Here is a 176,757-nt window from a genome sequence, read left to right as displayed (position 1 = left end):
ACGATACTGTGGACATGGTAGATGATGATGTCTCTCAAACTGATGATGACCCTGGTACCGATGATGATCCAGGGGGTGGCCAGTCCGGAACCTTTGAAATGGTCGATGTTCAGATAACATTGCCTCAAGGCAATGGTTTTGACCTATCCGGGGCCTCGGTATTTTCAATGGGATCCCAATCTACGGTTGAAGGGACATCCGCAGGAGATATTCCCTTTAATTTGGGCACTAGGGAAATCGCCTATCTTTTTGATGGTGATGGGGACTTGGTCCTGGCTGGGTTTCTTACCGATGATCGAAAGGAAATTTCAGCAGCTTCCACAGTAGAGGTTCTTCTATACTTTGGTATGCTTTCATCTGTCAGGTCCTCAGAATACAAAACTGCGTTCATTGAAAATATAGGCAACGAACAAGCCTTTATAGATTTTGCCAATGATTTTGAAACACAATTCACTGAAAACCCAAAAACACTTTCAGAGGGCACATATGCAACAAGGTTGAACGAGGCACTTGTTGCACTTGAAGGTAAAGAAGTTATAGATATTGGGTACAAAATAGATGTTGATCCCAACGAATCTGAAAGTGGAATCCTTATGAACAAGATAGGGAAAGATAAACTGTCCATGACCAATTGGTTCACAAGACGGGCTCAAGCCTTTATTTACATGGTTTCATACGAAGATGATTCCGGTAATGAGGTAACTGTACTATCTGATATTTCAAACTCTGTTATGCCCGACAAAGAGGTGGAAATTCCTCATATAAGCCTCTTGGATGAATCCAATGGCAATCAAAACAACCAAACCTTTAATGTTGCCCTTTGTGGTAGTGATGCATTGAACAGATCGGTAACCACTGAGGAGATGGATCTGGCATTGACGGGAGATAACACCAAAGAAACTTGGGAAGTTGCTGTTGTAGGCCCCGGATCGTCAAAAATTAACTTTAATGGAAGGGATATGACCGTTAACGAAAGGGCAAAATTTGAAGAGTTGGCCATAAAAACTTTTATTATGGACTATTTTCTTCCCGTTTTAATGGATATTGGAGGAAACAAAGATATCTATGACGACAAAACACTGCAAGAGGCGGATGAAATCGTAACCATTGTAGAATCTATATTACGTGCACATGAACCTTCCATCGAAGCAGTATTCGATGGCCTCTTTACTACTGCACTGGAAGAATTTTTACCCTTTTTATATGACGATATAAGACTTTCCAATGATTTAAGGACTATCCTTTGGGCCCTTTATAAATATGTTGACGACGGGAACAGCCCAAATACATTTATACAGAACAATGAACTGATCGAAGAGGGCATGGAACGTTACAACAAAGTTATTTCGTCTATCCATCAATCTTTCAGAAACTCTGAAGGCCTTCAGTGCATAAAAAAAATGAATACTGTAACCTCTAATTTTGAACGATGGGAGGTGGTTGTCGAAAAAGGTATCGTTGATCTAGACCCACAATATATGGTCACCACCAACGAAGCTGATGGAAAAGAGATTTGGGCAGAAGTTATTGTAAGTGGCAATGGGCCTTATGAATATGAATGGTCCACCACTACCCAATTTGGTGGGTTCTTGAGCGATGTAAAAGGAAACAATGGGTCATCGTTCACCACGGATTCAGATACGGTCCTTTTTATAAGCACGGCATCAAACGAACAATTATCCGATAACGGTGAAAATTTGGAAACGGTAACCGTTACTGTATATGAGGGTACGGGCAGCAACAGGGTCGAAATTGGTTCGGATCAAATGCAGGTAAATGTAAAAAAAGGGCAGCCCCTCTACATAAAACCAAACAATTCCACTCTTGAAGGAGATGAAAACCTGACGCTATACCTGGTCAACTCCATGAATCAAAGAATTGTTCCTGATACCGAGAGGGATTATAAAGTTGTATGGCGAACCCAAGGTAAACATGGCCGTTTTGAGGGTATTTCAAAAAGCTTAACTACCTATAATGAAGCTACGATCGAGTATACTTGTACAGATACAGAAACCGCCGAGGGAGAAGAAGAAGTTTTTGCCAGAGTTTATTCACGATTAAAAAATAGTAGCGAGGGGTACAAATTATATGATGAGTTGGAAGCAACTATAAAGATTAGAAATGATGAAAGGGTAGAATACGAAACCTTAAAACTTGAGCACTATCAAACCGAATGTGTGGATGATAGAAACTCTGATCAAATGGTAGTCTATGTAGATAAAGTTGAAGAAGCCACCCAATACTATATTGTATATGAGGAGATTTATTTTGGCTGGGCAGATGAATACGGTTATCGATCACCTATTTCTTGGACCAATGACAACTATGATGACTATTATATTACAGATCTGGGCGATAAGTTCAGGGTAAGGTCAGTTTGGGCGGGTGGTCCATGCGACAATTCAAATACAACTGCCAAGTATGCCACTATAAAAGGTTATGCCACACTAGCCACAACTATTAGCCAATGATAGACAATTGAAAATCAAAAAGAATAATTTGACATAAACGACTAAAATATTGATTTAAACTTTAATTGTTTTTTAGCCAATTGAAATTCTTTAAATTCCCCGTACTTTCAACAAAGTATGGGGGATTCCAAGAAAGAAAAGAGCATAGACATTCTAAATGGGTTTCGGCAAAATAATCAATATGCATTGTCGAGCATATACAAAACTGTTTATCCTAAAGTAAGGTTGTACGTTCTAAAAAACAACGGCGACGAGGACCAGGCCAAAGACATCTATCAAGAAGCATTTGTTGCCTGCTGGAAGAACATTAAGGACCATAAGTTTAAGGAAGGTAATGTAGAAGGCTATCTTTTTACCATAGCCAAAAACAAATGGACCGATTTTTTACGGTCGGCCAACTATAGAAAGACTGTATCTGTGGATGCCTCTCCCCATTTAAGGATGGTATCTGAAGAAGCACCGGAAATGGACCGGGAGAGAAAAGAAGAAACGGACACAAATGCAATGAGGTCTGCTTTATCACAACTTGGCAACAATTGTCAAAAGCTATTAAAGCTCTTCTATTTTGAACGCAGATCCATGGAAGAAATCGCAACGGTCATGGGCATGGCCCCCAACTCTGCCCGTAACCAAAAATACCGTTGCATGAAAAAACTAAGGACGCTGAGCCTACAAATCAAAAGCAATGGAAAATAGTTATAAAGACATATCACCAGACCAACAAGAAACCTTCGAACGGTTTCTGATGGACGTTATGAGCGAAACCGAACGAATCGATTTTCAGCAAAAATTGGAATCCGATACCGAACTGGCACAAAAGTTCAACGATTTCAAGACCTTGTTCCGAATGGTTGAGGAAACTGCTCTTCGCGAATCAATGGACAGTCTACATACTGAGATGGAAGCTTCTGGGAAAAAGGAAATTGTTCCACATCCCAAATTCAATTTATATAGGATTGCAGCTGGTGTGGCCATTTTAATTTCGTTGGGAGCTTGGTTTTTGTTCCGTCAAAATCCCAACGAAAAATTGTTCAACAAGTATTTTACCCCAGACCCTGGACTCCCAACAGTTATGGGAACCAGCGATAATTACACTTTTTATGAGGCCATGGTAGATTATAAGCAAGGAAATTATGACACTGCCATAGCCAAGTGGCAGGGCCTTCATCAGCTTCAGGCCAGTAATGATACACTCAATTACTTTTTGGGAACGGCCTTTTTATCAAATGGAAAAGCTGACAGTGCCATCCCATTCCTTAACAACACTTTGCAATACAACCAAAGTGTTTTCCATGAAGACGCCTTGTACTACCTAGCCCTTGCCTATTTAAAGGAGGGAAAAACGGACCAAGCTATCAACATATTGGAATCGTCAAAGGACGAGCGGAGCAAAACCCTTTTGCAAGAATTAACCAACTGATCATGCTCGGCAAAAACAAGTTCATATTCCCATTTTTGATGGTTTTATGCTGTCAATCCATGCTCCATTCCCAAGAAGGACACATTCTGGAAAAGATAGATAGCCTCATTGCAATCGATCAATTGGAAAAGGCCAAAACTTTGATTCTAAAGGAAACCGAAAAGGAAAAAACCCATCTTAATTTGGGAAAATTGGTTTACCCCTTGGGAAAAATTGAATTTCTAAAAGATAAGAACACATCATTTAATGATGCTAGGGATTTCCTCCAGCATATTGATGATAAAAGCCTGCACGATACCATCTTATATGAAGGGCTGTTGGGAATGGGTCTGTTGCATGTTGACCAAGGAAGCGTGGTTGCGGCAAACGATTATGCCCTTAAGGCAAATACAATGGCCAAAAGTCTTGGAAATCCCTTAAAAATGATGGAATCAGAATTTCACCTTAGTGAAATTGGACTCAAATTGGGAGATTTTAATCAGTTAATGCAACGAACGGAGAATGTACTTCAATTGATCAAGGACAATCCATCCCTTAAATTTCCTTTGGCTCCCAGAACCTATAATTATAAGGCTTCACTATCACATTTTATGGGCCAGCCAGATAGTGCCAATTATTATTTTGAAAGGGCGCTCAAGTCCATTTCCAATTCCTCTGACACTCCTGAAAACCGCTATTATCTTCCGGGCACCATTTATGGCAACTGGGTCATGGTAAAACAATCTGAAGGGGATTACCATGCCGCAATGGACATGACCCTTAGCTGCATAACCCATTTCAATACATTTCTGGAAAAAACCAACAACCATCCCCTGACCGAAAAGATACATGGCAATTTGACCATTGCTTATAGAAATCTAGGCAGCCTGTACAATGATATCGGCAATAAGAAAAGAGCAAAACAGATAGCGACACTTGGGTACAACCATGCCAAAAACAATCTATTACCCAATACAGTGCAATACTTCAGTTCAATTTTGTTGATGGCTGAAGCCCATTTGTTCAGCAAGGACCTGAACAAATCACGAAAATATTTGGAAGAAGCAGAAAAATCCTTGAATTCAATTCCAGGGGACAATCTTTCATATTGGGGCAACCTGTTCAATGTATATGGGGATCTTGAAAGCGAGTACGATAATTATGATGAGGCCATATCCTATTATCACAAAACACTCTCGGTCTATGAGAAAAACAACCCTGACGGATACAGCCAAAATCAAATTTATACCCAATTGAATTTGGCGCAGACCTATTCGCGCGCAGGGCTTTTTGACCAAGCCAAAGACCTGCTCAACAAAACCCAACAAAAAGTACAGGAACGATACGGCAAAGGTGGATATTTGGACAATGCAGTTTCCCTTTCAAAAATACGTGTATCATTCGAAGCCGATGACTTTTTGGAAACCATCATGCTTTGTAACGCACTACTGGAAAGTTATAATTCGCGGTTTTCAGGAAATGAGAAAAACAGGTATTATTTTGGTGCAGACCAGGCCAAGGTAGTTTTGTTTTTGGCCAAGGCAAGATATGGGATGCTTGCTACAAAATCCCCGGCGACCTTAGCGGAAATAACAAAACTTATTGACGAGGCAACCAAGATTGTTGAAAACAGAAGACCCCTGGTCTCATCCCAACAAGCTGTGGCCGATTTGATAGAAGATAATAAAGAGGTTTTTGATTTTGCCAAAAAGGTATACCTGGATCTTTATAATAGTACTAAGAACCATGAGTATCTTGAAAAGGTCATGGCGCTTCACGAATCAGCCATTTATAATAAAATAAGGGCTCGTCTCAATCTTATTGAAAGTACTCTGGCCCCTGCCGAAATCAAAGAAAGGGAACAACTGATCAAGGAGAGGATGAATTCTTTTTTTGATGCCGAAGCAGGGACCCAATTTAATGTCTTGGAATGGGAGAAAACTTCCGAAAGCTGGGACAATTACCTTGATAGCATCCAAAAAAACTACCCGGAATACTATGCTATGAGGTACGCTTCAATTGTTAGGCCTTTGACCAAATTAAAGCAACCCATCAACCCTGAAACCACAATTGTCCGCTATTTTTTTGTTGGTGAAAACCTTTATGCATTTGTACATAACAACACCAAAACATCACTTATTGAATTGCCCAATACTTTGGACAACGCGTGCATACGGGTACTATCCGATTATACTTCTGATACGGACATGCTTTTTAACTGCCTCAAGACCTTGCACGATCAACTCTGGGCCCCTTTGGCCAAACACGTTGACACTAAAAACGTCATCATTTTTCCAGATGCGGAACTGTTCAATTTGAGTTTTGAACTTTTGACCCCTGAAAGGGTCAGTTCATTAAATGATATTTCAAAAAATGCGCTATTATCCCAACACAACATCTCCTACAATTACAGTCTGTTGCTGTTGGAAAATGGTTCCAAAACATTACAATATGATAGTGATTTTGTAGCCTTTGTTCCGGAATTTGATCATGCCATGAAGGCCAATTACCAAATGGCTATTTCGGATTCCCTCTTTTTGGACAAAGCCTATTTGATGCTCCTCCCCCAACCTTTTAGCACTGATTTGGCCAAAAAATTCGGAAAAAAATTCGATGGCAATACCTTCTTGAATTCAAATGCGTCAAAACAGTTGTTCTCTGAATCGGCCAAAGAGCATAAGATTATCCATATTGGCACCCATGCAGAATCGAACAATGTGAATCCTGAACTGTCCCGATTGGTTTTCGCAAAGAATGTTTCAGACTCCATCAACATCAACGACAATTATCTCTATACCTACGAGATCTATAATCAAAACCTAAGCTCCAATTTGGCTATTTTGACTGCTTGCGAGACAGGAAAACCAACGTATCAGCCTGGGGAAGGCATGATATCCCTGGCACATGCCTTCAACTATGCCGGAAGCGAAAGTATTTTGACAAGTTTGTGGCAAATCGACGAACAATCAAGTACACAAATCCTGGGCTATTTTTACGATTATCTTTCCGAAGGAAAACCAAAGGACGAAGCACTTAGGTTGGCCAAATTGGACTATTTGCAGAACGCCGATGGCAGAACCCTTCACCCACAGTATTGGGCGGGTTTGGTTTTGATGGGCAATACCTCTCCAATTGAACTTTCCACTGGCAACCATTGGATTTGGTGGGGGCTCATTTTGGTTGCTTTGGCGCTTCTTTTGTGGTGGTGGGCACAAAAAAAAAGACCCTCAGAGCATTGAGAGCCTTTTCAATCAACTAACCTAACTAACTCAAAAAATTTTATCCTCCGTTGTTATTGGGAACATTCGGATTATTGTCATCTGGATCTTGGTTGGCCGGAACTCCATCATTGTCATTGTCCACAAATTCGCCATCCCTACCTACAAACAGTTGATAGTTTATGGGCAAAAAGGTTTCGGCAACCTGGGTGTCATATTCTGCGGAGGGCGCAGAGGTAACGGAAATGGCCGAAAAGGTTCCTCCAGCTATAAAAGTAGACCGCACCCAAACCTGACCGGTTATTCCTCCAAAACGCAACAATCTCGCGGTAAATTGGGAAGGAATTCCTTCAAAAGAGCTGTTGGACGTTGTGGTACAGACCACATCTGGCGACCCATTAAATCCATAATGGGCAAACATGGCATTGATTTCGTTGGCAATAATATTGGTTGCTGAAATCTATCCGGCTGCTTGGGTGTTGGGCACCCATCTAAAGACCACATTGTTATCATTCCTGACCACATTTACCCCGATGGTTCCGGTCAAAGGATCCGTGATTTCATTGGCATTGAATCCCTGTGGCATTACAAATCCCAACAAAGGAAACTGACTGTGGATGAACTGCTGTCCTGGGTTTTTTACAACGGGAATCTGGGTCAATGGAAGTGGAATGCTATGGGAAAAATCCCAATAGGCCGCCGAAGGACCTTGAACATTTGTACATACTTGGGAATTGAACCCTTGTAAAACAGAATTGTTGTTTCCATTGCCTCCCTCACCATCCTTATTACAGGAAAAGAAGATCAGGGTAAAAGATGCTATTGCAACTAGAGTTATTTTTTTCATGATTTGTTCTTTTCCCTACTATCGTAATGGAAAAAAAATGTCATCATTAATTAAAACGTTACAGTCGGGAAAGCTAAAAATGTTGTACCCAAATAAAAAGCCGAGATGCTAAATCTCGGCCTTTCCTTTAAGTACCTTGGGTGGGAATCGAACCCACACTCCCGAAAGAACTGGATTTTGAATCCAGCGCGTCTACCAATTCCGCCACCAAGGCATTTTTGGCACTTATCTCAAATGCGGATGCAAAGCTAAAAAATAATTTTGTTTACCACCAAAAATAGAAGCAATAATCCTTTAGCAACCCGAATTAATTTATAAATTTGCACCTCTTTTATAAAAAAGTACTTATAAAAAGTTAGCTAACAAGAGATTGCAATGCCATATCGAGTTCCCGAACCCAAAATTTTTGCATGTACCCAGAGTGTTGAGCTTGGTAAAAACATTGCAGCTGCCTATGGCGCGGATTTAGGGAAAATACAATTCTCTAGATACAGCGATGGAGAGTTTCAGCCTTCTTTTGAAGAATCCATTCGGGGAACTAGAATTTTCATCATTGGCTCTACTAATCCTGGACCCGAAAATTTAATGGAAATGTTGTTGATGTTGGATGCCGCCAAAAGAGCATCAGCAAGACACATTACAGCAGTTATGCCCTATTTTGGTTGGGCCAGACAAGATCGTAAAGATAAACCCCGTGTTCCTATAGCTGCCAAATTAGTGGCCAAAATGTTAGAAACGGCCGGAGCCACTCGTATTATCACCATGGATTTGCATGCTGATCAAATTCAAGGGTTCTTTGAAAAACCTGTGGACCATTTATTTGCCTCCACACTTTTCCTGCCCTATCTCAAAGGTCTCAATTTGGATAATCTGTGCATCGCCTCTCCAGATATGGGTGGTTCTAAGAGAGCATATGCTTATTCCAAAGCATTGGAATGTGATGTTGTAATCTGTTACAAACAACGCGCTAAGGCCAATGTTATCTCCCATATGGAACTGATTGGAGATGTGAAAGGGAAAAACGTGGTACTCGTTGATGATATGGTTGATACAGCCGGTACGCTTACCAAAGCTGCTGACTTGATGATGGAAAGAGGAGCCAAAAGCGTTCGCGCAATAACTACACACGGATTGCTTTCTGGCAATGCTTATGAAAAAATAGAAAATTCAAAATTAACGGAACTGATCATTACAGATTCTATTCCTGTTGATCAAGGACAAGAAAAAATAAAGATATTGAGTTGTGCCGATCTTTTTGCCGATGTCATGCATCGTGTACATCATAATACATCAATATCTTCCAAATTTTTAATGTAAATCAATTTTAATATTTAATAATGAAGTCAATTACTATCAAAGGATCTCAAAGAGAAAGCGTGGGCAAGGTTTCTACCAAAGCCTTACGTAATGCTGGAAAGGTCCCTTGCGTACTGTACGGAGGGGATAAGCCATTACACTTTTCAGCGGATGAACTTTCATTCAAAAATTTAGTGTACACTCCCAATGCCCATACAGCGGTAATTGAATTGGAAGGTGGTCAAACTTTTGAAGCTGTTATGCAGGATATTCAATTTCATCCTGTAACCGATAAGATTTTGCACGTGGATTTTTACCAATTGTTCAAGGACAAGCCGGTTACCATGAATATTCCAGTTCGTTTGGAAGGCAATTCTCCTGGTGTACGCAACGGTGGTCGTTTGCTTTTCAGAAAAAGAAAACTTTCTATCAAAGCATTGCCAGATTTACTTCCAGATTTCATTACAGTGGATATTTCCAAATTAAAAATTGGAGGAACTATTCCTGTGGAAACACTTTTGAATGATGATTACACCATTTTACATCCAAACAGTACAGCTGTTGTTCAAGTAAAAGCTTCTAGAACATCTGTTGCAGGTGATGATGACGATGATGAAGAAACAGCTGAAGAAGGTGCTGCAGAAGCTCCAGCAGCTGAGGCTACTGAATAAATAGCATCAAAAATTAATTGATACAAGCATCCCAGATTACATATTAGATTTGGGATGCTTTTGTATTTTTAGACAAACACATCTAATTTGATGTTCCAATTTTTAAAATCACTTTTTGGTTCTATCAATCGTTTGGGAGAAGAAACTGATTCTATGAAAAAATTCCTTATTGTTGGTTTGGGCAATATTGGGTCTGAATATGATGAAACCAGACATAATATTGGTTTTAAAGTTTTGAACTTTTTGGCCGAACAGGAAAGTTTCACCTTTGAAAGTGCTAAGCTTGGAAGTGTGGCCACTTTTAAACACAAAGGTAAAAGTGTTCTATGCCTAAAACCCTCCACTTATATGAATCTAAGTGGAAAGGCTGTAAAATATTGGATGGAAAAAGAGAAAATTCCATTGGACAATGTACTAATAATAACAGATGACATCAATCTTCCCTTTGGAACTATTCGACTCAAAACCAAAGGCAGTGACGGTGGGCATAATGGTTTAAAAGACATTCAGAATGTACTACAATCCTCAAAATATAACCGATTTAGGTTTGGAGTCGGCTCTGAATTCAGCAAAGGTAGACAAGTAGAACATGTTTTGGGCAAATGGAACACAGAGGAAAAGGCCGCAATGCCTGAACGTTTACAAAAAGCAGCAGAACTTATAAGATCATTTGTGTTTTCAGGAGCCAAGAACACAATGAATCAATTTAATGGAACTTAATCAGAAAACCCTAAATTCAAAAATCCCAGAGTCTGATGTATTTCCTTCTGCATCTGTGGTAATTACACTCCAGTAGTAGACCATATCTGATTCAACACCCACCGATACTTCCATAGTGCCAGCATCAGTAGTACCAACAGAAGTAGTAGGTGGATTTTGGTCTGAAAAAAATATCTCAAAAGAAGCAATGTCGTTCTCTACATCTGAACCAGACCAAACCAAAGCTACTTCATTGGCAATATCTCTTTGTACTGTAGATCCTGAAACAGGACTTACCAGTTGAGCCGGAAAAGGCGCATATGAAGTCTGTGCCCCTGCATTGTAAAACAACCACGTATCGCTAGTGGCAACTTGGTCAGATTGGGAATTTCTAGACGTAACTGACCAAGAAAACGGTGCCCCTTTAGCAATGGACAAGCTTGCTGAGGTTGTAGCCGTGGAAATAGTTTGGGGAGTATTGGCATCCAAGTTCACCACGCTTAATGTATAACTGTCCGTATTTGATGAAGCCTCCCATTCAAAAGTAATTTGACTCAAATTTTCATTTACACTGACACCTGTGGTACATTCTGAACTTTCCAAAGGAAAAACCAAATTGGCTCCGCCTGGCACTGGTGGTGGGTCATCACTACCTCCGCATGAGATTAAAAGGGCAAGTATTGTTAAGCTTAATAACGTCTTTTTCATTGCTTGATTATTTTAAAAATTTCATGAACCCCATCCATCTTAATATTTATATAGTAAGTGCCAGTTGACAACATCGATAAATCCATTACCAAATCATTACCATTTACGGTTTTTAAGTCCCTCATAACTAATTGTCCATTTCCGGAAAAAACTTCAATAGTTACAGCCCCAATATATCCATTGAGAAAAATCTTAGTCTCATCATCAACCGGATTTGGATATAATATGGGTTTGGAAGAAAAGAAAAACGTTTCTTCATAAGTTCCTTGGCATGATAAATTCGTATATGCCCTCAACGTATTTGTTCCAGCTTGCAAAGGCAATTGTATTTTAGATTCAACAGTTTGTGTAACTAACCCGTTGAGCTCTACATTATAAAGACTTCCTCCTTCTAAGGTGAGTTCCAAAATCCCGGAATCCACCGCCACAGCCGCAGACAAAAGTTCTGGCTCCGTTACAACAACAGTAAAACAAGCTTCTTGATAGGTTATTGTCCCATTTATTCCATTAATGCATAATGTATAACTGCCCGCCGTAAGGTTTTCAAAAGTATGGCCATCAGTGAAATCCACATTCACAGGAGTTCCTCCTCCATCCAAAACAGCCGAGTATGCAATTGAAGTATCCAAAGGAGTAATTGTAACAAAACCATCATTGCTGTCCCTGCAGGATTCACTTTGTATTTCTATTTGGAAATTATCCGTAGCAAAACGATTTACTGGACAACCATTTGTATCTACTTCTACTCCTTTTGGCGTTCCAAGACATAAATCGTCACCATCATCAAAAACACCATCTTCATCCTCATCTGGTCTAAAAGCTCCTTCCACACAAATTTCTAAGGAAAAACCAGTAAAAGATCCCCCATCACTAGCCGCAGTATCTTGAATTTCCAAAGTCCACTCACCGAGAGAAGATTCTCCATTAAGTGAGGCTAAAGAACCCAGTGGCTGTACGGTTTCTGAAATTGCCGGACTTCCAGAACATTGAATCTTGACACCATCATCATCAAAAGTTGCAGTTACATCATTTAAATCTCCACAAGAATTTGAAATCAATGTTACCCTAGTCCCAGATGGCGAAATCAAGCTTATTATTAAATCTTCTAAATATGTATGGTTTAGTTCAACACCAACATTTACATCTGTAATTGGTAAATCTTCAAAGACTTGAATGGTTGAGGAAATGGTTGGGGTTCCTACAGTAGAAATTTCCAAGGGAACACCACTTGCATTAAAGCTATTGCAATCCAATTGTATGGTTGTAAAACTGTTGGCAGCTCCAAAAGTTCCAATACCACAATTATTATTGGGCCTTACCCGCCAAAAATATTCAGTTTGCTCCTCTAGACTTGTAGCATTATAAAAATTAAAAGGAACTGTTGCCGACTCAACAATTGAAGTAAATCCAACATCGTCAGCAATTTCCACATCGTAAGATGTATAAAGCTCATTGGCCTCCCACTCCAACCGTGCATCTACAGAAGTACTTGCCTCTCCATTGGTTGGCGCGAGCAGTACCACATCAGAAAAACCTGTATCCCTAACCGCTATGGATAAATCAACCTCTTTTGTTACCGACGCTGATGTTGAGATCACTGAAATTTGATAAACCCCGGGCGAGACATTATCTGTATTTGATAGGGTGAGATTAATCGAAGTATCATTGGTATTGGCTTGGGTTGGTGAAAAAGCCGCTGTTAAACCCACAGGCACATCGGCAGAAAAAGTAGAGGTTTCACTAAACCCTCCAAAGGTTTCATAAGTAAATGGTATAACCAAATCATCAGGTTGGCAAACTTCATAACTTAATTCCTGAAAGCCAAGCACAACTTGCGATTGTTGGATTGAAAAATCAGCTGCGTTTACAGCAAAGAATATATTGTTACTTGCTTTTACCATTATACGTGCATTTGTTGTAGCATCACCGGGCATCAACACTTCTTCTGAGCCATCATTTAGAGTGTCATCTGCCAAGATAACGGGGAAAGTAACACCTCCATCCAATGAAAGAAAGATATCCACGGCCAACGCATTGACCGGCAAAATATTGGTATTCGCCACATCCCAAGTAATTTCTTGGGTAGAACCCGCTTCGTAAACTTCGCTTGAAGCTTGCGAGGTTACCAAAAATGGACCAGCAGCATTGACCACTTTAACATCCAGCAAATCTGAAACTACCTGCCCGCCGCCTGCGGCATTGTCCCTTACAGTCATTGCAAATCTCATGTCACGCTCCACATTTGAAACTGTTTCCCAAGCCTCATTTATTAATGGATTTGTTTGCGTCAAATTTCCTTGGACAACCTCAGAAAGTTTTGGAAAATATCTTTGCGGGCTTGTAGTTGGCGGCAAAGATCTAAAATTGGCCCCACTTGAGTTTTCTGGACCAAAGGAATTAGTGGTCACAATACCATTATCTATTTGCTCCCAAGTATAGGTAAGCACATCCCCTACATCCGGGTCACTTGCATTTCCTTCCAACACAAAGGCAGTTCCTTTTGGAATTATAAAATCATCAACTGGAGTCACTATGGTGGGTGGGGAATTGGTCAAAGCGGTAGTTTCTGCACAGGTTGTTGTCTCCAAATAATTAGAAATTTGAAGAATACTGTTATAATGAAAATAGTCATCGCCATTTGGCGCCACATTGTTTGCACCAACTATCCCAGCATATCCCATAATAGTGGTTCCACTAGCAGGTTCTGCTTGTACCCCAGTTCCCTCAGACTCAAAGGACCATGTATGGTTGGCACCAAACTGGTGTCCCAATTCATGCGCAACATAATCCACATCAAACGTATCTCCTTTTGGATTGAAAGCTGAGGAAAAAGCGCTTCCTTTTTGATTATCCACACAAACAGCCCCTATAAATCCGGCATTCCCATTATCTTGCCCCTCATCCACCTTATGAAATAGGTGCCCAACATCGTAGTTTTCCTCTCCAATAGTAGTTGTTAAAGTGTTCTGTACTTCTCCATTTAAGTTGCCATTATAAGGATCCGTATCTGGATCAGTAAAGATTACCAGCTCATTATTGGGAACAAGTTCCAAAGTAACGCCCAAATCGGTCTCGAAGACTTCATTTACACGGGTAATCGTGGCATTGATTGCCGCAAGGGCATCGGCAACGGTCCCCCCATGAAAATCTGTATATTCCCCTGAAGCTGAAACCGCAATCCTGAATTTCCTCAACAGTTGATCATCAACCAATGGGATAACGGTCTTTCCTGTACTTTGCCCCTCTTTTATTTTAGTTTGAATCGCACTTGTCTTGCATACAAAAGCATCCAAACCAGACACTCCGGTTCCCTTTTCATATAGCACATAAGCATCATTCATATTGGAAATTTTTTCCATAAATGCAGTACCTTGGTTGTTCAGGCCTACAATCATGGTTTGCACTCCTTTGTGTGAACTACTCAGCTTTACCTTGTATTCTCCATTAACACTAACACCAGTATACGATTTAATGTTTGGATATTTGGCCGCTAAGCTTTCACTTAGCACAGGTGTTTCACGAATGGCAAAAGCAATTATTTCTCCCTTGTTATTAGGCAGGTATATTAGTTGTTTTTCTCCTTTTTTCTTTGAAAAAGATTGTAATTCTTTTGAAAAAACCGATTTATCCAAAGAAAAAACTGCCCGAGCCTTTTCCATATTTTTTACAGAAACACTCTTATAACTCGATTTTTTGGGAACAGGTTTCCAATAAGATTGCTGCCCTTGTACTGAAAAGCAGCCAAAAATTATGGTAATTGATAAAACAAGATGTAATTTAGCTTTCATACAAAGTAGGCATCGGTCAGTTTCAAAAATAAGCCTTTTTTATTTCTTAGTTAGGTGGAAACAATCCATAACATTTCTCATTATAAGGACATTCCGTTTCAAACGGCGATTACCATTGGTACTTTTGATGGAGTACATTTGGGCCACCGTAAAATATTGGAACGCCTCATAAATAGTGCCAAATCTTCCGGATTGAAGTCAACAGTACTCACTTTTTTCCCTCATCCTAGAATGGTGCTGCAAAAAGACACGGATATAAAACTGTTAAATACTCTTGATGAGAAAGTCCAGATCTTAAGTGAACTAGGACTTGACTATCTTATTGTACACCCTTTTACCAAGGAGTTTTCCCGACTTTCTGCAACCGAGTTTGTTCGTGATATATTGGTCAATAGCCTTAAGACAAAGAAGGTTATAATCGGTTATGACCACCGTTTTGGTCGAAATAGAAATGCCAACATTCAAGACCTTATTACTTTTGGAAATACCCTTGATTTTGAGGTTGAAGAAATTCCGGCCCAAGAAATTGATGATGTCTCTGTAAGCTCCACCAAAATTAGAAAGGCGCTCTTGGACGGTGGCGTGAATACCGCTAACAATTATTTAAGCTATCCCTATATGCTCACCGGAACCATCATTAAAGGGAAAGGTTTGGGCAAGCAATTTGGTTTTCCTACAGCTAACCTACATGTTCCAGAAAATCACAAACTTGTTCCCAAAAATGGAGTGTATGTGGTTAAAAGCATATTGAATGGCAAGGAATATTTTGGCATGATGAACATTGGTTTTAACCCAACCGTCTTGGGAACCGAAAAAACCATAGAAGTCAACTTCTTTGAGTTTGAAGGAAATCTCTACGGCAAAAAAATTCAGGTCGGTATTTTACATCGCATCCGTGATGAACATAAGTTCAATTCTGTTGAAGAACTAAAGGAACAGCTTAAAAAGGATAAACACCTATCACTGGAACTAATCTCCAAATAAATGCTAGACCGATTCCTCTTTAGAAAAATAGACAACGCCCAACTTATTGTTTTTAGGATTTTCTATGGCTTTTTGGTAAGTGCAGAGTGTTATGGCGCCATTATTACTGGGTGGGTTCGAAGAACTTTTATTGAACCTCAATTCACTTTTTCCTTTATAGGCTTTGAATGGTTGCAACCGCTCCCGGGTAACGGAATGTATATCTATTTTGCCGTCATGGGCACTCTTGGGGTCTTGATAACATTGGGATACAAATATCGGTTTAGTGCTTTTGCATTTGCCTTTATGTGGGCAGGTGTTTATCTAATGCAGAAGACCTCTTACAATAATCACTATTATTTATTCATGCTTCTGGCCTTTATTATGGCCATGTTCCCTGCTCACAGAGACGCTTCTTTCGATGCAAAACTAAATCCAAATGTGCACTCCCATACCATGCCCAATTGGATTCGCTGGACCATCATCCTACAACTGTTCATCGTTTACACCTATGCATCTGTTGCAAAACTTTATGGAGATTGGTTGGATTTCAGTTTCATTGACGTGCTCATGAAACCAAAGAAGGATTACTTTCTCATAGGTGAGTTGTTACAGGAAAAATGGATCCATAAAATTGTTGCGGTCTTCGGCATCCTTTTTGACTTACTTGTTATTCCAGCATTGCTCTGGAAGCCATCACGAAAAATAGCTTTTGCTTTGGCTATATTCTTCCATCTTTTCAATAGTTATGTATTCAGAATTGGAATTTTCCCTTACTTGTCATTGGCATTCACTGTTTTCTTTTTTGAACCACAAACTATTAGAAACATATTCCTAAAAACCAAAAAGATAGTTATTGATGATATTAGCGCCATTCCAAAAAACAGAAACATCGTTTTAGTTGTTTTGGGAAGCTATTTCTTGGTGCAGCTACTACTTCCTCTTAGACATCATACTTTTGTGGACAATGTACTATGGACCGAGGAAGGTCACCGCTTAAGTTGGCGTATGATGCTCCGAGGAAGATCGGGAACCATCCGTTACCGGGTGGTAAACAAGGAAACTGATAAGGTAACTTACATTGACCTGGATGACTATCTTACAAAAAAGCAACGAAGAAGAGTAGCAAGTTACCCTGACTTTGCTTGGCAATTTGCGCAACACCTAAAAAAAGATTACGCTGCCAAGGGTGAGGATATTCGGGTATATGTCAAAAATCGAGTGAAAATAAATGATGGCAATTATTATGAATTCATAGACCCTACTGTTGACCTGGCCAGTGTTCCTTGGAAACATTTTGCGCATAACGAGTGGATCTGCCCTTCTCAAAACTAATATTTGTTGGGCAACTTCACAGATTGCTATAAATTTGCGGCTCAAAACAAAGTTATGCTTCAGCTACAAACAATTCGAGAGAACAAGGAAAGTATCATCAATGCGTTGAAAAAACGAAATTTTGATGCCTCTTCTATTCTATCCAAAATCATTGAACTGGATGAAAAAAGACGTTCCATCCAAACCGAATTGGATAATACCCTAGCTGATTCCAATAAACTTTCCAAAGAAATTGGAATGCTTTTCAAGTCTGGCAAGGCTCAGGAAGCCAATGCACTAAAAGAAAAGACTGCTGGCCTTAAGGAAACTTCAAAGGAGTTGACAGAAGAGTTAAACGTAGCAACCGCTTCCTTACAAGAGCAATTGTATCTGGTTCCCAATATTCCGCATGAGTCAGTCCCAGCTGGAAATTCTGATGAGGACAATGAAGAGGTTTTCAGAGAAGGAGATATTCCTCAATTGGTTGAAGGTGCATTACCGCATTGGGAATTGGCCAAAAAATATGACATTATCGATTTTGAACTTGGTGTAAAGGTATCTGGCGCCGGTTTTCCTGTATATAAAGGAAAAGGAGCCAAACTACAACGCGCATTGATTTCATACTTTTTAGATAAGAACACCGAGGCAGGCTATACCGAAGTACAACCACCTTTAATGGTGAATGAAGCATCAGGTTATGGCACAGGGCAATTACCTGATAAGGAAGGGCAAATGTATCATGTTACCGCAGATGATTTGTATCTCATTCCAACCGCAGAAGTTCCTATTACCAACTTGCATAGGAACGATATTTTAAGCGAAGGTGATTTCCCCATAAAATATACCGGATTCACCCCTTGTTTTAGAAGAGAGGCCGGAAGTTACGGTTCACATGTGCGCGGTTTAAATAGATTACACCAGTTTGATAAAGTGGAAATTGTTCGGATGGAACATCCTGACAATTCATACCAAGCTTTGGACGAAATGGTGGAACACGTCAAGAACATTCTAAGAGCATTGAAGCTTCCTTATCGCATTCTTCGTCTTTGTGGTGGAGACCTAGGCTTTACCTCTGCCCTAACTTATGATTTTGAGGTTTTTTCAACAGCTCAAGACCGATGGTTGGAAATTAGTTCTTGTTCCAATTTTGAAACCTTTCAGGCCAATCGTTTAAAACTCCGATTTAAGGATGAAAATGGAAAAAGCCAATTGGCCCACACACTCAACGGAAGCTCTTTGGCATTGCCCAGGGTACTTGCTGGAATCTTGGAAAACTATCAAACCGAGGGTGGCATAAAAGTGCCTGAAGTATTGGTCCCCTATTGTGGTTTTGATACCATAGACTAAAAAAATCAAGGCCTATTTTGGATTCGCTTAACAGAATCCACCATATTTCTGCGTTATATTTGAAATAAAACAGGCTATTGCGACATATTTTAGTTCTTTTTGCGTGTTTCGCACTTTCATTCTTTGCCCATTCCCAAGAAGATTTTTTGGCCAAGCAATATTTTAATGATGGAGATTACGAAAAAGCCGTGGTTTTCTATGAAAAATTGGCACAAAAGAACCCTCGCCGCACTGACTATGCTGAAGGTTTAGTAGCCTGTTACCAGCAATTGGAACTATACGGGAAAGCTGGAAGCTTTTTGTTGGAAAAAATCAAAGAACCCTACACCTTTCCCACCTTTTTTATAGAACTGGGATATAATTACACCTTGCAAGATCTTCCTGAAAGGTCCTCTGAATATTACGAACAGGCTATTCAAAAGATTGATGAAAATCCCAATTACGGCTATAGTATTGGGTATCGATTTCAAAAATACGCCCTCTTGGACTATGCTATTCGAGCCTATACTCGGGCCATGGCATTGAAACCCGATTTAAACTATGATTTTCAATTGGCAAGAATCTATGGAGAACAAGGGGATATTGAAAAAATGTATCAATCTTATCTAAACCTTATTTGGCAGGGAAGAACTTCTAGATCCAACGTGCTCAGAAACATTGATGATTTTATTTCTGAAGACCCTTCGGATGCCAATAATATTTTACTGAGAAAAGTATTGCTGAAAAATGCCCAAAAGAATCCAGATACTCTTTGGAATGAATTATTGAGCTGGCTCTTCATTCAACAAAAGCAATACAACAATGCTTTCAACCAAGAAAAGGCCATTTTCAAACGCAGCGGTGAATCTTCTTTGGACAGATTGGAAAATCTTGGGCAAATAGCTCTAGAGGACAAATTGTATGAAAGTGCTATCACCATTTTTGAATATATCGTTGAAAACAGTAATGACCCACGGACCAAATTAAATGCAGAACTCCATCTTATCGATATTGAACTATTAGATACCACCGACAAAAAATTGGCATCTGTAGAAAAAAAGTTTCAAAGTTTAGTGACGGAATATGGTAACCAAAGCAATACCCTTCAACTTCAAATTGCCTATGCCAATTTCCTTACCTTCAAAATGGAAAATCCAGAACCTGCCATAGCCATGTTGAAAGAAAGTCTTGAACTCCCCATGGGAAGAATGATTCAAGCTTATGTAAAATTGGCCTTGGGAGATATTCTGGTATATGACCAAAAGTTCAATCAGGCTTTGATTCATTTTACTCAGGTACAAAAACGCCTCAAAAACGATGTGTTGGGTCAGGATGCTCGCTTCAAGGTGGCCCAAACGAGTTTTTACAAAGGGGATTTTGACTGGGCCCTTACCCAATTAAAGGTCCTCAGAAGTTCCACATCACAGTTGATTGCCAATGATGCAATGCAGCTAAGTTTATTAATTTCCGATAATTCGTTGGAGGATTCCACCCAAACCGCTTTACGAAAATATGCCCGGGCTGATCTATTGGCCTATCAAAATAAAAACAAAGAAGCTATTGCCGCTCTCGAGGATATTCTTCAAAACCACAAAGGTGAAAAAATTGAGGATGAGGCATTGCTCAAACAAGGACAGTTGTTGGAAGTACAAAAAGATTACGAAAGTGCTGAATTCAACTATAAAAAGATAGTAGAGTTTTATGCTGATGGCATCTTGGCTGATGACGCCCATTTTGCACTTGGTGAACTTTACCGCACCCAATTGAATGAACCTGATAAAGCCAAAAATCATTACGAACGCATCATCCTAAACTATCAGGATAGTTATTATTTCCCCAAAGCAAGGAAGAATTTTAGAAGGCTACGCGGGGATGTAATTAACTAATTCTTCCCTACATTTAAACTACTAAACATAAACGCATGCTCATATATAATGTTACCATCAATATAGATGAAAGTGTTCATGATGAATGGTTGTCATGGATGCGGGACAAACATGTCCCGGATATGTTGTCCACAGGGAAATTTTCACATGCTAAAATGACCAAAGTTTTAGTGGAAGAAGATATGGGCGGCATTACCTACTCGGTACAGTATACTACCCAAGACCGCAGAACCTTGGAATCCTACTACAAAGAAGATGCAGACCGTTTGCGTGCCGAAGGGCAAAAGTTGTTCCCCAATAAATTTGTTGCCTTTAGGACAGAACTTGAAGTGATAAGCCAACAAATTCCATAGCCTTTTGAATTATCTCTTCACCTACGGTACACTACAGGACCTCCAGGTTCAGCAATACATTTTTGACCGAATCCTTAGTGGGCGGCAAGATCATTTGCTTGGATTCAAACGCTTGGAAAATGCTATTTATGATAGATATCCGTTGGTAATCCAGACCAATGATACAATAGATAAGGTTATGGGAATGATCTATGAGGTCACCGAGGAAGATTTAAGAAGGGCAGATATTTATGAAACCAATGCTTATACAAGGAATTTATTTCTGCTGGAATCTGGTATAGAAGCATGGGTATATGTTAAAAATTCCGAGTAACTTGCAAAAAAACCTCCGGTGTCCAAAAAAAATAAAAAGAAGCTTGCCAACGGTAAGTTCAAAAAAGTGTGGAGTGGACAAGAAGAAGGTCAAGTTCAGGCCAAAAAACACTTGGGCCAACACTTTCTGAAAGACGAGAATATTGCAAAAAAAATAGCGGATACCCTTTCGCTTGAAGGTTATACAAATGTGCTCGAAATAGGTCCGGGCATGGGGGTGTTGACCAAATACCTGCTGCTTCGAGGAATGGATTTGGTAGCCATGGACTTGGATGAAGAATCCATAGTATATCTCAATCACAGCTTTCGATTGGAACACTCTGAAGTTTTTGAGAAAAACAACAGGCTTAATATCATTGAAGCAGATTTTCTAAAATTTGATTTGAAACAATTGTATGGTGAAGAGCAGTTTGCCATCACAGGAAACTTTCCATACAATATCTCTAGCCAGATTGTTTTCAAAATGTTGGAAATGCGACAACAGATTCCAGAATTTTCAGGCATGTTCCAGAAAGAAGTTGCGCAACGTATCTGTGAAAAACCGGGAAGCAAAACCTATGGAATACTCTCTGTTTTGGTCCAAGCTTTCTATGATGCTGAGTACTTGTTCACGGTTTCTCCACAAGTCTTTGACCCTCCTCCAAAGGTACAATCTGGTGTACTTCGTCTCACCCGAAAAAAAGAGATGAAATTGCCTTGTGATGAGCACTTATTTTTTAAAGTGGTGAAAAGTGCTTTCAACCAAAGGAGAAAGACCATCCGCAACAGCCTCAAAACCTTTAATCTATCTGATAATCTAAAAGAAGATACTATCTTTGACCAGCGCCCGGAGCAGCTCAATGTAGCTGATTTTATAACGTTGACACAGAAGATAGCCAATGATCCCGTTTAAACTCACAGAAGAGCTTCTTGAAGAGATTCAACAACTGATAGCGGATAAAAAAAATACCGCCCTTCGGTCGATGATGAAGGAATTCCACTATGCGGATATTGCTGAAATAGCCGATGAGCTCCACGTAGAAGACGCTACCTACCTTATTAAATTACTGGACAGCGAAAAGACCTCCGATATTCTTGCAGAAATGCACGAGGACAATCGGGAGGCAGTTCTGAACAACCTTACCGCCAAAGAAATTGCAGAAGAGTTGGAAGAGTTGGATACAGACGATGCTGCCGATATCATTAATGAACTTCCCAAAGAAATTGTAAAAGAGGTCATTGCTGAAATTGAAGATAAGGAACACGCCAAGGGCATTGTTGAACTTCTACGATATGACGAGGATACTGCAGGTGGACTGATGGCCAAAGAGTTGGTAAAAGTGAATGAAAACTGGAACGTGCTTACCTGTGTAAAGGAAATGCGTACACAAGCAGAAAATGTGACCCGCGTTCATTCTATTTATGTAGTGGATGATGAGGACAAACTTAAAGGAAGACTTTCCCTTAAAGATTTATTGACCACTTCCACCAAAACACACATCAAAGATGTGTATATCCCCAAAGTCGATTATGTCAACGTCAACGAAAAAGCGGAAGATGTTGCAAAAATTATGTCGAAGTATGACTTGGAAGCCATACCTGTAGTGGATGAAATTGGTAGATTAGTCGGTAGGATCACCATTGATGATATTGTGGATGTAATTCGGGAAGAAGCAGATAAAGATTACCAATTGGCCGCAGGTATTTCACAAGATGTAGAAGCAGATGATAGTATTTGGGAACTTACACGAGCCAGATTACCTTGGTTGATTCTAGGCCTTTTTGGTGGTTTGGGGGCAGCTGCTATTATGGGGAGTTTTGAGGAAATGATCTCTAAACATGCTATTCTCTTTTTCTTCACACCATTGATTGCTGCCATGGCCGGAAATGTTGGTGTACAATCCAGTGCCATAATTGTTCAGGGGCTTGCCAATGATGATCTCAAAGGCAGCATTAGTAATCGATTGGCAAAAGAAATGTTATTGGCTTTACTCAATGGGCTCATCCTAGCGGTTTTGCTCTTGGGATTTACTTGGGCCTGGAAAGGCGCTTTTAATACTGCGGTTGCAATTTCTCTATCTTTAGTTGTGGTGATTGTTGTTGCCGGGCTCATCGGCACCTTTATCCCTCTTTTTTTGCATAAAAGAAATATTGACCCGGCTATTGCCACTGGTCCCTTCATCACAACAAGCAACGATATCTTTGGAATCCTGATCTACTTTTGGATTGCCAAATTGATTCTGGGGATTTAATAATTTCTGTTATGAAAACCATCAATCTCAAACAAAAACATGCCGAATTTTCCAAACAATGGCATCCGCATCAAATAGCCGTTGTGGATAATATGCAGGTACTTTTGGCAAAGCTGCAAGGAGAATTTGTTTGGCATGCCCATAAAGACGAAGATGAATTGTTCCAGGTCATCAAAGGGACACTTTATATGCAATTTAGAGACAGAACAGAGGTGGTCAATGAAGGTGAAATTATTGTGGTGCCCAAGGGAGTGGAACACAATCCCATGACCAAAAATAACGAGGAAGTTCATGTCCTCTTGTTTGAAAAACTGTCCACGGCTCACACCGGCGAAGTGCAACATGAAAAAACACAGACAGAATACCCCAAAATATAGGAGTTGTATATTTGGCCCCATGAAAGTTCTCCATCTGGATACCAACCACCCCCTTCTACTAGAGCAGCTTGCTGAATTAGGTTTTGAAAATCACGAAGATTATGATTCTTCCAAAGAAGCCCTCGAAAAAAAAATCCATTTATATGATGGATTGATTATTCGTAGCAGGTTCACTTTGGACCAAAAGTTTCTGGACAAAGCCACCAATTTGAAATTTATTGGTAGAGTTGGTGCAGGATTGGAAAACATTGACACTCGGTACGCCAAGGAAAAGAACATCTTTTTGGCTTCGGCACCCGAAGGTAACCGAAATGCCGTTGGCGAGCATACCTTGGGCATGTTATTGTCTTTGATGAATAAGATGTACAAAGCAAACCGAGAAGTGAAAAAAGGCAAATGGGACCGTGAAGGAAATCGAGGATTGGAGTTGGATGGCAAAACCGTGGGCATTATTGGCTATGGAAATATGGGAAAGGCCTTTGCCAAAAAATTGCAGGGTTTTGATGTGGAAGTCATCTGCTTTGATATTGTTGGAGGTGTTGGCGATGAAAATGCCAGACAGGTGGGCATTATGGAATTTCAACAAAAATCCGATGTGGTCAGCCTGCATGTTCCCCAGACCGAACTTACCATTGGAATGGTGAACATGGAATTTATCAATGGATTCCACAAACCATTTTGGCTGTTGAACACTGCAAGGGGCAAATGTGTAATCACCAAGGATCTGGTGACCGGTCTAAAATCAAAGAAAATATTGGGTGCTGGACTAGACGTGCTGGAATACGAAAAAAAGTCCTTTGAAAACATGTTCATGCAAAAACCAAAGGCCTTTAAATACCTTAGAAAAGCCAAAAATGTGGTCCTTACCCCGCATGTTGCAGGTTGGACGGTTGAAAGCAAAGAAAAGTTGGCCCAGACCATTGTGGATAAAATCAAAGCAAGATTTTGCTAACTTGAGAGGGTGAAGAAAACCATTTTTGTTTTTTCAAGCCTGATCGTCTCGCTCCTTGTATTGTTCAAATTGAGCAAGTATTCTTATCTATCGGGAGATATTTCCATTGAAGTCTTAATTGCTGTTATAGCCCTTGTTTTTTTTCTGATCGGCATTTATATCAATCAAAAAAAAGCTATCCCCAATATTGACCAACCCCTTCCCTTCGATTCAAAAAAAGTTGATGGAATAGGGTTAAGCAAACGCGAATATGAAGTATTGGTAGAAATCTCCAAAGGAATGTCCAACAAGGAAATTGCCGAGAAACTGTTTGTTTCTGAAAGTACCGTAAAAACCCATGTTTCCAATCTACTCTTAAAATTGGATGCCAAAAGACGCACACAAGCACTTCAAAAGGCAAAAGAACTTCAAATTCTGCCCAATTAGCTCACATTCAGTCAAAAGTGCCATGGTTTTGGTACTTTAGTATGAGTCCTGCCCCAAGAGGTATAGCTAGTTTTGAAACCATCTAAAACCAATATTTATGAAAAAAACAGTAATTCGATACGGACTTTATGGTGCGGTCACTATCTGCATTCTATTTTTGTTGAGCTGGTTTTTATTAAACGACCTTTCTTTTGCCTCGCAGGAGGTTCTGGGCTACATTGCCATAATTGCCTCACTTATCTTCATTTATTTTGGCATTAAGCATTTCCGCGACAATGAAAATAATGGCAAAGTCAGTTTTAAAAAAGCATTGACCATTGGTGTTGTTATCAGTTTGATCACCGCCTTCGCTTTCGGAATTCTTGATGTTTTCTATGCCAAGGTTTTGAACCCTGATTTTATGACGGAATACTACGGTACTGCTGCAGATAACTTGAAGGCCACTCTTCCAGCAGAAGAATTAGAGGTAAAACTTGCAGAACTTGAATCACAAAAAGAACTTTTTTCCAATCCTCTGCTCTCATTTGCCATTATGTCCATGACCGTCTTTATGATCGGGGTTGTCATCACACTAATTTCCGCTTTGGCATTACAAAGAAAATAACTTATCGATGACCATAGAAGCTAAAACTCCTGATGAATATATTGGCAAACTTCCTCAAGATAGAAAAGAAGCAATTTCCAAACTTCGGGAAACGGTAAAAAATAATCTTCCAAACGGTTTTCTCGAATGCATCAGTTATAAAATGATTGGGTATGTGGTTCCACATGAAATTTATCCCAGTGGGTACCATTGTGACCCAAATCTACCCCTGCCCTTCATCAACATAGCATCGCAAAAACATTTTGTGGCCCTGTACCATTCCGGAATCTATGCCGACAAAAAATTGCACAATTGGTTTGTGACCGAGTATCCCAAACATATAAAAACGAAGTTGGATATGGGCAAAAGCTGCATCCGTTTCAAAAAATTGGAAACCATTCCCTATGAACTGATCGCGGAGCTTTGTCAAAAAATGACCCCTTCGGATTGGATAGCTTTATATGAAAAAAACATTAAGAAATTATGAAAAATAGAGTAACAGGCATTGGCGGTTTCTTTTTCAAGACCAAAGACCCCATCACCATAAAGGAATGGTACAAAAACCATTTGGGATTGAATACAGACCAATATGGTTGTACTTTTTGGTGGAAAGATAAAGAAGGTAACGATTGCTCCACCCAATGGAGTCCATTCAAGGAAGACACTACATATTTTCAACCCAGCGAAAAGCAATTTATGATGAATTTTAGGGTGGAAAATTTAGTCGAACTTTTGGATATATTAAAAAAAGAGGGAGTGACCCTGGTTGGTGAAATAGAAGAATATGACTACGGCAAATTTGGCTGGATTCTGGATCCAGAAGGAAACAAAATAGAGCTTTGGGAACCTGTTGATAAAGCTTTTCTATGAAGTATTGAATTATTTGCTACATTTAGTCCTCGTTTAACCAACACTTTAATATAATGTCTGAAGAAAACAAAGATTTAGGAGACAAAGCTGAAGAAGCATTTGATAAAGCCAAAGAAGCGGCAAAAGATGCCACTGAAGACGCCAAGGAAGCAGCTAGCGACTTTAAAGAAGGTGCTAAAGAAGCTTACGAAGATGTCAAAGAAGCATTAAATCAAGACAATAAAAAAATGCTTGCTGGTATTTTAGCCATTGTTTTGGGCGCATTGGGAATCCACAAATTTATTTTAGGCTACAATAAAGAAGGTATCATAATACTTGTTATTACTTTGGTATTGGGCGTCGTAACTTGTGGCATTGGAGCTTCTGCCATGGGGCTTTTAGGTCTAATTGAAGGTATCATCTACTTAACAAAGTCTGATGAAGAATTCTATAACACATACCAAGTAGGTAAAAAGCCTTGGTTCTAAAAAAATAGCCAGAGAATTTCACTCTGGCTTTTTTATTTTCTATTATTATCGTAATATTGCAATATAAAATTTAATCCTATCTAAATTTATAACCCTTGGGAGTTTCCAAAACACATATTTTCTCCGAAACCCAAAATGAACTCGCTCAAGTGGCCAAGGTTCTGGCACATCCAGCTCGTATAGCCATTTTACAGTATATAAGCAGACAGGAAAATTGTATCTGCAATGATTTGGTGGATGTAATCGGACTGGCCCAACCTACCATTTCGCAACATTTGAACGAAATCAAAAAAATTGGACTTTTAAAAGGAACCTTTGAGGGTAAAAATCTTTGTTATTGTATCAATCAGGAACGCTGGGAGGAATTACAACAATCCTTTCATGTGTTTTTTGCCAATATTAACCATAATTGCTGTTAACTATGAATACATCAGAATTTCTAACACTTTTAAAACAACATCAGGATAAGAGCTTGCTCTTTGAATATTCCGAAGGAAAACTTGTAGGTGCCAACTATCATATTACCGAGGTTAAAAACATAACAATTGACTCTGTTGATTGTGGTGCTGGAACCGATTTTTGGAAGGAAACTATTGTACAACTATGGGAAAGCCCTAAAGAAAAGGACAAAAGGGATTACATGTCCGTTTACAAGGCTCTTAGCATTTTAAAAAAAGTGGATCGCATGAAGTCCATGGTCAGGGATGCTGAAATAAAATTTGAGTATAGCAATGAAGATTTCCATACGGCCCAACTCTTTGTAAATGACCACGCCTTGGACAATCAAAATTTAATCTTGAAGCTTTCTGTTGAAAAAACAGATTGCAAGGCCAAAGAAACTTGTGGGGTTGCTGTTGAAACACCTGAAAAAGAAACTGAAGCTGCCTCTTGTGAACCCGGAAGTGGCTGTTGTTAATCCCTAAACCATGCAAATACGGAACATGACACCCAAGGATTGGGAACAAGTCTCCAAAATTTATGCCGAAGGTATTGAAACCGGCATTGCTACCTTTGAGCTCAGCATCCCAACATACGAAACCTGGGACCAAGCTCATTTGAATCAATGCCGGTTAGTGGCCGAAGAAGGCCAGAACATTTTAGGATGGACGGCTTTATCCCCAGTTTCTAGCAGATGTGTATATGGTGGTGTAGGCGAAGTAAGTGTTTATATTGCAGCAAACAGTCGTGGAAAAGGTGTAGGGAAATCCTTGATGGAAAAACTTATTGAGGAAAGTGAAGCGGCCGGACTTTGGACCTTGCAGTCGGGAGTTTTCCCTGAAAATAAAGCAAGTATCAAACTTCATGAAAAGGTTGGATTCAGATACATTGGAAAACGTGAAAAAGTGGGTAAGATTCATGGGGTTTGGAAGGACAATCTATTATTTGAAAAACGCAGTAAAACCATAGGAATTTAAATCAAATGAAAACAAACCAGTCTATTCTTTTAAATAAGATAGAAGAAACTATTCTAGGTCTTGACATCCAGACCATTTCAACTGAAAGAAAAGAATCATTACAACCTTTGATTACATATATCAAAGACAAAGTACTCTTAAATCAACCTATAAACCTCAACTTTATTTGTACCCATAACTCCAGGAGAAGTCATCTATCTCAAGTTTGGGCACAAACCCTTGCCAATTATTTTGGTTTCAAAAACATTACTTGTTATTCTGGGGGCACTGAAGCCACCGCACTATTTCCAATGGCAGCAGAAACACTCCAAACTACCGGCTTTGAAATAAGTAAACTTTCTGAAACCGACAACCCTGTTTATAGTATTAAATATGCAGAAAACCAGCACCCCATTATTGGTTTTTCAAAAACTTATGACAACGATTTTAATCCAAAATTTGGTTTTGGGGCAATCATGACCTGTGATTCTGCCAACGAAGCCTGTCCAATGGTCATGGGTGCTGAAAATCGTTTTCCCATAACCTATAAAGATCCCAAAGCCTTTGATGGCACTCCTCAACAGGCGGAAAAATACATGGAAAGAAGTATCCAAATCGCTACGGAATTGTTCTATGTGTTTTCACAGGTTAAAACCTCAGAACACGATACTTGATAAAGCAATACGCAACTAAACTCAGATAATTTAGTTAGTTAATGGTGGAAGGGGCATTCCCTTCTACCATTTTTCGTTCCAGCTCTGCCTGAAACTCTTCCATGACCGGTTTGACAGTGCTTTCGGGCAAATCGGCAATTTTTATATACATCAGCCCATCCACCGAATTGTTGAAGAGTGGGTCAACATTAAATGCCACCACCTTTGCATTCTGTTTGATGTACTTCTTGATCAGCACCGGCAAACGAAGGCTCCCAGGTTCCACTTCGCTGATGAGTTTGTCAAACTTGTTCAGGTCAGCTTGGGTCTCATCAAAAACAAACTCCTTGTCAGCATCCTTCAACTGCACCTTAAAATCTTTCTTGGGCCGAATATATTGCGCCACGTAAGGATCCCAATAATTGGATTTCATGAACTCAATCATCAGCGATTTGGAGAAATTGGAAAATTGGTTGCTGATACTTACTCCTCCAATCAAGTATTTATGCTCGGGATGTCTCAAAGTTGTGTGCACAATACCTTTCCATAATAAAAATAAAGGCATGGGTTTTTGCTGATATTCCTTCACAATGTAGGCTCTCCCCATTTCAATGGATTGTTCCATCATTCCATACAGTTCCGGTTCAAAACGGAACAAATCTTGAAGGTAAAAACCATCAATTCCATAGTTTTTGAAAATCTGCGACCCCAACCCCATGCGATAGGCCCCTACAACCATTTTTTCTTCATCATCCCAGAGAAAAAGATGGTGGTAATAGGAATCAAACTTATCTAAATCTATGGCATTATTGGTCCCCTCTCCCACTTCCCTGAAGGTAATCTCCCGTTGCCTCCCTATTTCCTGTAAAATGAAAGGCATGTCTTTTTCCTGTGCCAGATATACCTCATAGTTCTTGCTCTGCAACATTCGGCAATCTTTTTCTCGGAGTTTTTCAATTTCCCCTTCCAGTACTTTTACATTTACTGCTGATGCTATTTTTTTAGGTGATTTCGGAATCTTTAGAGTCGTAGGAACCTTATCAATCAAACGTTCTTTTTCAAAAACATTAGCCAGCAGATACGTTTTTTTGCGAAGCAATTCTGCAAAGGATTCCAAAGTCTCTTCCTGTTGCTGCGACTTTACAGAAATGGGTTGACCAATACGCACCTTAATAGGTCTTCTGCTCTGCGAAGTAACCTCCGAAGGTAGCTTTGCAGTTCTAAAAACATCATTGATTTTAGAAAGTCTATAAAAAAGCCTACTATTTCTCGCATGAAAATAAATGGGAACAACTGGAACTTCTGCTTTGCGTATCAGTTTAATGGCAGCCTCCTCCCAAGGTTTGTCCACCACCAATTTGCCATCTCTGTATGTAGAAACTTCACCAGCAGGAAAAATTCCAAGGGGATGCCCCTCCTTTAAATGCAGCAAAGCATTTTTAAAACCCATGATACTGCTCTTGGCATCTTTATGATTTTCAAAAGGATTAACTGGCATAATATAAGGCTTGATTGGCCCTATACGATGTAAAAGAAAATTAGCGATAATCTTAAAATCTTCTCGTTCCTGAAGCATCAGTTTAAGTAATAACACGCCATCAATACCCCCCAAAGGATGATTACTGATGGTAATGTAGGGGCCCGATTTGGGCAAGCGCTTTAAATCTTCCTCAGGGATTTCAAAATCAATTTCATAATGCTCCAGAATGGACTCTAGAAAATCTGGGCCGTTCAACTCTTTATTTCGATTATAAAAACGATTGATAGAGGTAATTTTGGTAGCCACCATTAGAAGCCATCCCACAAAGGTGCCCAAAAAGCCATATTTGTCAAGATTAATGACCTTAGCTACCTCTTTCGCCGAAACCAACCCCATACAATAAAACATTAGGTAGGTATAAAGATAGAAAATTGTGGGTATTGGGTTTACCCTAATAATGAGGCATTTCTATTTTACGACCAACTGCACAGTCTCTTTTCCTCGCTGCTCCACTAGCACCGATCTCCCATTTTGAAGTAACTTAACTGAATTGTCATCAAAATGACGAATGGTGTAGAGAGAAACATCTTCATGACAGACCACCTTGAACTTCCGTTTTAACTCTTGAAGCAAGGGTTGTAGTCCATTAAACTTATTGTCCAGACAGACAGAAAAGCTAATGGCCGAGTTTTGAATCAAATCAACCTTTAATCTATGATCATGAAAGAGTTTAAAAATATCACTGATATTGTTTTCTACGATGAATGAAAAATCCAAAGAAGATAATTTGACCAACACTTGATTCTTTTTGACAATAAAACAGGGCACTTTGGGTGAAATACCTTGCCCCTTACCAACCGTCGTTCCATTATCTTTTGGGTTTAGAAAGGATTTCACATGAAGTGGAATTTCTTTTCTCTGGAGTGGCTGTAGTGTTTTTGGATGAATCACGGAAGCCCCATAAAAAGCCAATTCAATAGCTTCGCGATAGGAAATTTGATCCAATAGTTGGGTTTCTTCAAAATTTCTCGGGTCTGCATTCAATACGCCCGGCACATCTTTCCAAATGGTTACGGATTCGGCATTGAGGCAATATGCCAAAATAGCCGCTGTATAATCAGACCCTTCCCTACCCAAAGTAGTGGTAAAATTATTGTCATCACTCCCCAAAAACCCTTGGGTAATGTTCAGCTTGGTCATGTCAACCTTTTGGGAGACTTCATTTTGCGTACGTTCCCAATCCACTTGAGCATCCCTATGACTACTATCCGTTTTAATCAAACTACGGACATCAAGCCACTTATTTGCCAATCCTACCTCATTGAGATATGCACTGATAATGGTAGTGGAGACCAATTCACCATATCCAACAACTTGGTCATAAACAAAGGCGTACTTTGGGGACTTGTTCCAGGTCAAAAAACCTTTTACCTCATCAAAAAGTAATTTTACCCTTTCATAAACGGGATGTGAAGTGTTTTCAAATAAATCACCTAAAATTACATTATGATAGTCAATTACTTCTTGTATGGCAAGTAGTAGTTCATCTTTATCATCAAAATAAGATTGAACCACTTTTTCCATGGCATTGGTCATTTTTCCCATTGCCGAAATGACCACCAAAGTATCCTTATAGCCAACCTCCTGTAAAACCCTTACAACATTTTTAACTGCATTGGCATCCTTTACCGATGCTCCTCCAAATTTAAAAACCCTCATTTATCCTATCCTTTCGATATAATTTTCAATTCCTTTTTCATCCAACTGCACCACATCCCAATCTCTCATCACTCTAGCTCCTTTGCTTTCATAAAAGTTGATAGCAGGTTCATTCCAATCCAAAACCTCCCAACATATACGTCTAACACCAATTTTATGGCCGTATCTCACTACCTCATCCAACAGTGCAGTTCCCAAACCGCTACCTCGCATCTTTTCAGAGACTATTAGATCTTCCAAATGAATAACAGGCCCTTTCCAAGTAGAATAACGTGGATATACCAATGCTATTCCCAAAACCTCTCCTCCAACCTCGGCCACAAAACAATGAAATAAACTATTTTCGCCAAAGCCATCCTTCTCCAAATCTTCTTGCGTGACTACAACTGCATCGGGCTCTTTTTCAAAATGAGCCAATTCTTGAATGAGCCCTAAAACCTGACCCATATCTTCTTTTTTTGCTTCTCTGATTGAAAAATCCATAATTGTTACAAATAAAACTCAAAGTTATAAATATCTAAAACTTTACCTGAACGAAATCGTTGTAGTTTCACAAAATGCACGATATTTGTCGCCAAATAAAACACACCATGATGTTCGACCTTCAGCACAAAACCTTAGGGGAATTTATAATTGCTAATCAAGACTCCTTTCAATACACTTCTGGCGAGTTGTCTAGACTGCTAAATGGCATCAGATTGGCCGCAAAAGTTGTCAATCATGAAGTGAACAAGGCTGGTTTAGTTGATATAATTGGTGCTGCTGGCGATGTCAACATTCAAGGGGAAAATCAGCAAAAATTGGATGTGCTGGCCAATGAAAAATTTATCCAAACACTCAAAAACAGGGAAATTGTCTGTGGTATTGCTTCTGAAGAAGAGGATGACTTTATTGCCATCAACAGCAAGGATGAAAATCACCAGAATAAATATGTGGTCTTGATCGATCCTCTGGACGGTTCCTCCAATATCGATGTAAACGTCTCAGTTGGAACTATATTTTCTATTTATAGAAGGGTTACTCCCGTGGGAACTCCTGTTACTCTTGAAGATTTTTTACAGCCCGGTAAAAATCAAATTGCTGCAGGTTATATTATTTATGGAACATCCACCATGTTGGTCTACACTACCGGTGATGGCGTAAATGGCTTTACTTTGAACCCTGCATTGGGGACTTTTTATCTTTCCCACCCCAAAATGGAATTTCCTGAAACTGGAAAAATTTATTCTGTCAATGAAGGAAATTACATTCATTTTCCACCAGGAGTGAAGGATTACATCAAATATTGCCAGAAAGAAGAGGGGGACAGACCCTATACCTCCCGTTACATAGGTTCTTTAGTATCCGATTTTCATCGAAATATGATCAAAGGAGGCATTTACATGTACCCAAAAAGCAGTAAGGCACACAATGGCAAACTCCGCTTATTGTATGAATGCAACCCCATGGCCTTTTTGGCCGAGCAAGCCAATGGCAAAGCAAGTGATGGGCACCAACGCATAATGGAGATACAACCTAAAGAACTTCACGAAAGGGTTCCTTTCTTTTGTGGGAGTAAAAAAATGGTAGAAAAAGCCGAGGAATTTATGGCAAGCTAAAGCTTACTTTTCCATTAAATATTGGTAATCCTCAAAATCTATTTTACCCGTAAAAATGGCAATGGATTTTTTGATGATCTGGTCTGCTTTTTCAGGAGAATATCCCAATCCGATAGCATATTTGAGAATCAATCCCATTTGTTCTTTTTCAACCACATTGTCCGCAAAGGCAATTTCAAAGAAATCAAACAACCTCCTTAATCTTTTCTCACCGCTATGAGGGGTTTCAATAGGGTATTTGTTCTCCTTTTTCATCACCTCTTTGTATTCCGCATCGGTAATGTTCAATCTAAATGCGAATTTATCCAGAGCTGCTTTTTCTTCATCGGTAATAACACCATCGGCGGCGGCCAAACTGGCCAAAGTGGCAAAATGGGCAAGATTTTTTCGCTGCTCTCCGTGTTCGTAAAGATCTAAAATGGGCATATTTGAATTTTTGTGGCACAAATATAAATCTTAAAGTAGAAAGGTTTGCATAATTACCCCCAAAAGAAATTTGTATTTTCATTCATCTTAAAACCCTTAAAGATTTTGTCCTGCAAGATTCTGAGCTTTTTCATATCGCCAATGACTGGTTCCAACAACAAGGCTGGAATCCTTTTCCTTTTCAAAAACAAACTTGGAAAGCTTTCATGGAGGGTAAGCACGGCTTATTGAACGCGCCGACTGGCAGTGGAAAAACCTATGCACTTTGGTTTCCCATAGTCCTGAATTACATTAAAAACCATCCTAATTACAAAGAGAAACATAAAAAAGGGCTTAAAGCACTTTGGATAACACCTTTAAGGGCACTTTCGCAAGAAATCAAGCAATCAGCAGAACGTATTACCCAAGATCTAGAAACCCAGATGACCGTTGGAATCAGAACTGGAGACACCTCAACCAAGGAACGGGCCAAGCAAAAAACGACCATGCCCGATTTGTTGATCACAACTCCTGAAAGCCTACATCTTTTACTATCATCCAAAGGTTATGAAAAAGTATTCAAAAACTGTTCTGCCATTGTCGTGGATGAATGGCATGAGCTATTGGGAACCAAACGTGGCGTGCAAATGGAACTTGGACTATCCCGACTCAAAACCATTTGCTCCAACCTTAGGATTTGGGGTATCTCTGCTACTATTGGTAATTTGGAACAAGCTCGACAGGTTTTGTTGGGACCCACCTCCCCTCAACTCAAAAATTCTGTGCTCATCAAAGCCAACCTCAATAAAAAAATTACGGTAAAGAGCATTATCCCCAAAAAAATGGAGACCTTTCCGTGGCGAGGACACTTAGGGTTGCACTTATTGGACGAAGTGGTTCCCATCATCAAGAATAGTAAGACTACTTTGTTATTCACCAATACCAGAAGTCAATGCGAAATTTGGTTTCAAAAAATCCTTGAAAAATATCCTGAATTTGCCGGGGAAATGGCCATGCACCACGGTAGCATCAACAAAGAAACCCGATTATGGGTAGAACAGGCCATCCGAAACGAAAGCTTGAAGGCAGTCGTCTGTACTTCAAGTTTAGATTTGGGAGTTGATTTTGCCCCGGTAGAGACCGTAATTCAAATTGGAGGCCCCAAAGGTGTTGCCCGTTTTTTACAACGCGCAGGGAGAAGTGGGCACAGACCTGGCAAGGAAAGTGTTATCTACTTTTTACCAACACATGCTATAGAATTAGTAGAAGCTGCTGCCATGCAAAAAGCTGTTCTTAATGCTGCTGTGGAAGATAGAATACCGTATCTGAACAGTTTTGATGTGCTTATGCAATACTTAACCACCCTAGCTGTTTCTGATGGTTTTCATCCTGAAGAAATCTTTCCTGAAATCAAACAAACATTTTGTTATCAAGCCATAACAAAAGAACAATGGCTGTGGCTTTTGAATTCTCTGGTGATGGGAAGTCAAAGTTTGAAAAGTTATGATGAATACAAAAAAGTGGAGCTCGAAGAAGACGGAAAGTTCAAAGTGAACAGCAGGACCGTAGCTATGCGACACCGATTTCAAATTGGAACCATTGTTGGAGATGCCACCATATCCGTTCGCTATCAAAAAGGGGGGTATATCGGTTCTATTGAGGAATATTTTATCTCCAAATTGAGTCCGGGAGATGTATTCACGTTCGCTGGCAGGAATTTGGAATTCATTAGAATCAAAGGTATGTCTGCACATGTTAGAAATTCTACCAAACGTACCAACAAAGTACCGAGCTGGATGGGTGGTCGGTTGAGTTTTTCCGCAAAAATGTCCGAACTCCTTCGGCAAGAACTATATACCGCTGAGCTTCCATTTTCCAAGCAGTCCATTGAAATTCAATCCTTGGCACTTATGTTTGCCAAACAACGAGAGGGAAGCATTGTACCTCAACCCCATCAATTTTTGATAGAAACTTTTAAGACCAGTGACGGCTACCATCATATTTTTTATCCTTTTGAGGGTAGGGCCATTCATGAAGGCATGAGCAGCTTGCTGGCTTATAGAATCAGTTTATTGACCCCCATTACCTGTTCCTTGGCTTTCAACGATTACGGTTTTGAGCTACTTTCGGATAAGGCTTTGGATATTCAAGAAATTTTGGACAACGATCTATTCTCCTCGGAATACATGCTCTCAGACCTTCAAAAAAGTTTGAATTCCAACGAAATGGCAAAACGTAAATTCCGGGATATAGCCGTCATCAGTGGCATGGTCTTCACCGGTTATCCTGAAAAAGGGGTAAAAATGAAACATCTGCAAAGCAGTTCAGAGTTATTGTTTGATGTCTTCAGGGACTTTGAGGACGACAACCTACTTTACCAACAAGCGTATACCGAAACATTTGAGCATCAATTGGAGGAAGGCCGTTTGCGATTAGCCTTGGAACGCATTGCCCAACAAGACATTGTATGGAAAAAATGCCAGCAGCCCACACCATTTTCATTTCCCATCATCACAGACCGACTGCGCGAAAAACTATCCAACGAAAAATTAGCTGATCGTATAAAAAGAATGGTGAAGGCATTTTAGTTCAATACGTAAATACCTACAATTTTTGTCGTCTCATAATCACTCCTTAACATATTCTTAATTTGGAGATGACCTCCTCTAAACAAAACTTTAAGATTTTTAGAATCTTGAAAAAACCTCACAATGAAAAAAAATTACTTTACACTAATCTTATTATTTTTTGTCCTGTGTGTATCTGCACAAGACTTGAAAATTACCGGTGTGGTCGATGGACCTCTTACCGGAGGAATACCCAAAGCGGTAGAACTCTATGTTGAAAATGATATTGCAGATTTAAGCCTTTACGGCATCGGTTCTGCCAATAATGGTGGCGGCACCGATGGACAGGAATTTACCTTTCCCGCTGATGCTGCGACCGCCGGTTCATTTATTTATGTAGCTTCGGAAGATGTAGAATTCACCAATTTCTTCGGTTTTGCCCCAAATTATACCTCTGGGGCCATGGCCATTAACGGTGACGATGCCATCGAACTTTTCTTTAATAGCAATGTGATTGATGTCTTTGGAGATATTAATGTGGATGGTTCAGGACAAGCTTGGGACTATTTGGACGGATGGGCCTATCGCAACAATGGAACAGGTCCTGATGGCACTACGTTCGTTCTTTCCAATTGGACTTTCAGTGGCATCAATGCCTTAGATGGTGAAACCCAAAACGGAACAGCCACTACTCCTTTTCCTATTGGAACTTTTGGGGGCACCACTACCCCAACCGTTGATAATGCAACCAATTTTTCTGCCTCTTCCACTGGAACTTCAAGTATTTCACTTTCATGGACCTTGAACGCCGACAGTAATCCGGTGGTTATTGCATTTATTGAAGGTGGAACGGTCTCAGAAACTTTGGTGAATGGCCAAACCTACACAGCAGGTAATGCTTTGCCCAATGGAGCTACAGTACTTTATGTTGGCAATGCAACAAGTTTCGACCATTTAAGTTTATTGGAAAATACGAGTTATGGTTATCGAATTTGGTCATACGATACCAATCTGGACTACGCTACAGGTGTTGCAACAGATGCTACTACCGATTCCAGCTCGCCTATTGTATCAGGTTTGGTAATTTCAGGTGTATATGATGGCCCCTTATCTGGTGGAGTTCCTAAAGGTGTTGAATTGTATGCCTTGCAGGATATTGCCGATTTAAGTGTTTACGGTATTGGTTCTGCCAATAATGGTGGTGGTTCCGATGGCGAAGAATTCACTTTTCCAGCAGATGCAGTAAGTGCAGGCTCACATATTTACATTGCTTCAGAAAGCACTGGTTTTGAAAGCTTCTTCGGATTTGCTCCTAACTATACCTCAGGTGCAATGGCCATTAATGGTGATGATGCTATTGAACTCTTTTTAAATAGTACTGTGGTTGACGTGTTCGGTGATATCAATGTAGATGGAACCGGACAGCCTTGGGACCATGTGGACGGTTGGGCTTATCGAAATGATGATACTGGACCAGACGGGAGCACTTTTGTACTTACCAACTGGAGTTTTAGCGGTACCAACGCCTTGGACGGTGCCACATCCAACGATTTGGCAACCACTCCGTTTCCTCTAGGCGCTTATGGCCCCGACTTGTTAATCACTGGTGTAGTGGATGGACCTCTTTCTGGTGGCGTTCCCAAAGCTATTGAACTGTACGTAAATAATGATATTGCCGACTTGAGCACCTATGGCATCGGTTCTGCCAATAATGGTGGTGGCACTGATGGTGAAGAATTCACTTTTCCAGCAGTAAGTGCTTCCGCAGGAACTTTTATCTATATCGCCAGTGAAAGTACTGGTTTTGAATCTTACTTCGGATTTGCTCCTGATTACACTACTTCAGCAGCGGCCATCAATGGTGATGATGCCATTGAACTTTTCTTTGAAGGTAGTGTAATTGATGTTTTTGGAGATATTAATGTTGATGGAAGTGGTCAGGCATGGGATTATCTTGATGGCTGGGCGTACCGAAATGATGGTACTGGACCAGATGGAAGTACTTTTGTACTTGCCAATTGGACTTATAGCGGTATCGATACTTTAGATGGCACTACAACCAACGACACTGCTGGGTTGCCTTTTCCAATCGGCACTTATGGTGGTGGTAGCAGTAACGAAAATCCCGAGCTTATCAGTATAGCAGCAGCTCGTTCTGAAGCAGATGGCACTTTGGTAACTGTAAGTGGTGTCATTACTGTTTCAGACCAATTTTCTGGTTCAGCATATATTCAGGATGAAACCGGAGCCATTGCGGTTTTTGACGAACAAGTACATGGAGATGGTGTTTTTATGATTGGAGATTCCATCACCATAACTGGGGTTAGAAGCTCTTTTAATGAGCAAATACAGATCAGTCCCGTAACAGAGTTCACCTCAAATGGACCCGCTACCAATCCTATAGTGCCTTTGGATGTAACACTTACCGAATTGAGTCTGCACCCTGCTGAATTGGTTCGTGTTATTGATGTGACTTTCCCAAACCCTGGGGATTTGCTATTTGGAAATTCAAATTATGCAGTCAGTGATTCCAGCGGTTCTGGAGAAGTACGTATAGATACCGATGTAACCAGTCTGGTAGGCTTGGCTCAACCTACAAGTTGCGGTGAAGTAATCGGTGTTGTTGGAAAATATTTCGACCTATATCAATTGTTGCCCAGAATCCGTACCGACCTAGCTTGTGCTCCAACTTACGAACCACCTACATTGCCTGTAGAAGTGGATAAGGCAAGTACTTTAGAAATCGCTACTTGGAACATTGAATGGTTTGGCGACGAAAGCAATTCACCTGCTTCAGGCAATCCCAATTCCGATGCTATTCAAAAAGATAGCGTTAAAACAGTAATTGCACAGCTTCAACCTGATGTTTTGGCAGTTCAGGAAATTGCTGATGATGCACTATTTGCTCAAATGGTAAGTGAGCTTTCCGGTTACGATTTTATTCTGTCGCCTGCAGTTTCATACCCTAACGATTCCGGAATCCATCAAAAAGTAGGCTTTATCTATAATACCGAAACTGTGACCATCAGCGATACCAAGGTACTGTTGGAATCCATTCATCCTTATTACAATGGCGGGGACACTTCGGCCTTGACAGATTACCCTAGTGATCCTGATCGCTTTTATGCCAGTGGGCGATTGCCATTTTTGATGACCGCAGATGTCACCATTGAGGGAGAAACCGAAACCTATGACTTTGTTGCCTTGCACGCTCGTGCCAACGGCAGTAGCGATGCTCAATTACGCTACGATATGCGTAAATATGATGTAGAAGTCCTCAAGGACAGCTTGGACACCTACTATGCCGACCGCAACTTGGTGCTCTTGGGGGACTATAACGATGATGTAGATGAAACTGTTGCCGATATCACCTCAACCACTAGCTCTTATGAAAGTTACGTAGACGATGGGGTAAATTACGAAGTGCTCACAGAAACGCTAAGCCTTAATGGTTTCCGTTCCTACGTATTTAGAGAGAATATGATTGACCACATTTCGGCAACCGAAGAAGTGGCTCCAAGATATATTGATCAATCAGCTCAATCACACTACGAGTTCTATGATTCAGATTATGCCAGTACCGCTTCCGATCACTTACCCGTTTCAGTTCGATTGATGCTCAAACCTTTTACATTGGAATCTGTGGCGTCAACAGATGTAAGTTGCTTCGGAGAGGCAGACGGAACCGCAACAGTTGTTGTTAGTGGAGGTGTAGCTCCTTACGCTTATATGTGGAGTGATGGACAGACCTCCCAAACTGCCACAGGGCTTGTAGCCGGCACCTATAGCGTACTGGTCAGTGACGCTCTGATGCAATTTTTCGAAGCTGAAGTCATCGTTTCGGAACCTGAAGAACTCACAGTGATTACCACTGAAGATGCAACAGTTTATTTAGGATATGAACCTCAGAGCTGCACTACTTTGGAAGTTTTGTCCATTGAAGGTGGCACCGGAAACTATGAGGTGGTTTGGAGCACCGGCGAAACCGGAGATTCCATTACCGTTTGCCCAGAAGACACAACTACTTATGAGGTAACCATAACCGATGAAAATGGTTGTTCCATAACCGAATCCATCACAGTTGAAGCTGTGGATGTGAGTTGTGGTCGAAACCCATGGCGTCCCAAAGTGTTGGTATGCCACAGAGGGCGTGAATTATGCGTTTCTACCAGAGCCGCTAAATTTCTTCTGGCAAGGGGAGCCACTTTAGGAAGCTGTGACACCTCCTCTGGGGACTGCAGAATCAAAGCCAAAGCCTACCCTAACCCATTTGTTAGATCTGTGAACGTGTCCTTTGGTTGCCCAATTACTGAAGACGCCAAAATTGTGGTTTACAATTTTGTGGGAAGACCTGTGCTTCAGTTAAATGTGCCAGAAGGCACTGAATCCACCTTGGTAAATATGGAAGGTTACCGAAGAGGAGTATATTATATCAATGTGTTTAGCAACGGTAGAGTTAAAGCAACCATTCCTGTGCTGAAAAGAAGATAGAAAGATTGGAGTTTTTCCAAATATCAAGCCCCGGCCTAATTGGTCGGGGTTTTCTTTTGACCTAAAATCAATATTGGGATAGTATCTTTGAACGGTATGAAGATATCCATCCGAAATGGGAATTTTGAACTCCACCCTTTGGGCGGAATTTTTTGGGTGGACAAATCCATGTTGCTCATTAGTGATGTGCATTTGGGCAAAGTGAACCATTTTCGAAAATTTGGAGCGGCCGTTCCCAGAAAAGCAATTCATAAGAATTTTGTTTTGCTAGATAAAATTGTAGCTGATTTTGAACCTTTTCAAATTTGCTTTTTGGGCGATCTTTTTCATTCTTCGCTGAACAAGGAATGGGATTTGTTCGAAAATTGGGTTGCCAAAACCCCTGCAGAAATTATTTTGGTATCCGGGAACCATGACATCATCTCTCCAGAAAAATACAAGCAATTGAGCATTGCGGTTGTTCCAGAATTAATCATCGATGATTTTCTGCTTACTCATCATCCCGAGGAGCGAAAAGAGCATTTTACCTTCTGCGGGCACATTCACCCCGCCGTTAAACTGCAAGGATTTGGAAGACAGAAACTCAGACTCCCTTGTTTTTTTAAAAACAACCATCAGATGATTTTACCGGCCTTTGGTGAATTTACGGGAACCCATACCCTTCAACCCAATATGGAAGATGAAGTCTTTGCCATTGTGGAAGATTCAGTAATCAAGGTTTAGATTTCTCGTCGCTTCCCTCCATCGAAATGACAAGCTCATTTGTGTCATTTAGAACAAATGTGAGAAATCTAAAAAAATACTTTCCCTAAAAAGGATTCAGCTTATATTTGCCGCAAAGTTTTTGGATTGACCCAAACATCAATTTCCCAACTTTTTGAACAGTCTCCCCAACTACGGAAACTGGGGGATGCTATTGCCAAAAATGTCACTTCGAGCGCAGTCGAGAAGTCTCTCCTAAACCAAAAACTACTTGTAAAGGGACTGGTAGGTTCTTCGCTTTCCTTTGTTTTTTCCCATCTTTTCAAATCGATGGAACTCCCGTTCCTCCTGATCTTGAACGACAAAGAAGAGGCCGCCTATTACCTCAATGATTTGGAACAATTGATTGGTGAAAAAGATGTGCTTTTTTATCCCGGAAGTTATCGAAGGCCCTATCAAATTGAGGAAACCGACAATGCAAACGTGCTTCTCCGTGCCGAAGTGCTCAACCGCATCAACTCCAGAAAAAAACCTGCGGTCATTGTCACCTACCCTGATGCACTTTTTGAAAAAGTGGTCACCCGAAAGGAGCTGGACAAGAGCACCCTCAAAATTAAGCTGGAGGATACCCTTTCCTTGGATTTCTTGAATGAAGTACTTTTTGAATATCAGTTCAAGCGGGTTGATTTTGTAACTGAGCCGGGAGAGTTTTCCGTTCGTGGTGGGATTGTGGATGTCTTTTCGTTCTCGCATGATGAGCCTTATCGCATTGAATTTTTTGGGGATGAAGTGGACAGCATCCGAACTTTTGATGTGGAAACCCAGCTTTCTCTGGAAAAGGTGAAAAAAATAACCATCATTCCCAATGTTGAAAACAAATTTTTACAAGAAACCCGGGAAAGCTTTTTAAAATACATTGCCTCTAAAACCATCATTTTTTCAAAAAACTTGGATTTGGTCTACAATCGAATCGATACCAACTTTGAAAAAGCCAAAGTGAGTTTTGAAAAGCTGAGCAAAGAGGTAAAACATGCAGAGCCCAAAGAGTTATTTGTGGATTCAGCTTTGCTGAAAGACGACCTACACCATTTTATCGGAGTCGAAATTGGAACTACCTCTGTCACTTCGAGCACAGTCGAGAAGTCTGGAGAAAATGAAATACCAAACATTACCTCGACTGCGCTCGGGATGACAGGTTATGACTCCCCAATTATTGAATTCAATACCAAACCACAACCCTCTTTCAACAAAAAATTTGACCTGCTCATTGCTGATCTTAATGAAAATCACGAAGCAGGTTTTACCAACTATATTTTTTGCTCCACAGAACAACAGGCCAAACGTTTTCACGACATTTTTGATGAAGTAAATGAAACGGTTCATTACCAAACTATAGTTTTTCCAATCTATCAAGGATTTGTGGACCTTGAGCTAAAATTGGCCTGCTATACCGATCATCAAATCTTTGAGCGATACCATAAATTCCATCTAAAGAATGGCTACGCAAAAAAACAGGCCATCACCCTCAAGGAACTCAACAAATTGGAGATTGGGGACTACGTTACCCATATTGACCATGGTATCGGCAAGTTTGGCGGGCTTCAAAAAATAGATGTGGAGGGCAAAAAGCAGGAAGCCATCAAACTTATCTATGGCGACCGCGACATTTTGTATGTAAGCATCCATTCGCTTCACAAGATTTCCAAATACAACGGTAAGGACGGAGCTCCACCAAAAATTTACAAATTAGGTTCCGCAGCCTGGAAAAAACTGAAGCAAAAGACCAAGAGCCGAGTCAAGAAAATTGCCTTCGACCTAATCCAAGTCTATGCAAAGCGCCGACTGGAAAAAGGATTCCAATATGCCCCCGACAGTTATTTACAACACGAACTGGAAGCTTCATTTTTATATGAAGACACTCCGGACCAGGAAAAATCGACCCAAGATGTAAAAAGGGACATGGAAAGTGAGCGGCCCATGGACCGGCTCATTTGTGGGGATGTGGGCTTTGGAAAAACCGAGGTGGCCATCCGGGCAGCTTTTAAGGCCGTGGACAATGGCAAACAAGTGGCCATTTTGGTACCCACTACCATTTTGGCCTTTCAGCACAACAATACCTTTAAGAAAAGATTGGGCGAACTCCCTGTGAAGGTGGATTACCTGAACCGTTTTAGAAGTGCCAAGGAAAAAAAGGGCATCTTGGAACAATTGGGCGAAGGAAAAATCGATATTATCATCGGTACGCACCAATTGGTGAACAAAAATGTGCAGTTCAAGGATTTGGGACTGCTCATTGTGGACGAAGAGCAAAAGTTTGGGGTTTCGGTGAAGGAAAAGTTACGTTCCATCAAGGAAAATGTGGATGTACTTACGCTGACCGCTACGCCCATTCCCAGAACACTTCAATTTAGTCTGATGGCCGCCCGTGACCTTTCTGTTATCAATACCCCACCCCCCAACCGTTACCCCATCGAAAGTCGGGTCATCCGTTTCAATGAAGAAATTATTCGAGACGCTATTTCCTACGAAATACAACGGGGGGGACAGACATTTTTTATCCATAACCGTATTGAAAACATCAAAGAAGTTGCTGGCATGATCCAACGTCTGGTCCCTCATGCAAAAATTGGCATCGGCCATGGACAGATGGAAGGCAAAAAATTGGAGCAATTGATGCTCGCCTTCATGAATGGGGAATTTGACGTACTGGTGTCCACAACCATTGTGGAAAGTGGTTTGGATGTGACCAATGCCAACACCATTTTCATCAACAATGCCAATAATTTTGGATTGAGTGACCTGCACCAAATGCGTGGTCGTGTAGGTCGAAGCAACAAAAAGGCGTTCTGTTTCTTCATCACCCCACCGTATGAGGTCATGACCACAGATGCCCGAAAACGCATTGAAGCCCTGGAACAATTTACGGAACTGGGCAGTGGGTTCAATATTGCCATGAAGGATTTAGAGATTCGTGGTGCGGGGGATCTATTGGGTGGTGAGCAGAGCGGTTTCATTAATGAAATTGGGTTTGAGACCTATCAAAAAATTCTATCCGAAGCTATTGAGGAACTCAAAGAAAATGAGTTCAAAGAGCTTTACGAAGAAGTGGAAGGAGGCCAAGAAAAAACTTATGTGAAGGACCTTCAATTGGATACTGATTTTGAACTGCTCTTTCCTGATGACTACATCAATAATATTACAGAACGTTTGAACCTCTACACCCAACTCAACCAAGTTGAGGATGAGGAAGGGCTTCAAAAGTTTGAGATCCAATTGGTAGATCGTTTTGGGGAACTCCCAGAACCGGCGGTGGACTTGCTCAACTCTGTTCGTATTAAATGGATTGCTACGCATATTGGGTTGGAACGGGTCATCCTTAAAAAGGGCAAGTTCTTGGGATATTTTATTGCCGACCAACAGTCCGACTTTTACCAAAGTCCCATCTTCACCAAAGTGTTGAACTATGTTCAAGCCAACCCTGGCATCTGTCAGCTTAAAGAAAAACAGACCCGCAATGGGCTACGGTTGCTGTTGGTATTTGCTGGGGTAACGAGTGTTGATAAAGCACTGAAGGTTATGGAGCCTTTAAATCATCAGAGAGAGGTAAAAACCTGAATCATATCGAAAGTTGGGATTTCTCACATACATTCGAAATGACCCAAAAAACACTATTGTTATTTCGATGGAGCATAGCGATGAGAAATCCAAGAATCATTACTTTTATAAACGCTCCACAACTACTTTGCCCACATCGTAACCAAAACTACATCTTCGAAACATGCCCCAAAAACACAAAACCTTTTTCAATTGGAGCTCCGGAAAGGATTCTGCACTGGCCTTGTATCATTTACAACAACAACCAGAATTTCAAATTGAACGGTTATTGACCACTGTAAATGCCCACCATAACCGAGTTTCCATGCATGGATTGCGAAAAGAGATACTCGAGGCCCAAACGAATGCCATCGGGATTCCTTTGGATATTATTGAGGTGCCTGAAAGTCCAAGTATGGAAGATTACAATGCTTTAATGGGTGCCAAAATTGGTCAATTGGCCACAGAAGGATTTAGCCATGCCGCCTTTGGCGATATTTTTCTGGAAGACTTAAAAGAGTATCGCGAAAAAATGTTGGCCACCCGTAACATCAATGCTGTTTTTCCAATATGGAAAAGGGACACCACTGAACTTTTCATGGAATTTCTTGAACTTGGTTTTAGAACAGTGATTGTTTGTATCAACAACTCCAAATTGGAGGAATCGTTTTTGGGTGCAGAACTGTCCAGAGAACTTTTAAAAGAGTTGCCTTCTGACGTGGATCCTTGTGGCGAAAATGGTGAGTTCCACACCTTCTGTTTTGATGGACCTATATTTAATCATTCTATAGACATTGAACTTGGAGAAAAGGTTTTCCGAAGCTACGATGACCCATCGGACAAGACCAAAATTCAATTTGGTTTCTGCGATGTGTTGCTCAAATCAACTTCTTCTTGACCTAGAAAGCTTGGTAAACTTGTTTTATGAACTCCCCAATTTTAGAAGGTTCCAACCAACGGGTAACAATCAACAATCCATTCTTTTGATCCACCACAATAAAATTCCCCCCAAAGCCTGCGGCATAGAATACATGTTCGGGTACCCCTTCCCAGTGTCGGTCGCCTTTTTGATTAAGCCACCACATATAGCCATAGTTTACATTGGGAACCGAAGGTTCCGTAGCCTTTTTGATCCATCCCTCACTTACTAATTGCTGGTCTTTCCATTTCCCGTTATTTAAAAACACCATGCCAAATCGGGCCATATCTTCTGTGCTGATGAACATCCCCGCTCCAGAATGCCCTCCCCCGGTCACCGATTTCATTTTTAAACCATCTATTTCGGTCCATGCATGGTCGTAGCCGTACCAACGCCATGTGGTGGAAGTCCCGATCTTGTCCATCAGTTGTTCTTTGAGCACCAAGGGCAATGGTTTGCGCCAAACCTGGGTAAGGGAGTAGGCCAGTACGTTCACCCGAACATCATTGTACTCCATTACGGTTCCAGGTTCGTTCAACTTTCTAAACTTCCAGTCATTCAAACCGCCTTCCCGGGGCGGGCGGTCCGCCCAGTCCTTCAGACCCCAAAGTTCTCCGGACCAATCAGAATTTTGCTGCAACAAATGCTCCCAAGTAATTTTGGAATTATGATCGCCATCAAAAGTGCCATCCCAGACATAACGTGAGACCTTATCATCCACATCTTCAATCAAACCTCGGTCTTCGGCAAGTCCGGCAACAGTTGACAAAAAACTTTTGGTCACGCTAAAGGTCATATCCACTCGTTGGGTGTCACCCCAAGATGCCAAGAGATAGCCATTTTTTAAAATCATTCCCGCTGGTCCACCGCGCTTTTTGGTCGGACCCAAAATTTCATGAAAGGGTTCTCGTTGAAATCCTTTCAATATTGCTTGGCGCAAATCCCGTGAACCAGAGTATTCGTTGTCCTTTGCAAAATCAACTGCTGCATTCAATTTAGGTTCATCAAATTTGAATTGATTCTGCTCTGCCGCTTTCCAAACTTCGTTACGCTCTGGGAAATAAAAATCTTGCGCAATGATTTCAGTTTGTGCAAAAAATAGTGCAAGAAACAACGTAGTAGACAGAAAAGTACCCTTCATTAGTCTGGAATTTGGTTGAGGAAATGAAGGTACTAATTGCAGATGGATTTTGAAATGGTTATTATTTCTCACATCCGTTCGAAATGACAATATAAGAAAGGAAGCATCAGGGTATTAAAACCGCTTCTTTTTAACGAGCTCTCCATTTTTATCATAAAACCGCCAAGTACCCACTTGTTCATCGTTACGGAAACGCCCTGTTATTTTTTCCTCACCGTTGGGATAGTATTCCACGTAACGACCGTGTTTGAGACCGTCCTTTAGATCAACTTCAAACCGTATTTTTCCATTACCGTACTTTTTTGAAAATGATTTGGCATTCAAATCCGTGGGATAAATGGGTTTTAAATTAAAAACGGCATCGGTTATTTCTGTTGGCGTTGCCTTTTGTACTATTGGCTTCGGTCGGACTGTTTCCTCAAACTGGACATTTTTTTTCACCTCCTCCACATCTTGATAGCTAAGTACCATTCGACTTTCAAACAGGTGGTCCTCCGGGGTCAATTGCAATCCCACTTGGGGGAAACAAATAATGAAATCCTTGTTCTTGCGAAGCTTTTGTTTGGTGCCCGCATCTGCAAGGGAGTACATGTTGTTGAACAAAACCGGGATGTTGCTGTAAACAAAAACACTGGATTCCCGTTCAAAACGCTTGTCAAATTTCTTGAAATCCTCGGAAGTGGATAACGTCTCTTTCGCCACATAATCATCAATGATGCTCTTTAACGTATTGGGGTTGTCACTAAAGACCACGTAGTCGTCGATCAAAGTGAAGTACGGTTTGTCAAATTCTTCAAATCGACCCCCCAGCAATATTTTAAAGAACCCTTTGATGGAAAGGAAATTGATTTCATGTCCTTTATAATTGACTGCCTTAAATTTGACCGGAGTCTTCTTCTTTATCTGTTTCAGCACAAAATCCAAATTGGTTTTTGCATGATCAATATTATTAGCCTTCAACACCATGGCGAGATCATTCTTTCCTTTGGAAATATGGGATTGTATTTGCAACAGGGCAATTTCATCCCCGATCCAGTCCACAAAATTCTTCTTTACATCGATTTTGAGAAATTTTTCGACCTTTTCAATGCCTTCTTGATAGCTTTCAAACTGTTTGGGATTGTCTTGTTGAACGGTTTCAAAATTTTTGTAGAACCCGGCAAAACTATCAAATCCGTAGCTTACATACAGTGCGGTTCGCTTGGGCGCAATATTGGGAATGGTCCTTTTTGCCGTTCCTGATTTTTGCAAGGCCTCCAGATACTTCGCATTGGTGGAACCGATATTGGTGAAACCGTTGGCCGTTAGGGTACTGTTCTGATCTAGATCTAGATGAAATCCGGAGAACAAAAAGTTTTCACTCATCCTCTGGACCCAATCGGCCGGAGTGTCTGAAAACCGTTTAAAATAATCATCAAAATAATTGTACTGCACATACAAACGGAACAAATCCTCGTGCCCCACTCTTTGGTTAACCTCAATAAAATTGAGGTTCCGCCCCAAAACGGGTTCTTGATACTGATCTATGGACGCCTCTACCAATGAATGGGTATAGGAGGCCACCAATTGGTTTTTGACAAAGGCCATATGCATGGTCTCCTTGGTCCTTTTATCATGGATTTCCAAAATTTCATGGCCATGGTAGGTACGCTTGCTCAGCACATAATCCTCGTTCAACAAGGTGTTCAGGTAGGTCTTTAGCAATCTTAATTTGGCAATGCGCTTTAGGTCCAATACATAAAAAATCCCATACTCTTTTGGAGAGATCATATGGATGGAAATAAAGAGGGAGCGCCCATCAAAAAATTGGAACAGCTTATGATTGTTGTTGAAAATAGTGTCTATCTGTTGAATGCTTTCGGTAAGCCCGGAGAAATAATCATTCTTCTGTAAGTGGTGCCATGCTTCACTTTCACTTACCTTGCCCCAACCTTTTACTGGCTCTTCAGATTCTATGACGAAGACCGCATCCTTGGGGATAAGGTAAATGGATTGAAGATTGGTTTTGGGCGATAGGATAAAAATGTAGGCCAAATAGCCAAGGTAGAGCACCAGCAGGGCCAACAGGGCGTATAAAATTCGTTTTTTGGTCATCGTTCAAGAAGTGTCTTCAACAATAACGAAAGTGGATGTTTTTTAGTCTATGACCAAAACTACAATGTCTTTAAATCTTTGATGGTCTTAAAGGCTACATCCACCTGTTCCTCGTTCACCAATATGGTAAATTCGTTGGTGGTCGAGATGACCTCATACAGCACAATGCCTTCCCAAGCCAATCTTTGAAAGATAAAATAGTAGATTCCGGGAACAGAGACATTTTCTGCCGGAAGTTTTACCGTGATCGATGAAAGTCCCTCCGCTTTTTGAGTACAGCGTTCATTCTTGAAATACTTCTCCACCACATTATCCATAACATTGCTGATCACAATATTGATCTCGTTCACTCCCCTTGAAGAAGTATAGAACACATCTTGGTTTGCATTGACCTCTTCCAGCAACCGGGCCTGTTGCTGCAAAATCGTATCTGAGGCCAGGAAAGTATAGTCCGTGAGGTTGGAGCGCACTGTTATCTCCCCAATATTTTTGAGCACTTTGACAATTTTGTGCGTGGCCCTAAATTCCAAATCATCAGAAAGTCTTTTCAATGCCATTACAACAGCACCATCTTTGACATCCTTGCCCAACTCATCGGAAATTTCGGGTTTAATTTGACGGGACAACGAAGTTAGATTGATAATACCCTGTGCAAGAGCGCTTTGTAGGAACGGTTTCTTCTTAATATAGTGTTCAACTACCGCAGATATTGTTTTCATTTTTGGTTTGGTTTTGCACAAAAATAACATATTGTTACAAAACAAACAAATGGTTAAAAATAAAAAAAGGCATTTTTTAGATGTTCTACCTTAAATTTTTCACGATTTTTAACGACTGTAATCACATCAAATCTAACCTCTACATCTAGATTATTATCATTCACATATTGATTCGCCGCCAGCGTCAATAGTTTAATCTTCTTTTTGCTGATTACCATGGATATATCTTCAAAAAAGCCTCTGTTTCTAGACTTTACCTCCACCACACATAGCTCATTGTCCTTTTCGGCCAACACATCAATTTCCGCATTTTGAAACCGATAATTCCTTGCATGGATTTTATAACCGCTCTCAATCAGAAAATCTACGGCAAGCTGCTCTCCTAACCTCCCAAATTCATTGTGTTGTCCCATACAAGTTGAAAAATATTAAAAAAAGAGTGCAGTTCATCGAAAAAATTGGCAGTTCATGGGCAAAACTACGTTAAGATTGTAATTTGTTGGCCGAATTGAACCACGCCCAACGTTAACTAAACATATAGTTGCCCCAAAACTATGTACCTAATTAACGCCAGACATTGCTATGGAGTACTTCATCAATTGTAATACCTCAACGTTGGCGCCGTATACTACTCCATTGGATGAGTTACGTGCTGCCCATTTGTACCGAAGGCTTGGTTTTAGCGCCTCGGTGCAGACCATTAATGCCGCAGTTGGACAAACCGCCGATGCCCTTGTAGACAGTTTAGTCGATCAAGCTTTAGCATTGCCCCCCATTGCTGCCCCCGCTTGGGCAGATTGGACCAATGACGATTATCCAGAAGATGACGACTTGGCAGGGCAATTAAGACGTGCCCAACGCGAAGAGTATGCCACCGCCTATGGAAATGCTCTTTTGGATAATAACCTAAGGGATCGACTAAGTTTCTTTTGGCACAATCACTTTGTGACAGAAATAGACGTATACGACTGTAACTCCTTCTTATATTATTATTTCGACTGCCTTCAGCGAAACGCTTTGGGAAATTTCAAAACCTTTGTGAGTGAAATTGGTCTTACCAGCGCCATGTTATATTATTTGGATGGGGTAAGAAACCGTGGAAATAATCCCAATGAAAATTATGCTCGTGAATTGTACGAATTATTCACCCTTGGAGAAGGTAACAATTATACTGAAGAAGACATTATAGAAACAGCTAAAGCACTTTCAGGTTATACAGAAAGAGGCGAAGTAGGTTGCACTCCCGTAACCTTTAATCCTGAAGATTTCAATACCGAAAACAAAACTATTTTTGGTCAAACTGGAAATTGGGGATACGATGATGTCCACGATATCCTTTTCAATGAACGACCCAATGAAATAGGATGGTTCATTTGTAAGAAACTTTATGAGTTCTTTGTACATCCAGATTCCACAGGAGATGATGGTAACGGAATTGCTCCCCAAATAATCGATGGATTGGCGCAAACTTTTGTGGCCAACAATTTTGAATTAGCACCTGTATTAAGGCAGATGTTCAAGAGTCAGCACTTTTTCGACGACACGGCGATTGGAGTCATTATAAAAAGTCCTTTCGATTTATACCTCCATTTGATAAAAGAAACAGGTTTTGCTTATAATGATGGCACTGTAATCAATATTATTGATGCAGCCGGTATGATAGGCCAAACACTATTTGATCCATTTGACGTTGCAGGATGGCAACGAGATAGACAATGGATCAACACCAATTTTATTATTGGACGTTGGTTAACTTCCGAGGTGTTCATAGATGGCTTCTTCCAAGCCAATCCAGAACAGTTTAGAACACTGGCCATGGATGCCGTTGGTGCTGCAGATAGCAACACCAGTAATCCCGAAATTGTGGTAAGGGCCTTGGTAAATAAGTTTACACCAAAAGGTCTTCTAACAGACGCTGATTTTGAAAGAGCCATGGATGCGTTCAAAATTGATGATGTGCCAGAGAACTACTACTCTCCAGATTATATTGCTGGTGGATTGAGCCTTTGGATGCTTGCAGTAAGTATGGAAGCTCCAACGCAAGTTTATGTTTTGCTACGTCACTTGTCCAGAGAACCTGAATTTCAACTTAAATAACCCCTACTATCATGTGCGATACTCACCACAACCACGATACATCACCACACAAAGGTCTTGAACACGAAGGCCATGATTTGGAACACAAAAACTGGAGCAGACGTTCCTTTATCCAGGCATTGGGAATTGCCGGGTCAGGAACAATGTTCTTGGGAAGTAACTTAATTTCCGCTTCAGCACCATCTCCATTAACGGCTGCCATAGCCGCTGCAGAAACTGACAATATTTTGATATTGATCAGACTTTCTGGAGGTAATGACGGATTAAGTACGGTAATCCCAATTCAACAATATGATTCTTATGCTAATGCGAGACCCAATATTTATATTCCCGAAAGTAAAGTCCTAAAACTTACCGATGATTTTGGTGTTCCTACCTACATGGGTTCACTGGAGCCCCTTTGGGGCGAAGGACAGTTTAAAGCTGTCCACGGCGTTGGGTACGACAATCAAAGTCTATCTCATTTTACAGGCTCTGATATTTTTGCCAATACCGACCTGAACACTACTGGATTTAGTGGTGAACCAACAGGATGGATGGGAAGACATTTCGAAAATTTATACCCAGATTATCTTATCAATCCACCCGAAGCCCCTGCAGCTATCCAAATTGGAAATTTGGCCAACTTGGTTTTTCAAGGTGAAGAAACCAACTATGCCTTTGTGACCAGCAATGTGGATCAACTGGAGCAAATTGCAGAGACCGGAACTTTCTACGATATAGCCACGGCACCATTTGATGATTGTATGTACGGCGATCAGTTGAGGTTCTTAAGAGGTGTGGCCAACACCACTTACGAATATGCAGGGAAAATACACGAAGCTTATGAGCGTGGCGATGCTTTGGCATGTGTTGAATACCAAGACAATGGTTTTGCAAGGCAATTATCTCTTTTGGCAAAATTGATCAAAGGAGGTTTGGGAACAAAAGTGTATATGATCTCAATGGGCGGGTTTGACACCCACGGCAACCAACCTTTGGCCCACGAACGATTGATGTCCAATTTGTCCATTGCCATTAATAATTTCTATGAAGATTTAGCTTGTACAGAACAGGACGATAAGGTTTTAAGCATGACCTTCTCAGAATTTGGACGTAGAATTTTTGAAAACGGTTCTTTAGGTACAGACCACGGGAAGGCAGCACCCACCTTGTTCTTCGGGTCGGGATTGAATGGCAGTGCATTTGTAGGTGACCACCCATCATTGGATAGTCCCAATAGTCGAGGTAACTTGGAATATACCATGGACTTCAGAGACCTCTACGGTACCGTTTTGGCCGAGTGGCTATGCGTACCAAGAACTTCAGTAGAGCAACACTTATTAGGTTATCAATACCGAGCTATTGACCTTGGCTTCAATTGTAGTGGGGAAACTTTTGATGACATTGCTATGGATAACGATCCGCCAACATTACCGGACACGCCACCAAGTGAAGATAGCATGGATCCAAATCCAGACTTATTGGATACTATTGTTCATACACCATACTACCCAACAGAACGTGCCCCGCATATCCATTTGGAAATGCCATTTGCCGCCCATGTTGATATTGAACTCTTCAACATCATCGGACAAAAAGTAGGTACCGTTTTCAATGAAATGATGTTGGAAGGTTCTGCAGAAATAAATATTCGGGAGCGTATGCGCGATAGCTTGTCCACCGGGAAATACATTTATAGGATTTCCGTAGGAGATCAACGCATGAGTAAATCGGTGATGGTCATGTAAACCCGATGCAAAATACATATTCCAGAATCCTCCGATAGTGCACGCCCCCACCCCAATTTGGGTTGCACAATTCGGAGGTTTCCTTTTTTGGGGCATATCCCATTTGGCTTTTCTTAAAATCAGTATTTTTGGGGCCTAAATTGGAACGATTCATGCCTGAGACGGACTCTTCTTCAAGATATACCATTACAGCGGCCCTTCCCTATACCAATGGGCCCATACATATAGGACATTTGGCCGGTGTTTATGTCCCTGCGGATATTTATTCACGCTATCTACGCTTAAAAGGCAATGATGTGGCCTTTATCTGCGGAAGTGATGAACATGGGGTGGCCATTCCCATGAAGGCCAAAAAAGAAGGGGTATCCCCCAAGGAAATCATTGACAAATACCACGGTATCATCAAAAAGTCTTTTGCGGATTTTGGTATTTCTTTTGATAATTATTCCAGGACCTCCGCCGAGGTGCACCATAAAACAGCCTCGGACTTCTTTCAAAAACTATATGAGCAAGGTGATTTCATTGAAGAAGTAACGGAACAACTATATGATGAGGAAGCAAAACAATTCTTGGCAGATCGATTTGTTATTGGTACTTGTCCTAAATGCGGTTATGAAGAAGCTTATGGGGATCAATGTGAAAATTGCGGGTCATCCTTAAATGCCACGGATCTCATCAATCCAAAATCGACGATTACAGGAGCAGTTCCTACGTTGAAAAAAACCAAACACTGGTTTTTGCCCCTAGATAGATATGAAGGATTTTTAAAAGAATGGATTTTGGAAGGGCATAAAAATGATTGGAAACCCAACGTTTATGGCCAATGCAAATCTTGGATCGATGATGGCCTAAAACCCCGTGCCGTAACAAGAGACCTGGATTGGGGAATTCCCGTTCCCGTTGAGGGCGGTGAAGGCAAAGTACTCTACGTCTGGTTTGATGCGCCCATTGGGTATATTTCCTCCACCAAGGAATGGGCCGAGCGAGAAGGAAAAGATTGGGAACCCTATTGGAAAGATAAGGACACCAAATTGCTCCATTTTATTGGCAAGGACAATATTGTTTTCCATTGCATCATCTTTCCAAGTATGCTTAAAGCCCATGGCGATTTTGTTCTACCGGAAAATGTACCGGCCAACGAATTTTTGAACTTGGAGGGCAACAAATTGTCCACTTCAAAGAATTGGGCCGTTTGGTTACATGAGTATTTGGAAGAATTCCCAGACATGCAAGATGTGCTTCGATACACATTGACAGCCAATGCTCCGGAAACCAAGGACAACGATTTCACTTGGAAAGATTTCCAAGCCCGAAACAACAATGAACTGGTGGCCATTTTTGGCAATTTCGTGAATCGGGTTGCCGTGCTTACCCATAAATATTATGGAGGCGTCGTCCCCAACCCCAATGAGTTTCTACCAATAGATATCGATACGTTGGAAGCCCTAAAGGGCTTTCCAGAAATCTTGACCAGTTCGTTGGAACGTTACCGCTTTCGTGAGGCAAGCCAAGAACTGATGAATTTGGCCCGTTTGGGGAACAAATATTTGGCCGATGAAGAACCTTGGAAACTCATCAAAACCGATGAGGAACGTGTAAAAACTATCATGTTTGTAGCCTTGCAGATTGCAACGGGACTTGCCGTACTAAGTGAACCGTTTTTGCCGTTCACTTCCGAAAAACTAAAATCCATTCTTAATGTCATTTCAAACGAGAGTGAGAAATCTATAGGTTGGGAAGATGTCAATTCTGATAAAACGCTATTAGCTTCCAATCATCAAATCAATAAAAGTGAGTTGTTGTTCCGAAAAATTGAGGACAAAGAGATTCAGCAGCAATTGGACAAACTGGAAGCCACTAAAAAAGTAAATGCACAAATGGAAAAAGAAGTCGCCCCACAAAAAGACACTATCACTTTTGACGATTTCACTAAACTCGACATGCGTGTGGGCACCATTGTGGAAGCAGAAAAGATGCCCAAGGCCAACAAACTATTGGTTTTAAAAGTGGATACAGGATTGGACACCCGAACCATTGTCTCCGGTATTGCCGAAAGCTTCAAACCTGAAGATATCGTAGGCAAAAAAGTGACCGTATTGGTCAATCTGGCTCCAAGAAAACTCAGAGGTGTGGAAAGTGAAGGCATGATTTTGATGACCGAAAACCAGGAAGGCAAACTGGTCTTTGTAAATCCGGATGAGGATGGTGTTGGGAATGGGGAGAGTATAAATTAATTCATATCGAAGGCAACTGTCCGTTCGAACGCAATAGAGACCCTCTTTAAAAAATTCGATTCCAAGACTTCTCGACCGCGCTCGAAGTGAAAACTACCAAACAAAGATCATGCAACTGATTCCCTATATCTTACAACGAACTCAGCTCTCCGAGCAAAGTGTATCCAACACCATTGCGCTTCTTAATGAGGATTGTACCATTCCCTTTATAGCCCGTTACCGAAAAGAACGTACTGGAAACCTAGATGAGATCGAGATTGGTTCCATTGTAAAGCTCAAAACAGAGTTTGAAGCCCTGGAAAAAAGAAAGGCAGCCATTCTAAAAGCGGTTGGGGAACAAGGGTTGCTGACCTCTGAGCTTCAGGAAAAGTTTCAAAATTGTACTGACCTGACCAGTTTGGAAGATGTATACCTTCCTTTCAAAAAAAGTAAAAAAACAAAGGCGGAGACCGCTCGTAAAAATGGGCTAGAGCCTTTGGCCAAAATCATCATGGCACAACGCAGTGATGAAATTGAGTTTATTGCCTCAAAATACCTCAATAATCAAGTTGAAAATGAAGATGATGCCCTTGAAGGCGCTCGCCATATCATAGCAGAGTGGATCAATGAGCGAACGGATATCAGAAATCAACTTAGAAATCAATTGGAGCGCCACGCCATCTTGGCCACCAAAGTCATCAAAACCAAAAAGGATGATGAAAAAGCACAAAAGTTCCGCGATTATTTTGATTGGAACGAGTCTTTATCCCGTTGTCCGTCCCATCGATTTTTGGCCATATTACGAGCTGAAAAAGAGGGTTTTATCCGAGTTAAAATCGAAATAGATGATGAAAGGGCACTGAACAATATCGAAAGGCGCATTATCAAATCCAACAATGCCTGTACGGAGCAGATTGAACTGGCCATTGCTGATGCTTATAAACGGCTACTATTTCCTTCGTTATCCAATGAGCTCTTAAAAAATGCCAAAGAAAAAGCGGATACCGATGCCATAAAGGTCTTCTCTAAAAATCTGAAACAATTGCTGCTTGGCGCTCCTTTGGGTGAAAAACGCATATTGGCCATAGACCCAGGCTTTAGAACGGGTTGTAAAGTGGTTTGTTTGGACGCTCAAGGTGAGTTAAAACACAACGAAACCATTTATCCCCACCCACCACAGAACAATAGCTCAGGTGCCATTAAAAAGATAAGTTCTTTGGTAGATGCCCATAAAATTGAAGCTATTGCCATTGGAAATGGAACGGCATCAAGGGAAACGGAACAATTGATAAAAAGAATCCACTTTAAAAACCCTATTGAGGTTTTTGTGGTCAGTGAAGCTGGTGCATCCATTTATTCGGCTTCCAAAATTGCACGGGATGAATTTCCCAACTATGATGTTACGGTAAGGGGCGCGGTTTCCATTGGACGACGTTTGGCCGATCCTTTGGCTGAATTGGTGAAAATTGAGCCCAAATCCATTGGTGTGGGGCAATACCAACACGATGTGGACCAAACCAAGCTCAAAAACTCCCTTGATATGGTTGTTGAAAGTTGTGTGAATTCCGTAGGAGTCAATATAAATACTGCAAGCGTTCCTTTGTTGAGCTACGTATCTGGAATTGGACCAAAGTTGGCGGAGAACATTGTAGCCTACCGAAACGAAAATGGTGCTTTTACCAATAGACAACAGATAAAAAAAGTACCTCGATTAGGTGGTAAGGCTTTTGAACAAGGTGCTGGTTTTTTACGTATCAAAGATGGGGACAATCCTTTGGATGACTCAGCGGTACATCCTGAAAGTTATGCTGTGGTTAGTCAGATGGCCAAAGATAAAAAGGTGTCACTGGGCGATATCATCAGAAACGAGTCTATTTTAAAAAGCATCGACCTAAAAACCTATTGCTCTGATACCATTGGAATGCCCACTTTACAAGATATTCTGGAAGAACTGGAAAAACCTGGACTAGATCGCAGGGAAAAAGCCAAGGTATTCAGTTTTGACCAAAACATCAAACAAATAACTGACTTGCAACTGGGGCAATTGTTACCGGGCATTGTAAACAACATTACAAATTTTGGGTGCTTTGTGGATATTGGCATCAAGGAAAGCGGACTAATCCATATCTCCAATTTATCAGATTCTTTTGTAAAAGATGTGAATGAACATGTAAGCCTTCATCAACAAGTTATTGTAAAAGTTTTGGATGTTGATGTTTCCAGAAAAAGGATACAACTGGCATTGCACAAATAAGTTAAAGCGATCCATGCTCAAAATCGCATATCATCCTATTTACAGACATCCATTGCCCGAAGGGCATAGGTTTCCCATGATCAAATACGAGTTGTTACCACAACAGCTCCTTCATGAAGGAACTTGCACTAAGGAGAATTTTTTTGAACCCACATTTCCAGAGGAAGAGCATATTCTAGCTGCCCATGATACGGAATACTATCAGGATTTGACGAACTTGAAACTTTCTGCCAGTGCCGTTCGTAAAATAGGATTTCCCTTAAGTGAAGCATTGGTACAACGGGAACGTATTATTGCCGATGGTACCATAAAGGCCTGTGAGTTTGCCCTGAACCATGGCATTGCCCTGAATATTGCCGGGGGCACACACCATGCCTACTCCAACCGAGGAGAAGCTTTTTGTATGCTGAACGACCAAGCCATTGGGGCACGGTATCTCCAACAAAATAATCTGGCCAAAAATATCTTGATCATTGATTTGGATGTGCATCAGGGCAATGGTACCGCGGAAATTTTCCAAACTGACCATTCTGTTTATACGTTTTCTATGCATGGGAAAGGCAATTATCCTTTTAAAAAGGAAACCTCAGATCTAGATATTCCTTTGGAAAAAGGAACAACTGACCAAGAATACCTTTCCATTCTTAAAAGAACCCTTCCAGAATTGTTGGAACAACATAAACCTGATTTCATTTTTTATCTCTGTGGCGTAGATATACTTGCATCTGATAAATTGGGCACCTTGGGCATGACTATGGAAGGTTGTAAGGAACGAGACCGTTTTGTGCTACAAAGCTGTTCTGATGCTAAAATTCCTGTACAGTGCAGTATGGGCGGAGGTTATTCCCCAGACATCAATATTATTGTTGAGGCCCATGCCAATACCTTTCGTTTGGCACAGGATATTTATACTTAATTTTGCGTCTTATCAAAAATCGAACGTTATGATGCAGCTGAGATATCTCTTAGTTTTTTTATTGACTCTTCCTCTACTGGGTCAAGAGCTAGAGGTTCAAAAAAAGAAGACGCTATGGAATGATTTCACCTATGATATTGGTAACATTTTTGGTGGTGTTGGTCACGCTTACTCACGTCCTTTTCATTGGAAAGGAAATGATTGGGCCAATTTTGGGTTGGTAACCGGTGGTACTTTGCTTCTTTTTACAGTGGATGATGAAATCAATCATTGGACTCGAGGTTTTAATGAAGATATTCCAGAGTTTGTAATGGATTACGGTCACGAATACGGCAGCCCTGAAAACAATTACATGCTTACAGGAGGTGTTTATTTGGCCGGACTCTTCACTAAAAATGAAAAACTAAGACGCACTGGTGTACTTTTGATTTCTTCGGCTACGGCGGGTGGCTTTTTACAACAGGTAAGCAAACGTATCATTGGAAGGGCTCGCCCCAAAAGTGGAGAAAGCTCTGGCACGTATGACCCATTTCATCTTGACCGAGTTTTTGACTACGACTCATTTCCTTCTGGCCATGCCATGTTGGCCTTTAGTAATGCCTATGCTATCGCAAAACAATTTAAGAGCCCATGGGTAAAAGCTGGATTGTATACCGTGGGTATGGTTCCAGGTTTTGTCCGAATAATGGATGATTTTCATTGGTTTTCAGATGTGGCCTTCAGTACGGCACTCAGTATTTTTATTGTAGAATCCATTGATAAATATTTGGATTCCAAGTACGATAAAAAGTATAATGAAACCTCTAAAAAGGTAAGCTGGAATCTCACTTTTGGTCCTAGAACCATGGGGGTGGCACTTCAATTCTAATCATTTGATGTGTTAATTGTTGAAAACTATTTATTTAGATTAGTTTAAAATAATTATTTTTGCCCCATCTGCTCATTAGCTATGGGGAAAAAGAAAAAAGAAAAGAAACAGCAAAAGGCATTGCTCAAAGAGTTGGAACTCACCAATTGCAAGACCAAATGTTGCAAAAAATATAAGAAAAGTGAAAGCAAGCGGTGTAAACGCTGTCCTTGTTTTGATTTACTTAAAAAAGTAGCTTAAAAAAACCGCTGAATAGCGGTTTTTTAGTTTAATTTTCTTTTCCCAGAATCATTTTGCACCACATTGCCCGTCTTGTACCGTGCTAAAAACTCCGAATCTGAAACGGATAAGTACTCCCTAGCCTTTACTAAATATACAGTACTATAAGAGCAACCTTTGCAACCTTTCAGATACGTTTTGTAAGCTTGCTTTTTACCTTTCATATATGCTAGGTACGCTGGGAAATTGGCTTTCCCCAAATGCCGTTCAAAATTGCTTTGGTCTGCCCAATAATCCAATTCATCTTGACCGCTCAATTTTTGCAGTTCCCATTCATAAGCAGCATCCTTATGGGCCAGTTGCTCATAAAACCGTGGGCCGTGAACATTGAAATCTTGCTGCGCCAAAGTTGATACACTCAACCCGCACATAAAAAGAATCCATAAAGCTTTAAACGGTTTCATCGCTCTGCCTTGTATTATGTATGACGCAAAAGCATCTTTTTGGTAGCACCATACCACTTTAAGTTAATGTTAAATCTGCCCAAACACAAAGAAAGGGGGCAACCCACCCCCTTTTCTCGATTATCTGTACGGTACTATTTACCTAACATGAGCAATTCATTGCACTTAACCTCAGTAATGTACCTTTTCTCTCCCTCCTTGGTTTCATAGCTGCGCGATGTAAGCTTTCCTTCTATCATTACTTCTTTACCTTTGGCGAGGTAGTTTTCTGCTATTTCGGCCAATTTGCCCCAAGCAACCAAATTGTGCCATTGTGTATCAGTCACCTTCTCCCCTGCTGTATTTTTGTAGGTCTCGTTTGTAGCAATAGAGAATTTTGCCAATTTGTTACCATTTTCCATAGTTACCATTTCTGGGTCATTGCCTAAGTTTCCAATCAACTGTACTTTGTTTTTTAGTGAACTCATTGTTTTAATTTTAGCGTTAAACAGTTCATATCATCGAACTCTTATCATTCGACAGGGCAAACTTATGGGCAGGTAAAAATGAGAATCGGTATGTAACCGTTTGTTTTCGTTTGTAAACGAATGTAAATGGTTGAAAATGGATATAGGTGCCAAAAGAATTCATTGTATCCATGAATTCTCTTTAAAGAGCGCCTTGCCCATATATGCTGTTTTGATTTATATCTCAATTTTAAAATTAGTCCTTTTTCAAGAAATTAAATGAAGGTACTTGATAGTGTCCATTATGTGACCCAATCATGATTCCAGTGTCCAATAGATAGACCACAACCTCAACCAAATGGCTATTCGTAGCATCAACAAGTGCCTCGTACTCAAAAGATTTAGTCTTGGAAAACGGATGTTTGACAAAGAGGAAACCATTTATATTCAAGAGCACGACCAAATAAACGGTGAGTCACAAAAAGTTTTTGATGCCCATAAAACCTATGTAATGGATATATCTTCAGAGCTGTATCTGTCGTTGAGAAATGGATTCATCAAAGAAATAGAGGAAAACGATAGCATTTGAAAACTTAGAAAGAATCCATGGACCACTCCCATTGTTTTAGCACGTAAACTTTGCTTTTTTTAATTGATCGAGTAATCGGCCCTTTATATAATCTTACCTTTAAAGAAAGCAAGAATCGGGTTTTGAGCCTTTACGGACCGTACTACTTTTGAATCGTAAAAAATTCAAGTCATGAGCGAACAAGAAAACATCAACTACAATAGAATCGCCAAGGCCATAGAGCACATCAAAACAAATTTTAAGCAACAACCTTCTTTGGACGAGTTGGCAGAGCAAGTGCATTTAAGTCCGTATCATTTTCAGCGAATTTTCAAGGAATGGGTAGGTGTGAGTCCCAAGAAATTTCTGCAATACATCAGTGTAGAGCATGCCAAAGGCGTTTTGGAAGCCTCTAATACCACCCTTTTTGATGCTGCAATGGAAACAGGACTTTCAGGTACCAGCAGACTTCATGATCTTTTTATTTCGATAGAGGGCATGACACCGGGAGAATACAAAAATCAAGGCGAAAATCTAGTCATCAACTACAGCTTTGCCCAAAGTCCATTTGGATTGGTCATCATTGCCTCAACACCAAAAGGTCTTTGTCATGTGGCATTCACCGATGATGATGAAAAAGGATTGTACAATTTAAAAATACAGTTCCCAAAAGCACAGTATCATCAGCGCGTAGATCAGACCCAAGTAAATGCCCTGATGTTCTTTGCCAACGACTGGAGTCAAATTTCCAAGATAAAATTACACCTAAAGGGCACAGATTTTCAACTCAAGGTATGGGAATCTTTACTTCGAATACCTAAGGGACAATTGGCCACTTATGGCAATATTGCCAAACAAATTGACAAACCCAAAGCTTCAAGGGCAGTAGGTTCTGCCATAGGCAGTAATCCCATTGCCTATTTGATTCCATGCCATCGGGTTATTCAATCCAGTGGCAATTTGGGTGATTATCGATGGGATAGCACACGAAAGATGGCCATTATTGGTTGGGAAGCAGCTCAAATTCAATAAAAGCTATCTTTGAGCCTAAAAGCTAAACACATGCAAACTTGGTTAAGTCCCGTGACCTTGGAAGGGAGTTTGGTAAAACTCATTCCGCTTCAAAAATCCCATACAACTGATTTATTGGATGCTGCTTCGGATGGCAATCTTTGGGACCTTTGGTTTACCTCGGTTCCTTCAGAAAAAACCATTGAAGCCTACATTGACACTGCTCTCAAAACCCAAGAGGAAGATACAGCTTTACCTTGGGCGGTAGTTGATAAAGCTACAAATAAAATTATTGGTTCAACCCGATACCTGAATGCTGAAGGGCCAAATCGGCGATTGGAAATTGGGGCCACCTGGTATGCAAAGCGAGTACAACGTACTGGCATCAATACAGAGTGCAAGTATTTGTTGTTGAAACATGCTTTTGAGACTCTTAAGAGCATTGCGGTGGAATTTCGGACACATTCCCACAACCATGCTTCTAGAAATGCGATTCTACGTTTGGGTGCCAAGCAAGATGGTATCCTCAGAAATCATCGAATAATTGCTGACGGTAGTTATCGGGATACGGTTGTTTTTTCCATTTTGGAAAGCGAATGGCCCACCGTAAAAACTTCGCTGGAATATCGAATGAACAAAAAGTACTAACCTAAGCTTTGCTTTAATAATTGTGCAAAATTGAAACTGGCCAGCTCCAGATTTGCATCACTATTTGCCTTGGCTTCTTCTAAACTTCCAATTTGTGTTAGTATGGAAATGGCATAGTCCAATCCCATTTCCTGCATTTGTGCAATGGTAATACTGACGGAACCACAAAAAGCGGCTACGGGTATGTTTTTGGCCTTTGCTGACTTTATCACACCATTGATGGTTTTTCCCGCCAATGTTTGATTGTCCAATTGTCCTTCACCGGTAATGACCCAATCAACACCGACCAAGGCTTCTTCAAAATTGGCCATTTCCATGATAAGGTCCACTCCAGAAGTTAAAACTGCATTCAAGAAAACTATAGCCCCAGCACCCATCCCCCCAGCAGCTCCAGCACCTGGTATGTTTTGCACATCCTTCCCAAAAGATGTTTCCAATACCTTCGCAAAACTTTTCAGTCCCTCATCTAAAAACTCCACTTCTTCTTTGGATGCTCCCTTCTGTGTGGCATACACCTTGGCAGCACCATTTGGCCCATACAAAGGATTCGTAACATCGCAAGCTACTTTGATCTGGACTTCTTTGAGTTTATCATGAACCTTGGTCGTTTCAATTTTGCTGACTTTGCTCAAATTTTCGCCTATAGGTTTCAAAACAGCTTCATCGCTGTCCAAAAACCCATATCCCAACGCAACCGCCATCCCCATTCCACAATCATTGGTGGCGCTACCTCCAATGCCCAAAACAATTTCTTTTGCTCCCCTATCCATAGCATCCACAATCATTTGACCTGTACCCATAGATGTGGTATGCATACAGTTCATTTCTTCTTTGGCCAACAATTTATAGCCAGAGGCTTCTGACATTTCTATAAAGGCGGTTTTACCATCTTCCGCAAGCAAATATTCTGTGGTAATTTCTCTAAAAAGAGGGTCTTTGACAGTTACTTTTATCGGTGTAGCTTTTAAATAATCACACACTACTTCAATAGTACCATCTCCACCATCGGCCAGTGGTTTTTTAAGAACCTCTGCATTGGGAAATACCTTTCTGATGCCACTTTCTACTGCCAAGCAGAATTCAGCACCTGAAAGAGAGCCTTTGTATTTATCGGGAGCCAAAACAAATTTCATCCTCCCAATTTAATCAAGAATATTCACATGGTTTTAAAACGGCACAGGTTTTGCTTCCAACCTCAAAGTATTTACCTTTAAATAAATTTCTACATCATGAAAAAAACATTAACCATACTACTATTTTTCAGTTTACTTATGAGTTCTTTTGCACAAACCAAAAACTTTTTGGACACCCCCTATTTAGAAACCTCTGCCAGAGTGGATACCTTGGTAACACCAGATAAAATCTATCTCAGCATTACTATTCAGGAAAAAGATTCCAAAGGAAAAAAATCTGTGGAGGAACAAGAGAACAAAATGGCACAACGTTTAAAAGCTTTGGGGATAGAATTGGACAAGCAACTGGTCATCAAAGACCTTAGCAGCAATTTCAAAAAATACTTTTTAAGACAGAAAGATGTACTAAAAAGCAAACAATATTCCCTTTTGGTCTATTCTGGAAAACAGGCTGGAGAGGTTATGATAGCCTTGGAACAATTGGACATTGCCAACACCTATTTGGAAAAAACCGAATACTCTAAAATGGATGACCTGGAATTAGAGCTAAAATCCAAAGCTATAGTAAAAGCCAAGAAAAAAGCAGAGGCTTTGACCAAACCACTTGGGCAGAAAGTAGGAGCTGCCATTCATATTGTGGACACATCCACTCCGTATTATCCAAGATATAATCAAACAGCGCGCCTTGAAATGAAAACCATGGCCATGGACGCCGCAGAAGCAGAGCCTTTGGACATCGATTTTGAGAAAATCAAGGTGGAAACTTCTGTCAATGTGAAGTTCAAGCTTAGTGAATAAGGTCACTTGAGTACGGATAGTGCGGCATCTACCATCTTTTTGAGCTTATCAGGGTTGGGATCTACTTTGGCCACTACACGTAGCCCATTATAAAAAGTGAAGAGCATTGATGCCACACTGTCTGCATCCAATGTAGAAGAGAATTCACCACTATAAATTCCATTTTGGATATAATTGGAAAACAATGCTATAAGTTGTGACTTGTTTTCGCCCAGGACCTCCAGCAAAGTTTCATCACCTGGAATCAGCTCTGTGGTTGTATTTACCACAAAACAACCTTTTCTATACGGATCCTCCACAGATTGCTTAATGGCTTCACTAAACAGTTTCTGAAAACCGGCCTTTACACCATCAGCATCCTCAAAAAGTGACTTCAACCAATTTCTAGAACCACTTCGGTACTGTGCAAATGCCTTATTGAACAATTCTTCCTTGCCTCCAAAAGTATCATACAAACTGGCCCTATTGACTCCCAAATGAGACACCAAATCCTGAATTGAGGTGGCATGGAACCCCTTTTGCCAAAAGAGTTCCATGGCCTTTTTCAATATTTCCTCTTCATTAAATTGTTTTGTTCTTGGCATATATTTTTTGGAATATATGTTCCAAATGTATTCAAAAACTATACCTGCGCCAAACCTCCATCTACGGGAATTTCGGCTCCTGTAATGTAGCTACTATCCGCTGAAGCTAAAAATACGGCCGTAGTAGCAATTTCTTCAGCCTTACCAAATCTTCCCAAAGAAACCATGGAGGGAAAGCCAGAAGCCATTTGGTCCACATTCTCTTGTGGAACATTGTGTTTCCCATAAATCGGAGTATCTATAGGGCCAGGTGCAATGGCATTCACTCTAATTCCCTTGGGACCAAACTCTGAGGCCAAGGTCCTGGTCAAGGATCGCAAAGCTGCTTTGCTTGAAGAATAAGCCGCCATCCCTGCAAAACCTTTCACGTTGACAATGGACGTATTAAAAATAATACTAGCCCCATCATTTAAATGATCGTAAGCAGATTTCACTGTAAACAAAGGTCCTTTTACATTGATGTCATAGACCTCATCATAAATTTCTTCAGTCAATTCATTGATTCCCTCAATACGGAATACTCCCGCATTAAGGAACAATACATCAATTTTTCCAAAGTGTTGAACGGTTGTTTCGATAAGGTCTTGACTATCCGATAAGCTTGAAGCTTCAGCCCTTACCAAAAGATAATCCCCTGAAAGTTCGTCTGCTAGGGCATCCAATTTTTCTTGACTCCTCCCTGTCAATACTACTTTTGCCCCTTCTTCTAAATACTTTTTTGCGGTCTCCAAACCTATCCCACTGGTAGCTCCTGTTACTATGGCAATTTTGCCTTCTAATTTTTTCATTCTGATGTGATTTTTTGATTTCTATTTTATTTTGGAACGATAATTCCAATACAAACATATATATTACGGAACGATTGTTCCAAAATAAATTTCAACTTTATCAAATCCTTAACAATTAACAAGGGTTTTGTATCTTACCAAAGGCTAAATCAAATCAACATGAAAACACTGTACTTCCTGCTCTCTTTTTTATTGCTTTTTTCTTTTGATGGGCATTCCCAACGCAGAAAAAATAAGTCGGTTAAACCCGCTTTTATCTTAAAGGACTCAACATTCAATGGACTCAAATGGCGAAACATTGGGCCTTTTCGAGGTGGACGGAGTGTTGCTTCATCTGGGGTGGTGAACCAGCCCATGACCTACTACATGGGTACCACCGGGGGTGGTGTCTGGAAGACCGTTGATGATGGCATTACATGGAAAAACATTTCAGATGGTCAATTGAATACCGGCACCGTTGGCTCCATAGCTGTTTCGGAAAGTAATCCAAATTTGGTAGTGGTTGGAATGGGAGAGCACGCTGCCAGAGGCGTAATGACTTCTATGGGAGATGGGGTCTATAAATCTGTTGATGCAGGAAAAACCTGGAAGCACATCGGTCTTGATGAAACAAGGCACATTTCGGATGTCATTATTCATCCCACAAATCCAGATATCATCTTTGTAGCAGCCCAAGGGGCCCAATATGGTCCTTCCGAAGAACGCGGAATTTACAAAACCACCAATGGAGGAAATTCATGGAAAAAGGTGCTCTACGTGGATTCGAACACGGGGGCTTCTTCATTGTCCATGGACATGAAAAACCCGCTCATTCTATATGCCGCTATGTGGGAACACCGCCGTTATCCATGGACCATGGAATCTGGAGGACCATCATCAGCCCTATACAAATCAACAGATGGTGGGGTCAACTGGAAAAAAATGAAGGAAGGGCTTCCCAAGGAAATGGGAAAAGCCGGAATATCGGTATCCAGGGCCAATCCTGAACTCGTTTTTGCTGTTATTGAAGCAGAAGGAAAAAAAGGAGGGGTTTATAAAAGTACCGACGCAGGAAAAAAATGGTCCCAAGTCAATTCAGATAGAATAAATATTGCACGCTCATGGTATTATATGGAAATCTTTGCCGATCCCCAGAACGAAAATATTGTCTACGTACTCAACGCTCCGGTCACAAAATCCATCGATGGTGGGAAGACATTTACCCCACTTCCAACACCGCATGGGGACAATCACCATTTATGGATCAATCCCAAGGACAACTCCAAAATGATCAATTCCAATGATGGTGGCGCCAATGTATCCAACAATGGCGGTAAAAGTTGGAGTACGCAACAAAACCAACCCACTTCACAGTTTTACAGGGTAATAACGGACAATCTGGTTCCTTACAATGTGTATGGTGGCCAACAGGATAATTCTGCCATTGCCATTGCTAGTAGAACTAATGACCTTGGCATTGACTGGAAGGATTGGCATTCCGTTTCGGGTTGTGAAAGTGCCTATCTGGCTTTTGATCCTGATAATCCAGAAATAGTTTATGGAGGTTGTTACCAAGGTATCATAGAAAAGTGGGTGAAGGCAAGTCGTGAAAGCAAGCCCATTAAAGAATATCCCGAGCTTGGCCTTGGTAAAGTCCCCAAAGATTTCAAGTTTAGGTACAATTGGAACGCTCCCATCATAAGCTCTCCCCATGACCGTAATACCATTTACCATGCCGGCAATGTGATTTTTAAAACTAAAGACGATGGAAACAGTTGGGAGGTCATAAGTCCAGACTTGACCCGTAACCAAAAAGAAAGACAAGGTCCAGGAGGTGGCCCCTTCACCAATGAAGCTGCAGGTGGAGAAAATTACAACACATTGATGTACCTCGTAGAATCACCACATGAAAAAGGAGTTTTATATGCCGGAAGTGATGATGGATTGGTGCATATTACCAAAGACAGTGGTGCCAATTGGCAAAATATAACCCCATCCGGAATTGCGGACGGCATCATAAACAGTATAGAGGTATCTCCCCATGACCCGGCAACAGCTTACATGGTCGTGATGCGCTATAAATCCATGGATTTAAGGCCCTATATTTTTAAGACCAATGATTATGGTCAAACATGGATTAAAATCACTAATGGAATAACCGATAAACACACTTTTGCACGAGTGGTCCGAGAAGACAAAAAACAAAAAGGGCTTCTGTATGCCGGCACCGAAACCGGACTCTATATTTCTTTTGATGATGGTGCCAATTGGCAAAAATTCCAGCTTAATCTTCCCATTGTCCCTATCAATGACCTCGTTATTCAAGACAACGATTTGGTAGCTGCAACTGCTGGGCGCTCTTTTTGGATATTGGATGACCTGAGCGCCGTCCAGCAAAGCAAAGATGCTGGTAATTCCTTTAAACTCTTTACACCTAAAGACACGTATAGATTGTTTGGAGGAAGTCCAGAAAAACCCATACCGGGTTTAGGGCAAAATCCCAAGGAAGGAGTCACATTTGATTACCATCTTCCCAAAGATGCCGATTCTCTAGAACTAAAACTTGAGGTTCTTTCAAACGGAAAGGTCATCAGAACCATAACCAACACCAAGGCCAAAGATTTCAAATCTTGGCCCGGTGGCCCTCCAAAACCAGCAGTGCTCCCCTCAAAAAAGGGATTCAATCGTTTCACTTGGGATTTTAGGAAAAATCCAATCCCTAGTATCGATAAGGTATTTGTCTTCGGAAATTATAGCGGGGCAAGGGTTGCTCCTGGAACATACACCCTCAGGTTACGTTTGGAAGATGAAGTATCTGAGACCACTGTGAACATATTACCCAACCCAAGAATTAATGCATCTCCGCAGGATTATGGTGAACAACAGGCATTTTTGGCCCAAATTGAGGAAACTATCCATTCCATGCACGGTGCGGTAAACCAAATGCGGTCGGTAAAGACCCAACTCAAAAATCATAAAAAACTTCTGAAGGATATGGATAGCGCAGACGATTTGTTAAAATTGGGTGATTCGCTGGTGGAACGTATTGAGGTTTGGGAAGAAAAACTGATTCAGCCTGATCAAAAAACATTTCAGGATGTGATTAATTTCGAAAATCAGTTAAATGCTGACTTTATGCACCTTAAAGAATTTGTAGATGTAGCAGAACCCAAAATAACTCAGGGTGCCAAACAAAGATTACAAGACCTTTTGGCCATCTGGAAGACAATGGATAACGAAAAAAATGCCATTGTCAAAAACGAAATGTCAAACTATAACGCGATGTATGCCAAACTTCAAATTCCAGCTTTGCTTCTAAAAGACTAAATTGGTTTCATGCAGGACACTTTTATAGCTGATCAGGAATTTTCAGGTAAGGATTTTACGCAAAACCGATTGCCAAAAGCAGATTATGAAAACTGCACTTTTGAAAAATGCTCTTTCATCAATGGATTTTTGGACAATCAGAATTTTATGGAATGTCGGTTTGTAGATTGCGATTTGACCAATGCCAATGTAAAACACACTATTTTCAAGGAATGCATTTTTGAAAGTACAAAACTGGTTGGTCTTAAGTTTGAAGACTGCAATGACTTTTTATTATCAGTTCAATTTAAAAACTGTAACCTCACTTTGGCTTCTTTCTTTCAACTTGCCCTAAAGGGCATTTCTTTTTCAGATTGCATCCTAATTGAAACTGATTTTACAGAAGCTGACCTTACCCAATCTGTTTTTTCGGAATGTAATATGGAACACGCTATTTTTCAGCAGACAAATTTGGAGAAAGCAGATTTAAGTTCCAGCTTTAATTTGAATATAGATCCGGAACAAAATCAACTCAAAAAAGCCAAGTTTAGCAAGGATAATATTATAGGTTTATTAAAAAAACATGATATTGTGGTCACCTAATCTTATCTGATGACCGAAAAAGCATGCTTGGAGTGCGGTGAAAAACTCATCGGCAGAATCGACAAAAAATACTGCTCAGACCATTGTCGTAATGCCTACAACAACCGACTGAACAAAGACCGTAAAAACTTGGTGCGCAACATCAACAACAAGTTGCGTAAAAACTATCGTATTCTGGATAGTTTTCCCTTGAAAGAAGGCAAGACAAGAACTACCAAAATGCGGTTGATGGACAAAGGTTTTGATTTTGAATACATCACCAATTTGTACACCACCAAAAAAGGCAGCACCTACTATTTTGTGTATGATTTAGGATATTTACCCTTGGACAATGATTTTTATATGATTGTCAAACGCGAATAATCAGTAATTTAAGGTTATTTCCAGTTTTGAGCGCTCAACTTCAAAGCGGCAATAACAATATCCTTACGGCTTATTTGCCCTACCAAGATATCATTTTTCATTACTGGCAATCTACGACGATTGTGCCTGTCAAAAACACCGGCAGCATCAAAAATGCTCATATTGTGGGGAATGGTCTCTACATTTTTGGTCATATACCGTTCCACACTTTTGTCCAATATAGGTTGATTGAAGTATCGACTCTCCGATATTTGCTTCATACAATCGGCTTCTGAAATGATTCCTACCAAAAATCCGTTCTCGTCCATAACAGGTCCTCCAGAAATACGATGTTTTGCAAATGCCTCCATTACTTCCAGAATAGATTGTTCTGGAGCAAAGGTGACTAGTTTCTTGGTCATGTAGTCTTCGACCAAGATCGGGGCGTTATATTTTTTTTTGGATTCCTCTTTAGATCGTACGCCTTGAAAACTTTTGATTCCCATAAGGTTGATATTTATGGTTGAATATTAAATATAGTGATTTTTAGCGAATTATCTAATTTTTACGCCTCAAATATGCGAACCTTTCATAATTTCATATTTTTACACACCAACGTAACTAAACCATGAAATTTTCACGCACCCTCGCCTTTTTACTCCTGATTTTTGCAGTCTATTGGAGCTACAAATCCATGATGCCCTCCTATGAAAATGATGCTGTCAATCCGCCTGAATCCTTTTCTACGGATAGGGCTTTAGCACATATTAAAGAACTGTCCAAAGAACCCCATGCGGTAGGCTTTCCTGCTCATGAACAGGTTAGAGGTTATATTATCTCTGAACTCAAAAAAATGGGACTGGAAACGGTGACGCAAGAAGGCTATACTGCTGGAGATTGGGGCAACCTAAGCAAAGCCACCAACATTTTAGCCCGAATAAAGGGTTCTGGGGAAGGAAAAGCCTTGCTTTTGTTATCACATTATGACAGTAGCCCGCATTCTTCCTATGGGGCAAGTGATGCCGGAAGTGGAGTCGCTACCATTTTGGAAGGGGTTCGCGCCTTTCTTTCACAGAACAAGACCCCAAAAAATGACATTATTATTTTGATTTCCGATGCTGAGGAATTAGGACTAAATGGAGCCGATTTGTTTGTTAAAAAACATCCTTGGGCAACGCAAGTTGGGCTTGTACTCAATTTTGAGGCAAGAGGAAGTGGTGGGCCAAGCTATATGCTCATAGAGACCAATCGCGGAAACGGAAAACTTATAGAAGAATTCACTAAAGCCAATCCAAAATACCCCGTAGCCAATTCGCTGGCCTATAGCATTTATAAAATGCTTCCCAATGATACGGATTTGACAGTTTTTAGGGAAGATGGTGACATTGAAGGTTTCAATTTTGCTTTTATCGATGACCATTTTGACTATCATACGGCCTTGGACAATTATGAGCGACTGGACAGAAATACATTAGCCCATCAAGGTAGCTATTTAATGCCCTTGATGATTCATTTTAGTGAGGCAGATTTGACGAACTTAAAAAGTCTGGATGATTCTATTTATTTCAACCTGCCTTTTTTTAAGTTGGTTTCCTATCCTTTTGAATGGATTTGGCCTATGTTCGGAATAGCTGTGCTGGCATTTGTTCTTCTTTTGATTTCAGGCTTCAGAAAGAAAAAATTAAGCGCAAAGGATATTTTTAAAGGTTTTATTCCAATGTTTTTGACATTGATCATCAATGGTGTCCTTGGATATTTCTTCTGGCAAGTCCTGCTATGGTGGTATCCCGGTTTTAAAGATATGCTCCATGGTTTCACCTACAATGGACATATCTACATTCTCATGTTTGCATTCTTATCAACCGGAGTATGTTTTTGGTTTTACCATAAATTCAAAAAGGTGAGCACTCCAAATCTTTTGGTGGCTCCTATTTTTATTTGGTTGATAATTTGCGCATTGGTGGCTTCCTATTTAAAAGGAGCTAGCTTTTTTGTAGTTCCACTATTTGGCCTATTGGCTGCATTCATGGTTACCATCAACCAAGAAAAACCCAGTCCATTTTTATTACTGTTTTTAGCATTACCTGCTATTTTTATTTATGCTCCATTTATAAAGATGTTTCCTGTTGGGCTAGGGCTAAAAATGATGGTTGCCTCAACAATTTTCACCACCCTCCTATTTTTCCTTGTACTTCCTTTCTTTGGGCAATTAAAGAACAAAGACCGTTTTGCCTATCTGTCCCTGTTCTTATTTTTTGCCTTCGGTATATCATCCCATATCAACTCAAATTTCAACGAAGAACGTCCAAAGCCTAGCAGTCTCCTCTATATTTACAACGAAGATGAAAACTCTGCAAACTGGGCTACTTATGACCACAGTCCTATCGATTGGAACAATCAATTTTTGCAGAACAACAAAAAAAGCTCAGCCGATGAAGAGCACAAAACAATAGCAAGCAAGTACTCCAGCAGAATCACTTATCTTGCTGACGCTCCAAAAAAAGAAGTTGCCCTTCCTTGGGTTGATACTACAAAGGACACCATTATTGGCAAAGAGCGTATTTTAGAGCTTTGTATTACCCCTAAAAGAAATGTCAACCGATTGGACATCTACACCAATGACATCAAACTAAATTCGGCCAAGGTGAACAACATACCGCTTTCCAGTCATTATTTGGAAAACAGGAAAAAGAGATTGGTGACACATTACATTTCCAATAACGACTATACAGAACTTGGACTCAGTTTTCCTAAAGATTCCATTTTGGAGCTTACCTTTTATGAAGCCTCCAATAATTTGTTGACACACCCAGAATTTACCGTTCCTGAAAGACCTAAAAGTAGCATTCCAATGCCTTTTGTGCTGAATGATGCTATTTTGGTCATCAAAACAATACGATTTGACTAAACGAATTGGTGTCCTCGGTTGTGGCTGGCTTGGTTTACCCCTGGCCAAAAGGTTTATCTCGCAAGATTTTAAAGTTTATGGAACTTCTACATCTCTCGAAAAGCTTCAACAGCTTCAAAAAAGCGGCATCCATCCATACCAAATTCGTTTAACAGAAAACGGAATAAATGGTGATATACAGGCCTTTTTATCCAATGTGGACATTTTAATCATCAATGTTCCTCCTAAACTCAGAGGGGAACACAAGGAAAGCTTCATTGAAAAAATGAAGTTTCTACATGCTGAAATCAAAAAAAGTGATGTTAGCAAAGTAATTTTTGTGAGCAGCACTTCCGTTTACGGTGATACTGAAGGGGAAATTATTGAAGAAACTCCTGCAGGACCAGCCACGGAATCAGGCAAACAATTATTGGCCAGCGAGCAACTTTTTATTCAAAATGCAAATTTATCCACTACAATCATACGATTTGGCGGATTGATTGGACCTCATCGGCATCCGGTGACCATGCTTACCAAAAGAAAAGGTCTTTCCAATGGAAACCATCCGGTAAATCTCATCCATCTAGAGGATTGCATTCATATGATTTCAACCATTATTGAAGAAAATTATTGGAACGAAATCTTTAACGGAGTCTATCCTTTGCATCCCACTAAAAAGGAATATTATACTTCTGAGGCAGAAAAAAGGAAAATTCCGGCTCCTAACTATGATGATCAATTTGCCAACAAATTAGGAAAGACTGTTTTGAGCAAGAATTTTTTTGACAAAGGTCACGCTTTCACCCACAATATCAATTCGTAGTCATTATTTTGTATAGTATTCTTTAACAATATGGTACTGATTATTTTTTTAGTTTTGCCGGACTTAAATGAAGGTACATGAGAAAGATTGTTTTGCTTTTGTTATTATTTGTCGGTTTTAGTGCAATATCTCAGACAAAAAATGAACTTTTGGAACATTACGAGGCTTATTACAAAGAAATGCGTCTACAAGGTGACATTAATGGGATAATAGGTGCCCTAACTCACCTGAATGTACTTTCACCCTTGAAAGAACGCAAGGATACGTTGGCATTTGTTTACATGAACAACAACCAGCATATGCAGGCTCTTAACACCATTGGAATTGATAAAAAAGCTGATGATTCTGACCTTGCAGTACAAGTAAAAGCAGTTTCATTGAAATCTTTGAACCAACCCAAAAGGGCTTTAGAGCATTTTGAAGTACTTTTTCAGAGAAGTCCTTCGGCCTATTTAGCGTATGAACTTGCAGACCTTAAGATTCAAATTGGTGATAATGCTGGTGCTTCTGGTAATATTGAATACGGTATAGCAAATGCAAAAGATGATATGAAATATGCCTTTTATGAAAGGCAACAACCCTACGAAGTGCCGTTAAAGGCTGCTTTTTATCATTTGAAAGGTCTAGTGGCCTACAACACGGACAAGACCAAAATTGATGAAGCCATTTCTTATATAGATGAAGCGCTAAAATTGGATCCTAATTTTAATTTGGCCAGTTTAAGCAAGCAGGCTTTGCAATCTAGAAAAGAAGCTCCTGAAGGAGGCAAATAGTATTATTGTTTCCGCTTTAAATCAAGAAGCAGTAGGCTGTCCTTCTCTTTTTTGATTTCAATCAGTTGCCCAACATTATCATTGGGAACGGCAATGGACAGGACATAGTGGGCTATTTTCCATTTACCATTAACTTTTCTAAGCACTCCTGAACCTCTACAAATTTTCATTTGAGTATCCAGAAGTTCATCGAACCATGCAAAATCTTTAGTTTCGTTTAGGTAAACATTACGTTCCACCGCGATGAAGCTCCATGCCTTTCCTTTATCAAAATAAGGCTTTGAAAATGACCTAAAGGCATCATTCTGCCAATTCTCCGTAGCATCGGTCCCAATAAAAACTCCTTTGGAGGTCATCTTATCAAAATAAGCGTCAAAATCAGCATCTGCTGCTGCCCTATGCCAGCTATCCAATAGAAAATTGATACTATCCTTTTCAGAACTTTGTGCACTTAGCTGTAAAGTGGTAATCAGCAGTAAAATGTAAAGCATATTATTCCTCATCCAAAATGAGTTTTGTATCCAACTGACTATTGACCATTACGTTCAGCTGTTCCCGAAGCGCATTATACGCTTCCAACATTTGTACAGTAGACTGGGTTGTTTCCTGCTTTTCCAAAAGATGGGATTTCACCTTGAACAAGTACGTTTTCAGCACCCTTTGTCTGCTCTTAACTTGCAGCGAATTAAAAGCATCTGGATAAACGCCCCTTTCCCAATCCTTTTCTTTTTCAACAAGGTCATCAATGGCCAAGATCAAGTCTTCATTATTTGTGGCCCTGTAAAGTACATCCACACTTTCATTGAATTTTTTGAACTCGTCCCAAGACTCCACGATTTCAGCTGCTTCTGCATTGAGCTTTATCCTATCTGGTATTTTTTGATAATTGAAAACAAGCTCATCTCCCATAGGATCTTCAACAACTTCTTGTTTTTTCTTGCAGGACAATAATGCTGAAAAAACCACTATGACGCATAACAATTTTCGCATAGGCGAATGTACAAATTTTAATAAAGGCTATCTTTACCAGCAGATGTAATTAACTTCATTTTAAATGCAAAAACCCATCTTAATTCTTGGCGCTTGTGGTCAGATCGGCACTGAACTTACCGTTGAACTCAGAAACAAATATGGCGCTGAAAACGTGGTGGCGAGTGACATTAGGGAGAGCAGTGATCCGCTGATGGATACCGGACCTTTTGAATTGTTGGATGCAACCAATTACGAGGCTATTGAGGATGTGGTGATGCACTATGAAATTGATGAAGTCTACTTGATGGCCGCCATGCTCAGTGCAACTGCGGAGAAGTTTCCCATGCGAGCTTGGAACTTAAACATGAATTCTTTGTTCAATGTGCTCAATTTGGCCAAAGAACGAAAAATAAGTAAAATATTCTGGCCTTCAAGTATTGCTGTCTTTGGTCCAAATACACCCAAAGCGAATACTCCACAGAACACCATAATGGAACCAAGTACTGTTTATGGCATCAGTAAACAATCTGGGGAGCGTTGGTGCGAATATTATTTTAATAAATATGGGGTAGACGTTCGCAGTGTTCGTTATCCCGGGTTGATCAGTTGGAAGACCATGCCTGGTGGCGGCACTACAGACTACGCGGTAGAAATCTATCATGAAGCATTAAAAAGCAAGTCCTACCAATGTTTTTTGGAAAATGATACCAAACTGCCCATGATGTATATGGAAGATGCCATTAGGGCCACTATTGGCCTAATGGAAAGTCCTGCTGAAGCGTTACAAGTTCGTTCATCCTATAATTTGGGTAGCATGAGTTTCTCTCCAGAAGAAGTGGCATTAAGCATCCAAAAACACATTCCAGATTTTGAAATATCCTATGCTCCAGATTTTAGACAAGAAATCGCCAATTCATGGCCAAGCAGCATAGATGATTCTTCAGCGCGTGAGCAATGGGACTGGCAACCCAAATTCAATTTGGAGGAAACCACTAAAGAAATGTTGGAGAATCTGAAGAAAAGTCTTTCTTAACCTATTCTTCCTCCGAATCTTCAAAACCTTCATCAGGCATTTTTCCCATATCGGGAGTGTCCAATGGGCTATCATCATCAAAATTGGCCATGCTACGTTCCAGTTTTGAACTAATTTTCACCAAATACTTGGTGTCTTCCGCTAAAACTTCAACAGCTTCTATGGTTTCTCCTTTAAGGTTTTTGAAATTGATGACATCGTTATCCCCATAGCCATCGGGGTATTTTTCCACCAAAAGTTTCAATACTTCGGGGGTAAGCTTTTTGTAATCGACAATAACTCTTCTGAGGTTGTTCATAGCTGTGAGCTTATCATCAAATCAATCTAAAATTAGAACAAAATTGTTTTGGTAAATAAAAAATCCAAAAAAAATTAAGGCCTATTAAAATCAGATTTACCTCCAGTCTTTTTCAAGAGTTTTATAAAGTGTATTTCCACTCCCTTATCAATGGGTTTCAACATGTCGTACATATTGAGTGCCACCACACTAGCTCCATGCATGGCTTCTACTTCCACCCCGGTCTTATAAAATGTTTTCACGGTGATGGTGACGGTGATTTCCAAGCCATCAATGGCATATTCAATTCCGCAGAATTCCACAGGTAGCGGATGGCAATCTGGAAGGAGGTCGGCTGTTTTTTTTACCGCAAGAAAGCCTGCCGCTTTGCTCATGGAAAATACATCTCCCTTGGGAACTGTACCTTTTTGAACAGCCTCAATTGTAGCCTCCGAACTCACTTTTACAATGGCTTGGGCCACTGCGGTACGATGTGTGGATTGTTTTTGGGTGATATCTACCATGCGCTATGTATTTACCTTCCATTGATAGGAATCATCTTCAAACAACTCTTTTCCAAAAACCGGGACTTCTGCTTTTATTTCCTCCACAACAAATTCCAAAGCCTCAAAAGCGGTCCTTCTATGAGGTGATGAAACAAAAACAAATAGGCATATTTCCCCAACATTTACTTTGCCCATGCTATGATAGATATGCATGCAGGTGATATCAAACTTGGCAAAAGTGTTTTCCCTGATTTCATGAAACTTTTGATTGGCCATACTTTCATAAGAACTATACGCAATGGCCGAAACAGTTTTTCCATCAATTTCATCCGCTCTCACTTGTCCCAAAAAAATATCATGGGCCCCTATTTGGGTTTTGGATTGGTGTTTGGCTATGGATTTTGCAATAAAATCAGGAGAAATGGCTCCTTGCACAAAGACATTTTTAAGTTTCTTTTCCATAAAGAGTCAATTTATGCTAAGGTAACCAAGAAAACCGAGAAGTAATATCCAATTAACGTTCTCGATATATCAACTTGCCAATTTGCTCATTCAAACTTCCCCCGATACCAAAAAAATTATCTTTTTGGAATGTTATTTTGGGACAATATCGATGATGATGCGCTTATACCTTGATAATGCAGGAGCTCCTTTGTCCGTAACTTTCAATATGTAGTGAATGGTTTCCTTTTTCGTCACTTCTGGAACTTTAAAATAAGCGGTATGTGAATTTTCAGAACCACCTATTCTCACCTCTTTTTCCAAAGTTCCTGCTTCAGTGTAATTGAACCACAGATAACTTATGTTATCCCCATCTGGATCGTAAGAATTACTGGCATCCAAAAAGACACCTCCTCCAGATTCAACAGTAATATGATCTTCTCCTGAAAGAACAGGAACGGGTGGGTGATTAGCTTCTTCAAAAGATTGTAAACACCAATCCATTCTAGCCGCAAAATCATTTTGGAAATCATCTCTCCATCGCCAAAGGGTTTCCTTATAACCGGTGAAGGTTGTAGTATCTCTACCAACTGGTCTTCCATAAGCTTTTGAAACATATGGAGTATAAGCATCATTGGCATTGGTCCAAATTTTACGGGTTTCTGGGGCAATCTTCACTATTGAACTACCTTCTTTGGCTTTGGAAAAATCAGGTATGTAAAGTTCATATCGGCCGCCCCAACCTCCCCAATTAGGGTGTTCCGCATCGTTTAATCCATTTGGAATCAAGGAAAGAAAGGCGGGCGTATCACCTTCCATGCCCCAAGCAACATCTGGATATTCAGCACCCAAAGGGCCATGACCTTGTTGAATATTATTGGCAAGCCAATCATTGGATATTTCTGAGTTGTCAATACCATTTACAAAGACATTGACCCCGGTCCAAGTAGCGTCACCATAGTTATCTCCAGGACTAACAATATAGAAAAGGTCTGGAAAATTATTTCTGATCCATATACCACTATCATCTTGATCGGAAATCGTATACACCCGAAGTTTTGAAATCAGTTTTTTGGCAACTCTTTTACTTTTTGTTTTTTGAATTTTATTCAAAGCTTGAGCCAACGTGTTTGCTCCACCCCATACAGAAATCCACAACGGGCGCTCATCATCTCCTTCAAGAATTTTAATGATCCAATCCGATCCTTCAGAATCTTGTCCATCACCTACACCTAGCATTCCATATTTGGGCAGGCCATCTTTTACCAATGCCATTAATGCTTCTTCTGACGGATAGCCTTCGGCATGCAAAGAAAGATTTCCCCTTACTTTACCATATGCCCTGATCACTTTTCGGATGGACTCTGGATCAATTGTGGATTGGTGCCAACAAGAAGTAGTAGCCACTATTCCCTGAATATCGATTTCGTTTGCATACAACAACAAACGAACCAAGGATTGTGTATCGTCAGGATCCGCTTCAATATCAGTTAGTATGATTGTTCTGTTCTTTTTACCAACTTGTCCCAGCAGTGAAGTCACCGAAAATAGAACCAACGCTAAAATGGTATGGAATCTCATAGATTTTGATCTTTTATATTGTAATACGATTTGTTTGTCACATGGAGAATGATGCATCAATCCTTCTTTTTTGCAATGAATTTACTCTCGGGTGAACCCAAATAACTCGATTTTAAGCCTCCGGCATCTATCACAAATTTTTGAATCACCACTCCTGGATCCATTACCCATACTTTTAAAGTATGTGTCCCAGCTTTGATATCCTTATGCAAAGACACACTTTTTTTGATGTGGTCGGCCATAGACTTCATTCACCAATCTGCATATTCGCAATCTGGTTTAATTTCATTCTTATTGGTATTGATGATTTGTGGTTCCTCTTCATCAATTGCAATAGCAAACAACAAACCTTCATTTTTCTGATAATTCTGCGTAGGCGAAAGATAAGTCTCAATTTTTAATCTTCATCTTCAAAGATGGTAAAATCATATTCCAATGTCCTTTAATTTTATTGGGTTCCCCGTATTTGACCAGTAGTTTTTCAATAAGTTCATTTTGGTCAATGGTTCCCAATACAACCACTCTTCCTTTCAACTTATCAGCAGAAGTGGTTATAGCGGGCTTTTTTCCAGTCAATCTTTCGATATCCTCTGCAAAAAGATTTGCTGTAATTTTAATCAATTCAGCATCAGAACTGTTATAATAGACGGTGGCCACTTCATTGGCCGATACCAATTCAAAATTGCTTCGATTGGAATTTTTTGATTGATATAGTTTGCTAAGTTCAGTTATATTTTTAGGTGAAAAGAAAGACGGCATTTTCATTTGCACATAAAAATACGCAATCGATTGCTTTAATTCAGAAAAGCATGCTTACCTCTCAATTCTATTTAAATGTGTTTGTTTTCCATAAATATTCTATTTGCCCAGCACATGGAACAATTTTCTTTTTATGGATAGAATAAATATCAAATTGAAGAAATAGACAGCCTAAACATTCGATTCCATTATTATGAGTTTATAAATTGCTCTAATAAAAAACTAAAAGTTAAATTAGTAATTTGAAATTCAAGCCTATTGCTTTTAGGTTTGAATGTTCCTAACCGCATTCTTAAAGATGAAGTTTAAAAAAGAGGTTACCATATACGATCTCGCGAAAGAATTGAACTACTCTCCCTCAACGATTTCAAGAGCTTTAAACAACCACAAAAGCATAAGCAAAAAAACCATTAAGATTATCAAGGAGGCTGCTGAGCAAATGGGGTATCGTCCCAATCACCTTGCAGCTGGTCTCCGTAACAATAAGAGCAATACGATTGGTATTCTTATTTCCCGAATTAACAGACCCTTTATTTCCTCATTAATCAGCGGAATAGAGGAAACCGCCAGAAAGGCCGGGTACAACGTGCTCATAAGTCAATCCAACGATAATTACGAAAACGAAATAAGCAATAGCAATGCACTCTATGATAGTAGAATTACAGGATTGATTGTATCCTTGTCCATGGAAACCGTAAACATGGAGCACTTTCAAAAATTTGTGGATAAAGGGATTCCCCTTGTATTTGTAGATAGGGTCCCTGATAGTTTTAACTCCTACAAAGTGGTCATTGACAATTATACTGCTGGATATTCGGCCACTAAACATTTGATTGAACAGGGGTGCACCCGGATAGCTCATTTTGCAGGAGCACAACACAGAAACATTTATGCTGAACGAAAAAAGGGATATTTAGACGCCCTTAAAGAATATGGACTTCCCCTTGAGGATGAACTTATTGTATATTTTAAGTCATTAAGTTTTGAAGAGGGCACCAAAGCAACCAAAAAGCTGTTGGATATGCCCAATCCCCCAGATGGCATCTTCTCTGCAAATGATACTGCTGCTGTAAGTGTAATCATGTGTGCCAAAAAAATGGGGGTAGATGTTCCCAATGAACTTGCTGTTATTGGTTTTAATGATGACCCCATTTCATCTATTGTACAACCTCCTCTTTCAACGGTGACTCATCCGGCAAGTAAAATGGGAGCCATTTCCGCCAGAAGGATCATCAATCATTCAGCGCAAAACTATGATGCTGACCTCTCTGAAGTTACTGTACTGGGAACCGAAGTGATTGTCAGGGAATCTTCCATAAAAAAATAAATAACCGGGTAAAGGCAGGCGTTCAAGTTCTGTTAGATTTATAATTCTTTATCTAGGTTTTAATTTTTTTTTTGAATATTTTTTGCAATCGATTGCATAATTACTATGTTTTCACTTATTTTAATCGTTATATTTTACACTATTGCCAACAAATAATGAGACATCACACCAAAATACGTATAGCTTATTTCCTGAGTTGTTGCATACTGATTTTCAGCTCTTCATATGCCCAATCCAATGGTTATGAGCTTTGGTTGAACTACACTAAAGTGGATGATTCAGCTTTGCTAAGTTCGTACCGATCCTCAATTCAAGCCGTTCATGTAGAAGAAGGTTCTGAAACTCTCAAAATCATCAAAAATGAATTGCAAAAAGGATTGCAAGGGTTGTTAGGAAGTAATCCTGTTTTTAAATCCTACGGTGAACCGGAAAACATACTAGTAGTTTTAACCTATAAGAATCTGCCACAAAAACTAAAAGACGCGGTGAACAAGGAAAATCTATCTGGAGAAGGATATATCATCAAAACCATTGTTTTAAATGATAAATCGACCATTTTGGTTACTGCAAGTGAAGATATAGGGTTGCTTTATGGAACATTTCATTTGCTACGTTTGATTCAAAACCATTCTCCTTTAAATGACATAGCTATTATTGAAGCTCCAAAGGTGGATTTGAGAGTATTGAACCATTGGGATAATTTGGATCGCTCAGTGGAAAGGGGTTATGCTGGGTTTTCCATATGGAACTGGCACACTTTACCGGATTACATTGATCAACGCTATATTGATTATGCCCGAGCAAATGCTTCTATAGGAATCAATGGAACTGTTTTGACCAATGTCAATTCCAATGCACTTATTTTGACTCCCCACTATCTAGAAAAGGTCAAGGCACTATCAGACATATTTAGACCTTATGGCATCAAAGTATACTTAACGGCACGTTTCTCTGCTCCCCTAGAAATTGGAGGACTTAAAACTGCTGACCCACTGGATGAAAATGTTATCAAATGGTGGAATGATAAGGTTAAGGAGATTTACGATTTGATTCCAGACTTTGGAGGGTTTTTGGTAAAGGCCAATTCTGAAGGACAACCTGGCCCACAAAATTATGGCCGCACCCATCTGGATGGGGCTAATCTTATGGCTCATGCACTTGCACCTTATAAGGGCGTAGTGATGTGGAGGGCATTTGTATATTCTGAACATGACCCTACCGATAGACACAAACAGTCTTATAGCGAGTTTATTCCCATGGATGGCAAATTCAAGGATAACGTATTGATTCAGGTTAAAAACGGAGCCATTGATTTTCAACCTCGTGAACCTTTCCATCCCATGTTTGGAGCCATGCCCAAAACACCATTGATGATGGAGTTTCAAATCACCAAAGAATATTTGGGTTTTGCTACCCATTTGGCCTACCTGCCCAAACTTTATGAAGAAGTACTCAAATCCGATACTTATCAAAAAGGTAAAGGTTCTACCGTTTCCAAAGTAATAGACGGTTCCCTCAACAATAAGAAAATATCTGGCATGGCGGGTGTTGCCAATATTGGAACCGACACCAACTGGACAGGACATCCATTCGGACAAGCGGACTGGTATGGCTTTGGGAGATTGGCCTGGAATCCTCATTTAGATTCTGAGATTATTGCAGACGAGTGGTTACGAAGTACATTCAGTAATGATGAAGGTTTTTTGAAAACCATTAAGAAAATGATGCTGGAATCGAGAGAAGTGGTCGTAAACTACATGAATCCGCTTGGATTGCATCATATTTTTGACGCCGGCCATCACTATGGCCCCGGACCTTGGATAGACCATCTTCCAAGACCCGAATGGAATGCGGTCTATTATCACAAGGCCGATAACCAAGGTATAGGGTTTGATAGAACAAAAACTGGGAGCAACGCTTTGGCTCAATACGCCCCAGAAGTTGAAAAAATGTTCTCCAGTCTGGAAACTTGTCCAGACGAATATCTTCTTTGGTTCCATCATTTGCCATGGGACCATAAACTCAAAAATGGAAGAACATTATGGGACAACCTAGGAATTAGATATCAGTTGGGTGTTGATCAAGTAGAAAATATGATTGAAACTTGGCAACAAATGAAACCTCATGTAAATGATTTTCAACATCATCAAGTAGCCATGTTGCTCAACATTCAGCTTAAAGAGGCAAAATGGTGGCGAGATGCCTGTATGCTTTACTTTCAAACTTTTTCAAAAATGGACTTTCCAAAAGAAATGGAAGATCCAGAAAACACCTTGGAATATTACAAATCTTTAAAATTTCCATTTGCGCCGGGTATCCGACCAAGATGGGATTAAAACTTAGACATAAATTAATGGATAAAAAAATAGCCATTGTTACTGGCGGCAACTCAGGTTTGGGCTACGCTACGGCCAAGAAATTCTGTGATAAAGGAATCAAAACGTTTGTAATTGGCCGAACAAAAGATCGAACTGAGAATGCATGTGCTGAAATGGGACCAAATGCAGTTCCCATTATCTTTGATTTAACCAACTTGGAAGCTATTCCAGAAATAATTGATGCCATTTTCAAAAAAGAAGGTCGCATAGATATTCTGGTGAACAACGCCGGAATAAATATGAAAAAAGATTTTACTGAGGTCACCGACAGTGATTTTGATCAGATTATGAAAACCAACGTCCTTTCGGTTTTTAGTATTAGCAGAGAAGTCGTCAAAAAAATGAAAGAAACTGGTGGAGGAAGTATCGTTAATATTAGTTCTATGGCCGCTCAGTATGGAATTCCCAAAGTAATAGCCTACACCGCCAGTAAAACTGCCATTGAAGGAATGACACGTGCCATGGCGGTAGATTTGTCCCAATATGGAATCAGAACCAATTGCATTGCTCCAGGTTTCATTAAAACTAAAATGACTGCAAAAGCACTGGATTTGGATCCAGAACGAAAAAATAAGGTATTTTCAAGAACCCCAATGGGCAAAATGGGACTTCCAGAAGATATTGCGGATGCCGTTTTCTTTTTTGCCTCAGATGAAGCTAAGTTTGTAACTGGAACCGTTCTGCCCGTGGATGGTGGAAATAGTATAGGATTTTAAGCATGAGTAATCAAAACATAATCAAAACACAAAAAACAATGCGTTGGTACGGTCCACATGACGGTATCAAACTAAGAGATATTGCACAATGTGGAGTAACTGGTATTGTTACGGCACTTCATCAAATCCCTGTGGGCGATGTATGGGCAATTGAGGACATTAAAGAAAGACAGGAAATCATCAGAAATGAAGGGCTGGAATGGACAGTCATAGAAAGTTTGCCTGTTCATGAGGACATCAAAAGAAAACGTGGGGATTACCAAAAATATATCGCCAACTATAAGCAAAGCTTAGAAAATTTGGCCCATTGCGGGCTCAAGGTGGTCACCTACAATTTTATGCCCATTTTGGATTGGGTAAGAACTGACCAGGCCTACGAAAATCCGGATGGTACCAAAGCACTTTTGTTTGATGAATTGGCATTCATTTATTTTGATGTGTTTCTGTTGAAGAGACCTGATTCCGAAGCTAGCTATACTCAAGAAAAGTTGGACAAAGCAATTGCTTATGGTGAAACTTTAAGTGAACAAGAAAAACAACAACTTTTCCGGAATGTCCTGCTTGGCCTTCCCGGGAGTGATGAAAGTTTTACCCGCGAAAAAGTCTTGGAGCTTTTGGAGGACTACAAGGGCGTAAACGATGATATGCTAAGAAAAAATCTTATCCATTTTCTAAAAGAAGTTGCACCCGTGGCTGAAAAACTGGGGGTTAAATTGGCCGTTCACCCAGATGACCCTCCTTTTTCCGTACTGGGATTGCCCCGAGTGATTTCCACAGAAAGTGACCTCGAAGAGTTGTTGACAGCAGTTCCCGTCAATGCCAATGGGTTGTGCTATTGTACAGGGTCATTGGGCGCTCACCCTAACAATAATCTTTTGCAAATAATAGACAAGCACGGTGACCGCATTCACTTTTTGCACCTAAGAAATGTAAAAAGAGATGTTGGGACCAGACGTTTTAGAGAGTCTGAACATCTTAATGGAGATAACCCCATGGAAGCCGTTATGGAAAGCATTTTAGTATTGATGCAAAAAACCAAGGTAAAACTCCCTGTGCGACCGGACCACGGTTTTCTACACTCCATTGAAGGCACTGAAAAATACCCTGGATATTCCTTAATCGGAAGACTCAAAGGATTGGCTGAAATCAGGGGATTGGAACAAGGCATTGCTTTTAAACTATCTCCTTCTTAAAACAATCAAAACATGAATGGGCGAACACCAAAAAGATGTCTGTTTTCAATCTGCATATTCGTTTCTTTTTGGGGAATGGGTCAGATTAAGCTCCCTAAACTTATAAGCGATGGGATGGTCTTGCAAAGAGATTCCAAAACCAAGGTATGGGGCTGGGCATCTCCCCAGGAAAAAGTTGAGCTACGTTTCAAAAACAACACCTTCAAAACCATTGCTGACAAAAATGGGAATTGGTCTTTTGAGCTCAAACCACAAAAAGCGGGTGGTCCATTTGAAATGATTTTTAAGGGTAAGAACGAAATCAAAGTGGATAACATCCTTTTTGGCGATGTCTGGATTTGTTCTGGACAATCCAATATGGTCACCCCCATGGAAAGGGTAAAGGAAAAATATCCTGAAGAAGTTGCTACTGCAAATTTTGACGAAATCAGGAATTTTTTCATTTCAACCACAAACAACCTACAAGGTCCCCAAGAAGATTTGCCCAAAGGACAATGGAAACCAGCAATCAAGGAACATATTATGGAAATGGGTGCTGTGAGCTACTTTTTTGCAAAAAAAATTTATACGAAATATGGTGTTCCTATTGGCATCATCAACGCCAGCGTTGGAGGTACACCGATCCAATCTTGGATCAGTGAAAGTGGGTTCAAAGAATTTCCGAAAGATTTGGTCAAAATTCAGAAAAACAAAGACACTTCATACACCAATCAATTTACTGTAACCTCCCCTTCAACCAATCAAAAACCGCAGATTAAGGACAAAGGACTACTGGCCAAACTAAAATGGTATGAAGAAGGACTGGACACAAAGGATTGGAACAAGTATTACATCCCTGGGTTTTGGGAAGACCAAGGTTTACGAAACCTTAATGGGGTGGTTTGGTTCAGAAGAGAAATTGAAATACCAGATGAATTGGTTGGAGTGGAAGCCAAATTGTTTATGGGTCGAATTGTTGACGCAGATGAAGTCTATGTGAATGGCACTAAAATTGGAAATATCACCTACCAATACCCTCCAAGAAGGTATACGGTTCCAAAGGGAGTGCTCAAAAAAGGAAAAAATACCGTAGTTGTTCGCGTAACCAACTCCAGAGGAAAAGGAGGTTTTGTTCCGGACAAAAACTATGAACTCACAGCTAAAGGCATCAGCATTGATTTAAAAGGGGAATGGAAATACAAAGTAGGTGAGGTTTTTGTCCCTAAACGGAGCAACGGCACCTATACTATGTTTTCGGCCCAGAACCAACCCACTTCATTGTATAATGCCATGATTTCACCATTGACCCCTCTGGCCGTAAAAGGCTTTTTATGGTATCAAGGTGAATCCAATTCGGGAAATCCCAAAGGGTATGGGGATTATCTCAAAGCGCTCATGGCAGATTTTAGAACTCAATTTAATGTGCCCAATGCTCCCTTTTTGTATGTGCAATTGGCCAACTTTCAAGATGTGGATTATCTCCCAACGGAAAGCAAGTGGGCAGAGCTCCGGTTTGAGCAGTTCCAAGGGCTTTCTGAACCCAATACCGCTATGGCAGTCGCCATCGATTTAGGAGAATGGAACGATATACATCCGTTGAACAAAAAAGATGTGGGGGAACGCTTGGCTTTAGGCGCCTTAAAATTGGCCTACGGTGAAAACATTGTTCATTCAGGACCCATATATAAGTCCTCAGAAATACTACAGGGCAAAATTGTTTTGCATTTTGAATCGACAGGAAGCGGATTGATTGCCATCGATGGAAAGCCGCTGCATCGATTTGAAATTGCTGGGGAGGACCAAAAATTTATTTGGGCCGATGCTGTTATTGAAGGTAACACCGTTGTCGTAAAAAACGAGGGCATCCCCCATCCCAAATATGTACGCTACGCTTGGGCCGACAATCCCATGGGAGCCAACTTGTACAATAAGGAAGGTCTTCCAGCTTCTCCTTTTAGAAATTATGCCCCTGAAGCACTCAATGCCTTGCCTTGGCAAGGCAAAAAAGCTGCAGTTGTGCTTACTTATGACGATGCCCTGAATGTTCATTTGGACAATGCTGTACCCATATTAGATTCTTTGGGCTTAAAAGGAACATTTTATATCTCTACCTATTCCGAAGCGTTTAGAAATCGTCTTCAGGATTGGAAAAGAATCACAAAAACCGGTCATGAACTGGCCAATCACACCATTTTCCACCCTTGTATTGGCAAAGAAAGTAGACCTTGGGTAAATCCAAATTATGATATGGCCTCCTATACGGTAAAACGCATGGTGGATGAAATCAAAATAAACAACACACTACTAGAAGCATTGGACGGTAAAAAGGAAAGAACTTTCGCTTATACCTGCGGTGATTTTACTGTAAATGGCAATGATTTTTTTATTGATGAATTAAAAAATGAGCTATTGGCCGCCAGAGCAGTGCGCTCAGAAATGCATACCATTGACCAAATAGATTTGTATAGCATGGACAGTTATCCCATAATTGGCGAAAGTGGCGCAGAAATGATAGCAATGGTAAAAAAGGCCGTAGAAACCAACTCATTGCTCATATTGCTTTTTCATGGGGTCGGAGGGGAACATTCGATGGATGTCTCCTTACCTGCTCACAAAGAATTGTTGGAATACTTAAAACAACATGAAAATGAAGTTTGGACCGCACCACTTATTGATGTAGCCAAAAATATAAAACAATATAGAGCTTCAACAGCCACGGATTAAGTTTACATACTGGCCTTGTGGGTTAAAATTACTCACATTTAATCGTTACTTGGCCCATTTCCAACCCATCAGAAGTGGCCTTTACCGTTACGGTTCCCTTTAGCCCTTTTTTGGATTGTATGATTGCCAATGCCAAACCGCTGAATGCTTTTCTTTCCGTTGCGGGAAATTCAACCATATCCGTGGGGTCGCCATTATCCGTAGCTACAATTTCTCCAGGGCCTTCAATGGAAAATTGAATATTGTTAGAGGCGGTAGGTACCACTAACCCATTTTCATCCACTACTTTTAAGGTAACAAATGCTAAGTCATCACCATTGGCTTTAATGGTATCCCGATCAGCTTTTAAAAACAATTTAGAAGCCTTGCCGGTAGTTTTGGTACTGTCTTCAGCCCATTGCTTTCCATCTTTATAAACCACAACCGTCAGTTCACCCGGTTCATAAACCACATCATCCCACCGTAAACGATAGGTATAAGGCTCCTTTTTCTTTTTTCCCAATGATTTCCCGTTCAAGAAAAGTTCAGCTTCATCACCAGAGGTAAAAACATGCACAGGTGTCACTTTTCCATTCCGGTCAGGCCAATTCCAATGGGGTAAAATGTGAGCCATGGGTAAATCTGGTCTCCAACGTGATTGGTACAAATAAAATCTATCCTTTTTGAAGCCTGCCAAATCAATAATTCCAAAATAAGAGCTACGGGACAGGTAATATGGGGTGGGTTCCCCTAAATAATCCCACCCGGACCATACAAATTCTCCAGCTACGTAAGGGTTTTTGTCCTGCGTGGCGAATACTTTATCTGCTGATGACCCAAAAGGCGTAGAGTACAATTCATAAGCGCTTACATATCTTGTGTCTGGGTCTCCCCCTGCCCCATCTGCAGATGGCGCACTTGTTCCATCAAAAACAGGAAATAGGTAAGTACCTCTTGTACTCATTGCCGCTGCTGTTTCACTACTGATGATGGTCTTATCTGTGAATTTTTCATGAAAAGCAGGATATGAAGGAGGTGTTTTAATTCCTTTGAGGTGTTTGTAGGCTGGTGCATCCCGTATTCCCTCGCCTTGATAATTTAGACTTATGGCATCCATGATTTCTGGAAAAGGCATATGTGATTTTGCATAATTCATGGAAGCAGTTGTATGACGTGTTGGGTCTTCATCCTTTACAATTTTAGCCAACCGATGGCCTAGAGCAGCACCTTCTTCTTCTGTATATTGCTCCCCTACTTCATTACCAAAACTCCACATAATTACTGAAGGATGGTTTCTGTCCCTGCGCACAAAAGACCTTAAATCTTGTTCATGCCAATCTTTAAAGATCAAATGGAAATCCAAAGGGGTCTTTTTCCGTTCCCAAACATCAAAAACTTCATCAATGACCAAAAAACCCATCCGGTCTGTCAATTCCAAAAGTTCAGGTGCAGGAGGGTTATGCGCCATCCGGATGGCATTGCATCCTAATTCTTTTAAAACCTCCAACTGTCTTTCAGCAGCTCTAACGTTAAAGGCTGCACCTAGTGCACCAAGATCATGGTGTTGGTTGACACCCTTGAACTTTATAAGTTCCCCATTGACCAATAATCCGTTATCAGCATTAAACTCTAAAGTTCTGATCCCAAATTGAGTTTCGTATTCATCTACCACTTTACCATTCATCATAATTATGGTAACCGCTTCATATAAATTTGGAGATTGCGTAGGAGGCGGCCCCCATAGTTTGGGGTTTTGTACGGTAACAATACCCTTGACCACGGCTTTTCCCTTTCCAGCTACCATTGTTTTTTCTTCAGGAAAATTAGCTACAGGATTTTTCTCCCGAATTCCGTTTTTATCCAATGGGTATATTTTGGTCATCAATTCAAATTCTTGATCTGATTGGGAATCATTGTCGATGGTGATTTCCAAATTCACTGTGGCTTCAGAATTGGAAACATTTGTCGTGGTCACATAGGTTCCCCAATGGGCCACATGAACTGGATTGGTCTTGGTCAACCAAACATTTCTGTAAATACCTCCACCAGGATACCAGCGTGAAGATTTTGGTGGATTGTCCAATCGAATGGCCAGTTGATTTACTTTCCCAAAGTTTAGATAAGGCGTGAGGTCCACTCTCCATGAGTTGTAGCCATAAGGCCATCCGCCCACCAAATTCCCATTGAGCCATACCATGGCATAGGACATGGCACCATCAATATCCAAGAAAATTGATTTGCCTTTATCTGATTTAGAAATATCCAATTTTTTCCTGTACCAAGCTACTCCATGACTGGGAAGACGTCCCATTCCTCCACCAACTTCAGCATCCCAACCTTCAAGAAACGGACCTTGAACACCCCAATCATGAGGAAGGTTTATTTTTTGCCAGAGACTATCATTAAAATCCTGTTGAACAAAAGGAAAGTTGATGCCAGGATTACCTTCTGGTCGACTGTAATGTTTTAATTTATCTTTTATAAAAGCATTTCCTGTTGGCAGTATCCATTCTTTAAGCACCAATTTCTGTGCTTCAACAGCGACTGCATCTGTGGGCTGTGTATCAGCATCGATATTATCATTATAGGTTTCAACTTCTGGACGCACATCATAGATTAGTGAATCAGCTCCTTCCATGGAATCATATTTCATAAAATACCATTCCTCATTGATGGATACGCGTTCCCTTGTTTCTTCAGCATTTTCTGGTGGCAACCCACATTCCGCTATAAACAAAACAACGATTACCACTAAAATACTTTTAAGTTTTAATTGAATTTTTTGCGCCATTTTTATTTGGAGTAAAAATTAAAGACCAAAACATTTAATGTATAAATATACATAATGTACCCGTATATGCAATCGGTTGCGTATATTCTTAGCTGTTGTCATAATTTTTGGATAAGCACCAACAAAACCTTCTTATTCTTTACAACAAAGACGCAAATAGAATATGTAGATCTAACAAATTGCCCACAATTCAACAATTTTATTTGAAAGAGATAGCGCATGGCGCATCTTTGTTATTGTACATATGTTTGATGTCAGAATCCCATCAAACAGTCATTTACAAGTCCAATTTATACAACCAAAAATGGGTGTTTTTAATCTGCTAATCCATTAGAAAGTCATAATTCTTTTAAACTTACTTGCTTGTTAATTCCCAATTTTTTCATTCTAGCAAACAACGTTTTATCATTCATTTCAAGAATCTTTGCCGCACCTGTTGGGCCACTTACTCTCCATTTAGTGTAATTCAGAACGTTGATAATATATTCACGTTGTACATCCACAAAAGGTTTAAAATGGCCAGGTAAAGAAGCTGTTCCTTTTTTGGGTAACCAACTACCAGAATTAAGTGTAGTTCCGTCTTCAACTATTACAGCACGTTCAATCAAATTTTCCAATTCCCGAATATTACCTGGAAAAGAATATTCCATAAGTGCATCTATAACTTGCTTTGAAAGTCTTTTGAAAGATTTACCTGCTTTTTTAGAATACTTATCTAGAAAGAATTGCGCCAGTAGGGGAATATCTTCTCTTCTATCTCGAAGAGGAATGTTATGAATGGGAAATACATTTAATCGATAGTATAAATCTTGTCTAAAGCTACCTTCCTTTACCATTTGTCCTAAATCCCTGTTGGTCGCTGCAACTACTCGAACATCAACCTTGCAGGTTGTATTGGCCCCCAATTGGTCGAACTCTCCTTCTTGTAGTACCCTCAGTAGTTTGGATTGCAAATCCAACGGCATTTCTCCAATTTCATCAAGAAATAGAGTCCCTTTATCCGCTAAGCTAAATTTGCCAAGTTTATCTGAAATTGCACCGGTAAATGCACCTTTTTTGTGACCGAACAGTTCACTTTCAATTAATTCTTTGGGCAAAGTAGCACAATTGACTTTTATTAAAGTTTTATCTTTCCTTGGGCTATTTAAATGCACCGCTTTAGCCAGTAATTCTTTGCCTGTCCCCGATTCACCTGTTATAAGTACTGTTGAATCTGTTACCGCTACTCTAGTGACTAATTCCAAAACTTGTCGGTAAGATTCACTACCACATATGATATTATCAAACTTTACATTGGCATTAATTTCTTTTCGTAAGTTTTGATTATCCTCTTGTAAGTTTTCTTTGAGAACGGACATTTCATTGAGTAATTCTGTTTCTTTGGTCACGTCCTGATAAGTACCTACAATTTTATAAATCTTGTCTCCTTTTAAAATTGGTTCAGCTACACTTCTGATATATCTGATACTTTCATCTTTACATTTTTGTGTGAAGATTTCATCATATGAAGCCCCTTTTCTAATTAAATTACGAATAAGTTCCTTGACTTTATCAGTTTCTTCAAATAAATAAATGAGATTTTTAGGTAACAGGTCTTCTTTATTAGAGGTACTAAAAATTTTTAATGTCTGTTTGGTGACTATCAAAGAACCATCTTGCAGGTTAAGCTTCCAACCACCAACATTGGTCATTCGCTCTGCGTGATTGAGCAAATTCCTGTAAAAGCTAGACTGCGAAATATCATTTACCAATGCTGAAACTATTTCTCTTCCATCTATAATATGATATTGGGCATATACTTCAACTTCATAGTATTTCTCATCTTTTGTCTGATGGATAGATTTAAAGGTTTGGCTACCATTGGCCTTGAGATAATTCCAATGATTATACCAAGTTTCCCCATTACTTTCTGGATTTACATCAAAGATGGACAAATTGGTGATTTCAGACTTTTTATAACCTAAACGTTCACAAAATTTTGAGTTTGCATATACGATGTTACCCTGAAAATCCATCCACATTATTTTATGTTGTAGATTTTCTAGAACCGAATTACAAAACTGAGGGTTCAAATCATTTGGACGGTATTGATTTCGAACTTTTTGGTGTGGTTGAGCTATTGATTCCATCCTGAAATAATCATTGTTGGTTATGCTTTTGCCTTATTCAAAACTGTAAACTTCAAACTATTTTGTTTTTAATTTTAATAAAAACTTTAAACAAAACTATAAAAAAATTTATTAAATCTATACCAACTAGTCTGTTATTTTTTATACCAACTAGTTTGTAGTTATTATATTTGCATTATGAAACGGTATAATACTCCTACAAAAGACAATATTATTAAGGAAGCGACTCAACTGATTTTTAAGAATGGATTTGCGGGAACTTCTATTGATTTAATATTAGCAAAGACTGGAATAACTAAGGGAGCATTTTTTTACCACTTTAAAACTAAGGCTGATTTGGCCTTGGCTCTATTGAACGATTTTGCCCGCTATGATGCTGAGAGGTTGCAGCAAGCTCTCAACAATACTGAAGAATTTTCTAACAGCCCAAAGCAACGGCTCCTCGAATTTATTCAGTTTTTCATTAATTTATTTGAAGACTTGGAGAATCCCCCAGGGTGTTTATATGCTTCTGTGAGTAACGAACAAAATACCTATTCTGATGAAGTTAAACAAGTTGTATTTGATGGATTCACAGAATGGCGAAGAGTTTTTAAGATGCTTTTTGACGATATTTTAAATGAGCATCAAGTAAATGTTCCAGATTTAGATGCTGATTCTTTGCTCAGCCACTTTAATGCAGTATTGGAAGGTGCTTTTATTTTGTCTAAAGCTTTGTACGACCCAAAAATACCAGTTAAACAACTAAAGCACTTAAAAAATTACTACAACCTGTTGTTTCAAGAAAAAACGGTTGAAGTAGTACGTTAGATATTTCAACTTAATGTTATTTCTTTAAACTTGTCTGTTTCTCAATTCCCAGTTTTTTCATTCTAGCAAATAATGTTTTGTCCTTCATCCCTAAAATTGTTGCTGCTCCTCTGGGTCCGCTTACACGCCAGTTGGTATGTTCTAAAACTTTGATGATATAATCTCGTTGCATAACATCAATTGGCTTGAATTCTTCTGAATCTATTTTTCCATTTTCTGTAGGCAACCAGCTACCTGGTTGTAAAGTTGTACCGTTTTCAATAATAACAGCTCTTTCTATCAAGTTTTCCAATTCTCTAATGTTTCCAGGAAAACTGTAATCCATTAATTTTGCAATAGTTTTCTTTGAAAGCCTTTTGAAGTCTTTCCCTGCTTTTGCAGAATATTTTTCTAGAAAAAACTGTGCCAATAAAGGAATGTCCTCTTTACGAGCTCTTAAGGGAATATTCTCGATAGGAAAAACATTCAATCTGTAATATAGATCTTCCCTAAACGTTCCCTTTTTAACCATCTCCTGTAAATCGCGGTTGGTAGCTGCAATGACCCGAACATCGACCTTCGTTGTGGCTGTAGCTCCCAAGGGGTCAAACTCGCCTTCCTGCAACACACGAAGTAATTTTGCCTGTAAATCGATAGGAACTTCACCTATTTCATCTAAAAAAATCGTACCCCCGTCGGCCAAACTAAACTTTCCCTGTTTATCTGCCGTTGCCCCCGTAAACGCCCCTTTTTTATGTCCGAACAATTCACTTTCAATCAATTCTTTGGGCAATGTGGCACAGTTCACTTTAATCAGCACATTGTCTTTTCGCGTACTGTTAAGGTGAACGGCGCTCGCCAAAAGCTCTTTTCCGGTTCCCGATTCGCCAGTAATCAAAACAGTGGCGTCAGTGACCGCTACTTGCGTAACTTGCTCCAATACTTGCCGGTACGCATCGCTTTGACAAATGATGTTTTCAAAATTGAGGGTATCACTGATTTCCTGACGCAGGTTTTGGTTGTCGATTTCGAGCTCATCCTTTAATTCGGAAAGTTCGTCCAAAGCCTCCTGTAATTGATTTTCCTTCTCTTTAATTGAGGTCACATTCCGAATAACGGCACAATTGATATCGTTTCCCTCATAGACCAAATGATTGGCCACAATACTGGCCGGGAACACGGTCCCGTCTTTTCGGGTAATTTCCCAATCCAAGGTTAAAGAGCCTTTTGCTTTTATCTCATCAAAATGGTTGTGCCACCAGTATGTGTCTATTCTGCCATCCAAATCGTAAATGGTAAAACCATCCAATTGTTTTTTGGTAAAACCCAACTCTCTGGAAACCGAATTACTATAATGTAAAAGTTTCCCATCCCTATTGTATAGGTAAATCAAATCTTCGGCATTGTCAATGATCTCTTTAAAGAGCTGTAATCTATTTGCCCTTTTATAGGATTCGGTTACATCCTGATAAGTACCGATAATCTTGTATATTTTATTTCTTTTTGATTCGGCTTCGGTAACACATCTAACGTGTCTTCCATTCTTGAGCTCCAATATTTCATCATAGCCCGAACCATTTCGCAATACTTCACTTAACAACTTTTTAATGGTATCAGGTTCCTTAAACAAATGAATCACATTACCGGGTAGCAGGTCTTCCTTATTTTCCGTATCTAATATGCAAAGTGCTTGTTCGGTTACAATTAGTGAACCATCTTGAAGATTTAGTTTCCATCCACCAATTTGATTAATTCTTTCCGAACTATTCAAAAGATTTCTATAAAAACTAGATTCAGTTATATCATTGACTATGGCATAGATGATTTCTTTTCCATTATTTGAGAAAAACTGTGAAAAAACTTCAACATTATAATATTTACCTTCTTTAGTTTGGTGTACCGATTTAAAATTTACACCCCCCTTTTTCTTGACTTCTTTCCAATGTTTTTCCCAACTCTCTTTAGTTGTGCTAGGATTTATATCGTATACAGATAGTCTTGTTATTTCCGAAGCTTTGTAGCCCAATCGCTTACAGAATTGCTCATTACCATAAATGATTCCACCCATTTCATCCATCCACATAATCTTGTAAGGAAGCCTTTGAATCAATACGTCTTTGACTTCTGAAAAGGGAATATCCATTGCTATTTGGTCTGAAATTAGGTAGTTAAAATAAATACAATTTTTCTCAAATACTAGAAATTTCTAATAAACGGGAAAATTAATTTTTTAAAAATTCAACTTAAATGATTGCTATTCAATTATTTAAAATTTTGGCACAATCATAGTCTTATGGAAGGCAAATAAATTAAAAATGAAGCGCAAAGACTTTTTAGTCAAATCGATTTTAGCTGGATTAACAGGATTAACTGGCTATTCGATTTTCGCAAGAATTCAAAAAGATAAGATTATGAAAGCAAGTTTTGAAAATACAACAGGAACAATCAATGAATCAAAAAACGAAACCAAAATGAAAACAGTATTGCACAAAGCAGACACTAGAGGAAGTGCCAACCACGGGTGGCTTCAATCAAGACATACCTTCAGTTTTGCAAATTACTACAATCCCGAAAGAATGAATTTCGGATTGCTACGGGTATTGAATGACGATACCGTTTCTGAGGCGCAAGGGTTTGGCACCCATCCACACCGTGATATGGAAATAATTTCCATTCCGTTGGAGGGAGACCTGGAACACAAAGATAGTATGGGTACATCTGCAATCATCAAACAAGGTGATATACAGGTGATGAGTGCTGGTACTGGTATTATGCACAGTGAATACAACGCCAATAAAGACAAGCCTGTAAAATTTTTACAGATATGGGTATTTCCTAATAAAAAAGGGGTAATCCCAAGGTATGACCAAATCACTCTTGATTTGGCAGACCGTAAAAACAAATTGCAGCAAGTATTATCTCCTAATCCAGAAGATGATGGAGTTTGGGTACACCAAAATGCTTGGTTCAACATGTGCTCCTTAGAAGCTGGAAAGTCACTCACTTATAAAATCAATGACCCAGAAAATAATGGTGTGTATGCCTTCTTGATCGAGGGAGAAGCCACAATTAATGGTCAAGCTCTCGAAAAAAGAGACGGTTTTGGAGTTTGGGATACCAGTGAACTAGATATTACTGCTAATAGCAATACTGAATTATTGCTTATGGAAGTACCAATGAATGAGAATTTTTAATCAAATCTAAATAGTTAAACCGTCAACACAATTGACACAAAAATTAAAACAATGAGAAAATTAAGTTTATCAATCGTAGCCCTTTTTATCACTGCAATATCTTTTGCACAATGGACACAGAACAATCCAACATCTGCTACTGATCACACAAAAGGAGCTAAACAAGCACTTAACCCTACAAATCACGCTTTAATAATGATTGATCATGAAGGTCAAATGGCATTTGCCGTTGAGTCTCAACCAATCGAAGAACTAAGAAACAACGCAGGATTGATAGCTGGTGCATCTAAACTTTTTGAAATACCAACTGTAATTACAACAGTTGCAGAAAAACAATTCTCAGGACCTGTATTTCCTGAAATTAGAGAGCATTACCCAGACGAGTCTAAATACGTAGACAGAACTACTATGAATTCATGGGAAGACAAAAATTTCATTAAAGCTGTTGAAGCTACTGGTAAAAAAAGACTCGTAATGGCAGGACTTTGGACAGAAGTGTGTATCAACTTGGCAGCATTATCTGCTCTTGAAGACGGGTATGAAGTGTATGTAATCACAGACGCGTCAGGTGGTGTGTCTAAAGAAGCTCACGATATGTCTATTGCACGTATGATTCAGGCTGGGGTTATTCCAATCACATCAATGCAATATATGTTGGAAATCTATAGAGATTGGGCACGCTCTGATCAATACATAGAAGTGAACGAATTGGCGAAAAGATATGGAGGAGCTTATGGCTTAGGTATTGATTACATCAAGACCATGCAGAAGTGGGCTAAAGAAGAAGAAAATAAGTAAGGAGTCCAGATAATATCAAAAAGGCCCCCGACTCAGGGGGTCTTAAATCCAGTCAAGATGAAAAAATTTCTGACACTATTTATGGTGGCAGTTTTGCTGATAGGTTGTTATGAACCTGCCAAAAAAGCATCAGAAACTGCCGATATGGTCGTCACTAACGCAAAAGTTGCTGTTATGGACACTAAAAGAACGATTACGGAAGCCATCGCCGTAAAAGATGGCAAAGTCATGGCTACAGGTACTGCCGAAGAAATCAATGTTTTGATAGGTGATAGTACCGAGGTTATTGACGCTAATGGAAGAACACTTATTCCTGGATTAAACGATTCACATCTTCATTTAACCCGGGGGGGACGTTTTTTTAATGCGGAAGTCCGTTGGGATGGTGTAAAGACCTTAAAACGCGCACTCGAAATGCTAAAAGAACAGGCAGCCAGAACACCAGAAGGACAATGGGTTCGTGTAATCGGTGGATGGAGTCCTTTTCAATTCGAGGAAAAACGGCTTTTTACAATGGATGAGTTGAATGAAGCTACAGGTGATGTTCCTACCTATGTACTTTTTTTATACAGTCAAGGGTATTTGAACCAGGCAGGATTGGATGCTTTAGGAATTGATGAAAATACAAAAGCTCCCAAAGATTCTGAGTTTCAAAAAGGTCCAGACGGAAAACTAACGGGTGTACTTGTTGCAGACCCTAACCCAACAATCCTTTATGCTCGTATTGGAAGTTTACCTCCATTGACCCAAGCCGAAATGGAAAACGGCACAAGACAATTCTATAGAGAATTAAACACTTTTGGAATTACCAGTGGTATTGATGCTGGAGGTGGAGGCCATAAGTTCCCGAAAGATTACACGGGCACAAAGACTTTGGCCGATGCTGGTGAAATGCCCATTCGCTTATCATACTATTTATTTCCTCAGAATAAGGGAGCCGAGTATGAAGAATTTACCGAGTGGATGGAAACTAACGAAGTTGGTCACAATGGGGAAATTCATTTAGACCACGGATACGAATTAGAAGGTGGTGGTGAATTTTTGGCTTGGAGTGCAGGTGACTATGAAAATTTCTTAGCGCCACAACCTCTTTTGGATAGAGATAGGCCTACCTGGAGAAAAGACTTGAAGCGTATTGTTAGATTACATGTTGATAATGGATGGCCATTTAGAATTCACGCTACTTATGGAGAGACCATTTCATTAATGCTTGATGTTTTTGAAGAAGTAAATGAAGAAACTGGAGGAAAGCTTGCTTCAAAAAGATGGTTATTTGACCACGCCGAAACAGTACAAGTAAAGGATTTAGAGCGTATCAAAGCTCTTAATGGGGGTATTGCCATTCAAGCCCGTATGGCCTATGCAGGTGAATATTTTGTAGAACGCTACGGTGCTGAAAAAGCTAAAGAAGCTCCACCGGTAAAAAAGATGATGGCAATGGGATTACCTGTTGGCGCAGGTACCGATGGTACTCGTGTAGCTAGCTATAACCCTTGGCCAGCTTTATACTGGTTAATTACTGGAAAAACAGTAGGCGATTTCCAATTAGCTTCTGAAGAAAACAAATTAACCCGTGAAGAAGCCTTGCACCTATATACTCAAGGCAGCGCCTGGGTGTCTAATGAAGAAACAGTTAAAGGCACATTAGAAAATGGAATGTTTGCAGATTTTGCATTGCTTTCTGATGACTACTTCACCATTCCAGAAAAACAAATCAATGATTTGAAATCTGTACTTACCGTAGTAGGTGGCAATGTAGTATATGGTGCCGAGGAGTATAGCGAAATGAGTCCCTCAATTCCAGAACCCATTCCAAGCTGGTCTCCCGTAAAATATTTTGGAGGCTATCAATCAAAATAAATTATAAATATTAAAAAAATTAAATACAATGGAAACAACAGTAAAAACAAAATGGAACATTGATAATGCACACTCTGAAGTTGGATTCAAAGTAAAACACATGATGATTTCAACCGTAAAAGGACACTTTGAAGACTATACCGCATCTGTCGAAGCTAGTGATGATAGCTTTAGCGATGCAACATTCAACTTTTCAGCAAAAACAGGTTCAATAAACACAAAAAATAGTGACCGTGATAATCATTTAAAATCTGATGATTTCTTTAATGCCGAAGGGTTTCCTGAGATGACATTTCATTCCAAATCATTTGACGGAAGCACCATGATTGGAGACCTTACCATAAGAGATGTAACCAAAGAGATTGCCTTGGAGGTAGACTTCAATGGTGTAGCAGTTGACCCTTATGGACAAACTAAAGCTGGTTTTGAGATGAAAGGTAAAATTAATCGTAAGGATTTCAATTTGACCTGGAGTGCTGTCACTGAAGCTGGTAGTGTTGTTGTTGCTGATACGGTAAACCTTGTAATTGACGCACAATTTATTAAAGAATAAAAATACTTCATAAGGAGACCACTCTGCTCTTTCCTAAATGGGTGGTCTCCTATCATAAACTAACGCAAAGATGAAAGAGACCAAAAACACATCCAGAAGAGCGTTCCTTCAAAAAGCAGGTTTAACCACGCTTAGTCTAGGGACTTTACCCTTGGTTATGAGCTGTGACAATACTGCAAAAAAAGAAAAATCAGCACCATCAAGTTTAAACTCTTCATCAATTGTAACTCGAAAAAACATTGCCGATATTCCTGTAAATGACCCAGAAATCAAGTTACTAAAGGATGCCATTAAAATACTAAAAGACCGTTCGGAGATTTCCCCTTTAGACCCAATGGGATGGACGGCCCACGGAATGCTGCATGCCACCTTTTGCGCCACTAGTTTATATTCCAATCAGGTTCATTACAACTGGTATGTTTGGCCTTGGCATAGACTATACTTATGGGGAATGGAACAAAAACTGCAAAAAGCAGTTGGCGAACCAAAATTGGCCTTACATTATTGGGATTGGACTAAATCCAATTTTATTCCAGAACACTATTGGGGTGATGAAGAAAATCCTCTGAATAACATTACCCGCTTGGTTTCTCAAACCGACGAAATCCCAAAAGACTTCATCAATGTTGGTGCAGCATTTAGAGCAGATAAATACAAAACTTTTGGCGGGTATCCTGCTATTAAAAAACGTGGCGACTCTCAGTTGGATGGAATTGCAGAACAGTCTTTTCACAACAATATCCATAATTGGATAGGTGGACAGATGGCCACATTTACTGAATCAGGTTTTGACCCTATTTTTTACGGACATCATGGAAACTGCGACCGAATTTGGGATGCATGGAGAACATACAGTCCCGAAAATAAACTACCGACAGACGAAGAATGGTTAGAAAAACGATTGTTTGCTACGGACGGCAATGGAAGACCTGTTGATTTTAAAATTAAAGAGCTTCTAGACACAGAAGCCTTAGGGTATCGTTTTGCAGACTTGAATTTGAATCCCAACTATTGCAATCCATTTATGGAAGCTGATAAACCCAAAAGGGAGGAATCTAAAAGAGATTGCATCGCTCCATTGAATCTGAAAACATCGGACACCGACACTATTTACAAAGAATTTGTTGACAAGGAAAGGACTCACGTCATTCTCCATTTTGAAAGAGCGCAATTACCCTATCAACCCTATTGTGCCAGAGTGTTTTTTGAATATGATAAAGAAGGTGTTCAACAAAGTAAGTATACCGGAACATTCACGATACTCCCAATTTTGGATTTAGATTCTGTTTTGCTACAAAATGGTGTGCATTTACAAATTGAAATTGAGAAGGAAATAGCAGATGCTATTGACGCAAAAAAGGATATCCAGGTCATATTCCAACCTGTACCGCTTCCCAATCGAAATATTCCAGATGAAATATTAAAGTTAGAAAACATCTCATTAGTAACACATTATGAAAACATTTAAGAATTTATTTTTCGTCTTGGTGGTAATGTGTCTGGCTTCTTGTAAAGAAGAAGAAAAACTGCCGATTCTTGGGGAGAAGACAATATACACCTATACGGGGCAATACGATTATTATAAAACCCCTGACTTTAGACTTACCAATCAATTTAATGAAAAAGTAAGTGCTGAAGATTATCAGGGAAAAATTCAGGTGATTGACTTTTTCTTTACCAGTTGTCCAACGATTTGCCCTCAAATGACCAATCACCTAAAGTCGGTTGAGCAAGCATTCTCGCAAGAAGATAGAGTTGGTATCATTTCCATAAGTATTGACCCAAAAAATGATACGCCTGAGCGTTTATTGGAATATTCGAAGAATTATGACATCAATACAAATAGATGGAATTTATTGACAGGATATGATGATTATATTTTTGAATTGGCCAAAGACTATAAGGTGCGTGCTTTTGACGATAGTTCTGAAAAAGAAATTAATCTTATTCATGAAGGAACCTTTGTTTTGGTTGATGGACAACAACGAATACGGGGCTATTACAATGGATTAGAAAGTGAAGATACACAACGGCTCATTAATGATATCAAAATTTTACTTAAAGAATTTCCAAATGAAAACAAATCTTAAAAATAAAATATTTAACCCATGGTGTGATGGGTTGACATCAAATATCACATTGCTAGCTTTTAGGGTTTTGGTGTCCATATCAATGATAAATACCCACGGTATGAAAAAGCTTTTGGACTTTGAGGGTACTGTTCAACATATTCCGGACCCCATGGGTGTAGGTGGTGAAATAAGCGCTGTAATTGCAATCATTGCGAATATCGTAGCTCCTGTTTTTATCATTCTGGGTTTAGGAACCCGATTGGCTGTACTACCAATATTAAGTGTTACACTCACAGGATTTCTAATTGTACATGGTAATGACCCTTGGCCAGTAAGAGATGTTCCATTAATGTACTCTTTAGCTTATTTACTCATCTTTTTTATGGGAGCAGGTAAGTATTCACTCGATTATAAATTCTTTAAAACAACATAAAATGAAATCTCAAATCTTATTCATTTTACTTGCAATTGTAGCAGGAGCAGTATTGCCGCTACAAGCGGGATTAAACGTACAGCTTGGTAAATCTGTTAATCAACCCATATTTGCCGCCTTTGCTTCATTTTTCATTGGTACGATTGGGCTATTGATATACCTCTTTATACTCAAATTTGATTTCTCATCCATAACACAAGTCAAAACAGTTTCCCCTGTAGTCTGGACTGCTGGTATACTTGGAGCATTTTATGTTGCTGCGGTTATCATTCTTGCCCCAAAGCTTGGTACGGCACTCACTTTTGTCCTCGTCGTTGCAGGTCAAATGACAGTTTCACTTGTTCTAGACCATTATGGATTATTGGGATTACCTGTGAAACAAATCAACTGGCAACGATTACTAGGTGTAGCCTTTTTGGTAGCAGGTGTTTTATTAATAAGACGATTTTAAAATATGAAAGCGTGGAGCAACATACTACTAATAATTTGTCTTGCGTTGGTCAAGCCTATATGGGCTCAAGAGAACGAAAAACAAAAAGAATCTTCTTTTAATTTTAGTTTGCTAAGGCAAAATGACCAAATTGAAATACCTGCAGAGGAAACAAAGAACTTTTACGAAAATTTCAAGCTAATTCCTCTTGGGAATAAAACCACCTTGAGTTTTGGAGGTAGTTATAGAGTGCAATCTGAAGCTTTTATAAACGAGCAATTTTCGTCTGAAGAAGACCAAAATGATGTTTGGTTTCTAAATAGAATTCAATTGCATTCTCACCTAAGAGTTGCGGATAAATTAGAAGTTTTTGCTGAACTAAACACCAGCCTTATAGCGAGTAAAGAAGAATTAGCACCTGTGGATAAAGACGAATTAAGCTTTAATCAATTATTTGTCAAGTATCATTTTGACGATAACTGGAATGTTTTTTTGGGACGTCAAAATATGCGTTTGGGAAGCGGTCGGCTTGTAGATGTTAGAGAAGGTCCCAATGTTCGCTTGTCATTTGATATGGCGCAAATTGAATACACAACAGATAATACAAATATCAAAGGATTTTATGCTGTTCCCGTAAGACCGCAAGAAGGAGTTTTTGATAACGATGCTTTTAATTTTGAAGAGGAAAGTTTAGCCGCCTTGTATTGGAGTCAAAACTGGACTGAACAAACAGGAACAGATTTTTATGTATTCTACAAAGAAGAAAAAAATAAGACGTGGGATTCAGGAACTGCCAATGACAACAGAGTGTCTATAGGTTTACGCCATTTTGGGACTTGGAAAAATTTCACATATAACAATGAGTTTGTCTATCAAACAGGAAGTTTTGGAGACCAAACGATTAATGCTTGGACTGCCTCATTCAATATTGAACATCCTTTTAGGCTTTTGGGTGAAAATGGTATAGTTGGTCTAAAAACAGAGGCTATTAGCGGTGATACCAGTGATACCGACAATAACCTAAATACCTTTGACGGACTCTATCCAAGGGGAGCTTATTTTGGCAGGGTAGCGCGTTTTGGACCATCGAATTTAATTGACTTTCATCCGTACATAAATACGCTATTAGGAAACTTCTCTTTATCTCTGGATTATGTGGCATTTTGGAGATTTTCTCGAGAAGACGGGGTATACAGTCCACCATTGATACTTGAATATCCTTCTGTTAATGACGAACGATTTATTGGACATCAAATAGGGACTATCACTGGCTTTCAAGTCAATAAATTCATTGCTCTGGAATTCGAATCAAACGTAATCTTTCCCCAAGGTTTTCTTGATGAAAGTGGTTTGGATAATATATTATTCCACACAGTACTTACAGCAGAAATAAAATTCTAAATTGAACACCATGATATACGATACGTTAACCGAAGCCATAACTGATTTACAAAAAAGAGGCTATACCGAAGACCTTAACCTAAGCAGTGATAGAGTGGAATGCAAAGCATTCGATTACAAAATATATCCCAACCAATTTGAAATAGACGAAATGTACCGTTTTGAAGGGGAATCAAATCCTGATGATTCTTCTATTCTGTTTGCTATTTCTGCACCCAAATTTAATTTGAAAGGTTTGTTGGTGGACGCTTATGGTGCTTACGCAAACCCATTAACAACGGATATGATTCAAAAACTAAAATATAAACCACAATAAGATGGAACTAGAAATAAGAGAACGCGAAAATAAAGGGTTTGCTATAGCCCGTGAAGATGGAAAAAAAGCAGGTTTAATGAGTTACTCCATTCCAGGAAGTGATTTCATAATTATAGACCATACAGAGGTAGAACAAGAGTATAACGGTAAAGGCGTTGGTAAAAAATTGCTCTATAAGATTGTTGAGATGGCTCGGGAGAAGAATTTGAAAATCCTACCCTTGTGCCCATTCGCAAATGCAATGTTTAAAAAATTAGAGGATATACAGGATGTACTAAAACCTTAATTATGGAAAAAATAAAAGAATATCAAAAAGGAGATTTTACAGTTGTATGGAAACCACAAAAATGTATTCATTCGGGTATATGTGTAAAGACTTTACCAGAAGTATATAATCCAAAAGACCGCCCATGGATAAAACCAGAAAACGCATCGGTGGAAGCATTGAAACAGCAAATAGATGCTTGCCCTTCTGGTGCTTTAAGTTATAAATTATAGTTAATAATGCTATGAAGTACTAAGAGGAAAAGAATTAGGACTTTAAAAACCAAACTATACATGAAAACAAATAGACTAGAAGCATTTAGCGATGGTGTACTAGCCATTATCATAACAATTATGGTTTTGGAATTAAAAGTGCCAGAAGGCAATGATTTGGCAAGTTTAAGTCCTATTATTCCAACTTTTGTGACCTATATTTTAAGTTTCATTTACTTAGGCATTTATTGGAACAACCATCACCATTTGATGCATGTTTCTGAAGTGGTTAACGGCAAGGTCTTGTGGGCAAATCTGCACTTGCTTTTTTGGCTCTCTCTGTTGCCATTTGCTACAGGTTTTATGGGAGAAAACCATTTTGAACAAATACCTACAGCAGTTTATGGTTTTGTTCTTTTTATGTCAAGTATCGCTTGGACTATTTTAATAAAGACATTAAGTTCTCATCATGATGAACAAACTAAGCTGAGGAAAGCATACAAAAACGAATGGAAAACACACCTCTCCCTAGTACTTTATGGTTTAGGTACAGCAGCAAGTTTCATCAAACCAATTTTTGCAATCCTAATTTATGTTTTAGTTGCCGCACTTTGGTTTATCCCGAATAAAACAGTAGAAAAAATTTAAAACTAAAGTTATGACCGACCCACGATTTCCCATATTGACGCAAAAACAAATCAGCATTTTAAAAGAATATGGCACTGTAGAAGATTTTGATGTACAAACACTGGTTTTCAAGGCAGGTGATTTAACGTATGACTTCTTTGTTGTGCTTGAAGGAGAAGTATGTGTGATGGACGAAACGGACAAAGTAAATATTATTGTCACTCACGGTATTAATGAATTTACTGGTGATAACAGTATGTTATCTAGTAAAACTGCTCAATTTAATGCCTATGCAAGCAAAGGCTCTACGCTATTACGGATTAAACCAGATTCGCTCAAAGAATTGATTTCCAAACAAAGCGACATTGGAGATGTATTGCTAACTGCATTTATCCAAAGGCAGGAGACAATGCTCAAAGAGTTTGATGGAGGCATTAAAATTATCGGAACAGAAAAATCTAAGGAGACCTATGCGCTTAGGGACTTCATGGATAAAAATCATATTTGGCATACTTTTTTAAACGTTGAGCAATCCCCTGAGGCCTATCAATTACTAAAAAATTTTAACCTTGATGAAAGTGATTTACCTATAGTATTGGGTGCTTCGGGTGAATTGCTCAAAAAACCAACTATAGCAGAATTAGCTGAACACACTGGTGTTTTGGTTGACTTTGGTGATGAGTTATATGATGTTTTAGTGGTTGGTGCTGGCCCGTCTGGTCTTGCAGCATCCGTTTATGCTGCTTCTGAAGGGCTAAGTGTTGTTACAATCGATAGCAACGCACCTGGAGGACAGGCAGGAAAGAGTTCAAAAATTGAAAATTATTTAGGTTTCCCAACTGGTATTTCAGGAAGTGATTTAGCCAATAAAGCCTTTATACAAGCCCAAAAATTTGGCTGTCATATTTCAATTCCTCACAGAGCGGAAAAAGTAATATACAATGGTGATTATTTCACGCTTTTGGCTTCAAATAACAAACAGGTCAAAGCAAAAACAATAATCGCAGCAACAGGTGCAAATTACCGGCGTTTACCCATTGAAAATATTGAGAAATTTGAAGGTAGAGGTATTTACTATTCTGCCACAGGAATGAATGCAGCAGCGTGCAATAATGAAATTGTAAGTGTTGTTGGAGGAGGAAATTCCGCTGGACAAGCTGTGCTTTTTTTGGCGGAATACGCCAGAGAGGCACACATTATAATTAGGGGCAATGATTTGGGGTCAAAAATGAGTGACTACCTCGTTCAGCGAATTGAGGCGACACCAAATATCACCATCCATAAAGAAAGTAATGTCGTTCAGCTTAATGGTGAAAATCACCTAGAGTCCCTGATTTTAGATACTAATGGAGAACGACAAACAATTTGGATTTCAAACCTGTTCACTTTTATCGGGGCAAAACCTTGTTCTGAATGGCTCAATGGAATCATATCCACAGATGAAAAAGGTTTCATCTATACTGGACCCGATGTAACTGCTGATGAAATGACTTCTTGTTCTATTTATGAGGAAAGAAAACCTCAGTCATTGGAAACAAGCATTCCAGGATTCTTTGCTGTCGGAGATGTACGAAAAGGTTCAGTAAAAAGAGTAGCATCTGCTGTAGGGGAAGGTTCTATGGCAATTAGCCAAATACACCGATACTTGGCAGAAAGAAAAGTGAAAGTCTAGTACAATATGCAAGATTCAAAGGTTTATTGTGAGCACTTGAATATTGTGGATTTTAAAACCACTAAAAAGAAAGTGTGTGAGGAATGTGTAAAGATTGGCGGTAAGTGGAATCATTTACGATTATGTCAAACTTGTGGTGCGGTGCTGTGTTGCAACTCATCCCCAAACAAACACGCCCAAAAACATTTTGAAGAAACGGGGCATCCCGTAGTGACATCAATTCTTCCAAAACCATGGTCAAGATTTGCTTGGTGCTATCAAGATGAAATCAAAAAAAATATAACCAAATGAAAATCAAAAAATATTGATTTTCTGTGAACTCCTTTAAAACTGTAAAAGTAGCCCCGGCAAGAATCGAACTTGCATCTAAAGTTTAGGAAACTTCTATTCTATCCATTGAACTACGGGGCCATTCCTAAAAATGGATTGCAAAAATATGTTTTTTCAAGAAATTTACACGTGAACTTTCGCTTTCAGCCCAACAAATAAACTAAATGAAAATTAACGGGAAGCTGTTTTTTCATGTTGAAGTATCTTTTCCAAATAATTTCTGGACAAAGGTTTATCAACATAACCAGAAATCAATTTGTGTTCTTTAGCAATGGTTCTATCCTTTGTATTTACAAATGCAGAAAGAATATAGACTCTTGGTAATTTATCTCTTTTGAACAGATTCCGAAGATTCTCTAAAAAGGTCCATCCGTCCATACCATCCATTACCAAGTCCAAAAAGATGATATCTGGCAGCTTTCCATCATTCTCGAACATATCAAAACAGGTGGAGAGTCCTTCTTCTCCACTAGAGCATGTCACAATATCAAATTCGGCATGAGATTGTTGAATACAGTACCGCGTAGCAAATTGCGACACCAAGTCATCATCAATAATACAAACAGTAAGTTTCATTTGGGGTTTTTTAGACTGGGGAGCTTCAGCAACAAAGCTACTACCTTCTAAAAAAAATAGGAATCATGTTCGTCGTTTTGCAATAATTCCCCGTTAAAATCAACTTAATGAGGTAATTTATCCCTCAAAACCCCGTATAAAAAAGCCCCTAGGATAGCGCCAAATAGTACTATCAAAATAGTCCAAAATCCTGCTCCGGCCAGCACATACATGGGCCCTGGACAAGCTCCCGCCAATGCCCATCCTAATCCAAACAAGATACCCCCTACAGCATATCTGGTGAATGAACGTTCCTTATCAGCAATTTTTATTTGCTCTCCAAAAAAAGATTTGCTTTCCGATCGTTTCACCCATTGCACAAAGATTACACCCAATAATACAGCTGAACTAATGATTCCATACATATGGAAAGAATCAAATTGGAACATTTCATAAATTCGGAACCAGGATGCGGCTTCAGATTTATAAAGCACAACACCAAAAAAGATTCCCACAATAACAAAACCCAAACTTCTCATAATCAAAAAATTAATGGAAATAATACGTGAACCATAAAAAGTCCTCCAACAAAAAAGCCGATTACGGCTATCAATGAAGGTAATTGAAGATTGCTCAATCCTGAAATAGCATGTCCTGATGTACATCCGCTTGCATAACGAGCCCCAAAACCTACCAAAAGTCCCGCCACAAGTAAAATAATCCAAACTTTAGGTTGATTAAGCGCTTCAAAACTGAAAAGTTCGGTGGGCAAATAGCTTGTACCAGCACTGTTGAACTTAAGTTCGTGTAGCTTTTCAATAGTATTTGATGAAATTTCCACTGAAGCATTTGGAGACAGAAAATGAGCTGCAACAAATCCTCCAATTATTGCACCCAAAACTACCAATAAACTCCATTTTTTAGATTTGAGGTCTATTTTAAAATAATCCACAAACTTCCCTGCTCCACCTATGGAACAAAAGGTTTCTAGATTTGAGGACATTCCAAATCGCTTCCCCATCAAAATCAAAATTGCCATGATCAGGGTAATAAGAGGGCCCGAAACATACCAAGGCCAAGTTTGATATAACATCTTCTTCTATTTTGAGCAAAAATGAAGAAAAACACCCAGAAAACAAATTTGTCCTAGGTCCTATCTACTTTGAAATCCCAAATTTTTTAAGGATATCCTCCAAGAGACACCATTTGGTCAAAGAGGACTGCAGTAGGTTTACCCCAACAAAAGCTGTGAACCAGAGCCAATTTATATTTATATAAACGGCCAAGATCAAGCTGATCAAGATAAAGCTTCCCGCTACACCACGTACAATTCTATTTCTCATTTCTTTGTTTTTTATATGGTTCGTTCCACTGGAATTTCGACTGCCCTTATGGGATTAGTACCAGTGCTCTGACCATTGAACTCCTCCAAATATTTAAACAACTCTGTCACCTTTTCTTCATCTGTGAAAGAAAAAAACAGATTGGATGCAGCCCCGCCCCTTTCACTGGGAAACCAACTGCTGGAATAAAGCAAAGAGGGGATATTCTTATACCCATCAATGTCAGATCCACTGAAGTTTTTTATTCCTGCCTTTTTGAAAAGTTTGAAAACTTCACTTTTATATTCCTCAACGGTCGTTACAAGTATCATTTTCATTGTCTAGTCGTATTTTTTACGTTCAATCATATAATAGACCAAGGGCACTACCAGAAGCGTCAAAACAGTGGATGCAATGGTTCCTCCCATCAAGGAAATGGCCAACCCTTGGAAAATGGGGTCAAAAAGTATCACAAAGGCTCCTATGACCACGGTACCCGCAGTGAGCAGAATAGGTGTGGTCCGCACTGCCCCTGCTTCAATCACCGCTTGTTTAAAGGGTACGCCATCTTTAAGTCTCAGATTGACAAAATCGATCAAAAGCACGGAGTTTCGCACCATAATTCCCGCTAGGGCAATCATCCCAATAAAGGAAGTTGCGGTAAAAAATGCCCCCAGAATCCAGTGGCCCAATACTATTCCGATCAAGGAAAGGGGTATGGCCACCATCATCACCATAGGTGCCTTAAAGTTCTGGAACCATCCTACGATCAACATATATATAATGACGATCACACCCAAAAACGCTATTCCCAGATCCCTGAACACCTCCAGTGTAATCTGCCATTCCCCATCCCATTTTACGGTGTAATCATCCTCAAAATCGGGCTGCTCCATATATAGCTCGTTGATGGAGTAACCCTTTGGCAATTCCAATTGGTTCAATTTATCCGTCATGCCCAAAATGGCATACACGGGGCTTTCCAGTTTACCGGCCATATCCGACATGACATAGACCACTCTTTTTTGGTTCTTTCGATAAATGCTCTTTGCCTTGATCTGTTCTTTGATATTGACCAAATCCCCCACTGAAACCATATTGCCCTGTGTTGATGCAATCTTCAATTGCTGAATCTTGTCCAGATTGGATTTTTCCTTTTCGGCAATGGTCAATAGAATGCCTATTTGATCATAGGAATCCTCACTATATATGTGGGTTATGGGGTTGCCTCTAAAAGCCATGCCCATGGTCTGTACGATCTGTTGGGGGGTAATGCCATAAAGCATTGCTTTTTCCTTGTCTATGACAAAGTCAAACTCTTTCTGATCATCTTCCACCATCCAATCCACATCCACCACATCGGCCGTATTTTCCAAAATGGCTTTTACCATATCGGCAATTTCTATCTGCTTTTCATAGTCCGGACCGTACACTTCGGCGACAATGGTGGACAAAACCGGAGGTCCCGGTGGCACCTCCACCACTTTTATATTGGCATGGTACTTTTTGCCCAGTTCTTGAATTTTTGGACGGAGTAATTTTGCAATGTCGTGGCTTTGGTCGCTTCGGTCATGTTTATCGGTTAGATTGACCTGGATATCTGCCATATTGCTACCTCCCCTAAGATCATAATGCCTTACCAGGCCATTAAAGGTGATAGGTGCTGATGTACCCACATAACTTTGATAGTTGACCACTTCTGGACGTGTGGACAGATACGCCCCAACTTCCTTGGCCACCACAGCGGTTCGTTCCAAGGTTGTACCTTCGGGAAGGTCTATCACCACCTGAAATTCATTCTTATTGTCAAAAGGAAGCATTTTTACGGCTACCGATTTTGTAAAGAACATGGCAATGGACGCCATCAACAGGAAAAAAGTAATGCCCAAAAACAACCAGCGCTTTTTGCGATTTTCTATCAATGGTCTTTCAAACCTATCATACATTCTATAAATGAATGAATCTTGCATTTTGGCAACAGGTTTTTCCTCTTGCTTTTTATCCTTCTCCCTCAAAAAGAGATATCCCAAATACGGGGTGATGGTCAATGCCACAAAAAGGGACAGTAACATGGCTATGGAGGCCCCAATGGGCATGGGCGACATATAAGGCCCCATCAAGCCTGAAACAAAGGCCATGGGCAACACAGAGGCTATTACCGTAAAGGTTGCCAAAATGGTCGGGTTCCCAACCTCGTTGATGGCATACAGGGCCGCATCTTTGAACGGCAATCGTTTCATTTTAAAATGGCGGTGCATGTTCTCCGCTATAATAATCGAATCATCCACCACGATACCGGTCACAAAAACCAGGGCAAAAAGGGTGATTCGGTTAAGGGTATAGTCCAACATATAATAGCTGAGCAGGGTCAGGGCAAACGTAATGGGCACGGACAGGAACACTACCAGTCCTCCTCGCCATCCCATGGCCAGCATCACTACAAAAGTTACGGCAATGATGGCGCCGATTAAATGCAACAACAGCTCTGATACTTTTTGGGAGGCCGTCTGTCCATAGTTTCGGGTCACTTCCACATGAACCTCATCTGGAATAAGTGTGGTTTTCAACCGTTCCACTTTTTCAAGTACGATATCGGCTATTTTCATGGCATCGGCACCTTTTCGTTTGGCAACGGAAATGGTCACCGCAGGATATTCGGATTTAAACTGTTCCGATTTTTCATTGGCCGCTCCAAAACCCAAAGAAACATAGTTTTTAGGCAGTTCTGGACCGTCTGTCACACTTGCAATTTGCCTCAAGTAAACAGGCTGTCCCTGTTTGGTCCCCACGATAAGGTTTTCCAAATCTTGTTTGGATCCCAAAAAATTTCCGGTACTGATATGGAATTCGGTATCGTTGGCATAGAAGTTCCCAGAATCCATCTGTTGGTTGTTGGCCTTCACCATTTGCGCAATAGCGAGAAAGTCCAACCCGCTTTCGGCCATTTTATCTTTGTCGACCTCCACGCGAAGCTGGCGATTGCGTCCTCCGATCTTTTTGGTAATGGAGACATCGTTCACCTTCTCAATTTCATTCATGAGCTCTCCCGAAATCTCCCGAAGCTGAAAATCATCATAACTTTCACTCCAAAGGGTAAGGGCCAGCATGGGAACATCATCAATGGCCCGTGTCTTTACCAAGGGCATGGTAACCCCTTCGGGCATTTGGTCCATGTGCTTATTGATCTCATCATAAAGCCTCACCAAGGACCGCTCTATATCTTCCCCCACATAAAACTGGACAATGACCATTCCTTGTTCTTTCATAGAGGTGGAATACACATATTCGACCCCTTTGATATTGGATATGATCTTTTCAAGGGGTTTTGTGATTCTCGATTCGACCTCCGTAGGGCCTGCCCCAGGGTATCCCACAAAAATATCGGCCATGGGCACATCAATCTGTGGCTCTTCTTCCCTTGGGATCAAAAAAGAGCTGTACACCCCAATGACCATGAAAACAATCATCAAAAGCACCGTTAATTTAGAGCCGATAAAACCTCTCGCTATTTTTCCTGCAAGTCCGTCTTTCATTCCTACCTGTTTTTAGGTTATTGTATGGTTACTTTTGCTCCATTGAACAGTTTTCCTTCGGCAGAGACAATATACTTTTCGTCTTTTGACAATCCGGACAGCACCTCCACTTCCTCTCCATGAACATCGCCCAACCTGAGCCATCGCAACAGTGCTATGTTATCCGCTCCCACTGTGTAAATCCCGGATAGTTGCCCTTGATGCACCAAGGCTTTGGACGGAACGGTCACCATTCCATCACCGCCGCCGCTCTCCATATCCGTCTCAAGCCTTATGGTTGCATACATCCCTGACAATATCCCCGTCTCCGCCTTGTCCAACATTACTTTCATCACATATTGACCGCCCGTATTTTGGGCCGAAGTGCTCAACTCGGTCACTTTACCACTTATAGTGGTATCCAGCGCTTTTATAAAGACTTGGGCCTTCATACCCACAGCTATGTTCCCAATTTTGTTTTCATCCACTTTGGCCTCCACCTCAAAATCACCGGGGGACTCAACGGACACCAAGGGCATCCCGGGATTTGCCATATCACCTTCATCCACATAGGTATTGGTGACCACCCCACTGAAAGGGGCCCGTATATTGGCATAGGCAAACTGCGAGTTGACCTCGTTCTTCATTTGATTGGCCGCTTCAAGTCGGGCTTTGGCCATTTCAAAGCGGGCCGTCATATCATCGACCTCTTTTTGGGAAGCACTGTTCTCCCTAAAGAGATTGGTAAATCTCTCATAATCCTTTTTTGCATTGGTATAGGCCACGTTCGCCTCAGTGATCGATGCTTCCACTTGGGCACTTTTTGCCCTTAGATCAACATTATTGATGGAAACCAGCAAATCCCCTTTCTTTACCTTTTGGCCAATTTTGACCGAAAGCCTTTCCACGTGTCCCATCATTCGAGTACTTAGGGTGGCATTATTGATCGTGGTTATTTGGCCACTCCCCGCCAATATGGAAGATTCACCCCCAAAGGTCGCTTCAGAGACGGACACCTGTATGGGCTCGGATTCGTTCTGTACCGACTTTTTATCTCCGCCGCATCCCAAAATCGTCAACCCTAAAAGGGTTGCTGCAACTGTTTTCTTATAGGTATATCTATTTTTCATATTGATTTTATTCTTTGGTTAAAAAAGTAAGTAAGGATTGGGCTTGATTGAATTCGTAAACGGTTTGGTAGTACATCAGTTGTCTTTCTGCATATAGGGCCTCTGCCATTAACAGATCTGTGGTTTTTTCCAGTCCCTCCTTGAACCTATTTGTTCGGATCCGCAATGATTCCTCGGATTGCTCCATGGCCAGTTTGGAAGTTTCCAATTTTCCCTGGGCATCTTGTGCCATTCTTTTGGCCCGTTGCAGTTCCATGTTGCTCTTGGACAGGTATTGTTGGTATTCTTGCTTGGATTTTTCATAACCGGCCTTGCTTTTTCCGGTTTTTGCGAACCTTTGTGCACCTTTGAACACATCCCAGCTTAAGCTGGCCCCAAAAAGATATCCCTTGGCATCGGCCTGAAAAATTTCATCATCATACATCTCATAGCGGGCAAAAGCATTGAGCGTGGGCAAAAATGTCATCTTATCGGCCCTCATATTGGCCTTGTATGCTTCCGAAACAAGGTTCATGGCCTTCACATCAGCCCTGTTCTCAAGTGCGCCCTCCGCATTATTGTCAACATTTTTAGGGACAAGTTTTTCCGAAGGGCCATATACCACATTGGTGTTTTCGTTCATCAAAAAAGCGATATAGTCCGATGCATTTTGGACATTGCTCTTTGCCGTTTGAAGCTGATTGGCCACTTCTGTGACCCGTACCTTGGCCTGAAGCAGGTCGGATTTTTGCAATAATCCTTGGTTGTACCGGTCCTCGGCCATATCATGATTGGCACTGGCCGCTTCATGGGCCTTTTGCAAGACCTCTACGGCCACGTAGGCCAATTGTAATTGGGAATAGGCCTTTTCCGATTCAAAATCTAGATAATCCCGTGTTCTTACCGTTTGCAGCTGTCTTGCTTCCATAGTGGTCTTGGCCGCCTTGCGCTGATAAAATCCATCAACATTGATCAAGGGCTGCTCCACGGAGATCCTGGTGGCAAAACTTTCTATTTGATCGGGATCGTTCAACATCGATGGCGCAAAATCCGCCTGTGTCAAAATTTCTTGGTTCAATTTGGATCCAAAGGCCATTAACGGGTTGGTTGTTGCCATACCGGTGTGCGAAACAGAGATTTGCGGCAAAAAAACGGCGCTGGAAAGGTTATAATCGTATTTTGCCATTTTTGCCTCCTGCTCGGACACTTTTATACTGGCATTGGACTTTTGGACCCTTGCCAAGACCTCATCCAAAGTAATCTCCATTTGGTCTTGGGAAAATCCATGCCCGTATACCAAGAAGAACATCACTAAAATTAGAATTCGTTTCATGTACTTATTTAATTTGAGCCAAAATTAGAATCATGGAATTACACCTACAGTAACATGAGTTACCGAGTTTATAGCCCATCCTGAATAATTGAATCTGGAACGATCTATGGAAAGTAAACTTTACGCCTTACGGGTTCCTCCATGCCCTCCGGCAACAATGATCAAAACCTTTAGGCTCAAATAGATGAACTTAAAAAATTGAATCACCGGATTCATCATCACAAAACGTTTGTATTTGGAAATTCTTCGTGTCATTTTTTTCTATTCTGGGATTAGCCACCAAAAGGGTTTCATTTTTGCTTTATAAATAAAGGCATGGTGTAGGGCCAAGGTTTTGCCTACCCTACTTTTTCCTTAAGAAAAGAAATGTAAAAGGTTTGATACCGCAGCTATACGCAACAACCACTTAACACTTACTCATATGAATCACCGAGTCCGGCAATTTTTATATGAGCAAATATTCTATTTTTTTCCGCTGTTCATAAGTGCTAGTACAGCGGCGACCAACACAATTACAACCAGTGCAAAAAGTCCTATCATCCAAATACCGTTTTCCCATGAAACCAAAGGAATGGATAGAAGAGTTTTCATATATAAAGGTTTTAATATCATCAAATTTAATGGCTATAGTTTCTTGAAATCATGATAATTCTCATGAATAGCCCCTTAAAATTTCTTGAAATCATCTGATGATGACCATGCTACAACCTTAAACAAAAAAACCGCCCTCAAATTAGGACGGCTTTTTTATCAACCAACCAAGAAACCTATTTTTAACCTTATCTTCCATTATAATGAAAGGATAAATCAAGGTATGCTCAAAACTACAGGTTATTGTGCAATCTTTTGGTAACCTCAGTTACACAGTACTATCTATTTTTATAGTAACTTTAAGTTTGCTATATCTCATGAACAGAAGAGCTTTTACTCATAAGTTATCATTGGCATCCTTGGCCAGTTTATTAGGCGCCGAAGTAGTATTTGGTCACAAACTCCCCAAAGGCTATATGCCGTTGGGCCTACAAGACCCCGATCCTTTTAAATTGTTCCATAAAGACAAAGAAATGGTTGTTCTTAATAACCGTCCGTGGAATATGGAAGCCAAGGCCCACTTATTGAACGATAGGGTCACCCCAAACAAGTACATGTTCATCAGAAATAATGGGAAGATTCCTGAAAATATTGACACAGCCCGTTGGACACTTACTATAGATGGAGAAGCTGTCAAAAACAAAAAAACCTATTCCCTTTCCGATTTAAAAACCAAATTTCCCCAACATACCTATCAACTCACCTTGGAGTGTGGGGGAAATGGACGAAGCGAATTTAATCCGCCGGCAAAGGGCAATCAATGGACGGTGGGTGCTGTTTCCTGTGCCAACTGGACCGGTGTTCGACTTCGAGATGTTTTGGAGGATGTAGGGATAACATCAGATGCAGTTTATATTGGTTATCATGCAGCTGATACGCACCTAAGTGGGGATCCTAACAAAGAACCTATTTCCAGGGGTGTTCCCATATCCAAAGCCTTGCAAGATGAAACCCTGTTGGCTTTTTACATGAATGGAGAAGAAATTCCATTAGCACATGGTTTTCCATTACGACTGCTATGCGGAGGATGGCCTGCATCGGCATCCGGAAAATGGATCAATCGATTGAGTATACGGAACAAAGTCCACGATGGGGCTAAAATGAGTGGCACTTCGTATCGTGTACCCTGTGAAACTGTAGCTCCGGGGAGCAAGGTGGAAGATTCCAACATGTGCATTATTGAGTCCATGCCGGTAAAGTCCCTGATCACGTACCCAAAAAGCGGCGCTTTGCTCAAAGAAGGTCAAACATTAAACATGAACGGTCATGCATGGGCAGGAGAATTGGAGGTTTTGAAAATGGAATATTCCATCGATTTTGGCAGTACTTGGCAAAATTGTTCCTTGGAAAAACCTGTTAATCGATTAGCTTGGCAACATTTTGAAGGATCCGTATCATTTCCAAAAAAGGGCTATTATGAAATTTGGGCAAGAGCCACAGATTCCGAAGGAAAAAGTCAACCCATGGTGTTGCCGGGCTGGAATCCCAAAGGATACTTGAACAATGCCTGCCATAGAATTGCGGTTAAAATTGTTTAGCCATGGGAGATCAATTTAAAGATCAAGTAAAAAGATTGTCCCGCATACTGTTTGCATTTGTCCTATTACTATTGATGTTGTTCACAGGCTTGTTTTATATCGCCAATAATACCGATGCCTTTACATCTGAAGAAATAGCACCACAAGAAATTGTTGAAGCAGACGATACCATAAAAAACGGTATTCATTTGGCCACCGGTTTTGTTGATGATAAAGGAATGCAATTGACCATTCAAAATTGTACAGGTTGTCATTCTGCACAATTGGTCACCCAAAATAGAATGAGCCGAGAAGGATGGGAAGCTACCATTAAATGGATGCAGGAAACACAAAATCTTTGGGACCTAGGTGCCAATGAGGAAGCCATACTAACTTATTTATCCAAAAACTATGCACCAAAAGCAAAAGGAAGAAGGCAGAATTTAGAAGGAATTGAATGGTACGAACTTGAATAAAGCTATGAACAGCTATCTAGATGCATTTGTAAATGGTTTTTTGAATACTACGTCATGGACATGGAAATCGATTCTATTCCAAGTTCCATGGTACACCAATTATTTCTGGGGACTCATTTTAATTTCGCTCTTAGTTTGGTTTCTGGAAATACTTTTTCCATGGCGCAAAGAGCAATCCATTTTTAGAAAGGATTTTTGGCTGGATGGATTCTATATGTTCTTTAACTTTTTCCTGTTTGCCATAATCATCAGTGGTGTTTATGATATGCTCAAGGTACTTTTTAATGAAATCGGCATCACGGCCCGAAGTATTGCCCTGATCGATACTTCTTCATGGCCCGTTTGGACGGAATTGCTATTGTTCTTTATCATTTTAGATTTTGTACAATGGTTTACCCACGTATGCCTGCATAGATTTCCTGTTTTATGGCAATTTCATCAGGTGCACCATAGTGTAAAAGAAATGGGGTTTGCGGCCCACCTGCGCTACCATTGGATGGAAAATATTCTTTACAAGCCTCTAAAAACGTTTGGGGTGATGCTTTTGGGCGGATTTGAACCAGAGCAGGCCTATATTGTTCACTTTGCCGCTATTGCTATTGGACACTTCAATCATGCCAATATTAAATTGACCTGGGGCCCGTTAAAATATGTCTTCAACAACCCTGTGATGCATCTGTACCATCATGCCTATACCCTTCCCAAAGGTTCATTTGGAGTGAATTTTGGTATCAGCCTGAGTCTTTGGGACTACATCTTCAGAACCAATTATATTCCTGAAGACAGTGGGACTATAAGCTTGGGATATCCTGGGGATGAAACTATGCCCAAAAGTTTTTGGGGGCAATTGATCCATGGTTTTCGAAATGGAAAAAAATGACTGTATCAACCAAAATGAATACGGCACCAAATTGAATTAGCTCCAAGCCCTGTAACCTCCTCTAAGGTCGTAAACTTCTAAAAAACCCATATTTATTAGCCTTTTTGCAGCTTTTTGGCTTCTATTCCCCGACTGGCAATACACGTAAACGGGTTTGGTCTTATCAAATTTGGAAAAGGCAGCTTCAAAAGATGATCTTTGAAAAAAATCAACATTTTTGGCCCCTTTGATATGGCCTGAACCATATTCTCTTGGAGTTCTAACATCCACCAGTTGAACTTTACCCTTCGTGATTCCTTTTTTATAATCTTCTTTGCTTAAAACTTTAATGGAATCTGATGAATCGGAACCACCAAACAAAAAACTTAATATTGACATGATATTTTTTTGTGCAATTTAACCCAGCTTTCAACCTATGTCAGTAACGAGAGTTACATATATTATTTATCGCTTTGCCAATCTGAATAGCCGCCAGTGTAGTCGTAGATTTTTATAAAGCCCTCGCTTTTCAATATTTCTGCTGCGCGATTACTACGTCCTCCCATTTTGCAATAGAGATAAACAGGTTGTTCCTTATCCAACGTATTGATTTGCTCTAGAAATGAAGCATCATTTACATTGAAGTTCACTGCATCATCAATATGTCCGTTTCTGTATTCCTGAGGAGTTCTTACATCTACCAACTGCACATCCTTACCAATAACATCGGCCTCAACGGTTCCTTTATCTATTCTGATGATTGTTTCTTCATCCTGGGAACGACAGGATGTCATCCATAAAACACCTAAACAACATAACGTAAGTTTGGCCAAATAGCCCATAAGAAGTTATTTTAAAGTCGTTGGGCAAACATAATCCGTAACTGGAATACCCGCTTCCTTAATGGCTTTGAATCCACCAGCAACATCCACCAAATTATGGATTCCCCTGCTCTTTAATATGGAAGCAGCAATTACGCTACGGTAACCCCCTGCACAATGCACATAGAACTTTTCTTCTTCAGGGAATTCCGAAAGGTGGTCATTGAGAAAATCCAAAGATGCCAGTTTTGCATCTTCAACGTGTTCCGCAAGAAATTCTGATTCTTTCCGCACATCGAACACGGGAACTTTGTTTTGTAGCCTTTGTTTGAATTCCTCTGCATCAATACTTTCAAGGTTGTCAATTTCTTTTCCAGCTTTTTGCCATGCTTCAACTCCACCTTTCAAGTATCCCAATGTTCCATCAAAACCAACTCTGGAAAGGCGTGTAATTGCTTCTTCCTCTTTTCCCTCGGGAGCAATCAAAAGTATTGGTTGGGCCACATCAGCAATCAATGCGCCAACCCATGGAGCGAAACTTCCTCCTAAACCAATGAAAATGGATCTAGGGATATGTGCTTTCACAAAGTCATTTTGGTGTCGCACATCTAAAATTACAGCACCTGTTTCGTTGGCCGCCACTTCAAAAGCATCTGGAGTCAACGCTTGGGTTCCTCTTTCTAAAACCGTATCGATGTCTTCATAACCCTCTTTGTTCATTTTTACGTTCAATGGAAAGTATTGTGGTGGTGGCAAAAGTCCATCCGTAACTTCTTTAACGAACTCTTCCTTGGTCATATCTGGTCGCAGAGCATAATTCATCTTTTTCTGATTGCCCAAGGTATCCACCGTTTCCTTCATCATGTTCTTTCCACAAGCAGAACCGGCCCCATGAGCTGGATATACCGTTACATCATCTGCCAAAGGCATAATTTTATTTCGCAAACTATCGTAAAGCGTGCCTGCCAATTCTTCTTGGGTCATATCGGCCGCTTTCTGGGCCAAATCAGGTCTTCCCACATCCCCCAAAAACAAGGTGTCACCGCTAAAAATTGCATGATCTTTCCCAGCTTCATCCCTTAAAAGGTAGGTTGTGCTTTCCATGGTATGCCCTGGGGTATGCAATACTTTGATGGTCACTTTGCCCAAATTGAATTCCTGTCCATCCTCCGCAATAATGGCATCAAAAGCAGGATTTGCATTAGGCCCATAGATAATGGGTGCTCCTGTTTCTTTGGAGAGCGTTACATGCCCGCTGACAAAATCGGCGTGAAAATGGGTTTCAAAAATGTATTTGATAGTGGCCTTATTTTCTTCGGCCTTTTTCAAATAAGGTTTTACTTCTCGCAAGGGATCTATAATAGCTACTTCTCCATCACTTTCTATGTAGTAGGCTCCCTGAGCCAAACATCCCGTATATATTTGTTCAATTTTCATTTTTCATATTTTTTCAAATATAGCTATGCTATTTGGGTTAGATCGTTACCAAAGTTACAAACTCTTGGTTTTGGATTGTGACGACACTTTTCTTTGAATACTGCTTCTTTCTTTTTGATGGGCGCAACAGTCCACAGCCTCATGAGTTCTAACAAAAAGATTCTCCTCTCCCAACACTTTTATAAGGCCGCTGCTGTACAAAACATCCCTGGTTGGACCAATTGCTCCTGTCATTAAAAATTTGATGTCACGTGTTCTTAAATCCAGAATGATGCGCTCTAACATGGTCATCGCACTACTATCAATATAATTGATGGACTCTGCATTAAGCACCACAAATTTTAGATTGGGACCTTTCTCTTCAATTTGCTTGTACAATTCTTTTTTGAAGTAATCTTGATTGCCGAAATACAATTGGGCATCAAACCTGATTACCAACTTATCTGGATCTACTTGTATTTCATCTGTAAATCGATTGATGTTCTTAAAATAATCAGTACCCTTTATCCTTCCTAAAACCGCTATATGAGGATTGGAGATTCGATATACCATCAACAGGAGCGAAAGCAATACTCCCAATAAAATTCCTTCAATCAACCCAATAAAAAGTGTCATCAAAAAAGTAGCGTTCAACAAAAAGAACTCATCCTTTCTATTTTTCCATAATTGAATTGGGTAGGAAAGGTCAATCAACCCAAACACTGATACTATAATGATGGCCCCTAGAACAGCATTGGGCAGGTTATAAAACAAAGGTGTTAGGAACAATAGAGTTCCTGCGATGAGCAAAGCACTAAAAATTAATGCCATTCCAGTTTTTCCTCCTGCATTATGATTTACTGCAGTCCTGGAAAAGCTCCCTGAAACCGAAAAAGATTGAAAAAATGAACCTAGTATGTTGGAAAGTCCCAATGCTCTCAATTCCTGATTGGAATCCAGCTCATATTCAGGATGTTTTTCTTGAATGGTCTTTGCAATGGAAATAGATTCCATATAACCAAAAAGTGCAACCGTTATAGCTATGGGAACTAATTGTCCTAACTTATCCATTGCTATATCGGGAACTTGAAAGCTTGGTAATCCACTCGGAATATCTCCAACAACACCAACACCGAGAGTTTCCAATCCCAAAAAGGAAACTACCAGGATTCCGATAATCACAATCAATAATGGAGTGGGTATTTTTTTGCTTACCCTGTTCATGAATAGGATGAAGAGAATAGAAACCACACCTAAGCCAAGCGTATAAAAATTCACTCCCTCTACACTTCCCAATATGTTTGCAATCAATGTATGGATTTTGCTTGATTGAGAAATGTCCGTTCCCAATATATGCTTCAATTGGCTTAATCCTATAAGGATTACTGCCGCCGAAGTAAAACCACAAATAACCGGTTTAGATAAAAAATTGACAAAAAAGCCCATTCTTAAAACTCCCAACAATAATTGTATTCCTCCAATAATAAGGGTCAAAAAAATCACTGCAGAAATATAGTCTTGTGTATTGGTGAGTTGCAATGCCCCTATTCCAGAAGCTATTAAAAGAGAATCCATGGCAACCGGCCCAACCCCCAATTGCCTAGATGTTCCGGTTAATGCATAAACTAATTGAGGAACCAATGCAGCATAAAGTCCATAAATGGGGGGCATTCCGGCAATCATCGCATAGGCCATTCCCTGAGGCACCAGCATGATGCCCACTGTTAGCCCCGCCATTAGATCGCCATATAATTGGGAACGGTTATAACTGGTTATCCAGGATAAAAATGGAAAAAACCGTTTGAGCATTTAGTCTAGTTTTAGGCAAAAATAATATTCTTCTGTTCTTGAGGAAGTAACCCAAGGCACACAATTACAAATCTAGTATTTGAATATAATTTCTATGTAAGGCCAGTTTTTTCATTTTTTCTAATTTTTTCAGCAATCTGGAAATCACAACTCGAGAAGTATGCAGGTCATAGGCAATTTCTTGGTGTGTGTTTTTGATGCGATTATCATTGGTGACCTCCATTTTCTTTTTGAGATAATCTACCAATCGTTCATCCAAATTTTTAAAGGCAATACTGTCCACAGTGTTCAACAGTTCATTCAAACGATTGTGATAACTTTCAAAAACGTAGTTTCTCCAACTTTTATATTTTGCCATCCATTCCTCCATTTTCTGAACTGGCACCATCACTAAGATTGAATCTGTTTCTGCAATGGCCCTGATCTCGCTCTTGGTGTGCCCCATACAACAGGCCATGGTCACGGAACAGGTCTCACCTTGCTCCAGATAATACAACAACAATTCATCTCCTTCATCATCCTCACGTAAGATTTTGATTGCTCCAGATAACAATAATGGCATGGATTTAATATAGTTGCCAATATCCATAAGGATTTCTCCCGAAGGGACTTCCACCAACTTGCCCACAGTATTAATTTCATCAATCAAATCCAGTTCAAATTGACTGTCAAATGTTTTGTACAGTTCTTCTTTCATCATACAAAAAATACTCTCCTAAGGTAACCAATTTGATATAAAGAATTCAGCTATTTTATCTCTTGAAAATTTCTTCTAAAAAGACAGCCCACACCTAAAGGTGTAGGCTTCAAGATAAATTATAGTGTTTTTTTGAATTTGGAAAAACAAGGTATCATTCAATGGACACTTCATCCATAAAAATCCAAGTGCCGTTGCCTCGTTCATTTTTTTGCAATGGTTTTAACACAACTTGGATATATCTGGCATCATGCTTTTTGAAATCCAACTGGAAAGCTTTTAGGGTATTCTCCCCACTGGCCTGATAATTCCGTTGTAAGCTCTCTTTATGATCAAATTGTTGCCCATCTAAAGATGTAGATACTGATATTTCTGTTGGGTAATAAATTCCCGCCCCTTGGTTTTCCATAGTTCCAACGGTTACTTGATGAATTTTTTCAGACTGACCGAGATCAATAGTGACCTTTACATTTTCATCGAACCACCCCAACCATTTCCCGTTGGCAAAATCCTTTGAACCCCAAACGATATCAACCAATGTGACATCTCCCGTTCCACTATATTTTTCATGTGGGTTTGGTTCAACGCTGACTTCTTTGCCAAATGCTCTGTGAAAGTTGAACTTCTTTTCCAAAGGAACTCCTTTCATCTCCCCTCCATCAAAAACAGCAGCTTTCAGTTCATTGGAAGTTGTAAGGGTTATTGGTTCATTATATATTGGAGATTTGGAACTCAATTCTTTATCGCCGAGTTGATATCGTATCTCCGTGTTAGGAAATTCGGTGCCCAATTCCAGAGTAATAGAACTGTCCTCAAAATTAACTTCAGTTTCTACATTTACATTGAAGACACTTTCTGCATAACGAATTTCCATCTCTCCCAACCTATGCATCATAGGTTTGAGCCTTTGGGCAAAATTCAGCCAATCTTTGTTCTTCTTTCCTGACCAAACCACTTCTGAAAGTGCCAGCAATCTTGGAAATAACATATATTCTGAATGCTCTTCGGTATCCACATATTCTGACCAAAGGTTGGCCTGCGCTCCGAGTACATGTGATTTTTGAGCCACACTCATAGAATCTATCACCGGGTCAAAGTCGTAGACTTTGCTTACGGGCAGATAACAGCAAAAACCCGGAGGCTCAAATTCTTGGTTTCCTTGGAAATAATCAAAATACAAGTGGCTTGTAGGGGTCATGACCACATCATGGCCCTGTTGCGACGCCTTCCAACCTCCTTCTACGCCCCGCCAACTCATTACAGTGGCCCTGGGGGCAAGTCCCCCTTCCAAAATCTCGTCCCAACCAATAAGGGTCTTGCCCTTGGCATTGAGGTATTTTTCAATTCGCTTGATCATGTAGCTCTGTAATTCTTCCACATTGGCCAAGCCCTCTTCCTTCATCCGTTTTTGGCAATCGGGACATTTTTCCCAATGGTCCTTTGTGGCTTCATCTCCCCCTACATGCACATATTTTGAGGGGAACAATTCGATGACCTCATCCAAAACCCCCTCCAAAAAAGTAAAGGTACTCTCCTTACCGGGGCAATAAATATCCGTAATGGGCCATACGCCTCCTGATGGCACGGCAATGGGTTCATCAATACATGATAAATAAGGGTACGAAGCTATGGCACTCATCACATGAGCGGGCATTTCAATTTCTGGAACCACGTTGACCCCATATTTTGTCGCGTGCTCCACAATTTCCCGGATATCCTCTTGGGTATAATAACCGCCATATGTTCCCTTTTCGTTAGGGTCATTTTGGGAACGGGCATTCCAATGTTTTTCTTCTTGATCTACCCGAAACGCACCCACTTCGGTAAGTTTTGGGTATTTTTTGATTTCGATGCGCCACCCTTGGTCATCCACCAAGTGCAGATGGAGTGTATTCATCTTTAAAAATGCCAGTCGCTCTATGGTCTTCAGGATGTATTCTTTTTGAAAAAAGTGTCGCGAAACATCCAACATTGCCCCACGCCATCTATAACTTGGGGAATCCTTGATCAACACACAGGGCAAGCCCCATTTTCCCGTTGTAGCAGCACCGGCCTTTTCAACTTCCTTTGGAAGTAATTGTCTAATGGTTTCTTGGGCATAAATGAACCCATTATTGTCCGACGCCCTAATCTGAACAGTTTTAGGGGTAATTTCCAAAACATAGGCTTCAGCAGGGACGGTGTCATCATATTTGAAATGAATGAAATTATCTATCGGGATTTCTTCATCACCTGTCTGTAAATCAAAACCCAACTCATGATTCAGGAGCAAATAAGGTTTTTCAAAATCAGTGGGTATTTCAAGAACATAAATGGTTTTTTCATCCAACACAAACACACCATTGTTGGTTGTTAAGGACTGTGGTCTTGGAATAAGATCAATAGCTTCACCCATGGTCAATTTTTCCTGTTGCGACTGACAAGCCATGAACAGGCAACATAACCATATAATACCTTTTGGAAAAAAACTGGTTTTCATTATAAAAATTGAATTAATCGTATACTACAATTGTTTATCGGTCTTTGGTTAGGCCCAATCTTCATAAAGATTTTCTTTTTCTGTTGGTTTAAACGTATTTTTTAGATGAACGACCATTACCGATAGCCCAATACGTGCATTAGATTATTTTTATCCGGTTCAAAAAAATCTCTGAATAAAATGAAACAATGACAAAACCCACACCTAAAGGTGTGGGTCTTAAAACAAACTAACTCAAAACTAATTAATCAAACTAAACTTTTAAACGCTATAATTTAAGAGGTGTTCCTTCCATATTTTCTGTAATTGGCATTCCCAATAGTTTTAGGATTGTTGGAGCCAATTGATTGCTGTACAATTGTTCTTCATTCCCTACTTCTCCTTTGGGGGAAATTCCCTTTCCAAAAGCGACGAGCCACACTTGATCAGCACCCTTGATATTGCTTCCATGATCCTTCCATGTTTTTAAGGGCTGGGTTCCACGTCCATGATCAGTAGTGATGAGAAAAATGGTTTGATCTTTATAAAAAGGGTCTTGCTGTGTAAAATCCCATAGCTGTTTGATCATGGCATCTGTACGCTGTGCTGATTGTAAATAGAAATCATAAAAACCGCCATGGGCAAAATCATCTGTCTCCCCATAAGATACATACAGCAATTGGGGATGGTTCTTTTTCATTTCCTCCAAAGCGTAGTTATGAGTAAAAACATCTAACCGAACCGACTCCCAAATTATAGGGGCCTGTCTTTGGATATCGTTGAGCATTTTTTCTCTTTCTGTAAGGTTATCCCCAACAGCTTTTTCATAACCTGCATTTACAGGAACTCCTGAACGCTCCTCGTTGATGATATATGGAAACACATCCCAACTGCCAAATGCAGCTACTTTACCTTTGTATCGGTCATCTTTATTGGCCAGCTCCAAAATTGTGGTATTGGGGTTGGGTATTTTATCATTGCTCTTGATATTCTTGTCATCGGCCTTTCCTGTCAAGATTTCATTATACCCGGGGTAGGAGAACCACATACCATTGGTTAGATTCATTTTGCTGCCCAACACACGATTACCATGCAATTGCCCTATTTTTGCGACCTCTGTCCAGAAAAAAGGCATCAATGCCTCCCTGCGTGCTTCCGGAGTGTCTTTCCAGTAGTATTTCTTCAAACTTTCTGGAGACTGAACATATTCTTTATTTTCGATTAAATCTGAGTCAGCACCTGTAAACAGTTCTTGCCAGCGCAGACCATCCAACGTGATCAGCACCACTTTTGTATCGTTTGTTTGTTGGGCTTTGACAAAACTTGTCAGGAATATAACTGAAATTAAAAATAGAATCTTGTTCTTCATGTTGATGTTGTTCTTATTTGGTTTTGAATGATGTTGTTTCGGACCAATCACTCCAATTTAAATACTGGTCTCGATAACGCACTCTCCAATAATAGGTAGTACTGGGTTCTAATAGGTTGGTGGATTCATCGGTAAGGTCATCGTCCTTTTGACGGTTTTCCAAATAGTACCAGTTCTCATGTTGTTTCCAACTATCATAAACAGGCTTTTCAAAATCAGGGGTTTTGGAAACTTGCCATTGTGAAGCGGCATGAAATGCCCCTGAGCGGTTGCCTTCAAATGTACCAGCCTTTAATACCACTCCCCTATTTGCTACACCTTCCCCTTTAGGGGAAATGGCCGTAGGTGCCTTTGGGTTTTTTGATAGTTTAAAAACAGTTATACTATCGGTCTGCTCATTGTTTTTAATTCCGACTATATTGTTCCCTCTACTGATACGTTTCAAGGTTATTTTAGGGTCATTCGCATCTGCATCAACCGAAACCATTACAAAACCATATTCATCTTGGGTAACGGTAAACTCATCGTAATCACGACCTTCAAACTCGCCCCAATTGTCAATTGCTCCTCCGGCCGAGGCTACATTCACCCAAAGATGGTTATGATCTTTGGATTGTCCGCGGGAATATCCATGTGTATGTCCAAAAAAGTGAATACTTGGTTTTCCGGTCTTGGTAGAAAACTCTTCCAACATTTTCACCACCTTTCCAGAAGATTTTCGTTCTCCAGGAATCCAAAGTTCAGACTTATGTGGGTGGTGCATCTGGGCAAAAACAAAATCAATGTCATTGTTCTTTTCTGTATCTGCCAATACTTTTTCCAACCAATCAAATTGATCTCTGCTATCGGCATAACCATCATTGGAGTTCAATCCGATAATGCGCACATTGCCATAATCTTTGTACCACCAATGCTCAGCATAGGCAGGCGTACCATTTTCAGGAAGTGAAAAATACTTGAAATAGAACACTGAATTGCGTTCATGGTTCCCCAACACGGGATATACAGGTACTTGGGCAAATAATTTTTCGGCAGGATTGAAAAAATGGTCTTTCCATTGATGATATTTTGAACCATTCTCGACCAAATCGCCAGGAACCATCACCAAGGCTAAATTATCGGGCAGTTTTCCATCAAATTCATTTTCTAGATATTTGATGACACCCTCGTTCACAATTTCCGAGAACTTATCGGTATGTTGCCAATCCAACTGCATGTCGCTCATGGCAATCAAATTAAACGACTCGGCCTCATTGGCAAAAGGAGGGGTTTTAAACTGAAAAATATCAGATTTTAGTTTACCTGTTTTTACCCGGTAGTAATATTCGGTAAACCTTTTAAGATCGGTCAATTCTACTTCGTGGATTCGAGAAGGGCCATAATTGACCTTGTCTGTTTTCCCCGTGGTCTTCTTACCCAGTTTGGGTGTTGTTCCCCATTCTACAATACTTTCCTCTCCAGTACTGGTTTGCCACATGATGGTGATGGAATTGGGTTCTGCATTCTGCAAATAGGGTTGTACTAAAATTTGGGGTCCTTCCTGTGCTGAAATAGCGATTGCGCTCAGAAAAAGGCAAATTAGAAATAGGTTGGTTTTTTTCATTAGGCTATAGTGTTGGTTTTAAGAAAAGCTTTGTTCAATATTTCGAAGGCATGTTCCAGTTCTTCTTTGGAAATGGTTAAAGCGGGCGACAACTGCAATACGTTTCCTTTGGAAACTTTAAAGCTCAGACCATGTTTTAGGCAATCGTACATGATTTCTTCTGCTTCTGAAATTGCTTTTTCCTTGGTTGTTCTGTTTGTCACCAATTCTATTCCCCACAAAAGCCCCACACCACGAACATCTCCAATTAATGAGTATTTTTTGTGCAGTTTATGAAGGGACGTTTTCATGTAGGCTTCATAACATTTCACCTTTTCCAATAAACCTTCTTCTTCTATAACTTCCAAAACGGTCAATCCGGCAACTGCTCCCATTGGACTCTTCTCGTGTGTGTAATGTCCCAAAGAAATATGCCCGAAAGTATTATATTCTTCTCTTGTTACGATTGCTGCTTGTGGGATTATTCCTCCTCCCAATCCCTTTCCCAAACAAAGAATATCAGGTTCAATATCATAATGCTCAAAAGCGAATAGTTTCCCCGTTCTGCCCAAGGCGATGGGAATTTCATCCAAAATTAAAAGAACATTGTGTCTAGTGCATAATTCACGAGCTGTTTTCCAAAATTTTTTGGAAGGAATTTGTACATCGGTATTTCGTATGGTCTCCGCTAAAAAAGCTCCAATTTGATGATCCTTGGAAAGCACATATTCTAAATACTCCAATGCTTTATCCTCATTACCTTCAAAAATTCCACGATATGTTATGGGAGGTGGAATGCGTTCTACACCTGGCATCAAGGGACCCATATGTTCTTGGAAAACAGATTCCCCTCCTACACTTATAGCATCAAGAGAGGCACCATGAAAGGAATCCCAAAAGGAGACCACTTTGTGTTTCCCAGTCACCGCACGAGCCAGCTTAAGGGCAATCCCAATAGCAGAGCTCCCGTTTGGCGTAAGCAATATTCGATTCAATCCTTTTGGAGTGAAAGAAGTAAGTTTCTCCGCAAATTGAATCGCCTTTTCGTTGGTGTAACGCCGAGTTGAAAAGGTAAGTCCATGTTGTAATTGCTCCGTTAATTTCTCAACGAGCTTTGGGTGCGAAAAACCAATCTGATGCACATTATTCCCATGGAAGTCCAGATATTTTTTCCCCGAAATATTTTCAATGTAAGAGCCTTTACAGCTTTTTAATACATCCAAACAAGGTGTGGACATCGACTGATGCATAAAATATTTAGCATCTTTATCCAACAGTTCTTTTGCATGCTCATTTAAATTTCCATTCTCTACCCACTCTCCTCTTGCAGAAGTAAGGTTGATATCTCCTTCCGCAACTTGTTCTGGATTATACTTATCTGGCTTTATATGGTCCATGTTTTGCTCGTATTTCGCGTTCTTCGGATTTGTCATTCAGCACAAAAATATCATAGGTGTTTCCTTCATCATAAACTCGTACAACAATATGTCCCTCTTGACTTTTGTAGTCATTCAATCTTCCTCCTATAACATCTTTGGCTCCCTGAAGCATTACCGTTGAAAAAATATCCCGATCCCCTGGATACAATTCCTTAGAGGTAATTCTGCGTAAAACTTCTTCACCAGGATGGTCTGCAGTCCAATTTTGCTGAATCCAGACTCTGGGTCTTACCATTCTAACATAGTATGGATTTTGTGAATCCCTATTGCCATGATGATTCAAGGTTGCTACATCTACTGAGCCAATTACAGGAGCCACATGCGATTCCACAGCCTTCATATTTGTTTGACCCATTGTATTTATTCCCGAAATATCACCTCCTGTAAAATAATTGAATTTTCCGTAATCTATCCGGACGCAATTGCTCAAGGGGTTTTCCCCAGGATAATCGCCCTGATTGTAAAGTGAATAATAATCTCCATTGGCATACCCCGTATAAATGTTTCCATTGGAAGCGATGTTCATCACTGAAAATGTAGGATGGGCAGTTGCATCGTTTTTAAGGACTATTTGGTTGGTTTGGCCCACCTGTAACGCTTCATTTTCTAGGCTATTTTCTTTGGATTGATAGGCAATGAACTTCCAATACTCCTTAAGCGTAGGGATCATTCCATACGTATCCCTAGTGAATCTTTCTTGGGATTGCACCTGTGAATCCTTTAAGTTGATGGGATATTCAAATCCCCGATCAATCAACTTTTTGATGGGAATGAGCGTTCCCACTTCCATAATTCCAGTGAGTTTATATCCTCCCGAAGCTGTTTTTCTCAAGGAATCCATTTCCCCAAAATGATCATCATGGTAATGGGTGATCAGGGCGTAATCCAATTGCCTTTTTTGATTTTTAGGTCGAAATTGGTCCACATAGTCAACTATCCATTCAGGGGCAGATTTTGACCCATTGGGCACTAGCCTAGCATTTCTTCTTGAAGTTGTCCTAGGGTGGGTCTCAGACATATCTCCTGCATCAATCAATAAGGTTGTCCCATCAGGAAATATTAGAAACGCGGCATCACCTCTACCAGTATTGATGTGGTGTATATCCAAAAAACCTTCTTCCCATCGAGGTAGAAACTTCTGTTGTGCATTCCCATCGATGATTCCCATAAAAACCAACATCAAAATGAATATCCCAAACCTTTTCATGACCCTTTCCTATTTATTGCGATATAATTTATTTGCTGGAATTATTTGTTTTGGTATGCCTTCACCTTGGTACTTTACATCCAAATGAAAGCCACCTCCTCCGTTAAAATATTCCACACGTACCAAATGTCTACCTTGGTCTAAAACCACTTTTCCACTACGTTCGCGAACACCGTGGTCGCCATCATTATCCGCTACCAACTTACCATCGACATATAATTTACTACCATCGTCGCTATTGGTAAAAAAGGTGTATTCACCTTGGGTATCGATCTCTAAATCTCCTTCGAATACCAAAGAAACTTGCTCGGGGTCTTTTAAACCACTAGTAACCAAATCGTTGAATGAAAAATCGGTGCTCATCCCTTTCAATACAGGGGTCAAGTTATCGTAACTTTTGGGCAATAGTTCAATTCCATCGATATAATACACCGAATGTGCAATGGGTTTTTCCTTGTCTTTGGGGATCAACCTAAAATTGGCCTCGACAATCCCGCTTTTTTGACTTCCCTCTTGAAAAATCGCCGCTTTGATCACCGTAGTTCGGTTGATGTAAAAAGTGTCTTTATACTTTGTGGCCGTCGCCGTGGGGTTGCTGCCATCAACCGTGTATAAAATCTCCCCGATGGCATTTGGGTTTTGCATGACCACGAAAGTGGAATCCGCACGAAAAACCCCTCCGGCAGGCTCAAAGTAGCCGCCACTCGGCAAAATTTGCGGATTGGCTACAAAGTCTTTCCGTTTGTACACCAAAACGGGTTTTTCGTGGCCCAAAAACGCCCCTTTTACAGGTCGGCCAATCCATGCATATGGGGTTTCTAGCTCCATGGCATATGCTACTGTGGCAGCATTGTCATACTGATACACGGCTTCTTCAATTTCGTAGCCTTTTTTGATGCCTTTACCATATAAGATAAAGGGAATGTTCATCTCGGCCACACTTTCGCCGCCATGACCAAAACCAATACCTCCGTGATCAGCGCAGATCAAGAATAGGGTTGAATCAAATATCCCCGCATCTTTTGTGGCCTTTACAATTTCTGTGATTAGGGAATCTGCCTTTTGTACCGAGGCATAGTATTTCAGACTGCCATGCCCAAAGGCATGACCGGCATGATCCACATGATCCAAGTGAACAAAGGTAAATTCAGGTTTATGTTCATTGATATAGGCCACAGCATCTTTTGTAGTACCATCTTCATGATCACCGTCAATATCAAAATCCACATCGCTTTTCTCGAACAAACGTCCAAAACCATCCCAATCATAGATTGCTCCTACTTGGGCTTCTGGCTTTTGATCTTTAAAAAGGGTGAAAATGGTTGGAAAGGTATCCTCATCCGTTGCTAATACGGGTGGTAATTGGTGGTCTTCCTTTTCCCATCCGTTGGAGGTAACCCCATGCTGTTCGGTATCAGCGCCCATGATCATACTGGCCCAATTAGGGCTTGAGCTGGATGGAAGTACCGCTCTTGCATGCATGGTAAATGCTCCATTTTGCATTATGGAATCCAACATTGGAGTATTGGCTTTTTGAATACCATCTGGACTCATGCCGTCCACTCCAATAACGATTATATGCTCAATCCCCTCGGGGGCATCTTTCTTCTCTGAAGCACAAGACCACAGGAACAAAGTTCCTATGGTCATTGCCACAATCCAAACTGTTTTACTGCGTAATAACATCAGTTAAAAAGTTAATTTTCCCACCAAACTTTTGTGGTGATTTCATCGCCTCCAATTCTACTGGCAGCTTCATTATAATTGGTGCTGTTCAAGGATTGTTCCTCGCTCGGATATTCAAATCTACTTGGGTAGGTAGGATAAAACGCATCCGGTCCTGGAGCAATCGTACTTGGAAAACCAGTTCTTTTGAATTCTATGAAGCCTTGATAGTCTGTATAGAACAAGGCCACATATTTTTGTTTTATGATGGTTTCCAATGTTCCATCATAAGATACTTCCGTGCCGGTCAAATAATCTGCAGGCATATCAACTTCCCAGTAATCAAAATTTGACTGAATTCCAGATTCATACAAACTTTGATCATCTGCAGTAATCCAGCCTCTTTGTGCGGCCTCGGCAAAAATGAAGGCCACCTCCGAATACAACATCAAACGTGCATCATTGTTATTAGGCTGGAAGTAGAAATAATCGATATTGAACTTGGAAAGGAAAGCGTCACCTCCTTTATACTCATAGGCGGGACCATCCACAATTCCATTTTGCATTCCTTGAATCTCTGGAGTTCCCGCTTCAACTGAATTTGCTGTTGGGTCGGCAAAAAAGTCCAATCTTGGGTCATCAAAACTTTGCAATAATTGTACAAAGTGCTCAGAAATTCGGTACTCGTTATAAGATCCTACCCTATAAACAGATTCTTCTGTAACAGGGTGCGCATCTGGATTAGCTGCCAAGAATTGCAATACTGCATTATCATCATTAGATTCCATAACTGGGTTGCTTCCCTGATTGTTATAGATTTCCGCTATCACAGATTCTGCCGTTGAAGCATCTACTTCGCTCAAACGAAGTGCCAAGCGCAGACGCAAGGAGTTGGCAAACTTTCTCCAAAGAGTCAAGTCTCCCCCAAACACTAAATCACCTTTTACCAAATTCAAATCTGAACCTCCCAAAATATCACTGGCCTGCTTTAGTTTAGCAATCATGTCAGTATAAATTGCTTGTTGTGTATCATAAACAGGAGTGTAATTGGCTTCTTCTGATACAGCTTGGTTCACTTCACTGTAAGGAATGTCTCCATACATGTCTGTTAAAATGCTGAACATCCAAGTCTGCATGATAATGGATATGGCCTCGTAGCTTCTTAAGGAGTTGTCCACAGCTATTTTCTCTAGTTCTTTTGCATCCCTGATGGCCAAAAAATGCGTAGTCCATGTACCGCTTTGATCACCCCAATCAAATAAGTCGAATGATGTGAACACGATTCGGGCACCATACTGTCCCATTAGATTTCCTTCACTCCAAGAATCACTTACTACTCTTCTAATGGATGACCTTTGTAGGTTGGTCAACAATAATTCTGGATTATTATCTATGTTGGATGCCACGTCTGGATTTTCATTGGACACATCAAAGTTGTCGCATGAGTTAAAGACGCCCATCAAAATGATGCTGATGATCATTAGTTGTTTTTTCATCTCTTTTCGTATTATCACTATTGTGTTTGTTGAATTATAGTCTCATATTAACTGCCATACCAATACTTCTTGTAGTAGGCACAGTGGCATTTTCCACCCCTGGCACGTAAGAACCTCCTCCGAAAGAAAGTAATTCTGGATCTCCATGGTTGAAATCTTTTGCCCACAACCAAAGGTTGGTTCCAATCAATGAAAATGTGAAGTCTTGTACTCCCATTTTTTCCAACACCTTGTTTGGCAATGAATAGCTCAATCGAGCTTCTCGCAATTTGATGAAAGTAGCATCATACATACCTTCTGTTTCGTTCCCTCTTCTATATCTGTTGTTATGATAAGCATTGGCCGGCACTATAACGTCATTTTCAACATAGCTGCCATCTGCAAGTTGTTTTACCCCATCTCCGATAACACCATCAGAATTGGTTCCGCCATAATCCAATCCAGAATCACTGATTCCAGGGTGTGGACCACCAAACTCTGGAGACCTTCCCCAAAGAGTTTCCACAACATTACCAGATGTAGCGGCAATCAAACGGGTTCTTGAAAGCAACTCTCCTCCTTGTCTCCAATCGAACAAGAAGTTCAATGCAAAGTTTTTATAGCGAATAGTGTTGTTCCAGCCCAATGTGAAATCAGGGTTGAAGTTTCCAAGTTTTCTCAAAGTATTGTCCTGTTGTACCAATCCTTCGTTGAAAACTACTTCACCAAAGAATGGACTACTTTCATCCTCTACCGTTACCAATCCGGTTCCCCACATATCTCCAAGAGAGCCTCCTTTTTCAGCAATCAAATCAATTCCGTTGCCTCCGTAGGAATATCTGTCCACTCCATCAGCCAATTCCAAAATTTCATTTCTGTTAAGTCCAAAGTTGAACATGGTATCCCATGAGAAATCATCAGTACTGACAGGAGTAGCAGTCAACATCAATTCCACACCATAGTTTTTGATCTTACCTGCATTGATGGTTCTGGATGTTTTTCCAGAAGTAGTAGGCAAATCAATATCTAAAATTTGGTTTTTGGAAATGGTGTTGTAGTAGGTAAAGTCAAGTCCTATTCTATTATTGAAAAATCTTAGGTCGGTTCCAACTTCCCAAGAGTCCTGAATTTCAGGTTTTAAATCAGCATTTGCCAGATTATTGGATGGAGATGCTGTTGGATTATCTCCAACTGGTGTTCCAAGAGCAAAGAAGTTGTTCAACCCATAAGGGTCTGTATCGTTACCTACTTGCGCCCATCCAGCACGAAGCTTTGCAAAAGACAATACGTCATTATTTCCTTTTCCAATCATATCTGATAGCAAAACACTTAAAGAAGCCGATGGATAGAAATAAGAGTTATTTTCTTCTGGAAGGGTTGACGACCAGTCATTTCTAGCCGTTAAATCTAAGAAAACCTGATTTTTCCATCCCAATTGAGCAAAACCGTAAAGTGAATTGATTTGTTTCTCTGGTCTTGACACTCTTTGAACCAATGGCCCATCAGCATTTGTGAAGGAATAGATTCCCGGCAACAACAGTTTGTTGGTCATAAGTGCGTTGAAGTGGTTTTTCTGAACCATTCTGTTACCTCCAATGTTGGCATTTACGCTTAGGTCATCGTTGATCTTTTGATCATAGGTCAACAAGAAATCCAAGTTGGTCTCATGGAAGTTGATCTTGTCCTCTCTATACTGTCCATTTGGAAAACGTTGTGTAGAATATGCTCTTTTGATGAAACGATATTCCGAGAAGAAGTCTCTACCGCCTCTTACCATAAACTTAAAGTTGTCAGAAAGTTTATAGGTTGCAGAAACATTTCCAATAATTCTGTCCTTGGCCAGAGCATTGGTATTCTCATACATGGTAAAGTATGGATTGTCGTGGTAGTTGTAATTGTAGTTGAACTGTTGAAAACCTTCTAGACCATCTTGCCAGTAGTTTCTTAGACCTTTAACATCCACTTGTTGACCCCACCAAATAAAGAGATACATTACAGATTCTGTTCCATATCCGTTTACGTGTCTGTTATCAGAATCTGTACGTATGTAGTTTACTTTTGAAGAAACTGTCAACCTATCTGTTAAATCATAAGACCCAGAAAGGGAAATCGTGTTTCTTCTTAAATCTGTATTTGGAAGAATCCCTTCGTTATCTAGATTAGTATAACTTACCCTATAGTTTCCTTTATCGTTTCCTCCGTAAAAAGAAATGTTATTGGTGAACGTTCTTCCAGTTTCCACAAAGTTCTCAACTGGATCTCCTGGGTCCACAAATGGAGTTGGTGTGATAGCGCCTCTACGGGTCAAATCAACCCCTGAAGAACCTAAAATAAAGTCAAGTCCGTGAACATCACCCCCTCGCAAACCATTTGCCGTTGGAGAATCGTGTTGAGCACGAAGGGTTCCATCCATCAATGGACCCCAAGATTCATCTACACCATCAAAAGTTCCATTTCCATATCCATCTACAAACTGAAAATCAAAGTTCTTACCTTGTCCATATACCCTTTGGTACTCAGGTCCTTTCAACATACTTTCAAAAGTAACCTTGGAATTTACAGAGATTCCCATCCCTTTTCTAGATCTTCCAGATTTAGTGGTAATAATAATGGCTCCGTTTGCAGCTCGAGAACCATAAAGTGCCGTTGCGTTGGCTCCTTTCAATACAGAAATGGACTCAATGTCATCTGGGTTTACCTCAGCAGCTCCGTTTCCATAATCAATATTCATGTTACTGGCACCTCCCAAGGTGTTGGTTCTGGTATCAGTTGAGTTATTGATTGGTACACCATCTACAACAAAAAGGGGTTGGTTGTCTCCTTGCAAAGAGGAATATCCCCTGATTACCACGGACGAGGACTGACCTGGGCCAGTTCCGTTCGTAACCACCTGCACACCGGCAGCTCTACCCGCAAGTGTACTTACCATATTGGTACTGGTTGATTGTGACACGGCATCACCATCAACCTTTTCAACAGCATAACCCAGTGTTTTTTCATCTCTGGTAATGTTTAATGCAGTCACAACCACCTCATCTAAATTTTGTGCATCTGGTTGCAAAGCAATTGTTGCATTGGTTTTTCCTGTAGTATCAAACTCTTGGGATACATAACCAATGTAAGAGACTACCAAAATATCTCCAGCTTGGGAAAGCCCAATCTGAAAGTTTCCATCAAAATCTGTTGCCACACCATTTGCACTGCCCTTTACAACGACAGATGCACCAGGTAGCGGCACATTGTTTTCATCTACGACTTTTCCCGAAAACGTAGTTTGGGAATAGCCCATTAAACTTGCGGTAAGTGCAAGTAAAAATGTTACTAGTGTTTTTTTCATTTGTTGAGTATTTGTAAAATTTGGTTAATTATTTATCAACAAATATCATTCACTAGCGTTAAAGCACGCCGTTGTACAGATTAAAAAAATGATACGGAAAGGTTAAAAGAATTGTGGTAACGTTAGGTAAATATTATTTACAAATATTCAAATTTTGTAGTATCTTGCGGTATATGAACATTTTAATATCTTATTGCTTAACAATAGGTTAAGCTACTACAGTTTCATTTTAAGAAAATTGAAAAATATTATAAATACTAAAAAAGTAAGAACTTAAATAAATATGATGGAAGACTATTTAATCGGTATAGGAAAACGCATTAAGGAAATTAGGAAGAACAATAAAAAAACCATTAATGACATTGCCATGAAGGCCGGGGTAACTGCTGGATTAATTTCCCGGATTGAGAATGGCAGAACCATTCCCTCCCTTCCAGTGTTTTTAAAAATTGTGGATTCCTTAGAAACGGAAATGACCGACTTTTTTGATGGTATGCCGAAAGTAAATGGTCAAAATTTTTTGGTATCGCGCAAAGATGACCATTCCATCATTGAAAAAGAAGACGAAGCTGTTGGGTTTACCTATAATTATATTTTTAGCAAACAGCTTAACTCTGTTGGTTTTGAAAGTGTCCTTTTGGAAGTACTTCCCAACTCCAAACGTGAAAAAGTAACAACGGATGCCTTTGAGTTTAAATACATTTTGACCGGTGAATGCTATTACGTGATTGGAGACCAAGAAGTACTTTTGAAAGAAGGGGATTCCATATTTTTTGATGGTAGGATTCCCCACGTACCGATAAACAAAGGCAAAATTGCTTCAAAAATGTTGGTAGTCTACTTCTTTATTTAAGGAAATAAGATTTTTCCCAATTCTTCAAGACTTTCCAAAATCAAAGTAGGATTGGCTTTTTCCAATTGCTCCCGGGTATGCGCACCTGTCAATACCCCAACGGTAATTCCGCAGTTGGCATTTTTACCTTCCTCAATATCAATTATGGAGTCTCCTGCCTTTAATACTTTATCAGAATCGGAAATATCAAATTGCTCCATTGCCTTGTCAATCATTTCTGATGATGGCCTTCCCACTTCAACATCATCGGCAGTGATTAAAGCGTCAATTTCTTCTCCAACTTTCCATTTCAATTTGTCCACCAAACTTTGAGCGGTCTTTGCATCATACCCCGTATTCAATACTACCTTCACATGGTTGTCTTTTAATGTTTCAAAAAGCTCAACTACTCCTTCATACGGGGAAACCTCTAAATTAGCATATGCCTCCTTCAATAAATTTTTAAAGTCTGCATGAATTTCATCAGCATTAAATTTGGACTCAGGGGCAATCTCATTTATTATATCCTTGATGGCATTAAATTTTTCCTTTCCGGCCCCAAACTCCAAAACAATTTCCAAAGTTGTTTCCAATCCTGCATTGGCCAATGCTTTTTGAACGGTTTTGTACACTACGTTATCTTCGTTGACCGTAGTGCCCGCCATGTCAAAAACCGCAAGTTGTATGTCTTTCATATTCAATATTATGTATTAAAAATAGTAGCAATATTTTTTTTGGAATAACCAGCGCTTCCCGTCATTCCCTTTCCTCCAATCCCAGTAATTATGTGAATATCTTCATCAACAGTGGTTGTAAAAATATCTTTGGTCTTGCATTGTGAATACATCCCGTACCATCTGTGCTGAATCTCATAAGTGGGTAATTTTATGATTTTTTTTGCTTCCTCAATCATAAAATTGTCGATATCCATATCCAAATCAAAGCCCAAGTCTTCTACTTTATCGGCATCAGCATATTGATGTGAATCTCCCAAAATAACAGATCCATCCACAGCCTGTTTGAACAAAATATGAACTCCCCATTTTTTTTGAAGACTATTGGCATCTTCTCTTGCCTTGACTTCCGCATAGGATACACATTCATGAAAAGCCTCATATCTTCTTATGGTCCAACCCGTTAAAATAGAACCATTTAAAACATAGTCCTTTTGCGGTTTGGTCTGCATCATTTGTAATTTTGAAACTTCTAAATCACTATTTTGAAACAAATCTGGATATATAGTTTTAAAGTCACTTCCATTACAGATAATTACTTTTTTGGCCCAAATTTTTTCGTTAGCAGAACTTTCCACCTCTACCACATCTCCTTTCTTTGTGCATGCAATGACTGGAAATTTAGTTCTTATCTGAAGTCCAGTGGATTTTAAATATTCATGTAGTTTGTGAATCATTACTCGAGGTTCCACCGTCACCTCCTCTGGGAAAAATAGTCCTGCTTGAACATAATCGCTTCTTAAGCCCGCATAACGTTTTAAGCACTCATCCTTGGTCAACATTTTGGAGGTATACCCACTATTATTGTTAATGGCCCTGAGTTCTACCAACAATTGTTCTTCTTCATCATTTGATGCTAGGTAAACCGTACCATTTTGACGTATGGAAATATCGAACAACGATTGTATTTCTTTATATATCGCTAAACTTTCCCGGCCATATTTCTGCCATTTGGAGTTCATTCCAGATGGAACAACTTGTCCAAAATTTTGGACTGTAGCACCTTGAGGACGGGCATCTTTTTCCACCAAACACACCTTTAAACCAGCCTTCAGTGCATGAAAGGCATGAAAAGTCCCCAAGACACCTCCACCAACAATGATGGCATCAAATTTATTGTCCATAACCCAGTTGTTCTTTAAAATTTTGTGATTTGTGCCTGGCCTTTAGATGTAAGAAGGAAACAATGGAAATACCAGTTCCTATCAAAGCAACTGTATAAGTGCCATAAACAAAGAAATTAAGCCAAGAAAGATTGGCCTGGCCAAAGTTTTTATAGAGCAATACCAAAATACTTCCCATGTAGCCAAACGCATCTGCGATATAGATTAAAAACCCTGAGTTGCCCTTGATTCTAAAAACGGCAATTAAACGATCAAAAAAGAGTCCGTTGAAGGGCACATAGCAGATGTAAAGTCCAAAACCAGTGCACACCATCCATATAAATGGATTTAAAATTTCCATTTGAAAAAGTAAAGTTGAAACTCCCAATACGATAGTTCCCAAAAGAAGCAACCAATGATAGGCCAATAAAGCTCTTAAGTTATTCTTGATAAAGAAAACTGAACCTACAATCAAAAGAACCACCACAGCTATTATAGTTTCTGAAGTGGAGAATACCGAAATGTCTCCTTCGTAACCAATACTGTCCCACAGCTCTCGAGCAAAATTGTCCCTAAAATCCCTAAATGCAGTTAGGAGGGTATAGAAAATTACCACAATGAACAATGGAAAAAAGAAGGTTGATATAATAGCTTTCCGTTCTTGCTTCGTCATAGGTATCCGCTCAACACGCTGTTCTATATCAGCTTTGGTTGGGGGCGGTACCCGCTGCAAAAGGAATGAAAAAAATAGTAACGGAACAATAAAGAGAGCCCCGGTCACAACTGGCATCCAAAATTCATCTACACCAAAAAAGTCCATTGCATAAAGCCCAATGGATTTGACCACACCACTGGAAATGATAAAACTGGAACAAAGTGCTATACCCAATATATCTGTGGACCTTCTCCCTTCAATGTATGAGAATACAATTCCCCATATCAAACCCAAGGGAATCCCATTCAAAAACATGAAGACAATATTGTAGGGCGCCGGTACCCAAGCAAAGAAAAACAAGGCAAGCTCCGCAAGTCCTATCAAAGAAATGAGATATAAAAGTCTGCGGTTTGGTTTTAGCTCAGATATCACCTTAATGCCCACAAACTTTGAAAGTGCGTAACCCAAGACTTGGGCAATAATCAATAGAATCTTATAATTGACGCCAAAGAAATTTAATCCTTCAAAAGTAGCGGCTGTAAAAGGCTTCCTAAACGCGTACATACAAAAATACGTTCCAAAGGCAGCCACAGAAGCATGAAGCACAAAGGTGGAAACTGGCCGCTTGGTGGAAGTATTCTTATTCATTATTAATGTTTACAAATAATAAATTAATTTTTCAAATTACTCACTTTTATAGGAAATTACCTATTGTTTTCAGTTTAAATAATTGTTAGCAAAAAATTATACCCTCGTTTGTTAGATTATTTCGTCCCAAAGGAAATTTTGGAAAATTCCAGTTATATTAGCTTCATCAAGAGTAATATGCTCTATTTTGCTCTTACACTGAAAATATAACCTGATGCTTTTGAAAAAGCATTAACCAATTTCATTTAACTCAACGTCATTTTGATAATGACCGAACAAACTAAACCAATTTAATTATGGAATCTGTTTTAGAAAGGCCAGACTGGATAGTTCTGGGCATCTATTTTTTGGCCTTGATAGGAGTGGCCGTATGGGTCGTTGCCCAAAAGAACAAGGACACCCAGGACTACTTTTTGGCAGGCAGAAATGTAGGATGGTTCGTTATAGGAGCCTCTATATTTGCATCAAACATAGGTTCGGAACACGTAGTTGGACTTGCCGGAACTGGATTTGAATCCGGCACACCCATGGCCCACTATGAACTTCATGCCTGGATTGTACTTTTACTCGGATGGTTGTTCCTTCCCTTTTACATACGAAGTGGAGCTTTCACCATGCCAGAATTCTTGGAAAAAAGATTTGACAGTCGTTCCCGCTGGTTCCTTTCCATTTTTTCATTGGTCGCTTATGTTCTGACAAAGGTGTCCGTTACCATTTATGCAGGGGGTATTGTGGTATCTGAACTTTTAGGTATCCCATTCTGGTATGGTGCTATTGGCGTTGTTGTTTTTACTGGCATTTACACCGTAGTTGGAGGAATGAAAGCAGTTATCTATACGGAAACCCTTCAAACGGTCATCTTGATTCTTGGGTCTTTGATCATTACCTATTTAGGGCTACAGGAAGTAGGTGGTTGGGGGCAACTCAGAGAGACCGTTATTGCCGCAAGCCCTGACCATTTTAACATGTGGCGACCCATGAGCGACCCAGATTTTCCTTGGACTGGGTTACTGATCGGAGGTACCATTGTAGGTATTTGGTACTGGTGTACCGATCAATATATTGTACAGCGTACCCTAGCGGCCAATAATATTAAAATAGGTAGAAGAGGAGCTATTTTTGGGGCCTATCTTAAATTGATGCCCATTCTGATTTTCTTGGTGCCAGGTATCATAGCCTTTGCATTGACCATTCAAAATCCAGAAGTTTTTAGTGTAGAACGCGCTGACAGGGCCTTTCCCATGTTGGTAAAAACCTTACTCCCTGTGGGACTTAAAGGTTTAGTTGCCGGTGGACTTATGGCCGCTTTAATGAGCTCACTTGCATCCGTATTCAACTCATGCTCTACAATTTTCACTATTGATATCTACAAAAAGTTACGTCCCGAAAAATCGGAACGACAACTATTGACCATTGGTAAAATTGCTACTAGTTTCATAGTGGTATTGGGTATCATTTGGATTCCGATCATGGATAAAATTGGAGGTGGGGTCATGTACCAATACTTGCAAAACGTCCAGTCATACATTGCCCCTCCAGTAACGGCAGTATTCCTGCTGGGTATCATCTGGAAAAGAGTAAATTCAAAGGCAGCCATAACCACACTTTTGGCTGGTTTGGTCCTGCTAATCCTTAGATTGGGTTCTGAAATATACTTCCAGCCCCAAATTGCGGCCGGAGCTGAACTTACAAGTTTTTTGTATCAATTTGCAACAGTGAATTTTGCGCACATGGCCATTTTTATGTTCATTTTTTCAGTGGTTTTGTGCGTATCAGTTAGTTTGGCCACAGCTGAACCTGATTATGCCAAAATCAAGGGTCTTTCTTTTGGCACATTGACTGCTGAAGACAAAGCCGCCACTAAGGGCAGTTATAGTACGGTAGATGTAATCCTCTCAATTCTTTTGGTAATCATTGTGGTTGCTATCCTATCTTATTTTACGGGATAAATTTATTGCACTATTTTCAGATTTTTTAAACAAAAAGGCCACCCAAATGGGTGGTCTTTCCCTCTAATCTCCTCTCGATTAAACTCAGTTAGAAGACACAACAGTACTTCCAACACAGTTTAACCAATCACGAGCTGCATCCATGGAATTGAAAATCCGAATATCCCAAGTGGTATTGATGGCCCAAGATACTTTTAGGTACTTGATAAAACTTTCCATGACAGGACCTTCTTTTGCAACAAGAGCCACTTTAAGGTCAGGAAACTTTCTACTCGCAGCCAAATCATCCGCTGAAATATTAACCAAATCCAGTTCATTAAGATGTACATCTTTCACCTTTAAGGCATTCACAACTTGACATTTTGGAATTACGCCTTCAGGTGGTTCAAGAAAAGCTTCTCCCGATCGGAGTATTTCTTCCCCGGTCACGATTCCACTTCCTTCATAAACAAATGTGTCAGTTTTCCAATAGGTTACAATAGGCATAACACATACATTCTGAAAATAGTTTAGTTAAAAATGGGGGAGGTCTTTTAATTTAATGATTTTTTAATCAATTATTAACTATATCTCAAAAAAATCAAGGAGAAAGATTAAGAATTTAATAAATCTAAATAAATATTATACTCTTTTTTGTGTAAGGAATTGCCTCCAATAAATAACTGTAAATAAAGTACGTAAAGGGTTATTTTGGTTTGACTTATGCTTCACTACCCAAATCTTTACAACCCTGACTTTCAATCCAAAAAAAGTTACAATCACTTCGCTATTAATGATTCGATACTTCGTTTCGAATCTCCATTAAATCCTTCATTACATTAAAAAGCGTTCCTCTCCTATTACTTTTCTCTCCAAACTCCATATGAAGCTGAGAATATATTTTATATAGACGTGAGTAGATACGATATTCAGATGTATTGGGCATATATACCCTATCTGACGGAACTGATAATTGATCAATTAATTCATTGATGGGAACAGGCTCCCCTGCATCTTTTTTGTAAGCTGAAACTCCCATTATAGCAGCTCCCACCGCAACTGTTTCTGGGTTTTCCACCAACCGAACCGGATAGCCTATGACATCGGCATAGATCTGCATGAACATTTCATTTTTATGGCCTATTCCACCGGTGACAATTATCTCCTCTATATCTATTCCCTCATCTTCAACCCTTCTTATAATCTTCAGTGCCCCAAAAGCTGTCGCCTCGATCAGCGCCCTATAAATTTCGTAATCTGCAGTGGCCAAAGTCTGCCCCACTACCAGTCCTGACAGTTGTTGGTCCCCCAATACATTCCGGTTTCCATTGTTCCAATCCAAAGCCAACAATCCACTTTCCCCCGCTTTTAGCTTTGTTGCTTTCTCTGTCAGCACGGAGTGGTATGCCACATTTTCTTTAAGTACTTGTTGCACCCACCAATTGAGCAAATCACCCACGGCAGCTTGGCCCGCTTCTATGCCAATATGACCAGGAAGTACAGATTCTTCGACTATTCCGGCCACTCCATTGAAGTCTTTGGGTCGATTTTCCAAAGGAAATACCATAATGTCACAGGTGGAAGTGCCAATGATCTTAACAAATTTCCCATTCCCTATCCCGGCACCAATAGCTCCTACATGGGCGTCCAATGCCCCAACGGCTATGGGAATCCCTTGTGGCAGCCCCAATCGCTTACTCCATTCCAAGGATAGGGTACCCAAGGATTCCTCAAAATTGTACGCATCATCATATAATCTATCTCTAAGTTCTGCCAGCTTCGGATGTAATGATGCCAAAAACTCCTTATCGGGCAATCCACCCCAACTTTTCGAATACATGGCCTTATGGCCAGCAGCACAAACATTTCTTTTAAGGTCTTTAACATTGGAAATACCTGCAAGCATGGCCGGTATAAAATCAGAATGCTCAACCCAACTATAGGCTGCTTCAAAAACTCTGGGAGCTTCATTAAGACAATGCCAAATTTTGGACCAGAACCATTCGGAGGAATATGTCCCCCCACATTTTGCCAAATATTCTGGTCTTGACACCGATGCCCTACGGGTAATTTCCAACGCCTCATTTACCGAGGTATGGTCCTTCCACAACCATGCATAGGCATTTAAATCATCCTTAAACTCCGTCAAAGCCATCAAAGGCTGCATATTCTTTTGGACAGGGATCGGTGTAGAGCCTGTAGCATCAACACCGATTCCCATGATATTTTTCGGATAGTACCCTTTTAATAAAAATTCCTGCATCGCATTTTTGACCGCCATTTCAAGGGCCCTTAAATATTCCAAAGGGGATTGTCTGGCCAATAAGGGATTGTTTGGGTCTACATAGGTTCCAGATTCTCCTCCTTCATAAGCGCAGGTCCCCGTTGCCACAATCTCACCCGAATCCATGCTCAGTATGCATGCTCGACCTGAGCCTGTCCCAAAATCCAGTCCGAGGGTAAACTTCATGGCAAAGATTATTTTTGTCTCATTAGTTTTGCTTGGTCTTCTCCCCCATTGATAATGTACAAGAGTGGAATTGGTCGGTCAATACCTTCCTCATAAACCGGCTTTGCGGCCCATGGTGTAACGGAAAGCACATTGGCCATATCCATCCAGAACTGTAATCTAGCCCTTTTTAGGTTCCATGTCATATGAAAATGGTTGGCTGGGGCATAATGCTTGTATTCCACCATAGTTGCATGTTTGGGCATTACAAAGGTGTGGGGCCATGTGGGATTTGCAGTTTGGCATACGGCATTGGTCAACTCTTGGGGAGGTAGGACTGTTTCCGTTTCGTCCCAGACCATGGAAAACATACCCGACAATGAGCTAAAGGCCAATCGGGCAGCAATACCGGAAATTCCCCCAGGTGAAACAAAATGTACTGAATTTCCCAAGTAGGAAAAATATTCCACTGCTTTTGGAAAAGTGATCCTTTTAAGGATTTCTTCTGGAGAAGTGCCAGGGAGTGCGGCCCAATCAAAGGATGCAGACCCGGAATTTACCCCATCTACAAAACCATTCTTTTCCCATAGGGTATCCCCGCTTAGATCAAGCCCCAATTTATTTCCCAATTCTTGGATTTCTTTTTGATCCCATACTTTTCTAAAGTCCATAAATAAGGGAGGATTTCCCCCCGATAACCACGTCATGACGAGTTGGGTGAGCAGTGCCTGGACATCGGCTTCAGTGGCATAGGGCATGACCGCTTTGGGTCCATTGTGGTCAAAAGTTGAATTGAATAGGGATTCCATGATATCCGCTACCGGTAATGGAATTCCCCGATGGTCGGATCCCCATTCCAATTGACTCATAAAACCACCACCTACCGCATTGAGGTCTTTCATCAAATCCCTTACAATTAAATATAGTGCCAAGCTCTTATCCAAATTTCCTGAATCAACATCCGAAGGCAATTCAATGCCAGCAGATCCTTCTGTTAACCAATTGCGTAAACGATTAAGCTCTTCCTTGTCATAAGACTCCTTGGCCAATAAATCGGCCAAAAGCTTCATATCCAATCTCGTAATTTCAATCCCGAACTGGTTCCTTGTTGCCGAGACATGGGGCAGGGCTGTTTCCATACCCATAGAATCATGGCCAAAGACCACAATTCGTTTTCCTGCCAAACCTTGATAGGTAACCGCAGCGTAACACCAATCTATTAAAGATTCTATGGTATCGGGGTCTATCTTTGGGCTCAAACCCGTTTCTTCCCATTTGCCCACATTAATATGTAACAGTCGCCCTGACTGTGCCAAGGCACCCGAGGTGGCATGGGTAAAAACCACCCCTGGACGGGGCCCACTGTTGCCCGTTGTAAAATTGAACGGTGTACTTTGCGGAAAATGGGATAGAAGTGAAATGACGGTCAATTGTGGAAATGCCCAAGTATCGGGCACGCACACAATGATATTTACACCTGCATCCTTAAATTGTGAAGCCACGAAATCTGCTTGTTTTTCACCATCAACAAGTGTATCCGAATAAACAACAGGCACCTCGTCACTGAAAGGCGTGACAATTTTTCCTGATATCTGTTCTGCTACCAATTGTACAATATTTGATGCCCTGACCCTTGAATCTTCATCTATTCTTGGATCGCATGTTGCAAAAATCCCGATTACTGGAACACTGTTCTTGGCACAATCGGTATGGTCTAATTTTATTGCTGCCATATATGCTATATGTTTTATGAAACTATACTATTACTCTATTATTTATATCATGGTGGTAAATGAACCTAAACCTTGGATAAAAAAACCGCCTCCTTAGATTCTGGAGACGGTCCAAATTAACTAAACTAACTCAAAACTTACTACTACTAAACATTTGTTCTATTATTATTTTGATTTCGATTTATATGGCAATAACAATGATATCAGGAAACCAATGAGAAATATGGTCATGGTGCCAAAAACAATGGTAAGGTATGGGTGGAACTGGGAGGTATTGTCATTTGTGGTACCACCCAGACCCGGAAAATTCAAGTAGAAAATGACCAATATTCCCGAAACTGTTCCCAGAATTGGTGCGAGCTTGTTTTTTGACTTCAAGAAAACCCCCAATAAAAATAGACCAAGCATACCTCCACTAAAAATTGATGATAATTTCCACCATACGTCCAAGGCACTTTTGACATTTATCATCAAAATGGATACCCCAATCCCGATAATGGAAATGGCTATGGACAATATGTACAGGTATTTTACCCCATCCCCTTTCAGAAGATAACCCACCTTTTTGTTGGAAATAATCTTTTTGATATAGTTTGTATAAAAAACGGTTGCGGAACTATTTAAACTGGTTGAAATGGTACTCATACCCGCGGCGAAAATAGAGGCCATAAGGATCCCACTTATTCCGACCGGTAGCTCATTAGCTATAAAATAAGGGAAAATCTTGTCACCGGAGTTTGGTTCCATTAATTCTGGAGGTAGTTGGCTGACAGTTTGATAATAGGCAAAAAGAGATGTACCAATCAAAAGGAAAATAGCAGATATGGGAATATACATCAACCCTCCTATCAAAGCGGATTTTTTAGCGGATTTTTCTGATTTTGAAACCATATACCGCTGTACATAATTTTGGTCGATTCCATAATTTTGTAGGTTGATGAAGACACCGTAAATAAGTACTACCCAAAATGTGGACTCGGTAAAATCAAAATTGAAATCCCCCAAACTGAATTTGTTCTGAGAGAATCCAATTTCAAAAATCTGCATTGGCCCTTCCGGCATTTTTATAAATAGATATAAAAGGCAGATAAGCGATCCGGCAATCAATATGATACCTTGTATGGCATCTGTCCAAAGAATTGCAGATATTCCCCCTAGGGCCGAGTATATTGCAACCAATGCCCCAGTAACAATTATTATGGTTGCAATATCCCAATCGGTAAGGGCATTTAGGGTCAAGGCCAATAAATATAATATGGTGCCAATACGCATAATCTGGGTAAACAAATAGCATAGTGAAGCATAAATGCTTGCCCATGGTCCATATCTAACCTCCAAATATGTATATGCGGATGGACTGTTGATCTTTCTGTACAACGGGACAAAAAATTTGACGGCGACCAAAGAAGCTATGGGCAACGATAAGCTAAATACAAAGGCGTTCCAGTTTGAGCTATAGGAGCTTCCCGGAAGGGCCAAATAACTGATACTGCTGACAAAAGTGGCAAAAATGGACATGGTGACCACCCAATCTGGAATGGAACTCCCCAAGGTGTAGGATTGGGATGTGTTCTTCTTTTTATAGAACCTTCCGCCAAAAATTGTCACCCCAATTATAAAGGCCAAAAAAATGATTAAATCTACCGTCCTCATAATTGTTGCATCAATTTGGTTTATCTCTATTTATTTTTTCTAGTGACAAATCTTAAAGCTATATAATTCTATATTGAACGACTCGGATATATCCATGAGCATATTCATTATTAATTGAATGTCCAAATAATCTTTTTTGGTCATTGCAGCTCTTGGGCCACGGCATTGTGTATTCATGTTCAACCCTCTTTTGTTCAAGAAATATTTTGCACAATAGGGATAGTTTTGGTGTATGATCTTATCCATGACAGATAGTAGGGTGTCCAATTTCTTTGCACTGTCATCATCGCCCTCACGATGTTTAAGGAGCAAATGGTTGAATAATTCGGGATACATGTTGGCCCCAATGGGGGATAGGCCCTTGGCCCCAAGCTTGATGGATTCCAGTCCGGTGGGGACGTGTGCATTGAAGAACCCTAAGTTTGAATTTTCCACCGCTTTGAGCTTTTGGGCAATTTCTTCAATATTGCAAGAGGTATCCTTGTGGTACAAAAAACGGCCTGAACCGGCAAGCCATTTTAGCAAACTAGGTGAAATTTTACGTTTATAGGGTATTGGGCATTCATAAATTCCCAAGGGAATCCCCTCGGTCTTTTTTATGAATTTTTCCATTTTCAGCTTAAATCCATCCTCACTTCCAAATTCATCACAGAATTGATTTGAATTTATGACCACTGCTGTAACCCCCAAATCAAAAATCTGTTTTGAAAAATCGGCATTCCTATCCAAATTCCCCCCGAAGGTTCCCGTGGCTATTACAGGCACTTTATTGTCTGTAGATGCCAGAACCTCCTTTATGATCAACAAACGTTCTTCTTGGTTAAGTTGGAACATTTCGCTGGAAAGGCAATTGGCAAAAAGCCCACTTGCTCCAGTTTTTAAATAGAATTGGGTGAGTTCATGAAGATTTGGGACATCAACATGGTTTGAATCATTGAAAGGTGTCAACATTACCGGCCATAGTCCATCTGGAAGTAAGTTCATTGTTCTTTTTAGTTTTTTTAGAAATCAATTTTAATTGGCTATGCAAGTTCAGTTTTAAAGAAACTCCAATATGAGATGCTTCACGTTGATCCTGTTATACGTGTATGTAACATGGATCTTGCCATCTTGTGCCTGAATGATCGCAGGATAGCTGAACTCGCCCTTTTCATGGTCCTCAAGGACAAGGATGTCTTCCCATGCAACACCATCCTTGCTATAGGCCAATGAAAGTTTGTTCCTTCCATTTGACCAATGACCTCCCTTTACAAGAGGATTGTAGACCAGTAAATAGCCCCCTTCTTCAAGATTGACGGCATCAATTCCACTATTGGGATTAAGGAGTTTTCCCCTGGTTACTTTGGACCAAGTATTGCCCTGATCATTACTGTTACTTTCCATTATCACATCCTGATTGCTCCTCATCAAGGCCTTTATGTCCCCATTGGGCATTAAAAGTAAGGTGGGCTGTATTACCTTTTCAGTATCGTTTGAAGGAAAATCATGTTTGGCCCATGTCTTTCCATCATTTTTTGAAACTTCTATTGCCGACCTCCATATTTTGGCATCTAAACTTTCCGTACTGGTGGGGCTGAGAATTGTCCCATCTTCCAATTGTATGGGTTTGTTCTTTATGGGCCCTAAAATACCTTTGGGAAGCATTTGGGGTTTGCCCCAAGTCTTTCCGTCATCATCAGAATCCCTGACCATTCCCCACCATTCTCTTGGAGAAGGGCCGACTTTATAGAACAAAGACAACTTTCCAGAGTCTGATTTGAACAAAACAGGATTCCATGTGGGATGCCTTAGGGAATCGTTGATTATCCCATCGGCCATTTTTTTTGGAGGTAGCCATTGCCCATCAGTGGATGATGCGGACAGCCATATGCAGACATCCTTGTTTCCCTCCTTGGTTCCTCCGAAAGCAGAAACCATTAGTTTGCCTGCGCCAACTTCTTCAATTGTGGATGCATGGCATTCCGAAAAAGGAGGATGGTCATAGACCATTTTTTCTGAAAGTACTTTGACCGTAATGTTCTTTTGACAACTTATACTGAGCACAAGAAAGAAGAACAGCATCATACGAGTTATGAATTTCATGCTTTTTAGAATTTTGGTTGTTAATTTCTTTTTTAGACGGGCTTCTCCCCTTTATAAAGGGGAGAAGCCCGTGGTTTGATTAATATCCCGGATTTTGTTCCAGTTCGGCCCCAATGTTTGCATCTATTGCGGTCTGTGGAATTGGCCATAAGTTATGATAATCCTGAATGGTTTCCCTGCCACTTTCAAAAAGTCCATATTGCCTTACCCTTTCAACAAGGACTCCCATCCTGATCAAGGTTTTTCGTCTTCTGCCCTCGTACATTAATTCTCTTGCCCTTTCATCAAGAATATAATCGAGGGATACATCACCGGCAGTAATTGCCGCGGCATTGGACCTTGCTCTTATCGTATTGATGTCGTCCGCTGCATTTTGTGATTGGCCATCCCTAAAATAGGCTTCCGCTCTTAATAAATAGGTTTCGGCCAATCTAAAGACATAAACATCTTCACTGGTCCTACCGTTACTATTGGACCCTTGCCAAGGAGTTCCTTCATGCTTCCTAGGGTAGGGGTACATCCTTCTCAATGTGTCTTCTGCAACAGTACTTGGTGGTATTTCCTGGCCAAAAAATGCTGATTCGGGATTGTTGTAATAAAAAGTTCTCCTAAAGTTGTATTCTGAATTTCTGATGTCGTTTGGATCTGTCCAAATATCGTATAGGGCGTATGGGGTTCCCCGGACACGTCCCACACCTCTATTGAGTTCATCGGTAGGTATGTTCGATACACCGTTGGGGTCCGTTATCTTGGTCAAAAATGGATGCATGTTCCGAGGTGCCTGATTGCCCCATGCGGATCCGGATCCTCCCGAGGTGTAAGATTCAAATTGCCAAACGTAGATGGATTCCATGTTTCCACTACTTCGGTTGATATTTCCCGTGGTGAACAAATCGGAATAGACATCCCCGGGCTCCCCAGCGTTTACTCCAAAACGTTCTGTCATTAAATGATAGAGGTCAGAATCTATAACATCCGAAGCACTGGCTATTGCATTGGTATAATCATTGAGGCTTATGTAGACCTCGCTCAATAAATGATCTGCGGCCGCTTTAACGATTCTCCCCTCTTGATCGGTAGTCTCTGGCAACCATTGGGATGCATACACTAGGTCATCTTTGGCAAATTCATAAACTTGTGCCCTACTGGCCCGGACATAATCAAACTTGGGTGTTCCTTCAACTTTGTCAACTATTGGGACCCCCCCGTAAAGATTTGCCAAAAAATTATAGGTATATCCCCTAAAAAATCGGGCTTCTGCAATAATTGCATTCTTTTCCGCTTCATCGGCAAAGATGTCCGCAAGTTCGGGTTTTTCAGCATACTCTATTATGGTATTCGCGTTAGCTATCATCTGGGTATAGGCCCAATCCCAATTATTTCCTACTTCGGAGGTGATCGGGGTCAAATAAGAGACCCAGTTCCTGTACGTGAAGTATTCCGCCCCTGCATCTGAACCAACATCGGTTCCGGGAAAATTGGTTATAAAAAAATTGTTGTCGTATTTTGAGTATTCTTCCCTGGCATTCCTTACCAAACCAATCAAGTAGGCTTCAAACCCGTCTTTGGTCGTAAGGGTTCCTTCGTTATTGAGAGAGGAAGGAGGGCTTTCATTGAGAAAATCATCTTCGCAGGAAGAAAGGGAAATAATGAAAAGTGCCAGTATGGGGAACAAGAAGTTTCTTTTAACAAACTTATCTGTATTAAAAAGTGATATCATGATACTTTGTTTTAAGTTTATTTATGATTTTATTAGAATCCAATATTTAGACCGAGGGAAAATGTCCTGGGCAATGGATAAAGATTACTGCTTCCTTGTATGGAAGTATAATTGTCGCCACTTTCCGGGTCTGACCCCAACCAATCTGTGAACGTGTATAAGTTTTTGGCACTGAGTGACAATCTTAAGCTTGAGAGTTTCAATTTGTCAAGCACTTCTTGATCAAATTGATAGGTCAAGGAAACATCCCGAATCCTGACAAAGTTCCTACTGGAGTACCAATCAATGCCCAATGGATTACTGTACAACAGCGATGGACGGCTATTGGATTGGTTCTCGGGTGTCCACCATCCGCCATCATATTGGTTTATACTTCTGCCCGGAACCAAGGGATTAATAAGGTTGAACGGGGCTTCCCAGCCCAAAAGGGAGTTGACAAATACGGATAAGGTGAAATTTTTATAGGTAAAATTGTTCCTGAGTCCCATGGTATATTCCGGTACATCTCCAGAACCAACCACAGTTCTGTCATCGGAGGTGATCTCACCATCTCCATTGATGTCCTTCACCCTAACAAAGCCTGGAGAAAATCCTTCGGGAATATCCGTATCTCCTTCTTGGTAAATACCGTCAAACTGATAGTCAAAAAATGAATTTATGGGCTGACCGATAAACCAACCGTTCGCTATACTGTCATCTTCTTTTCCGTCACCATCCAAATCTGTTCCGAACAGATGTACAATTTCATTCTTGTTGTAGCCGAAATTAAAGGATGTGGTCCACTCAAAATTATCGTTCCGTACATTGACCGAATTTAATTGCAGCTCTATACCCGTGTTATTAACCTCCCCTATATTGGTCAGTATACTGCTGAACCCTCCAGTTACGGGGATACTTCTTCGCACGAGCAGGTCCTCGGTTTTGCTGTTGTACCATTCCAAAGAACCATTGATGCGACCAGAAAGTAAACCAAAATCCAAACCAATATTTGTACTGGTAGTGGTCTCCCATTTCAAATCGTTGTTACCAAGGGTCGAAGGCACGACACCGATTGAGGTACTTCCACCATTACCAAATACATAGCCCGTTGTACTCGAAAGACTCAAAGATTGATATGGGTCTATGGCTTGGTTACCAACAGAACCGTATGACAAGCGAAGCTTTAATAAATTGATACTGCTGTCCTCATTGAAAAAGGGTTCGTCACTGATGATCCAACCAAACGCTGCGGATGGAAAAGTTGCATATTTATTGTTCTTTGCAAATACGGAACTACCATCCCTTCGTGCTGTCAAAGTAAACAGATATCTGTCTAAAAGTTGATAGTTGACCCTACCCATATAGGACACCCCATCAATTTTTTGGGCATAAGAGCTGGCCTGAATATTGGTTCCCAGGCCTAGGTTGTCATAACCCAGTCCGTCAAGGCTTAATTGCCCAGACTCTGCATATGTTTCCTCATACTCTTGGTGATTTCGGCTATAAAGTAGAGTAATATCAAATTTATGGGCCTCTCCCAAGGCTTTCTTATAGGTTACGATGTTTTCTTGGAGCCAATCAAAATCGTTTCGATTGTATTTGTTGGCATACGTAGTATTACTGTCCGAGTTGGGGTCTTGCCTTCTATAGTTGTATTCATGCTCCCACCGTATGTTGGGGGAATAGTTCATTCTATAAGACAGTTCCCCACCAAAAAGGGGCGTGCTCAATTCCGCAAATATGTTGCTAAAAAGATTGTTTTTTATTTCATCGTTCTTTGTAAAATAATCGTTCCATAAAGGGCTACTTGCAGCTCTTTCAGAAGGTACGGAGTATTGCGTTGGGCTTCCATCCTCGTTGTAGAAGGTTCCATAAGGGCTACTTCGATAAGCATCGAAAAGACTGGCCCCGAGGCCGGATAGATCTCGTCTGGAATACATGGCATTTACACCAACATCCAGCCATTTGGCAAGGTCAAAAACCAAATTGACACGAGTAGTTATACGCTTTTCATTGTCATTGATGACCAACCCTTTATTATCACTAAAGGAGGTTGATGCAAAATAGTTGGTTCCCTCTGTCCTTCCAGATACACTGGCATCTACGGAATGGATGGAACCTTGTTGCAGTGCTAAGTCAAAGGGGTCTACAGAAACCCCATTGGCAATGTTCTCCGCTTCTGTTGGGGAAAAATACGTGGACAATTGATTGGGATCCGCCTCTAGACCACTTTGCCTTCTCCATTCAAGCCTCCTTTCAATATACCTGTCTGGACTTAACAATTGAATGGTGTTGGTAGGGTCGGAAAGACCAGAAAATAAGTTGACACTGACTTTGGGCTTTGCAGTTTTTCCTGATTTGGAAGTGATCAGGATAACCCCGTTGGCAGCCCTTGATCCATAAATTGCCGTAGAACTGGCATCTTTTAGGATATCTATGGTTTTAATATCTTGGGGGTTAATATCGTTTAATTCACCATTGAATATGATACCGTCCAACACTATTAGAGGGTCATTGGATCCACTTAAAGAGCTCTGTCCCCGTATCAGTAGCGCACCACTTTGTCCAGGTCGGCCATCTCCAATGAATTGAACGCCCGTAGCACCTGTGAGTGATTGGGCAATATTGACATTGGGCAAGCTCTGATTGACTTTTTCCACGTCTACCGATGACATGGCACCAGTAATATTTCTTTTGGATTGGCTACCGTACCCAACGATTACTACCTCATCCAGACTATTTGTGCCAACAGCCAGATTGACATTGATCTCTGATTTTCCTTCAACGGATAGTTCTTGGGCTTGATATCCTATATAGCTGAATATCAATATGTCACTTTCAGAATCCACGGTAATCTGATAATTACCGTCAAAATCTGTTGTTACACCGTTTGTTGTTCCTTTTACCAAAACTGTTGCCCCGGGAAGTGGCGCTGCAGTGGAAGCATCAGTTATGATACCTGTTACTGTTTTTTGACCAAATGCAGCAGTGGTCATCACTAAATAAAATGGCAAAGCGTACAATGCCATTTTTAGTGTTTTTCGCACTGAGAGGTCTTTTAAAATAGTTGTCTTCATACATTTGTTGTTGTAGTGGTTAATTTTTCATATGCTTAAACGATTAAGCTAATAATTTGTAAAATGCCATAAATACTATAAAAGGAAGTAGAATTATGGCGATGAAATCCTATAATATTGAATATCAAAACAATTCTATCTTACTATTCAAAATGTTAACTAGGATTGAACAGGATAAATGTAGAAAGGAAAAAAAGGAAATAATTCAAGAATATTTTCATAAAATTAAACTATTTTAACATAATTGATTATTTGATAATAATTTAATAATGTTTTTGGTAAATTAAACATGAAGGTGCTTTATAACCGATAAGTTGATAATGATGTAATTTGTGTAGTATTGGAAAGAGATACATTTATAATATTTGAATCCAATGTTGAGCCTGGATATTCCAAAATACATTCCCATGTCAATTATGAACTGAATTATGTTAAAAAAGGGTGGGGTAAGAGGTTTGTAGGGGATTATTTTTCTGGATACCAGGAAGGGGATCTAGTTCTTTTGGGGCCTAATATTCCCCATTCATGGGAGGCCAATGGGGATCAGTGTTTGGACAACGCCATTAATGTGGTGATCAAATTTTCCGAGAATTTTGTTAGTGACGGACTTATGGGAATGGTTGAGATGAGCCCGGTCTTACATTTGTTTAAACAGGCATCCCGGGGAATCCAATTTGTGGTTAAGGAAAGAGAAAAGATTGAGTTGGAGTTCCAGAAATTATTGGAAGAGGACGGTATTGAAAAAATATGCCAATTATTTAAGCTTCTGAAGTATATGACAGAGATCGAGGAAAAAAAATATCTATCAAGTGCTGGTTACATAGAGCATAGCTCCAACTCTGACCTGATCAGGATCAATGAGGTCTATAAGTACATTTTCAAGAATTTCCATTTGAACATCAAGCTTGAGGAACTATCAGATTTGGTACATCTGGCCCCAGGCTCTTTCTGTAGATTTTTTAAGGCAAAGACCGGGAAGACTGTTTTTGAGGTTGTAAAACAAGTGCGTATTGCCTATGCCTGTAAACTTCTAAAAAGTACCTCAAAGACCATTTTGCAGGTGTCGCTGGATTGCGGATATACCACGATCATGAATTTTTACAAACAGTTTAAGGAAGTCAAGGGGTTGAGTCCAAAAAAATATCGCGAATTAAAATTTTAGCGAAAAAGAATTGGATGTAGGTATTCAAAAAAGTCAAATCCAATTATTTTGAAGGGACGGTTTCCTTCAGGGCAAGGGTTGCCTCCAAACATATATGTTGGGGGGATTTTTGGGTTTTGCCTTCAATAATATCGGTTAGAAGGATAACAGATTTTTTTCCTATCTCATGAATGGGCTGGTTTAAATATTGAATCCTATTTTCAAATAGGTCGTAAAAAGGGTTTCTGTCAAAGGCCGCGATGTCCAAATTTTTTATTAATGCTTTATCCAAGGATTGGATTTGTCTCAAACCCTCTTCGGCCAAGGTGTTTGTATGAAAATATAAGGCCGTTACTTTGTTCTCAAGCACCAGGCGTTGTATGATTTTTTTCATATCCCTTTTTAGTGACTTGGTGTCAACTTTTTTGACCAAGTCATTATCTGGTTCAATATTATTTTCCATTAATGAGGCAAGGTACCCGTTTAAGCGGTCATTAAAATGTTGAAACTTTGAGTCATAAACTATAGCGGCTATTTTTTGGTGTCCTTTCTTCACCAAGTAATCTGTTGCGATGAATGATGCCTGGAAATTATCAATTTTAACGGTATGGGCTCCAATCTTTGGGAAATACCGATCCACTAGGACAACAGGAACTTTTTGCAATATATTCTTTAATATCGATTCAGAGCCCTCTGGGGCCGCAATGATAAATCCATCAACTTGCCGGGTCATAAGAAAATCCACGATGTTCGTAAACTTTTCAAGATTTTCGTCAGAGGAACAAAAGATGGCCGTATAGCCCCTAGAATATGCCAAATCCTCTATTTCCCTGGCCAAAAAAGAAAAAAAAGAATTTGAAATGTCGGCCAAGATGACTCCAATGGTCTTTGTCTTCTTTGTTTTAAGACTTTGGGCAATGATATTGGGTTCATAATTAAGTTCCTTGGCAATTTTCAATATCCTCTTGGCCGTATCTTCAGGTATCCTGTTCTCCTTCCATTTGTTGTTTATCACATAAGACACAAGGGATGTGGAAACCTGGGCGGTATTGGCGATGTCTTTTAAAGAAACTCTTTTTATCATATAGTGAATTCACATCCAAAAATATTGAACTCATTTAAATTTTTTCAATTTTCTTTTTGACATGTTTTCAAAGTTAATTCAAACAGCGTCGCCGAAAGGAGTACAAGTAAATTCAAATTTGATTGTATTTAATTTATTATCAATATTTTAATAAATTTTGTTTCCAAACGAAATCAATTGAAACCAACTTTTTGCGTGCAAATAAAAAAGGCTCCAGAGTATGAATTTCTCTGAAGCCTTGCTGTTTCTGCTCCCCCTCTTGGGCTCGAACCAAGGACCCTCTGATTAACAGTCAGATGCTCTAACCAACTGAGCTAAGGAGGAATATTTCCTATAAGCGGGTGCAAATATAGCAGTTTACTTCATATACAACAAACAAAAAAAGTGGTTTTCTATTTAAAAAGCCATTTATAAAGATCATTGCCATTTGCAAACAACAGCAACCCAATCAGTAAAAAGAAACCTACCATTTGTGCATACTCCAAAAATTTGTCGCTGGGTTTTCTGCCTGTAACCATTTCATAGAGCAAGAACACGACATGCCCACCATCCAATGCTGGAATAGGAAGTATGTTCATAAAAGCCAAAATAATGGAAATCAAAGCCGTAGTGGACCAAAAGGCTGCCCAATCCCAAGTATCAGGAAACATACTTCCAATAGCAGCAAAACCACCCACTCCCTTATAAGCACCGGTCTGCGGATTGAAAATCTTTTTCAGCTGTTTTACATAACTGGATAATGTGGTAACACCTTTATCAATACCAGCAGGTATGGCTTCCCAGAAAGTATATTTTTGGGTTTTTATGGCAAAGTATCCCTTTTCAGCATAATCCTCCATGGTGAGTCCGCCGATTTCCAATCCCAACTTTCCTTCTTCATTTACTTGGGCATCTATCTTTGCTTGCGTTCCGTTTGCTCTTTTTACTCCAACCTCAACCTCTTTCCCCTTGTTATTCTCTAGAATAGGTGTGATTTGATCTCTGTAGACAGCAGGAATTCCATTAATGGTCAAAAATTCGTCCCCAGCCTCAAATCCTGAATTTTTGTTCTGAGAATCTTTGGACACTTCATTAACTATAAACGGTGCCCTAAGACTCAAAAAACGAACCTTATCCTCGTCTTCCAACAACGTGGAAATAAAATCTATCGGGATTTCCTTTTCAATACGTTGGCCATCACGTTCAATGGTAATATCATTTCCATTGATCAATTCAATAAAAACACTGTTGAAGGTTTTCAGCTCTTTCCCATCCACTGCAAGAATCTTGTCTCCGGTCTGGATGCCTATCTTATCTCCTATTTCCTTTTCTGTGACCCAAACACCGTCTTTCAAACTTTCCATCGGAATGTACTGATCCCCGTAGGAGTAGGCCATTCCTATATAAATGATAACGGCCAAGATGAAATTAACCGTCACCCCTCCCAACATAATGATCAATCGTTGCCACGCTGGTTTACTTCTAAACTCCCAAGGCTTGGGTTCCTCCTTCATCTGCTCGGTATCCATACTCTCATCAATCATTCCGGATATCTTCACATAACCTCCCAAGGGCAGCCAGCCTATACCATAGACAGTCTCCCCTATTTTTTTCTTGAACAAAGAAAACTTAACATCAAAAAATAGATAGAACTTTTCTACCCGGGTCTTGAACAGCTTTGCTGGAATAAAATGTCCCAACTCATGAAGTACAATAAGTATGGACAAACTCAGAAAAAATTGTATGGTCTTTATTAAAATGGGGCTCATTACTAACAGTCTGTTAAAACGCACAAAAGTAAACTTTTACCCAGTGATATGAAAACCTCAATATTATAGCTCTTGGGTTTTAAGAAACTTTTAGTACCAAAACTACTATTTCATCTTGATGAAACTCTCTAGCTGTTGTAATTTTGCATTCCATGCGGTCATTTTTTGCCAAATACAAATTTTTCGGGATAGTGCTTTTAGCAATTTCCTGCATAATTATTTATTTGTTTTACAACGCTTTACAACCCAAAAAGGAGTTACCTGTCTTCCAACCCTCCATGGTGGACAAGTCTTTGGTAGATAGCACTCTGCACTACAAAAAGAAATACCATACCATTGCGGATTTTGAATTGGTAAATCAAAATGGAAAAACCATTACCCAAGAAGATTATAAGGATAAAATATATGTGGCCGATTTTTTCTTCACTACCTGCCCCACCATTTGTCCCATTATGACCAAAAACATGGCAGGCATTCAAAAATCAATTTTAGATGACGATGAAGTGCTGCTATTGTCCCATTCGGTTACTCCGGTGATTGATTCCGTCCCCCAATTAAAAAAGTATGCTTTGGAAAAAGGGGTCATTGATACAAAATGGAATCTGGTCACAGGTGATAAAAAACAAATCTATCAATTGGCCCGAAAATCCTATTTGGCCGTAAAAAATGACGGTGATGGTGGACCTTTTGATATGATTCATACCGAAAATTTTGTCTTGGTGGACAAGGAACGAAGAATTCGTGGGTTCTATGACGGCACCAACCCTGAGGAGATAAACAAACTTCTAGAAGACCTAGAAATTTTAAAGGCAAGTTACACCAACCAGTAACACTTATCTTTATTTCTATTTTAAAGCTGCGTTTGTCCTTTTTTACTTAATTTTGCCCTTACTTAAAATCAATCTAAATAAGGCTCGTGGTCACAGTCGCAGATCTGTCATACGGACAAAAAGGTATCATAAAGGATTTTTCGGAAAATAACCTTCCCATTAAACTCTTGGAAATGGGCTGTTTACCTGGAAATATTGTTGAATTGGTGCAAATTGCACCGTTGAACGACCCTATTTATATCAATCTAAGCGGAAGCCATATTGCTATAAGAAGATCCTTGGCCAAATTGATAGAATTGGAAATTGTAGATGATAACCAGGCCTTATGAGCAAAAGCATCAATGTTGCCCTTATTGGAAATCCCAATACCGGAAAGACCTCTGTTTTCAACCAGCTTACAGGCCTCAAACAAAAGGTTGGCAATTATCCAGGAATCACGGTAGAAAAAAAGGAGGGCATCTGCAAACTTCCCAAAGGGGTCAAAGCGCATATTCTAGATTTACCGGGAACCTACAGTCTCAATACCACTTCATTGGATGAAAGTGTAGTTGTTGAGCTGCTTCTCAACAAAAATGATAAAGATTACCCCGATGTGGCCGTGGTAATCAGTGATGTTGAAAACCTGAAAAGAAACCTTCTGCTCTTTACTCAGATCAAAGATTTAAAAATCCCTACGATTTTGGTCATCAACATGGCCGATCGTATGGATCGAAAGGGCATTTCGTTAGATATTGATCTAATGGAGAAAAAGCTGGACACCAAAATTGCATTGGTCAGTACCAGAAAGAGCAAGGGCATAGAACGCATCAAAGAACTCATTTTAGATTACCGTAAGCTATCTGCCTCCCCAAATTTGGACACTTCAAGGATAGCTCCTGAATATTTTGCCCGTATGCAAAAGGCCTTTCCAAAGGAAGACCTTTATAAATTATGGCTGGTCATTACCCAGGACGTCAACTTTATGCCCATTGAAAAGAAGCGGATTGAAGACGCCACTTCTTTCAGCACAAAATCTAAAGTTGAACTGAAAAAACTACAGCACAGGGAAACTGTACTGCGCTATCAGTTTATAAATGATACTTTAAAGGAAACCTATAAAGTTGACCTAAATACCGCAAAAGGATTACGCGCATCCATTGACAAAGTACTGACCCACAAAGTTTTTGGATATATCATTTTCTTCGCCATTCTTTTATTGATTTTCCAAGCCATTTTTGAATGGAGTGGTTATCCCAGTGATTGGATCGATGAACAATTTGCTTCAGCCGCAGAATGGCTAAAAAATACATTGCCCCAAGGGCTTTTTACCGATTTATTGTCCGAAGGTATTATTGCAGGTATTGGTGGTATTGCTGTTTTCGTTCCGCAGATAGCATTTTTATTCCTGTTCATTTCACTTTTGGAAGAAAGTGGATATATGAGTCGAGTAGTTTTTTTAATGGATAGATTGATGCGTCCTTTTGGTTTAAGTGGTAAAAGTGTTGTCCCCCTTATTTCGGGAACCGCCTGTGCCATCCCTGCCGTTATGGCCACACGTACTATTGAAAGTTGGAAAGAACGTTTGATCACCATCTTGGTCACTCCTTTCACTACGTGTTCCGCTAGGCTACCTATTTATCTTATTCTTATCGCTCTTGTAATTCCCGAAGGAAGTTTTTTGGGCCTAATAAGCTATCAGGCCTTGACCTTGATGCTTTTGTACCTTATCGGTTTTGGCATGGCCATTTTTGCGGCAATGATCTTAAACAAGGTCATGAAAATTAAAAGTCGGTCCCTTTTTATGGTAGAAATGCCTGCTTATCGACTTCCACTCTTAAAAAACGTGTGGTATACCGTTCTGGAAAAAACCAAAAGCTTTGTGTTTGGGGCTGGAAAAATTATTTTGTCCATTTCTATCATCCTATGGTTTTTAGGTTCGAATGGGTATTCTGAAGATTTCAAAAATGCCGAACAAATTGTAAATCAACGTATCCAAGAACAGGGATTAAGTCCTTACAGCAACAACTTTATCAAAAACAACATCAACGCCTACATGAAGAGTATTAAACTGGATACTGAAACACCTCCTGATGCCATTCAGTTAAAAGCACTTCGTGATAATGTACAGGATTTAACCAATGTTTTAAAGGAAAGGGCGCGGTTGCAGGAAATTGCCAGTTACAAGCTTGAAAATTCATATATGGGAATGGCTGGAAAGGCCATAGAGCCCATTGTAAAACCATTGGGTTATGACTGGAAAATTGGTATCGCCGTACTCACTTCCTTTGCCGCTCGTGAAGTATTTGTGGGCACATTGGCCACTATCTATAGTGTTGGCAGTGACGAAGAAGACACCATTAAAGAGCGTATGGCCGCCGAGCTGGATGAATCTGGGAAAAAACCAATGTTCAATTTAGCTTCTGGAATTTCACTGATGCTATTTTATGCTTTTGCCATGCAGTGTATGAGTACCTTGGCCATTGTAAAAAGGGAAACCAACAGTTGGAAATGGCCATTGCTGCAATTGGCATTCATGAGCTCTTTTGCGTATCTTGTAGCATTGACCGCCTTTCAAATCCTTAAATAATGGAGATGCTTCAACAAATTTTAGCTTACTTGACACTTACGACAGCGGTGCTTTATTTGGTTTGGAAGTTTTTATTGCCCAAATCGTTCGCCTTTGGAAAAAAGAAAAATTCCAAAGCCTGTGGGCAAGATGACTGTGGCTGCAGCTAAAGTCCTTCTTCTTTTACTTTCCCCATCATCTTCTCACATTGGAAAAGAAATCCATGCTTTTTTTCATTCGCTGTGTAACCTTTCTTAATTTCCTGACTATATAAGAACAAAGACCAGCTAAAAACAGTATTGAAAACGCTTTCAGACGAAATAATCATGCAAAAGGTTGCCGAAGGAAATCTTGACTTGCTCAAGATTCTTTTTGACCGGTATCACAAACATATATTCAACTTTTTATTGAAAATGTGCGGTGATCCCATGTTGAGCGAAGACCTTACGCAAGATGTCTTTTACAAATTGATAAAATATAGAAGTTCTTATAAAAACGGAAGTTTTGTGTCTTGGTTGTTCACTATTGCACGAAACAATCTCAAGACCCATTTCACAAGAAATCACAAAAACCATAGTGAGATCGGGAAATTTGAGCAGAAGCATCTGGAAACGGATTCAAGTAAGGAAGAGGATTATTCCCATTTGCAATATGCCCTTAACCAATTGAACCCCTCTGACCGGGAGTTGATTGTCTTGAACAGATTTGAAGAAATCCGTTATGAAGAACTCGCAGAAATTGTGGGAAGCACTCCTGGTGCAGTAAAGACCAAGGTAAGCAGGGTACTCAAAAAATTAAAAAACATCTATATGGAATCCCTTTAGGGATACAAGCATAAATACAAAAAAATGAAATCCGATAAAGAACGTATTACTGAATTGATTCCAGATTATCTAGACAATGTCTTGGATGACGCCACAAAACAAATGGTAGAGCAATATCTCGCCCAGCATCCCGATTTTAGACAGGAAATGGAGGGTTATAAGTCTTTATTTAAAGCCTTCGATGAGGATGTCAAAGTTCCTTCAGATAAACTTAAAAGAAGTTTTGAAGAAGCCTTGGAGCACGAAAAAAGAAAAACGACCAAGGTAGTTGCTCTTCCGCAGAAAAAGGAAAAATCGCAATGGGCGAACAATTTGCTCAAAGTGGCGGCCAGTATTGCCCTGTTAGTGGCTTCTTTCCAAATGGGTGGTGTCTTTCAACAGAAAAAGTCCAATGAAGACCTTGCAGAATTGCAAAACGAAAGTCTTCAAATGAAGCAGACCGTAATGCTCTCATTGATGGAAAATCAATCTGCCAGCAAACGTATCCAGGGTGTCAATTATATTGAAGAATTTGAAAACCCAGATGAGGCCATCATCAACGCACTCGCCAATCGGCTGTTGTTTGATGAGAATGATAATGTGCGGCTCACGGCTACGGAAGCACTTTCAAAATTTACAGCTTCCGAAACAGTAAAAAAAGTTTTCATTGAAGCCCTGGAGAAAGAAAAAAATCCAAGTATTCAAATTGCCATTATTCAATTATTGGTGCAGATTCAAGAGAAAAAAGCAGTAGCTCCTATGCAAAAATTGCTGGAACAAGAAGATACACAACCTTTTATTAAAGAACAGATCAAATCTGCATTACCTAAAATTATATAAATCAAAAAACGAAAATCATGAGAAAATCACTAATTATCTTAATTGCATTTGCATTCATCAGCAGTGCAAAAGCACAAAAAGATTTCACAAAATCATTAAATGGAATTGAGTGGGTCAAAATTGAATCCAAAGCAGATATAAAACTGCAGACCCATTCAGGCAACGAACTACTTATCAAAGCCAGCAGCAGCGCCAAAACTTTAGAAAAAGCCAAAGGGCTTAGATTGGTGGGCGAAGATGGCAACGATAATACTGAGGTTGGCTTTTATGTAATTCAAGATGGGAACACCCTTTTGGTCAAAAACCTGAGAAAATCCGAAGGCGCTGAAATCTATTTGCCCGCAAACCAAAATGTCTCTGTAAAAAGTACTTGGAACGGCGATATAGAAATTGAAGGCTTTACCGGAGAGGTTGAGGCAGATGCCCAACTTAATGGAAGTATTGAAATTTCAGAAGTAAACGGTCCGGTTACTGCAACTTCGCTTAACGGCGACGTTACGGTAGAATTTGGCCCCGTAAAACAAAATAGCCCTATTTCTATTTACTCCACTAACGGAGCCGTTGATGTTGGCTTACCAGGAAATACCCCCGCCAAGCTGTCCATGTCCACTGTAAATGGCGACATGTACACTGATTTTGAAATAAAAAGAGCAGAAAAAGAAGGACTCAAACCCCTTTCAGGAAGAAAAGTTAATGGAACCATCAACAACGGCGGAGTTGATATTTCTCTAAAATCCATCAACGGAAACATCTATTTAAGAAAACAATAAGCATCAAAAAACGAACAATCATGAAAAATTTAGCAACCTTTCTTTTGATAGGGTTCTTAACCTTATCCCTAAACGCCCAAAAGGTCATCGAAAAAAGCTTCGACCTTAGTAACAGAATGGTTCATTTGGATGTAAAATTTGCTTCGGATATTGAGGTAAAGACCTGGGATAAGCCCACGGTTTATTTCAAAGCAGATATTACCACGAAGCAAGGAAAACATTTGGATCTTTACAGGCTTCAAATTGATGAGACCAATAGTTCAATTGCAATTACCTCTAAACCCAAAGCCCTTTTTGAAGCGTTTTATGAGGAATGGAACAAGGGTCGTCCGGAGCATGAGAAAAGATATTACCACACTGGCGAGACCTACAAGTTCAATTATGTGCTTTATGTCCCCAAAAATGCCCGATTCAAGGTAAGTAGTATCAATGGCGACTTGAACTCCGAGATAATCGAAGGAGATTTTACCGCGGACCTCATCAACGGCAATATAGAAATCAAAAAATATAGCGGCAACATGGATTTGACCACCATAAATGGTGAAATAGACTTGGTTTTAAAAAATTCCCGTTTGGTAGCAGAGACCATTCATGGCAATATTTATGCTGATGAAAATTTGAAACTTGAGGTCACCGATCGTCATGTAGGTCAAAAAGTGGAAGGAAGGTTTGACAATGCAACCCACCGCTTAAAATTGAACACCATCAATGGCAATATGTATTTAAGACTCTAATTTGATGAAAATCTTCACCCTGATGTTTCCATTGGCTCTATGTATTGTATCATGTGACCAGCTGAGAAGCCCCGCACTGTCTGAAAATACATTAAAACAGGATTCCCTGGCTTTGGTTCAAATGATTTCTGAAAGGGAGCGGGCCATGATCGAAAAAGACATAGACTTGGCAATGCGCCAGTTTTCTGATGATGTGACTTGGATTAATTCACAAGGGTATCTTTTTGAGGGAAAAAAGGAATTGGAAAAGTTCCATGGAATGCTTTCAGAAAATGATTCTTTGGATTATTTCTATGAGGCGGGCAAACCAAAAATACGAATTTTGGATGCCAAAAATGCCATTACCTATTATAGTTGGAAAATGTTTTGGTTCAAAAAAGCAATTCCCACGGATACAACTTTTAAGGAAATTGGATTAATGACCCTACATGCGCAAAAGATGGGTGAAAAATGGAAATGGTCAGCCATAACCAACCAACACACTCCTTGGTTTTATGACGAAATAAATCCAGTTAAAATTGAGTAGCCTTAAAACATTGGTGTTAAGAAACTATAGAGCAAAAGGGCCCAACCAACAACGAGCAGCAATCCTCCAAATGGAGTAATAGGTCCTAAAAAGCGAAGTTTTTTACCATTGGCAGCACTAAGGCAAAGTCCATAAATGCTAAAGGAGAAGAGTAGGGTTCCGAAAATGAAACAATGCACGATAATTGAATCCAAAGACCTATCAAACCCTAGATTAAAACCAAGCACTAAGAGTACAATGGCATGGTACATTTGATATTTGACCCCTGTTTCAAAGCTGTGAAGTAACTCGGGGGTCAATTTCTTTTTTAGGGCATGAGCACCAAAGGCTCCAAAAACTACGGCAAGCAGGCCATAAAGAGCTCCCATAACCTGTGCAAGCAATATTTTTTCCAATTGTATAGGTTTAAAGGTCTATGCTAATCTCGTAATCCGAAGTGACTACAAAAGCACACTCCCGATATCTTGGTGGTCCAAAAGTCTTCATTTTGGCTTTGGAAAAAGCAACCTTTTCCTTTGGAATGCCCAACCAATTGGTATCCAATTTTCCGTTGCCATTTTTATCATGAAATACGGCCAAAGCATATTCTCCAATAGGCAAATCTTCAATCTTTAAAGTTACTTGTCCTTCATGTGCGGGAGCACTTCCAGTCTTCAGGACCTCTTCAAATGAAAGAAAGGTGTCATCAGAATCATAAACCGCTACATTCACCTGACCCGAAGCGGAATCAACATTATTGATGTGAACAGAAATGGTATTTTGTGCGAGTAGGCTTAATGGCATCAATAGGAGGCAAAAAAAAAGTGCTTTCATAGTTAAATTGGGACTACAATATTAGATTGATTTGGTTCATATACGTTTCAAAAAACAATTTAGTCTTTGGGACCGTCCAACACCTCTGTTTGCAAAATAGCATATATTTTTTGTGTTTGGATGCTATCCTGAAAATTGATAAACATTTTTAGGGAATCGTGATGAATCAACTTGATTTTTTGCTGCCTCAAATCATCCACAAACACATAGACTTTGGATTGCGTAAGTGAGTCCTTGAAAACTCCTTTTTCCTTTGCCATCCAAGAAAATCCGGAACTACGTTCCATTTCGGGCAATTTTGCCACCAATGCAATACTATCTATTTCGGTGATGGGTATTTGCTGGTAATAGATTCCGGATAGCATTTTCAACTTTCCATCTTCCAACTTGCACCAATTTTTATAGTGTATTATAAAGGCCAAGCCACAGACAATGAGCGTGAGAACAATCAATGCGTTCCACAACCAATGTCTTTTCTTTTTACTCATCTTCTTTACCTGTTCTAAACTTGTCAAACCAAGCCACCGTGTGGGCTACTTTGGTCATCAGATTACTCGGTTTGCTGGCTATACCATGACTTGCTCCTGGGATTTCCACTAAAACGGTCTCTATCTTTCGGAGTTTGAGTGCATGATACAATTGTTTGGCCTCGCTGGGAGGTGTTCGCAAATCGTTCATTCCCACCATTACCATTGTGGGTGTCTCTACATTACCAACGAGCGAAATAGGGGAAAATTTCCAATACCCTTCAAAATTTTCCCAAGGCTGCCCTGGATACCTATGATTGAAATAATAAAAGTAGTTATCGGCCACCAAGGTCTTACTGATCCAGTTCATTACAGGTTTGGCCACTACGGCAGCTTCAAAACGATTGTTCTTTCCAATGATCCAAGCGGACATGATTCCGCCTGCGCTACCTCCCGTAACGAACAATTGGTCTTCATGGGCAATTCCCATTTCTATGCAGTGGTCCACACCATCCATTACATCATTATAGTCTTCACCAGGATAGTTGTTGTACAAAAGGTTGCCAAATTCCTCCCCATAACTTGTACTTCCTCTGGGGTTTGGATAAAAAACGATATATCCTTCGGAAGCATAGAGTTGCATTTCTATAGAAAACCGGTCACCATAATTAAGGATAGGCCCTCCATGGTTCTCTACCATAAAAGGATATTTTTTATTGCTATCGTAGTTGGGAGGATACACCACCCATCCTTGTATATCCCTCCCATCCACTGATGATTTGTACCACACTTCTTCCACCTTTCCCAAGGTTCTATAGTTGAGTAATGCAGCATTCAACGTTGTTAATTGGGCAGGTACTTTTGATTTTGGCTTAAGGACAGCCAGCTCTGCTGGATAATTAGGTCTGGTTTGTGTAAACGCGATTGTGCCATTTTTTGAAACACTATACGCACCACTTGCATAGGGTCTTCCCAAAGTGGTGCCTCCAACATTGTCCACCAGTTTTTCCACTTTCCCAGAAAGGGAAACATATCCAATCTTACCATTGCCCTTATCATCATAATATACATAGAGTCCATCGCCCTTTGCATTCCATTGGATTTTAGACAAGGTTCTGTCCAATCCCGCAGAAAGTAACCGTTTATTACTGCCATCACTATTCATAATATGGAGCTTCCTAGTTTGGAAAGCCTGCACTTTATCCTCAAAACCTAAGTAAGCGATATATTTTCCATCAGGAGAAACTTGTGGATTATAATCGGGCCCATTTCGGTCAGTTAAAGCAGTTATTGCACCACTTTCCACGCTAACGGAATAAATCTCACTATTTCTGAAGCGATATTCCCAATCTTCTACCCTATTCGCTGAGAAATAAATTTTTGAAGCATCCGGAGACCATGAAAGTGTTCCTCTGTGGTGCCAGTCTCCTGATGTTATCTGTCTGGGAGCACCACCCTCTGCTGGAATGGTAAAAATATGGTTGAATCCTGGCTTGATATAACCTTTACCGTCAGCTTCATGATAAACCCGATCAGTAATTCGAGGGGGCTCCGCCCATTTTGCCCCTTTGGGTTTTTTAGGAATTTTGGCAATTACCGGAGGTGCTTTGGGCACATTCATGGAGAATGCCAATTGCTTACCATCTGGAGACCACGTCAATGAACTGGGACTAAAAGGCAATTGCGTCAATTTTGCAACCTTTCCAGATGCCACCCAATACATATAAATTTCTGAACCTTCATCGGTACTGCTGGAAAATGCAATTCGATCACCTGAGGGCGACCATCGTGGATTACTCTCGTTGCCTTCATTTGCAGTTAACTTTTGATGTTGGCTTCCATCGGTTCTAATTATCCATAAATTGCCTTTGGATGCATCTTTCAAAATATCAAATCCCATTCTTCGATAAACCACCCATTCCCCATTTGGTGAAACTTGGGGGTCGGACACATATTGTAAATCAAAAATGTCTAAATACGAGAAGTTTGGTTTTTGGGCCGTAATAAATTGAAAGGATATGGCCAAAGCCAAAAGACAGAGAACCTTTTTCATTTTGATTGATTTTTGGACTTTTTAAAGATAGTGGAAACCGCTAAGAATCCCATACCGCATATTCATTAGTATCTTTGGAAAAGAAACACTTATTTAATGGATTTTTCTGGTAAAACTGTCTTGATCACTGGCGCTTCACGTGGAATAGGCAAGGCAACAGCTTTGGCCTTTGCCCAAAAAGGGGCCAAAGTAGGTATCAACTTTCGCAGTAACATTGAAGAAGCCCAGAAAACACTTTCGGAACTTCCCGGGGATGGGCATGGCCTTTTTCAAAAAGATATTTCCCAAAAGGAAAATTGTCAAGAATTGATTCATGAATTTGTTGAAGCCTATGGCCAATTGGATATTTTAGTGAACAATGCTGCCATTTTTCATCATCACAAAATTGATGAAATTGATTTTAAGGGATGGGGCCAAGAATGGGAAACCACATTTGAAACCAATCTCTTTGCTGCGGCTCACCTAACCTATTGGGCCTCTCAAAAAATGATAGCATCTGGCGGCGGAAAAATTGTGAATGTCTCTTCCAGGGGTGCTTTTAGAGGCGAACCCAATGCTCCCGCTTATGGCGCCAGCAAAGCGGCATTAAATGCCATGAGTCAATCTTTGGCCAAAAAGTTAGCACCGCATAATATTTTTGTTGGCGTAGTTGCCCCGGGGTTTACTGCTACTGAAATGGGAGTCAACGCCCTAACACCAGAAGAGGAAGAGCGTTTGTTGGCCGAAACTCCTTTTCAACGTATGGCAAAACCTGAGGAAGTAGCCCATGCCGTCCTATTTTTGGCCTCGGAGGGTGCCGAATATTGTTCGGGTACCATTATCGATGTCAATGGCGCATCCTATTTAAGAAGTTAAACCCATGAAAGCTGCAACCATAGCCCAACTCAAAAAAGAATTGCAATTTAGGTCAGAGGATGAGATCCTTCAGCTTTGTCTGCGATTGGCTCGATTTAAAAAAGAAAACAAAGAACTCCTCACTTATTTGCTTTTTGAAGCCGGGGATGAAAATGGTTACATTGAAACCGTTAAACTTGAAGTGGACGAACTTTTTTTGGACATTAATACAAACAGTTATTTCTATATCAAAAAAAGTGTTCGAAAAATCTTGAGAAACCTTAAAAAATACATTCGGTATTCTGGCAACAAAGAAACCGAGGTGGAATTGCTACTGTATTTCTGTCAAAAATTAAAGGTCTTTTCTCCTTCCATTCAAAGGAATACCACTTTGCTAAATCTATACAAAAGACAACTGGAGTATATTCAAAAGAAACTTTCAGCCCTACATGAGGATTTGCAGTATGACTACAGATTGGTTTTGGAAGAATTGTACTAATGATTCTAAAATAAAAAAGGGAAGCATCGATACTTCCCTTCCTTATGATTAGTCGGTTATCTGTAATCTAAGTTATGCCACTTTCTTAAGTGCCTTTTTGGCTGAGCTAGCTTTTTTTGCCGCTACTTTAGCTTTAAGTTGTCTAACTTTTGCCTTCTTAGCTACTTTTTCCAATTCTTTTTTCTTTGCCTTTTTCTTCTTCAATTTCTGAAGTTTAGCAACTGCTTTCTTAGCTGCTTTTTCTTTAGCTTTTAGATTCTTCTTTGCTTTCTTCAAAGCCTTTTTCAGTTTACTTTTTTTGGACATCTTTCATTTTTTAATGTTACCACAAAGTTAAGTAAACATAAATTAAATGTAAATTATTCTTAAGTTATTTACTTATATCGATTTTGAGGAAACGTTCGTAATTGAATTAAGTGCAATGTTTTTAATGGTTCCTGTCCCTTCAAAATATACACTTATCCCCTTAATCTTCGCTGAAGTTTCATGTCCCTTTCCTTCATATACCTGAACACCATCCACAAAAATTTCAAGTTTGCCCTTTTTGGAAATACATTGCAAATCAACAAAGTCATTAAAATCAACCCCAAAACCTGAAAGGTCATTTTTCTTTCCATCAATATAATCTCCAAAAGCTAATAGATTAAGGTTTGCAATACATCCTTTTTTGGCCAAGGGAATGCCCAAGGCCCCTCCATCATAGAGTACAAATACTTTTACTCCCTGACATCCACTCAACCCTTCCTTTAAGGTGTTTTTCACTTGAAAGGAAAATTCAAAATTATCCGTATATAGCTCTCCAAAATCTCTGACTTTATAGAGACTGGTCATTACATTTGAAGTTCTTGGATCCATATCATAGGCACTTAGTACATCTAGGGTAATTGAAAGCTCATCACCTTGTTTAATTTCTTCACGCTGAAGATAAATGGGAGCATTGTCTTGTTGGATTACCCCTAACCAATCTTGGGTTTTTATGAAAACATCATCCTCTTGTACAATAGTGCCATCAACAACCAGCTTTGACTTGAAGAACCCTGGCAAATAATAAATGCAAGTGGCAATACTATCGGTTTTGTTAATTAAGATTCGTTTGTTTTCATCCCAATCTTGTTGTATTTCAATCACTGCACTATCCCTTGCATTGGAGGCATCATACTCAAAAACAACAGAATTGGGTATCTCATCACTGACAATTCTACTTTTAAACTTAAAAGCTGATTTATCAAGGGTAGCGACTTTACTTACCTCATCAGGATTTCTACGCCAAAACATGGCCATTAAAACTCCTGCGACTAAAATCAGTACCCCCAGTACGACCAAGTTTGATGTTTTTATCTCCTTCCAAAACGTTTTTGGAAGAGGTTGGGATTTGTAACTTCCTGCAAACTCTCGCCAGTTTTTATGTCCAATAAATTCCGATAGGATATCCAAAGTAGCAGAACTTGGATTAGCTATCAACTCGGCCCTACCCCAAATTCTTTTCAGTGTTGTAACACTCAATCTTTTTTTGGTCGAGGAAAAAATGCGGTCACTTAGCTCTTCAAAGTCTTTATTGCTCCAATTGGTACCACTGCCCCAGCCTAGTTGTTTCTCAACTTGTGCAACCAAATATTGAATCATGTTAAGTTTTGATTTATCCATAAAACTAAAAAGCGTTTAGCGAGCCATCTATTTTGAACAGGATTAAACAGGATTGAACAAGTTGAAAGGGCGTTCCAATACTCAATCCAATCTACATTTACTACAAATCAAATTTAGTTTAAAATTCAAATCATTAAAAAATGGACAATTCATTACAAAAACTGTATGCAGCACTAATCTTACTGCTCATTTTTAATATTTCGTATGGTCAAGGGACCAGAAAAAAACAGGCCAAGGTCTTACAATTCCCTTTAACTGAAAAGTATTGGTCACCTGTATCTGATAATGTGGAATTCATCACCTACAAAACAGTTAATGCTGTAAAGAGTACCAACGACCGTCCTATCAATGTTATGCTAAAGGACTTTGAGTTTACTACAGGAACTATTGAATTTGATGTAGAACTGAAAGGGGCGGGCTTTCCGGGAATCAATTTTCGCATAGATAAAGACACCTTGAATTCA

At 40.0% G+C, this 176,757-nt stretch carries 157 protein-coding genes, 3 tRNA genes and 1 pseudogene (1 of these 161 running past the window's edge); 87 read left to right on the top strand and 74 right to left on the bottom strand.

Annotation, left to right across the window (positions count from 1 at the left end; genetic code table 11):
- The 4 genes from HJC33_RS08475 to HJC33_RS08460 all read left to right on the top strand — a co-directional run.
- Positions 1-2,471, top strand: a 2,471-nt coding sequence (locus HJC33_RS08475) for a hypothetical protein (RefSeq protein ID WP_171658374.1), incomplete at its 5' end; no start/stop codon positions are given.
- A gap of 117 nt (positions 2,472-2,588) precedes the next feature.
- Positions 2,589-3,167, top strand: a complete 579-nt coding sequence (locus tag HJC33_RS08470) for an RNA polymerase sigma factor (RefSeq protein ID WP_171658373.1) — start codon at positions 2,589-2,591, stop codon at positions 3,165-3,167.
- A complete protein-coding gene (locus HJC33_RS08465; RefSeq protein WP_171658372.1) occupies positions 3,157-3,891 on the top strand; it encodes a tetratricopeptide repeat protein in 735 nt (244 codons plus the stop codon). Before HJC33_RS08470 ends, HJC33_RS08465 begins: the two co-directional genes overlap by 11 nt.
- A 2-nt stretch (positions 3,892-3,893) precedes the next feature.
- A complete protein-coding gene (locus tag HJC33_RS08460) occupies positions 3,894-7,109 on the top strand; it encodes a CHAT domain-containing protein (RefSeq protein ID WP_171658371.1) in 3,216 nt (1,071 codons plus the stop codon).
- 40 nt (positions 7,110-7,149) lie between these two features.
- Here the strand turns inward: HJC33_RS08460 and HJC33_RS08455 are convergent, their stop codons facing one another.
- From HJC33_RS08455 to HJC33_RS08445, 3 genes are all read right to left on the bottom strand, one after another.
- A complete protein-coding gene (locus HJC33_RS08455; protein ID WP_171658370.1) occupies positions 7,150-7,509 on the bottom strand; it encodes a hypothetical protein in 360 nt (119 codons plus the stop codon).
- 39 nt (positions 7,510-7,548) lie between these two features.
- Positions 7,549-7,935, bottom strand: coding sequence for a hypothetical protein (locus tag HJC33_RS08450; protein WP_171658369.1), 387 nt, complete (start codon positions 7,933-7,935; stop codon positions 7,549-7,551).
- Between the two features lie 132 nt (positions 7,936-8,067).
- A tRNA-Leu gene (locus HJC33_RS08445) sits at positions 8,068-8,149 on the bottom strand.
- Positions 8,150-8,310: 161 nt separating this feature from the next.
- Between HJC33_RS08445 and HJC33_RS08440 the strand changes: the two genes are divergently transcribed.
- The 3 genes from HJC33_RS08440 to pth all read left to right on the top strand — a co-directional run bounded on the left by HJC33_RS08440 (position 8,311) and on the right by pth (position 10,622).
- A complete protein-coding gene (locus HJC33_RS08440) occupies positions 8,311-9,252 on the top strand; it encodes a ribose-phosphate pyrophosphokinase (RefSeq protein WP_171658368.1) in 942 nt (313 codons plus the stop codon).
- A 20-nt stretch (positions 9,253-9,272) separates the two neighbouring features.
- Complete coding sequence (locus HJC33_RS08435) at positions 9,273-9,902, top strand: 50S ribosomal protein L25/general stress protein Ctc (protein ID WP_171658367.1); 630 nt, start codon at positions 9,273-9,275, stop codon at positions 9,900-9,902.
- Between the two features lie 90 nt (positions 9,903-9,992).
- Positions 9,993-10,622 carry an aminoacyl-tRNA hydrolase gene (gene pth / locus HJC33_RS08430; RefSeq protein WP_171658366.1) on the top strand — a complete coding sequence of 210 codons (630 nt, stop codon included), beginning with the start codon at positions 9,993-9,995 and terminating at the stop codon, positions 10,620-10,622.
- Here the strand turns inward: pth and HJC33_RS08425 are convergent, their stop codons facing one another.
- Both HJC33_RS08425 and HJC33_RS08420 read right to left on the bottom strand, forming a co-directional pair.
- Entirely contained in the window at positions 10,623-11,309 is a 687-nt protein-coding gene (locus tag HJC33_RS08425) for a hypothetical protein (RefSeq protein ID WP_171658365.1), read from the bottom strand. It lies immediately after the preceding gene.
- Entirely contained in the window at positions 11,306-14,968 is a 3,663-nt protein-coding gene (locus HJC33_RS08420; RefSeq protein WP_246245509.1) for a reprolysin-like metallopeptidase, read from the bottom strand. The genes HJC33_RS08425 and HJC33_RS08420 overlap by 4 nt, the downstream gene beginning before the upstream one ends.
- A gap of 183 nt (positions 14,969-15,151) precedes the next feature.
- Here HJC33_RS08420 and HJC33_RS08415 point away from each other — a divergent pair, with 183 nt between their 5' ends.
- The 19 genes from HJC33_RS08415 (at position 15,152) to HJC33_RS08325 (ending at position 29,225) form a co-directional block, all read left to right on the top strand.
- Positions 15,152-16,081 (top strand): bifunctional riboflavin kinase/FAD synthetase, encoded by a 930-nt coding sequence (locus HJC33_RS08415; RefSeq protein ID WP_171658363.1) that lies wholly within the window; start codon positions 15,152-15,154, stop codon positions 16,079-16,081.
- Positions 16,082-17,395, top strand: coding sequence for an HTTM domain-containing protein (locus HJC33_RS08410; protein WP_171658362.1), 1,314 nt, complete (start codon positions 16,082-16,084; stop codon positions 17,393-17,395). It begins immediately after the preceding gene.
- Positions 17,396-17,449: 54 nt separating this feature from the next.
- Positions 17,450-18,721, top strand: coding sequence for a serine--tRNA ligase (gene serS / locus HJC33_RS08405; protein ID WP_171658361.1), 1,272 nt, complete (start codon positions 17,450-17,452; stop codon positions 18,719-18,721).
- A 77-nt stretch (positions 18,722-18,798) separates the two neighbouring features.
- Entirely contained in the window at positions 18,799-20,586 is a 1,788-nt protein-coding gene (locus HJC33_RS08400) for a tetratricopeptide repeat protein (protein WP_216366668.1), read from the top strand.
- Between the two features lie 35 nt (positions 20,587-20,621).
- Positions 20,622-20,939, top strand: a complete 318-nt coding sequence (locus HJC33_RS08395) for a DUF4286 family protein (protein ID WP_171658360.1) — start codon at positions 20,622-20,624, stop codon at positions 20,937-20,939.
- A 4-nt stretch (positions 20,940-20,943) separates the two neighbouring features.
- Positions 20,944-21,252 carry a gamma-glutamylcyclotransferase family protein gene (locus tag HJC33_RS08390; RefSeq protein WP_171658359.1) on the top strand — a complete coding sequence of 103 codons (309 nt, stop codon included), beginning with the start codon at positions 20,944-20,946 and terminating at the stop codon, positions 21,250-21,252.
- Positions 21,253-21,270: 18 nt separating this feature from the next.
- The gene (gene rsmA, locus HJC33_RS08385) at positions 21,271-22,143 is read left to right on the top strand and encodes a 16S rRNA (adenine(1518)-N(6)/adenine(1519)-N(6))-dimethyltransferase RsmA (RefSeq protein ID WP_171658358.1); all 873 of its coding nucleotides are present in this window, start codon (positions 21,271-21,273) and stop codon (positions 22,141-22,143) included.
- A complete protein-coding gene (mgtE, locus tag HJC33_RS08380; protein WP_171658357.1) occupies positions 22,130-23,482 on the top strand; it encodes a magnesium transporter in 1,353 nt (450 codons plus the stop codon). The genes rsmA and mgtE overlap by 14 nt, the downstream gene beginning before the upstream one ends.
- Positions 23,483-23,493: 11 nt before the next feature.
- Positions 23,494-23,859 carry a cupin domain-containing protein gene (locus tag HJC33_RS08375; RefSeq protein WP_171658356.1) on the top strand — a complete coding sequence of 122 codons (366 nt, stop codon included), beginning with the start codon at positions 23,494-23,496 and terminating at the stop codon, positions 23,857-23,859.
- A 19-nt stretch (positions 23,860-23,878) separates the two neighbouring features.
- Complete coding sequence (locus HJC33_RS08370; protein WP_171658355.1) at positions 23,879-24,811, top strand: 2-hydroxyacid dehydrogenase; 933 nt, start codon at positions 23,879-23,881, stop codon at positions 24,809-24,811.
- 9 nt (positions 24,812-24,820) lie between these two features.
- Positions 24,821-25,237 (top strand): response regulator transcription factor, encoded by a 417-nt coding sequence (locus HJC33_RS17480; protein ID WP_171658354.1) that lies wholly within the window; start codon positions 24,821-24,823, stop codon positions 25,235-25,237.
- A gap of 97 nt (positions 25,238-25,334) precedes the next feature.
- Entirely contained in the window at positions 25,335-25,841 is a 507-nt protein-coding gene (locus HJC33_RS08360; protein ID WP_171658353.1) for a DUF4199 domain-containing protein, read from the top strand.
- Positions 25,842-25,848: 7 nt separating this feature from the next.
- Positions 25,849-26,307 (top strand): DUF1801 domain-containing protein, encoded by a 459-nt coding sequence (locus tag HJC33_RS08355; RefSeq protein ID WP_171658352.1) that lies wholly within the window; start codon positions 25,849-25,851, stop codon positions 26,305-26,307.
- Positions 26,304-26,690, top strand: coding sequence for a VOC family protein (locus tag HJC33_RS08350; protein ID WP_171658351.1), 387 nt, complete (start codon positions 26,304-26,306; stop codon positions 26,688-26,690). Before HJC33_RS08355 ends, HJC33_RS08350 begins: the two co-directional genes overlap by 4 nt.
- A gap of 53 nt (positions 26,691-26,743) precedes the next feature.
- Positions 26,744-27,157: an NINE protein gene (locus HJC33_RS08345; protein WP_171658350.1), complete on the top strand. Its 414-nt coding sequence runs from the start codon at positions 26,744-26,746 to the stop codon at positions 27,155-27,157.
- 95 nt (positions 27,158-27,252) lie between these two features.
- Positions 27,253-27,576: an ArsR/SmtB family transcription factor gene (locus HJC33_RS08340; protein WP_171658349.1), complete on the top strand. Its 324-nt coding sequence runs from the start codon at positions 27,253-27,255 to the stop codon at positions 27,574-27,576.
- 2 nt (positions 27,577-27,578) lie between these two features.
- Entirely contained in the window at positions 27,579-28,073 is a 495-nt protein-coding gene (locus tag HJC33_RS08335; RefSeq protein ID WP_171658348.1) for a DUF6428 family protein, read from the top strand.
- 10 nt (positions 28,074-28,083) lie between these two features.
- A complete protein-coding gene (locus HJC33_RS08330; RefSeq protein WP_171658347.1) occupies positions 28,084-28,572 on the top strand; it encodes a GNAT family N-acetyltransferase in 489 nt (162 codons plus the stop codon).
- 5 nt (positions 28,573-28,577) lie between these two features.
- Positions 28,578-29,225 (top strand): low molecular weight phosphatase family protein, encoded by a 648-nt coding sequence (locus HJC33_RS08325; protein WP_171658346.1) that lies wholly within the window; start codon positions 28,578-28,580, stop codon positions 29,223-29,225.
- A 34-nt stretch (positions 29,226-29,259) separates the two neighbouring features.
- Here HJC33_RS08325 and HJC33_RS08320 read toward each other — a convergent pair whose 3' ends face one another.
- From HJC33_RS08320 to HJC33_RS08310, 3 genes are all read right to left on the bottom strand, one after another.
- On the bottom strand, positions 29,260-31,080 hold the full coding sequence (locus HJC33_RS08320) for a GNAT family N-acyltransferase (RefSeq protein WP_171658345.1): 1,821 nt from the start codon (positions 31,078-31,080) through the stop codon (positions 29,260-29,262).
- A gap of 72 nt (positions 31,081-31,152) precedes the next feature.
- Complete coding sequence (locus HJC33_RS08315; RefSeq protein ID WP_171658344.1) at positions 31,153-32,403, bottom strand: aspartate kinase; 1,251 nt, start codon at positions 32,401-32,403, stop codon at positions 31,153-31,155.
- The gene (locus tag HJC33_RS08310; RefSeq protein WP_171658343.1) at positions 32,404-32,886 is read right to left on the bottom strand and encodes a GNAT family N-acetyltransferase; all 483 of its coding nucleotides are present in this window, start codon (positions 32,884-32,886) and stop codon (positions 32,404-32,406) included.
- A gap of 110 nt (positions 32,887-32,996) precedes the next feature.
- Here HJC33_RS08310 and fbp point away from each other — a divergent pair, with 110 nt between their 5' ends.
- Positions 32,997-34,001, top strand: coding sequence for a class 1 fructose-bisphosphatase (gene fbp / locus HJC33_RS08305; protein ID WP_171658389.1), 1,005 nt, complete (start codon positions 32,997-32,999; stop codon positions 33,999-34,001).
- A gap of 3 nt (positions 34,002-34,004) precedes the next feature.
- On the opposite strand, the gene HJC33_RS08300 is transcribed toward fbp, so the two are convergent.
- Positions 34,005-34,427 carry a tellurite resistance TerB family protein gene (locus tag HJC33_RS08300; protein ID WP_171658342.1) on the bottom strand — a complete coding sequence of 141 codons (423 nt, stop codon included), beginning with the start codon at positions 34,425-34,427 and terminating at the stop codon, positions 34,005-34,007.
- A 110-nt stretch (positions 34,428-34,537) separates the two neighbouring features.
- Here HJC33_RS08300 and HJC33_RS08295 point away from each other — a divergent pair, with 110 nt between their 5' ends.
- The 5 genes from HJC33_RS08295 (at position 34,538) to HJC33_RS08275 (ending at position 46,658) form a co-directional block, all read left to right on the top strand.
- Complete coding sequence (locus tag HJC33_RS08295; protein ID WP_171658388.1) at positions 34,538-36,994, top strand: ligase-associated DNA damage response DEXH box helicase; 2,457 nt, start codon at positions 34,538-34,540, stop codon at positions 36,992-36,994.
- 123 nt (positions 36,995-37,117) lie between these two features.
- The gene (locus tag HJC33_RS17330) at positions 37,118-41,464 is read left to right on the top strand and encodes an endonuclease/exonuclease/phosphatase family protein (protein ID WP_171658341.1); all 4,347 of its coding nucleotides are present in this window, start codon (positions 37,118-37,120) and stop codon (positions 41,462-41,464) included.
- 96 nt (positions 41,465-41,560) lie between these two features.
- Entirely contained in the window at positions 41,561-42,187 is a 627-nt protein-coding gene (gene pdeM, locus HJC33_RS08285) for a ligase-associated DNA damage response endonuclease PdeM (protein ID WP_171658340.1), read from the top strand.
- A gap of 126 nt (positions 42,188-42,313) precedes the next feature.
- The gene (mfd, locus tag HJC33_RS08280; protein WP_171658339.1) at positions 42,314-45,781 is read left to right on the top strand and encodes a transcription-repair coupling factor; all 3,468 of its coding nucleotides are present in this window, start codon (positions 42,314-42,316) and stop codon (positions 45,779-45,781) included.
- A gap of 163 nt (positions 45,782-45,944) precedes the next feature.
- Positions 45,945-46,658 (top strand): Dph6-related ATP pyrophosphatase, encoded by a 714-nt coding sequence (locus HJC33_RS08275; protein ID WP_171658338.1) that lies wholly within the window; start codon positions 45,945-45,947, stop codon positions 46,656-46,658.
- Between the two features lies 1 nt (position 46,659).
- Here the strand turns inward: HJC33_RS08275 and HJC33_RS08270 are convergent, their stop codons facing one another.
- From HJC33_RS08270 to HJC33_RS08255, 4 genes are all read right to left on the bottom strand, one after another.
- A complete protein-coding gene (locus tag HJC33_RS08270; protein WP_171658337.1) occupies positions 46,660-47,820 on the bottom strand; it encodes a serine hydrolase domain-containing protein in 1,161 nt (386 codons plus the stop codon).
- 114 nt (positions 47,821-47,934) lie between these two features.
- Positions 47,935-49,914 carry a DUF3352 domain-containing protein gene (locus HJC33_RS08265; RefSeq protein WP_171658336.1) on the bottom strand — a complete coding sequence of 660 codons (1,980 nt, stop codon included), beginning with the start codon at positions 49,912-49,914 and terminating at the stop codon, positions 47,935-47,937.
- Between the two features lie 59 nt (positions 49,915-49,973).
- Entirely contained in the window at positions 49,974-50,633 is a 660-nt protein-coding gene (locus tag HJC33_RS08260) for an aspartate kinase (protein WP_171658335.1), read from the bottom strand.
- A 53-nt stretch (positions 50,634-50,686) separates the two neighbouring features.
- A complete protein-coding gene (locus HJC33_RS08255) occupies positions 50,687-51,046 on the bottom strand; it encodes a YraN family protein (protein WP_171658334.1) in 360 nt (119 codons plus the stop codon).
- Positions 51,047-51,215: 169 nt separating this feature from the next.
- Between HJC33_RS08255 and HJC33_RS08250 the strand changes: the two genes are divergently transcribed.
- The 6 genes from HJC33_RS08250 to HJC33_RS08225 all read left to right on the top strand — a co-directional run bounded on the left by HJC33_RS08250 (position 51,216) and on the right by HJC33_RS08225 (position 60,711).
- Positions 51,216-52,730, top strand: coding sequence for a DUF1800 domain-containing protein (locus HJC33_RS08250; protein ID WP_171658333.1), 1,515 nt, complete (start codon positions 51,216-51,218; stop codon positions 52,728-52,730).
- Between the two features lie 11 nt (positions 52,731-52,741).
- Positions 52,742-54,460 (top strand): DUF1501 domain-containing protein, encoded by a 1,719-nt coding sequence (locus HJC33_RS08245; protein WP_171658332.1) that lies wholly within the window; start codon positions 52,742-52,744, stop codon positions 54,458-54,460.
- A gap of 152 nt (positions 54,461-54,612) precedes the next feature.
- Positions 54,613-56,694 carry a methionine--tRNA ligase gene (metG, locus tag HJC33_RS08240; RefSeq protein WP_171658331.1) on the top strand — a complete coding sequence of 694 codons (2,082 nt, stop codon included), beginning with the start codon at positions 54,613-54,615 and terminating at the stop codon, positions 56,692-56,694.
- Between the two features lie 109 nt (positions 56,695-56,803).
- Entirely contained in the window at positions 56,804-58,927 is a 2,124-nt protein-coding gene (locus HJC33_RS08235) for a Tex family protein (protein WP_171658330.1), read from the top strand.
- A 13-nt stretch (positions 58,928-58,940) separates the two neighbouring features.
- Entirely contained in the window at positions 58,941-59,843 is a 903-nt protein-coding gene (locus HJC33_RS08230; RefSeq protein ID WP_171658329.1) for a histone deacetylase family protein, read from the top strand.
- Positions 59,844-59,871: 28 nt separating this feature from the next.
- The gene (locus HJC33_RS08225) at positions 59,872-60,711 is read left to right on the top strand and encodes a phosphatase PAP2 family protein (protein ID WP_171658328.1); all 840 of its coding nucleotides are present in this window, start codon (positions 59,872-59,874) and stop codon (positions 60,709-60,711) included.
- A gap of 263 nt (positions 60,712-60,974) precedes the next feature.
- Here the strand turns inward: HJC33_RS08225 and HJC33_RS08220 are convergent, their stop codons facing one another.
- Positions 60,975-61,394 (bottom strand): hypothetical protein, encoded by a 420-nt coding sequence (locus tag HJC33_RS08220; protein WP_171658327.1) that lies wholly within the window; start codon positions 61,392-61,394, stop codon positions 60,975-60,977.
- A 134-nt stretch (positions 61,395-61,528) separates the two neighbouring features.
- Positions 61,529-61,861, bottom strand: coding sequence for a single-stranded DNA-binding protein (locus HJC33_RS08215; protein WP_171658326.1), 333 nt, complete (start codon positions 61,859-61,861; stop codon positions 61,529-61,531).
- 337 nt (positions 61,862-62,198) lie between these two features.
- Between HJC33_RS08215 and HJC33_RS08210 the strand changes: the two genes are divergently transcribed.
- From HJC33_RS08210 to HJC33_RS08200, 3 genes are all read left to right on the top strand, one after another.
- Entirely contained in the window at positions 62,199-62,429 is a 231-nt protein-coding gene (locus HJC33_RS08210; RefSeq protein ID WP_171658325.1) for a hypothetical protein, read from the top strand.
- A 171-nt stretch (positions 62,430-62,600) separates the two neighbouring features.
- Positions 62,601-63,440, top strand: a complete 840-nt coding sequence (locus HJC33_RS08205) for a methylated-DNA--[protein]-cysteine S-methyltransferase (RefSeq protein ID WP_171658324.1) — start codon at positions 62,601-62,603, stop codon at positions 63,438-63,440.
- Positions 63,441-63,470: 30 nt separating this feature from the next.
- Positions 63,471-64,067, top strand: a complete 597-nt coding sequence (locus tag HJC33_RS08200) for a GNAT family N-acetyltransferase (RefSeq protein ID WP_171658323.1) — start codon at positions 63,471-63,473, stop codon at positions 64,065-64,067.
- Here the strand turns inward: HJC33_RS08200 and HJC33_RS08195 are convergent.
- Positions 64,064-65,200: a glycerate kinase gene (locus tag HJC33_RS08195; protein WP_171658322.1), complete on the bottom strand. Its 1,137-nt coding sequence runs from the start codon at positions 65,198-65,200 to the stop codon at positions 64,064-64,066. The genes HJC33_RS08200 and HJC33_RS08195 overlap by 4 nt on opposite strands.
- A gap of 96 nt (positions 65,201-65,296) precedes the next feature.
- Here HJC33_RS08195 and HJC33_RS08190 point away from each other — a divergent pair, with 96 nt between their 5' ends.
- On the top strand, positions 65,297-65,998 hold the full coding sequence (locus HJC33_RS08190) for an SIMPL domain-containing protein (RefSeq protein WP_171658321.1): 702 nt from the start codon (positions 65,297-65,299) through the stop codon (positions 65,996-65,998).
- Positions 65,999-66,000: 2 nt separating this feature from the next.
- On the opposite strand, the gene HJC33_RS08185 is transcribed toward HJC33_RS08190, so the two are convergent.
- Together HJC33_RS08185 and HJC33_RS08180 are read right to left on the bottom strand one after the other, a co-directional pair.
- Entirely contained in the window at positions 66,001-66,582 is a 582-nt protein-coding gene (locus HJC33_RS08185) for a TetR/AcrR family transcriptional regulator (protein ID WP_171658320.1), read from the bottom strand.
- Positions 66,583-66,620: 38 nt separating this feature from the next.
- Positions 66,621-67,370 carry an SDR family NAD(P)-dependent oxidoreductase gene (locus HJC33_RS08180; protein ID WP_171658319.1) on the bottom strand — a complete coding sequence of 250 codons (750 nt, stop codon included), beginning with the start codon at positions 67,368-67,370 and terminating at the stop codon, positions 66,621-66,623.
- 159 nt (positions 67,371-67,529) lie between these two features.
- On the opposite strand from HJC33_RS08180, the gene HJC33_RS08175 reads away from it, so the two are divergent.
- The 3 genes from HJC33_RS08175 to HJC33_RS08165 are packed head-to-tail and all read left to right on the top strand — an operon-like array spanning position 67,530 to position 71,621.
- Positions 67,530-70,676: a VPS10 domain-containing protein gene (locus HJC33_RS08175; RefSeq protein WP_171658318.1), complete on the top strand. Its 3,147-nt coding sequence runs from the start codon at positions 67,530-67,532 to the stop codon at positions 70,674-70,676.
- Positions 70,677-70,685: 9 nt separating this feature from the next.
- On the top strand, positions 70,686-71,258 hold the full coding sequence (locus tag HJC33_RS08170) for a pentapeptide repeat-containing protein (RefSeq protein WP_171658317.1): 573 nt from the start codon (positions 70,686-70,688) through the stop codon (positions 71,256-71,258).
- Positions 71,259-71,267: 9 nt separating this feature from the next.
- Positions 71,268-71,621 (top strand): hypothetical protein, encoded by a 354-nt coding sequence (locus HJC33_RS08165; protein ID WP_171658316.1) that lies wholly within the window; start codon positions 71,268-71,270, stop codon positions 71,619-71,621.
- Between the two features lie 14 nt (positions 71,622-71,635).
- Here the strand turns inward: HJC33_RS08165 and HJC33_RS08160 are convergent, their stop codons facing one another.
- Positions 71,636-72,106 carry a CBS domain-containing protein gene (locus HJC33_RS08160; RefSeq protein WP_171658315.1) on the bottom strand — a complete coding sequence of 157 codons (471 nt, stop codon included), beginning with the start codon at positions 72,104-72,106 and terminating at the stop codon, positions 71,636-71,638.
- A gap of 122 nt (positions 72,107-72,228) precedes the next feature.
- Here HJC33_RS08160 and HJC33_RS08155 point away from each other — a divergent pair, with 122 nt between their 5' ends.
- The 3 genes from HJC33_RS08155 (at position 72,229) to HJC33_RS08145 (ending at position 76,083) form a co-directional block, all read left to right on the top strand.
- Positions 72,229-74,508 (top strand): M28 family peptidase, encoded by a 2,280-nt coding sequence (locus HJC33_RS08155; protein WP_171658314.1) that lies wholly within the window; start codon positions 72,229-72,231, stop codon positions 74,506-74,508.
- Complete coding sequence (locus HJC33_RS08150) at positions 74,501-75,310, top strand: SDR family oxidoreductase (protein WP_171658313.1); 810 nt, start codon at positions 74,501-74,503, stop codon at positions 75,308-75,310. Before HJC33_RS08155 ends, HJC33_RS08150 begins: the two co-directional genes overlap by 8 nt.
- A gap of 77 nt (positions 75,311-75,387) precedes the next feature.
- Positions 75,388-76,083: a hypothetical protein gene (locus tag HJC33_RS08145; RefSeq protein ID WP_171658312.1), complete on the top strand. Its 696-nt coding sequence runs from the start codon at positions 75,388-75,390 to the stop codon at positions 76,081-76,083.
- Positions 76,084-76,085: 2 nt separating this feature from the next.
- Here HJC33_RS08145 and HJC33_RS08140 read toward each other — a convergent pair whose 3' ends face one another.
- Both HJC33_RS08140 and HJC33_RS08135 read right to left on the bottom strand, forming a co-directional pair.
- A complete protein-coding gene (locus HJC33_RS08140; protein ID WP_171658311.1) occupies positions 76,086-76,586 on the bottom strand; it encodes a nuclear transport factor 2 family protein in 501 nt (166 codons plus the stop codon).
- On the bottom strand, positions 76,576-77,073 hold the full coding sequence (locus HJC33_RS08135; RefSeq protein ID WP_171658310.1) for a hypothetical protein: 498 nt from the start codon (positions 77,071-77,073) through the stop codon (positions 76,576-76,578). Before HJC33_RS08135 ends, HJC33_RS08140 begins: the two co-directional genes overlap by 11 nt.
- Positions 77,074-77,137: 64 nt before the next feature.
- Here HJC33_RS08135 and HJC33_RS08130 point away from each other — a divergent pair, with 64 nt between their 5' ends.
- The gene (locus HJC33_RS08130) at positions 77,138-78,088 is read left to right on the top strand and encodes an NAD-dependent epimerase/dehydratase family protein (protein ID WP_171658309.1); all 951 of its coding nucleotides are present in this window, start codon (positions 77,138-77,140) and stop codon (positions 78,086-78,088) included.
- Position 78,089: 1 nt separating this feature from the next.
- On the opposite strand, the gene HJC33_RS08125 is transcribed toward HJC33_RS08130, so the two are convergent.
- The 6 genes and pseudogenes from HJC33_RS08125 to HJC33_RS17230 all read right to left on the bottom strand — a co-directional run bounded on the left by HJC33_RS08125 (position 78,090) and on the right by HJC33_RS17230 (position 81,658).
- A complete protein-coding gene (locus HJC33_RS08125) occupies positions 78,090-78,386 on the bottom strand; it encodes a hypothetical protein (protein WP_171658308.1) in 297 nt (98 codons plus the stop codon).
- A 74-nt stretch (positions 78,387-78,460) separates the two neighbouring features.
- Entirely contained in the window at positions 78,461-78,889 is a 429-nt protein-coding gene (gene moaC, locus HJC33_RS08120; protein ID WP_171658307.1) for a cyclic pyranopterin monophosphate synthase MoaC, read from the bottom strand.
- Positions 78,890-78,892: 3 nt separating this feature from the next.
- Positions 78,893-79,333 carry a molybdenum cofactor biosynthesis protein MoaE gene (locus HJC33_RS08115; RefSeq protein ID WP_171658306.1) on the bottom strand — a complete coding sequence of 147 codons (441 nt, stop codon included), beginning with the start codon at positions 79,331-79,333 and terminating at the stop codon, positions 78,893-78,895.
- A gap of 132 nt (positions 79,334-79,465) precedes the next feature.
- A complete protein-coding gene (locus HJC33_RS08110; RefSeq protein ID WP_171658305.1) occupies positions 79,466-80,893 on the bottom strand; it encodes a DUF1593 domain-containing protein in 1,428 nt (475 codons plus the stop codon).
- Positions 80,894-80,949: 56 nt separating this feature from the next.
- Positions 80,950-81,237 (bottom strand): annotated as a pseudogene (locus tag HJC33_RS17325) (hypothetical protein).
- A gap of 46 nt (positions 81,238-81,283) precedes the next feature.
- Positions 81,284-81,658, bottom strand: a complete 375-nt coding sequence (locus HJC33_RS17230; protein ID WP_216366666.1) for a hypothetical protein — start codon at positions 81,656-81,658, stop codon at positions 81,284-81,286.
- Between the two features lie 292 nt (positions 81,659-81,950).
- Here HJC33_RS17230 and HJC33_RS08100 point away from each other — a divergent pair, with 292 nt between their 5' ends.
- The 5 genes from HJC33_RS08100 to HJC33_RS08080 all read left to right on the top strand — a co-directional run bounded on the left by HJC33_RS08100 (position 81,951) and on the right by HJC33_RS08080 (position 89,969).
- Positions 81,951-82,979 carry a LacI family DNA-binding transcriptional regulator gene (locus tag HJC33_RS08100; protein WP_171658304.1) on the top strand — a complete coding sequence of 343 codons (1,029 nt, stop codon included), beginning with the start codon at positions 81,951-81,953 and terminating at the stop codon, positions 82,977-82,979.
- A gap of 155 nt (positions 82,980-83,134) precedes the next feature.
- Positions 83,135-85,315 carry an alpha-glucuronidase family glycosyl hydrolase gene (locus tag HJC33_RS08095; RefSeq protein WP_171658303.1) on the top strand — a complete coding sequence of 727 codons (2,181 nt, stop codon included), beginning with the start codon at positions 83,135-83,137 and terminating at the stop codon, positions 85,313-85,315.
- Between the two features lie 17 nt (positions 85,316-85,332).
- On the top strand, positions 85,333-86,073 hold the full coding sequence (locus HJC33_RS08090) for an SDR family NAD(P)-dependent oxidoreductase (protein WP_171658302.1): 741 nt from the start codon (positions 85,333-85,335) through the stop codon (positions 86,071-86,073).
- 2 nt (positions 86,074-86,075) lie between these two features.
- Positions 86,076-87,266 carry a mannonate dehydratase gene (gene uxuA, locus HJC33_RS08085; protein ID WP_216366665.1) on the top strand — a complete coding sequence of 397 codons (1,191 nt, stop codon included), beginning with the start codon at positions 86,076-86,078 and terminating at the stop codon, positions 87,264-87,266.
- Between the two features lie 114 nt (positions 87,267-87,380).
- Positions 87,381-89,969, top strand: coding sequence for a sialate O-acetylesterase (locus HJC33_RS08080; protein ID WP_246245508.1), 2,589 nt, complete (start codon positions 87,381-87,383; stop codon positions 89,967-89,969).
- A gap of 28 nt (positions 89,970-89,997) precedes the next feature.
- Here HJC33_RS08080 and galB read toward each other — a convergent pair whose 3' ends face one another.
- Both galB and HJC33_RS08070 read right to left on the bottom strand, forming a co-directional pair.
- Positions 89,998-92,739: a beta-galactosidase GalB gene (gene galB / locus HJC33_RS08075; protein ID WP_171658301.1), complete on the bottom strand. Its 2,742-nt coding sequence runs from the start codon at positions 92,737-92,739 to the stop codon at positions 89,998-90,000.
- A 338-nt stretch (positions 92,740-93,077) separates the two neighbouring features.
- The gene (locus HJC33_RS08070; protein WP_262888104.1) at positions 93,078-94,868 is read right to left on the bottom strand and encodes a sigma 54-interacting transcriptional regulator; all 1,791 of its coding nucleotides are present in this window, start codon (positions 94,866-94,868) and stop codon (positions 93,078-93,080) included.
- A 177-nt stretch (positions 94,869-95,045) separates the two neighbouring features.
- On the opposite strand from HJC33_RS08070, the gene HJC33_RS08065 reads away from it, so the two are divergent.
- Positions 95,046-95,678, top strand: a complete 633-nt coding sequence (locus HJC33_RS08065) for a TetR/AcrR family transcriptional regulator (RefSeq protein ID WP_171658299.1) — start codon at positions 95,046-95,048, stop codon at positions 95,676-95,678.
- 16 nt (positions 95,679-95,694) lie between these two features.
- Here HJC33_RS08065 and HJC33_RS08060 read toward each other — a convergent pair whose 3' ends face one another.
- Complete coding sequence (locus tag HJC33_RS08060; RefSeq protein WP_171658298.1) at positions 95,695-97,800, bottom strand: sigma 54-interacting transcriptional regulator; 2,106 nt, start codon at positions 97,798-97,800, stop codon at positions 95,695-95,697.
- Positions 97,801-98,128: 328 nt separating this feature from the next.
- Between HJC33_RS08060 and HJC33_RS08055 the strand changes: the two genes are divergently transcribed.
- The 15 genes from HJC33_RS08055 to HJC33_RS07985 all read left to right on the top strand — a co-directional run bounded on the left by HJC33_RS08055 (position 98,129) and on the right by HJC33_RS07985 (position 109,781).
- Complete coding sequence (locus tag HJC33_RS08055; RefSeq protein ID WP_216366674.1) at positions 98,129-98,851, top strand: pirin family protein; 723 nt, start codon at positions 98,129-98,131, stop codon at positions 98,849-98,851.
- 51 nt (positions 98,852-98,902) lie between these two features.
- Positions 98,903-99,649, top strand: coding sequence for a hydrolase (locus tag HJC33_RS08050; protein WP_171658296.1), 747 nt, complete (start codon positions 98,903-98,905; stop codon positions 99,647-99,649).
- Between the two features lie 57 nt (positions 99,650-99,706).
- Positions 99,707-101,509 (top strand): amidohydrolase, encoded by a 1,803-nt coding sequence (locus HJC33_RS08045; RefSeq protein WP_171658295.1) that lies wholly within the window; start codon positions 99,707-99,709, stop codon positions 101,507-101,509.
- Between the two features lie 28 nt (positions 101,510-101,537).
- A complete protein-coding gene (locus HJC33_RS08040) occupies positions 101,538-102,062 on the top strand; it encodes a YceI family protein (RefSeq protein ID WP_171658294.1) in 525 nt (174 codons plus the stop codon).
- Between the two features lie 70 nt (positions 102,063-102,132).
- Positions 102,133-103,530 (top strand): tyrosinase family protein, encoded by a 1,398-nt coding sequence (locus HJC33_RS08035; RefSeq protein WP_171658293.1) that lies wholly within the window; start codon positions 102,133-102,135, stop codon positions 103,528-103,530.
- Entirely contained in the window at positions 103,517-104,152 is a 636-nt protein-coding gene (locus HJC33_RS08030) for an SCO family protein (RefSeq protein WP_171658292.1), read from the top strand. Before HJC33_RS08035 ends, HJC33_RS08030 begins: the two co-directional genes overlap by 14 nt.
- Entirely contained in the window at positions 104,136-104,567 is a 432-nt protein-coding gene (locus HJC33_RS08025; protein ID WP_171658291.1) for a DoxX family protein, read from the top strand. The genes HJC33_RS08030 and HJC33_RS08025 overlap by 17 nt, the downstream gene beginning before the upstream one ends.
- Position 104,568: 1 nt before the next feature.
- Positions 104,569-105,018, top strand: coding sequence for a DMT family transporter (locus tag HJC33_RS08020; protein WP_171658290.1), 450 nt, complete (start codon positions 104,569-104,571; stop codon positions 105,016-105,018).
- Positions 105,019-105,021: 3 nt separating this feature from the next.
- On the top strand, positions 105,022-106,398 hold the full coding sequence (locus HJC33_RS08015; protein WP_171658289.1) for an alginate export family protein: 1,377 nt from the start codon (positions 105,022-105,024) through the stop codon (positions 106,396-106,398).
- A 10-nt stretch (positions 106,399-106,408) separates the two neighbouring features.
- Positions 106,409-106,714: a phosphoribosylpyrophosphate synthetase gene (locus HJC33_RS08010; protein WP_171658288.1), complete on the top strand. Its 306-nt coding sequence runs from the start codon at positions 106,409-106,411 to the stop codon at positions 106,712-106,714.
- A 1-nt stretch (position 106,715) separates the two neighbouring features.
- The gene (locus tag HJC33_RS08005; RefSeq protein WP_171658287.1) at positions 106,716-107,000 is read left to right on the top strand and encodes a GNAT family N-acetyltransferase; all 285 of its coding nucleotides are present in this window, start codon (positions 106,716-106,718) and stop codon (positions 106,998-107,000) included.
- A gap of 2 nt (positions 107,001-107,002) precedes the next feature.
- Positions 107,003-107,212, top strand: a complete 210-nt coding sequence (locus tag HJC33_RS08000) for a (4Fe-4S)-binding protein (RefSeq protein ID WP_171658286.1) — start codon at positions 107,003-107,005, stop codon at positions 107,210-107,212.
- A 60-nt stretch (positions 107,213-107,272) separates the two neighbouring features.
- Positions 107,273-107,839, top strand: coding sequence for a TMEM175 family protein (locus HJC33_RS07995; RefSeq protein WP_171658285.1), 567 nt, complete (start codon positions 107,273-107,275; stop codon positions 107,837-107,839).
- Positions 107,840-107,849: 10 nt separating this feature from the next.
- The gene (locus tag HJC33_RS07990) at positions 107,850-109,490 is read left to right on the top strand and encodes an FAD-dependent oxidoreductase (RefSeq protein ID WP_171658284.1); all 1,641 of its coding nucleotides are present in this window, start codon (positions 107,850-107,852) and stop codon (positions 109,488-109,490) included.
- Positions 109,491-109,496: 6 nt separating this feature from the next.
- Entirely contained in the window at positions 109,497-109,781 is a 285-nt protein-coding gene (locus tag HJC33_RS07985; RefSeq protein ID WP_171658283.1) for a UBP-type zinc finger domain-containing protein, read from the top strand.
- Positions 109,782-109,829: 48 nt separating this feature from the next.
- On the opposite strand, the gene HJC33_RS07980 is transcribed toward HJC33_RS07985, so the two are convergent.
- The 11 genes from HJC33_RS07980 to HJC33_RS17435 form a co-directional block, all read right to left on the bottom strand.
- Positions 109,830-109,901 (bottom strand) — tRNA-Arg (locus HJC33_RS07980).
- A 90-nt stretch (positions 109,902-109,991) separates the two neighbouring features.
- Positions 109,992-110,396: a response regulator gene (locus tag HJC33_RS07975; protein WP_171658282.1), complete on the bottom strand. Its 405-nt coding sequence runs from the start codon at positions 110,394-110,396 to the stop codon at positions 109,992-109,994.
- A gap of 104 nt (positions 110,397-110,500) precedes the next feature.
- Positions 110,501-110,914, bottom strand: a complete 414-nt coding sequence (locus HJC33_RS07970) for a DUF6691 family protein (protein ID WP_171658281.1) — start codon at positions 110,912-110,914, stop codon at positions 110,501-110,503.
- Positions 110,915-110,916: 2 nt separating this feature from the next.
- The gene (locus tag HJC33_RS07965; RefSeq protein ID WP_171658280.1) at positions 110,917-111,468 is read right to left on the bottom strand and encodes a YeeE/YedE family protein; all 552 of its coding nucleotides are present in this window, start codon (positions 111,466-111,468) and stop codon (positions 110,917-110,919) included.
- Between the two features lie 64 nt (positions 111,469-111,532).
- The gene (locus HJC33_RS07960; protein ID WP_171658279.1) at positions 111,533-111,718 is read right to left on the bottom strand and encodes a YgaP family membrane protein; all 186 of its coding nucleotides are present in this window, start codon (positions 111,716-111,718) and stop codon (positions 111,533-111,535) included.
- Positions 111,719-111,729: 11 nt separating this feature from the next.
- Positions 111,730-112,035: a hypothetical protein gene (locus HJC33_RS07955; RefSeq protein WP_171658278.1), complete on the bottom strand. Its 306-nt coding sequence runs from the start codon at positions 112,033-112,035 to the stop codon at positions 111,730-111,732.
- Positions 112,036-112,038: 3 nt separating this feature from the next.
- Positions 112,039-115,230 carry an efflux RND transporter permease subunit gene (locus HJC33_RS07950; RefSeq protein WP_171658277.1) on the bottom strand — a complete coding sequence of 1,064 codons (3,192 nt, stop codon included), beginning with the start codon at positions 115,228-115,230 and terminating at the stop codon, positions 112,039-112,041.
- Between the two features lie 17 nt (positions 115,231-115,247).
- Positions 115,248-116,339, bottom strand: coding sequence for an efflux RND transporter periplasmic adaptor subunit (locus HJC33_RS07945; protein WP_171658276.1), 1,092 nt, complete (start codon positions 116,337-116,339; stop codon positions 115,248-115,250).
- A gap of 7 nt (positions 116,340-116,346) precedes the next feature.
- A complete protein-coding gene (locus tag HJC33_RS07940) occupies positions 116,347-117,651 on the bottom strand; it encodes a TolC family protein (protein WP_171658275.1) in 1,305 nt (434 codons plus the stop codon).
- 120 nt (positions 117,652-117,771) lie between these two features.
- Entirely contained in the window at positions 117,772-117,906 is a 135-nt protein-coding gene (locus HJC33_RS17440) for a hypothetical protein (protein WP_262888102.1), read from the bottom strand.
- A gap of 207 nt (positions 117,907-118,113) precedes the next feature.
- Positions 118,114-118,242, bottom strand: coding sequence for a hypothetical protein (locus HJC33_RS17435; protein ID WP_262888101.1), 129 nt, complete (start codon positions 118,240-118,242; stop codon positions 118,114-118,116).
- A 317-nt stretch (positions 118,243-118,559) separates the two neighbouring features.
- Between HJC33_RS17435 and HJC33_RS07935 the strand changes: the two genes are divergently transcribed.
- The 3 genes from HJC33_RS07935 to HJC33_RS07925 are packed head-to-tail and all read left to right on the top strand — an operon-like array spanning position 118,560 to position 121,115.
- The gene (locus HJC33_RS07935; RefSeq protein ID WP_171658274.1) at positions 118,560-119,780 is read left to right on the top strand and encodes a sulfite oxidase; all 1,221 of its coding nucleotides are present in this window, start codon (positions 118,560-118,562) and stop codon (positions 119,778-119,780) included.
- A 2-nt stretch (positions 119,781-119,782) separates the two neighbouring features.
- Positions 119,783-120,235, top strand: a complete 453-nt coding sequence (locus HJC33_RS07930; RefSeq protein WP_171658273.1) for a monoheme cytochrome C — start codon at positions 119,783-119,785, stop codon at positions 120,233-120,235.
- Positions 120,236-120,239: 4 nt separating this feature from the next.
- Positions 120,240-121,115, top strand: a complete 876-nt coding sequence (locus HJC33_RS07925) for a sterol desaturase family protein (protein ID WP_171658272.1) — start codon at positions 120,240-120,242, stop codon at positions 121,113-121,115.
- Positions 121,116-121,151: 36 nt separating this feature from the next.
- On the opposite strand, the gene HJC33_RS07920 is transcribed toward HJC33_RS07925, so the two are convergent.
- The 13 genes from HJC33_RS07920 to HJC33_RS07860 all read right to left on the bottom strand — a co-directional run bounded on the left by HJC33_RS07920 (position 121,152) and on the right by HJC33_RS07860 (position 140,369).
- Positions 121,152-121,493 (bottom strand): rhodanese-like domain-containing protein, encoded by a 342-nt coding sequence (locus HJC33_RS07920; protein WP_171658271.1) that lies wholly within the window; start codon positions 121,491-121,493, stop codon positions 121,152-121,154.
- A 62-nt stretch (positions 121,494-121,555) separates the two neighbouring features.
- Complete coding sequence (locus HJC33_RS07915) at positions 121,556-121,936, bottom strand: rhodanese-like domain-containing protein (RefSeq protein WP_171658270.1); 381 nt, start codon at positions 121,934-121,936, stop codon at positions 121,556-121,558.
- 6 nt (positions 121,937-121,942) lie between these two features.
- Positions 121,943-123,352: an MBL fold metallo-hydrolase gene (locus tag HJC33_RS07910; RefSeq protein WP_171658269.1), complete on the bottom strand. Its 1,410-nt coding sequence runs from the start codon at positions 123,350-123,352 to the stop codon at positions 121,943-121,945.
- Between the two features lie 54 nt (positions 123,353-123,406).
- Positions 123,407-125,140 carry a SulP family inorganic anion transporter gene (locus HJC33_RS07905; protein ID WP_171658268.1) on the bottom strand — a complete coding sequence of 578 codons (1,734 nt, stop codon included), beginning with the start codon at positions 125,138-125,140 and terminating at the stop codon, positions 123,407-123,409.
- Positions 125,141-125,204: 64 nt separating this feature from the next.
- On the bottom strand, positions 125,205-125,837 hold the full coding sequence (locus tag HJC33_RS07900; RefSeq protein ID WP_171658385.1) for a Crp/Fnr family transcriptional regulator: 633 nt from the start codon (positions 125,835-125,837) through the stop codon (positions 125,205-125,207).
- A 154-nt stretch (positions 125,838-125,991) separates the two neighbouring features.
- Positions 125,992-128,316 carry a glycoside hydrolase family 20 protein gene (locus tag HJC33_RS07895; RefSeq protein WP_246245507.1) on the bottom strand — a complete coding sequence of 775 codons (2,325 nt, stop codon included), beginning with the start codon at positions 128,314-128,316 and terminating at the stop codon, positions 125,992-125,994.
- Between the two features lie 268 nt (positions 128,317-128,584).
- Positions 128,585-129,664 carry a sulfatase-like hydrolase/transferase gene (locus HJC33_RS07890; RefSeq protein WP_171658267.1) on the bottom strand — a complete coding sequence of 360 codons (1,080 nt, stop codon included), beginning with the start codon at positions 129,662-129,664 and terminating at the stop codon, positions 128,585-128,587.
- Between the two features lie 13 nt (positions 129,665-129,677).
- Positions 129,678-131,267: a fibronectin type III domain-containing protein gene (locus tag HJC33_RS07885; RefSeq protein ID WP_171658266.1), complete on the bottom strand. Its 1,590-nt coding sequence runs from the start codon at positions 131,265-131,267 to the stop codon at positions 129,678-129,680.
- A complete protein-coding gene (pbfA, locus tag HJC33_RS07880) occupies positions 131,267-132,643 on the bottom strand; it encodes a (R)-1-hydroxy-2-aminoethylphosphonate ammonia-lyase (RefSeq protein WP_171658265.1) in 1,377 nt (458 codons plus the stop codon). Before pbfA ends, HJC33_RS07885 begins: the two co-directional genes overlap by 1 nt.
- Complete coding sequence (locus HJC33_RS07875) at positions 132,621-133,892, bottom strand: ComEC/Rec2 family competence protein (protein WP_171658264.1); 1,272 nt, start codon at positions 133,890-133,892, stop codon at positions 132,621-132,623. Before HJC33_RS07875 ends, pbfA begins: the two co-directional genes overlap by 23 nt.
- Before the next feature lie 9 nt (positions 133,893-133,901).
- Positions 133,902-135,578 (bottom strand): alkaline phosphatase family protein, encoded by a 1,677-nt coding sequence (locus HJC33_RS07870; RefSeq protein ID WP_216366664.1) that lies wholly within the window; start codon positions 135,576-135,578, stop codon positions 133,902-133,904.
- Positions 135,579-135,589: 11 nt separating this feature from the next.
- Positions 135,590-137,053, bottom strand: a complete 1,464-nt coding sequence (locus HJC33_RS07865; protein ID WP_171658263.1) for a SusD/RagB family nutrient-binding outer membrane lipoprotein — start codon at positions 137,051-137,053, stop codon at positions 135,590-135,592.
- A gap of 34 nt (positions 137,054-137,087) precedes the next feature.
- Positions 137,088-140,369, bottom strand: coding sequence for a SusC/RagA family TonB-linked outer membrane protein (locus HJC33_RS07860; protein WP_171658262.1), 3,282 nt, complete (start codon positions 140,367-140,369; stop codon positions 137,088-137,090).
- A gap of 286 nt (positions 140,370-140,655) precedes the next feature.
- On the opposite strand from HJC33_RS07860, the gene HJC33_RS07855 reads away from it, so the two are divergent.
- Positions 140,656-141,222 carry a helix-turn-helix domain-containing protein gene (locus HJC33_RS07855; RefSeq protein WP_171658261.1) on the top strand — a complete coding sequence of 189 codons (567 nt, stop codon included), beginning with the start codon at positions 140,656-140,658 and terminating at the stop codon, positions 141,220-141,222.
- Here HJC33_RS07855 and HJC33_RS07850 read toward each other — a convergent pair.
- Genes HJC33_RS07850 through HJC33_RS07840 form a run of 3 tightly spaced genes read right to left on the bottom strand, consistent with a single transcriptional unit; the run spans position 141,219 to position 144,341 of the window.
- Positions 141,219-141,896, bottom strand: a complete 678-nt coding sequence (locus tag HJC33_RS07850; protein ID WP_171658260.1) for a phosphonatase-like hydrolase — start codon at positions 141,894-141,896, stop codon at positions 141,219-141,221. The genes HJC33_RS07855 and HJC33_RS07850 overlap by 4 nt on opposite strands.
- 8 nt (positions 141,897-141,904) lie before the next feature.
- Positions 141,905-143,059 (bottom strand): TIGR03364 family FAD-dependent oxidoreductase, encoded by a 1,155-nt coding sequence (locus HJC33_RS07845; protein WP_171658259.1) that lies wholly within the window; start codon positions 143,057-143,059, stop codon positions 141,905-141,907.
- Complete coding sequence (locus HJC33_RS07840; protein ID WP_171658258.1) at positions 143,049-144,341, bottom strand: DUF5690 family protein; 1,293 nt, start codon at positions 144,339-144,341, stop codon at positions 143,049-143,051. The genes HJC33_RS07845 and HJC33_RS07840 overlap by 11 nt, the downstream gene beginning before the upstream one ends.
- A 296-nt stretch (positions 144,342-144,637) precedes the next feature.
- Here HJC33_RS07840 and HJC33_RS07835 point away from each other — a divergent pair, with 296 nt between their 5' ends.
- Complete coding sequence (locus HJC33_RS07835) at positions 144,638-146,290, top strand: sodium:solute symporter (RefSeq protein ID WP_171658257.1); 1,653 nt, start codon at positions 144,638-144,640, stop codon at positions 146,288-146,290.
- Between the two features lie 84 nt (positions 146,291-146,374).
- Here HJC33_RS07835 and HJC33_RS07830 read toward each other — a convergent pair whose 3' ends face one another.
- The 8 genes from HJC33_RS07830 to HJC33_RS07795 form a co-directional block, all read right to left on the bottom strand.
- On the bottom strand, positions 146,375-146,776 hold the full coding sequence (locus tag HJC33_RS07830; protein ID WP_171658256.1) for a hypothetical protein: 402 nt from the start codon (positions 146,774-146,776) through the stop codon (positions 146,375-146,377).
- A gap of 283 nt (positions 146,777-147,059) precedes the next feature.
- Positions 147,060-148,739 (bottom strand): ribulokinase, encoded by a 1,680-nt coding sequence (locus HJC33_RS07825; protein ID WP_171658255.1) that lies wholly within the window; start codon positions 148,737-148,739, stop codon positions 147,060-147,062.
- A gap of 8 nt (positions 148,740-148,747) precedes the next feature.
- Positions 148,748-150,451, bottom strand: a complete 1,704-nt coding sequence (locus tag HJC33_RS07820; RefSeq protein WP_171658254.1) for a hypothetical protein — start codon at positions 150,449-150,451, stop codon at positions 148,748-148,750.
- Positions 150,452-150,616: 165 nt separating this feature from the next.
- A complete protein-coding gene (locus HJC33_RS07815) occupies positions 150,617-152,104 on the bottom strand; it encodes a sodium:solute symporter family transporter (RefSeq protein ID WP_171658253.1) in 1,488 nt (495 codons plus the stop codon).
- Between the two features lie 39 nt (positions 152,105-152,143).
- A complete protein-coding gene (locus HJC33_RS07810) occupies positions 152,144-153,088 on the bottom strand; it encodes a dihydrodipicolinate synthase family protein (protein WP_171658252.1) in 945 nt (314 codons plus the stop codon).
- Positions 153,089-153,142: 54 nt separating this feature from the next.
- Entirely contained in the window at positions 153,143-154,186 is a 1,044-nt protein-coding gene (locus HJC33_RS07805; protein WP_171658251.1) for a sialidase family protein, read from the bottom strand.
- 79 nt (positions 154,187-154,265) lie between these two features.
- On the bottom strand, positions 154,266-155,906 hold the full coding sequence (locus HJC33_RS07800) for a RagB/SusD family nutrient uptake outer membrane protein (RefSeq protein WP_171658250.1): 1,641 nt from the start codon (positions 155,904-155,906) through the stop codon (positions 154,266-154,268).
- A 32-nt stretch (positions 155,907-155,938) separates the two neighbouring features.
- Complete coding sequence (locus tag HJC33_RS07795; protein ID WP_171658249.1) at positions 155,939-158,962, bottom strand: SusC/RagA family TonB-linked outer membrane protein; 3,024 nt, start codon at positions 158,960-158,962, stop codon at positions 155,939-155,941.
- A gap of 340 nt (positions 158,963-159,302) precedes the next feature.
- Here HJC33_RS07795 and HJC33_RS07790 point away from each other — a divergent pair, with 340 nt between their 5' ends.
- On the top strand, positions 159,303-160,124 hold the full coding sequence (locus HJC33_RS07790) for an AraC family transcriptional regulator (RefSeq protein ID WP_171658248.1): 822 nt from the start codon (positions 159,303-159,305) through the stop codon (positions 160,122-160,124).
- A gap of 43 nt (positions 160,125-160,167) precedes the next feature.
- Here HJC33_RS07790 and HJC33_RS07785 read toward each other — a convergent pair whose 3' ends face one another.
- The 3 genes from HJC33_RS07785 to rseP all read right to left on the bottom strand — a co-directional run bounded on the left by HJC33_RS07785 (position 160,168) and on the right by rseP (position 162,935).
- On the bottom strand, positions 160,168-161,187 hold the full coding sequence (locus HJC33_RS07785) for a LacI family DNA-binding transcriptional regulator (RefSeq protein ID WP_171658247.1): 1,020 nt from the start codon (positions 161,185-161,187) through the stop codon (positions 160,168-160,170).
- 250 nt (positions 161,188-161,437) lie between these two features.
- Positions 161,438-161,511, bottom strand: a tRNA-Asn gene (locus tag HJC33_RS07780).
- Positions 161,512-161,579: 68 nt separating this feature from the next.
- Positions 161,580-162,935, bottom strand: a complete 1,356-nt coding sequence (gene rseP / locus HJC33_RS07775) for an RIP metalloprotease RseP (RefSeq protein ID WP_171658246.1) — start codon at positions 162,933-162,935, stop codon at positions 161,580-161,582.
- A gap of 152 nt (positions 162,936-163,087) precedes the next feature.
- Here rseP and HJC33_RS07770 point away from each other — a divergent pair, with 152 nt between their 5' ends.
- The 8 genes from HJC33_RS07770 to HJC33_RS07735 all read left to right on the top strand — a co-directional run bounded on the left by HJC33_RS07770 (position 163,088) and on the right by HJC33_RS07735 (position 169,983).
- The gene (locus HJC33_RS07770) at positions 163,088-163,765 is read left to right on the top strand and encodes an SCO family protein (RefSeq protein ID WP_171658245.1); all 678 of its coding nucleotides are present in this window, start codon (positions 163,088-163,090) and stop codon (positions 163,763-163,765) included.
- 86 nt (positions 163,766-163,851) lie between these two features.
- On the top strand, positions 163,852-164,094 hold the full coding sequence (locus HJC33_RS07765; protein ID WP_171658244.1) for a FeoA family protein: 243 nt from the start codon (positions 163,852-163,854) through the stop codon (positions 164,092-164,094).
- Entirely contained in the window at positions 164,091-166,331 is a 2,241-nt protein-coding gene (feoB, locus tag HJC33_RS07760) for a ferrous iron transport protein B (RefSeq protein ID WP_171658243.1), read from the top strand. Before HJC33_RS07765 ends, feoB begins: the two co-directional genes overlap by 4 nt.
- Before the next feature lie 305 nt (positions 166,332-166,636).
- A complete protein-coding gene (locus tag HJC33_RS07755) occupies positions 166,637-167,134 on the top strand; it encodes an RNA polymerase sigma factor (RefSeq protein ID WP_171658242.1) in 498 nt (165 codons plus the stop codon).
- 24 nt (positions 167,135-167,158) lie between these two features.
- The gene (locus tag HJC33_RS07750) at positions 167,159-167,953 is read left to right on the top strand and encodes a DUF2887 domain-containing protein (protein WP_171658241.1); all 795 of its coding nucleotides are present in this window, start codon (positions 167,159-167,161) and stop codon (positions 167,951-167,953) included.
- A gap of 17 nt (positions 167,954-167,970) precedes the next feature.
- Positions 167,971-168,723: a DUF4097 family beta strand repeat-containing protein gene (locus HJC33_RS07745; RefSeq protein WP_171658240.1), complete on the top strand. Its 753-nt coding sequence runs from the start codon at positions 167,971-167,973 to the stop codon at positions 168,721-168,723.
- A gap of 20 nt (positions 168,724-168,743) precedes the next feature.
- On the top strand, positions 168,744-169,457 hold the full coding sequence (locus HJC33_RS07740; RefSeq protein ID WP_171658239.1) for a DUF4097 family beta strand repeat-containing protein: 714 nt from the start codon (positions 168,744-168,746) through the stop codon (positions 169,455-169,457).
- Between the two features lie 4 nt (positions 169,458-169,461).
- Positions 169,462-169,983: a nuclear transport factor 2 family protein gene (locus tag HJC33_RS07735; protein WP_171658238.1), complete on the top strand. Its 522-nt coding sequence runs from the start codon at positions 169,462-169,464 to the stop codon at positions 169,981-169,983.
- 2 nt (positions 169,984-169,985) lie between these two features.
- Here HJC33_RS07735 and HJC33_RS07730 read toward each other — a convergent pair whose 3' ends face one another.
- From HJC33_RS07730 to HJC33_RS07715, 4 genes are read right to left on the bottom strand one after another with little or no spacing between them, the layout of a single operon-like run.
- Positions 169,986-170,378, bottom strand: coding sequence for a DUF423 domain-containing protein (locus HJC33_RS07730; protein WP_246245506.1), 393 nt, complete (start codon positions 170,376-170,378; stop codon positions 169,986-169,988).
- A gap of 10 nt (positions 170,379-170,388) precedes the next feature.
- Positions 170,389-170,796: a DUF2141 domain-containing protein gene (locus tag HJC33_RS07725; RefSeq protein ID WP_171658237.1), complete on the bottom strand. Its 408-nt coding sequence runs from the start codon at positions 170,794-170,796 to the stop codon at positions 170,389-170,391.
- 59 nt (positions 170,797-170,855) lie between these two features.
- A complete protein-coding gene (locus tag HJC33_RS07720) occupies positions 170,856-171,284 on the bottom strand; it encodes a hypothetical protein (protein WP_171658236.1) in 429 nt (142 codons plus the stop codon).
- The gene (locus tag HJC33_RS07715) at positions 171,277-173,316 is read right to left on the bottom strand and encodes a S9 family peptidase (protein WP_171658235.1); all 2,040 of its coding nucleotides are present in this window, start codon (positions 173,314-173,316) and stop codon (positions 171,277-171,279) included. Before HJC33_RS07715 ends, HJC33_RS07720 begins: the two co-directional genes overlap by 8 nt.
- A gap of 96 nt (positions 173,317-173,412) precedes the next feature.
- Between HJC33_RS07715 and HJC33_RS07710 the strand changes: the two genes are divergently transcribed.
- The gene (locus HJC33_RS07710; protein ID WP_171658234.1) at positions 173,413-174,171 is read left to right on the top strand and encodes an SDR family NAD(P)-dependent oxidoreductase; all 759 of its coding nucleotides are present in this window, start codon (positions 173,413-173,415) and stop codon (positions 174,169-174,171) included.
- A 4-nt stretch (positions 174,172-174,175) separates the two neighbouring features.
- Positions 174,176-174,649: a hypothetical protein gene (locus HJC33_RS07705; protein ID WP_171658233.1), complete on the top strand. Its 474-nt coding sequence runs from the start codon at positions 174,176-174,178 to the stop codon at positions 174,647-174,649.
- 72 nt (positions 174,650-174,721) lie between these two features.
- Here the strand turns inward: HJC33_RS07705 and HJC33_RS07700 are convergent, their stop codons facing one another.
- Both HJC33_RS07700 and HJC33_RS07695 read right to left on the bottom strand, forming a co-directional pair.
- Complete coding sequence (locus HJC33_RS07700) at positions 174,722-174,955, bottom strand: hypothetical protein (RefSeq protein ID WP_171658232.1); 234 nt, start codon at positions 174,953-174,955, stop codon at positions 174,722-174,724.
- Positions 174,956-175,027: 72 nt separating this feature from the next.
- A complete protein-coding gene (locus HJC33_RS07695) occupies positions 175,028-176,293 on the bottom strand; it encodes a hypothetical protein (protein WP_171658231.1) in 1,266 nt (421 codons plus the stop codon).
- A gap of 140 nt (positions 176,294-176,433) precedes the next feature.
- On the opposite strand from HJC33_RS07695, the gene HJC33_RS07690 reads away from it, so the two are divergent.
- On the top strand, positions 176,434-176,757 hold the start of the coding sequence (locus HJC33_RS07690) for a hypothetical protein (protein ID WP_171658230.1). It continues 864 nt past the right edge of the window; only the first 324 of its 1,188 coding nucleotides appear in the window; the start codon lies at positions 176,434-176,436; its stop codon lies off the right edge, out of view.

It is taken from the genome of Flagellimonas amphidinii, from assembly GCF_013090115.1.
Classification (GTDB): Bacteria; Bacteroidota; Bacteroidia; order Flavobacteriales; family Flavobacteriaceae; genus Flagellimonas; species Flagellimonas amphidinii.
This window is presented reverse-complemented; position numbering and strand designations above follow the sequence as displayed.

Coding starts and splice junctions, on each gene's coding strand:
- HJC33_RS08470 (WP_171658373.1), top strand. CDS start 2,589: ATGGGGGATTCCAAGAAAGAAAAGAGCATAGACATTCTAAATGGGTTT.
- HJC33_RS08465 (WP_171658372.1), top strand. CDS start 3,157: ATGGAAAATAGTTATAAAGACATATCACCAGACCAACAAGAAACCTTC.
- HJC33_RS08460 (WP_171658371.1), top strand. CDS start 3,894: ATGCTCGGCAAAAACAAGTTCATATTCCCATTTTTGATGGTTTTATGC.
- HJC33_RS08455 (WP_171658370.1), bottom strand. CDS start 7,509: ATGTTTGCCCATTATGGATTTAATGGGTCGCCAGATGTGGTCTGTACC.
- HJC33_RS08450 (WP_171658369.1), bottom strand. CDS start 7,935: ATGAAAAAAATAACTCTAGTTGCAATAGCATCTTTTACCCTGATCTTC.
- HJC33_RS08440 (WP_171658368.1), top strand. CDS start 8,311: ATGCCATATCGAGTTCCCGAACCCAAAATTTTTGCATGTACCCAGAGT.
- HJC33_RS08435 (WP_171658367.1), top strand. CDS start 9,273: ATGAAGTCAATTACTATCAAAGGATCTCAAAGAGAAAGCGTGGGCAAG.
- pth (WP_171658366.1), top strand. CDS start 9,993: ATGTTCCAATTTTTAAAATCACTTTTTGGTTCTATCAATCGTTTGGGA.
- HJC33_RS08425 (WP_171658365.1), bottom strand. CDS start 11,309: ATGAAAAAGACGTTATTAAGCTTAACAATACTTGCCCTTTTAATCTCA.
- HJC33_RS08420 (WP_246245509.1), bottom strand. CDS start 14,968: ATGGAAAAGGCTCGGGCAGTTTTTTCTTTGGATAAATCGGTTTTTTCA.
- HJC33_RS08410 (WP_171658362.1), top strand. CDS start 16,082: ATGCTAGACCGATTCCTCTTTAGAAAAATAGACAACGCCCAACTTATT.
- serS (WP_171658361.1), top strand. CDS start 17,450: ATGCTTCAGCTACAAACAATTCGAGAGAACAAGGAAAGTATCATCAAT.
- HJC33_RS08395 (WP_171658360.1), top strand. CDS start 20,622: ATGCTCATATATAATGTTACCATCAATATAGATGAAAGTGTTCATGAT.
- mgtE (WP_171658357.1), top strand. CDS start 22,130: ATGATCCCGTTTAAACTCACAGAAGAGCTTCTTGAAGAGATTCAACAA.
- HJC33_RS08375 (WP_171658356.1), top strand. CDS start 23,494: ATGAAAACCATCAATCTCAAACAAAAACATGCCGAATTTTCCAAACAA.
- HJC33_RS08370 (WP_171658355.1), top strand. CDS start 23,879: ATGAAAGTTCTCCATCTGGATACCAACCACCCCCTTCTACTAGAGCAG.
- HJC33_RS08360 (WP_171658353.1), top strand. CDS start 25,335: ATGAAAAAAACAGTAATTCGATACGGACTTTATGGTGCGGTCACTATC.
- HJC33_RS08355 (WP_171658352.1), top strand. CDS start 25,849: ATGACCATAGAAGCTAAAACTCCTGATGAATATATTGGCAAACTTCCT.
- HJC33_RS08350 (WP_171658351.1), top strand. CDS start 26,304: ATGAAAAATAGAGTAACAGGCATTGGCGGTTTCTTTTTCAAGACCAAA.
- HJC33_RS08345 (WP_171658350.1), top strand. CDS start 26,744: ATGTCTGAAGAAAACAAAGATTTAGGAGACAAAGCTGAAGAAGCATTT.
- HJC33_RS08335 (WP_171658348.1), top strand. CDS start 27,579: ATGAATACATCAGAATTTCTAACACTTTTAAAACAACATCAGGATAAG.
- HJC33_RS08330 (WP_171658347.1), top strand. CDS start 28,084: ATGCAAATACGGAACATGACACCCAAGGATTGGGAACAAGTCTCCAAA.
- HJC33_RS08325 (WP_171658346.1), top strand. CDS start 28,578: ATGAAAACAAACCAGTCTATTCTTTTAAATAAGATAGAAGAAACTATT.
- HJC33_RS08320 (WP_171658345.1), bottom strand. CDS start 31,080: ATGGGGTTGGTTTCGGCGAAAGAGGTAGCTAAGGTCATTAATCTTGAC.
- HJC33_RS08315 (WP_171658344.1), bottom strand. CDS start 32,403: ATGAGGGTTTTTAAATTTGGAGGAGCATCGGTAAAGGATGCCAATGCA.
- HJC33_RS08310 (WP_171658343.1), bottom strand. CDS start 32,886: ATGGATTTTTCAATCAGAGAAGCAAAAAAAGAAGATATGGGTCAGGTT.
- fbp (WP_171658389.1), top strand. CDS start 32,997: ATGTTCGACCTTCAGCACAAAACCTTAGGGGAATTTATAATTGCTAAT.
- HJC33_RS08300 (WP_171658342.1), bottom strand. CDS start 34,427: ATGCCCATTTTAGATCTTTACGAACACGGAGAGCAGCGAAAAAATCTT.
- HJC33_RS17330 (WP_171658341.1), top strand. CDS start 37,118: ATGAAAAAAAATTACTTTACACTAATCTTATTATTTTTTGTCCTGTGT.
- pdeM (WP_171658340.1), top strand. CDS start 41,561: ATGAAGATATCCATCCGAAATGGGAATTTTGAACTCCACCCTTTGGGC.
- HJC33_RS08275 (WP_171658338.1), top strand. CDS start 45,945: ATGCCCCAAAAACACAAAACCTTTTTCAATTGGAGCTCCGGAAAGGAT.
- HJC33_RS08270 (WP_171658337.1), bottom strand. CDS start 47,820: ATGAAGGGTACTTTTCTGTCTACTACGTTGTTTCTTGCACTATTTTTT.
- HJC33_RS08265 (WP_171658336.1), bottom strand. CDS start 49,914: ATGACCAAAAAACGAATTTTATACGCCCTGTTGGCCCTGCTGGTGCTC.
- HJC33_RS08260 (WP_171658335.1), bottom strand. CDS start 50,633: ATGAAAACAATATCTGCGGTAGTTGAACACTATATTAAGAAGAAACCG.
- HJC33_RS08255 (WP_171658334.1), bottom strand. CDS start 51,046: ATGGGACAACACAATGAATTTGGGAGGTTAGGAGAGCAGCTTGCCGTA.
- HJC33_RS08250 (WP_171658333.1), top strand. CDS start 51,216: ATGGAGTACTTCATCAATTGTAATACCTCAACGTTGGCGCCGTATACT.
- HJC33_RS08245 (WP_171658332.1), top strand. CDS start 52,742: ATGTGCGATACTCACCACAACCACGATACATCACCACACAAAGGTCTT.
- metG (WP_171658331.1), top strand. CDS start 54,613: ATGCCTGAGACGGACTCTTCTTCAAGATATACCATTACAGCGGCCCTT.
- HJC33_RS08235 (WP_171658330.1), top strand. CDS start 56,804: ATGCAACTGATTCCCTATATCTTACAACGAACTCAGCTCTCCGAGCAA.
- HJC33_RS08230 (WP_171658329.1), top strand. CDS start 58,941: ATGCTCAAAATCGCATATCATCCTATTTACAGACATCCATTGCCCGAA.
- HJC33_RS08225 (WP_171658328.1), top strand. CDS start 59,872: ATGATGCAGCTGAGATATCTCTTAGTTTTTTTATTGACTCTTCCTCTA.
- HJC33_RS08220 (WP_171658327.1), bottom strand. CDS start 61,394: ATGAAACCGTTTAAAGCTTTATGGATTCTTTTTATGTGCGGGTTGAGT.
- HJC33_RS08215 (WP_171658326.1), bottom strand. CDS start 61,861: ATGAGTTCACTAAAAAACAAAGTACAGTTGATTGGAAACTTAGGCAAT.
- HJC33_RS08210 (WP_171658325.1), top strand. CDS start 62,199: ATGGCTATTCGTAGCATCAACAAGTGCCTCGTACTCAAAAGATTTAGT.
- HJC33_RS08205 (WP_171658324.1), top strand. CDS start 62,601: ATGAGCGAACAAGAAAACATCAACTACAATAGAATCGCCAAGGCCATA.
- HJC33_RS08200 (WP_171658323.1), top strand. CDS start 63,471: ATGCAAACTTGGTTAAGTCCCGTGACCTTGGAAGGGAGTTTGGTAAAA.
- HJC33_RS08195 (WP_171658322.1), bottom strand. CDS start 65,200: ATGAAATTTGTTTTGGCTCCCGATAAATACAAAGGCTCTCTTTCAGGT.
- HJC33_RS08190 (WP_171658321.1), top strand. CDS start 65,297: ATGAAAAAAACATTAACCATACTACTATTTTTCAGTTTACTTATGAGT.
- HJC33_RS08185 (WP_171658320.1), bottom strand. CDS start 66,582: ATGCCAAGAACAAAACAATTTAATGAAGAGGAAATATTGAAAAAGGCC.
- HJC33_RS08180 (WP_171658319.1), bottom strand. CDS start 67,370: ATGAAAAAATTAGAAGGCAAAATTGCCATAGTAACAGGAGCTACCAGT.
- HJC33_RS08175 (WP_171658318.1), top strand. CDS start 67,530: ATGAAAACACTGTACTTCCTGCTCTCTTTTTTATTGCTTTTTTCTTTT.
- HJC33_RS08170 (WP_171658317.1), top strand. CDS start 70,686: ATGCAGGACACTTTTATAGCTGATCAGGAATTTTCAGGTAAGGATTTT.
- HJC33_RS08165 (WP_171658316.1), top strand. CDS start 71,268: ATGACCGAAAAAGCATGCTTGGAGTGCGGTGAAAAACTCATCGGCAGA.
- HJC33_RS08160 (WP_171658315.1), bottom strand. CDS start 72,106: ATGGGAATCAAAAGTTTTCAAGGCGTACGATCTAAAGAGGAATCCAAA.
- HJC33_RS08155 (WP_171658314.1), top strand. CDS start 72,229: ATGAAATTTTCACGCACCCTCGCCTTTTTACTCCTGATTTTTGCAGTC.
- HJC33_RS08145 (WP_171658312.1), top strand. CDS start 75,388: ATGAGAAAGATTGTTTTGCTTTTGTTATTATTTGTCGGTTTTAGTGCA.
- HJC33_RS08140 (WP_171658311.1), bottom strand. CDS start 76,586: ATGAGGAATAATATGCTTTACATTTTACTGCTGATTACCACTTTACAG.
- HJC33_RS08135 (WP_171658310.1), bottom strand. CDS start 77,073: ATGCGAAAATTGTTATGCGTCATAGTGGTTTTTTCAGCATTATTGTCC.
- HJC33_RS08130 (WP_171658309.1), top strand. CDS start 77,138: ATGCAAAAACCCATCTTAATTCTTGGCGCTTGTGGTCAGATCGGCACT.
- HJC33_RS08125 (WP_171658308.1), bottom strand. CDS start 78,386: ATGAACAACCTCAGAAGAGTTATTGTCGATTACAAAAAGCTTACCCCC.
- moaC (WP_171658307.1), bottom strand. CDS start 78,889: ATGGTAGATATCACCCAAAAACAATCCACACATCGTACCGCAGTGGCC.
- HJC33_RS08115 (WP_171658306.1), bottom strand. CDS start 79,333: ATGGAAAAGAAACTTAAAAATGTCTTTGTGCAAGGAGCCATTTCTCCT.
- HJC33_RS08110 (WP_171658305.1), bottom strand. CDS start 80,893: ATGAGATTCCATACCATTTTAGCGTTGGTTCTATTTTCGGTGACTTCA.
- HJC33_RS17230 (WP_216366666.1), bottom strand. CDS start 81,658: ATGAAAATGCCGTCTTTCTTTTCACCTAAAAATATAACTGAACTTAGC.
- HJC33_RS08100 (WP_171658304.1), top strand. CDS start 81,951: ATGAAGTTTAAAAAAGAGGTTACCATATACGATCTCGCGAAAGAATTG.
- HJC33_RS08095 (WP_171658303.1), top strand. CDS start 83,135: ATGAGACATCACACCAAAATACGTATAGCTTATTTCCTGAGTTGTTGC.
- HJC33_RS08090 (WP_171658302.1), top strand. CDS start 85,333: ATGGATAAAAAAATAGCCATTGTTACTGGCGGCAACTCAGGTTTGGGC.
- uxuA (WP_216366665.1), top strand. CDS start 86,076: ATGAGTAATCAAAACATAATCAAAACACAAAAAACAATGCGTTGGTAC.
- HJC33_RS08080 (WP_246245508.1), top strand. CDS start 87,381: ATGGTCTTGCAAAGAGATTCCAAAACCAAGGTATGGGGCTGGGCATCT.
- galB (WP_171658301.1), bottom strand. CDS start 92,739: ATGGCGCAAAAAATTCAATTAAAACTTAAAAGTATTTTAGTGGTAATC.
- HJC33_RS08070 (WP_262888104.1), bottom strand. CDS start 94,868: ATGGAATCAATAGCTCAACCACACCAAAAAGTTCGAAATCAATACCGT.
- HJC33_RS08065 (WP_171658299.1), top strand. CDS start 95,046: ATGAAACGGTATAATACTCCTACAAAAGACAATATTATTAAGGAAGCG.
- HJC33_RS08060 (WP_171658298.1), bottom strand. CDS start 97,800: ATGGATATTCCCTTTTCAGAAGTCAAAGACGTATTGATTCAAAGGCTT.
- HJC33_RS08055 (WP_216366674.1), top strand. CDS start 98,129: ATGAAAACAGTATTGCACAAAGCAGACACTAGAGGAAGTGCCAACCAC.
- HJC33_RS08050 (WP_171658296.1), top strand. CDS start 98,903: ATGAGAAAATTAAGTTTATCAATCGTAGCCCTTTTTATCACTGCAATA.
- HJC33_RS08045 (WP_171658295.1), top strand. CDS start 99,707: ATGAAAAAATTTCTGACACTATTTATGGTGGCAGTTTTGCTGATAGGT.
- HJC33_RS08040 (WP_171658294.1), top strand. CDS start 101,538: ATGGAAACAACAGTAAAAACAAAATGGAACATTGATAATGCACACTCT.
- HJC33_RS08035 (WP_171658293.1), top strand. CDS start 102,133: ATGAAAGAGACCAAAAACACATCCAGAAGAGCGTTCCTTCAAAAAGCA.
- HJC33_RS08030 (WP_171658292.1), top strand. CDS start 103,517: ATGAAAACATTTAAGAATTTATTTTTCGTCTTGGTGGTAATGTGTCTG.
- HJC33_RS08025 (WP_171658291.1), top strand. CDS start 104,136: ATGAAAACAAATCTTAAAAATAAAATATTTAACCCATGGTGTGATGGG.
- HJC33_RS08020 (WP_171658290.1), top strand. CDS start 104,569: ATGAAATCTCAAATCTTATTCATTTTACTTGCAATTGTAGCAGGAGCA.
- HJC33_RS08015 (WP_171658289.1), top strand. CDS start 105,022: ATGAAAGCGTGGAGCAACATACTACTAATAATTTGTCTTGCGTTGGTC.
- HJC33_RS08010 (WP_171658288.1), top strand. CDS start 106,409: ATGATATACGATACGTTAACCGAAGCCATAACTGATTTACAAAAAAGA.
- HJC33_RS08005 (WP_171658287.1), top strand. CDS start 106,716: ATGGAACTAGAAATAAGAGAACGCGAAAATAAAGGGTTTGCTATAGCC.
- HJC33_RS08000 (WP_171658286.1), top strand. CDS start 107,003: ATGGAAAAAATAAAAGAATATCAAAAAGGAGATTTTACAGTTGTATGG.
- HJC33_RS07995 (WP_171658285.1), top strand. CDS start 107,273: ATGAAAACAAATAGACTAGAAGCATTTAGCGATGGTGTACTAGCCATT.
- HJC33_RS07990 (WP_171658284.1), top strand. CDS start 107,850: ATGACCGACCCACGATTTCCCATATTGACGCAAAAACAAATCAGCATT.
- HJC33_RS07985 (WP_171658283.1), top strand. CDS start 109,497: ATGCAAGATTCAAAGGTTTATTGTGAGCACTTGAATATTGTGGATTTT.
- HJC33_RS07975 (WP_171658282.1), bottom strand. CDS start 110,396: ATGAAACTTACTGTTTGTATTATTGATGATGACTTGGTGTCGCAATTT.
- HJC33_RS07970 (WP_171658281.1), bottom strand. CDS start 110,914: ATGAGAAGTTTGGGTTTTGTTATTGTGGGAATCTTTTTTGGTGTTGTG.
- HJC33_RS07965 (WP_171658280.1), bottom strand. CDS start 111,468: ATGTTATATCAAACTTGGCCTTGGTATGTTTCGGGCCCTCTTATTACC.
- HJC33_RS07960 (WP_171658279.1), bottom strand. CDS start 111,718: ATGAGAAATAGAATTGTACGTGGTGTAGCGGGAAGCTTTATCTTGATC.
- HJC33_RS07955 (WP_171658278.1), bottom strand. CDS start 112,035: ATGAAAATGATACTTGTAACGACCGTTGAGGAATATAAAAGTGAAGTT.
- HJC33_RS07950 (WP_171658277.1), bottom strand. CDS start 115,230: ATGAAAGACGGACTTGCAGGAAAAATAGCGAGAGGTTTTATCGGCTCT.
- HJC33_RS07945 (WP_171658276.1), bottom strand. CDS start 116,339: ATGAAAAATAGATATACCTATAAGAAAACAGTTGCAGCAACCCTTTTA.
- HJC33_RS07940 (WP_171658275.1), bottom strand. CDS start 117,651: ATGAAACGAATTCTAATTTTAGTGATGTTCTTCTTGGTATACGGGCAT.
- HJC33_RS17440 (WP_262888102.1), bottom strand. CDS start 117,906: ATGACACGAAGAATTTCCAAATACAAACGTTTTGTGATGATGAATCCG.
- HJC33_RS17435 (WP_262888101.1), bottom strand. CDS start 118,242: ATGAAAACTCTTCTATCCATTCCTTTGGTTTCATGGGAAAACGGTATT.
- HJC33_RS07935 (WP_171658274.1), top strand. CDS start 118,560: ATGAACAGAAGAGCTTTTACTCATAAGTTATCATTGGCATCCTTGGCC.
- HJC33_RS07930 (WP_171658273.1), top strand. CDS start 119,783: ATGGGAGATCAATTTAAAGATCAAGTAAAAAGATTGTCCCGCATACTG.
- HJC33_RS07925 (WP_171658272.1), top strand. CDS start 120,240: ATGAACAGCTATCTAGATGCATTTGTAAATGGTTTTTTGAATACTACG.
- HJC33_RS07920 (WP_171658271.1), bottom strand. CDS start 121,493: ATGTCAATATTAAGTTTTTTGTTTGGTGGTTCCGATTCATCAGATTCC.
- HJC33_RS07915 (WP_171658270.1), bottom strand. CDS start 121,936: ATGGGCTATTTGGCCAAACTTACGTTATGTTGTTTAGGTGTTTTATGG.
- HJC33_RS07910 (WP_171658269.1), bottom strand. CDS start 123,352: ATGAAAATTGAACAAATATATACGGGATGTTTGGCTCAGGGAGCCTAC.
- HJC33_RS07905 (WP_171658268.1), bottom strand. CDS start 125,140: ATGCTCAAACGGTTTTTTCCATTTTTATCCTGGATAACCAGTTATAAC.
- HJC33_RS07900 (WP_171658385.1), bottom strand. CDS start 125,837: ATGAAAGAAGAACTGTACAAAACATTTGACAGTCAATTTGAACTGGAT.
- HJC33_RS07895 (WP_246245507.1), bottom strand. CDS start 128,316: ATGAAAACCAGTTTTTTTCCAAAAGGTATTATATGGTTATGTTGCCTG.
- HJC33_RS07890 (WP_171658267.1), bottom strand. CDS start 129,664: ATGAAGAACAAGATTCTATTTTTAATTTCAGTTATATTCCTGACAAGT.
- HJC33_RS07885 (WP_171658266.1), bottom strand. CDS start 131,267: ATGAAAAAAACCAACCTATTTCTAATTTGCCTTTTTCTGAGCGCAATC.
- pbfA (WP_171658265.1), bottom strand. CDS start 132,643: ATGGACCATATAAAGCCAGATAAGTATAATCCAGAACAAGTTGCGGAA.
- HJC33_RS07875 (WP_171658264.1), bottom strand. CDS start 133,892: ATGAAAAGGTTTGGGATATTCATTTTGATGTTGGTTTTTATGGGAATC.
- HJC33_RS07870 (WP_216366664.1), bottom strand. CDS start 135,578: ATGTTATTACGCAGTAAAACAGTTTGGATTGTGGCAATGACCATAGGA.
- HJC33_RS07865 (WP_171658263.1), bottom strand. CDS start 137,053: ATGAAAAAACAACTAATGATCATCAGCATCATTTTGATGGGCGTCTTT.
- HJC33_RS07860 (WP_171658262.1), bottom strand. CDS start 140,369: ATGAAAAAAACACTAGTAACATTTTTACTTGCACTTACCGCAAGTTTA.
- HJC33_RS07855 (WP_171658261.1), top strand. CDS start 140,656: ATGGAAGACTATTTAATCGGTATAGGAAAACGCATTAAGGAAATTAGG.
- HJC33_RS07850 (WP_171658260.1), bottom strand. CDS start 141,896: ATGAAAGACATACAACTTGCGGTTTTTGACATGGCGGGCACTACGGTC.
- HJC33_RS07845 (WP_171658259.1), bottom strand. CDS start 143,059: ATGGACAATAAATTTGATGCCATCATTGTTGGTGGAGGTGTCTTGGGG.
- HJC33_RS07840 (WP_171658258.1), bottom strand. CDS start 144,341: ATGAATAAGAATACTTCCACCAAGCGGCCAGTTTCCACCTTTGTGCTT.
- HJC33_RS07835 (WP_171658257.1), top strand. CDS start 144,638: ATGGAATCTGTTTTAGAAAGGCCAGACTGGATAGTTCTGGGCATCTAT.
- HJC33_RS07830 (WP_171658256.1), bottom strand. CDS start 146,776: ATGCCTATTGTAACCTATTGGAAAACTGACACATTTGTTTATGAAGGA.
- HJC33_RS07825 (WP_171658255.1), bottom strand. CDS start 148,739: ATGAAGTTTACCCTCGGACTGGATTTTGGGACAGGCTCAGGTCGAGCA.
- HJC33_RS07820 (WP_171658254.1), bottom strand. CDS start 150,451: ATGGCAGCAATAAAATTAGACCATACCGATTGTGCCAAGAACAGTGTT.
- HJC33_RS07815 (WP_171658253.1), bottom strand. CDS start 152,104: ATGAGGACGGTAGATTTAATCATTTTTTTGGCCTTTATAATTGGGGTG.
- HJC33_RS07810 (WP_171658252.1), bottom strand. CDS start 153,088: ATGAACTTACTTCCAGATGGACTATGGCCGGTAATGTTGACACCTTTC.
- HJC33_RS07805 (WP_171658251.1), bottom strand. CDS start 154,186: ATGAAATTCATAACTCGTATGATGCTGTTCTTCTTTCTTGTGCTCAGT.
- HJC33_RS07800 (WP_171658250.1), bottom strand. CDS start 155,906: ATGATATCACTTTTTAATACAGATAAGTTTGTTAAAAGAAACTTCTTG.
- HJC33_RS07795 (WP_171658249.1), bottom strand. CDS start 158,962: ATGAAGACAACTATTTTAAAAGACCTCTCAGTGCGAAAAACACTAAAA.
- HJC33_RS07785 (WP_171658247.1), bottom strand. CDS start 161,187: ATGATAAAAAGAGTTTCTTTAAAAGACATCGCCAATACCGCCCAGGTT.
- rseP (WP_171658246.1), bottom strand. CDS start 162,935: ATGAGCCCCATTTTAATAAAGACCATACAATTTTTTCTGAGTTTGTCC.
- HJC33_RS07770 (WP_171658245.1), top strand. CDS start 163,088: ATGCGGTCATTTTTTGCCAAATACAAATTTTTCGGGATAGTGCTTTTA.
- feoB (WP_171658243.1), top strand. CDS start 164,091: ATGAGCAAAAGCATCAATGTTGCCCTTATTGGAAATCCCAATACCGGA.
- HJC33_RS07755 (WP_171658242.1), top strand. CDS start 166,637: ATGCAAAAGGTTGCCGAAGGAAATCTTGACTTGCTCAAGATTCTTTTT.
- HJC33_RS07750 (WP_171658241.1), top strand. CDS start 167,159: ATGAAATCCGATAAAGAACGTATTACTGAATTGATTCCAGATTATCTA.
- HJC33_RS07745 (WP_171658240.1), top strand. CDS start 167,971: ATGAGAAAATCACTAATTATCTTAATTGCATTTGCATTCATCAGCAGT.
- HJC33_RS07740 (WP_171658239.1), top strand. CDS start 168,744: ATGAAAAATTTAGCAACCTTTCTTTTGATAGGGTTCTTAACCTTATCC.
- HJC33_RS07735 (WP_171658238.1), top strand. CDS start 169,462: ATGAAAATCTTCACCCTGATGTTTCCATTGGCTCTATGTATTGTATCA.
- HJC33_RS07725 (WP_171658237.1), bottom strand. CDS start 170,796: ATGAAAGCACTTTTTTTTTGCCTCCTATTGATGCCATTAAGCCTACTC.
- HJC33_RS07720 (WP_171658236.1), bottom strand. CDS start 171,284: ATGAGTAAAAAGAAAAGACATTGGTTGTGGAACGCATTGATTGTTCTC.
- HJC33_RS07715 (WP_171658235.1), bottom strand. CDS start 173,316: ATGAAAAAGGTTCTCTGTCTTTTGGCTTTGGCCATATCCTTTCAATTT.
- HJC33_RS07710 (WP_171658234.1), top strand. CDS start 173,413: ATGGATTTTTCTGGTAAAACTGTCTTGATCACTGGCGCTTCACGTGGA.
- HJC33_RS07705 (WP_171658233.1), top strand. CDS start 174,176: ATGAAAGCTGCAACCATAGCCCAACTCAAAAAAGAATTGCAATTTAGG.
- HJC33_RS07700 (WP_171658232.1), bottom strand. CDS start 174,955: ATGTCCAAAAAAAGTAAACTGAAAAAGGCTTTGAAGAAAGCAAAGAAG.
- HJC33_RS07695 (WP_171658231.1), bottom strand. CDS start 176,293: ATGGATAAATCAAAACTTAACATGATTCAATATTTGGTTGCACAAGTT.